A 230,686-nucleotide genomic window follows, 5' to 3' on the forward strand; every position below is an offset into this window, starting at 1 on the left:
TAGGCGAAAGGGAGAAACCCCCGGAACAGAAAAGGGTGGCAGAAAAGAGGCCCAAGCAACTGTTTACCAAAAACACAGGTGCCTGCGAAAGCGAAAGCTGAAGTATAGGTGCTGACGCCTGCCCGGTGCTGGAAGGTTAAGGAGAGAGGTCAGCGAAAGCGAAGCTTTGAACTGAAGCCCCAGTGAACGGCGGCCGTAACTATAACGGTCCTAAGGTAGCGAAATTCCTTGTCGGGTAAGTTCCGACCCGCATGAAAGGCGTAATGATTTGGGCACTGTCTCAACGAGGGGCCCGGTGAAATTGAAATACCTGTGAAGATGCAGGTTACCCGCGACTGGACAGGAAGACCCCATGGAGCTTCACTGCAGCTTGAGATTGAATCCCGGTGACATATGCACAGGATAGGTGGGAGGCTAAGAAGTAATGCCTTTGGGTGTTACAGAGCCGATGTTGGGATACCACCCTTATGTTGCTGAGATTCTAACACGGAGACTAACAACCTCGTGGACCATCTCAGGCAGGCGGTTTGACTGGGGCGGTCGCCTCCTAAAATGTAACGGAGGCGCCCAAAGGTTCCCTCAGGCCGGACAGAAACCGGCCGAAGAGTGCAAAGGCAGAAGGGAGCTTGACTGCGAGACAGACAAGTCGAGCAGAGACGAAAGTCGGGCTTAGTGATCCGGTGGTACTGAGTGGAAAGGCCATCGCTCAACGGATAAAAGCTACCCTGGGGATAACAGGCTAATCTCTCCCAAGAGTTCATATCGACGGGGAGGTTTGGCACCTCGATGTCGGCTCATCACATCCTGGAGCTGGAGTAGGTTCCAAGGGTTGGGCTGTTCGCCCATTAAAGTGGTACGCGAGCTGGGTTCAAAACGTCGTGAGACAGTTTGGTTCATATCCATCGCGGGCGCAAGAAGTTTGAGGGAGGCTGCTCCTAGTACGAGAGGACCGGAGTGGACGGATCAACGGTGTACCAGTTGTCACGCCAGTGGCACGGCTGGAAAGCCGCATCCGGAAAGGATAAACGCTGAAAGCATCTAAGCGTGAAGCCCGTCCCGAGATGAGACTTCTCATCAGCAATGAGTAAGACCCCTTAAAGACGATGAGGTTGATAGGCTGTGAGTGGAAGTGGCGCAAGTCATGGAGCGACGCAGTACTAATAGGTCGAGGTCTTAGCTTAGATTTCACGAAAAGCACGACCAGAGGCGAGAGCCTTCGGAACTTCTTCTATGCAGTTTTGAGAGAACAGACTCTCAAAGATTCAGTGGCGATAGCTGTGAGGATACACCCGTACCCATGCCGAACACGGTAGTTAAGCTCACAAACGCCGAAAGTACTTGGCTGGAAGCGGCCCGGGAGGATAGGAAGCTGCTGATTAACTGAAAAAGCACTAGTCTGATGACTGGTGCTTTTTTGCTGTGTGCGACATTTGAGGTAATGAGCTTTTGTGAGGAAACGGTGCTTACCTGTATTCCCGAAGGTTGACGCGGCTTCGCCGCGAGGGTTGATGGCGCCGCCGGGCCTGACGGCCCTGGGCGCCAAGGGTTCTGTCCGGGACCGGCTGACGCCTCCCGGACGGGTTGAGGGCTTTCGCCCAGGGTAGTTATGAAGTATCGCTGCGCTGGCGAGGTGGGCGCCCTTAAGGACAAGCCCCTTTGGGGCTTGAGGGTTCTAAAGTTTGACGGGGCTATCGCCCCGAGGGTTCTTAAATTTGACAGCGGCTCTGCCGCTGAGGGTTGTTGTGGGCGCCTTACATTTATAGAAGGCGCCCTCTTATGATAAAACCTTCACAACCTGGCTTTCGCCCGTGGGAAAACAGGCCGACCTCGCTTCGCTCGAGGTAATGCATTCCCCCTTTGGTGGCTGGCGCCACCACCTTGCCCGGTGGGAAGCATGTCACTGGATTCGCGGGTCGCGAGGCTCCCCTATGAATCCAGTTCCTTTGCCACCCCCGCAAGCGGGGCACTATAACCCGTGCTTACTGTAGAGCCATTTATGAAGAGAGTGTTTCGCGGTGTTTTATTCTGCCCCCTGCATAGGGTTGGCAAGGGAACACGATTCGTAAGGAAGCAAAGCGACCTGAGAATCGTGTGACACGCTTTCCCGTGGAGAAGTCCGGCGCAGCCGGATAGGGGGAGGCGAGCGCAGCGAGCCAATCAGCAGAATGCTTATTAAGCCATATGACACAGTAAGGTAAGCTCGTAACGCTGACTTCATACTCATCGCCCCCTAAAGGGGAAACGACTCACTACATTTTGCGCGTCGCTAGCGCTCCTTCAAAATGTGTTCGCTGTGCACCGTAAGGGCGATACCACAACCCTCGGCCTGAAAGGTCGTCAAACTTACGAACCCTCCGGCCCATAGGGCCGGTCCATCTTAAGAATCTTCTGCGTCCCAGAATCTAAGGCATACCTTATCTCTTTTCAAACTGCTTATACATGGTTTATACTTAACATCAGGTGATATGATGCATTTTCTATTTAAACTGATCAAATGGTTGATTATACTTGTTCTTTTTGCTGCTTTGAGCCTTGGCTTTTATGCAGGCAATCTATCCTATGAAGAGCTTTTTAATGCGCCCTGGGACAGGATTCTTGGGATTGAGAATCATCGTCTGGATTTAGGAAGAATTCATGGGCTTGAAGATCGGTATGGCTGGCAGAGGGTGATGGTGCCTTCCAAAGATGGTACAGAGCTTCGGGGAACTTATATCGAGACCGTGAAAGGGGGCCGGAAGGCGGTGGTTCTTCTTCATGGACTGTACCAGAATCGGTCCATGTGCGTTCCTTATATTTCTATGTACCAGGATATGGGATACAATGTGCTTCTGGTGGATCTTCGTGGCCATGGCGAGAGCGGCGGTGGTCATACGGACTGGGGGATTCATGATGTGGAGGATATGAATGCCTGGGTTGATTTTCTGCGGTCTAAGAATCCATCTATGGGGATCGGATTTCATGGGATTTCTCTTGGCGCGGCCATGGCTTTGATTTACAGCGGCAGTGAGGAGGGGCAGCATATGAAGTTCTATGTGGCTGACAGTTCGTATGGGAATCTATTGGCACTGGGACGAGATAAGATTATGACCTATACGGGCGATGATCGGCTGGTCCTTGGCATGGATGTGTTGAATCCTTTTATGCAGGCGGCCATGTTTTTCCATACCGGCCGAATTTTGTCCGATGTGGATCCGGCATCCCAGGTGACTCGTATGTCTTCTCCGGTGCTTTTCCTTCATGGCGGCGCGGATATGCTTGTTCCTCCATCGGTAGCTCATGAGCTTCTGGCTGATTCTTCCAGCAGCGTGAAGGAGCTTTATATTTTTGATGGGGCTGCCCATACTATGGAAATGGCGGTGAATGGTCCGGCCTATAAGCAGGTGGTCCAGAAATTTGTGAAGCAGCGTTCCTGAGGTTTATCTTTCAAATTCTATGTTGTGTGATAAAATAGGAGTAAAGAAGTACAGGTTAAACAGGAGGTATAGATATGAATGGGAATGGTTTGAATCGGGAAGGGTTCCTGGCTGCCAGAGATACCGTTGCAGCGCTGAAGGGGACAGTAGAATGTCTTCAGGTGAATTTATCTCAGGAGAGGGATGCTAATGAGGGGCTGAACCTTACCATTGAGTCTCTTCGCGGAGAAAATGGCAGTCTTCAGGAGAAAACGTTCCAGCTGGAAGCGGAACTGGATGCGCTGAAGCAGGAAATGAAGGATGAAAACAATCAGAAAAAACAGGAAACTGCAGTGCCGGAATCGGAGGTTTGCCGGGAGCTGGAAAAGAAGCTGGGTTTCTATTATAAGGATTTGAAAAACATGGATGAGAAAAATCTCACTGCCGAAGACAGCGAGACTCTGTATCATATCCTGACCTATACTTTCAAAACCTTGAAGAAGGCGGGACTGCAATTTTAGTATTTATTTCATGCCGGTACTTTGGGCGTAGTAGAAAAGGTACTGCTGCATAATGCCAGCCTTTTGCCCATAGGCGGGAAAGGGATTGGATCCTTCGTATTTTTGATCAATGACCCGCTGTATCCATACGTCCACCGGTGCCAGGGCTGTGCGGTGGAAGCCGAAGAGGGCTGTGCAGTTTGCTACCTTGATACCTACGCCGGGAAGTTCCATCAGGGCGTTCAACAGCTTTTCATCATCATATGTCGCCATATCTTTCAAGAGGTGTGGCGATTTTTTTATGATTTCCGCTGATTTGGCAATATAGGGGATGCGGTAGCCCAGGGAACAGGCTTTGAGGTCTTCCGGGGACAGGGAAGACAGTTTTTGGGGCGTTGGAAAGGTATAAAGTATTTCCCGGGGCGTTTTGATCTCCTCTCCTGCCCTTTGGCACAGCTTTTCTACGGCAGAAGCGATGGCGGGGATGGATTTTCTCTGGGAGATAATAAAGGTAATCAGTGTTTCCCAGGGGTCCTGCCTGAGAATACGGATGCCCCTGCTGTAGTCGGCTGCCTTTTGAAGGTAATGGTCATTTGGACTTATACTGTTTCGGATGGCTTCATAGTTTTCGGACAGATCGAAATAGGGCTTCCACAGGTGATTCCACAGGTATGGGGAGCAGGACACATCATAACGGATACCCTGTATATGGCGTATGTAGAGAACATGGCGGCCGGTGATGAAGCGGAAAAGGCCGTCATTTATTTCGACTGCCCGGAAGCACTGGCCGCTGTGTATGATTTTATAAAGATCAAATTCGTCCCTGATAAAAATATGCATGGATTTTTCTTTCCTTTCAATGAATGGGAACTTTTTTATAAACATTATATTCTTTTACCTGCTTTTTTCAAAGATATGATAAAATAGAGGCACATTGTTGCAGGAAAGAGGGATATTTTGGGAAAACATCTGCTTTTGGTCAACGATTTGCCGGGATACGGGAAGGTAGCACTGGCGGCCATGATGCCGGTGCTGACTCATATGGGCCACCATATTTACAATCTTCCCACGGCCCTTGTTTCCAATACCCTGGACTATGGGCGCTTTGAAATCCTGGATACCACGGATTATATGAGAAATACCATAGGTGTGTGGAAAGCGCTGGGGTTTTCTTTTGATGCCATTTCCACAGGCTTTATTGTTTCTCCTGCCCAGGCTGCCATGATTGCCAATTACTGCAGCCGGGAGCGGTTAAAGGGGACAAAGATTTTTGTGGATCCCATCATGGGAGATGAAGGCCATCTGTATAACGGTCTCACAGAGCGGACGGTGGAAGGCATGCGGCGCCTGGTTTCCCAGGCTGATTACATGGTTCCCAATTATACAGAAGCAGCCCTTATTGCAGGAGAGACCTATAAAAAGGAAGGCCTCTCCTGGGTGGCTATGAAGAATCTTCTGGGCAGGCTGCATCGTATGGGGAACGGCTCCATAGCCATTACCAGCGCCAAAGTGGATGGAGAAGATGCAGTGGCAGGTTTTGATAAGGACAGGGGAGAATATTTCCTTCGTACCTTTGATATGATTCCCGTCCGTTTTCCGGGAACGGGGGATATTTTTTCCGCCATTTTCATGGGAAATGTGATGAACGGGGTTTCCATGATGGATTCTGTAGATAAAGCCATGATGGCAGTGCGTCAGATGATTGTACTGAGCAGCAGCAGTGGTGATTCTTTTAAGGGAATTCCAGTAGAATCCTGTCTGGAGGTGATTGATTCATGCCAAGAAGACCGAAAATAAAAATAACCTGTATAGACAGGCTGGGAAAGTGCCCCTGCCATAGAGGACACCGGATAGGCGATTCCTGGGATTTTGACAAAGACCGGGGACAGATCTGTCCCATGGTGATGCATGTGGCGTTTCCCTATATAGATATACTGCGCTATGGAGGCGAAATCCCTCAGCCTGGGCAGAAAAAAGGGACAGCCCTATTCTGCTGCCCCGATGTAGAAACTATTAATGTATTTAAGATTGAAAAAGTGGATGAATAATTTTTTATAGAAATCGCAGCGAAAGGTGACATGTATGGAACAGATGCAGTTTATCCGGAAACTTCCGGAACCTATGGAAATCAAACAGGAAATCCCGCTGAAAGAGGAGTTCCGAAAATTAAAAGAAAAAAGGGATCAGGAAATCGCTGACATTATGACCGGTAAGGATGATAGATTCCTCCTGATTATTGGACCCTGCTCTGCAGATAATGAGCCGGCTGTACTGGACTACTGCAGCCGTCTGGCTAAGGTGGCGGACGAAGTGAAGGATCGTCTTTTCATTGTTCCCCGGGTTTATACCAATAAACCGCGGACCATTGGTAAAGGGTACAAAGGTATGCTGCACCAGCCGGATCCGGAGGGGAAGGAAAATATGATGGAAGGAATCAAGGCCATTCGTCGCATGCATGTTCATGTCATCGAGCAGACCGGCTTTACCTGTGCAGAAGAAATCCTGTATCCGGAAAATCATCGTTACCTGTCGGATCTTCTTTCCTATGGCGCCATTGGTGCCCGGTCCGTAGAAGACCAGCTGCATCGTATGATTGCCAGCGGCGCCGGCATTCCTGTAGGAATGAAAAATCCCACTTCCGGTGATCTGTCGGTGATGATGAATTCCATCGAAGCAGCCCAGAGTGAGCAGGATTTTCTTTTCCACGGCTGGGAGGTCCATACCACCGGCAATCCGCTGGCCCATGCCATCCTTCGAGGCTATGTGAACCATTTCGGTACCAGCATGCCTAACTACCATTACGAAAATCTTCGGAAAGTGGCAGATATGTATGGAGAAAGAAATCTAAAAAATCCGGCCATTGTAGTAGACTGCAACCATAATAACTCCGGTAAGAAATACATGGAGCAGATCAGAATTGCCAGGGATGTTATGGCCAGCCGTCAATATGCAGACGATATCCGGCATATAGTGAAGGGCCTCATGATTGAAAGCTATATCGAAGATGGAAACCAGAAAATCGGCGATGGGGTTTATGGAAAATCTATTACGGACCCCTGCCTGGGCTGGGAAAAGAGCAGGGATTTGATCCTGTCTCTGGCAGATATGGTATAAGATGACCGGGTAGGAGAAAAAGCGGCACCTTTTTCAAAGGGGCCGCTTTTCTATGACTCGGGAAATTTCTTAATTTCAGATGGGATTATTTTATTAAATAAGGTATAATATACATATAGAAATACATCGTTATGACGTGGCAGCCCCATATTTCCAAAGAATAAGGAGATGGACAGGATGGAATTTAAAATCAAATATTTCAAGGATTATGTACCCTTTCATGTGGATGACAGCCATCATCCGGTGGAACTGAATCCGAAGCAGTGTCCGGCGGTGGAATCGGAGGCGGCAGAGGTCAGAAGGGCATTGGCTCATCCTATTGGGACACCCAGGCTTTCTGAAATCGTTAAACCTGGTGAAAAAGTGGTCATTGTGGCCAGTGACGTCACCCGTCCGGCACCTTCCTGGGTTATGGTTCCCTGCGTAGTGGAGGAATTGGAAAAGGCAGGGGTGAAGGATGAAGACATTACCGTCGTATTCGGTCTGGGATCCCACAGAAAGCAGACGGAAGAAGAAAAGAAACGGCTTGTGGGAGAAGAGATTTACAGCCGGATCAGGTGCATTGACAGCGATCCTGAGCAGTGCGTTCATATGGGTACCTGCAAAAATGGTACATCTGTGGATATATTTAAAACCGTTGCTGAAGCAGACCGCCGTATTCTTACGGGAAATGTGGAATATCATTATTTCGCCGGTTATTCCGGCGGCATGAAAGCGATTATGCCCGGCGTTTCTTCTCATGACGCCATTCAGTCCAACCATAAGAATATGATTCGTCCCGGTGCCTATGCAGGCCATTTGGAAGGAAATCCGGTTCGCGAAGATATTGAAGAAGTATATCATTTCTGCCCCGTGGATTTCATCGTCAATGTAGCCTTGGATGATCATAAGAAGATTGCCTTTGCGGCAGCAGGAGACAGAATCAAGGCCCATCGGGAAGCCTGTCGTTTCCTGGACAGCATTTATAAAATCAAAATCGATAAGCCCGCAGATGTGGTCATTGTTTCTACCGGCGGCTATCCTAAGGATATTAACCTGTATCAGGCGCAGAAATCCATTGATAATGCCAAGCATGCAGTGAAAGAAGGCGGCATTATGGTGGTATCCGCTTCCTGCAAAGAAGGCTATGGCAGCACCGTCTTCGGTGACTGGATTCAGAAATATGATACCCCTGATGACCGGATCAAGGCGATTCATGAGCACTTTGAACTGGGAGGCCACAAATCGGCAGCTCTGGCTCTGGTACAGAAGAAATGCAGTATTTACCTGGTTACCGATATGGATGATGCCATGGTGACCAAGGCCAATATGACCCCGTTCCATGATCTGCAGCAGGCTGTGGACGCTGCTTTGGACAAAATGGGAAAGGATGCCAGTGTCTATGTAATCCCAGTAGGGGGATCTACCCTTCCTATGGAAGAATAAGATAGAATAGGAAATCGAAAAAAGGATGCCCGTAAGAGGGCGTCCTTTTTTGATGGAGAAATGGCAGCGTGGTGAATCACACGGATACAGGAGGTTAAATAACCGATGAAAAGAAAAGGGAAAACAAAAAAGACACTACGGCGCAAAGCACATAGTGTCTTTTTTAGTGGTGGGCGATAACAGGATCGAACTGGTTCCGCAGAGAACATGTCTTGAAGGAGCGAAAGCGACGCGCAAGACATAGTGAATCGCGGATGCAGGAGGTTAAATGATGGATGAAAGAAAAGGGAAAACAAAAAGACACTACGGCGCGAAGCACATAGTGTCTTTTTTGATGGTGGGCGATAACAGGATCGAACTGCTGACATTCTGCTTGTAAGGCAGACGCTCTCCCAGCTGAGCTAATCGCCCATATTGGTGACCTGTGGGGGATTCGAACCCCCGAACCCGCCGTGAAAGGGCGGTGTCTTAACCACTTGACGAACAGGCCACTGGCTCCTGAAGCAGGGTTCGAACCTGCGACATCGTGATTAACAGTCACGCGCTCTACCGGCTGAGCTATTCAGGAATCTGTACGTGAGTACGTCAATTATAATAACAAATCCTTGTCCATTTTGCAACCATCTTTTTATTAAAAATAAATTAAACATCCTGACAAGATGGAGGACAGGATGGAAACGGCTCTAAAGAGAAAAAAGGAAAAACAAAAAACACTACGAACCGAAGCACGTAGTGTCTTTTTTAGTGGTGGGCGATAACAGGATCGAACTGCTGACATTCTGCTTGTAAGGCAGACGCTCTCCCAGCTGAGCTAATCGCCCATAACTCTGACGTAGTCTATTATGCCTTATATGAAGATATTTTTCAAGAGGGGTATGCAAAAATTTTGGATATTTACTTCTCTTTCTGGTTTTTGCCAGTTGATACGAGTCAATGGCAGAAGGAATCTATCCATTTTCCCCCTGCTGAAACATCTTTTCAGGCAAAAGCTGCTCTGGGAACAAGTCATGATGAGCCTGGGGCGGCTAAAGACAGGGAATTTTCCAAATTTCACCTTGACACAGTCATTTTATCATGTTATAGTATGGGCACTTGTAGCGATGAAGAAAAAGAGTAGGTTTCTTTTGAGGTCTTTCAAGCGAGTCCGGAGAGTGGGAGCGGATGAGACAGGAGTTATCGAAGTGCGTTTCTGAGCGTGAAAGGCGGAATTCAGTATGCCTTTCCGGGCATTCCCGTTATAGAATCATGGTTTCTACAAGGAAGGAAACCTGAAGAGGCATACATGGTGACATGTGTGTGAATCTGGGTGGTAATCACGAGTCTTTCGTCCCAAAGGGATGGAAGATTTTTTTTATGGCTGCCGCGCCGGAAATGGTTCCTTACACATATTTCTCTATAATTCCAGGAGGTTTTTATGAAGAAAAACGAGGAAGTGCAGGCAGCTGCACAAAAGGCGCTGGAGGCCAACAAGAAAAACAAACAAGGTCGCCAGTTTGTTCTCTGGATGCTGGCTCTGGTGGTAGGAGCGGCTCTGGGCTGGCTGGGAATTAAGCCGCTGAATGAATTATTTACTTTTATTGCCACTGTTTTTACCCGCCTTTTCCAGTTCATCGCAGTGCCTACCATTGCTTTGGCTGTGATTACCACCCTGGCCCAGCTGGGCGGCAAGAAGGAAACGGGACGTATTTTTGCTCATGCGGTGACCTACACCCTTTTGACGACTATCTGCGCTGCCGGTATCGGGCTCATGATGTATCTATGGATTGCACCGGGCAATCTTCCTGCTGATATTATCGGTGCCGGTACAGCCAACGTACCGCAGAAACTGGGCCACCTTACCTATTATGACCATATTTTGAGCGTTATCCCCAATAACCTGCTGCAGCCCTTCCTGTCCGGCAATGTGCTGGCAGTAATGATGATTGCTGCTGCCTTTGGTCTTGGTCTGGCTTTCATGCCAAAAACGGAAAACCGGGACATCCTTATGAAGGGGATCATGGGATTCCAGGAACTGCTTTTCACCCTGATTCGTGCGCTTCTTTTCATTCTTCCCGTTGGTATTCTGGCTTTTGCTGCCCAGCTTTCTGCTCAGATCGAAGCCGGCGTCATTGTGGGAGCTCTGGGAAAATATACGGCCGTCATCATTGGCAGCAATGTGATCCAGTTCTTTATTGTGATTCCTGTTTTCCTTCTGGCCAGGGGACTCAATCCTCTTCAGGTATTCAAGAAAATGTCTCCTGCCATTGCGGTAGCCCTTTTTACCAAGAGCTCTGCCGGCACCCTGCCGGTGACCCTGGCTTCGGCAGAACATAATATGAAGGCCAATCCTGCTGTTTCCCGTTTCGTTCTTCCCATCTGCACTACTATTAATATGAACGGCTGCGCTGCCTTCATTCTGGTCACGTCGCTCTTTGTTATGCAGAATGCCGGTTATGAAATGTCTATGCCCACCATGATTACCTGGCTCTTTGTGGCTGTACTGGCAGCCATCGGCAACGCCGGTGTGCCTATGGGCTGCTATTTCCTTACCCTTTCTCTTATGAGCGGTATCGGAGCTCCCATCGGCATTATGGGGGTTATCCTTCCTATCTACACCATCATTGATATGATTGAAACTGCAGAAAATGTGTGGTCCGACTCTGCCGTATGCGCCATGACGGACCATGACCTGAAGGGAAAGATTCCTGAGCCTTCCGATGGAGAGGTGGCAGGTGCATAAATCACTGCATGAAAAAAACACTCCTGTATGGATACGGGAGTGTTTTTGTTTTATGAAATAGGATTTCTTATGATTCTACTGCTTTTCTAAGGGCCATGAGGTTTTCTTCCGGCGCCTTTGGATTGACTACGCAGCCGGGGCCGAGAATGAGGCCTCTGCCGTCTACCTGGGCAATGGCATCTTTCACATGGGCGGTGATTTCTTCCGGTGTACCTTCAAGAATAATATCATCGTATTTCAACACGCCGTTCACAAAGTAGGGGGCTGATTTGATACCGGCCAGCAGGCATTTATCTGTCAGCGCCCGGGCTTCCTTCAGTGTGGGCCAGGTGTGGCGGTCATGCCAGTTGATGCAGTTGACCGGATAGGCAGCCACTTCGTTGAAGTAAATGTCTTCTCCATGAATGTGGACTGCATTGAACCAGGTCTTTTTAGCGTAGGATTTGATGACCTGGAGGTCATAGAACTGGCCGAATTCTTCAAATTCATGAAGGTTCATGACAGAGCGGGTGGCGTTCTGGGTGGCAAAGAAGAAACCGTCCACACCGGCATCAATGTTATAGCTGACAAAATCAAGGGTGGTGGCAGTAATGGCGGAAAGCGCATGGTGTACCGATTCCGGATAGTTGATCATGTCCATAAGAAGACGGTCGCCGGCCATTTTCTTCAACGTGGAGAAAGGACTGAAGATGGTCTGCATTACCGGAGTGCCGGGTTTTCTTCTTTTCACCATTTCCCTGGCAAATTCAATCTGCTTGCCATAGGTGCCCTGGATGGCGGGAATGGCTTTCAGGGCATCGTAGTCCGAAGGGCTCTGGATGGCGAAATTTTTAACAATCGGTTCCCTGTAGGGGTCGCAGTAAATGGTAATCTGGTTGCCGAAGTCCTGGGTGCTGTACAGGCCGAAAGGCATCATTTTGATATAATCGAAATCATATTTCTCTGTAAATGCAGCCTCTGCTTCTGCCAGGGAAATGGGGTCCTGGTCAAATTCGGAAAGGTGCATCCAGGCACCTACCGGTACATGGTCTACAGGCTGGCCGGCTAGGGCGGCTCTGATTCGTTCTTCTCTATTCATAAGGTATCTCCTTTCAGAAACAATTATATTCATTTCTTTGATTATACCATAGGAAGATAGGATTTTGAGAAGGGAAAAAGGGGAGAAAACCGACGGGCTGATGAAACGATGGGGCGGCAGCAGCTGATGCTTTCGAGTCAGACTCTCTATACCCTCTATCCTGTTAGAACCGATTCATTCATGATATCAGCTTTTATAAGATTTTTATACACTGTCGGGTCATGGGATTTTTTACATAGACCGCTCTTTCCTTCCCAGCAGGACATAAAACTTCAGGAATCAGGGCAGGCATCCATTTCACCGGTCTCTCTTGTCAGTCTCTTTCTGAAAAAGGTATAATACTCATAGATTCAAAGGCGGTTACTATGAACATATATAAAGACAGATTATGGCTGGCCCTGCTGACCGGGATGGTTTCCCTGCTCATGGGCTTTTGTGAATTTTATACCTGGCGTATCGGCTGGCATCCCGGGTCTTCTCCCTGGAACAGGGAGTCCCTTCTTCATGCTTCTGATATACCGGCAGTGCTTCTCCTGGGAGCAGCGACTTTTCTGGTCCTTTCTCTCGTGATGAGGCAGGCAGGTGCTCTTCCTGCCTTTTCCCTGCATCTGGAATTGGACGGCAGGCCTACGGACTCACCCTTTGCTCTCATCGCAGCCCTTCTCCTTTTGGCTTGGATGCCTTTTTTTCTTGTTTTTTATCCTGGTACAGGCATGAATGATACTACCGATATTATGCGGGCAGGTATCTGGGCGACGGGACAGCATACTTTTATTTACTGCATGTTTATCTACGGACTCACCCAGGCATCGGATATGCTGTTTCATACTACCTCCTATGGGCTGGCAGCGGCATCCCTGATTCAGATGGTTCTTTTTGCCTGCGGCATATCTTACTGCCTTTCCTGGATTTACCGAAGAACAGGCCGTTTGTGGATTACGGTGCTTCTGACACTGTACTATGCCTTTCTGCCCCTTGTTGCCAATATGTCTTTCTCCAATGTGAAGGATGTGCTTTTTTCTGTAACCATTCTGCTTTGGATTCCGCTGGTGACCTCCTTCGTATCAGGCTATCGGGAAAATGCCTGGGAAGCTAACAAACGCCTTTTTATCCTGGCAGGACTTGGCATGATGCTCCTTAGAAACAATGGGATTTATGTATTCATCGTTATGCTAATGGGCCTTGTGCTTCTCATGAAACGAATCCGCATGAATCTTCTGCTCACCGGTCTTGTGATGATCGCTGTTTCCATGACCCCCGATGTGGCCATTAAGCAGATTCTTAATCTGCCCCAGCTTTTTCAGGAACGGGTGGGCATTCCGCTGCAGCAGTTTTCCCGGGCCGTAGCAGTAGGGGTGCCGCTGACGGAGGAGGAGAAAGCCTATTCTGTAAAGATGATGATACCCGGACGCATTGCCCGCTGGTATGATCCTTTTACGGTGGACCTTATCAAATGGAACAGCGACTTTGATTTCTACTATTTCAACAGTCATCCCGATGATTTCTGGAAGGCTTGGAAATCGGTGGGGAAGAGAAATAAGGAGCTCTACGTGGAAGCCTGGCTTTTTGCTACCTATGGATACTGGGCTTTCCCGGCGCCCGACGAAATGACCCAGTCCCGCTTCTGCTGGGCTTTTTCGGAAAATGATTTGAAAAACGGTTTGAGCCCTGATCATAACAATGCTTACAAAACGGCAGATATTCATACCTTTTTCAAAAAGGATATCCAGGAAAAGCTGGGCCATTATCTTTGGGACCACAGCCGGTACCTGGGGGCAGGCACCTGTCTGTGGATTACGCTATGCATAGGACTTCTTTTGTTTTACCGGCGCCAGTACAGCCGCTTTCTGGTCCTTCTGCCGGCCTGTCTTCTCTGGGGTACCCTGATGATTGCCACGCCGGCAGCCTTTGTGTACCGGTATGTGTATTTCTTCCCCCTCTGTATGCCCTTTTTCTTGCTTCTTCCCTTTCTGCCGGAGGGAAAGTATGGTACAACGAAATGGGCGGATACAGTCATTCTGCCTCGAAAACCTGTGGAAAATCCCCTTCTTCAGGACGATCCTCTGAAGGGCGATGGCTATACCCATTGGAAAGATTGAGGAGGAGAGATGAAACTTTTTCGCTGGGATGTGCCCTGCCGGGCAAGTCTGGTCTTTTCCCTCTTCTTATCTCCTGCTGTCCTGTATACCTATAAAATCGACTGCATGGGGGATAAAGTGGCAGAAGCAGGAAATGAAATATTAGCGCTCCAAGATGGATTTATACTGCTTCTCCTTTTTATCCTTTTTGCCGCAGTTCTTCCGCCATTCGTCAGGCTCTGCCTGACCCTGCCCCGCAGCAGTGAAAAAAGCAGGGGACGGCGGCTCTTTTGGCCGGCCTTTTTCTTTATGGCTTTCTGGCAGCTGCCTTTCCTTCTGGCCCTCTATCCAGCGCCGGGCATGAACGATACCCTTTTCATGATGGAGAATCCCCTTTACGGGGGCATACAGTTTCCCTGGCTTTATTCCCTGGTCTATGGCTATGGCGCCCTTTTAGGAAAGCATCTTTTGGGAAGCAGGGAGCCGGTTATATTCCTGCTTTCCCTGGGCCAGCTTTTTCTCTATGCTTATGGCCTTACAAGGATTGTATTTCATGTGAAGGAAAGGCAGGGGGAGGTGCCGGCACTTCTGCTTTATTTCTATTTCACCTTCCTTCCCATGGTGGGTAATTATGGCATAGCTGCAGTGAGAGATGGGCTCTTTTCCTTAGCCCTTGCAGGATGCATGGTTTTCATGGCAGAAGAAACAGGGGGCCGGGGTACATCTATTTTCTGGTTTCTCTCGCTCCTTTCCCTCATGCTGCTGAGAAGCAACGGCTTTTTCATTGCGGCTATGCTGATACTTGTTTCACTGGTCCTCCAAAAGGGGGCGAGAAAGGAGGCAGTCCTGTTCCTTCTTGCCGCAGCTCTGGCCATTGTTCCGGGAAAGATTATTCTTTCTTACCATGACTGGCAGCCTCTTTTCCAGGAAAGTATGGCCATACCGCTTCAGCAGATGGGACGGGTGCTGGTGATGGGAGGAAGCCGCAGCGAAGAAACCATAGAGCTCATGAACCATCTCCTGCCGGAGGAAAAATGGAAGAAGGATTATTCTCCGGCCACCGTGGATTTTGTGAAATGGGACGATGATTTTAAAAGAAATGATTTAAACAGGGAAAAGGGCGCTTTCCTTTTGGCCTGGCTGGACACGGGGATAAGAAATCCAGGACTTTATGTGGAAGGCTGGATGACGGAAACCTATGCCCTGTGGAATCTGGATCCCCTGGACCATGGCGTGCAGTCCCGTTTCGGCTGGGCCCTGTCTGATGAGAATACGAAACATATGGTACCTTCGGACAATGATATGCTTGCTCTGGGAGATTTTCCCATGCCCTTTGGGCTGAAGTCTTTTCTTGGCAGCTATACCTATTCTGGCAGCCGTTTTCTGGGAAGCGGCCTCTGCCTGTGGATTACCCTCTTTTTCTGCCTCCTTTTTTATTGCGGCGGAAAGAAGGATTTGATTCCGGCGGCGCTGCCTCTTCTGGCCAATACCCTGACTCTTCTGGTTTCCACGCCGGCTTCTGCGGTATTCCGCTATTCCTTTGCCTATGTGCTGGGACTTCCCCTGCTTTTTATTCTTTTTCTTTATGGAAATGGAGAGGACGAGAAGCACCGGTGATTTTCAGATGTCATTTCACCCTGGGTTATAAGGCTTTATCTATTCACAAAGGAGCTTTTTATGGAAAGTATTCAAAATCCTGACCAGTATGAAGCAATCCACTCCGAAGGACCTACCCTGGTTATTGCAGGTCCTGGAACAGGAAAGACCTATACCATTATCCAGCGGGTCCTTTATCTGATCCGGGACAGGAAAGTGAAGCCGGAGCAGATCATGATTGTCACCTATACAGTGAAGGCGTCCAAGGAGCTTATGACAAGGCTCACCAATGAGCTGTCCCGGCAGGGCATTGAGATCAACCTCCATGAAATGTATATAGGGACTTTTCACCATATCTGCCGCCGCCTGTTGAAGGAATTCCGGGAATATACAAGGCTGGAAAGAAATTTCATAGAAACAGATCAGTTTGAGCAGCAGTACATGGTGTATGAGCATCTGGCGGACTTTGAAGAGATTCCCAATTTCGAGCTGGTCGTACAGTCCTCCTACATCAATAACAGGACGGGGGAAGAGGTGACGGTGCCGCCCTGGAAACGGTGCCGCACCATATGCCAGTATGTGAACCGCCTGTCAGAAGAGCTGATGAAGGCAGACGATATGATCCGAAGCCGGGATGAAAAAATCCGGGTATTGGGCTGGATGATGAAACGGTATGAAAAACTGGCCCGGAAGAAGAATTTCCTTGATTTTACCAAGCTTCAGACCGAGGCCTATTATATCCTTTCGGAAAAAGAAAATGTGCGCCGCCGGGTGCTGGAAAAAATCCGCTATATCCTGGTGGATGAATATCAGGATACCAACTATATTCAGGAGCGGCTGGTACAGATTCTGGGCGGCAGGGAGAGAAATATTTTCGTTGTAGGCGATGATGACCAGAGCATTTACCGTTTCCGCGGCGCCACGGTGGCCAATATCCTCCAGTTTCAAAAGCATTTTGGCAGCAGCTGCCGCGTGATTACCCTTCATACCAATTACCGCTCAGGCCAGGGCATCGTTTCCTTCTGCATGCGCTGGATGGCTAAGCCCGACTGGTTCTCCTGGGAACGGATGGGACATCTGTACCGCTACCGGAAAGGCCTTTTGGAATCGGGCGGGGGAAAGGAAAGCGTACCCTCAGTGGTACGGATTACGGCAGAGGAAGACGACCGGCTTTTTGAAGACCGGGTGTGCCATTTCATCGAAGAACTGAAGAGCAAGGGCTGCATATCGGATTACAACCAGGTGGCCCTGCTCTTTGACTCCGTCAAGGGGGATACGTCCATGCGTCTTCAGTATGCCTTGGGCAAAAGGCATATTACCGTGTATGCTCCCCGGTCGGGACACTTTTTTGAACGGAAGGAAGTGGCCTGGTTCTTTGGCTGTCTTCTTTATTTATTTTCCGGTATCCGGCGGAAATTAGGGCAGGACAGGGTTATGGATGAGACAGAGGGAATCCGCGAGGCCTATGTCCTTTTCCTCTCCATGGCAGAAGACATGATGAAGAGGAACGAAGACCTGAGGCAGTGGATCCGCTCCATGAAAAGAAAAGTGGAAAGAGAAAAGAAACTGCCGGAAAATCTGCTGCCCCTGGCATATAAAATTCTTTCCTTTCCTCCTTTTTCTGCTTTTCTGGATAAGGCTGCTGCAGGAGAATGCAATGAAGCCAGAAATCTTGCCTCCATTACCAGGCTCATCAGCCGTTTCGACTGCTTTACAGAAGAAAATCACGGCTACGGCAAGGAAACACTGGAGGATGTATATATTTTCTTTTCCCGCTACCTGCGGCTGTGGTATGAGAACGGAGTAGGGGAGTACGAGGATGAAGAAGCCTATGCTCCGCCGGGACAGGTGTCCTTCCTGAATATTCATCAGTCCAAGGGTCTGGAATATCCGGTGGTCATTGTGGCGTCCCTTTATGAAAAGCCCCGGGGCGAAGACTCCCTCATTCCCCGGGTGGTGGAAAAGATGACCGGCCGCCGCTCCTATGAACCTTACAGCGATATCCGGGATTTTGATTTCCGAAGGAAATACTACACTGCCTTTTCCCGGGCGGAAACGGTGCTGGCCCTGGCCTGCTGCGTGAAGAAGGGAAAACAGCCTTTTCCTGCATTTCAGAAACCCCTTGCCAGCCTTCCGGAATTTGACAGGAGGGGAATCGATTTCACAAAGCTCCATTTCCGCCCTGTAGAGAAAGGCCATTTCAAACCCCGCATTTCCTTCACCGCCCAGGCAGCGCTGTATGAAGAATGTCCTCTGAAGTACAAGCTCAGCCGGGTGTATCGATTTGCACCGGTGCGGGGCATGGCCCTTCTATATGGGACCCTGGTCCATGAAACTATCGAAGATATTCATCGGGCTGTGCTTTCCGGGCAGAAGGAAAGACTGACGCCGGCCAATGTATACGCCTGGCTCATGGCAGATTACCAGGCCCTTTCCAAGGCAGAAAATACCTGGCTTTCCAAGGACGAGCTGGAAAAGGCATTCCAGGAAGTGCTGGGGTATATTTCCTATCGACGGGGAGACTGGTCCATGATACGGGAAGCAGAATATCCTCTGGAACTGGTGAAAGATGAATACATTCTGAACGGTACCATCGACCTTCTTCAAAGCGGCGGCGGAAAGGTGGATATTATTGATTTCAAAACAGGCAGGAAGCCGGACCGGAAGAGTCCTCTTTTTGCCAGATATGAAAGGCAGCTTCAGATTTATGCCTATCTGGTAGAGGAAAAACTGAAAGTACCGGTGGGGAAACTTCTCCTCTATTTCACCGGTGAAACAGAGGAACCGCTTCTTGCAGTGGAAGGAAATCCGGCGAAGGTGGAAGAACGGATGAAGGCCTTTGACCATACAGCCCGCTGCATTCTGGCAGAAGATTTCAACCATCGGAAGAAAAAGGTGAACGGCCGCCTTCCAGAAAGCTGCCGCTTCTGTGAATGGAAGGAATACTGTGAAAGGAATGGAGAGTAGAAGACAATAAAAAAATCCCGCAGCTGCGGGATTTTTTTATTGGTTATCCGTTCAGAGTAGATTCCATGGAACTGTTGCATTCTCTTTCGGCATCTTTTTTGAAGACCGTTTTTTTCAGGAAGAGGAAGAGGCACAGAGCACCGAAGGCAATGCCCGCCGGGTAAGTGATGGATGGATCCAGCTGGAAGCCTTCCTTGGCCTGCAGAATGTAGGTAAAGGTCACTACAGACATGAAGGTGGCAGGGATGCAGGCCATGAGCCATGCATAGCGGTTTGCACACTGATGATACAGATAAACGGAACCGGTCCACAGAACAATCATAGCAAGGGTCTGATTGGTCCAGGAGAAATAACGCCATACAATGTTGAAGTCAATCTGGGAAAGGAGACCGCCGATAGCCAGCAGTGGAACAGCCAGGCAGAGACGCTTTACCGTTCTCTGCTGATCAATGTGGAACCAGTCAGAGAGAGTCAGGCGGGCAGCACGGAAAGCGGTGTCGCCGGAAGTGATGGGGCAGGCAATAACGCCCAGCATGGCCAGCACCGCACCGATACCGGTACCCATGTAGCCTACGCAGATGTCATACACTGCGCCGCCGGGGCCGCCGGCTTTCAGGACAGCCTGCAGTCCGCCGGTACCGTCGAAGAAGGTGACGCCGGCTGCTGCCCAGATGAGGCAGATAATGCCTTCGGCTACCATGGCACCGTAGAATACAGGACGGCCAAGGCGTTCATCCTTCAGGCAGCGGGCCATAATAGGAGACTGGGTGGAATGGAAACCGGAAATAGCACCGCAGGCCACGGTGATGAACATGAGCGGCCAGATGGGAAGCTGGTTTTCACCGGGATACATATTGGCCAGAACCATTTCAGGCATGACGTGACCGCCTACGCCCATGAGCATGCCGCCGGCAATACCCAGAGCCATGATGATCAGGCAGATACCGAAAATGGGGTAGAAACGGGCAATGATTTTATCAACAGGAAGAAGAGTGGCCAGGAAATAGTAAACAAGAACCACCAGAAGCCAGGGGAGGACCTGCCAGCCCGTAAGCTTGGCAAGAAGCATGGCCGGGCCGGTCATGAATACGGTACCTACCAGTACCAGAAGGATAACGGAGAAGAAACGCATAATGGTGAGCATGGTATGTCCCATATGGCAGCCTACGATTTCAGAAATACTGTGGCCGTCTTCCCGGATGGACATCATGCCGGAGAGGTAATCATGGACGCCGCCGGCAAAAATAGTACCCAGCACAATCCAGAGATATACCGAAGGCCCCCAGAGAGCACCGCCTAAGGCGCCGAAAATCGGGCCAAGGCCTGCAATGTTCAGGAGCTGGATGAGAAATACCTTCCACGTGGGAAGAGGCATGTAGTCAACACCATCATTGTGTATGAGGGCAGGTGTCCTGCGGTCCGTAGGTCCGAAAAGCCTGTCCACGATGGATCCGTAAATTAAATAGCCGGCTATGAGAGCAGCCAGGGCAAGTAAGAAAGTGGTCAAGGGAATGCCTCCTTAAAAATTGGTACGATGTGGATTTTCAAGGCATAAGCCCTGAGAATCCGCAGTGAATACAATAAAAAAGAATAGAATCGCTATCCTCTGTCATCCATCTCCTCTCGTTTTGAAGCATTATGACTATATGTTATAGATAGTTCACATTATGAGTATTGCTCATATACAATGCCCTTTGCTTCTGATTGATTGCTTTCTACGCATAAAAGAATACAACGGGAAATAGATTTCGTCAATAGGTGAAATAGAATATACTTTTTACGGAATTGAAGAAAATAAGAGTAATCGATTTCTGCTATGCTTTGAAATAATACAAACTTAATTTGCTATGATTTAGAGTGATGGCTTAATAGAATGGATGCAGTCGGAAAATTCTATATATAATACATATATAATTGCAGACAAAAGGATAAGAAAAAGAAGGAGGCTACATCAGTAATTGATATAAAATGAAGAGCGACATGGCTATAGAAACATTATATAACAAAGATGATCTTTGACTGTTTTCCGGTGACTGGGAAATCTGGCCAGAAGAGGATGGGATATGGTAAAGTATCATAAGTGATACATATAGTCAGCCGTTCTCCCGGGGCAGCAGAGAGACTGGTTTTACTCCAATCCCAGTCCTCAATCCCCGCCAATAAAAATATATAAAAAAATATTTGACAGTGCTATCAGAAAAGGTTATAATACTCCTTGTGAGATTTGTCCGGAAACCACTAGCCCCGGAGGAAGGACGATGTCTTGCGGTTCTGTTTTTTATTCAGGAGGAATCATTTATAATGAAAACCACATTTATGGCCAATGCGGGCAACATTACCCGTAAATGGTATATCGTAGATGCTGAAGGACTGACCGTTGGCCGCCTGGCTGCTAACGTTGCCAAAGTTCTTTCCGGCAAAAATAAACCTACCTACACACCGCATGTTGATACCGGTGACAATGTCATCATCATCAATGCAGACAAAGTCATTCTGACAGGCAAGAAAGAACTGAAGAAAGTTTACTTCCACTACACCGGCTATATCGGCGGTGACAGATACCAGAAGGCAGGAGATGCTCTTCGCGAAAGACCGGTATGGGTTGTTGAACATGCAATCCGCGGCATGCTTCCAAAGAACAAGCTCGGTGCCCAGATGTATCGTAAACTTCATGTTTATGCAGGCAGCGAACATCCGCATGCAGCACAGAAACCTGAAGAATTAAAGTTTGATATCCGTTAACCGGAAGGGAAGGAAATAAGAAATGGCAGAAGCTACATACTACGGCACCGGCCGCAGAAAGACATCCGTTGCCAGAGTCCGTCTGGTACCGGGACAGGGTAATATTACAATCAATGGCCGCGATCTGAAGGATTACTTCGATCTGGCTACTCTTGAACTGATTATTAAACAGCCGTTGGAACTGACAGGAACCACCTCCGCTTATGACGTAATTGCCAACGTACAGGGCGGCGGCCGTACAGGTCAGGCCGGAGCTATTCGTCACGGCATTTCCAGAGCACTGCTGGATGTAGATGCAGACTACAGAAAAGTACTGAAGAGTGCAGGTCTGCTTACCCGTGATCCAAGAATGAAAGAACGTAAGAAATACGGTCTCAAGAAAGCAAGAAAAGCAAGCCAGTTCTCCAAGCGTTGATCACTAGCTTTACACGAGCATACAAGATTCCATCAGCATCAGCTGGTGGGATTTTTTTTATGTATCCACTCTAAAAGAAAGTCACGGAAAAGGCGGCTTGCCTTTGTCGTGCGGACCTGCAGGTTTGCTACGAGATAGATCATCTGCCCGCCATTTTCTGCTTTCAGTCTTCGGCTCACGATATCTGGATGTGGGTATAGGGCATCCGCATAGTCGTAGCCGATGTTGATGGCCTTGTTTTCAAGGAGAAGCGCGCGGATGATGTTTTCATCAGCCGTTTCCGCAAGGATGTGGATCTGTCGGCCGGGCACGAGGATGTGCTGGTCGATATTGTGGCGGAAGCAGTCATAGGCACGGCCTTTGCTGATGATAGTCTGACCGTCTAGGTCGTCATAGGTCAGAAATGTTTTTTTCGCCAGAGGATGTGATTTGTGCATCCGTACACTGTAATTGCTGAAAAAGAGGGGGATTCCTTCAAAACGCGTCTCGTCCAGCGGCCCCGTTACGATGGCAAAGTTGCATTGCTGCGCCGTCAATGCGGCTAGAGCCATGGCATCTGTCGTATCTACGATGCTGAGAATGATGGAAGGATACGCCTCATGGAAGTCGTTGATCAGGGGCGCACCGAGATAGGCGAGCACATGGTCGAGTGCATGAATGGTGACCACACTTTTTGACTGCGCCGCGAGCGTGTGGAGTCCGCGTATGGCGTCGTATTCCTCTAGGAGACGTTTGGCATGAGGCAGCAGGATTGTTGCGTAGTCTGTTGGCATGACTCCTTTTATGCTGCGTACAAAAAGCGGCTGCCCCAGCTCTTCCTCAAGCAGACGGATTACCTTGCTCACGCCTTGCCTTGAGACAAATAGCCTGTCTGCGGCTGTCTTTATGTTCTGTGTCTGATAGACGGTTACGAAATACTGAAGCTGTTTCTGATTCATAGAGCACCTCCTGTGCTCATTATAGTGCAACCATATCGTTGCTTCAATCCACTCTTTATCTTCTTTTCCCTGTGTCATGACTTCGCTATAATGAGGCATATAAAGAACAAGGAGGTTTTGCATACTATGAAAATCACACAGATCCGCAACGCGACTAACCGTCTGGTATATGCCGGTAAGACGTTTCTCATCGATCCCTGGCTTTCCCCGAGCCACATGTTCACTTTCGCCGACGTGCCCGGGCATCCCTACCATATCCCTGACCAGGTGAAGGAGCATCTGCCGATGCCGTTCTATGACCTTCCCATGTCTACAGAAGAAATCCTGAAAGATGTCGACTGCGTCATCGTCACGCACCTCCATCCGGACCACATTGACATTTCTTTCGCCGACGGTACTGTAGGCGCCCCACTCGATAAGGCTGTACCCATTCTCTGCCAGAACGAAGAAGATGCGGTTGTCCTGAAGAAATCTGGATTTCAGGAGATCACCATCCTTCCGAAAGAATGGATGAAAATAGGAGATGCCAGCATCCGTCAGGTTCCCGCTCTCCACGGCACCTACCTCCCCTGCGGGAATGCCATGGGCGTCCTCTTTGAAGCAAAAGACGAAAAGACATTCTATCTTGCTGGCGATACCATCTGGTATGAGGAAGTCGCTGCAACCATTGAGAAATTCCGACCAGGAGTAATCGCCCTCAATGCCTGTGCAGCGGAGACTCTCGAGAATGGCCGTCTGATCATGGGGGATGAAGATGTCTGGAATGTGTCACTTGCAGCTCCTGATGCCAGACTCTATATCACGCATATGGACAATGTTGCTCATGCATCCATCACTCGTCATGCGATGCGCGGCCGACTGGCCTCTCGTGGCGTCGTGAATTACGATATGCCAGCCGATGGCGAGAGCATTGTATATTGATGGATACCAATCAATCAAACTATTTGACTGAGATTTGCGTACAAGTTCGACAGATTCGTTTGCATGTGGTAACAAGATTGTGCTGTGGTAATTTTTGCGTTGTCAATCATCTGGAATCCTAGTAACGTCCATCGCACTGTGCTTGTTGCGATAAACTATACGTACAATATACAAAGAGACTGTTGAATCCTTATAAATAAGAGTCTTTCGGCGTCATTCAGTTCTCCAAGCGTTAATCCGTTTCCGAATGGCAGAACGCCCATGGTTATCCATGGGCGTTTTTATTTTAGGGAAAAGATGACTCTGAAGACTTGAATTTCTGGAAAGTGGCATTTTTGAGAGCTTTGGAATTCCCTCTATGGGAAGAGTAGCCTTTTTCATGGCCCATGTCGTATAATATTACATATATGTACAGGAGGAAAAAGATGATACCGGTAATGACAATGGAAGATATCCATGATGCGACAGAGACATTTGCCAGATATGGCGTGCCGGCGGACCGTATTTTCAGTGAAATCATGCGGGCACGGTACCTGGATTATGTCCTTTTTTTAAATCCAGCCAACCAGCAGTACGGTATTTCGATTGAAGATTTATATGACAATATGAAACAGACTGCCGAGAAGCTGGGCATGTATGAAGGAGATGCGGATACCTATGTGCGGGTCTATACCCTGGCGCTCCGGGTGGATCCTATGGTATTTGCGCCCGGCGTTTCTCCCATGACTGATGAAATGAAGGGACTTGTGGAATATGGCATAGAACGGGCGGAAAAGTCCGGCAAAACAGTGCTCTTCTCTGGCGTGGAATCCTATCTTCCCTATGCTGGAAGGCTGTGGGACAAGCTGGCCGATAAACGGCTGGCCTTTGTGGTGAAAAGCTCCCTGTGGAAGAAAAGGCTGCAGCTCCTGTTTCCTCGCTGCCGTTTCCTTCTTCCCGAAGACCTGGCCCATGATGAGGTGAAGTATGACTATATCTTCCATGGTACCGGCGAAAGCCAGGGCGAAGAAAGGCAGCTTCTTCCCCTTCTGGCAGAAAAAGGCTCCATGGACTGGATTCTTCCCTATGACCATTTCACGGCCTCGGGAGACATTCCAGACGGTATAAGAAATGATGTCCGCAGGGACGGCCGTCTTTCCGGCTATTTTGACCTTTCCATGGGAGAAAGGGAATATGCTTTCCTTTGCTTTGATCAAGGTAAAGAAGGTGTATCCATTGGAAATATGGGATTTGCAGAAGGAAAATGCGCTTTCTTTGAACAGCTTAAGATGCCATTATCCGCTTTTCAGGAAGCCGATGAATGGAATTACGATGTGTATGCTTACAATGCCTCTCCGGCGCTGCAGGCCATACTGGCAGGAAATATCCTCCAGATGGAGCATACGCTGGGGCAGGAATTTGATGAAGTGAAAAAGGAGACGATTCCTGCCGGAAGATATCAGATTCTTGAGGCAGAAGCCTTGACTGACTCGGAAATCCTGAAGAATGAGGAAAGGCCCGTGGTTTGGGACGAGCCCCGGGAAGGCATCCTTCTTAGAGAAGGCGACCTGGCTCTGACCCTCCATAAAGGGGAGTTCCATTTCATTCCTGTGGGAAAAGGGGAGGAATATGTGGCAGGAAAGGGAGTTTTCGGCTTGCGGATGAAAGGGTGGTATACACCCTGGTTCCTTAAACTTTACCTCGACGGTCCGGTGGGCCGGCTTTTTCTGGAAACCATGAGAAGCGGAGAAACTTATGCTTTTTCCATGTCCCGCCTTCTTCGTGTGCCTCTTCCTGTATCGGATAGACAGAAAATGGAAGATATCACAGAAACCGCTGCAAAGGCAGTTTCCCGACTGGCAGAGGCAGAGCAGAACTGGCGCAGAGTCAAAAGAGAATCGGTAGGTATGATGATGGGTCATCCCACCTTGTAGGAGGCATTATGAAAATCGTACTTGCAACCCATAATGAGGGGAAAATCAGAGAATTCAGGAAAGCCTTTGCAGAAATCGGCTGGGAAGTCCTGCCGATAGCAGAAGTGGCGGATGTGGCAGAGCCCGAAGAAACGGGCACAAGTTTTAAGGAAAATGCACTGCTTAAGGCCCATTATTATGCTAAGGCAGTGAAACTTCCGGTACTTTCCGATGATTCCGGCATCATTGCCGATGCCTTAGGTGACAGGCCCGGTATTTATTCTGCCCGCTATGCCGGCGTCCACGGCGATGATGAAGCCAACAACCGAAAACTTGTTGAAGATCTGAAACCCTATACGGGAGAAGACCGCAAAGGACGCTATGTATGCGTAGTGGCTCTGGTTTGGCCTGATGGAAAGGAAATCACTGCCGAAGGAACCTGCGAAGGCATCATTCGGGATTTCTACCAGGGAAAGGGCGGATTCGGCTATGATCCCCTTTTCTACCTGCCCCGGTATGGGAAAACCATGGCAGAACTGCCGATGGAAGAAAAAAATAAAATCAGCCATCGTGGACGGGCTCTCCGTTCCCTCTTGGCCAAGCTGAAGGAATCAACCCTTTCCCGGTAATGATATGTGATTGAAAGGCATAATGCTTATACTTTTTTATACTTAAAAAGTATACTTATTGCTGGACTATTTCAATTTATATAACCTTATGATATAATTTGTGTGTTCCATCCAAGGAACCGTTGAGGGAGGTGACAGTTTACTTCATGAAAAGGAGTAAGCTTAAACTTTACGGATTCAACAACCTGACAAAAACCCTGAGCTTCAATATGTATGATGTGTGCTATGCCAGCACAGAGGAAGAACGGAAGAAGTACATCGCTTATATTGATGAACAGTACAGCGCCGAAAGACTGACCGGCATTCTTCAGAAAGTGGCAGACACCATCGGCGCCCAAGTGCTGAACATTGCCCAGCAGGACTATGATCCCCAGGGTGCCAGCGTAACCATGCTCATAGCAGAGGAAGAGGTGGAAAAGCAGGATGTGGTGGCCCATTTGGATAAGAGCCATATCACGGTCCATACCTATCCGGAAATGCATCCCCAGGATGGCATCTGTACCTTCCGGGCAGACATTGATGTGTCTACCTGCGGAAAAATTTCACCGCTCAATGCCTTGAATTTCCTGCTCCGTTCCTTTGAAGCGGACATCGTCATTACGGACTACCGGGTCCGGGGCTTTACCAGGGACGTGAAGGGAAAGAAAATCTTCATTGACCATCGGATCAATTCCATCCAGAACTACATGGCGCCGGATCTGCGCCATGCCTATGACATGATTGACGTGAACGTGTATCAGGAAAATATTTTCCACACCAAAATGCTCCTTCATGATTTCAAGCTGGATAATTACCTTTTCGATATGACGGAAAAGGATTTGTCTCCCAAAGAAGTGAAGAGAATCCGCCGCCTGCTGAAGCAGGAAATGTATGAAATTTTCAATGGCAGGAATATGCCCGCCATTAAAGACTGATTTGTATTCTTTTTTATTACAAGGAGGAAAAGAATGGATACAGCAGAACTGAAGAAAGAAGCCATTGCGCTTAGAAAAGAAAAGCACCAGATGATTAAGACCGCCCTGAATGCGGATATGAAGAATGGCCATGACCTGGCTATCGTATACACCCCTGGCGTATCTGCTCCATGCCTGGAAATCAAGAAGGATGAAGACCTGTCCCTGGAAATGACCTGGAGGGGCAATGTGGTAGCTGTTATTTCCGACGGTACCCGCGTACTGGGCCTGGGCGACATCGGTGCTGCTGCTGCCATGCCTGTTATGGAAGGCAAATCCGCTCTCTACAAGAGATTCGGCAACATTGATGCCATCCCCATCGTTCTTGACACCAAGGACAAGGATGAATTCATCCATACCGTGAAACTTTTGGAAAAGAACTTTGCCGGCATCAATCTGGAAGATATTTCTTCTCCGAAATGCTATGACATTGAAGACGAACTGAAGAAAATCATGAATATCCCTGTATTCCATGATGACCAGCATGGCACCGCCATTGCTGCCCTGGCTGCTCTTCTGGGAGCTCTCAAAGTCACCGGCAAGAAGATCGATGAAATCAAAGTGGTTATGAACGGCGCCGGTGCAGCAGGCACCGCCATTGCCCGCCTCCTTCTGGAAGACGGCGTGAAACCGGAAAACATGATCATCTTGAATTCCAAAGGCATTCTCTACGACAATGGCAAACGGGACCGGGTACAGCTGGAACTGATTCATAAGACCAATCCTGAAAATAAACAGGGCTCCTTTGCCGAAGCAGTGAAAGGGGCCGATGTACTCATCGGCTGCTCCGCTCCCGGCGTATTCAATAATGATGCCATCAAGACCATGGCTGACAAGAGCATCGTATTTGCCATGGCCAATCCGGTACCGGAAATCATGGAAGAAGAAGCCAAGGAAAAGGGCGTATACATCTATGGTTCCGGCAGAAGCGATATGCACAACCAGGTGAATAACTCCTCCGTATTCCCGGGCCTCTTCCGCGGCGCTCTGGACGTAAGAGCCCGTCAGATCAACGAAGAAATGAAACTGGCTGCTGCCCATGCCCTGGCTGACCTGGCTACCAAGTGCCAGCTGGATCCGGACCATGTGGTGGTAGACGTATTTGATGAAAGAGTACCTCATGAAGTGGCAAAAGCCGTTGCTAAAGCTGCGATTGCTTCCGGTGTTGCCAGAGTCACCGAACTTCCCGAACAGTATAAAGACTGATTGAAGTTTCAAGTGTAAAAACCCTGCAGAGATTATGATCCTCTGCAGGGTTTTTCTGATTTGAGAATTGGAGGCGCCTGGGGCAGCCTTCCTGCTGAGTGGCATTGAGCAACCGTGAGACGCTGTCAGTATGTTCTGTGCATTCTGCATGAAAAACGGAAGCTGGCCAAAGTCTGCCCTTCGCCTGCCTATAAAGAGCCTTTCCTGTTATACCCTTTGCGCCCAAAGGAAACGGGCTTGATACAGGCTTTGCTCTACGGCTCTGCCTGCGGCCCCTTTTCTCACCTTACTGAAAAGTATATAATAAGGTATACGACTATTGACGTCCCCGGGGATTCCTGCCGGACGCCGGACAGGAAAGGCTTTTCTTATGAATCTGATTAACCGCATGGTTTCCTGCCTGCGGGATAAAGGCTTCCGGGACCTTCCGGAGGATGAACGGGCAGGGAAAATCGATGAAGGGGCACTTGCAATCCTTCGAAAACTGAATGAAGAGGGAAAAGAGGCCTATGTGGTAGGAGGCTGTGTCAGGGACCTTCTCATGGGTCTAGTGCCCCATGACTGGGATATCACCACCTCTGCCCGGCCGGAGGAAACCATGCGCATTGCCGGGGCTGCAGGCTGGAAGGCCGTTGACGGTGGTGGAAGGCGTTTTGGTACTGTCATTGTGGTGAGGCATGGAAAGAGCTATGAGGTCACTACTTTTCGCCGGGAATTTTATGGAGCCGATGCCCACCGGCCGGAGGAAGTTTCTTTTTCTGACAGTCTGAAGGAAGATGTAAGCCGCCGGGATTTCACAGTGAATGCCATGGCGCTGGATAGCGATGGCTGTCTCTATGATTACTTCCACGGACTGGAGGATCTGGAGAAGAAGCGGCTCCGTACCGTTGGCCCTGCATCGAACCGGTTTAACGAAGATGTGCTCCGCATGTTTAGAGCCTGCCGCTTTTTGGGGCAGCTTGATTTCATGGTGGACAAAAGTCTGGTGGAAGGCATGAAGAGTGCCTTTCCCCGGGTGGAAGTCCTTTCTCTGGAACGGGTGAAGGAAGAAGTCAACCGTCTCCTGGTGACGCCCCATGCTGCCCGGGGGCTGGACCTCATGGTGAGAAGCGGGCTCAATGAAATGAGCTGTCAGGTGAAAGAAAACGGCGTTTCCAGAAAAGTGCCCATCCTTCCGGAGCTTTCTCACTTGGTGGGCCTTCCTCAGCAGAAGGAATTTCATAAATTTGACGGCTGGTACCATACGCTGGCAGTGGTGGATGCATCACAGCCTCTTTTACTGAACCGCTGGGCGGCTCTTCTTCACGATGTGGGAAAGGGCATGCCCGGTATTCGGGCAGTGAGGAAAGGAAAACTCACCGATTACGGCCATGACAGGGAAGGCGCCCGCATGGCCCGGGAGATACTCTCCCGCTGGCAGATGCCCTCCGATTTCACAGACCGGGTGGTATGGCTGGTGGAAAACCATATGAAATTTCATTATTTCGCTAATTTCGGGGAAGCCAATGCACTGAAATGGGTGAGAAGTCTGGCAAGAAAAAAGACCTTTCGTTCCTCTGCCGACATGGCAGAAGCCTTTCATCAGATGACAGACCTGGGAAATGCAGATATCATCGGCTGTGGACGGTCCCTTTCAGACACTGCCGGGCACAGCGAATTCGGACGGTACATGGAGGAAGTGTCTCTTTCTGTACCTGTGACCACCCGCGAGCTTCATTACGGAAAAGATGTACCCCGGCTTTTGGGAAACCTGGTGGGAGAAGGAATGCAGAATCTCCTTCTCCGGGTGCAGAATGGAAATCTGGAAAATAGTCCAGCCGCCCTTTATGATGCGGCGGTGAGATTCAAGAGGAGAAGGGAACATGAAAAAGGAACTGCCCAGGAATAGGATGAGAAAGCGAAGCGTCAGGCTTTCTTTCATCCTCTGCATCATCGGCGGTCTCCTGCTTCTCCGTCTTATGTGGGTGCAGATCATAGAGGGCCACCATTATGAAGAAATGGCGCTGAACCAGACAGAAGGAGTGCAGACTCTCTATTCTCCCCGCGGTACCATTTATGACAGAAATGGCAGGGAACTGGCTTTTTCCATTATGGTGAAATCTTTTTATGCCGATCCCGGTACCATGAATGTAAGCCCTGAAGAAGCGGCCAAAGAGCTGGCGCCTCTTCTTCATCAAAAAGAAGGGGATCTGGTGAAGGATTTATCCCAGGACTCCCGCTTCGTATGGCTGGAACGGGTGATGGATCCGGAAGATTCGGATAAGGTCATCGCCCTGATTAAGGAAAAGAAATGGAAAGGCTTTGGTTTCTTTGATGAAAGCCGCCGGTTCTATCCCAACGATTCCATGGCTGCCAATGTGCTTGGCTTTGTAGGCCTGGATGACAAGGGCCTGGATGGTCTGGAAATGGCTCTGGATGAACTCATCAGGGGCGGGGCAAATAAGCAGCATATCCTGACTGACGCCAGGGGCAATCCCATCCTGAAATCGGCCATGGCACCCTACAGGGCCAAAAAAGAAAAGTCCGTGTACCTTACCATTGACCAGAATATCCAGTTCTATGCGGAACGGGCTCTTGACCGTGCCATGACATCCACCCATGCTTCCGGCGGAATCATCATCGTCATGGATCCAAAGACAGGGGCCATTCTGGCTTTAGGAAACCGACCCACCTATGACCCCAATCATTATGACAAGGCGACGGAAGCGGAATTCAAGAACCGGGCCGTCGTGGATATTTACGAACCGGGCTCTACTTTCAAGCCTATCATTGCATCGGCGGCTCTGGCAGCAGGCACCTACGATACAGAGCGGGTGTGGCATGATCCCGGCGCCGTATGGGCTTCGGGCCATGCCATCCGGAACTGGAACGATGAGTCCTATGGCGATGTGCGGCTGGTGGATATTCTGAAATTTTCCATTAATACAGGATTTGCCCATGTCGGTCTTCTGACCGGCGGCGAAACACTGACCCGCTATGCCAAGGCCTTCGGCTTCGGTAAACCTACGGGCATTGAACTTCCCGGGGAGGGAAGCGGCATCCTTTTTGAACCGAAGGATATGCGGCCCATCGACGTGGCCACCATGTCCATCGGCCAGGGCATTGCTGTCACGCCGCTGCAGATGGTTCAGGCCTACAGCGCCATAGCCAATGGCGGTAAAATGGTGAAACCTCATATTATCCAGTCCATCAAGAATGCTGATGGCAGCGATTACAAAGTGACGCCGGTGGAATACAGCGGCGATCCTATTTCTAAAAAAGTGGCTGATGACGTGAAGGACATGATGGAAAAAGAAGTGTCCGAAGGCGGCGGTGCCAACGCCAGGGTGCCGGGCTATCATATGGCCGGTAAAACCGGCACGGCTCAGAAACTGGACCCGGTGAACGGCGGATACCTGAAAGGGCAGTACATAGCCTCCTTCTGCGGATTCGGTCCTACGGAAGATGCCAGGGCCATCTGTCTTGTAGTGCTTGATACGCCAAAGGGAACGTACTACGGCGGCCAGGTAGCGGCGCCGGTATTCAAGGAAGCCATGACCCAGATCATGCGGTACCTGAAAATTCCTACCCTGGATGACCAGACTATTCATGCCAAGCCGCAGGACAAGCCCATCGAACTCTACAAACCCAGCCTTCCTCCGGAAAACGCCAGAGAATTCCGCCTTCCCAGCTTTACCGGCTGGTCCATGCGGGACGTAGGCGAATGGCTGACCCGAGCCGGTCTGGGCTTCCAGCCTGAAGGCAGCGGTTATGCCGATAAACAGGAGCCGGGCATTGGCAGCCGAGTGAAACGGGGAGATAATGTAAAGGTCCACTTCTCCCATCATGATTAAATAGGCAGGACCTATGAAAAAGCAGCGCACCTCCATCAGAGGTCGCTGCTTTTTGACTTCTCCTGCGGCGAAGCCGCCGCCATAACCCTTCAGGGCTTAGTGTAAAATTTTACTCGGTAAGGGAATTTTTCCAGAAACAATAAAAGAGGAAAGCCTCCCCTTGAGTGGAAATGTTATAATTTCCGTGGCAAAGAATAAAACAAAGAAAGGGCTTTCCTCATGGATATTATAACAAAAACTGGAGAAATTTGGAGTGAAAATGCAATAGGAGCAGTCATTTCTATCATCAAGGAATCTGATGATTCTATTGAGTCTGAAAGGAAGCTAACTCATTGGCTCGAAGAAATGAACTGTCAGCTTATAGCTATGGCTCTGGAGCGTATTGATGCCGAGCTGTATCAGATTTACAAGGCACAGAGGTGGCGTGTAGCGCGCCGGGACTCCCGGACGATTTACTGTCGCTATGGAGAGCTGACCTATACCCGAAGACTTCTGCAGAAAGATGGGAAGAGCTTCTATCCCCTGGACCGCAAAATGGGCTTTGAACCCAGAAAGCACTACAGCCTGGGAATGATTGAGCGGATTGTCGAGGCTGTCGCAATTACCACATCTCGAAGTGCCAGCGAACTCCTGCAAAGCCTGGCAGGGATTACCATCTCCCATCAGTCCGTTATCTCACTCAAGAATTATGCCGGTAAGAAGGCAAAGGCTTACGAAAAAACATTGGCAGAAGAGGAAAAGGTTGAAAAGCCGACACAGCCGGAAATTATAGCGATTGAAGGAGATGGAATTGTACTCAAGAACAAGGAGAAAGGCGGCGTTTCGGAAGTGCACCGCCTCCAGGTATATGAGGGAGTCAGGAAAAATGGCAACAGGACAGAACTGGTAGGACTTCGCTGCTTTGCATCTACCAGCAGAAAAGAACTTTTTGCAATGGTAAGAAGCTATCTGCTTGGGCACTATGACCTGTCTAAGACCACAGTGCTGTCGAATGGGGATGGAGGGTCCGGATACCAGTTTCAGGACTTTGAGCGAATAGTAGAAGGCTGCCTAGATCACCAGCACTTCCGCGACTGCTATCATGTGCATGAAAAGATCCGGACCCGGCTCAGCTTCTGCAACAGGAAACTGATAGACCGTATTATCCGAGAACTTCACCAGACCGACGATATTATGAAACAGATTCCCGTATGGATGGATACTGCCCGGAGCTGCGCCCGAACAGAGGCGGATTTAGAGGAGGTAGACAAGCTGCAGAGCTATCTGGAGAGAAATGCCCCCTATATCCCCAGCCTAAGTCAGCGCGGCATCCATACAGAGATTCATCTGGGGACTGCAGAAACAAATCACCGGTTCTACAGCTATCGCATGAAGCGGCAGGGACGGAGCTGGTCCAGCGAGGGAATGGAGTGTATGGTTTGGGTATTAACCGCCCGGAAGAATAAAACACTTACAGCAGCTCTCCTGTACCATGCTAATGGGAAAAGCTACAAAAAGATGGATAGAGCCATGCACAAGGCTGCGGTGCAGGCAGAGCGTAAAATCGCCCAGAATGTCCGGAGTGAGGTGCAGAAGCGCAAAATGAGAAACTATAGGCCAGGATGCCTGGAGGGGCGTATAGGCGTTTATGGAGCTTCTTCTTCACCAATGGGGAGACTGGCCAGAGCTATACAGAAATACTGATAAAACCGAAGCCACGGAGATAGTAATTATCGACAGTCAAATGAATTACCGAGGAAAACTTGACACTTACCCTTCAGGGCGAAGCTCCGTCACCCCTCCCCTTATTGTGATATAATGAGAAGAGCATTGCTTCATCAGCCTTTGGGTCTGATGGAGCTGGAAATTTCTGAATGTGGTTGGGTATGAAGGAGTGGACATGATGTTAAGCGATATTGAAATTGCACAGAAAGCAGAACTGAAACCGATTACGGAAATCGGTGCTTCCATCGGAATTCCGGCGGAAGATTTGGAAAATTATGGTCCCTATAAAGCGAAGGTTTCTCTGAAACTGACCAGAGAACTGGAAAATAAGCCGATGGGCCACCTGATTCTTGTGACCGCTATTTCCCCAACCCCGGCAGGAGAAGGAAAGACGACCACCACCGTAGGCCTGGGACAGGCGCTCGCTCAGCTCGGCAAGAAGGCGATGATCTGCCTCCGCGAACCTTCTCTTGGCCCCTGCATGGGTATCAAGGGCGGCGCTGCCGGCGGCGGCTATTCCCAGGTGGTTCCTATGGAAGATATTAACCTCCATTTCACCGGTGACCTTCATGCCATTACAGCAGCCAACAATCTTCTGGCTGCCATGGTGGACAACCATATCCAGCAGGGAAATGCCCTGGGCATCGATCCCCGCCGGGTGGTCTGGAAACGAGTGGAGGATATGAATGACCGGGTGCTCCGCCACATCGTCGTAGGTCTTGGCGGCCATGCCAATGGGGTTCCCCGGGAAGACGGATTTGATATTACCGTAGCTTCCGAAGTGATGGCCATCCTCTGCCTTGCTGATTCCATTCGTGATATGAAGGAAAGATTTGCCCGGATCATCGTAGGCTACACCTACGACAATAAGCCGGTTACTGCCGGTGATATTCACGCCCAGGGTGCCATGGCTGCCCTTATGAAGGATGCCCTGAAACCGAACCTGGTACAGACCCTGGAACATGTACCGGCCTTTATCCATGGCGGCCCCTTCGCAAATATTGCTCATGGCTGCAACTCCGTACTGGCTACCCGTACAGCTCTCCATCTGGCTGATTATGTGGTAACGGAAGCAGGCTTCGGTGCCGACCTGGGGGCTGAAAAGTTCCTGGATATCAAGTGCCGCTTCGCCGGCTTGAAACCGGACGCTGCCGTGCTGGTGGCCACCATCCGTGCACTGAAGATGAACGGCGGCAAAGCAAAGAACGAACTCACTGAATCGGATCCGGAAGCCGTGAAGAGAGGCCTTCCGAACCTGCTGCGTCATATTTCCAACCTGAAGAAATACGGCCTGCCCATTGTGGTGGCTCTCAATATGTTCCCCAGTGATACAGCGGAAGAAAAGAAGGTTATCGAAGATGCCTGCGCCGAAGCAGGCGTTCCGGTGGCTGAATCCACCGTCTTTACAGACGGCGGCAGAGGCGGCCTTGACCTGGGCCGTAAGGTGCTGGCAGCTGTTGATAAAGGTTCTGCTTACAAGCCGCTCTATGACCTCAGCCTGTCCCTGAAAGAAAAGATTGAAACCATTGCAAAGGAAATCTACGGAGCAGGTACTGTGCAGTATGACAGTGCTGCGGAAAAGGAATTGAAGCACATCGAAGACATGGGATTTGGAAATGTGCCGGTATGCATTGCCAAGACCCCGGCTTCCTTCAGTGATGATCCTGCCAAACTGGGCGCTCCTTCTGGATTCACCCTGCATGTACGGGAAGTGAAAATTTCCGCAGGTGCCGGTTTCGTTGTTGTTCTGACCGGCAAGGTCATGACCATGCCCGGTCTTCCGAAACATCCGGCTGCTGAACGGATTGATGTAGATGATGAAGGACATATTACAGGACTCTTCTAACATGGCAGACATACTGGACGGAAAAGAAACGGCCGCTTCCCTGGAAAAGGTTCTCCGGGCAAGGCTGGCCGCATTGCGGGAAAAGCACTATGAACCCAAACTGGCTGTAATTCTGGCGGGGAACAGCAAGCCTTCCGCCATGTATGCAGCCTTTATGCAGAAAGTGGCCAAAGGCTACGGCATTGAATCGGAAATCTTCCGTGAGTCCGAAGACATTACGGAAGAAGAGCTGGGAAGCCTGATTACTGATCTCAGCCATGACCGGGAAATCACGGGCATTCTGATGATGATGCCTCTGCCGGAAGGCATTGATTCTGAAAAGATGATTGCTTTAATCAATCCCGACAAGGACGTGGATGGTCTGACCGATACCAATGCAGGCAGGCTCTTTGCCGGGAAGGATGGACTTTTCGGCTGTACTCCCCGGGCCGTCATGGCCATCCTTGATCATTACGGTATCAATCCCGACGGGAAAAAGGCAGTAATCATCGGACGGAGCAATGTGATCGGCAAACCGGTATCCCTTATGCTTCTGAAAAAGAACGCCACTGTCACTATCTGCCACTCTCATACGAAGAACCTGAAGGAAATCACCAGGGAAGCGGATATCCTGGTGGCTGCCCTGGGCCATGCGGGAGCGGTGACGGCGGACATGGTGAAACCGGGGGCCGTAGTCATTGACGTAGGCATTAACCGGGTAAACGGCAAAACTGTGGGAGACGTGGACTATGAACCGGTTTCCCGGGTGGCCGGCGCCATTACCCCTGTTCCCGGCGGCGTAGGCAGCGTGACCACAGCCATGGTGATTGAAAATATCATTACGGCCGGTGAAAAACAGGCGAAATAAACATAATTCCAGCAGAAGCGGTTCCTGAAGGGGAACCGCTTTTCTGCTGGTAAGATATGGTAAAATAAAAGAAATATGGATTTCTTCTATTTCATAGACATTTTACAGAAAGGATTTTTCCATTGGAAACCAATGCAGTGACAAAGGTAGTAACTGATGAAATCAGTATTACCGCCAAATTTATCAGCGATTTGAAAATGTTTGCCATTACCAAAGGGCTGGATCTGGTAGAGGCCATCATCCTTTTTATTATCGGCTATATCCTTTGCCGCTACATTCGCAAAGCGGCCGAGCATATTCTGGAAAAGAGCAATGTAGATCCTTCCGCCAAAACATTCATTTCTGAGATTATTTTCTTCTTCTGCCTGGCCATTGTGGCTATCGTGGCGCTGGGAACGGCTGGCGTGGCAGCAGGAACCCTGGCAGCAGCCTTTGGCGGCGTGGGTCTGGCTATCGGCCTGGGGCTCAAAGACAACATAGGCAATGTGGCATCCGGTATTTTCATCCTCATTTTCCGCCCTTTCCGGGTGGGCGACTATATCCAGGTCGGCTCCAATCAGGGGACGGTTACGGATATCCGCATTATGTATACCCTGATTTCCACCCTGGGAAACCAGATGATTGTGATTCCTAATTCATCTCTTATCAATAGCGTCATTAAAAACTATTCTGCCTTCGAAACAAGAAATCTGGAATTTACCTTTGATGTAGGCTATGGCACCAACCTGCCCAGGTGCATTGCCCTGCTGAAACAGATATTTACGGAAGATGACTATGTGCTGAACAAAGAAAACCTTCCTGTCTATGTCAGCGCCCTGGCCGAATCATCCATCCGTATTTACGTAAGAGCCCAGGTGGACCGGCAGAAGTATTTTGACGCCCAGAATGAGCTGTATATCAGGGTGAAAGAAGCCTTTGACCAAAACGGGATAGACATTCCCTTCCCCCAGATCGTGGTGCATCAGGCAAAGGAGTGAAGGCAGCCGCAGAGCGGCTGGGGTCGGGGCCGGGATCGAGGAGCGCCTGACGGCGCAGATCTAGGGAAGCACTGATTAATTCGCAGAGTCTGCTTTTATAAGAATTTTTATGCACTGCTTCGTCATGGAGCTCCTTAAATAACTCGCTATTCGCATCGCCTCCATTCCTTGCATTGCATAAAAATTCAAGAATAAAATCAGATAACGATTTAATCAGCACTTCCCTAGTGGCTGGTGGCTAGTGGGCTGGTGAACTAGTACCGGCTATTGGCTGTCAGCTATCAGCTAACGGCCTTGGTGGGCGCCCTTTGGGAAATAAGGGCGCCATTATGATAAAACCATAAAACCGCCCTGGCGGGCGATGGAAAAGCGGCAATCGAGTAGAGATTATTCATCCCTCTCACACCACCGTACGTACCGTTCGGTATACGGCGGTTCAATTCCTTGGGCAGATTATATTCTCATAGCATTGTTTTAGACCGATGAATCCAGCTTTCTCCAGTATCCTGTTTGTCACTGAAGTCATCATTATCTGGCTATGAGCTATGCACCAGTATCCTTTCTGACTCTTTCCCCACTTGAATGCAAGTCTTCGTGGGACATGCAGTCGGAGCAGTGCATCTATCCGTGTGGATATGTTCTTCCACTGCTTCCATATGCACATTCGTATACGAGACCTTACCCATCCATCAAGACCTGCTATCCGTGTCAGGTCTGCTATTCCATAATAGCCAACCCATCCACGATTATATTCAGTCGTTTTGCGGATGATCTCTCTTGCACCCCTGCCTTTGCTACGGCCTGTCAGACTTTTCAATTTCCTCTTCAATTTGGCTACCGAGTTCGCATGAGGCATTAGTTTAACCTCTTTCCCTCTTTTGGTCACCGAGAATCCAAGAAATTTAAAGTCCGGCGTTTTATAGACGCTGATTGCTTTACTCTTTTCTCTGTTTACCTTAAGCTTCCGCCGGGTTTCCAGATACTTAGTACTGCTTTTCAGCAGTCTTTCTGCCGCTCTTTGGCTTTTGGCCAGTATGAGGATGTCGTCGGCGTATCTAACGATACGTACGCCTCTCCCCTCAAACTCTTTGTCGAATGGAGTCAGATAGATATTTGCCAGCAACGGAGACAGGTTCCCTCCTTGCGGTGAGCCTTCTTCTGTGCGTTGTTTCAATCCCTTGACCATGACTCCGCTTTTCGGAAATTTCTTGATGAGTTCGATGACTCTTTTATCCGAAATGTCCTGTCTCAGCATATTCATCAGCAGTTCATGGTTGATGGTGTCGAAGTATTTGGAAAGGTCGAGTACGCATGCGTATTCATATCCTTCTTCTACACTCCGCTTTACCACTTCCATTGCCTGCCGGGCTCCTCTATGAGGCCGGTATGCAAAACTGCATTCTGCAAATTTGCACTCATAAAAGGGCATGAGAATTTGTGCGGTCGCCTGTTGTAGTACTCTGTCTTTAACAATGGGGATTCCAAGTTTCCGCTTTCCTCCTTTGTTGTCCTTCGGGATTTCTACTCGCCGCACAGGGAGTGGCTTGTAGGTTCCGTTCAGGATACTTGCAATCCACTCCTCTCCATGCTCTGCGTACCATTCGGGGTATTCCTTCACAGTCATATTGTCTATGCCGGGTGCCCCGTTATTGGCTTTTACTCGCTGGTAGGCATCGTAGAGATTACCTCTGTTCACAATGCACTCCAGTGTGATTCTGCTTGCCATTTCTTCCATTTCCCGAGGACCGTGCTCGACGCTCCTTGTTGTATTTTCGTCAGTTCCACTATTTTCCAACCGGTAGCCAGTTTGTAAACTGTATTCTGTTTTCATCACACGTTCCTCCTTTCATGATTTACTTTGACTGGAATTGTTCGGTCCTTTCCGCTTTTGCGGTACTATGACCTCTGCTGACTTCTCATGACAAATCTTTTTCAACCGTCTCCGCCCGGTCCAGATATACGACCTATCACTGCTTTAACGTCCATGAGACCTCCCCGGGTAAGAGTGTAATCTTTCACCTCATCTATCCGCTTCATTTACAAAGCCTGGCCAAGACCATCGTTGGACTTCAGCATAGGGGGCTGCCTCATCCTGCCGGACTCTGCCTTCGTATAAAGTTTCTATTCGTCGGACCAAGGTTTTGCCTCCGGCTTAGGTCAGTTTACAAGGAACTACACGCAGACCGTGAAACGGGCTGCTGACAACAAACGGCGCTATGCTCCCGGCTGGGTGCATAGCACCTGTTTGTTGCGGGGGTTTCCAAAGGGGGCAGCGCCCCATTTGGCACACGACTTTGCGGAGCAAAGTGTAGTGTGTTATACGCTCTGTCGGCGTTGCCCTGAAAATACCGTTGCCGCCGGGGAGGGCAAGGGCATTTGACGCGGCAGGAAAGCAGGGCTTTGTTTGGGGCTGGTAAGCCGGAAACAAAGGGCTGATTTCAGCAGCAGACAGGGCGTATTATGAAAGCCCCCGTCCCTCGTCCTCCGCCCCCGGCCTATGGGACAAAAAGTCCCAAAGCTCTGGACACCGTGACCAGATGTGTGGCCACACTCCGGGAAAAGTAGCAGGACGGCAGGAAACCGTCAAGGCTGAAATGAATGGGCTGACGCCCGGCCTTGACCGTTCCCCGCCGCCCCGCTGGATGGGTGGACAAGGTGGCCAATCCCTAAAAGTGTTTGGCCGCACTCGTTCATTTTGGGGCCTTTCTTCTCCCAAAATTGAAATGGGCGGGAAAGCCCTAAAATGGCTTTCCCGCCTTGATTACCCATTAGCAAAGACGGGCGAGACTGTCAACGGCGGCGCTGAAAGCGCCGTTCATCTTGACCGTTGACTGGCTCGCCTGGCTTTGCTACTGCCCGTAAGAGATGGAAAAACAAGATGGAAAACAAGGTTAAAAATGGTTGACAAGTCTATCGGATGTGTGTTATACTGTGAGACAGTTTGAGATTGGAAGGAGGCTTACGTGTGTTAATTTGTGTACGCTAATAAGCAATAAAAAGTAGAAGTACCTTTCCACATGATGGTGGGCTTTTTTTGCGTGCGTATGCAAAGGAACACGTAGGTTTGACACGAGCAGTCTTTGAACTGTATCGTGGTGTTTTTTCGTGCTTTGTTGTTATGCAGGCGTCTGCCCTCTCTGTGGGACAACGCCTGCTTTTTATTGCAGAAACAAAGGAACAATGCAATAAAAAAGGAGGTTCGCATTATGACCCAAAACAACAATTCATGGAGAAAAACTTATTTTACACTTCTTGCCGGACAAGCAATATCCTTTATTAGCAGCGGTATTTTGCAAATGGCCATTATCTTTTATTTGGTTGCGAAAACTAATTCTGCAATCATATTGACGGCGGCAACACTGATTGGATTTTTGCCGCAAGCCTGTTTAGGCCCGTTTGCAGGTGCTTTTGTTGACCGGCACAGCCGTAAAAGCGTAATGATTGGTGCGGATTTGATAATTGCCGCCGCTGGCGGTATTCTGGCGCTGGTGGCGTTTTACATGGAATTGCCCGTATGGTCTATTATGGTTGTCCTGTTAATCCGAAGTGCGGGAACTGCTTTTCATTCTCCAGCATTCAGCGCAGCAACACCTATGATTGTGCCAAAAGAGGAACTTACAAAATGCGCTGGTTACACGCAGACCATGCAAGCAGTAAGTGCGATTATCAGTCCAGCTGCCGCAGCGTTTTTATATGCTGTTTGGCCTCTTAATGCAATTATATTGTTAGATATTGTGGGTGCAATCCTTGCCTGTGTGACTGTTGCGATTTCGTCCATACCAACGCCTGAACTATGTCCAGAAACGAAAAGACAACAGTTTTTACAGGATATGAAAGAGGGGTATGTGGTATTAAAGCAAAACAGGGGCCTCTTTGCTCTGCTCTGGATTGGTGTAATTTATATGTTCTTTTATATGCCAATCAGTACGCTTTTTCCTCTCATCTGTATGTCATACTTCAAAGGAACACCGGCCCATGCCTCTGCCGCTGAAATTGCTTTTGCGGTTGGTATGCTGCTTGGCGGAGTCATTCTGAGCATTTGGGGCGGTTTTAAGAAACGGCGGTACACCATCGGTCTTTCCGTTCTCCTGATGGGCGTTAGCAATATGCTCTCCGGGCTTTTGCCGCCAGACGCATTTCTTGTCTTTGTTGTGTGCTGTACTGTTATGGGAATTTCCGCTCCATTTTACGGTGTGCAAAATGCGATTTTTCAAGAAACGGTCAAACCAGAATATCTGGGGAGAGTTTTTTCTCTACTGACAAGCGCCGCTTCCCTCGCCATGCCGTTTGGCCTTGTCATTTCCGGGCCTCTGGCGGAGCGGCTGGGAGTTGAGAAATGGTTTGTCATTTGCGGAATTGGCATTATCATCGTTGCGCTTGCCGTATTTTTACTACCCGGTTTGAGAGAGATTGACAATACGCAATAATCAACTGCACCTTTTTCTATTACTAAACAAAATGCCTGGATGGTGGTTCTGAAAAACCAGAACCGCCGTTCAGGCATTTTTTATCTTCGTCCTCTCTGCGGTTTTGGATTCTTCAGCAAGTCGGATTTTTCCGCAATCTTTTTCAGCCACTTCCGTTCTTCTACTGACAGCTTCCTAAAATTCAGCTTGAGCCGTTTGCAGATAAACGCCAAGTACGCTTGTTCCGTGTCGCTGTCCTGGCTGACGATTTCACCAGCAGTTTCCAGCATTTCTTTTAGCGGGTTATCCTCTGGGACGCTGAAAAAATCGTCCTTGTGTGTTTCCCGCAGAGCAAGGGCAATCCCGTTTATGTCCCGTTGTATCACATAGCGGCAAAACTCGTCCTCATCAATATGGGCGGTGATAAGCTGTCTTAACTGCGTATCACTCATGCCAGGATTATGCTTTTTTATAACAGTTGCGCTCATCGTGTCCACTATGGCGTTTGCACCCTGCGCCTGTTTCAGTGCCGTTCCGTTCACATAGATTTCAAGGTCAGCCATCAGCCGGGGGAAATCCGGGTGCGCCGCCAGCTCACACAGCAGGGTATTGTCTATCCTCCCGCTTTTCAGCAGGTCAATCATTTCATCACTCAAACGCAGGTCTGCAAGATCGGCGTTTGGGTGATTTTTCATTTCAGACAGCCCCAGCAGATAATCAGCGGTCACACCGTAAAACTTCGCCAGCCGGATAAGGGCATAGTGGCTGATGTCCTTGAAGTCTTCCGTTTCGTAACTGCCCAGCGCAGACTTGGAAAGCCCGGTCTGCTCCGCAAGCTGCCCCAGCGTCAAGCCACGCTCCACACGTAGGTCTTTTAATCGCTCTTGTATGGATAAAGACATATTCACCCTCCTTGCTAGCTCAACGAAAGAGAAGCCGTTATGCTATGTACTATGCTCATAGCATAACGGCATAGGCATTTACAGTTTTATTTTACCATTTCCTTCAGACTCCACCTCACGGTGGACCCCTTGCCATTGGCTGTGTGCTTGTTATGGTCATACCGCACTAGGGACTTTCACCCATTAGATTACACCCATGCCGGGCGCACCCCCTTTGGTGGCTGAGCCACCACCTTTCCCCCTGTTCAGGGGGCACTATGGACGCTCAACAGTGTGCCACATAACTCTACAGGAAAGCGTAGAGAGGTCTATTCTCCCCCCTGAATAGGGTGGCAAGCGAACGTGATTTGTAGGGGAGCGATAGCGACCCGAAAATCACGTGAGACGCTTTCCCGTGGAGGGAGTCCGGCGCAGCCGGATAAGGGGTGGCCACCGGAGGTGGCCAATTCAGCAGAATGTTTAGCACGATTTATGTATCAGAAAGGAAATCCCGTAACGTAAGGCTCCTTTCACTGGAAGGAGCTGCCCGATAGGGCTGAGGATAGGCCTTTGCTGTGCAAAGGCGCCGCCGAAAGGCGGCATTTTACGGAAGAGACACATTAGGCCCCTTCAGGGCCTCGGATTTTCTTCGAAAATCCGCTACCATTCGTCGCCTGACGGCGACACCGTCGGGCATTAAGGTGCTCGCTTAGTGTGCAGGCTATACTCGAATATTAGCCCGACTCGACAGTCCTCTGTAGGACTGTCGTCTTCCAGAGGAAGAAGGCTTTTGCACTTCGCCATGTACCCTTGGTGACACAAAAGGTATTTCCGTAACGCTGACTTCATAATTATTGCCCGAAGGGTAATCCACCACCCTCTGAACCTTCTGAACCCTTCTCCCCGCCCCTTTCTACACAACCCTTCTACACAACCTGCGCCGACAGGCGCGCCCCTTTTTATCCTGCGGCGTCAGCCGCCACCTCAACCCTCAGCCGCGAAGCGGCTGTCAAACATGAGAACCCTCCGGCCCAACGGGCCGGTCAATCCTAAGAACCTTTTCAGCCACCACCCTCTGAACCTTCACGCTTCCGGCATGTCCGCCCCCCATTTTGAAATTGACATCATTCTTCCTCCTGATGTAAAATGTATATAGATAATTTTAGATTTACATATTTAAAAGAAATGAGGAAACCTATGACAGTCTATGAATACGTAATTATCGGATTTGGCAAGGCCGGAAAAACATTTGCTTCTTTTCTGGCATCCCAGGGCATCAAAACGGCGCTCATTGAAAAATCAAAAGAACGGTATGGCGGCACCTGCATCAATGTAGCCTGCATACCCAGTAAATCTCTGGAATACAGTGCCCGCCTGTCTCATGGACGGGACGGTTCTTGGGAAGAAAAAGAAAAGCGGTATGCAGAAGCGGTGGAGGAGAAGAATCGTCTCACCGCCATGCTTCGCGGGAAAAATTATGACAAGCTGGTACAGGCAGGAGTGACTGTATATGACGGCACGGCGTCCTTTGTGAATGACCATGAAATCCTGATTTCCTCTGATGAAAAAGAAGAAATCATCCGGGCAGAGCATATTGTCATCAATACAGGCGCAGCGCCTGTCATGCCAAAGGTGGAAGGGCTTGACCGGAGCGCCTTTGTCTACACCAGCGAGACCCTGATGGATGAGAAAAAGCTGCCCCGTCATCTGGTGATTCTAGGAGCCGGCTATATCGGTTTGGAATTTGCGTCCTATTATAACAATTTCGGTGCCCGGGTGACCGTCATCCAGAAGGGCTCTGTTTTCCTTCCGAAGGAAGACAGGGAAATGGCAGCGGCGGTGAAAGAACATCTGGAAAAACAGGGCATTCGCATTCTGGAAGAAGCAGACGTTCTTCGGGTGGAAGATGAGAAAGAAGAGGCCTTGATTCATGTAAAGACAAAGAACGGAGAAGAAATCCTTCACGCTGATGTCCTGCTGGCAGCTACGGGACGGCAGCCTAATGTATCTTCTCTTGCCCTGGAAAAAGCAGGGGTGGAAATGACACCTCGAGGAGCAGTGAAAGTAGACAGCTCCCTTCATACATCCAAACCTCACATCATGGCAGCCGGAGATGTGACGGGAGGCATGCAGTTTACCTATATTTCCCTGGATGATTTCCGCATCCTGAAGAGCAATTTCAACGGGGACTTGAAGAGAACGACAGAAAACCGCGGCCCCGTTCCCTACGCCCTCTTTCTGGATCCGCCGCTGGCCAGAGTGGGGATGACGGAAGAGGAAGCCCGGGCATCGGGCTGGAAAGTCCTGACTGCCTCCATGCCGGCGGCAGCGATTCCCAAGGCCCATGTACTGAAAAATCCATCAGGCCTTCTTAAAGTCATTGTGGATGAGGAGAGCGGTCTCATTCTGGGAGCCCATTTCTTCTGCCTGGAATCCTATGAAATGATTAACCTGGTGAGACTGGCAATGGACCGGAAGATTCCATATTCTGTCCTTCGCGACAGCATTTACACCCATCCTACCATGACAGAAGGGCTCAATGACCTTCTTGGAATGTTGTAAATCCATGTTTTATTAATGAGGAAGGGGGCTGTGAAAAAATACAGAAATGACACCGCTGCCACTCCACCTCACTGTCATTTCGACGGTCAGTCAGCCGACAATAGGAAAGCCTCTTATTGGGCAGGCTAGAGGCCAACTTCGGCTGACTTGGAGGTCCTATGCAGGACCTCCACAGAGTGGAGAAATCTCATTCCACGATAGTATAAACCTCATTGCGGCGGGAGATTTCGGGGCTCAGAGCCTCAATAGAACAAAAGGCATTATTATCCATAACTACATGCAGCATCGCTCGAAATGACGTAGAGGCAGGAAGCAGACTGTCATTGGGCCAATTACCGTGAAAATTTATGTATACAAAAGGGGCTGTGAAAAATGTAAATCATTTTTTCACAGCCCCTTTTGTATTGGATGGCAAAAGCGGAAATAAAAAACAGGAAACCGGAGAGCCCTTTATATGGTATGATACTTAAAGAACAAATCATATTTCATCAAATAGAAATAAAGGAGACACACATGTATAGAAGTGCAAAGACAGCAGCCATTCTGGCTGCTTTTATGGCGGCCGGCGGCGCGGCGGTGATGATGGCGGGCTGCGGGCAGGAGCAGAAGGCCCAGGGGGATGAGCTGAAGGATGAGAACGGCCGGACCTACCACCTGGTGAAGAATGAGGACGGTACGGAAACGGCCCGGTATGATAATGGGGAGGAAGTGACCTTCCGCCGTGATGAAAATGACAATTTGCAGTACGTGTCCGGTGCTTCCAGCCTGCTGCCCCTTCTCATGATGAGCTATTTCATGTTTCATGGCCTGCCGGGATATTCCGGCCATTACGACAGGAACACAGGCAGCGTACTGAATGACCGGCCTGCCTACACGGAGCAGAAGCAGCAGAATACCGGCGGTGCCTACGCTGGAAATAAAAATGCCTCCTATGACTCCGGCAAGTCTTCAGGAAATTCCACAGTGAAGGCTCCATCCGGCGGTAAGACCGGATTTGGCGGTGCCGGTGTGAGGGGAGGCGCGTCCTGATGGAAAAGACTTTTATGGACGATCTGGACAGGACCATATTTCCCTATGTAGAATATCCCGGTTATCCCTTCCGCTATCCCACCCATCTGCCCCTCATTGTGACCCGAAAGCAGATAGAAGAAGTACGGCAGGTCAGCGGGGCGCTGTATGGCATTTTTGCCAAAGCGGTACGGCGGGCCATGGAGTGCAGCGATTCTTTCATGGATGACATGGAAATTCCAGAGAAACTCCGTAAATATCTCCATGGCGGCAATGCCATGAAGGACCTGCCCACCTGGATATCCCGGTTTGACTACGTGATTGATGAAAAAACCGGAGCTATCCACATGGTGGAAATCAATGCAGATACGCCCTGCGCGGAAATCGAAGCCTACTATGCCAATGGCGTGGCGGCCCGGTATTTCGGGAAAGAAAACCCCAATGCCTTTGAAATGAACGGCCTTCGCAGCTTCCTGCTGGATGTGTATCTCCGGTGCTGCGGAAATATGAGCGGTGAAGAGTTGGAAGCCCATCCCATTCTCTTCTCCTGCTTCCATGACTATATCGAAGATATGGGGACCACCCGGTTTCTCATGAACGCCATGAAGGAAGCGGTGCCCGATGACGTGCGGAGCCATATTCTCTTTGAATCCTTCTACAATCTGGCGGTTATGGAAGACGGCAGCCTGGCCCTGCCCGATGGAAGAACCGTATCCTTCCTCTACCGCATGCATCCCATGGAAATTCTGATTGAGGAAAAGGCGGATCAAGACGGCTCATCCCTGGGAGAATTGATGATGGAAGGCTATCGGGCCGGACGCTTTCATATGATGAATCCGCCGGAGTCCATTATCATGCAGTCCAAAGGCTTCCAGGCCCTGCTCTATGCCCTCATGGAAGACCATGCCTTTTTCTCGGAAAAAGAACGGGAAATCATCAGGACCTATATTCCGCCCTGCTTTTTTCAGCGGGATTTCCGGCCAGACGAAAAAAGTCCCTCCCAGTGGATCAGGAAACCCATCTGGGGCAGAGAAGGACGGGGTATTGATATTATCAACGAAAAAGGGGAGACCCTGTATCGGAAAGAAGTGGAAGATCCGGAGGACGTGGTGTGCCGCGACAGCGAATCCTCCTTGGTACAGCAGTACATACCGCAGCAGAAAATCGTGACCAAAACGGACGTGGGCATACTGGAAGGATATGTCACGCTGTCCTGCTTCATGCTGGGAGACAGGCCATCGGCCATTTATGCCCGGTTCAGCGAAGAAAAAATTGCAGGAAATGAAGCATACTGGATACCGGTGCTCTATGAAGGGTAAGGAGAAGGACAGCCGGTTTCTCCGAAAACTTTCTGATCCAGGTTGGTCAATCGTTATCATTTGTAAACCACTATATGATGACAGTTGACAAATTTTCTCCATGATTTTATAATGAATCCATCAACAGGAGGTCATTATGAATCAGAATCATTCTATACGTATGCAGGTTTTATGTGCATTATTTGCTGCAGTCACTGCGGTGTGTTCCCAGATTACCATTCCTATCCAGCCGGTGCCCATTACCCTTGGTACCTTTGCGGTACTCATGGCCGGCGGATTCCTTGGAAAGAGGTATGGTCTTCTGGCTATTGTGATTTATCTGCTTCTTGGTATGGCAGGGGTGCCCGTATTTTCCATGATGCGCGCCGGTTTTTCTGTGATTGCAGGCCCTTCCGGCGGATTTATCATCGGCTTTGCGCCCATGGCATTTGTGGTGGGCCTGGTTTCCGAAAAGCTGGGCTATTCCTTTAAAAACATGATGGCTGCCACCATTGCAGGTACGGCGGTGTGCTATATCATGGGTCTTGCCTGGTTCATGTTCCTCACGGGCACTGGCATCTGGGCATCCATGGTGATGTGCATGTTCCCCTTCCTTCCCGGTGATTTTGCCAAAATCCTGCTTGCTTCTTTCCTGGTCAGCAAGTACAGAAGAAGACTGGTAGGAGAACTTTAATCCCTGCTTCTTTAGTTTTAGAAATTTCATGGCGGAGGGCATTGCCTTCCGCCATTTTTATAAAGGAGAATTCATGGAAGAACTGATGAAGGCGCTCTGCATTGCCTGGAAAGAGGAGTGGCAGGGCATGGTGATGGGAGTACTCCGCTACAGTAGAGGAGAAGGGGATACCCATGGGCTCTGTAAAGTCAGCTGCAGCGGAAGGCGGATTGTCAGGGTCAGGGTGACGAAGGGCACAGCAGACATGTCCATCCTGCTCTTCCCTCCTTCCGAAAAAGCGGGGAAGGAAAGGAACGGCCAGGGATCCCTGTGGTGCCGGTTTTCTGCAGAAGAGGTGCGTTCCTTCAGCCTTTCCCTGGGGGACCACAATGCAATCCATCAGACCCTGCGCCCTGTGGTGAGCGGATTCCAGATCGCCCTTGCCCTGGCGGAAAGGAAAAATTTTAAAACCTTCAATATCCGCTTCCACCATCCCTTATATGCCGGTGAAGCGGTGTATTTGAAACAAGAAGGGAAAACTATTTACGGATTCTCCCAGGTATTGTGTTTTGAGGCGGTGATTGAATGAACCGGGTATTTCTTGCAGGCGGTCTTCGGAGCCATATCGGCATCCGGAACGGCATTTTCAAACATATCAGACCGGAAGTGCTGGGTGGCAGGGTAGTCAGAAACCTCTGCCAGAGGTACGGTATTCAGGGGCCCGATGCCCTTATCTGCGGCAACGCTGTGGGGCCTGGTGGAAATATAGGGCGCCTTCTTCTTCTGGAAGGCGGTCTCCCTGAAAGGGTTCCGGCTTTTACGATTGACCTCCAGTGCGCTTCCGGTCTGGCTGCTATCCACATGGCGGCCCTTTCCATTATGGCAGGGGAGTGGGATGTAGTTCTGGCAGGCGGTGCAGAAAGTGCATCCCTTCAGCCTCAGAGGCGATACGCAGACAATGATGAAAGAAGCAGCCTTAGAAATCCTGTCTTCACGGCGGCCCAGTTCCGGCCCGGCGAATACGGTGATGACGCCATGCTTCTTGGTGCGGAAAGGGCGGCGAAAGCAGCCGGTATTACTAGAGAGGAAGCAGACGAGGCAGCCCTTCTGAGCCAGAAAAGAGCGAAAAAGGCGGCCGAAGAAGGATGGCTGAAGGATGTGATTCTCCCCCTTTTTGGAAGCAGCCGGGACGAGGCTCTTCGTAAAAGAATGTCTGAAAAACTGCTGACAAGGGCACCCAGAGTCACCGATTTTCCCGAAGGCATCCTTACCGCTGCCAATACCTGCACAATCAATGATGGCGCTGCCTTTGTGATGCTGGCATCAGAAAGATGGCTCCGGGAAAGGGACCTGGTGCCGTCGGCTGAAATCAAAGGCTTTTCCATGACCGGTGCAGATCCTGCAGTGCCGCCGCTGTCAGCAGACCTGGCAGTTTCCTTACTCCTTAGAGACAAAGGCCTTTTTTACAGCGATCTGGATGCTTTTGAGTATAATGAAGCCTTTGCTGTGATCAGTGCCGACTTCCGGAAAAAGCACAGAGACGTGGCAGACCGGCTGAACCGCTGGGGCGGCGCCCTGGCCTACGGTCATCCCTACGGTGCCAGCGGCGCGGAAATCATGATTCACCTTATGAAAATTCTGGAAAGAGAAGAAGGAAATCTGGGAGTGGCCGCCATTCCAGCCGCCGGTGGTGTGGGAGAAACGGTCCTCATTCATCACGTGGATGAAAGGGAATGGACATAAGAAAGGGAAAGACACACCGCCTTTTCCATCCCTCTGGAGGTGAAGCTATGAAATGCTATGAATATCTTCTCCGGTGGGGGAAAGAAAAAAAGGATGACACCTTTTATGAAGAAGATGGCTTTTCCATGACCTGGGGTGAAGCCCTCCGGTTTGTAGAAGAAGAAAAAGAAGCCCTTTCAGCCCTGGGCGTGAAAGGGAAGCTCACAGCGCTCTACCTGCACCAGCCTTTGAAACAGCTTCTCTATTTTCTGGCCCTTTCCTATGCCGGCAGTGTGCCAGTCCTTTACCATGAATACCTGGAGGAAAAAGAGCTGTCGGTGATGCTGGAAAAACAGCCAGTAGGCCTTTTCCTTTCCGACAGACCGCTGCCTTCCCTTTCTTTAAAACAGGGGAAAGCCCTTTTCTTTCGGACCTGGAATAGAACAGCACCCCGGCCCGGCGTCTTCGGGGTGCTCACTTCCGGCAGCACAGGTCTTCCGAAAATTCTTTACCGCAGGGATGAGAGCTGGACAGATTTCTTTCCCCTGCAGGACCGGATTTTCAAAGTAGATGGCAGGTCCCGTCTCTTTTTTCATGGATCCCTGGCTTTTACCGGAAATCTGAATATGGTCATGGATTTTCTCTCCGAAGGTGCCTCCCTGCATGGCAGCAGCCGCCTGACGCCGAAAACATGGATGGAACAGATTCAAAAGGAGAAAATCACCCATATCTACATGATTCCCTCCAAACTCTCCCCGCTGTCCAAAACAAGGGGACAGGCGGAAACGGTGACCCATATCCTCACAGGCTCCCAGCTTATGACCGCCTCCCTTTACCGGCGGCTTACAGAACGGTTTCCGGCGGCCAGCGTGATTTTATACTACGGCGCCTCTGAGCTGAGCTATATCTCCTTCACTGAGGGAAAAGAAATCCTTCGTTCTCCGGACAAAGTGGGAAAACCCTTTCCCCATGTGAAAGTTTCCATCGAAAATGGAGAAATTACTGTAGACACCCCCTATGGCATCGAAGGGATTTCCATGCCCTATACCTGCCACGACCTGGGGCGGCTGGATGAAAAGGGAGAGCTCCATTTTCTGGGGAGAAGGGAAGACATGTACCATGTACAGGGAAATCACGTATCAAGGCAGAAAGTACTCTCCTCCCTCCTCATGGTGGATGGCGTGGAAGATGCAGAAGTTACCGCTCTAAAGCAGACAAACGGTGACGATACCCTGATTGCCTTTCTCACAGGACAGGTGATGGAAAGGAAACAGCTGGTGAAGGATCTCTCCTGCCATCTGAAACCCTGGGAAATTCCCTCCCGCTTCATGGTGCTGCCTGCCATACCTCGTACATCTACAGGGAAAGCGGACAGAAAGAAACTGGAAGAACTGGCAGGGAAGCCGGAAGGCTGAGGGCTGGAATCGGGGCAGCCGCTGCGGGCTGTCCAGAGGCCGGTCCAGCTTAAAAATCTGTCCCCTATGATCCAAGGCCGCGGGGCGGTCCTTTTGTGATACAATACCCATAAGAGGTGGTACAGATGAATGGGGAAGAACGGCGGGAAAAGATAGCACATATTCTGAAGGAAAAGCAGGGGAAAGTGCGGGGGAGCGAGCTGGCCCGTCAGATGCATGTCAGCCGGCAGATCATTGTAGGAGACATGGCCCTTCTGAAGGCTCAGGGACTGCCTGTGGTATCCACACCCCGGGGATACTACCTGACCGAACAGGAAGGAAAAGGATACCGGAAAACCCTGGTCTGCTGCCATGACCGCCGTCATACGGCAGAAGAGCTGGAAATGATTATTTCTGCCGGCGGCATGGTGCACAACGTGTCTGTAGAGCACGAAGTGTACGGCACCCTTACCGCCGGTTTGGAAATCAGGAACAGAGGAGACATTCAGGCTTTCATTGAAAGAATGAAAACAAAGAATGCGCCCCTTCTTTCGTCCATGAGCGGAGGCATCCACAGCCATCTGGTGGAAACGAAAGAGAAAGAAGATATGGACAGGGTGGAAGAGTCCCTTCGAAAAGCGGGATTCCTTTATGAAGACAGGCAGGTGAATCTATGAAATTCTGGATCGTATCACAGGCAGAAGCAGGTACTACTGCATGGAAATATGTAACCCGTCTCCTTCCGAATGCTGCTGCAGGACTGCTTCGGAAAAGCATGAGAAAAAAGAACATCACTCTGAACGGGAAAAAGATGGAAGGGAAAGAAAAACTAGTATCCGGCGACCGGATAGACATCTGGTTTTCTGATGACACCATTTCAAAATTTCAGGAAGAAATGAAACCGAAGGGGAAAGACCTTTCCTTTTTCTCATCCTCCATCCTCTATGAAGATGAGAACGTATTGGTACTGAATAAACCGGCCGGCCTTCTTTCCCAGGGGGATGGCAGCGGCAGCCTTTCCCTGAATGACGGCCTTCTTGGCTATTTAAAAAATGAAATCACCCCGGCCTTCCGTCCCTCCATCTGCAACCGGCTGGACCGAAACACCAGCGGCATTGTGCTGGCCGGAAAGACCATGGCCGCCCTGCAGCAGCTGAGTGAGCTCATTCGCACCAGGGCAGTGAGCAAGACTTACACCGCCATGGTTTGGGGCGAAACAGAAAAACAGGGTACCTTCAAAGGCTGGATGGTTAAAGATGAAAGAAAAAATCAGGTTTGCTGGCTGGACCATGAAGAAGAAGGCGCCAAGCCCGTGGAAACAAGATATAAGCAAATCGCCGTGAAAAGAATGGGGCAGGATCTCTGCACCCTGGTGGAAGTCCATCTCATTACCGGCCGCTCCCACCAGATACGCGTCCACTTCGCTCACGCAGGCCATCCCATTTTGGGAGACAGGAAGTATGGCACAAAGGAAAGCATAGCCTTCTCGGATAGAAATCATATCAGGCGGCAGCTTCTTCACGCCGGAAAAGTCCGGTTTCCGGAACATGTGAATCCTCCTCTGGAAGCGCTCTCCGGAAAACTGTTCACTGCCAGGCTGCCGGCGGATATGGAAAATTTTAATTTCGAAGATAAGCGGCAGTCATGAAATGGATAGACTGCAGGTTGTCAATGAAAAAGACTGTGAAGAAATGATTCCCATTTTTTCACAGCCTTTTTTTACATAAAAGGGTGTATTTCCAAAGGGCAAAGCCCGGTTTGCATGTCCTTCCCTGTGGAGACCCTGCAGAGGGTTTCCAAGCCGGGTGAAGCAGGTCCTTAGCCTGCAGCATACAAGTACCTTCCTTTTAGTCAACTGACCGATAGCCCGTCAACCCTCACGCCGAAGGTGTGTCCAAGGGTATATCCACAAATCCTGACTGATACACTTACCCAGGCTCCCTGACTATATGACCAGAGAGGCGAAAAGGCCTGGCGAAAGTCTTTCCAATTCCCGCGGTGCACAATCCATGGAAGCGGGGAGGAAAGACTTAAAACCTTCATGAATTTCTCCTCTCCGGCGCGCCGAAAACTCCATAAAAACTCCTGAGGCATGACCTGCTAGACATCCTGGTGGCAATATAGCGCATCTTTTCTTCCTTGACGACACAGACATTCCGCTTAGGCGGCTATCCCTGGCCGATTCATCGAAGCAGATGCCTTGACGCCCTACCGTGCATAAGTATGGGACCAATCAGGAGTTTTTACAATGAAAAAAAGCAGTCCATGAGGGGCTGCTTTTTTCATGCTGTCAAAAGGCAGCAAAAAAACACGGATGGTATCCGAGCCAGTCAGTATGGCGGGCTTCCCTGAGCGCTAAATCACAGGAAAATCCTGCGTCAACCCTGCTCTGGCCGTCCGGGAATGCAGGCTCATGCTGCAAGGGATGATATCCGTGCTTTTGTGATTAATTTCATTGTAACGTAATCTGCAGAATCCGTTTCGCTTCCCCGGCGCCGGGGAGCGGGAGGGGAAAATCGGGAGCCTGTATACAGGGATTCTTGATTTCTTTCTGGCAAAGCTGCATTTCGGCCGGAATTATCGCGATATACATGACAGAGGGAAAATAGAATCCTTCCATGGAAAGCGTCCTCATTTCTCTCTCCAACCATTTATATTGCATAAGCTCCTCCTTTTTACCCTCACTTCTCCTAAACCCGGCCGGCAACAGACAGAAGCAAAGGCAAAACAAAAACAGAAAAGCAATAAGGAAGAGCAATCGCAGTGTTTTCCTCATTAGTGTGCGTATACTGGGTAGGATACGCAAGTCGAGAAAAGCTGGCCCATACTCCCCTGATAGGCTTTTCTGTTTTATGTCAGCATATGATATTTTTCTGTTTTCCTTCTACAAAGCTCCTGAGGTTGTCTGCCACAATGGCGGCTCTTCTTTCCATGGCTTCTTCCGTGTCAAATCCAACATGGGGCGTAAGGACGGTGTGAGGGGCGGAAAGGAGGGGATAGTCTTCGGGAAGGGGCGGCTCCATATCGAATACATCGATGCCGGCGCCGGCGATTTCACCTTTTTTCAGCGCTTCTGCCAGGGCTTCATTGTCGATGATGCCGCCTCTGGCGGTGTTAATCAGAATAGCGTCTTTTTTCATGAGGGACAGTTTGTCTTTGTCAATGAAGTGCTTTGTGTCTTTGGTAAGGGGCAGGTGGATGGATACGATGTCGCTTGTTTGAAGGAGGGTGTTAAGGTCGGTGTAGGTGATATCGTCATGGCTGTGGGAACGGTTGTAGCCGATGACTTTGGCGCCGAAGGCTTTGGCCAGATTTGCGGTGCGGTATCCGATAGCACCGGTGCCGATGATGCCTACTGTGCGGTCTTTGATTTCAATGCCCCGAAGGCCGGCGCCTGTTTTTCCATGGGCTGCGGCGTCTTGGCCTTCCGCCAGTTTCCGGTAGAGGGAAAGCATCATACCTATGGCCAGTTCTGCCACGGATTCGGTGGAGTAGCCGGCGCAGTTGGAGACGGCGATGCCTTTCTCACGGCAGGTATCGATATCTACATGGTCCACGCCGGTGAAAGCGACGCAGAGGTATTTGAGGGAAGAGGCTTTGTCCAGGGCTTCTTTTTTCAGTGGGTAGTTGGCAATGACGGCCAGGTCTGCTTTGGAAATGCGATTTCCCAGATCGGCCTGGTTTTCTGGGAGGCTGTCCCAGAGGGTGAGATGGTATCCCCTGCCGGTGAGAGGGGCAAGGAGGGTGTCCAGTGTTTCTTTGGATACGCCCAGGGGCTGGGCGATTACGATTTCTTTCATCATGTTCTCCTTTCTTTGGGGTATGGAACCTTTGAATCTGATATAATAAGGAAAGCTTTCTCTATTATACCCTAAGGAGTATGTATATGAAATATCGTCTGCTTTTGCTGGCGGCGGCCCTCATCTGGGGTTTCGCCTTTGTGGCCCAGGTAGTGGGCATGGATACGGTGGGCCCTTTTACATTTAACGGGGTTCGTTTTGTCATCGGCTCTCTGGCTCTTCTGCCTTTTCTCTATTTTCACAGGGAGGGGAAAAGTCCTCTGCCCACGTCCATCCCTCTCTGGGCTGCTTTCCTCATGGTGGGGATTCCCCTTTTTCTGGGAGCTACCCTGCAGCAGGTGGGGCTGCAGTATACGACTGCTTCCAAGGCCAGCTTTCTCACGGCCAATTATCTTCTCATGGTTCCCATCACAGGCCTCTTTCTGGGACAGCCCCTTCTTCGCAATCATCTGATTGGAGCCATCCTGGCCATGGCAGGGGTTTATTTCATTTCCATAACTAGCGACTTTTCCATCAGTTTGGGCGATGGGCTCATGCTGCTCTGCGCTCTGTCCTTTACGGTGCAGATCCATATGCTGAATTATCTGACTCAGCGTTTTTCTCCGGTGCTTCTGTCGGCAGGGCAGTTTATGGTGACGGGGGTGCTGAACCTCATGCTGGCCTTTCTTTTTGAAACGCCGGACCTGGCAGGTCTTGAGGGGGCGGCGTGGCCCATTCTCTATACAGGGATTCTTTCCACCAGTGTGGCCTATACCCTGCAGGCAGTGGAGCAGAAGTACATGCCGCCTACCGAGGCGTCCATGATTCTCAGTATGGAAATGGTATTCGGAGGGCTGTCAGGCCTTTTTTTCCTGGATGAATCCTTTACCCTCAGGCAGACCATCGGTGTCATTGCCATGACCTTGGGCGTCTTTCTTTCCCAGATTCCCAGCCCCGCCCTGCTCTCCGGCCTTCGGCGGAGAAATCAGTGATTTTCTGAAAGGAGTTTCCTATGGCTGTTCGTTTGATTGCCATCGATTTGGATGGCACACTGCTTCATGATGATATGACGATTTCTAATTATTCCAGGCAGGTCATCCGGAAGGCCCAAAGCCGGGGCTATGAAATCGTAGTGGCCACTGGCCGCATGTGGGACTCGGCCAAAGCCAAGGCGGATACGCTCCAGCTGGGCAATGTGCCCCTTATCTGCTACACCGGAGCCTGGATTATGATGAGTGAAACCGGAGAGCCTGTGCGGCAGGAAGGACTTTCGCCGGACCTGGCTTCCGCCATCCTTCTGGAATCAAAAAAAAGAGGGTGGAATGCCACCTCCTTCATGGATGATGTGATTTATATGGATAAACCCAATGGCACAGAGAAAAAATACCAGAAATACCGCTCCAAAAAACCGGTGTACCTGGGGGATAATTTCTACCATCCCGAAAAACTGGTGACTCGCATCGTCTTTGCCGATCCATCTTTGGAAAAAAGGCTGGCTATCCGGCAGGTAGTGGAAGACAAGTTCAGCGGTCTGGTGGATGTAGTTTTCCCTGGCGATGATTTCGTGGATGTCCATAAAAAAGGAGTCAATAAAGGAGCAGCCGTGCGCTTCCTCTGTGACCAGAAAGGTATCTCTCCTGATGAAGTCATGGCATTTGGAAATACGGAAAACGATGTGCCCCTCCTTCGGATGGCCGGCTTTTCCTATGCCGTCAGCAATGCCGATGAAGTAGCTAAAAAAGCGGCCCGGGCCCTTTGCCCTTCCAATGAAGAAGACGGTGTAGCCAAAACCATAGAAGACATGCTTTGTGAAGGCAAGCCGGTGGCATGAAAGCTGAGGGGCTCAGAATGAATGATCATTATAAGACGGTACTAAAGTATTTGAATTAAAAGTTGATTATAAGATCGTTTTGATGCTGTCCATGATTTTGAGTGCCGGGAGATAAGAGATTGTGATAATTGTTCCCTTTTCGTATCATTGTGCTTGCTGCCTATTCCTTGGGCAGGGGGAAGTAGGCGCAGAGGCGGGAAATCATTTCCTTAAAACCACTACAAAGAAACCCGGTGTCTCCAAGCTGCCCATCATGCCCAATGAGTTCGGTGTCTGCATGGTCTACGGCCGCTGCTGTACTTGGTACGACGGCGCGCGCCATACATGAGTCTCCCGTCATTTCTGCCCTGTAGGGATTTTCTGGAGTCCTGAGTTTCTTTGTGTTTGCTTTTTACTACCATTCCGGATTGGAGAGAAGGAACATGGGATCCCGACTGTTGCAATGGAATGCCTTTTTCTGTATTGCCTAGGATTAGCAGGAAAAGGTTTGATTTCCGAAGCATGGTCTCATGATTTGTTACCTTCTACTATATAAATAGAAAAATTGGCTTTTATGTGAACATGATGGAAAAAGATTTTTTTATGATGTATCGGCAGGAGTTAGACAGACCCTCAAGATAGATTTGAGGAAAGAAATTTGAGGCTTGAGGAGGTAGAGACAATTTGGTGGGAGATATCAGATGGTCAGACTTCAGACTATCAGTGTGGCTTGTAACGTAGATTCTACTTACGGTGGTGAAACTGTGAGTGGGAGATTTCTCGGTTTCGCTCGAAATGGCGGAAAGGGGAGAGACTTATCAGACGTCAGGCGGAGAGTGTTCAGCGGTCCGCTATGGGCTGTCAGATTCCCGCTTGCGGCTGGCTGCTTATGGCCCCCTTCCAGCCCGCCACCCACCTTCTGAATGGGGATGGGCAGGCAAAAAGAGGTGCTCTGCTTTTTTTCTCAGGTTTGAAGGCTGCCCGCTGGCTTTTGGGGAGTGGGGACTGGGAATGGATTTAAGATTATAGAAAAGTAGTAGGAATGGAAAGGGAAATGTCCGTACAGACAAAGAAGACTACGATTTGCAAAAAGAAATAAAAGCATAGCTGGAATCGCGAGGGCGCCTTTGGATAGAAGGCGTCCTTTTGGTATGGCGTAATGTTGAGAAAAGAAAATTGAGGTTTGAAGGAGTAGAGGCATTTCGACGGATGATAATCAGACGGCAGGAAGAGTTCGGCTGTGCGCTATCCGCTTAAGGCTATCGGCTTATGGATGCCCTTCTGCCCATTTGCGCTTGCTTTCTGCAGGCAGGGGCGGGCAAGTCATAGGCTTTGCTATCCGTAGACTGCTCATCTGACAAACATTATTTTAGTGAACAACTTGTATTATATCTTTTCGGGGAGTATAATGAACATGAAAAATAACAGCCACTGGCTCTGGTGCTTTGGTGGCGGCTTTGGTTCAGGAAGGAAAGAGGAAAATGAAACTTTGGATAGCAGCGGCGGCGGCTCTTTTGGCGGCAGGGTGCCTGCTGGCAGGGGGCTGCGGGAAGGAGGCGCCTGAAGCGGGGGCTTCTTCCGAGGGACATGTGCATATTGTGACTCATGCGAACTGGAATCCTTTCGAGTATTTGAAGGATGGGAAGATCACGGGTTTTGATATCGATCTCATCGAAGAGGCATCGAAGCGGGCCGGGCTTACGCCGGATATCACCGATGCGGGATGGGAGGCTATTTTTGAGCAGATCCGCACGGGACAGGCAGATGCCGCTGTTTCGGGGATTACTATCACTGATGACCGGAAGAAGACTTATCTTTTTTCCAAACCTTATTTTGTGTCCCGGCAGGCGATCCTGGTGCGGGAGGATACTGATATTTCCTGTGCGAAGGATCTGATGGACGGGAAGACGGTGGCTGTGCAGAATGGTTCCACCGGCCAGGAGGCGCTGGAGAAGCTGATGGGGAAAAATAATCCGGCCATCCGCAAAACGCCTATGTCCATTCAGATGCTCATCGGCGGTCAGGTGGATGCGCTGGTGGGGGATGAAACGTCGGTAAAGGCTATCAAGGCCCAGTATCCGGATCAGCATTTGAAAATCCTCTATGATGACGCTGCTTTTACGCCGGAGTATTTCGGTATTCTTTATCCGAAGGATAAGGGGCAGGCGCTGCAGCAGAAGCTGGACAAGGCTCTTTCGGATATGGTGAGTGACGGCACGTATAGCCGTATCTATGAAAAGTGGTTCCACAGCAGTCCCGATGAGAAGATGCTGGCTTCTTTGAAGCAGGAGTGATAGAGATGTTTGATTTCAAAGTGTCCATTGTGGAGGAGTATACGCCTTTCTTTATTTCCGGTGCTCTGCTGACGGTGAAGCTGTCGGTGATTGCCATTGCGGCGGGATTCTTCATCGGCCTTTTCCTGGCGCTGGCCCGGATTTCATCTAAGAAATATTTGTCTATTCCGGCGGTGTGCTTTATCGAGAGCATCCGGGGAACGCCGCTTCTTCTGCAGATACTGATTACGTATTTCGGCGTGATTCCGCTGATTATGAGGAAACCGGACGGTGTGCTGGCGGCAGTGATTGCGCTTTCCATCAATGCGGGCGCGTATATTGCAGAAACCATCCGCGGTGGCATTCTGGCCACAGACCCGGGGCAGATGGAGGCGGCCAGCGCTCTGGGGCTTTCTCATTTCCAGGCCATGCGGTATGTCATCCTGCCTCAGGCAATCCGCTCGGTGATTCCGGCGCTGGGAAATTCTTTCGTCAGTCTCATCAAGGATTCGTCGCTGGCGTCGGTGATTGCCACGCCCGAGCTCATGTACTGGGCCAATGCGGCCAATGCGCAGTATTACCGGGTATGGGAGACTTTTATTACTACGGCGGTGATTTATCTTTTCCTGACGTTGGTGACGGGAAGGATTTTGGGAGTCCTGGAAAAGAATCATTAGAATCATTAGAATCATTAAAAAAACAGCGAAATCGAGGGGATATCGGTTTCACTGTTTTTGCTTTTTCGGAAGGAGCTGATACAGGGAAGGGCCATGCGGGCGTCCAGGCGTAGGCCGCTCCATCAGCTGCCCTGCTTTAAAAAGGTCGGTTTACTTAATAATCAGCACCGGTACTTTCACATGATGGATCACGTACTGGCTGACGCTGCCCATGATGAAGGAGGAAAGGGAGCCTTTGCCGCTGTTTCCCATAATAATGAGGTCTATATTTTCTTCGTCCACCAGGGAGGTGATGACGCTGCCGGGGACGCCGGTGCGGATGATGGGGGTGAAGGGAAGGCCCTGGGGAATCTGTTTTTTGATTCTTTCCATGACTGCTTCTGCTTTTTCCCGGACCGAGGCGAAGCCGTTTCTATCAAGGTTGACCTGCATTAAGGGGTAGGCGGCTTCGCCTATGTCTGCCACTACGATAACGAAAAGCTGGGCCCCGTAGGTTTTTGCCATTTCTACGCCGTAGCGGAGGGCGTTGTCCGCGGTGCCGGAGCCGTCTACGGGAACAAGGATTTTCTTGAACTGCATGGAAAAGACCTCCTTTTGAAAACGGATTTCCTTATCTGGAATTTCCTTCTATGGTATATAATAATTATATCATCACATCATCCGGGAAAGCACAGATTCCTGTATAGAATCTGCTTTTGGAAGATTTTTTTGCCGGTCATGGGTTCGGCAGGGACTGCTGTCTTACTGCCCGTGATTGAGGCTTATGAAATCGTGGTTTTCCCTGCAGGAGGAAGGAAATAGGATTATGAAAAAAGCAGCAGTGATTTCTGCCATGGTTCTGGCGGCGGCACTGTCCTTTCAGGGGACCTGGGCCAGAGAACCTGTGGCAGGAGAGGCAGCGCCGGTTTCGGAGGCAGCCTATACCTATGATAATAAAGTCAGCGGGCTCACCATGGTGATTCCGGGGAACCGGGTGGAAAATGAGGAGTCTTCGCCGGCAGTGTATCAGGCGTTTCTTCCGGATGAAGGAATCTCACTTTCCATTTTGTCCAGGGCCTATGGCCAGCCTTACAGTGAGGGAAAGATGAAGGAACAGGTGAGGGAAGCACAAAAGTTCCTTCAGGGAAATATTAAGAAATCCGGAGAAAAGCCGGTGTCCATGAAGTCTGTGGAAACGAAAGCCGGCAGGGCGCTCCGGGCGGAAACGAAGGGTCAGGGGGAAGATGGCCGCTTTTCAGTAATCCGGTATCTGTTCCTCCGCCAGGAAGGGACTGCCATGATTTCCTTCACCATGAAGGAAGAGGATGTGAAGCGGAATAGGCCGCTGGTGGAAAACATGGTAAACAGTCTGTCTTTTTATGCGCCTATGCAGAAGGTGAGCGTGAAGGGCACGGCCTATACCTATGATATTCCGTCGTCCATGCAGGTGGACTATGACCCGCCGGTGGCGCCGGACCATGTGCTGGTGGCGGGAAACCACCTCCTTATGACGGGAGTGACAGCGCTGCCGATTTCGGAAAACCGGGAGTTCAGTTTCCTTCCGTCAAGCCTCGCTTCTTTGAGTGATAAGGAAAAGGCGGACATTGAATCTCATTTCCGGGCGAAGCTGGCCAGCGAAAGTTCCGGGAAATATGTGAAGAATGTGACGTTCCTCTTTGATTCTTTTCACGGGCTCCCCGGATTGAAGCTGGACTTTGATGACCAGGGAGATCATAATACAAGCTATATTTTTGTGAAAGATGGGAAATATATTTCCTTTGACTATATTTATAATGTAAAAGAAAAGACCTATGCCGATCAGGTGATTGCCCAGTCGGCGGCGTCCATTTCTTTGTAATTCATACCGGCTTTGGAGGTGGTATCCTTGTTTTTTAATCTGTTCGGCGGAGGAAAAGATCAGTATATAGAAGAGTATGCCAGCCGTATGGCGGAGGCGGCAGTCAATGATGAGCTGGACGCAGACCGGCTGGAAAGTTTCATCGCCTATGCGAAGGAAAAGGACCTGGGCAACAAACAGCTGGCCCGGGCCCAGGCGCTGGCCTGTGACAAGGCTTTTGAGAAGCTTTACCATGACGGCTACATGGATGATGACGAATACGGCATGTTTTCCGATCTGCTGAAGCTCTGCTACATGATGAAGGAAGAGGCAAAGTACAAGTACACCACCATTGCCAAAAGGTGCAATGCCCTCTATAAAATCCAGGAGGAGGGGCTTATGCCCACGGTGAGCAGGGAATATGCCAATGTGAAGTACCGGGAAGGGGAGGAACTGCATTTTACTGCTGCCGGCCGGCTCATGAAGCCGAAGAAGCCTGTCACCGGTGCTGTCCTGATTTCCCGGGGCCATCCTTTCAAGGTGGGCCAGTGGGAAAATAAGGAGGATAAGAGTCTCTTTGAGGAAGGAGACAAGGGAGCTTTCTGGCTGACTTCAGAGCGAATAGGTTTTAGAAGCCGGAAGGAGAGGATGGAGACTGAGCTTTCTAATGTGGACCGTGTGGAAACGGGCCAGGGCCCTCTCTGTGTGTATGAGAAGGGAAAGGACAGTCCCTGGTGCGTGGCCATCGATGATTATGAAATGGCAGGAGCCCTGCTTTCGAATCTTTTGAATCGATAAGTTCCCTGCTGCGATGGAAGGCAGCAGTGCCATGGCGGATGGGAAACTATATGCAAAAAGTTTCCTGCCGCGATGGAAGGCAGTGGTGCCATGGCGGATGGGAAACTGTATGCGAAAAGTTTCCTGTCGCAATGGATGGCAGTGGTGCCATGGCGGATGGGAAACTGTATGCGAAAGGTTTCCTGCCGTGATGGAAGGCAGTGGTGCTATGCCGTATGGGAAACTGAATGCCAAAAGTTTCCTGGTATGGTCGACGATAGTGTTTTTATGTCGAATAGGAAAGTGATGAATATGAAAAGTTATAAAAATATGCTTGTATGGCAGGAAGCAAGAGCGCTGAAGCAGGATGTTTATGATTTAACTTATCGTTTTCCTAAAAGTGAATTATATGCGATGACTTCTCAACTTCGCCGTGCAGCTACTTCCATAGGTCTTAATATAGCGGAAGGAGCTGGCAGAGGAACTGTAAGGGATTATATTCATTTTCTCTATAATGCTAGAGGTTCTTGTTATGAAGTTGAAACAGCATTATTATATTCTGTGGATTTACATTATATAACTGAAAAAGATCTTGTACCTATACTAAGAAAAAACGCTAAGGTTTCCTGGTTGATTAATAAGCTGATTGATGGATTGGAACAGAAGATGAATAGTGAAGATAAAATGAAGATAACTTGCGATGAAATTGAAATATATGATGGGAATGGATAGTTTCCTGCCGCGATGGAAGTCATGGGTGCCATGCCGGATGGGAAACTATACGCGAAAAGTTTCCTGCAGCGATGGATGGCAGTGGTGCTATGCCGGATGGGAAACTATATGCGAAAAGTTTCCTGCAGCGATGGATGGCAGTGGTGCTATGCCGGATGGGAAACTGAATGCGAAAGTTTCCCTGCCGCGATGGAAGGCAGTGGTGCTATATCAGATGGGAAACTTTTCAACATTATGATTCTGCCAAAGCAAGGAAAGGAGATATACCATGGAATTCGATCATGTGCTTTCAGTGAGGTGCTCGGTGCGCCGGTACACGGAAGAGCCGGTGTCTGAGGAGGATATCCAGAAGATTGTGAAGGCAGGGGAAGAGGTGCCGGTGGGGCATTTTGATTTCAAAAATTATGCTATTGCCGCCATTACGGACAAGAAGGTGCTAAAACTTCTGGCTGAGGAGAATCAGGCGCTGTCGGGGAGAGGGGATCCTATTTACGGGGCACCGCTTCTGCTGCTGATCATGAACACCCCGGAGGCACGGGAAGATTCTATCAAGCTCAATGCCGGGATTATGGCGGAAAACATGCATCTGAAAGCGGTGGACCTGGGGCTTGGGTCCATCTGTATTTACAGCTTTATCCGCACGCTGAACCGGGAAGAGGGATACGGAAAATATTTCCAGGCTCTGCACCTGCCGGAGGGGCTGAAGCCGGCCATGGCGGTGGCTGTGGGGCATACGCCCATGGTTCAGCGGGAGCGGCGGTTTGTGGCAAGGATTCCCACCTTCCGTATTGACGGGAAAGAATGAAGGAGTCTTATTATGGAGTTTGATACAGTTTTATCGCTTAGAAAGTCGGCTCGTTCCTATACCGGCGAGGCCGTTTCCGAAAAGGAAATCCATGCGCTGATTCATGCAGCCGAGGAATCTTCCGTAGGCCATCACAATGATAAGGGCTATGCCCTGGTAGTGGTAAGGGATCCGGAGGTACTGAAGCGGATCAGCACCGAAGGGGGAGAAAGGGTGGGAAAGCCCCACATGATTTACGAAGCGCCCCTTCTCATCCTCATCTGCCGCACGAAGGATGTGATGGAAACGCTGGAGGGCTTTGATGCCGGCATTATCGCAGAGCATATCCATCTGAAGGCCAGTGACCTGGGGCTGTCGTCCATCATTCTTTTCGGCTTCATCCGTCTTCTGGGAAAGGATGCAGATTATCTCCAAATGCTTCATCTGCCTGAAGGGGTGTCTCCTATTCTGGCAGTGGCTGTGGGCCATTCGCCGCTGGATGGGAAAAAGAGGAAAGAGGATCGTCATTTTGCGGTGATTGAAAGGTAAAAGGAAGCCTCTTTCTGCTTTCGATTTCTGGGAGATACCGAAAGCACTGATTTCATGCGTATCTGCTTTGATTTCTGTTTTTATGCGATGCAGTGAAGGAAAAGGAAAACAGCAGGCTGTTTAAGAATTTCCATGACCTGCAGCATACCATTTCTGATGAAAGCAGATACGGAATGAATCAGTGCTTTTTATATGAGCAGAGGGGGCTTTTTCCTTTATAATTCCTATTGCTATTCCCCGGGAAATCTCGTATAATCAAATTAATATTTCCATTTAGGTTTTTAGGGAGGATGTATTTTTTTCTCATGGCTTTAGAAGTCGGCAATATCGTAGAAGGTACCATAACCGGTATCGCAAAGTTTGGCGCATTTGTAGAACTGCCGGATAAAAAGGTGGGTCTGATTCACATTTCTGAAGTGGCTAATGAATATGTAAGTGATGTGAATGATTATCTCAAGGTCAAAGACAAGGTGAAGGTCAAGGTTATTACCATTGATGAAAGAGGCAAAATCGCCTTATCCATCAAACAGGCCCAGCCAGCTTCTGAAAAAGGGGAAAAGAAGCAGGATCGCTTCCACCATGACCATCAGGGACACCGTGATTTCCATGAAAAAAATGAGTTCCGCAGCCGTGAGGGCCATCGCTCCTTTGAACGCCGTCAGGAAGAGGGGGAGGAATCTTTCCATTCTGAAAGGACCCCGTACAGCCGTCCGTTTTCCGGCGGTTTCCGTACGGCCCGCAGGGAAGCACCGGCTTCTTTTGAGGATAAGCTCAGCCGTTTCCTGAAAGACAGCGATGAAAGGCTTCTCGATCTCAAGAGAAATGTGGAATCCAAGAGAGGCGGAAGGGGCGCAAGGCGTTCTGACTGAGAGAAATAAGGGAGCATTCCATGCTCCCTTATTATTTTAAGCAGTTGGCTCATTGTTTAACCTTATTTGGGGGATATGATGCGTGCGATTATTGATATCGGGACAAATTCAGTCCGTCTTTTGATTGCAGAAAAGGATGAAAAGGAAGAGTGGAAGATCCTGAAGAAGGACCTTCGCAGTACCAGGCTCGGGGAAGGCATGACGGACAAGGCTTTCATCGGGAAGGGACCCCGGGAAAGGACGCTGAAGGCTATCGAAGAGTTTACGGCGGCCGCCCGCCTGGCAGGGGCTTCTGAAATCTTTGCCTACGGCACTTCTATCATGAGGGATGCGGCTAACGGCGGCGAATTTTCCGATGAGGTGACTGCGGCTGCCGGCATTCCGGTACGGATCCTTTCGGGAAAGGAAGAGGCCTATTACAGCTATATCGGTGCAGCCGGTACGTCCAGCGTGGTGACGTCGGTAGTGGATATTGGCGGCGGCTCCACAGAAATCTGCATGGGTTTCGGCACGGATATCGGCATGCGTCACAGCTTCAAGCTGGGCTGTGTACGCTGTTCCAAGCAGTTCGATACCACCACGCCCCGGGGACTGGCGGAGCTGAAGAAGCACTGCTTCGACCTTTTCCGCCACACAGAACTGATGGACAGTGTGAAGAATGTGAAACGGTGGATTGGCGTGGGAGGCACGGTGACGTCCATGGCGTCCATGCTCCAGGAGCTTGAGGTCTATGATTCCTCCAAAGTGCAGGATTTCATCATCCATCAGGAAGATGTAAATGCCATGCTGAAGAAGCTTTCCTCCATGTCCTATGATGACAAATGCCATTTGACGGGACTCATGCCGGAAAGAGCAGATATCATCGTGGCCGGTGTGGCCATTCTTGACAGTCTTATGGAATACTTTGCTCTGCCGGAAATCATGGTGAGTGACAGGGACCTTTCCGAAGGACTTCTGGATGCGGACGTGTTAAGGCCCAATAACGAATGAAGAAAGAGGACTTTCTTAAAAGGGTGCTTGCCTTTGCCCATGAAAATCATTTGTGGGAAAAGGGGGATGGAATCCTCGCGGCTGTTTCCGGCGGCCCTGATTCGCTGGGACTCCTTCTTTTTCTGAAGGACATAGAGGAAAGAGAGGGAATCCGCCTGGGCTGCTGCTGCGTGAACCATCATCTGAGGAAAGCGGCGGAAGAGGAAACGGCCTATGTGGCATCGGTGTGCCGCCGTTTCCATATTCCCTTCTATAGAAAAGATGTAGATGTGCCGGAGACGAGAAAGGAAGAGAAGGGCTCAGTGGAAACCGTGGCCCGCAGCCTTCGGTATGAAGCGCTGGAGGAGGCGGCAAAGGCCGGCGGCTACCGGAAAATCGCCCTGGCCCATCATGAAGATGACCAGGCGGAAACCATCCTTTTCCATTTTCTCCGGGGAAGCGGCATGAAGGGATTGATCGGCATACAGCCGAAGCGTGGGGAATTTATCCGCCCCTTCCTCTGCGTTACAAGAGAGGATATCGGCTGTTTCGTTTCTGATTATCCAGTGAGTCCCTGTCATGATGAAACCAATGATATCCCCGATGCCACTCGGAATAAAATCCGCCTCACCCTCCTGCCCCGTCTCAGAGAGTATAATCCGTCCCTGGTCACAGGCCTTACCCATATGGCTTCCCTCTTGAGGGACGAAGAGGATTTCATGGAGGGAGAAGAGGCGAAGGAAGCAGCCTTCTTCCGGCAGCGGGGCCGTCTTCTGGCCTATCCTTTCCATCGCTTGCAGGCGCTCCATCCTGCGATGCAGCGCCGCCTCATCCGGCGGGCGTGTATGATGGTTTCCCATCATACGCCGGATGCAGAAGGGGTGGAGCGGATGCGTAAGCTGGCTCTGGAAGGAAGGGAAGGCAGGAAAACTTCTTCCTCCGGTGCCATGATGGAAAGGGCAGGACAGTTTCTCTGCTTTTTCCCCGGCAGCTCCCGGAGAGATACTATGCCTGCAGAAGACTTGCTCCATCTTTTTTATGAATTTTGTAAAGAAAAAGAAAAGCCCCTTTACGGGGAAACTGGTATAATAACAAATAACCATGAAGTTCTTCTGACCGCTCCTCCCTGGGTGCTGACCGGGAAAGTCCTTTCTCATCCGGTGGCCACAGGGAAAAACCAGTATCTTCTCGATGCCGGCAGTGTAGGACAGCTGGTCCTTCGAAAGGCGGAAAAGGATGACTCCATGGAGCCTCTGGGCATGAAGGGAAGGAAGAGGGTATTTCAAATCCTTCAGGAAAAAGGAATCCCTTCGGTGCTTCGCAGAGAATGGCCGGTAGTGGCCGATGAACATCATATTTACTGGACCTGCTTTCTTCGGGGAAGCAGACAGGGCCGGGTGACGGAAGGTACGAAGTCCTTTCTCCTTCTGACACTCACCTTAAGGGATAAGGAGAATGAATGAACAACATGAAAAATCTGGGAAAAGATATTAAGACCGTACTCATTACCAAAGAACAGATTGAAAAAAGAGTGGAGGAACTGGGCCGTCAGATTACGAAAGACTATGAAGGAAAAGATGTGGTGCTGGTTGGCATTCTGAAAGGTGCCATGCCTTTCCTCTGTGACCTGATGCGGTCCATTGACCTTCCTGTCACACTGGACACCATGTGCGTATCCAGCTACGGCAACAGCACCGTTTCTTCCGGCCATGTGAATATTAAAAAGGACCTGGACCGGGATATCCGGGGCAAGAACGTAATCGTAGTGGAAGATATCATCGATACCGGTATTACTATGAGCGCCCTGGTACCCCTTCTCAAACAGAGGGGCGCTGCTTCTGTGGAACTGGCCATCTGTCTTAACAAGAAGGAAAGACGGGAAAAAGAAGTGGACGTAAAATACGTGGGCTTTGACATTCCTGATGAATTCATCGTAGGCTATGGCTGCGACTATGCGGAAAAATACAGAAATCTGCCGGACGTATGCGTCCTGGACAGCCGGGTGTATACCAAAGCGTAAATATTGAAACGCTCCCTTCCGGAGAGTCCGGGTTCGGAAGGTGTGCGAAGGGGCTTGCCCTTTGGTCGCGAAGGGCCTGCTTTGCCGCTAATCACTATTTTTCAACCTTTTACATTCCTTCAGGCAGGAAGCTGTTCCTGCGTGATGCAGGGTGACTGAAGCGGGCATAGGATTTCAAACAATCCTGTTGCTTAAATTTCTAAAAAATGGTAGAATTAATTACTGATTGAAAAGTCTCAATTTAGTCAGCGGGGTGGATGGTGGAAAGCACCGATTGAATCGCGCTTTCCCAACCGGTCAAATGGGCTTTTATTGCACAGATCATGAGAAGGAGGAATATATTGAATAAATTTATTAAGAATGTGGCACTCTACGTGCTTCTCATCATCATCGCAGTGTCCATATTCAATACATTTGTTCATCCCCAGGAAAAACATTCGGAAATCACCTACAGTGACTTTATTTCACAGGTGGAAAAGAAGAATGTATCCTCGGTGGTGATGACAAATAACGCAGTTACCGGGAAGATGAAAGACGGCACTGAATTTGCCACATACATTCCTGACAATGATACCCAGCTTCTCAATAAGCTGAGTGACGGCAATGTGGCCATTACTGCCAAACCGCCGGAACAGCCGGCATGGTGGATGAGCCTTCTGTCCAATCTGCTTCCCATTATCATCCTCATTGCCGTCTGGTTCTGGATGATGAACCAGACCCAGGGCGGCGGCGGACGGGTCATGAGCTTTGGCAAGTCAAGAGCTAAAATGACCGGTGAAGGCCAGGTGCACGTGAACTTTAACGATGTGGCCGGTGAAGATGAAGCCAAAGAAGAACTGTCGGAAGTGGTGGATTTTCTGAAAAATCCGGGACGGTACACCGCTATTGGTGCCAAGATCCCCAAGGGCGTCCTGCTGGTGGGACCTCCAGGTACCGGCAAAACCCTTCTGGCCAAGGCAGTGGCCGGGGAAGCCAAGGTACCCTTCTTCTCCATCTCAGGTTCCGACTTTGTGGAAATGTTCGTAGGTGTTGGTGCATCCCGCGTGCGTGATCTCTTCGCCCAGGCAAAGAAGAATGCGCCCTGCATTGTATTTATCGATGAAATCGATGCCGTAGGCCGTCAGCGCGGAAGCGGACTGGGCGGCGGACATGATGAACGGGAACAGACATTGAACCAGCTCCTGGTAGAAATGGACGGTTTCGGTTCCAATGAAGGCATCATTACTCTGGCAGCCACCAACCGACCTGATATTCTGGACCCTGCCCTCCTTCGCCCTGGTCGTTTTGACCGCCGCGTAGTAGTAGGCCGTCCGGACCTCAGAGGCCGTATCGCCATTCTCCGTGTCCATGCAAGAAACAAACCGCTGGAACCGGATGTGGACCTGCCTACCATTGCCAAGAAAGTACCGGGATTCACCGGCGCCGACCTGGCCAATATGCTGAATGAAGCAGCCCTTCTGGCAGCCAGAGATAACAGAAAAACTATTTCCATGGCAGACCTGGAAGAAGCATCTGAAAAGGTATCCTACGGTCCTGAAAGAAAGAGCCACCGGGTGAGCGATGAAGAAAGAAAGCTCACGGCTTACCATGAATCGGGCCATGCCATTATGGCTACTCTTCTGAAGGATGCGGATCCGGTGCATAAAGTCACCATTATCCCCCGTGGACAGGCTGGCGGCTACACCATGATGCTGCCCCATGAAGAACGGTCCTTCATTACCAAATCCCATCTTCTGGCCCAGATCCGCGTAGCTTTAGGCGGACGCTGCGCTGAAAAGATTATTTTCAACGAAATCTCCAGCGGCGCTTCCGGAGACCTGCAGCAGGTCACCTCCATCCTCCGCAAGATGATTATGGAATGGGGCATGAGCGACCGCCTGGGACCCATGATTTTCGGTGAACACCAGGAGCAGATTTTCCTGGGCAAGCAGCTGGGTTCTGAAAGAAACTACGGCGAAACAGTAGCCACCATTATCGATGAAGAAATGCACAAGTACCTGGATGAGGCCTACAATGACACCATGCAGGCACTGACAGACAATCTGCCAGTGCTCCATGCCATGGCCAAGGCCCTGATGGAAGTAGAAACCATCAACCATACCCAGGTAGAAAACCTCTTCAAGTATCACTCCATCTACGCGCCCGGCGAGGAACCGAAGAAGGATGACACAGACAGCAGCGACTCCCCGCTTCCGCCTGCACCTTCTGACGACAGCCCCCTGCCTCCGGTGTTTGGAGAATAAATGATGAAAACTGCGAAAGGACTTCCTTTCGCAGTTTTTTGATGGGCTGTTCGCAAATAGTTTCCCTTCGAGATGTACACCACTGATTCAAGTCGAATAGAAAACTCTTGTGAACAGTTTCCTGTCGGGGTGGATACCATTGCTTCAAGCCGAATAGGAAACCTTTCGCAAGCAGACTTCCCCCATTTCCTGTATAATAAGGAGCGATACAGCTTTGAAAAGGAACACAAGGAGATACTATGAAATTACTGCGTTTGACACTGCAGGGCTTCAAGTCTTTTGCAGATAAAACTACCATAGAATTTGCTGACGGCATGACGGTGATCGTGGGACCCAACGGCTGCGGAAAGAGTAATATATCCGATGCAGTACGCTGGGTGCTGGGAGAGCAGAATGTGAGGAACCTTCGGGGTCAGAAAGCGGAGGATATTATTTTTTCCGGCTCTGAGAGCAGGCAGGCAAAGAATGGAGCGGAAGTGACCCTGGTGCTGGATAATTCGTCCCATGAACTGCCGCTGGATACCACGGAAGTGGCCATTACCAGAAGGCTTCTCCGAAGCGGGGACAGTGATTTCAAAATCAACAAAAGAAGCTGCCGGCTGAAGGATATACAGGAGCTTCTGGCCAATACAGGTCTGGGGCGGGGCTCTCTGGCCATTATCGGGCAGAACCGGGTGGACCAGGTACTGACGGCCCGGCCTGATGAGAGGCGTCTGATTTTTGAGGACGTGGCGGGCATCAGCCTGTACCGCATGCGGAAGAACGAAGGCCTCCGGAAGCTGGAAAAGACGGCAGAAAATATGGATCGGGTCCAGGACATGGTGGCTCTTTTGGATGAGCAGCTCATTCCTCTGAAGGAAGGGGCAGAAAAAGCCAGGGTCTATAAGGAGCTTATGAAGAAAAAAAGTGCCGTCACCGCTTCTATGGTGGTGCTGAAACTGACCTCCATCGGCCGCATGCTGTCTCGTTATGAAACGGAGTACCGGAATCTGGAAGAGGAAGATGTGAAATGGGACACCACCCTGTCCTCTCTGGCAGCGGAAAGGGAAAAGCTGGAAAAGCAGGCCCTTGATTTTCAGGAAGGCCTTCGCAGCCTGGGACAGCAAACCGTAGAAGCCCAGCAGAAAATGGAAGAGCTTCGCGGCGATTTTCGGGTGAAGGAAGAAAGTTTCCATCATGCCGAGGAAAAGAAAGGGGAGCTGGCAGCGGCTGAAGAGGACCAGAAGGAAGCGGAAACAGAACTGGCAGAGGAAATCAAAAGCGGTGAAGAGGAATATCAGGGTTATGTGGATGACTGCCGCCAGTGGAACGAAAAGAAAGAGAAGGGAGAAGAGAAAAAGAAGGCTCTGGAAGAAGCCCTGGCCCGCTCAGAGGCTTCCTACGCGGAAAAGCTGAAAGTGAACAGGCAGCAGTTGTCCGAAAAGATGCGGCTGGAGCAGGAGCTGGCCCATGTGGAAGAGACCCTGCAGCGGCTGGAAGGAGAACGGGAAGAAGCGCTGTCTTCACTGGAAGAGAAGAAAAAACGGCTGGCAGCCCTGCAAGAAGAGCTCGCCCTCTTAGTGAAAGAAGAAAAAGAAGGAGCAGCGCGTCTGTCAGATCTGGAAGAAGCAGGAAAGAAGGACAGTCTTCTTTTGAAACAGGAGGAAAATCGGCGCTTTGCTCTGATGAATGAAAAGGGAAAGCAGGAGTCTGCCCTTTCCGCTCTTCGGTCAAGAAAAAATTATCTGGACCGGGCAGAAAAGGAATATGCCGATTTTTCCATGGCAGTCAAAAATATTATGGCCAGCCGGGATCTCTTTGGCACATCCATTCACGGCCCTCTGGGGGACCTGGTGCAGGTGCCGGAAGCCTATACGACAGCGGTGGAAGTGGCTCTGGGCAGCCGGATTTCCTGTATTGTTACGGATACCACTGAAGCGGCAGGCCGGATTATCCGCTGGCTGAAGGAACGGCATCTCGGGAGGGCCACCTTCTTTCCTCTGGAGTCCATGCATCCTTCTGCCTACGTAGGAGAGGAACAGAAGGCTGCCGGGGAAAAGGGTATCTGCGGCATTGCGTCGAATCTCATAAACTGCCATGACCGGTACCGGGATCTCCTCACGTCCCTTCTGGGACGGACCCTGATTGCGGAAACCTTGGATGATGCCAGAAGGGTGGCAAAGAAATATCGCTACCGGTTCCGTATTGTCACCCTGGACGGCCAGCTAATCAATGCTGGCGGCTCCATGACCGGCGGTTCCATGAGAAAGAAGGAAAATACCTTCTTTGGCAGGAAACAGGAAATCCGCCGCCTCTCCCGGGAGGAAGAAGAGGGGCGAAAGGCGCTGGAAACATGCAGCCAAAAGCTGGAGGAGCAGGGCCATATCTGCGATACCCTGGCGGGAAAGGTCATGAAGGAAAGGGAGGAATGGCAGACCCTCAAAGTCAGCCTGGCCTCCCTCACTGCCCGGAGGGAAGGGATGGAAAAGACCCTGGAAGACCAAGAGAAGGCGGCAGAAGAGGAAATGGCGCTGAAGAAAAAACGGGACCTGGAACTGAGAGAAGGAGAAGAGCGGAGGACCCATATTTCCGAAAATCTGGAAAAGCTGGCTCAGATTCCGGAAATGGAAGAAGATGAGGAAAGCGAAACGCTGAAAAAGAAACTGGAAGAAAAGAATGAGGAAATTCTTTCCATTCATGTGTCCCTCACCAAGGCCCGGGAATCTCTGGCCTTCGGAAAGCGCATGAAAGAGGACCGCGAAAAGGCGCTGGCAGAGCAGCAGGCGGATCGGGCCAAACTGGAAGAAGAAAAGAAAGAAAATGAAAAACTTCTTTTGACGCTGAAGGAGGACATGGAAAGGCTGAAGGAGGAATTCCGGAAAGCCGAGTCCCTGTGGCAGGACCGGCAGCAGAATCAGTCCCGCATGCAGGATGATTCGGACCGGTTCGCCATGGAACAGAAGAAACTGGAGGAATCCTGGCGAAAGACCCAGGAACAGTCGTCTAAAGTGAAACGGGATATGGCGGAACGACAGGGACGAATTGACAATTTCAAAGCCCAGGAAGAAGAGGAGCTGCGCCGGCTTTCGGAAAACCATATGACCCGACAGGAGGCGGAAGCTCTCCGGCTTCCCGGCTCCATGGCAGATATGAGGAAGGAAGAGGAAAGCCTTTCCCGGGAGCTCTCCGTTCTGGGCCAGGTGAATCCCAACGGCGAGGAAGACTACCAGAAGCAGCTGGACAAGCGGACTTTCTATGAAGAACAGATAGAGGATCTGACAAAAGCCAGAAACGGTCTGGAAACGGTGATTCGTGACATTGATCAAACCATGACTGACCAGTTCAGCAGGGCTTTCAAAGAAATCAACCAGGAATTCGGCCGCATTATGCAGCTCATGTTCCAGGGCGGCCGGGCCCGGCTGGAGCTTACTGACGAAGCCCATCCGCTGGAGGGCGGCGTAGAAATGTACCTCCAGCTTCCCGGCAAGAAACGGCAGCCCCTGTCCCTCATGTCCGGCGGCGAAAGGGCTCTGACAGTGATTGCTCTCCTCATTTCCTTTATGGCCTTCCGCCCGGCGCCTTTCTGCTTCGTAGATGAAATCGATGCAGCCCTGGACGATGCCAATGTGGAACGGTACAGCCGCATGATTGCGGACTATAAAAAGAAAACCCAGTTCATCGTCATTTCCCATAGAAAAAAGACCATGGAATTTGCAGACACCCTGCAGGGCGTCACCATGGCCGAAAAAGGGGTATCTTCCCTGATTACAGTGAAAATGAAGGATTATGTGGAGTAGTGGGCATTGCGCTTATGGCCCATCCATGTCAAAATGGCGTCTGTCTTTGTGACAGGCGCCATTTGACATGGGTTTTATTTACAATGTGGATGCCAGGAAGGCCATGAGAAGGAGGAGAAGAAGCATTTTCCGGTTATTCTTTCCTCTGAGGTCACGGTCTGCTATGTGGACGCCCCAGTTCCATCGGGTATACAAGGCCATGGCGAGCCACAGGAGCAGGGATGCCACGGTGAGGCGGAAGGTGCTTTCCTGGGGAATGCCCGGAACCATGCCGAAATCCACCGATACCATCATCAGCAGGGTGACGCAGACAAGGCCGCTGGTGAAATAGAGAAGCCATCTCGGTGCTTCCCGATATAAAAATTTTTCCTCTTCCGTAGAGGCTCTGCCGAGAAAATAGGACTTGATAAACCAGAGAATGATGAGGACGGCCACGCCGTCAAAAAGATAATTGTGTTCCATGGTGCACACTCCTTTTGCTTTTCTTTATTATGGACTATGGAATGGAATGGGGCAAGGGGGGACTGTCCGGCGAGGGAGAATGGTATTCCTATGGCCAGGAAACTGCTTGCGAAAAGTTTCCTGCATGGCGTGGGGAAGATGATGTTCATAGCGACGGGAAACTGCTTGTGACAGGTTTCCTGCGCGGCGCAGGGAGGATGGTGTGCATATTGAGGAATCTTTTCTTCCATGTGCTACAATAGAGATGGGTATTGACTATTCGTTACTATTTCATGGTGAGGTGATTTCCATGGTACATAAAAAAATAATGGCTGCCCTGGCGGCAGGGTTTTTATGTTTTTCTTTTTCCTCCTATGCCAATGAGGGGCTTGACGCACCGAAGGAAGAGGCCCTGCCTTTTGCGGCAGCGGTGAAGTCGAATGGAAAGTGGGGAGCTGTTGATGGCAGTGGACAACAGGTGATTCCTCTTTCCTATGATAAGGTGGGCATCAGTCTGTCGGATCCTGATGTGAAGGATGATGATGTGGACAGCGAGCCGGGCCGGGAGAATCTGGTGGAAGTAGAGGAGAAGGGCCTTCGCGGTTTTTATAACCGGCAGGGACATGTGGTTGTTCCTGTTTCCTATGAAACCCGTTCCGTGTGGAAGGACGGCGCCCTGGCAGTGCAGGGGAAGGATAAACGGATTTCTTTCTACCGGAAAGACGGCACGAAGATTTCCGATAAAACCTTCGAGCAGGTTTCTGATTTCCAAAATGATATGGCCATTGTGAAGGCGGACGGGAAGTACGGCTATCTTTCCATAGATGGAAAGGAAATCGCTCCGGTGTACCAGGAGGCCCGTTATTTTGAGGATGGCCTGGCGCCGGTGAGGAGCAAAGGCCGCTGGGGCGTCATTGACAGGGAAGGAAAAGAAGTGGTGGCGCCTCATTACAAAGATGCCGGTCCTTCATACAGTGACGGCCTTCTGGCGGTGGAAGATAACCAGAATCACTGGGGCTTCATCGATGGAAAGGGACAGGAAGTGGTGCCCACGGTGTACAAGGCGGTGGTGCCTGTATTCAGTGAGCATATGACGGCCGTGGAGGACGCAGGAAAGCTCTGGGGCTTTATGAACAATGAAGGCCAGATTACGGCAAAACCCCAGTTCAAGGCAGTGCTGACGCCTTTCTCGGAAGGGCTGGCCGGCGTGAAAACTACCGATGGCAATGGGTATGCCAGACCGGATGGCACCATAGCTTTCATGGCGGAATTTGACAAGCTCTATCCTTTTGAAGGAGGGCTGGCCGAAGTCCGCACTGGTGAGGTAGGGGAAACGGCCGTCATGCGCCGCTTCCCGGTAACCATCGGCATCGGCTGGGGCTGGGGACACTGGTATCACCACCATCATCATTACCACCATCCCTTTGGCTGGGGCATCGGTTTCCCTGTGTGGGATCCCTGGTATTATGATTATGAAACGGTGCCCACCATCCGGGTGCAGCGGGGCTATATTGACAGCAGCGGAAGGGTCATTGCCAGCCCGTCCAACGACAGGGTATTCAAACGGGGCGAAAAGGGCATCCTGATTCGCAATAACGGCCGGTACGGCTGGGTGAACAAAGAAGGCACCTTCATAGCTCACACCGTGTATCCCGGTCTGATTCCAGAAGAAGAGGACCATGTGCTTCTGGCTCAGAATGACAGTAAGAAATGGGGTATCCTTTCCATGGATAATGGCAGCACCCTTGTCCCCTTTTCCTATGACTCCTTTTCTGCTCTTGGAAACGGGATCTACGGCTATAAGCTGAAAGACCGGTGGGGTCTGATTTCCAAAGATGGCACTGTCATCACAGAGCCTGTGTTCCGGGCCCTTTCCAGGGAAGGGGACGGTCTCATTCCGGTGAAGACGAAGGAGGGCTGGAAATTTGCAGGCCCTGATGGTAAAGATCGCATTACTTTCCAGGAAGAAGCTTCCGATGTGACACCGTTCCATGATGGAAGGGCCGGCGTGAAAATCAGAGGCAAGTGGGGCCTCATTGATACAACGGGACGGTTTGTAATCAAACCTTCCTATGATGATCTGGATATTTTGTAATCTTACCATAAAAACCGGCAGGCATTGCTTCAGAGACCTGCTGGTTTTTATAGTGGAATGAAAAAGCCTTTTCTTCTGGCTCAGGGTGAAAAAGAACAGTAGGGGGTCCATTTTTTTATGAGACACCGCCCAGCCGGGGCATACACACTGTTTGACATCTCTCTTTCCCCGTATGATATAATAATCCCCATCAGGAGGTATCCTATGAAAGACCATAAGCAGCTGCTGGTGAAAATAGCCCTGGCTTTAGTGGTGATTTTCCTCTTTGGCGGCTTTTATCTGGCAAGTCCCGGCACTTTTTATGAAATCTGGCATCTTCTGCAGCGGGGAGAAATTTTTGAGATTGCAGCCTATATCCATTCCTTCGGCCGGTGGGCGGTGGTATTTGCTTTCCTGCTGACTGCCGTCATGAATGCAGTGGGATTTCCGCCGGCCATGATTTTCTCTACGGCCTGCACTTTGATTTTCGGCATTGTACCAGGCATCCTTCTGGCCTGGGCAGCGGAGACTGTGGGTGCCGGCATCAGTTTTCTCTTTTTCCGTACTTTCCTTCGGGATACAGCGGAAAAACTGATTTCCGGAAACAGGAAACTGCAGGAATGGGATGAGAAAAGCAGGAGCGAGGGCTTCCGGATCATGATGATAGCCCGGGTGATTCCCTATTTCCCGGCAGCAGCGCTGAATGCATTTGGCGCCCTTTCGAAAATGAGCTTTCGGGACTATATACTGGCTTCCTTCATCGGCAAATTTCCTGCCACTGCCCTGGAAGCGCTCATCGGCCATGATACGGTGACCATCCACCAGAATCCCCTGCGCCTGGGCGTGGTTATCGGGATTTCTATCCTTTTATATGCCATCTTTTTCATATGGGACAAGAGAAATCGGAAAGTGAGTGAAGAATGATGATGGACAAAAACGAAGAAGAAAAGCTGGACCGGCTTTTTGATTTCTTCCGTGAAATTGACAAGGAAAAACTGATTACCCGCCAGACCTACGTGACCGGCGCCCGGCGCATGGAGGACGATGCGGAACATGCCTGGCACATGGCCATTATGGCTATCATGCTTTCGGAATACAGCAATGAGAAAATCGATGTGCTGAAAACGGTGTCCATGCTGCTGATTCATGACCTGGTGGAAATTTATGCCGGTGACACCTATGCCTATGCAGGAGTCAGCAAACAGGAACAGCACGATAGAGAAGCCCAAAGTGCCGATAGACTTTTCGGCATGATTCCGGAAGAAGGAAAGAAACTTCGGGCCCTGTGGGATGAATTTGAAAAGGCCGATACACCGGAAGCCCGTTTTGCCCACACTATGGATAATATTCAGCCCATGATGCTGAATGACTATACCGGCGGGAAGGCATGGAAAGAGCATGTCGTCCATCTGTCCCAGATTTTAAAAAGAAACGAGCATACTGCCGAAGGCTCTCAAATCCTCTGGGAATATGCCAGAGAAAAAATCATCTCGCCCCATGTGGGAAAGGAGATTAAGGAGTAGAAGGGGTCGGCTTACCGCTGGATTGTATTTCCGGAAGAGACCATAGAGAACAGACAGTCAGACATTATCCTTTGCTTTACTCAGGATGATGTCAGGAAGGTAAGCACATAACGCTGACCTTATCATTATTGCCAGAAGGGTAGTCCGCAGCCCTGGCGCCACAGGCGCTGTCAAGCCTTGGAACCTTCCGGCCCAGGGCTTACCCATCTTAAGAACCTTTCGTTCAGCCCCTTTACAATCCTTCTTATATTTGCTAGAATGTTTCCATAACTACGGTGATGATGAAAAGGAGTACGCATAAGCAGCGAGCCGGTGAGGGTGAGAGACCGGCAGGATGCGGAAGGCGTTTCGGAGCTGCTGCCTGAACGGAGTAGGGCTGCTATGAATGAAGGCGGGCCATTGGCCAATGAGGGTGGAACCGCGGGTCAGGTATCCCTGTAACTCGTCCCTGTAACTTACTTGTTACAGGGATTTTTATATTGTTTTTAGGAGGACATATGACATTTCAGCAGATTGTTTTAGCACTCCAGAAGTTCTGGTCGAAAGAGGGCTGCGTACTTGGCGAAGCTTACGACACGGAAAAGGGTGCAGGCACCATGAATCCTGCCACTTTCCTTCGGGTTATCGGACCGGAACCCTGGAATGTGGCCTATGTAGAACCATCCCGCCGTCCTGATGACGGCCGTTACGGTGAAAACCCGAACCGTCTCTACCAGCACCATCAGTTCCAGGTTATTATGAAGCCGTCTCCCAACAATATTCAGGAAACCTATCTGGAATCTTTGAAGGAACTGGGCATTGACCCTGAAGAACATGATATCCGTTTTGTAGAGGATAACTGGGAGTCTCCGACACTGGGTGCCTGGGGCATCGGCTGGGAAGTATGGCTGGATGGCATGGAAATCACCCAGTTCACCTATTTCCAGCAGGTAGGCGGCATTGATGAACATCCGGTGGCTGTGGAAATCACCTACGGCCTGGAACGTATTGCCATGTATATTCAGGAAAAGGACAATGTGTATGATCTGGAATGGACTGACGGCGTAACCTACGGCGATATCTGGCACGAAAATGAATATGAACAGTCCGTATACAGCTATGAGCTGTCGGATCACGACATGCTTTTCAAGCTCTTTGATATGTATGAAGCAGAAGCCAAGAGGGTAGTGAAAGCAGGCATGGTGCTTCCTGCCTATGATTATGTACTGAAATGCTCCCATTCTTTTAATCTTCTGGATGCTGCCGGTGCTATTTCCCTGTCTGAACGGACGGAATACATTGCTCGGGTCAGAAATCTGGCCAGAATGTGCGCCAAGGGCTGGCTGAAGAAAAGAAAGGAACTGGGATTCCCCATGCTGAAAGGAAGTGAAGGAAAATGAGTAAGAATCTTCTTTTGGAAATCGGAACAGAGGAAATGCCTGCCAACATTATGGCTGGCGTAGTGGAACAGCTGAAGGAACTGTCCCGTGCAAAGTTTGAAGAAAATCGCATTTCCTTCCATGAAATCAAAGTTTATGCCACCCCCAGACGGCTGGCAGTGCTGGTGAAGGATGCAGCTGACCGCCAGCCGGATGAAGAAGTCAAGAAGCGTGGCCCTTCCATTAAAGCGGCTTTTGATGCTGATGGAAACCCCACCCGCGCAGCCCAGGGATTTGCCCGGGGCCAGCACATTGACCCGTCTCAGCTGGTGAAGGAAGGGGATTATACCTGGGCCCATGTGGTGAACCAGGGCAAGGCAGTGGAAGATGTACTGCCGGATCTTTTCCTCTCCCTCATTACAGGTCTTAATTTCACCAGAAGCATGCGCTGGGCCGATGAAGAAGCCCATTTCATCCGTCCTGTACGGTGGATTGTGGCACTGGCCGATGACAAGGTAATTCCTGTGGAATTTGCTCATGTGAAGAGCGGCCGCGTAAGCCGGGGCCATCGTTTCCTCTGCAAAGAACCGGTAACCATTGAAAAACCGGAAGATTATAAGGAAACCATGAGAAAGGCCTTCGTTATTGTGGACCAGGATGAAAGACGGAACATGATTCAGAAGGGCCTTCTGGAAACAGCAGAAAAACTGGGCGGCCATGTATGGCACAATGCGGATCTTCTGGAAGAAATCAACTACCTGGTGGAATACCCCACGCCTCTTTACGGCAGAATTGATGATGAATTCCTGAAGCTGCCGGTACCGGCTGTGGTTACTCCCATGCGTGACCATCAGAGGTACTATCCGGTAAGGAAGGAAGACGGAAGCCTCATGCCCTATTTCCTGACTGTCAGAAACGGCGGCACCAAGGCTCTGGAAAACGTGCAGCACGGCAATGAAAAGGTGCTGCGTGCCCGTCTGGATGATGCGAAATTCTTCTTTGAAAATGACCGGAAGAAGACACTGGAAGGTCATCGGGATGATCTTACCCGCATTAACTACCAGGAAGGCCTGGGAGATATGCGGGATAAGGCAGACCGTCTGGAGAAACTCACTGCTTTCATTGGAAAAGACTGGCATTTCACTGATGAGGAAATGAAGGATGCCGACAGAGCTGCCTTCCTGTCCAAGTCGGATCTGGCTACCGGCATGGTTACTGAATTCACGGAACTCCAGGGTGAAATGGGAAAGGAATATGCTCTGCTGGATGGGGAAAAGCCGGAAGTGGCCCAGGCCATTTTCGAACAGTACATGCCCCGTTTTTCCGGAGATATTCTGCCGAAGGAATCTATCGGCCGTGCCCTTTCTCTGGCTGACAAGCTGGACAACCTTTCTGCTACCTTCCTTAGAGGTCTGATTCCTACCGGTTCCCAGGATCCCTTCGCACTCCGCCGTCAGACCATCGGCGCTGTGAATATCCTGACCGATGGAAAGATTCACTGGGATATCCGCCGGGGCATTGCCAAAGCCCTGGAACTGCTTCCCGGTGAACAGGAAGTGAAGGACAAGGTCCTTTCCCAGGTGGAAGATTTCTTCCGTCAGCGTATCCGCGCTATTCTTCTGGACAACGGTATTGCCTACGATATCATCGATGCCGTACTGGCAGGTCCGGTGGATGACATTTATGCCATCTTCCTGAAGGCCCAGGCTATGACGGAAAGCCATCTGAAAGAGGAAGCCGATCTCCGTCAGGCTGTGACCCGTCTGGCCAACATTACCAAAGGCAAAACCGGCGGCAAGGTGGATCCGGCCCTCTTTGAGGAAGATGCGGAAAAGAATCTGGAAGCTGCTCTTGCCAAAGCCATGGCAGCCGTGGAACCGCTGTACAGGGAATACCGCTACGCCGATGCCCTTCCTTATCTGAAAGAATTGACGGCACCCATTAATGATTACCTGGACAACGTCATGGTTATGGTGAAGGATGAAGCGGTGAAGAACAACCGTATTTCCCAGCTTCTTAAGACTCTCTCCTTCTTCGATGCCTGGGGTGACTTCAGCAAACTGGTGTAATGATTCATGAATGAAAAAATCCTCCAAAGGAAACTTTGGGGGATTTTTAATTGGGCATAAGAATGGGAAAGAGGCAGGGGCCTTTTTAAAAGCATATCGAAAAGCACTTGACCGTTTCAAAAATATTCGATATAATAATGACAGAACGAATCGAGAAATATCGTTAAACAGTTTATCTTATATATTTCCTATATTTCCAACAAAGGAGAAATGACCATGTTTAAATTACCGGAATTACCGTATGCTTACAATGCCCTTGAACCTGTGATGGATGAAGCAACCCTTCATTTCCACCATGACAAACATCATGCCACCTATACGGCCAATCTGAACAAGGCTCTGGAGTCCCATCCGGAGTTGGCAGATAAGTCTATCCGCTATCTGATCGCCCATCTTAACCTTCTTCCTGAAGATATCCGGGGCGCTGTCAAAAATAATGGCGGCGGTTATTTCAACCACGCCCTTTTCTGGGATATGATGGCACCGGAGGGCAGTACTTCCTTTGCGGGCCCGGTGGCTGAAAAGATTAAGGAAGACTTCGGTTCCTTTGAAGAATTCAAAAAGAAATTCTCTTCTGCCGCCGTTTCTCAGTTCGGAAGCGGCTGGGCATGGCTGGTTTACAGCGACGGCCATCTGGAAGTCCTTTCCACGGCCAACCAGGACAATCCGTTGACAGAAGGAAAGAAACCGCTGCTGGCGCTGGATGTTTGGGAACACGCCTACTATCTGCAGTACCAGAACCGCAGACCGGATTTTGTGGAAAACTTCTTCCGCATTATCAACTGGGACTATGTCAACAAGCTGTATGAAGATGCAGTGAGTGCAAAGAAGTGCGGTGCTAAATAATTTCATAAAACTATAGTAAAGGGGCTGTGAAAAAATAATGAAAATTTTTTCACAGCCCCTTTTTGTGTTTTATTTTTTGTCAATGACAGTAAGCAGTTTGTTCCATTGTCATCTGGAACAGAGATACTTGTCGGAAGCAGCACAAAGGGTTTTGAGCACTATAGTTACTCTGAACCGAGAAATCTCCCGCCACAATTGGATCTTCTGAACCCGGGCCGCCAGGCAGCTTCTTACTCATTGGGCTTAAAGTCCAGTTTTACCGCTTCTTCAGCCAGTTCATTCCTGCTGCTGCTTCCCGGGAACCACTGGATGCGCAGTGGGCGGCGGAAAGTTTTGGCGAAGTCCTTGATCAGGTGCTGCACCGCATGGGCAGGAACGTCGAAGTTATCCCGGCTGGTGTAGATACGAAGGTCCAGGGCTTCCCGGGAGGCAGTGCAGATAAGACGGGTAATGCACTGCTCGTGGCTTTCGTCCAGGCCTTCCGCCAGGGAAAGGAAGAGGGCCATCATGCGGACTTCTTTCATCTGCAGGTCCGAGAGGATACGGACATGGCTGTTGGATTTCAGGAATTTGCTGGAATAACCGTGATGGAAGGCGCAGATAAGAGCGCACATGATCTGCTCTCTATGGGACCAGCCGAAAATGTGGGCGTTAGCGGTGATGTAGGCACTGTGCCTGGCATGGCTGTAGTAATTGACAATGGTGCCGGTGTCATGGAGAAGGCCGGCAGCATAGAGAAGGTTTCTCATGCGATCGTTCAGATGGTGCATTTTTTTCCACTGATCAAACATGGAAAGGGCCATGGCTGTCACGTAGGCTGTGTGGAAATCATATTCCAGGGGAAGGGTATAGAGATAGTTCTTCACGGAAGAAATGAGCATGTTGTGCTTCCAGCTGCCTTCCCTGTCGTAAATGGGATCATAGTAGTGGAAGAAAAGGCCTTCCCGGAGACCGCAGCCGGAAATGGTGAGGTAGGAGGATTTCGCTTTTCGCACGATTTCCTGTACCATCAGGGCACCGGCAATAATGATGTCTGCCCGTTCTTCGGACAGTCCGGAAATTTTCTGCCTTTCCTCAAAGGTCTTGCCGCAGATGGATTTCACCAGGGCGAAAAGGTCTTCCACCGGAAGGTTGTAGTTGTGGAGCTTGGGCAGGGGATAGGAGGAGGCCCGCTGGTGTACCTTGGCTAGATTGCGGACCGTACCGCCTACGCCGATGACTTCCATGGGCTCTTTGGGGAACCAGGGGATCTCAGCCAGTTTTTTCTGGATGAAATTTTTGATTTCATTGATCATGTCATAGGGCACGGACCCGGAGGAATGAAACATTTCTGTCAGTGTCACGGCGCCCAGAGGGATACTGATGGAGTGTACCCGTTTCTTGTTTTTGACCAGGGAAATTTCTACGCTGGCGCCGCCCAGATCAAAGAGAAGGAAATCCTTCCGGTCAATGGTGTGGGCCACGCCGGAAAATCCCAGGGCCGCTTCGGCTTTTCCGCTGATAATGGTCATGGGAATGCCGGTGTTGAGGCGGACCCGTTTCAGGAAAGAGGCTCCGTTTACCGCATTTCTGACGGCGGCGGTGGCTACAGCCAGCACTTTTTTTACTTTCTGCACGGCCATGATATGGGCGTACACGGTAAGGCATTGCAGCGCCCGCTGCTGGGCCTCTTCCGTGAGCTGCCGGGAATCGAGGGTCATGCCTTCTGCCAGGCGGATGGATTTCTTTTCCTGATAGATCAGTTTGTAAGAACCGTGGGCTCCAATCTGCATGATGACAAAGCGGATGGAGTTGGAGCCTAAATCAATAATAGCTATACGTTCCATGGTTTCTCCTTTAGAGGCAGTCTGACCGGAAACGGGAGGACACTGCCTTTGATGATTCTATTTTACAACAGATGGGAGGGAGGCGGTAGAAGATAGTCATTAGAAATTGGAAATCCCAGGCTGTCTCCTCTGACAGATATGACCGGTCCTTTCTCTTCTGCCTCCTTTTTCCCTTAAGATATGCTACAATAATGATATAATAAGAAATAATCATCATTCAGAAAGAAAGGTTTCACAGCGTTTTACAGAGGCTTTACTTTCCCGGTGTACAATCATACAGGAATATGGGAATTTCCCATGCATTACTCATAGAAACGGGGGCTCGCTATGTCGGATCAAAAGCCGCTCATTTATGGAATCATTCATATCGGTTCATCCAATGTATCCATGCGCATTGTGCAGTACAACAGCGTAAAGGATATCCGGGTCATTGAATCGGTGCGCAAGGATACTACGTTTGGCGAAGAGGTATTTAACCAGAAGCGCCTTTCTTTCCCCTCCATTAAGAAACTGTGCCGTATGCTGGAGGGATTGAAGCAGCTTCTCATGGATTACCAGGTCAAGGTGTATGCCGTGTATGCCACGGCGGTGCTCAGAGAAGCGGAAAACTGCCGCTCCATTATCGATCTGGTGCGGGTAAATACGGGCTTCAATGTGCAGGTAGTAGATATGCCGCAGGAAATTTATTTCAAGCATTTCGGCCTGCAGTACCAGTTCAAGGAATACAACAAGGCTATCGGCGGACGCATGGGAAATAATTTCCTCTTTGTGGATATCACCTCCGGCTGCATCGGCCTTACCGTGTGGGAGAAGGGGGCTCTGTGCTACCAGCACAATGTGCATATCGGTACCCTGCGCCTGCTGGAAACCTTCAAGCTGAACCAGCGGGATTCCATGGATTTTCCCCAGGCTCTGGGAGAATATATCCATGCCATTATGGAGCCGCTGTGGGTGACGGTCCGGAACTATGATATTGATACGGTCATTCTGTCCGGCCGGGAGGCACGGATCGTGGGCCGCCTCATGGGCTATGAAATTGAAAAGGAAATCACAGAAGTCAGAAAGGACGTGATTATCCGCTTCCATGAGGAGGCAGGCAGTCTTTCCACTTCCATGCTGCGACAGAAGTACCATATTGAAGAATCTCTGGCATCGGTGGTATCGCCTACCATTCATATCTATAAGGAGATTCTGGACAATGTGCCTGTGAAGAATGTGGTGATGATGGGCATGACTTTCGTAGAGGCGGCAAGCCTTTTCTACGGCGCCCAGAAAACGAAGGATCCCGCCCTTCTGTATATGCGGGCCCAGAATCTGGAACTGACCCGCTCCATTGCGGCTTCCTATTATTATGAACCGGACCATGCCAGAGCCATGGAGCGGTACAGCTATCATATTATCCGCGCCTTCGACCGGTACAATGGTCTCAATGAAAGGGATGAATTCCTGCTCCGCATGGCCATTATTCTGTACCAGATCGGGAAATACGTAAACCTTTTGGGCTCTTCCATCCAGGCCTGGAGCATGGTGAAGGGTACCGATATTTTCGGTATTTCCGACAAGGAAAAGGACATTGTGGCCTGCATTGTGTACTATGACCACAAAGGCATGCCCAGCGATGATGACGAGCCTTTCCGCATCCTCTCCGATGAATCGAAGATGACGGCGCTGAAGCTCATCGCCATTTTCCGTCTGGTGCGGGCCATGGATATGTCCAGAAAGCAGAAGCTGAAGGATGTGTCTGCCAGAATCGTGAAGGACTGCCTGCTCATTGAATATGAAAGCGATGAGAATACAGCCTTGGAAACATGGCTCTTTGATAAGGAAAAAGAATTTTTTGAAAATATATTCGGCATGGAAGCCAAACTTGAGCGGAGGTAATTATGGACGTGGACGTAAAGAATCATCGGTATTATCTGAATCGAGAACTGTCCTGGCTCCAGTTCAACAGAAGGGTTCTCCAGGAAGCGGTGGACCCCAACAATCCCCTTCTGGAGAAATTGAAATTTCTAGCTATTACCAGCTCCAATCTGGATGAATTTTTCATGATTCGCGTAGCCGGTCTGAAGCATCAGAAGGAAAACGGCGTGAAGCGGAGAGATATTGCCAACATGACGCCGGAAGAGCAGCTGGAAGCCATCTCCGATACCTGCCAGCGCCTGGTGGCAAGGCAGTACCGGTATCTGAAAATGATACTGAAGGAACTGGAAACAGAGGGCCTGTATTTCATCCGTCCCGAAGATGCATCGCCGCGGCAGATGAAATGGCTGGACGATTATTTTGAAAGGGAGATTTTTCCGGTAGTAACGCCTATGGCGGTGGATTCCTCCCATCCCTTCCCTTTCCTGGCTTCCAAGAGTCTGAACATTGCCCTACTGCTGGAACGGAATGAGCGGGATATGACTCTGGATGAAGAAAACGATATTGACGTGAAGACGGCCATTGTGCCGGTGCCTTCGGTGCTGCCCCGGATTGTGCGGCTGCCGGACAATCCGGAGAATCCGTCCCGCCATGATTTCATATTTCTGGAACAGGTGCTGTGCCACTTTGCAGCCCGCCTGTTTATTGGCTTTGACCTGCTGGAAGCCCGTCCTTTCCGCATTACCAGGGATGCAGATCTGAACCTGGATGAGGAAGATGCCCAAGATTTGGTGGTGGAAGTGGAAAAGCAGCTGAAAAAGAGACAGCGCGGGGAAGCGGTGCGACTGGAATATGAACGGGGCACCAGCCGTTTCATGCGCCGATTCATGACCTCGGAAATGAATCTAGGGTCCGAAGATATGTATGAAATCGACGGCCCTCTGGATGTGACCGCTTTCTTCTCCTTCTGCGGTATCAAGGGCTATGATAACCTTCGCTACCCCGAAGCCCATCCTCACCGCCCCTGGTCCATGATTCAGCTCAGTAAGGACGGCAGGAAGAATATTTTTGATATGATCAGGGAAAAGGATCTTCTGGTGCATCTGCCCTATGAGTCCTTCGACGATTCCGTGGTCAACTTCGTGGCTTCCGCTGCCTCGGATCCCAATGTGCTGGCTATTAAGCAGACCCTTTACCGCGTTTCCTCTTCCAGTCCCATTATCCAGGCCCTGGAGAAAGCTGCGCAGAACGGGAAACAGGTGACGGTGCTCATGGAAGTGAAGGCCCGGTTTGACGAAGCCAACAACATCCTCATGGCAAGGCGTCTGGAAAAGGCAGGGGCCCACGTCATTTACGGGCTGGTAGGGCTGAAGACCCATTCCAAGTGTACCCTGGTGATTCGCAGGGAAAAGGATGGCATCCGCCGCTATGTCCATGTGGCTACAGGCAACTATAATGCTTCCACCGCCAAACTGTATACGGACCTTGGTATTTTTACCTGCAACGACCGCTTCGGCAGTGATGCCTCCGCTTTCTTTAACCTCCTTTCCGGCTACTCTGATCCGCCGATTTGGGACTCTTTTATCGTGGCCCCCATTAACCTGCGCCAGCGGTGCATGGAGCTCATTGACCGGGAAATCCATTTTGCCCTGCAGGGAGAACCGGCCCATATGATTGCCAAAATGAACTCCCTTCTGGATAAGGAAATCATAGCCAAACTCTATGAAGCGTCCCGGGCCGGTGTGAAAATCGAGCTTATCGTCCGGGGCATCTGCGTCATTATCCCCGGCATTCCGGGAGTGAGCGACAACATTACTGTGAGAAGTCTGGTTGGCCGCTTCCTGGAACACAGCCGCGTCTTCTGGTTCGCCAACGGCGGCAGGGAAGAGCTCTATATCGGCAGTGCCGATTGGATGCCGAGAAATCTAAATGACCGCGTGGAATTGATGATTCCGGTGAAGGATCCTGATATCTGCAGAAGGCTGAAAAACATGATTGATCTGGAACTGGCTGACAACCAGAAAGCCCACATTATGCAGTCCGACGGCAGCTGGCGGAAATTCATTGCTCCGGAAAACAAGGTGGCCGCCCAGGCTAGGTTCCAGAAGCTGGCGGAACAGAGGGACCGGGAGGATGAAATGACCCTGGCCCAGAAAATGGAACCTTATGTGCCGGTATTCGGCAAACATGAATAAAGAAGAAAAAGCCCCGAAATTCGGGGCTTTTTTTCGTAGAATGATAGATTCATCGGAATGATTTGCAATAGGAAAAAGAAAGAATATGAAAGAAATAAAATTCTTCTCTTTTCCACTTTTGCCTTAAAATATTTATTATTTTGGGAGGTTCTGATAAAAAAACGGCATTTTTATGCTATGGAGTCCCACTAAAGGTAAATATATAATCGAACGCAGGTTTCATAAAGTCCTTGACATGGGACAAAAAAGGGCCACCCCCAAGAAATAGAGCACGTTCCTAATAGTTTACAATTAGAGACCTGGAAAAGGGACGGATAGGGCGGAAAGTCGAAAAGAACGGCCTATTCCGAACTCATCATATGCCAATTTATTTCTAATGTCCATTACTGGGGGACAAAATTGACAATCAGCCTTATTGGAAATATACGATAAAAACAGGATAAAATAGATATTTTATGACTGCAGATATGATTTTATTGCACGAAATAAATAGGATGAATAAATGGAAAATACAAGATAAATACTGAATAAAATCTGATTTCATAAAATGTCAACTCAATGCAATTTGACAAAAAGTCTACCTATGGTAGAATGACAGCCATAGGAGAGAAACATATGAAACATTCAACCTTTGAAAAAGCAGCAAAAGCAGCACTGTGCTCCCTTCTTCTTTTGTCCATGGCAGCCCAGACGGACCTTACCATGGCTTTCGGCTTTGGCACGGCCGATGAAGATAAAGTGGTCACAGTGTATGATGGCAAAACCAAAAAGGTGGTTACCACCAGGTCAAACAGCTTCAAAAAAGTGCTGAGCGAATCAGAAGTCACTCTGAATGCCTATGACAAATTCTGGACCAGCAGCAGCGATGTGAAAAATGGCGCTGTGGTGGTAGTGGAAAGAGCGGTGCCGGTCACCATTGTATCCGATGGCAGAGCCAAAACCGTGTATACTACTCAGCAGACCGTGCAGGGCGTGGTGAACGAAGCTGGATTTGACTGGAAGAAAATGATGCCCATCGAAGATGGTATGATGAAGGTCACCCAGGGCATGCAGATCCATGTGGTACCCTATACCTCCCGGGTGGTGAACCGGACGGAATCCATTCCTGTTCATTATCAGAAGTGGTATGATGCCAGCCTGCAGCCGGGACAGCTGGAAGTGGTGCAGGAAGGCACCCCGGGCCGCAGGGAAGTGGAAATGGAAGAATACGTTTCTGACGGCAAGGTTATCAAGGCAGAAGCAGGAGATGTAAAAGTGATTGCCCACGGCACTCCGGGCATTGCCAAGAGCGGCGATGTGGAAGGCACCCAGGGCTATGTACGCAGCATGAGTGCCAGCGCCTATCATCCTACTGACGGCGACGGCTTCGGTATCACCGCCACCGGCACCAGGGCAGGTCATGGTACGGTAGCTGTAGATCCCAGAGTCATTCCCCTGGGTTCTACTGTTTATATTCCCAACTACGGCGAAGCAGTGGCAGCCGATACAGGGGGAGCCATTATCGGCGACCGTATTGACCTCTGCATGGAAACCTTCGAAGAATGCTATAATTTTGGAAGACAGAATGTGGAAGTTTTTGTGAATTATTAATAGAGACAGATGAAACCGCAGAACCTGGCGCTCTGCGGTTTTTGCGTTTTTGTTGGGGCAGGTGCTGTCAGGCTTCCCTTTCGGTATGCCTCTCTCTATATAAACCTCGTATAATCTCTGATTCCCATATGATATAATACAAGCCAGGAGGATTTTATGACGACCTTACTGATTGCTATTTTCGTAACTGTTTTCGACCAGCTGGTGAAATGGATTGTAGTCAGCCACATGGAGCTGGGTGAAACGATTCCGCTCATACGGAACGTATTTCATTTGACCTATATCCTGAACCCCGGCGCTGCCTTCGGCCTTCTGCCCCATCAGGACTGGTTTTTCCTGGCTATTGTGGCCGTCCTTTTCGCTGCTTTTTTCGTGATGAGGAAAAGAATCCCGGAAAAGCCTTTCTATTTTCCCGCGGCGGTGGGTATGCTTCTTGGCGGCGCTTTAGGAAACGGTATTGACCGCGTCCGTCTGGGGGCGGTGGTAGATTACTTTGACTTCCGCATCTGGCCTATTTTTAATGTGGCCGATATTTTCATCTGCCTTGGCGTAGGTCTTATTGCTTTTTACTTTTGGAGACACAGTGAATGAACCAGATAACCTGTCATATTACGGAAAAAGAAGAGGGAACCCGGCTGGACAAGGTGCTGCAGGATGCCTCGGGGCTGACCCGGTCGGAGGTGCAGAACCAGATGAAGGAGGGAAGGGCTCTCCTTTCCTCCGGCAAAATGCTTCGGCCCAATTACCATGTGAAAGCGGGAGATGAAATTTCCTTTTCCTGGGAAGAAAAGAAGGAGCTCACGCTGGTGCCCCAGAACCTGCCCCTTCAAATTCTCTATGAGGATGAGGATATGATTGTGATTAACAAGGCCCGGGGTATGGTGGTGCATCCGGGGTTTGGAAATCCTGACGGCACGCTGGCCAATGGGCTCCTGTATCACTGCGGACCTTCCCTCCTTACTGCCTGCGAGGATCCCATCCGGCCGGGGATTGTGCACCGGCTGGACAAGGACACGTCCGGTGTTATGGTGGCGGCTAAATCGGCAAGGGCATTTCCTGTACTGAAAGAAGAAATCAGGGCCCATGAAGCCCAGCGTCATTATCTGGCTCTGGTTCACGGGCAGATGGAAGGAAATACAGGGGTTATCCGCCTGCCTCTGGGACGGAGCGTGAAGGATCGTATGAAATGGGACGTGCAGCCTAAAACCGGAAAGCCCGCAGTCACTCATTACAGAGTGGAGGAGTTTATGCCGGGCTATTCGTTCCTGGAACTGAAGCTGGAAACGGGCCGTACCCACCAGATTCGCGTGCACATGGCCTACATCGGCCATCCTGTGGTGAATGATCCTCTCTATGGGTGGAAGAAAGATCATTTTCCTATCGAAGGACAGGCTCTTCATTCCTGGACACTGGACCTCACGCATCCGGTCACCGGAAAGCCCATGCATTTTGAGGCACCGGTGCCGGAAGATTTGAAGCGATGCCTTTCTATGGCCAGAAAAGGGGAAGTATAATGGAATACAGAAAAACTCATGTGCCGGGCTTTACTATCGGTACGGCGGAAGACAGGGAAGGCCTCACCGGTGTGACGGTCATTCTGGCGCCTAAAGATGGCGCTTCGGCGGGCGTCGATGTGAGAGGCTGCGCACCGGGCACCAGGGAAACTGATTTATTGAGTCCGGAAAAGACGGTGCAGAAAATCCATGCTGTCGTTCTTTCCGGCGGTTCTGCCTTCGGATTGGAGGCAGACAGCGGCGTTATGAATTACCTGGCAAAGCAGGGCACGGGATTTCCGGTAGGTGATATTACAGTGCCCATTGTCTGCGGCGCCGTACTTTTTGATTTGTCTATCGGCAGCAGCCATGCCCATCCGGATATACAAATGGGCTATCTGGCAGCGTCTAGAGCCTCTAATACATTTCCTGTGGGCTGCTATGGTGCCGGTACCGGGGCGTCCGTAGGAAAACTCAGGGGATTTGCCCATGCTATGAAAAGCGGAGCCGGTTATGCGGAATTCGGACTTCCCGGCGGTCTCTATGTAGGCGCCTATATAGCAGTTAATGCCTGCGGCGAAATCTATGAAGGAGATCACATTCTGGCCGGTGCACTGTCCGATGATGACAGCCATTTTATTTCTTCCCATGAACTGATGATGAAAGGCTTTCAAAGGCACATGGGCACTAATACATCCATCGGCTGTGTGATGACCAATGCCAGGCTTACCAAGGCAGAATGCAAAGCAGTATCCGGCATGGCTCATGATGGCTATGCCAGGGCCATCCGTCCGGTCCATACCACTATGGACGGAGATACGGTATTCACCATGGCCTCCGGCGAAGTGGAAGCGCCGGTGGACACGGTGGGCTATCTGGCAGAAGAAGCAATCCGTCTGGCCATTCTGGATGCCGTAAGGAGTGCGGAATCCATGGGCGGTAGGCCGGCCTTTTCGGACAGGGTGAAGAAGTTATCAGAAAAGTAAGGCCCCTTCTGATGAAAGAACTCTTTGTATCATTAAAAAATCCCTTTTTTCCCATCGAAAAAAGGGATTTTTTGATGGAAAAAGGGGAGGAAATGATATAAAATATAGGACACTTGCAGAAAATCACAGGCGCTTTTCTTGAGAAATCTCAGGAGCGCCCACGGCATCCAAATCTTCAACAAGGCAGATCCGGCGAAGGGATTCCTGCTTTTTCAAATAACCTGTCATTTCCGGAACATGCCGGATAGAAAGAAGTCAAATGAAAAACGAATATGCAGCAGTGAAAGACACTGCTTCTGATACAGAAAACGGCTTTCCTTCCAAGGGAGGAAAGGGAAACCGCATTTCAGGGCTTGATGGTCTTCGGACCTTGGCTATCACGGGGGTTACCCTGTTTCATATGTTTCCCCATACAATCCGGGGCGGCTGGCTGGGAGTATCCCTCTTTTTCGTACTGACCGGCTGTCTTCTGGCCTATACGAGCGAAAAGAGCAGAATCAGGCATTCTTTTTCCCTCCGGTCTTATATATGGAAAAGAATTAAACGGATATACCCCTCTCTCCTGATTATGATTTTACTGACGGTAGGGATATATTCCGTTTTGGCGCCGGATGTGATTAAAGCCATCCGGATGGAAGTGGTATCGGTGGTGCTGGGATACAATAACTGGTGGCAGATTAGCGAAAATGCTGATTATTTTACCAGAATGGCCAATCAGTCTCCTTTTACCCATCTCTGGTTTTTGGGAATCGAACTGCAGTACTACCTGCTGTGGCCTCTTCTTTTTGGTCTCTATATAGCCGTTTCCAGAGTGCTGAGTCCCCGGGCCGGCACATTTCTCTTTCTGGCAGGTGGTGTGGCAGCCATGGGAATCATGCCTTTTGATTTTGGGGAAGGCATGAATATGACAAGGCTTTATTACGGCACAGATACCCGAATTTATGCCCTTCTTCTTGGCGGGGCTCTGGGATTTTACCTGGCCCGTCGTACTTTGTCCAAAGAAATGGGAACTTTCCGGAAAAGAGGAGTCTCTTTGCTCTACCTCCTCGCACTCCTTTTCACAGGCGCCGGTTATGTGCTGCTGGACGGCCAGTTTCCCCAGGTTTATCAGTGGGCCATGGGGGCTTATACCCTGGTATTTCTGCTGCTTCTTCTCTGGACAGCGGACAGCAGGCTTCCTTTTGGACAGCTCATGGATAATCACCTTTTCCGTTGGATTGGCAAATACAGCTATGGCATTTTCCTGTGGCAGTACCCAGTTATTTTCCTTTTCCGCTATATGAAATGGGAAGGAACCATGCCTTATGCCATGGAAGCGCTGGAGCTTCTGCTCATCCTGAGTATTCCGCAGTAGGTGTACCGCCTGTCCGCCAAGGTGTACCGTTTGTCCGCCGAGGTGTACCGCTTGCCATTTTTAGGTAACTTCTTGAACTATTGGTGTACATGCCAGCTGAAATACTCCTAAATTCTTTTAATAAATATATTAATATATGGCTTCCTGCCATAGAATGAAAACAGGGACGTAGTATTTCCCTTTGTTCTATGAAAGGAGGCCTTTTAATATGGCCAATTTTGCCAGGATCCGGCTCATCCTGGAGCTCCATGACCGCGGAATGTCTCAAGATGAGATTTCCCGCTCCCGTCACATGTCGAGGAGTACGATTACTACCGTACTGCGAACAGCGCGGAAGAAGGGCATCACTTATGCGGGCATCCGCAAGCTGGATGATGCAGCACTACAAAAGCTCTTCTTCCCTGACCGACCGGAAGGTTCAGACATGTACGAGCTGCCGGATTACGAATCCATCCATAAAGAGCTCAAGAAGCCGGGTGTGACTCTTTCATTGCTCTGGACGGAGTATCGTGACAGGTGTCACCAGAATGGAAACATTGCTGTAGGGCATACCAAGTTCTGTGAGGATTACGGCCGGTACTGCACAACCCATGACCTGACCAATCATCTGGAGCATAAGCCCGGAGCCCAGTGCGAGGTCGATTGGAGCGGGCCGACCATGCAGATCATCGACCGTGATACCGGCGCGACCATTTCCGTGCATCTCTTTGTTTCCTGCCTCACATACAGCAGGTATGCCTACGTGGAGGCCACGCTGGATATGAAGATGGATACATGGCTCCGGTGCCATGTCCACATGTACGAGGCATTTGGCGGCGTTCCTGTGCGGACAGTCTGTGACAATCTCAAAACCGGCGTTGTGAAGCATCCCAAAGAGGGTGAAGTGGTTCTCACCGACGCCTATGAGGCACTTGGGCTTCATTATTCAACTGCTATTATGCCTGCCGGTGTGCGGAAGCCCAAGCAGAAAGCATCCGTGGAGAATACGGTTGGAAATATTGCCACCGCTATCATCGCCCGTCTTCGCAATAAGGTTTACTTTACTCTTGGCGAGCTGCAGAAGGATGTAGTAACTGCTACAGATAAGTACAACCGGCAGCCCTTCCAGAAAAGGCAGGGAAGCCGCTATGAAGTATGGCTGGACGAGAAGAAATATCTCCGGGCTCTTCCACGAGCTCCTTATGAAATCGCCGCGGTTATTCTGGGAAGGAAAGTATATCCCAATTTCCACGTTTCCTTTAAGAAAAACTGGTACTCCGTTCCCTACGTATACCGCGGGCAGTCCGTGGACATCCGTTACACCGACAAACTTGTGGAAATCTACTGCGGAAACCGGCGTATTGCCTCCCACATCAGATTTCCTGACTACATGACCAACCACTATTCCACACGCCCGGGAGATATGCCGGATGAATTCAACCAGCCGGAAATGGACAAAGATCGCATCTGTGCCTGGGCCGGGAAAATCGGACCGTGTACGTCGGAAGTCATCAGGAGGATCTTTGACAGTGTAACCATAAAAGAGCAGGGCTATAATGCTTCATTGGCCGTTCTGCATCTCAGTCAGAAATATCCGAAGGACCGCTTCGAGAATGCCTGCCAGTATGCTTTAGCCCACACAACATCGCCCCGCTACAACTATCTTAAAGCTGTATTGGGGAACAATCAAGACAAAATCCTGGACGGCGTACATTCCGCCCGTTATGAAAATACCGGAAAACACAGTATTTCCGAAAAAGGCGCTTACATCCGCGGCGCAGACTATTATGGAGGAAAGACAAAATGATCAATGAAGAAACACAGCGGAAACTCCGCAACATGAAAATGGAACCTCTGGTAGAAGCCCTGCAGAACCAGCAGAGTGATCTGGAATCTTATGCCCCTTTGGACTTCGATTCGAGGCTGACACTGGCCATCGATGAATGCTATTCAGTAAAATTGGATGATCGCATCCGGAGGCTGACGCATATTGCTAAGTTTCGCTATCCTGATGCCGATGTTCACACCCTTATCCTGCAGGGAAGAGGTTTCAGCCGCGAAGAAATCCTGGGCTATGCCAGCTGCGGTTACATTGAACGCCATAAGAATCTGATCATCAACGGATTTACCGGAGTAGGAAAGACCCACCTCGCCTGTGCTTTAGGGAAAGAGGCCTGCCGCCATCTGTACAGGGTCAAGTATTTCCGCATGCCGGAGCTTATGGAACAGTTCAATTATGGAACCGAAGTCGGACGGAGCGTGGCCAGCATTGTAAAGAAGTTCTCCGGCTACGATCTCCTCATCATCGACGAATGGCTTCTCGAGATGCCGACGGAAGTGGAGCAGCAGTATCTTCTTGAAATCTTGGAAAACAGGTACGATGCCCATTCTACTATTTTCTGTTCCCAGTACAAAAGCTCAGAATGGTATCCGCGCCTCGGTGATGGGGTTCTGGCCGATGCGATTATGGACAGAATCATTCACAATGCCTACCACATCAATTGCGGATCAATGAATATGAGAGAATATTTGAATAGCACCGATGCGAAAAATGACTAAATTATTTTAACATCATAACCTAAAGAATAAGCGGTACACCTTGGCGGATAAGCGGTACACTTTCCGCGGAAAGGCGGTACCGCTTTTTCGGATAGGCGGTACACCTGTTGCGGAATATTCACTCATCCTTCTTCTCTCGGTGTGGACGGAGCTTCTTTCAGGGCTTCTTTCCGTCCCTTCCCGGCTCTTTCTTCACCCGAGAAAAATGGCGATTCAGGCGGCAGCCATCCTTCTGATTTCCCTGCCCGCCTTTCCCTTCATGGCCTACGGGTGCCGGGGCATCTGGAATTCCGCCGACAGCCGGGCTGCGGATATGGCTGAAATGAAGGAACAGTTTGCAGAAAATGAAAAGATGCTGGAAGCCCAGCAGACTGAAGCTGTTCCCATTCCTGAGGAGAAGGGGGCTGAGAGCCGGCCTGCTCTGGATCATGTGGCCTGCATCGGGGATTCTGTCATGCTTGGCTCTGCCATGGCACTGAGAGATGTGCTCCCGGACTGCTACATTGATGCCAAGGTATCTCGTTATGTGGGTGCCGGTCTTGACGTGGCCCGTCAGATGAACCAGATGGGAGTCCTCGGAAATACGGTGGTGGTTTCTCTTGGTACCAATGGTCCTCTGGATGGTCAGTACGAAGAGGAAACCCGGGGCCTTTTGGACTATCTGGGCCCTGACCGCCATATTTTCTGGGTCACCGTCCACTGTCCCGCCACCAGCTGGCAGGACAGCAACAATGCCTATTTGAGACAGATAGCCCGGGCATATCCTAATGTCACACTGGTAGACTGGCAGGGGGAAGTGACAAAGCATCCTGAATGGCTGGGAGGGGACAATATCCATCCCAATAACGAAGGTACCGCAGCCTATGCAGCCCTGATCCATGATGCTATAGTATCAAAGATGTAGGGAACCGCCTTTCTCATTTCGGTGGGGAAAAGGACAGAGTTTCCTGCGAGCCGAAAGCAGCTCCCCTGTGGGGCTGCTTTTTTGTTTCACAGGCGGGAAAGGAGAGGCAAAAAAATTTCTGTCTGGCGTGGGGAAGATGGTATCCTTATAAACAGGAAACTGGTGGCGGAAGTTTTCATAATTCTTTTTGAAACAAATGGGTGAACAGAATGGGCCAGGACTCTCTCTATTTTACCTTGCCATGATCATTCCCATTTGCTAAAATAAAAGCTACGGGTTTTACTTATATTTGACAATGATATCCGTGTATATATAGTTTTCAGGTGGTTTGCAACAGGAGGAAAAATGGCAGATTTAACAGCCCTGATTCTGGCTGCCGGACAGGGGACCCGCATGAAGTCCGCTTTGCCGAAGGTTCTGCACCGTGTGTGCGGTGTACCTATGGTGGAGCAGGTGATCCGGGTGGTACGGCAGGCCGGTTTTGCAAAGTGTGTGGTGATTACAGGATTTAAGGAAGAGCTGGTTCGCAAGGACCTTGCCGGGGAGGATGTGGATTTCGTCCACCAGGCGGAGCAGCTTGGCACGGGCCATGCGGTGATGCAGGGGGCTCCTCTCCTGACGGACCGGGAGGGTTATGTGCTTGTCATCTGCGGCGATACCCCTCTTCTTCGGAGTGAAACGATTGCATCCCTGGCAGAGACCTGCCGGAAGGAAAATGCATCTGCTGCCGTACTGACAGCCATTCTGACTGATCCTTTCGGCTACGGCCGTGTTCTTCGGGATGAGAAAGGCCAGATGACTTCCATTGTGGAGCAGAAGGACGGCACGCCAGAGCAGCTGGCAGTCCATGAAATCAATACTGGCACCTATGTATTCAAGGCAGGCCCTTTGCTGGATGCTTTGAAGAAAATCGATAACAAAAATGCTCAGGGCGAATATTACCTGACCGATGTGTTTGAAATTATGATTCGTGAAGGGCAGAAGGTCATTCCTGTGGCAGCAGAGGATGCTGACGAAACCATGGGTGTCAATTCCAGAGTCCAGCTGGCAGCTGCAGACCGGGTGCTCCGTCTTAGAAAGGCAGAAGAGCTGATGGCCCGGGGAGTCAGCATTATCAATCCGGAAAACACCTACGTGGAACAGGATGTGGAAGTGGGACAGGATACCATTTTGTATCCCGGTACCATTCTCCAGGGAAAGACAGTGATTGGTAAAGACTGCATTATCGGCCCTGATACCCAGCTCACCGATGTGACTGTGGGGGAAGGCACACATCTCAACCGGGTCTATGCCCATGAATGCACTATCGGGAATTTTGATGAAATCGGACCTTTCGTCCATCTCCGCCCGAATACGGTGCTCCATGACCATATTAAAATCGGCAATTTCGTAGAAGTGAAGAATTCCACCGTAGATGACGGCACTAAACTGCCTCACCTCATTTACTGCGGTGATTCGGATTTAGGCAGGAATGTGAATTTCGGCTGCGGTACTGTTACCGTCAATTTCGATGGAAAGACAAAGCACCGCTGCCGGGTGGACGACCATGCCTTTATCGGCTGCAATACGAACCTGGTAGCACCGGTACATATCGGTGAAAGGGCCTTCACTGCCGCTGGTTCCACCATTACTAAAGATGTGCCGGCCAAGGCGCTGTCCGTGGCAAGGGCACGTCAGACTAACATTGAAGATTGGGTGAAGGAAGACACCTATAAGGATTGATTTCCTTTTATAAAATCTTATTTTTCACTGTTATTTTACCGGTAAACTGGTATATAATAAAAGCATAGGATAGTGGATGATGGGATTCTATCCACAGACCATGGAAAAACTTTTTACACTTTCACATTGAAAGGAAAGGGAGAGGCAGCAAAATGGACATGGAAGACACTTCTAAACTGAAGATTTTTACAGGAACCGCACACCCGGCACTGGCAAAGGAAATTTCTGACTACATCGGAGTGCCGCTGGGAAAGGCTATCTGCGGACGTTTCAACAATGGTGAAATTCAGGTCATGATTAATGAAAGTGTCCGCGGCAAGGACTGCTTCATCATTCAGCCTACCGGAGCACCGGTTAATGATAACCTCATGGAAATGCTTATCATGGTAGATGCCCTGAAGAGAGCTTCTGCCCGTCACATTACGGTGGTGGTGCCTTACTATGGCTATGCCCGTCAGGATAGAAAAACAAGGGGCCGTGAACCAATCAGTGCCAAGCTGGTGGCAGACCTCATGTCCACCGCCGGTGTGACCAGAGTGGTGACCATGGACCTCCACGCAGGCCAGATTCAGGGCTTCTTCGACGTACCGGTGGATCACCTCATGTCTGCATCCCTTCTGGCAGACTATGTGAAATCCAAAAACCTGGATAACCTGACTATCGTTTCCCCGGATCTGGGCGGTGTAACCCGTGCCCGTGAACTGGCTGACAGAGTAGGTGCACCGATTGCCATCATTGAAAAGCGCCGTCCGGAACCGGGTGTTGCCAAAGTGATGAACATCATCGGTGATGTGAAAGACAGAAACTGCTTCGTTGTGGATGATATCGTAGATACTGCCGGCTCCCTCTGCGAAGGTGCCAAAGCGCTTGCTGAATATGGTGCCAGAGATGTGTATGCTGCCGTATGCCATCCTGTACTTACCGACCCGGCTACAGAAAGAATCAGAAATTCCAATATTAAGGAACTGATTGTGACTAATTCCCTTCCTATCCCGAAAGAAAAAATCCAGGACAAACTCACCGTTCTTTCCATCGCTCCGCTCCTGGGCGAAGCCATCCTCCGTATTTTCCACGATGCTTCCGTAAGCCAGCTCTTCGATAAATAATGAAAATTATTGCAGGACTTGGAAATCCGGGGAAAGAGTATGAGCATACCCGCCACAACATGGGCTTCGATGTAATCGACGAACTGGCCCGTCGCTGGCATGTGACTCTCTGGAAGGAGGACATGAAGGCGGAAATTGGTCAGACCCTGGTAAACGGGGAAAAGGTGCTCCTGGTAAAGCCCATGACCTATATGAATAACAGCGGCGAAGCGGTAGGGGCCATTGCCCGCTACTACAAGGTGGATTTGGATGATATTTATATTATCTGCGATGATCTGGATCTGCCGCCGGGAAAGACAAGAATCCGTAAAAAAGGAGCTTCCGGCGGACACAACGGGATTAAATCTCTCATCGCCCATCTGGGAAGTGAAAATTTTAACCGTTTCCGCATCGGTGTAGGCCATCCTCAAGACGGTCATACAGTGGTGGAGCATGTGTTAAGTCGTCCCTACGGAGAAGATATCCAGAAAATTGAAGACGCAAAGATTCATACAGCAGACTCCATTGAATCCGCCCTGAAGGACGGAGTGGACCATGCCATGAATGTGTTCAATCCCAAAAGAAAAGGATAATAGACAGAGGCAGTTTCTCCGGAAACTGCCTCTTTTATGGAAGGAGAAAGAATGAAAGGAACCCTCATCGTACTGGAAGGAATTGATGGCAGCGGTAAAGAAACCCAGTCTGCCCTTCTGGAGAAGAAACTGAGGCAGGAAAAAAGGGAAGTCATGCATGTATCCTTTCCTGACTATGACAGCCCCTCGTCATCTCTGGTGAAAATGTATCTGAAAGGAGACTTTGGCAGGGACCCTTCTGATGTCAATCCCTATGCAGCCTCCCTTTTTTATGCGGTAGACCGCTTTGCTTCCTATCGCATGAAATGGAAGAGCTTCTACGAAAAGGGCGGCATCATCATTGCCGATCGCTACACCACCAGCAACATGGTGCATCAGATGACCAAGTATGAAGATGCAGAGAAAAGAGAAGAATTCCTCTCCTGGCTGGAAAAAACGGAATATGAGGAACTGGAGCTGCCAAGGCCTGATCTGGTCATTCTTCTTGATATTCCTCTTTCGGTGTCCGAAGGCCTGGTTAAAAAAAGAGCCCTTCAGGGAGGATCCATGGATATCCACGAGCAGCATCTGGACTATCTGAAGAAATGCTGCGGCGCTTATCAGGAGCTGGTGGACCGGTATGGCTGGAAACGGATTTCCTGTACAAGAGATGGAAAACTCCGAAGCATCGAGGCTATTGGTATAGACGTGGCGCAGGCAGCAGCGGCAGTGATGAAATAGTCCATAGGCGGAAGGCGGGCGGGATTTTAAAAGAAGCAGTCTCTTATGCTTTGACATATAGGGCGGGCTTATGCCTGGAAGATTTACCCTGTCGCGGCTCTGCCCTCTTGCCTTTCCTGTTCAATCTGTTATAATAATAGAGAATTTTGAATCTCTTCAGGGCGGGGTGCAAGTCCCCACCGGTGGTAAAGCCCACGAACCTCATCATAGAGGTAGGTCTGGTGAAATTCCAGAGCCGACGGTATAGTCCGGATGAAAGAAGAGTGGACCTGGCATGATGAATCCACCTCCCTGGAAGAAAGGAAGGTGGATTTTTTTGCGTATCGATGAAGATAGAAAATTTATGGCCCGGGCGCTGGAACTGGCAGTACGGGGAATGGGCCATGCAAGACCAAACCCCATGGTAGGGGCGGTGATTGTCAAAGATGGCCGGATTATCGGCGAAGGCTGGCATGAAAAATTCGGCGGTCCCCATGCGGAGGTGAATGCCTTTGCTCACTGTACGGAAGACCCTTCGGGGGCTACCCTTTATGTGACACTGGAGCCTTGCAGCCATTATGGAAAGACACCGCCCTGTGCAGATCTCATCATTGAAAAGGATATTGACCGGGTAGTCACGGCCATGGTGGACCCGAACCCCCTGGTTTCAGGAAAAGGCATCCGCCGCCTTCGGGATGCAGGCATTTTTGTAACTGTCGGCGTTATGGAGAAGGAAGCGCGGAAGCTGAATGAAGTATTTCTGAAATACGTGACAGAGCATAAGCCTTTTGTCTTGTATAAAGCGGCCATGTCCCTGGATGGGAAAACGGCCTGCCACACCGGCGACTCCAAATGGATTTCCTCAGAGGATTCCCGGGAAGAGGTCCATGTGCTCCGGGGCTGCTATAAAGGAATCATGGTGGGAGCCGGTACGGTGATGGCCGACAATCCCCTTCTGACCGCCCGTACGGAAGGACTGGATGATCCGGTACGGATTATTGTGGATGGAAATCTGTCGGTGCCCCTGAAAGCCAGGGTGTTCCAGGAAGGCGGGGATGTGATTGTCCTTACCACCACCTCTTCTGATGAAAAGAAGCGGGAGGAACTCACGAAACTGGGCGTGGACATTATCATGACCGACGGCGATCAAAAGGGAAAGGTGGATCTGTCTTCTGCCATGACCGGCCTGGCCCTGAAGGGAATTGACGGCATCCTGCTGGAAGGCGGTGCTTCCCTGGCAGCTTCTGCCTTTGAAGCAGGCATTGTGGATAAGGTGCGCATTTATGAAGCGCCTAAAATCATCGGCGGCGTTGGGGCACCGGGCCTCATTGGCGGTATCGGTGCTTCTTCCATGGCTGAGGCGGTGAAGCTCAGAGATATGTCCACTGAAACCTGCGGAGGAGACCTTGTAATCGAAGCCTATGTGGATAAAGGAAAGAAAGAGGCCGCCGATGAGCGGATTGACCGTCTGGAGGAAGAAGTAAAGGAAGGACCGGAAGCGCCAAAAACAGAAGAGTCTTCCGGAAATGAAACATAATATGTTTACAGGAATCGTAGATGAAATCGGCCGCATCCATCATATTTCCAAAGCCGGCAGGGCTGAGAAACTGGTGATTTCCTGCCACAGGGTGTTGGAAGGGACAAAAATCGGCGACAGCATTGCCGTGAACGGGACTTGTCTTACGGTGACTGCCATGGACAGCAGGTCCTTTACTGCTGATGTGACGCCGGAAACTATGCGGCGCACTGCTTTTTCCCTTTTCCGCCCCGATACACCGGTGAATCTGGAAAGAGCTCTTCGCCTTTCGGACCGTCTGGGCGGTCATATCATGATGGGCCATGTGGATGGAACGGGCCGCATCCTTTCTATGGAAAAGGATGATAATGCAGTCAATATTTCGATTTCCATCGACCGGAAATGGATGCGCTATATCATAGAAAAAGGATCCGTTGCGGTGGACGGCATCAGCCTCACTGTGGCAGAAAGGACAGATCAGTCCTTTTCCATTGCCCTTATTCCCCATACGGGCAGTGAGACGGCCCTCCTTTGGAAGCACCCGGGGGACCTGGTGAATATTGAATGTGACTACTTGGGAAAATACGTAGAGCAGCTCTTGAAAGAAGGCCCGAAAGAAGGTCTCACCATGGGTATGCTGGAAACTTTGGGGCATGGAGGACATTATGGATTATAAATTTGACAGTATTGAAGAAATTATTGAAGAAATCAGGAAAGGGCATATCGTCATTATGCAGGATGCCGAATCCAGGGAGAATGAGGGGGATTACATCTGCGCCGCTGAATTTGCTACGCCGGAAAATGTGAACCGCATGGCATCAGAGGCTAAGGGCGTCATCTGTATGCCCATGTCCGAAGAAATGGCAGATGCTCTCTATCTGGGGCCCATGATTCGTCATAATACGGATAACCATCACACCGCTTTCCTGGAATCCATAGACTACAAAGATTCCGGCACCGGCGTATCGGCTGCTGCCCGTTCCATGACAGCCCTGGAAGCGGTGAAGGACGGCGCAAAACCAGGAGATTTCAGAAGGCCTGGCCATCTTTTCCCGCTGAAAGCAAAGAAATGGGGCGTTCTGGAACGTCAGGGCCATACGGAAGCCACCGTAGACCTGGCTCGTCTGGCAGGTCTTAAGCCTGCCGGCCTTTGCTGCGAAATCATGAATCCCGATGGTACTATGGCCAGAAGGGATGATCTTTTCAAGCTGGCCAGGGAAAAGGGCATGAAAATCGGCAATATCCAGGAACTGATTGAATACAGAAAGAAACATGAAAAACTGGTAGAAGAAGTGGCAGCTGCCAAACTTCCTACCAAGTATGGCAATTTTGAAATTCACGGGTTTGTGAATCTTCTGAATAATGAACACCATGTGGCTCTGACCATGGGGGATGTTTCCGATGGCAGACCGGTTCTCTGCCGCATTCATTCCGAGTGCCTGACTGGTGACTGCTTCGGATCTCTCCGCTGCGACTGCGGCCAGCAGCTCTCTGCTGCCATGAAGCAGATTGCCAAAGAAGGAAGAGGCGTTCTGGTTTATCTCCGTCAGGAGGGACGCGGCATTGGTCTCATTAATAAGATCAGAGCCTATGCACTCCAGGATCAGGGGTATGATACGGTGGAAGCCAATTTGAAACTTGGCTTTGCGGCCGATCTTCGAGAATATATGACGGGGGCCCAGATTTTAAAGAGCCTGGGAGTTTCTAAAATCCGTCTCCTTACCAATAATCCCCAGAAAATGGATGAAGTAAAGGACTATGGTATTACCATTACCGAAAGAGTGCCCATTGAAATCGCTCCTACCAGGGAAGATGAATTCTATCTTAAAACCAAGCAGGAAAAAATGGGTCATATGTTGAAGCTGGACAAAGATATTGAAGAACCAAAGGCATAAGAAACGAATTGATTTATATCGTTTCATCCGTGTTTTCATAGCTGAATCAAGAGATAAAGGAGTAGAAAATGAATATTATTTCCGGACTTTTTAATGAGAATCAGATTCGTGTAGGCATTGTGGCTTCCCGTTTCAATGAAGTCATCGTTTCCAAACTCATTGACGGTGCAGTGGACGGCCTTTCCCGTCATGGGGTGGATATGGACAAGGTGGACCTGGCCTGGGTGCCCGGTGCCTTTGAGATTCCTCTGGCTGCCAAAAAAATGGCCGAAAGCGGACGGTATGATGCAGTCATCTGTCTGGGCGCCGTAATTCGCGGGGAAACGGACCACTATGAACATGTGGCCACCGAAGTAACCAAGGGCGTGGCCATGGCTTCCCTTTCCAGCGGTGTGCCTGTGCTCTACGGTGTGCTTACCACCGACACCATTGAACAGGCAATCAACCGGGCCGGTCTGAAGTCCGGCAACAAGGGCTTTGAATGTGCCATGGATGCTCTGGAAATGGCAAGCCTCTTCAAGAAGCTGGATCAATAAGATTTTTAAGAAAAGCCATCGGCTCGGTCGATGGCTTTTTGAAATGAAATTTCTTCTCCGGGAAATATGATATAATAATATGATAACGGTTATAAACTCATGCATTCATTACAGGAGGAAAGTCGTGGAAGAAAAGCGGCTCACAGATGAAAAATACTACTATACCATTACCTATGGCTGTCAGATGAACGAAAATGATACAGAACGTATCAATGGACAGCTGGAGGATCTGGGATACAAGCCGGCGGAAAATATGGAGGATGCAGATATTGTGATTATGAATACCTGCTCCGTCCGGCAGAACGCGGAAGAAAAGGTGTATGGTAAAATCGGGGAAATTAAGAAACTGAAAGACAAAAATCCCCGTATGCTTCTTGGCATTGCAGGCTGCATGGCCCAGGAAAATAAGGGAAAACTGATTGAACGGATGCCTATTATCGATTTCGTCATCGGACCTTACCACATTCATGACCTGAAGGATATTATTTCCAGAGAAAATGCCCGGGGCGGTCATATCGTAAAGACAGAGCGTAATCCCCATAGCGTGAGGGATTACAGCGAACTCCGCTCCGTGCGGAAATCCAGGATTTTTGCATGGATTCCCATTATGCAGGGCTGCAACAAGTTCTGCACCTACTGCATCGTCCCCTACGTGCGTGGACGGGAGATCAGCCGTACCATCGATGATATCTGCCGGGAAATCAAAGGACTGGCAGAAGAGGGATACAAGGAAATTACCCTTTTGGGGCAGAACGTGAATTCCTATGGTCTTGATTTCCGGAACGGCACTAACTTCGGTGACCTGATTCGGGCTATTGACAAAATCGACGGCATCGAAAGAGTGCGCTACATGACTTCCCACCCCAGGGATATGACCTTTGATATGATTGATGCCATGGCTGCTTCTTCCAAGGTGGTGCGTCACATGCACCTTCCGGTGCAGCATGGCTCCAATGAAATGCTGAAACAGATGAACCGGGGCTATACGATCGAACATTTCAAAGAGCTGGTGAATTATGTGCGGCAGAAAATGCCTGATGTGGCTCTTACCACGGATCTCATTACCGGCTTCCCCGGTGAAACGGAAGAAATGCATCAGGAAACCATAAAGCTTCTGAAGGAAGTGCGCTTTGACTCTGCCTACACCTTCATCTATTCCCCAAGAACCGGCACACCGGCGGCGCGGATGGAAAACCAGATTGATGATGAAACCAAGCATCGCCGACTCCAGGAGCTCATGGATACCCAGAATGAAATTTCTCTGGAACTGAACAGGGAAATGGAAGGGAAAAACTATGAGATTATTATCGAGGGCCCTTCCAAACAGGATGTAAACCACTGGTTCGGCAGAACTTCCACCAATAAAATGATTCTCTTCCCCTATGAAGAGGGAATCAAGGTAGGAGATACCAGAATGGCCAAAGTGGACACTGCCCAGACCTGGGTGCTGAAGGGGGAGCTTCTCTGACCTTAACGGACAAAGGCCTCTGTCAAGCTTAGAAACCCTTACACCTAAGGATGCCAGATATTTTAATATATAATCCTTCCATACAAAGAAACCAAAAGAACGGGGTGATGACATGGCAAAAACGCCTTTAATGGAACAATACAGAAAGGTGAAGGACCAGTATAGGGACTGCCTTCTTTTTTACCGCCTGGGCGATTTCTATGAACTTTTTTATGACGATGCAGTGACTGCATCCCATGAGCTGGAGCTCACGCTGACCGGGAAGAACGCAGGCGCCGAAGGACGGGTGCCTATGTGCGGCGTTCCTTTTCATGCGGCGGAAATCTACATTTACCGGCTGATCCAGAAGGGGTACAAGGTGGCTATCTGTGAGCAGCTGGAAGACCCGAAGAAGGCCAAAGGCCTGGTCAAACGGGATGTAATCCGGGTCATTACTCCAGGAACCATTCTTTTTGAAAATTCCATTGCCGACAAATCCAACAATTATCTGATTTACATTATGGAAACGGATAAGGAACTGGACGCAGTGCTTTCCGACGTGTCTACCGGTGAATGCTGGTGGGGTGTATGGGATAAGAAGAAGGAGAGGGACGATTTCTTCGACATGCTTTCGGTATACTCTCCGGCTGAGGCAGTATGCAGTGTGTCCGATGATTTCTATAGTAAACTGACAGGCTTTGCATCTGCCAGACTGGGGGCCTGCCTTATGTCCCGGGCCGAAGGGGAAGAGGAAGGAAATCTTCCTGAAGCTTGCGCTTCCATTGACAATGAGAATGTGAAGACAGTGTTCCGCCGCCTTTCTGCCTATATCCGGGATGTGATGAAATCGGAGGTTTCCGTATTTCATTCAGTCCTTCCCATTCGGGAGGATCACACCCTGACCCTTTCTGAGGAATGCCTTCGGAATCTGGAAATTACCAGAAATATGAGGGATGGCGGCAGGAAGGGAACTCTTCTTGAACTTCTGGATTATACCCACACCGCCATGGGAGCCAGGCTTCTGAAACGGTGGCTGGAACGGCCTTTGACCGATGTGAATCGCATTATCCTGCGGCAGGACGGCATAGAGGAGCTTACGAACCACATGACGGAACTCACAAATCTGGAGGACATGCTTTCCCAGGTCTTTGATTTCGAGCGTATTCTTTCCCGTATCGAAGCCAATTCTACCTCTCCCAAAGATTTACTGGCTCTGAAGGCAAGCCTTCGCATGATTCCGGAAATCAAAAAACTTCTATCCGGGGCAGGCTCCGTGATTCTGAAGAAGATCAATGCCCAGATCGGAATTCATGGTCCGGTATTTGATCTGCTTGACCGTTCTATGAATGAAAATGGCACTGGCAATGTGAGGGACGGAAAGTACATTAAGGAAGGCTTTTCTGCAGAACTGGATGAAGTGAGGTCTCTTTCTGAAAACAGTCAGCAGTATATTGCGGATCTGGAGGAAAGAGAGAAGACAAAAACCGGCATCAAACTGAAAATCGGTTTTAATAATGTATTCGGCTACTATTTTGAAATTTCCAATGCCAATAAGATTCCTATTCCGCCCTACTACATGAGAAAGCAGACTCTGGTCAATGCAGAGCGTTACATTACACCGGAATTAAAGGAATTTGAGGCCAAAGCGCTGACGGCTAAGGAAAAGACAGAAGAACTGGAGCTTAAAATCTATCAGGCTGTGAAAGCAGAAATCCGGCCGGAAATTCCGGATATGCAGAAAACGGCGAGGGCGCTGGCAGCCTTGGACTGCATTGCTAGTCTTGCCAGAGCGGCGCTGAAGGACCGCTATACCAGGCCCCGGATTACAAACAGCCGGGAGGGCCGGATTTCCATCCAAGATGGCCGCCATCCCATGGTAGAACACGCCTTGAAAAGGGAGATGTTCGTGCCTAACGATACGGAGCTCAACCATCATGATCAGGAAATCCTTGTCATTACTGGACCCAACATGGCAGGCAAATCTACCTATATGCGTCAGGTGGCGGTGCTGACTATTATGGCCCAGACAGGGTCCTTCATTCCTGCGAAAAGTGCGTCCTTCTCGCCAGTGGATCGCATTTTCACCAGGGTAGGAGCCACCGATGATATTTCTACAGGTCAGAGTACCTTCATGGTAGAAATGCAGGAGGTATCCCATATCCTTCGTCATGCTACCAGAAACAGCCTCATTCTTCTGGACGAAATCGGCCGGGGCACCAGCACCTATGACGGTATGAGCATTGCCCGGGCCGTAGTGGAGTACATTGACAGGAAAATTCATGGCTTTACCCTTTTTGCCACCCATTATCACGAGCTGTCGGTTATGGCTGATGAAAGCAGTCATATTAAAAACTATACTGTATCTGTCAAGGAAAGGGGAAAGGAAATCACCTTCCTCCGCCGCATCATTCCCGGCTGTGCGGACAGAAGCTACGGCATCCATGTGGCTCGTCTGGCGGGACTGCCGGAATCCCTTCTGAAGCGGGCTGATGAAATTCTTCAGGGACTGGAGGAAGAGGGAAACAACCCGGCTCCTGTGAAATCGGCGCCTGGAAAGCAGGCATCCCCGGGACTTGATCTTTTTACATCTCCCATTATTGATGAACTGGCCCATATGGACGTTATGAGCAAGACGCCCATAGAGGCTATGGAAATTCTCTTCCGCTTAAGTAAGGAAGCCAAGGAGGGCAGATAATGGCAGTTATTCATATTCTGGATGAAGTCACCGCCAACCAGATAGCCGCCGGTGAGGTGGTAGAGCGTCCGGTGAATGCAGTGAAGGAACTGGTGGAAAATGCAGTGGACGCCAGTGCCTCTTCCATTGAGGTGGAAATCGCAGACGGCGGCATGACTTATATCCGTGTCACCGACGACGGCTGCGGCATGACGGAAGAGGATGCCAAGCTTTCTGTTATCCGCCATGCTACCAGCAAGATTTCTTCTGTAGATAATATTTATCACATTGCTTCCCTGGGCTTTCGCGGCGAAGCACTGCCCAGCATTGCTTCCGTTTCCAGAGCCACTATTACCACCAGGCGGAGCGAGGATAATGAGGGAACAGTATTGGAAATGACCGGCGGCGAAATCACTGAAGTCAGGCCTGCCGGCGCTCCTGCCGGCACCACCGTAGAAGTGAGGGATCTCTTCTACAATGTGCCGGCCCGAAAAAAATTTTTGAAATCGGAACGAACCGAATCTTCCCGCATCAACAGCATGGTGGGAAAACTGGCCCTGGCCAATCCGGATATTGCCTTTCGGCTTATCAATAACGGAAGGACCGTCATTGAAACGCCGGGCAACGGAAGACTGATGGATGTGGTTTCCGCTTTATACGGCACAAAGACGGCCGGCGAAATGCTTCCGGTGGAAGAAGAAGGGGAACATATTGCTCTGGAAGGTCTGATTTCCAAGCCTTCTCTTCTGAAGAGCAGCCGCCAATACCAGACCATCATCATTAACCGTAGGGTGGTGGATAGTGCAGTGGTGTCCAAGGCTGTGGACAATGCTTATCATTCCCTGCTGCCGAAGAACGGATATCCGCTTATGGTTCTTTCGTTCCAGGTGCCGCCGGAAAGCATTGATGTGAACGTTCATCCCCAGAAAAGGGAAATTAAATTCTCTGATGAGCAGTCTGTATTCCGCCTGGTGTACCATGGCGTACTGGGCACTCTGACGTCCCAGTCCACCGCCGATACCATTGCCAGAGAAATGATTCATGACCCCGGTCATGAAGTGGTGAAAGAACATGATTTCAACCCCGGTTCTATCAGAGTGGAAGACAAACCTCTCGGCAAACCGGACATCGGGCTTTCCGAGGAAACCAGACCGAAAAGCTCCTGGGGAGAACCGTCTCCTTCTTATGAAGAAAGCCGGGGGCAAGGGGCTGATCATTTCGGAGAAAGAAGAGCTCCTTCCTTTGCGCCGGATACAGAAGAGAAGGACCTTTTCACAAACCGCTCTGTTTTTGACGAATATCGAAAAGAAGAGCCGAAGCGGGAACATCTGGAGACGGATCCCCTTTTTGAAGAAGAAAAGCAGGAAGATCCGGTTATCCCTTTAGGACAGGTATCGGACTGTTTCATTCTCTGTCAGCATGGGAAAGATCTTCTCATCATTGATCAGCATGCTGCCCATGAAAGGGTGCGTTACGACCATCTGGCGGAAAGGGCGGAAGGTATACCGGTGCAGGAAATCCTCATACCCTATCTCATTCATGTGGACAGCGGAGACGTCAATCTTCTGGAGGACCATCGGGCGGATATAGAGAAACTTGGGATTACCTTTGAACAGGCAGGACCTGACGTGATTCGCATTACCGGTTCCCCCGAAGATCTTTCTGCTGCTGAAATGGAACGGGTTATGGGGGATATTGTAAAGGCATACCATGAAAAGGATGTGCCTTCGCCGGAAACTATGCGTCACCGCATGATGGCCTATGCCGCCTGCCGGGGCGCTATCAAGAGGGGGGACCCTTTGAATATCCGGCAGATGAAAGAACTGATTCGCGATCTCTTTCATACATCCCGCCCCTTCGTATGTCCCCATGGACGGCCTACCATTGTAAAATTCACGCCTGTTGAATTGGGAAGGCTTTTCAAACGGCCATGAACACAGGAGTGACTACTATTAGAAACTACAGCCGTCCAGTGCGGGATGAGGCAAAGGAAAGAGCCAGGGCCCTAGCCCTGCCTTATATTCCCCGGGAGGGGACCCTTGAAGAGATGGCAGCGATGAACCACATGGAGGGCTTTCTCATCTATGGGAAAAAACAGCCTTCCTTCTGGACAGGTGGGGAAGAATACCGTTTCCATCTGGGCACGGCCGTACTTCGCACAGCTCAGATGGAAAGAGGAAACAGCGACCGCCTCTGTCGTCTCCTTCCTCCAGAAAGACCGCTCTCCGTACTGGATGCCACCTTTGGCCAGGGTGGTGATTCCACTGTCATGAGCTGGTTTCTGGGGAAGGAAGGAAATGTGACCAGCCTGGAAAAAAGCACCGTCCTCTATGAAATCGGCCGGGTCGGGCTTTCGTCCTTTGATGGCGGAAATGAAAGAATAACGAAGGCCCTTCGGCGTATCCATCTGCTTCATGAGGATTTTCGCACCTTCCTTCAAAGGGCTGCTCCTAAAAGCTTTGATGTGATTTATTTCGATACCATGTTCCGCGCTCCGGTGAAAAGGGATGTCAACCGGATGGAAGGTTTCCGGCGGGCTGCTTCCTATGATCTTCTGGATGAGGAAATCCTGACTTTGGCTTTGCATATTGCCAGAAAAAGAATTATAGTAAAAGAAAGGCCCTTTTCTCCTTTATTTCAGAACAGCCTCTTTTCTTCTATCCATTCTCATCAGGGACAATCCACGGCGTACGGGGTGATTGATATATGAAAAAAGAAAGACTTATCACCATCCTGGGCCCCACGGCCTCAGGGAAAACGGACCTGGCAGTGCATTTGGCAGAGGCTTTGGGTTCTTCTATTATTTCCGGTGATGCCTTCCAGATTTATAAGCATATGGACATCGGCACCGCCAAAGTGACAAAGGAAGAAGCCCGGGGTATCCGTCATTTCCTGGTGGACGAGCTGGAGCCGTCAGAGCCTTACTCAGCCGCTGATTTCCAGGAGAAGGCCAGGAAAATCATTCATGAGGAAAATGAAGCAGGACGGATTCCCATCCTCTGCGGCGGCACCGGCCTCTATATTCAGGGGCTCCTTGAGGGGTATACCTTTCTTCCTCGAGGGGAGGGACGGAAAAAATTTGAAAGGATACTGGAGGAGAAAGGAAAGGAAGCTCTGGAAAATCTGCTTCGTGAAAAGGGGGAGAAAGATATTCCTCCCGACGCGCAGCGCATGATACGGAAGCTGGAGCTTCTGGAGGCAGGAGAGGGAGAAAAGGAGCCTTTGAAATCCGATTCTCTCCTGTATGACGGTCCGGTTATAGGAATTGCTATGGACAGAGCCGTTTTATATGATAGAATAAATAAGCGAGTCCACCGCATGATAGAAGCAGGACTCCCGGAGGAAGTGAAGAAGCTCCTTGCCTCCGGACTTTCTGAAAAAGACCAGTCGCTGAAAGGAATCGGCTATAAAGAAATGATTCCTGTGGTGAAGGGAGAGCTTTCTCTTGAGGAAGGGGAAGCGCTGATTCAGAAAAATACCCGGCACTTTGCCAAAAGACAGCTGACCTGGTATAGACGAATGCCATATATTCACTGGGTGGAACGCGGCCCATCAGAGGAAGACATATGGTACAGGGAAATCAAGGCCTATGTCATTTCATATTTCGGAGGAGAAACAAGATGGAAGGAAAAATGAATCTGCAGGACACATTTCTGAATGAAGCCAGAAAGGAAAATGTTCCGGTCAGTATATTCCTGATGAACGGCGTACAGCTGAAGGGGAAGGTCAAATCCTTCGACAGCTTCACTGTGCTTCTGGTGAGCGAAAACCGTTCCCAGCTCATTTATAAACATGCTATATCTACTATACAAAGGATCTGAGAATAACAAATGAATAAAAAACTTGAACAGGTACAGAAAGAGGCGCTTGCTCTTTGTGCGCCTGTTTTTCATGAAATGGAAGAGATTTCTCTCTATAACACAGAAAAAGTTTTAAGTGCCTTCAGGAAACACCACCTGTCTGCCTACCATTTTGCTCCTTCCAACGGCTACGGCTACGGGGATCCGGGAAGGGAAAAGCTGGAAGAAATCTGGTGCGATATATTCCATGCGGAAAGCGCCCTGGTCAGACCTCATTTCGTGTCCGGCACCCACGCCCTGGCTACGGTCCTTCTGGCTCTTCTTGAACCGGGAGATACCATGGTTTCCGCAGTAGGTGCGCCCTATGACACTATGGAAAGCGTTATCGGTATTACGGGCAATGCACCGGGCAATCTGATTTCCAAAGGCGTCCACTATAAAGAAGTTCCTTTAAAGGGAAATACCTATGACCTCCAAGCTATTTCGGATGCGGTGGATGAAAATACAAAACTGGTGGAAATCCAGCGGTCTCGGGGATATATGCTGCGAGACTCTCTATTTCCCAGTGATATGAAAAAAATCATTGATACGGTGAAGGCTAAAAATCCGAACACCATCTGCTTTGTGGATAACTGCTACGGAGAATTTACCAATAAAGAAGAGCCTATTGAACTGGGTGCCGATATTACAGCCGGTTCCCTCATTAAAAACGCCGGCGGCGGTCTGGCTCCTACCGGTGCCTATATCTGCGGCAGAAAAGACCTGGTGGAACGCTGCTCCTATGTGTGGACTGCACCGGGCCTTGGTGGAGAAATGGGTTCCTATGCTGCTTCCTACCGTCCTTTCTTCGAAGGACTCTTCCTGGCACCCCATATGACAAGACAGGCTATGATGAGCGCTGAATTCTGTGCGGCTGTCTTCAAGCTCATTGGCTTCAAAACAAGCCCTGAACCGGGACATCTTAGAACAGACCTCATTACCACGGTGACACTGGATTCTGAAGAAAACATGTGCCGCTTCGCCGAAGCCATTCAGAACTGGTCTCCCGTAGATTCGGACGCCACTCCGGTACCGGGGCCCATGCCGGGATATGTGGATCCCATCCTCATGGCAGCTGGTACTTTCGTGCAGGGGTCTACTATTGAAATGTCTGCCGATGGTCCTGTCCGTCCGCCTTATGTCATGTACTTCCAGGGCGGTCTGACTTTTGAGTCTGCCCAGCTGGCCATCATGGGAGCCGCAGAAAAAGTACTGGAAGCGCAGGAAAAATAAGAGGAACTGATTCAGGCCGGGGCTGCGGTATCTCTGCTTCCCGGGCTGAAAGGCTTACGGACTGAATAACGGTGATTGGCAGATAGTCCATCTTTAAAAAAGCATTCATAGAGTCTGCTTTTATAAGAATGACGAGTACTTTTGAATCTTAGATTTCTTAGGCAGCTCTATGCTTTCTTTTCCTTCTCTTTCATCCGTACATATACATTCGGAAATGGAGCCATGTATTTCTGCCTCTTCGCGTTCGGCGGGCACCGGCTTTTATCCATCTTTCCGGACGATTTGCTAAAATGATAAAAAGGCTTAACAAATCATTTCTTCTGTGTTATAATAACTTTCGTCATGGGGCTATAGCTCAGTTGGTCAGAGCGCTTCGCTCACATCGAAGAGGTCTCCGGTTCGAACCCAGATAGTCCCACCATGAACCCGCTTTCAGCGGGTTTTTTTGTGCCCCTGAATGGGGAAGTTCGTGGTATAATAAGTTGGCTAACCAATGTAGAAATAAGGAGGATTATATGATTACCGGAGATATTCATCATCTGGAAGCCTATGAAAAACAGCTTCCGCCTTTTATCAGTCAGTGTCTCAGGGCTGTTCGGGATTTTGATTTCGCCTCTGTTCCTGATGGGAAGTATGAGCTTTTGGGCTGCACCATGTCCGTGGAGTCTCCCGCTACGGAACCGGAGGAAGACAGAAAGCTGGAGGGGCACAAAAAGTTTATTGATATCCAGTATGAAATCAGGGGGGAGGAAGAATGGATCGGTGTTGAAACGATTTTTGATTCGCCCCGGGTGGTAGAATCCTATGAGGACAGAGATTTGTATTTCTTTGCATCCCATAAAGAAAAAGAATCGAAAGTATATTTTACGGAAGGAAGATTTGCCGTATTTTTCCCGGAAGACCTGCACCGCCCTCTCTGCCAGGGGAAGCGGGGAAAGGAAATCCTTCGAAAGGCGGTTATGAAGGTTCCGGTGGATAAAGTCAGATAATTAATGCTTTTCCATATTCTATAAATTTATCTTCGGTAACATGTTCTTAGTGTAAAATTTTACTCGGTAAGGGAATTTTTCCAGAAACAATAAAAGAGGAAAGCCTCCCCTTGAGTGGAAATGTTATAATTTCCGTGGCAAAGAATAAAACAAAGAAAGGGCTTTCCTCATGGATATTATAACAAAAACTGGAGAAATTTGGAGTGAAAATGCAATTGGTGCAGTCATTTCTCTCATTAAGGAATCTGATGACTCTATCGAGGCTGAAAGGAAGCTAACTCATTGGCTCACTGAAATGAACTGTCAGCTTATAGCTATGGCCCTGGCGCGTATTGACACTGAGCTGTATCAGATTTACAAGGCACAGGGGTGGCGTGTGGCGCGCCGGGACTCTAGGACGATTTGCTGCCGCTATGGAGAGCTGACCTATACACGAAGACTTCTGCAGAAAGAAGGGAAGAGCTTCTATCCCCTGGACTGCAAAATGGGCTTTGAGTCCAGAAAGCACTACAGCTTGGGAATGATTGAGCGGATTGTCGAGGCTGTTGCAATTACCACATCTCGCAGTGCCAGCGAACTCCTGCAAAGCCTGGCCGGGATTACCATCTCCCATCAGTCCGTTATCTCACTCAAGAACTATGCCGGCGAGAAGGCGAAGACTTATGAAAAAGCATTGGCAGAAGAGGAAAAGGTTGAAAAGCCGACACAGCCGGAAATTATAGCGATTGAAGGAGATGGAATTGTACTCAAGAACAAGGAGAAAGGCAGCGTTTCGGAAGTGCACCGCCTCCAGATATATGAGGGAGTCAGGAAAAATGGCAACAGGACAGAACTGGTAGGACTTCGCTGCTTTGCATCTACCAGCAGAAAAGAACTTTTTGCAATGGTAAGAAGCTATCTGCTTGGGCACTATGACCTGTCTAAGACCACAGTGCTGTCGAATGGGGATGGAGGGTCCGGATACCAGTTTCAGGACTTTGAGCGAATGGTAGAAGGCTGCCTGGATCACCAGCACTTCCGCGACTGCTATCATGTGCATGAAAAGATCCGGACCCGGCTCAGCTTCTGCAACAGGAAACTGATAGACCGTATTATCCGAGAACTTCACCGGACCGACAATATTATGAAACAGATTCCCGTATGGATGGACACTGCCCGGAGCTGTGCCCGGACAGAGGAGGATTTGGAGGAGGTAGACAAGCTGCAGAGCTATCTGGAGAGAAATGCCCCCTATATCCCCAGCCTGAGTCAGCGCGGCATCCATACAGAGATTCACCTGGGGACTGCAGAAACAAACCACCGGTTCTATAGCTATCGCATGAAGCGGCAGGGACGGAGCTGGTCCAGCGAGGGAATGGAGTGTATGGTTTGGGTATTGACCGCCCGGAAGAATAAAACACTTACAGCAGCTCTCCTGTACCATGCTAATGGGAAAAGCTACAAAAAGATGGATAGAGCCATGCACAAGGCTGCGGTGCAGGCAGAGCGTAAAATCGCCCAGAATGTCCGGAGTGAGGCGCAGAAGCGTAAAATGAGAAACTATAGGCCAGGATGCCTGGAGGGGCGTATAGGCGTTTATGGAGCTTCTTCTTCACCAATGGGGAGACTGGCCAGAGCTATACAGAAATACTGATTAAACCGAAGCCACGGAGATAGTAATCATCGACAGTCAAATGAATTACCGAGGAAAACTTGACACTTACAACATGTTCTTTTTGATTGACTATTAGTCAATAATCTGATATTATAAGAGCAATTCAAAAGAGCAGGATAGTTTTAAATTGCCCAAATCTGCTCTACCATCTTTTGCAAGGGGGTTATGTATGAGATATAAAAAGTTTGCTGCCGCAGTGATGGCAGCAGGATTCCTTTTATCAGGAGGCGTCTTCCTGGGGGGCTGCGGTTCTTCCCAGCAGGCAGCAGGGCAGAAGCAGGCTATTAAGGTTACTACATTTAAGCCTTTCAAGTCAGATACGCCTATTATGAGAGAATATACAGGTTCCATTATGGCTCTGCAGGAGGTACCGGTGAGAGCCAAGGTATCCGGTACAGTGATGGAAAAGTATATTACCGGTGGACAGCAGGTGACCGAAGGCCAGCCTCTATATCGGCTGGATACAAGGAATTACAATTCCCAGCTGGCCAATGCCCAGGCCCAGGCAGCGCAGGCAGCTGCTAATTATGAGAATGCGGCCACTGACCTTGCACGCTACGATCAGCTCATTGCTGCCGGTGCTATTTCTCAGAAAGTATATGATAATCAGAAGGCAGCAGCCGATGCTTACAAAGGAGCCATGGATGCTGCCCAGGCCCAGGTGGATATTGCTTCCACAAACCTGAGTGATACCATTGTGACAGCGCCTTTCAATGGGAAGCTTTCTATGGATGATGTGAATATCGGTACTTTTGCCACGGCCGGCACTACATCTCTTGTTACTATTTCCTCTTCCGACCCCATTTATGTGCAGTTCGATATGTCGGAAAATGAATATCTGGCTTTGAACAAGAGCCATGATGGAAACGGCACTGCAGGGCTGGGGAATAATCTTAAAATCCGGCTGTCTGACGGCTCTATCTACGGCTATACCGGTAAAATTGTACAGGTGAATCCGAACATGAACGGTGGCCAGCTTTCCATGAAGGCAGCCTTCCCGAACCCGGACAATCTCCTGGTACCGGGCATGTATGCCTCTGTGGTTTCGGATAATGAAATCGCCAAAGGATCTCTTCTCATTCCCACCAAAGCACTGGTACAACTCCTGAATAAGGATATTGTAGACGTGGTAGCAGACGGCAAGATTGCCCAGAAGCCCGTAAAAGTGGGCGGCACTTATGGTATCTACACCATTATTGAAAGCGGCCTCGATGAAAATGATGTTATCGTCGTGGACGGTCAGAACAAGGTACAGGTAGGCCAGGCCGTAGATCCTGAAGAAACGTCCAAAGACAAACTGGAACAGGATGCCAGAGATTCTGTCCAGGGCCAGAGTGGCACTGCTGCAAAGCAGTAAGGAGGACCTATGGCTAATTTCTTTATCAAGCGTCCTATCTTTGCTATCGTTGTGGCGCTGGTGGTTTCCATTGCAGGGCTGCTGGCTGTATTTTCCCTGCCCGTGGACCGCTACCCCCGCATTACACCGCCTCAGGTTTCCGTATGGGCCACCTATCCCGGCGCTGATGCAGAAGTCGTAGCCCAGACAGTGGCGGAAGTCATAGAGAAGAACGTTGTAGGGGTGGAAGGGTTCGACAGTATGAACTCCAACAGTAACTCCAACGGCTCCTATTCCCTTGATGTGCAGTTTGCCATGGGCACGGACTCCGATCTGGCTACGGTCCGTGTACAGAACGGTGTTACCGCCTCCGATGCCGGTCTGCCGGATACGGTCAGAAACATTGGCGTTACAACCAGAAAATCTTCCGGTGATATGGCACTGGTTGTCAGTTTCTATTCTCCTAACGGCACCTATGACAAGAATTTCCTGAAAAACTACTTCAGTATGAACTATCTGGACGAACTGAAGTCTATTAAAGGTGTTGGTACAGTACAGGAATTCGGTTCCGATTTTGCCATGCGTATCTGGATGGATCCCACCAAGATGTCGCAGAATAATATCACCGCAGCTGAAGTGATTTCTGCCGTGTCCAATCAGAACAAACAGATTGCCGCCGGCAATATCGGTGCGCCTCCTGTTTCCATGGACCAGCCTTTCCAATATGTCATCACCGCTAAAGGCCGTCTGGTGACAGCGGAAGAATTCGGCAATATCGTACTTCGCACCAACAATGACGGCAGCCTTCTCCGTTTGAAGGATGTGGCCCGTACAGAGCTGGATGCAGAGGATTACAATTTTATTTCCAGAGCAGGCAACTATGAAACCGCTGCCGTGGCCTTCTCCCTGACCGATGATGCCAATGCGGTTCAGACCATCGGTGCCATCAAGGCAAAACTGGCAGAAGATGCCAAATCCTTCCCTGATGATATGAAATATGTCATCAATATGGATAATACCGATTTCATTTATGCTTCCATCAAGGAAGTTATTGAAACATTTGTGGAAGCCCTCATTCTGGTAGGCATCATTGTGTTTATCTTCCTGCAGAACTGGAGATCTACACTGATCCCGATGATTGCGGTGCCTGTATCCCTTCTTGGTACCTTTGCTTCCTTTGAAATTCTTGGATTCACCATTAATACGTTAACCCTCTTTGCCATGGTTCTTGCCATCGGGCTGGTTGTAGATGATGCCATCGTAGTTATTGAAGCGGTGGAATACGAAATGCGCTACAACAACCTTGATCCAAAGGCAGCCACGGTGGAAGCCATGCAGAAGGTACAGAGCCCAGTTATCGGCGTAGCCGTAGTACTGGCGGCCGTATTCGTACCGGTTGCCTTTCTTGGCGGCATTATGGGTATCCTGTACAAACAGTTTGCTCTGACCATTGCCGTTTCGGTTATCCTGTCGGCGTTTACCGCGCTGTCTCTTACGCCTGCACTTTGTGCCGGCCTCTTGAAACCGGCCAAAAAGAAGGCAGATAAGGGTAGAATCGATCGTATGTGGGATCGCTTCAACGATGGCTTTGACCACATGGTTGAAGTCTACGGCATAATTCTCCGGAAAATGGCTCATGCCATTTATGTACCTCTTGGGGTGCTCTTTGCCCTCTTCGTTGCGGCTGTCTTCATGTTTGTGAAGCTGCCTACAGCCTTCATCCCACAGGAAGATAACGGATTCTTCATTAATGCCATGTCTCTGCCGGAAGGAGCGGTGAACGTTAGAACTGCCCAGTATCTGACAGAATTCCTGAAATATATCGGGGAAGATCCGGCAGTGGAAGTGACGCAGGGCGTTGTTGGCATGGATATCCTGTCAGGCGGACAGAAACCGAATGCCGGTCTTTCCTTCGTCAAACTGAAACCTTGGGATGAACGTAAATCCAGGGATATGCAGCTGGATGCAGTGATGGCTAAAGCCTTCGCCTTCAATGCTACACATCCTGGTGTCACTCTGATGGCGCTGAACCCACCGCCGATTCCCGGCCTCGGCAATTCCGGCGGCTTTACCCTCTATATCCAGAATAAGAGCGGTGATTCCAATGAAAACATGCAGGCTGTTATTGGCAAATTCCTGGCAGCTGCTAACCAGCGCCCGGAAATTCAGATGGCCTACACCACTTTCCGTATTGATACTCCGTCTTATAATTACGATATCGACAGAGAAAAGGCAGCCAGAAACGGGGTCAATGTGGGTGATATTTTCACTGCTCTCCAGGCTTACTACGGCTCTGTACAGATTAACGATTTTACCATTTATGGGCGTAACTACAAAGTTGTTGCCCAGGCAGATACCCAGTACCGCATGAGTCCTAACGACAATAAGTTCCTTATGGTAAAGGACAACAAGGGCAACATGGTGCCGATTTCCAATTTTATTACACCTAAGAAATCCAATGCCATTGCAGTCATTACCCGTTACAACAACTTCCCTGCCGTTAAGATCGGCGGCAGCCAGGCTGCCGGATACTCTTCCGGCCAGGCTCTGAATGCACTGGAAGAAGTGGCGAAGGAGACCCTGCCAAACGGCTATGGATATGCATTCGCTGAATCTTCTGCACAGGAACGGGAAGCCAGCGGCAAGACTGTCTATGCACTGGCTTTAGGTATGCTCTTCGTATTCCTGTCCCTGGCAGCCCTTTATGAAAGCTGGAAAATTCCATTCTCCGTCATCCTTGGTATTCCTACAGGTTTCTTCGGAGCCTGCCTTGGTGCATTTGCGTTTAATGTGTACAACGATATTTACTTCCAGATCGGTCTTCTGACTATTATCGGTCTGGCGGCCAAGAATGCGATTCTGATTGTAGAATATGCAAAGGTTCGTGTAGATAGCGGTATGGAAGTGGTGAAGGCTTCTATTGAAGCATCAAAGATTCGTCTCCGCCCGATTCTCATGACCTCCCTGGCATTCATCCTGGGCAACGTGCCTCTGGCCCTGTCCACCGGCGCCGGATCCAATTCCCGTTCTGAAATGGGTATCGCCGTAGTCTTCGGCGTGCTGTCTGCTACCTTCTTCCAGATTTTCATTGTTCCTATGCTGTTCATCGTTATTGAAAGAATTCACGGGTTCAGAAAACCAAAGAAAACGGTTACAGTAGATGAATAATATCTATTGCAAAAAGCCTCCTTCGGGAGGCTTTTTTGTATAAAAATAGAGGCAAGAAATCAAGAGAAAATCAATGAATCATAGATTTCACTTTCTCTTCACGGAAAGCCCTTCTATGCCTTCCACCGCAGGAGAGGCCTGCTTCTTTATTTCTGAATCCAGCCATGGAGCTTTCTGCCTTTCCTGTGGCCCATGGCTTATGATACAATCAGAATGAGGTGATAACCATGAGTGCTTTATGGAACCAGAACATTTCTATGATTCACTGTTTCGGCGACAGTCTTACTGAAGGCTATGGTGTTCTTCCTGGTGAAGGCTGGGTAGCTCTGGCAGATCATGCACTGAAAGGAATAACCCTTTATAACCATGGACTTTCAGGTTCTATGGCTTCCGACATACTAGACAGACTTTCTGCTGCTTCCGGCAGGGTACGGAAGGGGGAGGGGTATTTCTTCATGGGTGGTACCAATGATATCCTCTTTGGCCTTCGCCTTGTGGTTTTGGAAAATATGGTAGAAAAGTCTTTGGGCAGGCTGGCAGGAAGAATTCCACTGACCCTTGGTATTCCTCCGCTCTTTACGGAAATGAGTGTAGAAACGGGATGGCAGGAAGCGGGCTCCTTTAAAAGGAATAAAAGGGATCTTCAGGAATATCAGAAATTCCTTCGCTCACTGGCTAAGGAGTGGAATCTGCCGGTCCTTGATTTTACAAAAGCCTTTCCGCCGGAACAAAAATGGTACAGCGATGGTGTCCACCCCAACAGGGAAGGCCATGAAAGGATGGCTCTCCTGGCGGAGAAGGTCTGGAGGAGATAGCGTATAGACGACTGGATGCGCCTTGTACATCCGGCTTATCTGGTTTGTCCCAATAAAAAAGCTTTGGAAAAGAAAACTTTTCCAAAGCTTTTTGTTTAAAGCAGACGATTAATCCCAGGCAGGAACGATGGTGCCTTTGTATTTTTCAGCAATGAATTTCTTAACAGCGTCAGACTGATAAGCCTGAACGAATTTCTTATAGGCAGGCTTATCCTTATCCTTTTCACGTACGGCAATAATCATAACTGCCAGCGGAGTATCTTTATCTTCCAGGAAGATACCCTGCTTTTCAGGGGAGAGACCTGCACTCATGACATAGTTCATAGTGATAACCGATGCATCCACATCGTCAAGGCTTCTGGGAAGCTGGGCTGCTTCGATTTCCTTAAACTGAATGTTTTTCGGGTTTTCTACAACATCAGCAGGGGTAGCTTTCATGCCCACGCCCTCTTTTAACTTAATAACGCCCGCTTTTTCCAGCAGCTGGAGGCCGCGGCCTTCGTTGGTGGGATCATTAGGTATGGAAATGGTTGCTCCGTCAGGAAGGTCTTTTACGTCCTTTACTTTATTGGAGTAAATGCCCATACGCATGAGGATGGCTCTGCCGATGTCGGTGAGGTGAGTGCCATGCTGTTTATTAAAGTTTTCCATGAATGGCTTGTGCTGGTATACTACGATATCCAGGTCGCCATCTGCCAGTGCCTGGTCAGGGGTAATGTAATCGGAGAATTCTTTAACATTCACTTTGAGGCCATTCTTCTCGGCTTCTTTTGCAGCTGCTTCTACCACTTCTGCATGGGGACCGGCAGTAGCACCTACGGTAATTTCTTTCTTTTCTGCAGGCGCAGAAGCTGCTGCAGAGGATGCCGGCTTCTGGCTGGAACCGCAGCCGGTGATGAATGCTGCTGCGGAGAGGGCGCACAGGCTGGCAATAGCTAACTTCTTTAACATAAATAGGACTTCCTTTCTCTTTTGAATGAGATTTCATGTTTCTATATGAAATCTGGAAATATTATATAAGGGTTTGAATCCCATTATATACAGATTTAGCGCTTATCTGCCTTTTTGGCCAGATTGCTGCCAATGAACTGGAGGAGCTGCACGATAATGACCAGGACAATGATGGTAGCAATCATTACATCTGCCTGGAAGCGCTGGTATCCGTAACGGATGGCCAGATCACCGAGGCCGCCGCCGCCGATGGTGCCGGCCATGGCGGAAGCGCCGATTAAGGATACGATCACTACGGTCAAGCTTTCAATGATGGAGGGAAGGGCTTCCGGAATGAGGACCTTCCAGATAATCTGCAGAGGAGAAGCGCCCATGGATTCCGCCGCCTCGATGAGGCCGAAGGGAATTTCACGAATGGAAGTTTCCACCATGCGGGCGGTGTAGGGGATGGCAGCGATGGTCAGCGGGACGATGGCTGCCGTGGTACCGATGGAGGTGCCTGCCACCAGCCTGGTGAAAGGGATGATGGCCACCATGAGGATAATGAATGGAATGGAACGGATGAGGTTGATAATGAAAGCCAGAGGCTTATTCAATACCGGGCAGGCAAGAATGCCATGTTTTTCTGTAACTACCAGAAGAATACCCAGGGGAATGCCGATTAAAGCGGCAATGATAGCTGAAACAGAAAGCATGTACAGCGTTTCAGCCAGACTTTTCAGAAGAAGATTAGTTATCACTGGGGACATATCCGATTACCTCACTTGTAATTGGTAAAGACTGTAAATGGCCGAGGGCTTTTTTCATGTCCTCTTCGTGACCATTGATCATAATGATAAGGCGGCCGAAGGAAACGTTCTGGATGTAGTCGATGGATCCGTAAAGAATGCTTACGTCCAGATTGTATTTCTTGATGAGATTAGCAATAATTGGTTCGTTGGCCACATCGCCTCGGAATTTCAGGCTTACAATGGTCTGGTCGCTGTCCTTCTGCTTTACTTTAGAAATATTCATGTGAGACAGCTGCTCCGGTACATCGGAGGACATGACGGAGCCTACGAACTTCTTCAGTGTTTCGGTCTGGGGATTGGTGAAGAGGTCTACTACGGAACCCTGTTCGATAATTTTACCCTTTTCAATGACTGCCACCTGTTCGGCGATTTCTTTAATAACTTCCATCTGGTGAGTAATCATGATAATGGTAATGCCCATTTTTTTATTGATATCCTTCAGAAGCTGGAGAATGGATTTTACCGTTTCCGGGTCCAGGGCACTGGTGGCTTCATCGGAAAGGAGGACGGAAGGATTGGAAACGATAGCCCTGGCAATACCTACACGCTGTTTCTGGCCGCCGGAAAGCTGGGAAGGATACTTGTTCCTGTATTCCGTAAGGCCTACCAGTTCCAGAATTTCGTTGATTCTCTTTGCTTGTTCTGCCTTGGGCACATGGGACAGCTCCAGAGGAAATGCCACATTGCCGGCTACGGTCCTGTTGGAAAGAAGATTGAAATGCTGGAAAATCATGCCGATTTTCTTTCTTTCTTCCCGAAGCTGGGCTTTGGACAGCTTCGTCATGTCCTTTCCATCAATTATGACCTCACCGGATGTGGGAGGCTCGAGCATATTCACGCAGCGAATCAATGTAGATTTGCCTGCGCCGGACTGTCCGACAATACCGAAGATTTCTCCGTCCTTAATAGAAAGGTTGATGTCGTCCAGTGCTTTGAAATTGCCATATAATTTTGTTATATGCTTCAGTTCAATCATTGGGAACTCCTTTAATAAAAAAACTTTCATCGAAAGATGAAAGTCAGCTTCACATCATCTTTCGAGTATATACCCGCTGGAATTGGCACCGTTTCTAAAAGAATGGTTGCCGTGGCTTCAAAGGGCCAGTCCCTCCGCCACTCATGATGAATCTATATGTATTTACCCTATATGCAAGGGTTGAGATTATAGTACTCTGATTCAGAAGTCTTGTCAATAGAAATAGTAAATAGGGTAAGTGTCAAGTTTTCCTCGGTAATTCATTTGACTGTCGATGATTACTATCTCCGTGGCTTCGGTTTTATCAGTATTTCTGTATAGCTCTGGCCAGTCTCCCCATTGGTGAAGAAGAAGCTCCATAAACGCCTATACGCCCCTCCAGGCATCCCGGCCTATAGTTTCTCATTTTACGCTTCTGCGCCTCACTCCGGACATTCTGGGCGATTTTACGCTCTGCCTGCACCGCAGCCTTGTGCATGGCTCTATCCATCTTTTTGTAGCTTTTCCCATTAGCATGGTACAGGAGAGCTGCTGTAAGTGTTTTATTCTTCCGGGCGGTCAATACCCAAACCATACACTCCATTCCCTCGCTGGACCAGCTCCGTCCCTGCCGCTTCATGCGATAGCTGTAGAACCGGTGATTTGTTTCTGCAGTCCCCAGATGAATCTCTGTATGGATGCCGCGCTGACTCAGGCTGGGGATATAGGGAGCATTTCTCTCCAGATAGCTCTGCAGCCTGTCTACCTCCTCCAAATCCTCCTCTGTTCGGGCGCAGCTCCGGGCAGTATCCATCCATACGGGAATCTGTTTCATAATATCGTCGGTCTGGTGAAGTTCTCGGATAATACGGTCTATCAGTTTCCTGTTGCAGAAGCTGAGCCGGGTCCGGATCTTTTCATGTACATGATAGCAGTCGCGGAAGTGCTGGTGAACCAGGCAGCCTTCTACCATTCGCTCAAAGTCCTGAAACTGGTATCCGGACCCTCCATCCCCATTCGACAGCACTGTGGTCTTAGACAGGTCATAGTGCCCAAGCAGATAGCTTCTTACCATTGCAAAAAGTTCTTTTCTGCTGGTAGATGCAAAGCAGCGAAGTCCTACCAGTTCTGTCCTGTTGCCATTTTTCCTGACTCCCTCATATACCTGGATGCGGTGCACTTCCGAAACGCCGCCTTTCTCCTTGTTCTTGAGTACAATTCCATCTCCTTCAATCGCTATAATTTCCGGCTGTGTCGGCTTTTCAACCTTTTCCTCTTCTGCCAATGCTTTTTCATAAGTCTTCGCCTTCTCGCCGGCATAGTTTTTGAGTGAGATAACAGACTGATGGGAGATGGTAATTCCCGCCAGGCTTTCCAGGAGTTCGCTGGCACTGCGAGATGTGGTAATTGCGACAGCCTCGACAATCCGCTCAATCATTCCCAAGCTGTAGTGCTTTCTGGGTTCAAAGCCCATTTTGCGGTCCAGGGGATAGAAGCTCTTCCCATCTTTCTGCAGAAGTCTTCGGGTATAGGTCAGCTCTCCATAGCGACAGCAAATCGTCCTAGAGTCCCGGCGTGCCACACGCCACCCCTGTACCTTGTAAATCTGATACAGCTCAGTGTCAATACGCGCCAGGGCCATAGCTATAAGCTGACAGTTCATTTCAGTGAGCCAATGAGTTAGCTTCCTTTCAGCCTCGATAGAGTCATCAGATTCCTTAATGAGAGAAATGACTGCACCAATTGCATTTTCACTCCAAATTTCTCCAGTTTTTGTTATAATATCCATGAGGAAAGCCCTTTCTTTGTTTTATTTGTGCACGGAAATTATAACATTTCCACTCAAGGGGAGGCTTTCCTCTTTTATTGTTTCTGGAAAATTCCCCTACCGAGTAAAATTTTACACTAAGGTAAATAGGGGATATAAGATTCGTAAAAGTCATGGCGGTCAGGCTGGGGAGCCGTCGGTGGCCAGCGCTTTACGAGATAGCTTGCACTTTGCACCTGTCAGCCTGTAATGCTATAATATACTAAAGTAAAAAAGCTGACTGAAAAGCCGGTTTCTGAAATGAAAAGAGGGATACCTATGAGTGTAAACCAGAGACTTGTCAATCCTCTGACAGATACATTGTTTGATGCCATCCTTTCCTTAAAGACCAGGGATGAATGCTATGAATTTTTTGAAGATTTATGCACCATAAATGAGCTCCGTGATATGTCCCAGCGTCTGGAGGTGGCCCGCATGCTGGAGAGCGGGGAGAAGTATGACCAGATTGAAAGGAAAACCGGCGCCAGTACTGCCACCATTTCCAGGGTGAAGCGGTGCCTTAAGTATGGCGCTGATGGTTATCTTACCGTACTTGGCCGTCTGAAGGAGAAGGGAGAAAATAAATAATGGAACCTTTACAGATGTCTCATAAAGGATTTAAGGCCTATGATATTCGTGGCATTGTGCCGGATGAAGTGAATGAAGACCTGGCCTACCGGGTGGGCCGTGCCTATGCGGCGCTGTACCATCCCAAAGCCATGTGCATCGGCTTTGACGTTCGGCCCAGTTCAAAAAAAATCAGCGAAGCGGCAGCCAGAGGCCTTATGGATGGCGGCAGCGATGTATATGATATCGGTCTCTGCGGCACGGAAATGATGTATTACGGTACTTTTCACTATGGCATGGATGGGGGCTTCATGATTACGGCCAGCCATAATCCTTCCGATTACAATGGCATTAAAATTGTGAGGGAGGAAGGAATTCCGGTGAGTGCCGATACAGGCCTGAAGGATATCGAAACGCTGGCTTTTTCCGGCAATTTTCCGGAATGCGGTAAAAAGGGAAATTTATTTCATAAGGAAATCCTTTCCGACTACATAGCTTCTCTTCTGAGTTTTGTAGATGTGAAGGCTATGAAACCTTTTCATATTGTGGTGAATGCAGGAAATGGCTGTGCCAATATTGCCTTTTCCGAATTGAAAAAGCATCTTCCTTTCCATTTTACAGAAATGTATATGGATCCTGACGGCTCCTTCCCCCATGGTGTACCTAATCCCATGCTGGAGGAATGCAGGAAACCCCTTGTGGATGCGGTACTTTCCGAAAAGGCGGATCTGGGTATTGCCTGGGACGGTGATTTTGACCGCTGCTTCTTTATCGATGAAAAGGGACACTTTGTAGAGGGCTACTACATGGTAGGCCTTCTGGCAGAATATTTTCTCAAACGTCATAAGGGAGAAACGATTGTCCACGATCCCCGGGTCTTCTGGTGTACGGAAAAAATCTGTCACGAACTTGGCGGGAAGTCGGTGGAATCTAAGGGCGGTCATGCCTTCATGAAAGAAACTATGCGCCGGGTCAAGGGAATTTACGGAGCAGAAAATTCAGCCCATCATTTTTTCCGCGATTTTTCCTACTGCGATTCCGGCATGATTCCCTGGCTTATTGTGGCAGAGATTATGAGTGAAAAAGGGAAACATTTGGGCGAACTGGTGGAGGAAATGGAAGAGGAGTTCCCTTGCAGCGGTGAAATCAACCTCACCGTGAAGAACAGTGATTTTATTCTGGAACAGGTGAAAGAAAAATATGGAAAAGGTGCCAGCCGGGTAGATCTGATTGACGGCGTAGGCATAGAGTATGATAACTGGCGTTTCAATCTGCGCCCCTCCAATACGGAACCGTTGATTCGTTTCAATATGGAAACGAAGGGGGACAGGAAACTTTTGGGAGAAAAGAAAAAGGAAGTTATGGATTTTATCCATTCATTAGAATGATTTTCATTGGTTATTGCCGGGATTTTTCCCGGCAATTCTCTTTGGAAAGGAGACAGGAAAAATGAATTCTTCTTTAAACAGCAGACCCCTTTTCCAGGCAGCACTTCTGCAGTCCCTGGTATTGGGTCATTATGAAGGATCCGTGGAAGTGAAGGAACTGAAAAGACAGGGGGATTTCGGCATCGGTACCTTTGATTCTCTGGACGGCGAGCTTGTCATGTGCCGGGGCAGGGTGTACCAGGTGAACGGCAGGGGTGAAGTGAAGGAAGCAGATGACCGCTGGAAGGTGCCTTTTGCCGATGTGTTCTTCTTTGAAACAGACAGAACCCTTCCGATGAAAGACATTTCTTCACTGGATGAACTGCGTGAAAAAGCGGACGGATTCATAAAGAACTGGGGTCCTAATTATTTTTATGGTATACGAATTCATGGGACCTTTGAAAAAGTATATGCTAGAAGCGAAAAAGCACAGAAAAAGCCTTATGCCCGGCTGGATGAAGTGATGAAAAAGGACCAGGTGGAATTCCAGTTTGAACATACGGAAGGGACTCTCATCGGACTTTACTGCCCCTCTTTCATGGGTGGCCTTAACATGCCGGGTTACCATTTCCACTATCTTTCTGATGACAGGAAAGAGGGAGGGCATGTATTCGATGTGTGCATGAAGGAAGGGAAAGCAGAATTCTGTCTTCTCTCGGATTTCAAACTGAAACTGCCCCGTTCCTCCGGCTTTGGGAAGATTGATTTTAATGAGAATCTGGAGGATGCAGTAAAAAAGGTGGAAGGAGGAAAATAGAAGGCAGCAGTCGGGCTGATTGCACTGGGAATTTTCTTCCCGGATTGAGTTCTAAAGTCGGCTGTCAAGTTTCCCGCGGAATGAGCAGGCCTATGAAGCGTAAGAACCTCAAGAAATTCGATTTTCTGAGCCGGGGCTTTCAGAAGAAACCTTGTATGCTTTCCATGCAATGATTTGGCCTTTTTCTATACCAAGTTGGTAATTTTCTACATAAAGGCAACATGCTACAATGAATAAATGGAAGCAGGCATGACGGCTTCCTTCCTTTTTTCAACAACTCAGTGGATAATTTTTTCATGAAGGAGAGCACTATGGAATATCGTATTGAACATGATTCATTAGGCGAAGTCCGCGTTCCGGCAGATCATATGTGGGGCGCCCAGACTCAGCGTTCTTTTGAAAATTTCAAAATCGGCCACGTAATGCCGAAGGAGATTATTCGTGCTTTTGCCATCCTAAAAAAATGCGCTGCCAAGGTAAATGAGGAAAGAGGGGCTCTTGCTGCAGAAAAGGGAGAAGCCATCCGCAGCGCCTGCGACGAAATTCTGGCAGGAAAGTGGGAGGGTGAATTTCCGCTGGTGGTTTACCAGACCGGATCCGGTACTCAGAGCAACATGAATATGAATGAAGTGGTGGCTCATATTGCTAATCGTAAGCTTGAAAAGGCAGGAAGCACTCTCCGTGTCCATCCCAATGATGATGTCAATATGGCTCAGTCTTCCAATGATACTTTCCCCACTGCCCTCCATGTGGCAGCGGTGTATTCCCTTCATCATTATCTTTACGGGCCTTTGAATGACCTGACGGCTACTTTTGAAGCCAAGAGCAGAGAGTACATGCACACTGTAAAAATCGGCCGTACCCATGTGCAGGATGCGGTACCCCTCACTTTTGGTCAGGAAGTATCTGGCTGGGTGGAAATGCTGAAGAAATCCAGGTCCATGATTGAAGATGGAGAAAAATATCTCCATGAGCTTGCCATCGGCGGCACAGCTGTAGGTACAGGCCTTAACAGTCCGAAGGATTTCGGGGATAAAGTGGCAAAGGCCATTTCCGAGGAAACGGGTTTTCCCTTTACTTCGGCAGCTAATAAATTCTATGCTTTAACGGGACGGGATGACATGGTCTTTACCCATGGCGCTCTGGATGCGCTGGCTGGAGACTGCATGAAGTTTGCCGATGATATCCGTCTTCTGGCCGGCGGGCCAAGGGCAGGCCTTGGCGAATTGACAATTCCTGCCAATGAACCGGGCTCTTCCATCATGCCGGGCAAAGTCAATCCTACCCAGTGCGAAGCTCTTACCATGGTGGCCTGCCGGGTGCACGGCAACCAGTCGGTCATTTCCATGGCTTCTTCCCAGGGACGGTTTGAACTGAACGTATATGCACCGGTTATGGCAGACAGCTTCATAGAATCAGTGAAACTTCTGGGAGCTGCTATTCATTCCTTCGATATCCACTGTGCTCGGGGTATTAAGGTCAATAAAGAGAGAATGGAAGAACTGGTGGAGAAATCTTTGATGCTGGTTACTGCCCTGTCGCCTCATATCGGCTATGAAAAATCGGCGGAAATTGCAAAAAAGGCTTTTAAAGACAACAGCTCCCTTCGGGAAGCGGCACTGGCTCTGGGCTATGTGAAACCGGAAGAATATGATCAGTGGGTTGTTCCTAAAGACATGACCCATGTGGATCGGTAATTGATACATGCATAAGCAGGGTTTCAAACCCTGCTTTTTGCTTTATTTCTTCAGTCTGTAAATCAATGCTTCCATCCTTAACGAATTCTTTTATTTTCAGTATAATAAGGATAGATGGTAAAAAGGATAGATGGTAAAATGGGAAAGGTAGGGGACTGTTTTAAATTTTCACAAGTTTCTTTTACCTTTCTCCTTTAATCTCCAGCAGTGGTGTGGTAAAATAATAGCGTTGACTTTGAGTTGGTTTTGAAAAGTATATACTTGTGAATATACAATTGGGAGGTTATATGGGGCACATTTCTGTAATCGGAAGCTGCAATATGGATCTCACGGTGGAAGCAGACAGAAGGCCTTTAGCTGGCGAAACGGTGATGGGAAAACGTCTGATTGTTTCTCCCGGCGGCAAAGGTGCCAACCAGGCCGTGGCGGCTGCCCGGCTGGGTGAGGAAGTCTATATGGTGGGCTGTGTAGGCCGCGATGCCTATGGAAGTCTCATGCTGGATGCATTGAAGAAAAGCGGCGTAAAAACGGACTATGTATCGGTACTGGACGGAGTGGATACAGGTACGGCTCATATCATTCTGGCGGAAGGAGACAACAGCATTATTGTTCTCAAAGGAGCCAATGACAGAGTGAGCCCCCAGGTGGTGGATGAAGCCTTTGATATTATCAGAACCTCTGACCTGGTTATGCTGCAGCATGAAATTCCCATGGATACCATTGGCTACATTATTGACCGCTGCTATGAGGAAAAGGTGCCGGTCATGCTGAATCCGGCGCCCTACATGGACATTCCGAAGGAATGGATAGATAAGGTGACCTATATTACACCTAATGAACATGAGGCGGCCCTTATGTTCCAGGGCATGGACAGGGATGAAATCCTGAAGTCTCATGCAGGAAAAGTGATTATGACCGTGGGAAGCGAAGGCGTTCTTTATGGAGAAGGAAACGAAGTGGTCCATGTACCCGGTTTCCATGTACCTGTAGTAGATACTACAGGCGCCGGTGATACGTTCAACGGTGCCTTTGCTGCTGGCAGGGCAGAAGGACTTTCCATCAGGGAGGCTATCCGTTTTGCCAATGCAGCAGCAGCTCTTTCGGTTGGAAAGATTGGTGCTCAGGGAGGAATGCCCTGGCGAAATGAAGTGGAGGAAATGCTCTCATGCAAAAAGTAGGAATCCTTAACAGCAGCATTGCAAAAGTTCTGGCCGACCTGGGCCATACGGATAAAATCTGTGTAGGAGACTGCGGCCTTCCGGTTCCGGCAGGGGTTCAGAAAATCGATCTGGCTCTTCGTCTTGGGGAGCCGCCATTCATTGAAGTCATCAAAGAAATGGCAAAATATATGCAGATTGAAAAAATTTATCTGGCACCGGAAACGAAGATTCAGAATCCCGCCCAGTGGAAAGCGCTGCAGGAAGTATTTCCCGAAAGCGAAGTGGAGTGGGTGATGCTGGAAAGCCATGAGGAACTGAAGGCTTGGGAAAAAGACTGCAAAGCAGTCATCAGGACCGGCGAAATCACTCCTTTCTCCAATGTGATTCTCCAGTCCGGAGTCATCTTCTAAGAGAGGTATCTGAAAGTACATGGATATTAATATGATAGGCATCTGCAAATCCTTTGGCGCCAACAAGGTCCTGGGCGGGGTCAATCTTCATGTCCGTCCCGGCGAAGTACATGCGCTGATGGGTGAGAATGGGGCAGGCAAATCCACCCTTATGAACATTCTCACCGGGATTCACAGGGCAGATGCCGGCACCATTATGGTGGACGGAAAGGAAGTTACCTTTAAGAATAATAAAGATGCCGAAGAGCATGGCATTGCCTTTATCCACCAGGAACTGAACATCTGGCCGAACCTGTCGGTATTGGAAAATCTATTCCTTATGAACCAGCCGAAAACAAGGTTTGGTACCATTGATTTCAAAAAAATGCGTGAAATGGCCGAAGCGAAATGCCAGGAAATCGGCATTGATCTGCCGCTGGATGAAATCGCGGGGGAATGCTCCGTAGGCCAGCAGCAGATGACGGAAATCACCAGAAGCCTTATGCTGGATGCCAAGACTGTCATCATGGATGAACCTACCGCTGCCTTGACCGAAAGGGAAACGGACCGCCTTTTTGAAGTAATGAAAAAGCTGAAAAACAAAGGGGTATCCATCATTTATATTTCCCACCGCATGGAAGAAGTGTTTGCCAACTGCGACACCATTACCGTCATGCGGGATGGTCAGACCATCAGCTCCCGTCCTACGGAAGAAACGAACATGGACCAGATCGTAGGGGATATGGTGGGCCGCGTCATGAGCGAATACTATCCGGCCCGCACCAATGTGCCGGGTGATGAGATTTTCCGCGTGGAAGGGTTTACCCAGCCCGGCGTGTTCCGGGATATTTCCTTCAACCTGAGGAAAGGGGAAATCCTGGGGGTAGCAGGCCTTATGGGGGCAGGACGCACGGAAATCATGCGTGCTATCTTTGGCGTGGATCCCCATGAATCGGGCAAGCTGTATTTTGAAGGCAAAGAAATCCATATCAAAAATCCTAGAGATGCCATCCGCCATGGCTTCGGCTTCATTACGGAAAACCGGAAGACCGAAGGCCTTATCCTTGACTTCTCCATTGAAAGAAACATTGCACTCCCCAGCGAAGAGAGGCTGGCCCAGAGCCATGTGATTAACGATAAGAAAGAGTTTGATTTCTCCAGTGAGCTTTCCAAACGCCTGGGAGTCAAAGCGCAGGATATTAATCTTCCTGCCAGCACTCTTTCCGGCGGCAACCAGCAGAAAGTGGTTATCGCCAAATGGGTAGGCATGCATCCGAAACTTCTGATTCTGGATGAACCTACCAGAGGAATCGACATCGGCGCAAAGAAAGATATTTACGACCTGATGAATGAACTTACCGCCAAGGGGGTTTCCATTATCATGGTTTCTTCTGAACTGCCGGAAGTTATCGGCATGAGCGACCGTATTCTTGTTATTCATGAAGGCAGAGCCGCAGGCATCGTTGAGCATAAGGATGCCACCCAAACACGCATTATGACACTTGCAACCGGAGGAGAGTAAAAGCATGAGTTCCGCAAAAGTAAAAAATATAATCAGGGAAATGGGGCCGCTCATCGGTCTTGTCCTTCTCTTTGTTGTCATTTCCGTATTGAATGACAGCTTCATTGATCCGTCCAACTTGAAAAATCTGGCCCGCCAGATTTCCATTAACGCTTTGATCGCCTTTGGTATGACCTTCGTCATCCTCACCGGCGGTATCGACCTGTCCGTAGGCAGTATTCTTGCTCTTTCCAGTGCCCTGATGGCCAGCATGATTACCAAGGGCACCAATCCGGAACTGGCCATTGTCCTTTCTGCTGTAATCGGCATCCTTCTGGGAACTGTGAATGGCGTGATCATTTCCTATGGCAAGGTGGCACCTTTCATTGCCACTTTGGCTACCATGACGATTTACCGTGGCGCTACCCTGGTGTATACAAATGGCAACCCGATTTCCGGCCTTTCCGATGACCCCATTTTCACCGGTTTCGGACAGGGATTTATCCTTGATATTCCTGTACCGGCTATTATCATGCTTATTGCATTCTTCATCCTTTTCTTCATTCTGAAAAAGACGCCTCTTGGCCGTCAGACCTATGCTGTGGGCGGTAATGAAAAGGTATCCTATATTTCCGGCATTAAAATCGACAGAATCAAGATTTTTGCCTATGCGTTGACCGGATGCCTCTGCGCTTTGGCCGGAGCCATCCTCACTGCCCGCCTGAACAGTGCTCAGCCTACAGCTGGTATGGGCTATGAACTGGACGCCATTGCAGCTGTTGTTTTAGGTGGCACATCTCTTGCCGGCGGTAAAGGCCGTATTTCCGGTACCCTCATTGGCGCATTAATTATTGGTACCCTGAATAATGGTCTTAATATATTAAATGTTTCCAGCTTCTATCAGCAGGTTGTCAAAGGTGTTGTCATTTTACTCGCAGTGCTTATGGACCGCAAGAAAAATTAAGGAGGAAAACAAGTTGTTAAAGAAAATCGCATTGGCTGCTCTTATCGGCGCAGCTCTCATTTCCGCAGCAGGCTGCGGCTCTTCTGACAAGAAAGCTGACGGTGCAGCTTCCGGTTCCAAGAAAGTCACCATTGGTTTCTCTGTTTCCACCCAGAATAATCCCTTCTTTGTTACTATGGCTAACAGCGTAAAAGCTGCAGCTGACAAAGCAGGCGTAAATGTGAAAATCGTAGATGCCCAGAATGACCCGGCTAAGCAGTCCAATGATATTGCCGACCTGCTCCAGGGAAATATCTCTGTCCTCATCGTAAACCCGGTAGACTCTGCAGCTATTTCTAACTCCGTTCTGGCAGCCAACAAGGCAAAGATTCCTGTTATTACCATCGACCGCTCCGCTGATAAAGGTGAAGTAGCAGCTCACATCGCTTCCAACAACGTAAAAGGCGGCGAAATGGCAGCTGAATATATCGTTTCCAAACTGGGCGAAGGTACACCAGTGGCTGAACTGGAAGGCATTCCCGGTGCATCTGCTACTCGCGAAAGAGGACAGGGCTTCCATAATATCGCTGACAACAAACTTAAGGTTCTGGCTAAACAGAGCGCAGATTTCGACCGCTCCAAAGGCCTCACCGTTTCTGAAAACATTCTCCAGGCTAATCCTGATGTGAAGGCTATTTTCGCACAGAACGATGAAATGGCTCTCGGCGCTGTAAGTGCTGCCAAAGCTGCCAACAAGCAGATTTTCATCATCGGCTTCGATGGCACCGATGACGGCATCAAGGCAGTCAACGATGGTTCCATGGCAGCTACCATTGCCCAGCAGCCTGATAAGATGGGTGAAATCGGTGTAGAAACCGCACTCAAACTGGCTAAAGGCGAAAACGTAGATAAGAATATTGCTGTTGACCTGAAACTGGTAGAAAAGAAATAATTACCGCAAAATATGACAACCTGGAAAAATCCGCAGACCTGGGTCTGCGGATTTTTTTATGGAGGAAAAGAATGATACGGTCTCTCTTCATGCATGATCACGGTCTGAGGTCACAATCAAAGTATTTCATAAATTCCATTGACTGTCATGATAGTCAAATTTATAATAATATGAGTGACTAATTCAATAGGAAAGAGAAGATCTATGAATAATACATATGCTGACGTTTTTGCCACGGTTCTTGGCGAAAACCAGATTAAAATCAATGAACCAATGAGCCGCCATACCACTTTCGGCATTGGCGGCCCGGCAGACTGTTTTCTGATTCCAAAAACAGCTGAAGAACTCTGCATTGTGACCAGGCTGGCTTATAAGTATGGCATGCCTGTTTTTGTGCTGGGTGGAGGTGCCAATCTCCTTGTCCGTGACAAAGGTATTCGGGGCGTGGTGATTTTTACCGGCAGACTGCAGAAAATCGAACAGAATGACAATCTTCTGAAGGTGTCCAGCGGTGTATCTACGGCCCAGGCAGCGCGGGCAGCCTATGACAGTGGACTGTCGGGCATGGAATTTGCCAGCGGTATCCCTGGAACTATCGGCGGTGCAGCTTACATGAACGCCGGTGCCTATGGAGGAGAAATGTCAAAAATCATCGTTTCTGCTACCACCTGCGATCGGAAAGGGGACCTCATTACCTATGACAGTCGTGATATCCGCTATTCCTACAGACACAGCCTCTTCATGGAAAATGGGGAAGTGATTGTAGATATTACACTGTCCCTGAAGCCGGGAAACAAAAAAGATATCAAGGCGCTTATGGACGATTTGAATAACCGAAGAAGGACGAAGCAGCCTTTGGAGAAGCGGAGCGCCGGCAGCACTTTCAAACGGCCTGACGGTCACTTCGTTGGACAGATGATTGAGGAGCTCGGTCTCAAAGGTTTTGCTGTGGGAGATGCGGCGGTTAGCGAGAAGCATGCAGGGTTCCTCATTAATAACGGCCACGCCAGCTGCGAGGATATGCTGTCCCTCATCCATGAAGTGCAGAAGAAGGTCAAAGCGGAATACGGCGTGGATCTCCATACGGAAGTACAGATTGTAGGGGAAGCATAATTGGTATTTCATTCATGTCCCGGAAGTGGGATTGGGCTGTAGAGTGCAGTGATAGTTCAGAAGGGCAGGGGAACCTGCCTTTTTTCTATATCTCCATGGTATAATGGGAAAAAGAAATGATGAAAGGAGCAGGGCTATGGAAGTAATCGGATTTTACGGGCCGCCGGGTACAGGGAAAAGTGATAGGGCGCTGGTGATTGCTTATGAAAATAAGGCGTCCTGTATTATTGATGACGGCATTCTTATCTATCACAGCCGCATTGTGGCAGGGAAATCGGCCAAGAGGGAAGAAAGTCGTCTTAAAGCAGTGCGGAGAGCCATTTTCTGGGATAAAGAGCAGAGGGATGAAGTGCGGGCGGCTCTACAAAAAATCAATCCCAAACGGGTGCTTATCCTGGGCACATCGGATCGTATGGTGGTCACCATTGCCAAGGCTCTGGATCTCCCTATGCCGGCCAAGTACATCCGCATTGAAGATGTGGCTAAACCGGAAGATATGCTGAAAGCCAGCGAAGCCAGGCACAAGGAAGGAAAGCATGTCATACCTGTGCCTACCATGGAACTGAAGCCCTATTTTAAAGGGTATATGGTGGATCCCCTCCGCTTCCTGAGAAACAGGAAAAAAGAGCCGAAGCGGTTCAGCGAATGGAATGAAAGGTCCGTGGTGCGCCCTGTTTTCAGTTATTACGGAAAGCTTACCTTTTCAGACAAAGTCATAGAAAGTCTGGTTAATTATGCTGCCAGCGGACTTAAGAGGATTAAAATCCGCCATGTGCGAAGTAAAAAAAGCGAGAGCCAGGTGAATGGTCTTATCCTTTATCTGGACGTAACGGTCCGTACTGGAACGCCTCAGGAAATCCGGGACGTGATTCACACCATGAGAGATAAGGTGCAGCGGGAAATCGAATATACCACCGGCATGTCTCTGGAGTCTATGAAGATTAATATTACCACCGGTGTAGCCTGGTAGGAGGCTTTATGAGAACAAGGATTAAAATATGCGGTCTTACTTCACCGGAGGAAGCAGCCTTTCTGCCTTCCAATCAGGTGGACTATGCAGGTATGGTGCTCTTCTATCCAAAGAGCAGGCGGAATATCACCATAGAGAAGGCAAGGGAAATCATGGAGGTTCTGCCGCCCGAAATCAAAAAAACCGCGGTGACTGTCTCACCTACTCTGGAACAGGTGAAACTCATAGAAGAGGCAGGTTTTGATGTGCTGCAGATTCATGGACATCTGGCAGAAGATATTTCTGCAGAAGCGGGTATTCCCATCATCCGCGCTGTGAATGTAAAGGACAGGGTGCCTGTGATGGAGTCCTATCCCCGGATTTTTGCCTATCTTTTTGATGCGGCAGCTCCCGGCAGCGGCAAATCCTTTGACTGGTCTTGTCTGGAGCAGATTCCTGCAGAAGGAAGAAAATTCATACTGGCAGGAGGCCTTCATCCTTTCAATGTAGGAGAGGCTATCAGGCAGGTGCATCCCTGGATGGTGGATGTTTCTTCCGGTGTAGAATATGATGATAAACAAGGAAAAGATCCTGTCAAAATCCAGGCGTTCATTGAAGCAGTAAAAGAAGCAGACGAAAAGTCATCATGAAATAATCTTTCCTAAGGCCCCATTTATTCTTGACAAAATGAAAATCTCATGGTAAAGTTAATTCAACTTCAAACGAGGAAGAAAAGAGTAGGGTCCTGAATACAGCAAAGCGAGTCCGGAGAGTGGAAGCGGATATGGATAGGGACGTGAAGTGCATTTCTGAGTTTGGCGGGCCGAAAGATATAGTAGGCCTTCCCGGGAACTCCCGATATAGAGCGCGGGTATGCGGCATGACCAAGTACCTCATGAGCTGTCTATGGAGACATAGGCGGAAATATTAGGTGGAAACACGAGTCTCTCGTCCTGGTAAGGACGGGAGTTTTTTTATTTATTAACCGTCTTTTCTGAGAGACCGTGTGTACATATCCGGGAGACGCCCGATACAGCGCAGGGGTACAGGAACGTACCTTCACGGCAGAGTCCGGACAGGAAAATTTCCTGAAAAATTCCTGAAAAGAGGAGGAATAGGATATGGCAGGGATACGATGTCGAATGTGCAGCATGATAGAGAAATCAGCATTTAACTTTACTTAATACAAAATACGGAGGCAATTATTATGGCAGACAAAAAATATCGTTTTGAAACTCTTCAGCAGCATGCAGGACAGGTACCGGATCCCACCACAGGAGCCAGGGCTGTTCCTATTTATCAGACCACTTCCTATGTATTCCACGATGCGCAGGAAGGGGAAGATCTCTTTGCTCTTCGTAAACCGGGCTTTATTTATGGCCGTCTTACCAACCCGACCCAGGATGTACTGGAAAAGAGACTGGCTGCCCTGGAAGGAGGCACTGCAGGTCTGGCAGTGGCCAGCGGCGCAGCGGCAGTGACCTATTCTATCCTTAATATTGCCGGCGCCGGTGATGAAATCGTTTCTGCATCCACTCTTTATGGCGGCACCTATGAACTTTTCACCGATACACTTCCCCAGCTGGGTATTCATACCAAATTCGTAAATCCTGATCATCCGGAAGAAATTGAAGCAGCTATCACCGACAGGACAAAGGCTGTATACATTGAAACGCTGGGCAACCCGGCTATCAATATTCCTGATTTTGATGCAATCCGTGACATTGCTCATGCCCATCATCTGCCGGTGCTTATCGACAATACTTTTGCCACCCCCTATCTCTTCCGGCCGTTGGAACATGGCCTTGACGTAGTCATTCATTCGACCACTAAATTCATTGGCGGTCACGGAACCACCCTGGGCGGTGCCATTATTGAAAATGGACAGTTCGACTGGAATCAGCCGGAAAGGTATCCTCACTTTGCTAACCCCGATGCTTCCTATCATGGTATCAACTTTGCTACCGATGTACCAGGCGCAGGATTTGTAACCCGCATCCGTGCCAAGGTTCTTCGTGATACAGGCGCAGCCATTTCCCCCATCTCTGCCTGGTTCTTTATCCAGGGATTGGAAACCCTGTCTCTCCGCGTAGAACGTCATGTGTCCAATGCCCAGAAACTGGCGGAATTTTTGGAAAAACATCCGAAGGTGGGAAAGGTTAACTATCCGGGCCTCGAATCCTCTCCTTATCATAAGCTCCAGCTGAAATATCTGCCCAAAGGCGCAGGCTCCATCTTCTCCATTGAGCTGAAGGACGGATTCAAGGCAGCCAGAGACTTTATCGATAATCTGGATATTTTCTCGGACCTGGCCAATGTAGGGGATTCCAAGTCCCTGGTGGTACATCCTGCTTCCACCACCCATCAGCAGCTGGATGAAGAAGCCCAGCGTGCTGCCGGCATTACTCCCGGCACTGTCCGTATTTCTGTGGGCATTGAAAATATTGACGATCTTCTGGAAGATGTGGAACAGGCACTTTCCAAAATCTGATCTTTTAGAAACTTCATAAAAGGAGCTGCCTGGAAATGGGGCGGCTTCAATCAAAAACTCTCCCGAACCGGGGAGAGTTTTTGATTGGGCTTGGAGTTTATGAGGAGAAAAGAAACTGCCTTCCTGCTGGAGCCGGTATCGTTGACGAAGCCAGTGATATCCACTGAAAGTTTCAAGTTATACCAGGGAAAGCCTGTGAAGCAGGATTCACGGTGGAAGGTGCCCGGAACTGCCAGTATGCAGGCTGCGCCTGGCGACTGCCAATGACTCTTGAACTCTATATGGAAAGGTCTTATTTTTCTGCCAAAGGATAGTTTCATTTTCCTGTTTGGGATAAAAGGGGAAAAATACAGTGAAACTGCCGCTGCCCTGGGCATCTTTTGTATTAGGGAAGCACTGATTAATTCATAGAGTTTTCTTTTATAAGAATTTTTATGCACTGTTTCGTCATGGGCTTCCCTAAATAGCTCGCTATTCGCGTCAGCCCATTCCTCACATTGCATAAAAATTCAAGAATAAAAGTAAACAATGATTTAATCAGCGCTTCCTTAGAGACGCGAAGCGGCAGTTCCGGTCAACCATTCCAGCGCCGCGGTATTTCTGTGAACCGGTCCACCACCATCATGGTGGCCAGTATATTAGACATGAGATGATCCTCTTCGTCAAACATATCCGCTTCTATGACAATGGTGGAGTGACCGTTGTGAGTGATATGGCTGGTGACACGGATGGTTTCTCCCGGTTTGGCAGTACGGATGAAATTCATGGTCATGGCTACAGTAACCACGGAAGCTCCTACGGATGCACTGGTGACACCGGTGACGGAATCGGCCAGGGCAGCCAGCACACCGCCATGGAGGCGGCCCCTGTGATTGTTGTGCTTCAGTGGGTCTGTCTTCAGACTGACGGTGACACTGCCGCAGTGAATTTCATCAATGTGGATATGGAAATAATCTTCCATGAACCGGTTTTTCTTATAAATGTTCCGGATGTGCTGCCGGATTTCCTCCGGATCTCTGAGCTGTTTTATATTGGTATCCATCATGGTCCCATCCTTTTCTCAATTGTTCTGTTACTCCTCATGATAACGGCGATAGTGAAAGATTGCAAGATGGGAGGCGGAATAGATTTCTCAGGGATTCCCATTTTTCTTTACAACCCCGTATACCAGGGTCAGGCAGGAAATGCTGTTTATAGAAATGGATCCCTTTTAGGAGCATCAATGCCGGGCCCATTGAAACTTTTGAATCCTTCGGGCGCTTTCCTCTACCCATTGTTTTCTCTGTAACGTATAATATAAGTAGAAATGGAGAACTGCCGAAAGGCGGTGTTTTTATAGCATTCAAATAGAAGGAGGAGTTATGTTTACAGCGACAACCATACTGGCGGTGAAGAAGGACGGCCATACAGCCATGGCCGGTGACGGGCAGGTCACCATGGGAAATGCGGTAATAATGAAGAATACGGCCCGGAAAGTGCGGCGGCTGTATCATGGGAAGATTATTGCAGGATTTGCCGGTTCCGTGGCAGATGCCTTTTCTCTTTTTGATAAATTTGAAGCCAAACTTCGAGACTGCAATGGCAATCTGGTGCGGGCGGCCGTGGAATTTGCCAAAGACTGGCGCAGCGACCGGGTGCTCCAGAAACTGGAGGCCCTTTTGATTCTCACCGATGGAGGGCATCTTTTCCTTGTCTCCGGCAGCGGAGAAGTGATTGAGCCGGATGATGGTATTCTGGCCATTGGAAGCGGCGGCAACTATGCTCTCTCCGCTGCCCGGGCACTGTCACAGAACACAGATCTTTCTGCCCGTGAAATAGCGGAAAAATCACTTCATATTGCAGCAGATATCTGCGTATACACCAATCATAATGTTATTGTGGAGGAAATCTGATGGAAGAATTAACACCCCGTAAGATTGTAGAATACCTGGACCATTACATTATCGGGCAGAAGGATGCCAAACGGGCTGTGGCAGTGGCTCTTCGGAATCGCTGGCGGGCAGGACAGCTGCCACCGGATATTTCCAGGGAAATCAGCCCCAAGAATATTCTTCTCATTGGCCCCACCGGCGTAGGCAAGACAGAAATTGCCCGGAGGATTGCCTCCCTGACCCATGCACCTTTTGTGAAGGTGGAAGCCACCAAGTACACCGAAGTAGGTTACGTGGGAAGAGACGTAGAGTCCATGGTGCGGGACCTGGTGGAAGAAGCGGTGCGTCTTGTGAAGAAAGAGGAATCCGCCCGTCATGGCAGGGACGCGGAGGAAGAAGCGCTGCATCGCATTGCCGAAGTTCTGTGGCCTTCTAAAAAGCCGGAGACCCGAAGCCCCATGGATATTATTTTCGGTGAAAAGCAGGCCGATAAGCCGGAAAATCAGGAAGAAAAACAGCGGCGCAAAGAACTGGTGGAAAGAATCCGAAGTGGCGAACTGGATGACCGGCAGATTGAGATCAAGGTGGAAGACAAAGGCAATGCGCCCCAGTCGGATAATGAGCAGGCAAACCAGATTTCCGTCATGATTGCCGGTATGATGCCCAAAAAGATGAAGAAAAAGAAGGTTACCGTTCGGGAAGCAAAGAAAATTCTGACAGAAGAGGCAGCCGATGAAATGGTGGATATGGAAGTGGTGAAGGACAGGGCCATCCATTATGCGGAAGAAAGAGGCATTATCTTTATTGATGAAATTGATAAGATTGCCGGCAGAACCGGTGCTTCCGGCGGCCCTGATGTATCACGGGAAGGGGTGCAGAGGGATATCCTTCCGATTGTAGAAGGCGCTACGGTGAAAACGAAGTATGGTCAGGTGAAAACAGACCATATTCTTTTCATGGCGGCCGGTGCGTTCCATGTGTCCAAACCCAGTGACCTGATTCCGGAACTGCAGGGCCGTTTCCCTATCCGCGTAGAGCTTTCCAGTCTTACGAAAGAAGATCTTCGGAAAATCCTGACAGAACCTCGGCAGGCTCTGATTCGTCAGTATACCGCCCTTTTGGATACGGAAGGCCTTCATGTAACCTTTGCAGAAGATGCACTGGATACCATTGCAGAAATTGCCTCGGAGGTTAATTTGGAAACGGAAGACATTGGTGCCAGAAGGCTCTACACCATACTGGAGAGAGTGCTGGAAGACCTCTCCTTTGATGCTCCGGATATGGAAGAAAAGGAAATGGTGGTAGACAGTGACTATGTAAGAGAGAAACTGGGCAGAATCAGGGAAAATATCGATATTTCCAACTACATTCTTTAAGTACAAGGCCGGCGGCTGAAGCTGCCGGCCATTTTTATTTTCAGCCGGATTGCAACGGGATCCGGAAGGAAAGTAAAAAGGTAAACTTTTATGCTCCAAAATGTTAATATCATAATACATGCAGGTTGACGAATGGTTTACAACTGGCTATAATAGGAAAAGAGTTAAGGAAGTATTGTTCCAAGGCATTACAGAAAAGGCAGTTTACAAGGCTGTTTTTTCTAACATTCTGTCGCGGTTTATCATAGGAGGCGCTTTTATGCGAAATGAAATCCTGGATTACTTCAGGAAGGCGAATGGGGAATTTGTTTCAGGAGAACAGATTTCCAAAGATCTCCACGTTTCCCGTACAGCCATCTGGAAGCATATCAAAGTACTAAAGGAGAGGGGCTATATTTTTGAGTCCAGTACACGAAAAGGGTATCGGCTCATTTATGCTCCCAACCTGTTGACGCCGTTGGAAATCAACAGTGCCCTCCATACGGAAACTTTTGGACGTCATGTGGTGTACATGTCTTCCACCCGTTCCACTAACGAGGAAGCAAAGAAAATCGCCAGGGAAGGGGCGGAGGAAGGGACCATTGTGGTGGCAGAGGAGCAGACCGGCGGTCATGGGCGGCTTACCCGCGGATTCTACAGCCCCTTTGCCAAGGGCATCTGGTTTTCCCTTATTCTTCGGCCGAAGTTCTTCCCCATGGAAGCATCCAAATGTACTCTTCTGGCTGCCATTGGCGTATGCCGCGGCATCCGACGTCTGGGACTGAAAGATGCCGGCATCAAATGGCCGAATGATATCCTTTATCATGGCAAAAAGATGGTAGGTATTCTTACGGAAATGTCTGCATCCATGGAAAAAATTGATTATATTATCATGGGTATCGGTATCAATACAGGCATGAAGAAAAGCGAATTTCCTGAGGCTTTCCGCGAGACTTCCACATCCTTCCTCAATGAAGGCATCGACGTATCCCGCAAAGATCTTCTGGCGGCCATTCTGGCAGAACTGGAGAAGGAATATCATATTGCTCAGACTGAAGGTTTTGATAAGGTGCTGGAAGACTGGAAGACCCTTTCCGTTACTCTGGGACAGGAAGTACGGGTCATTTTCGGAAATGACAGCTACACAGGCAAGGCTGTCGATATCGATAAGGATGGATGCCTTCTGGTAGATACAGGATCCCACGTAACCCGAGTCATTGCCGGTGACGTATCTATTCGTCCCATTGATGCGCCCCTTCCAAAGAGATAAGATAATTTCATTTCTTTGAGCGTTTGGAAGTTATGTTTCAGCCGTTCCGGGCATTTCTCTCTTCATGTCTGATACACGGACGGTTATAGGAATAGGAGAAGAGGATAACTATGGAAAAAGGAAAAATGCACAATATTATCAGTGCAGCTATATTTGCAGCCATCATGGCAGTGCTGTCGCAGTTTACGTTCCCCATCGGACCGGTTCCCATTACTTTGCAGAGTTTTGTCTGCGCCCTGGCAGGCGGTGTGCTGGGAAGAAAATGGGGGGCTGTCTCTATCGGCGTATGGCTTCTACTGGGACTTCTTGGCATTCCTATCCTTACCATGGGCAAGGCTGGTGCCGGCATCTTTTTCTCCCCTGTAGGCGGCTATTATCTGGGATTTGTGGTTATGGCCTGGGTATCCGGCTTCCGTCTGGCAGAAAAGGGTCATTTTCTCCGCCAGGTTTCTTCCGCCGTGCTTGGCCTCATTTGCTGCTACGCTTTGGGCACGGTCTGGTTCATGGGATATTTCCACTTTGGCCTTGGAAAAGAAATGCCCCTGTGGACGGCATTGACTCTTACCGTATTCCCCTTTGTGGCTTTTGACCTCATCAAAGTCATTCTGGGTGTTATCTGCGGTACCCGGATTCGCCAGTCTTTGAATCAGGCAGGCTATTACCCCACCATGGAACATTGAAGTTCCCAAACGAACTGATTCGTACATAAGTACTGATATTAAAATATTTATATGCTGCTTCATCAGTAGATTCCTTATAAAGGGGATAGAAAGCGCTGCTTTTAGGGCGGCGCTTTCTTTATAGCTTAAAATATATGAATAGGCCCACTCATATGGTTATCTGTAAAAATTCTATTATTTGTTATGATTTCCCTTGACAGAATGGAAACTTTGTTGCATTATACACTTGATGAAATTTTAAAGGCACCTCAATGTATGGCTGATGGAATAGAATTTGAGAAGTCATAGGGGAGCCGGTTCCGGAGGAGATTCACATGCTTCTTGCTTTTGATGTGGGAAATACGAATATTGTATGCGGTGTATACAAAGAAAGGAAACTGATCCGTCATTGGCGGGTGGCTACAGATACCCTGCAGACTGCTGACGGGTATGCAGCTCTTCTGGGTACGCTGTTTCAGCTGAGTGGACTTGCCTTTAAGGACGTGGAAGACATTATCATCTCCACCGTGGTTCCGCCAATCATTCCGATTCTGGAAACCATGAGCCAGCGCTATTTCCACACGAAACCCATCATGGTAGGTCCTGGGATCAAGACAGGTCTTAATATCCTGTATGACAATCCAAAGGAACTGGGTGCCGACCGTATTGTCAATGCTGTAGCCGCTATTGCGGAATATGACTGCCCCCTTATTATTATTGATATGGGCACTGCTACCACTTTCTGCGTGGTAGATACCAAGGGCAATTATCTGGGCGGCGCCGTGGCGCCGGGCATCGGTATTTCTATGGAAGCCCTCTTCCAGAGAGCTTCCAAGCTCCCTCGGATTGAACTGGTGAAAACGCCAAAAATTATCTGCCGCAACACTGTATCTGCCATGCAGGCCGGCATTTACTACGGCTTTGTAGGCCAGATCGATGAAATCGTAAATCGTATTAAGGAAGAACTGAATGAGCCCAACGTGAAAGTCATTGCTACCGGCGGTCTGGCTACCCTGATAGCCAAGTCTTCCAAAACCATTGATGTAGTAGATCCTATGCTTACGCTGAAAGGTCTTCTGGTGCTTTACGAAAAAAATAGAAATGACAGAAGGTAAGAAAAAAGCGAATCGGGAAACCGGTTCGCTTTTTTGCTGCAGGAATCATGCCGGTGTTTTATAAAATAAAAACACTTGTAAACGGATTCCTGCCGGTATGAAACACACTTCAGAAATCGGACAGATAAAATTTTTCCTCTTGCATTTTAATACATAAGGATGTATATTTATAAAAAATGAATCATCGTTACAGGAGGAAAGACCTATGAAGAAAATGATGAAAGCAGCGATTTTAGCACTGGCAGCGGCAGGTATGGTAATGGCAGGGGGCTGTGGGAGTTCCCAGCCGGCGAAGTCTTCGGCAGGAAATTCATCTCAAAGTGCGCTCATGCAGAAAATCAAAAAGGATGGTAAACTGGTAGTAGGCACAGCTTCCGGATTTCCGCCTTATGAATTTCTGGATACCTCTGTAAAGGATCAGAAGAAGATCGATGGTATCGACATGAAACTGGCAGAAGCGGTGGCGCAGAAGCTGGGGGTGAAGCTGGAGGTGCAGGATATGACCTTCCAGTCCCTTCTTTCTTCCATTACTACAGGGAAGGTGGACATAGCTATTTCTGCCATCAATCCCACTGATGAAAGAAAGAAGACTGTTGATTTCTCCCATAACTATCTGGAGGGAAAACAGACCCTTCTCATCCGCAGGGAGGATGAGGGTAAATATAAATCACTGGCAGATTTTTCCGGTAAGAAGATTGCAGTGCAGAAATCTACGATTCAGGAAAAACTGGCTGCAGAGCAGATTCCGGATGCCCAGATCGTGGCCCTGGCTAAGGTGCCTGATGCCCTGCTGGAATTGAAACAGGGGAAAGTGGATGCCGTGCCGGTGCAGAATATAGTAGGTGGACAGTATTTGGTCACCAATGATGACCTGGCGCCTACGAATATTTATTTTGACAAATACAGTGGAGGTTCTGCTGTGGCAGTACCTAAGGGAAGCGATGATGTGGTGGCTGTGATTAATGAGGTCATAAAGGAAAACCAGGACAATGGAAACATAGATCAATGGGTGGATGAAATGACAAAGAAAGCGGTGGCCAACGCGCAGTCCAAGTAACTGCCTTTTTCCTGAAGGAGGAAATCTGTTATGAATAAGACCATGAAAGTCATACTTTTAGGAACGGCTTTGACAGCTGCCATGATTTCTGCCGGCTGCGGAGATTCTTCTACCTCCAAAAGCAGTGCTGCTTCCGGTTCGTCCCAGAGCAAACTTATGCAGACGATCAAACAGAGAGGGAAGCTGATTGTAGGCACGTCCTCCGGTTATCCGCCCTATGTATTTGTAGATGCAGAGTCTCCGGATAAAAAGGTCATCGGCCTTGATATGGAAATGTGTAAACAGATTGCCGATAAACTGGGTGTTCCTATGGAAGTACAGGATATGAGCTTCTCTGCTCTCCTGTCTTCTGTTACTGCCGGGAAGGTGGATATTGCGGTAGGTGGTGTATCTCCTACACCGGAGAGGGAAAAAGCTATGGCCTTCTCAGACCTCTATCTTCCTACGGAGCAGAAGCTTTTAGTAAGAAAAGAAGACCAGCATACATTTAAAACGCTGGCAGACTTAAAAGGCAAAGTCCTTGGTGCAGAGAAATCCACCACCCAGGAAGCTACAGCCCAGAAGGTGGAAGGAGCTACGGCTATTGGCCTTTCCAGTGTGCCCGACGCCGTGCTTCAGCTGAAGAACGGCAAACTGGATGGCATCGTGCTTGAAGGAGTTGTATCGAAGCAGTATCTGGTATACAATGATGATCTGGCCCTGGCTGATGTACAGTTTGATGGAGCCAAGAAGGTATCTGCCGTAGCTCTCCAGAAGGGGAATGATGATGTGCTGAAAATAATTAACGATGTGATTAAACAGGATACAGAATCCGGGCAGTTTGACAAGTGGGTGGATGAATACAGCAGGATTGCCATTGAAAAGGCAGGAAAATAAGAATTCAAAAAACAGCAGACTCATGGTCTGCTGTTTTTTTATGCATATTATTAAATGCCTCATTTTCCAATGAGGAAGCAGGAAATGTATAGTAACTGTCGAGTATATTACGACTACAGGACATTTTGAAATAAGATTAAAAAGAAAATTCCCAGAAAGTTTATGAATAATTATTGACATTAACGCATAAATATGCTAAACTCTATGCAAGTTAAGAAAAGAACTCCATTCTTAAAGACGAAAGGGTGTATGAACATGATGAATAAGAAAAATTTACTGAAGATGATGGCATTAGGTATGGCAGCAGCTGCTGTATTCGGACTGGCAGGCTGCGGCGGTGGTTCCGGCTCGAGTCAGAGCGCTTCTTCCCAGACCCAGAAAGAAAGTCCCCTCATGCAGAAAATTAAATCCAGCGGTAAGCTGGTCGTAGGAACTGCATCGGGTTATCCTCCCTATGAATTCGTAGATACATCTGCCGGTGAAAAGAAAGTCATCGGCATCGACATGGAACTGGCCCAGAAGGTGGCTGATAAGCTGGGTGTGAAGCTGGAAGTACAGGATATGAACTTCCAGGCCCTCCTTTCTTCATTGACCGGCGGCAAGGTGGATGTGGCCATTGCAGGAATCAACCCCACAGATGAAAGAAAGAAATCCATGGATTTCTCCGCTGACTATCTGCCCACGGAACAGAAGGTGATTATCCGTAAAGCGGATGCTGATAAGTATAAGACCGTAGAAGATCTCTACGGAAAAACTATCGGTGTACAGAAGTCCACCACCCAGGAAGCCCTGGCCAAGGAAAAGATTAAAGATGCAAAAATCGTAGGTCTGGCTCATGTGCCGGAGGTGGTACTGGAACTGAAGCAGGGCAAGGTAGACGGCCTGGTGGTAGAAGGCATTGTAGGTGAGCAGTACGTTATCTTCAATGATGATCTCATGTTCTCAGATATCAAGTTCCCGGGAGCTGTCAAGAACTCTGCTGCTGCCGTACAGAAAGGAAATGAAGATGTGCTGGCTGTGATCAATGAAGTGATTAAAGAAAACACAGATAATGGCAACTTCAAGAAATGGACAGAAGAATACAGCAAGAAAGCTGTATCCAATGCAGACAATAAATAAGTGAAATAAGTGAAAGAACCCTGCAGTGTCATTGAGACACGGCAGGGTTTTAATTTAGAAATACAGACTTCTCCTGCCGATGACTGCTTAAGGAAGCGCTTATTAAATCATTGTTTGCTTTTATTCTTGAATTTTTATGCAATGCGAGGAATGGGCTGACGCGAATAGCGAGCTATTTAAGGAAGACCATGACGAAACAGTGCATAAAAATTCTTATAAAAGAAAACTCTATGAATTAATCAGTGCTTCCTTAATACCCATGAGGGACTCCGGTCTTACTACTGGAAATTCTGAATAGAGGTTTTAATTAACTTTTAAAGAAAGATATGAATATAGATATGGTCAAGAATATGAGTGTATGTTATAATTAGCTAACTTCAGATGATTTTACCTGATAGGGGAGCGCCGATACTTCAGGGGTTTGATTCTATCAGTGCTTTCTTAAAGAAAGAGGGGCTTATATCCATGAATAAAAAAACTATTCCGTTTTCCGATGAATTAATCCGTGATATAGCAGCCAAGTATGGCACACCTTTTCATATTTATGATGAAAAGGGGATTCTTGATAATGTAAAGAGGCTGCAGAAAGCTTTTTCCTGGAATCCTAACTTCCATGAATACTTTGCAGTGAAAGCCACACCGAATCCCTGGATTATGAAAAGCCTTAAAACTTTAAACGTAGGCTCTGACTGCAGTTCCATGGCAGAGCTGGTACTTTCCGAAACCGTGGGCATCAGAGGAGAAGAAATCGTATTTTCTTCCAATGATACGCCTGATGAAGAATTTATCAAAGCCAATGAACTGGGAGCCATTATCAATCTGGATGATGTGTCCAACCTGGATGACCTGGATAGGCTTCATATTGTTCCTGAAAAAATCTGCTTCCGTTATAATCCAGGCCCTGAACTGGCAAGGGGCAATGCCATCATCGGCAAGCCGGAAGAAGCAAAGTACGGCATGACTAAAGAACAGCTCATGACCTGCGTGGACTGGGCTAAGAAAAAGGGCATTTCCTACATTGGCATCCATACCATGGTTATTTCCGCAGAACTGGAACTGCCGGGGCTTCTTGGTACGATTGCCATGATGTTTGATCTGGCTAATGAAATCAGAAATGAAAAGGGCGTGACTGTCAGCTTCATCGATTTCGGCGGCGGCATCGGCATTCCTTATCGCCCGGAACAGAATCCCGTGGACATTGAAGGCCTTGGAGAGGGCGCAAGAAAGCTCTTTGAAGAAAAAATGAAGGGCTTTGACCATACTCGTATCTGCTTCGAATGCGGCCGCGCCATTACCGGTCCTTATGGATTCCTGGTGACCAAAGCTATTCATTATAAACATATTTATCGCGATTACATCGGCGTGGATGCCTGCATGGCGGATCTCATGCGTCCAGGTATGTATGGCGCCTACCATCATGTGACCGTACTTGGTAAGGCTGATGCACCTAAGGACCATGTGTATGATGTGGTAGGCTCCCTCTGTGAAAACTGTGATAAATTTGCTATTCAGCGGCCTCTTCCGGAAATTAAAACGGGAGACCTCATCGTCATTCATGACACCGGTGCTCATGGTCACAGCATGGGCTATAACTATAACGGCCGCCTTCGCCATCAGGAGATTCTGGTTCATGAAAACGGCAGCGTACAGCAGATCCGCCGCAATGAGACCCTTTTTGACCTGTTTGCCACCCTCGATTTCCCGAACCTGAAAGAAAATACGGCCAAGGTAACAAAGGAATAATAAGTCAGAAATAAGGTATTATATGTATGAAACCGCAGGTATCTATCCTGCGGTTTTTTGATTTCCGGCGGCAAATCTATCTAATTATGTGTTCAGGTTATATGGATTGAGAAAAATCTAAAAATGTCATAGCGCCAAAAAACGGGTTATTGTATAATATCAATATAGAAGTATCGAAATGCATTTAATATTTTAGGAGGCATTCATATGTATACTTTATCTACTGTAGAATTTAATGGAAAAATTCCGCAGATTGATCCTAATGCTTTTGTAGCTCCCCACACATTCCTCTCCGGCGATATCAGAGTCGGTAAGTATGCCAGCATCTGGCCAGGTGTGGTAGCCAGAGGTGATGTGAACTATATTTCCGTAGGAGAATGCTCCAACGTACAGGATCTCTGCTGCCTTCATGTAGCCGATGATCATCCCTGTATTATCGGCGACTATGTAACCATTGGACACAGCGCAGTGGTTCATGCCTGCACCATAGAAGATCATGTGCTCATCGGTATGCATGCTACTATACTCGATGGCGCTGTGATTGGAAGAGGATCTATTGTAGCAGCCGGAGCTGTCGTACTGGGAGGAACTGTCATTCCACCAAACTCTCTGGTAGCTGGTGTTCCTGCTAAAGTAATTCGCACCATTGACCGTGTAAAGAATATCCATGCCCAGGCCATCAAGTATAAATGCGAATGGGCTATCGGCTATGGCGCTAAACCGGATATTGACGGTGAACTTTATCACGGCGAAAAGATTGTGTAATGAATTTAATCATGATACAAAAATCATCCCGGGAATTTTTCCCGGGGTGATTTTTTATGGAATGGGAAATGGTCAATTCATCATGGGCTATATATAACGAGGTGTCATGTAAGAAAACAGGCTCACCTTCGGCACCGGTGAAATTGAGGATAAAAGCGGCCTTGTGCCTTTTTTAGCGGTCAAAGGGCGCTGAATTCCCTGCATACTGTCCTGCTTTATCTTAGTGTAAAATTTTACTCGGTAAGGGAATTTTTCCAGAAACAATAAAAGAGGAAAGCCTCCCCTTGAGTGGAAATGTTATAATTTCCGTGGCAAAGAATAAAACAAAGAAAGGGCTTTCCTCATGGATATTATAACAAAAACTGGAGAAATTTGGAGTGAAAATGCAATTGGTGCAGTCATTTCTCTCATTAAGGAATCTGATGACTCTATCGAGGCTGAAAGGAAGCTAACTCATTGGCTCACTGAAATGAACTGTCAGCTTATAGCTATGGCCCTGGCGCGTATTGACACTGAGCTGTATCAGATTTACAAGGCACAGGGGTGGCGTGTGGCGCGCCGGGACTCTAGGACGATTTGCTGCCGCTATGGAGAGCTGACCTATACACGAAGACTTCTGCAGAAAGAAGGGAAGAGCTTCTATCCCCTGGACTGCAAAATGGGCTTTGAGTCCAGAAAGCACTACAGCTTGGGAATGATTGAGCGGATTGTCGAGGCTGTTGCAATTACCACATCTCGCAGTGCCAGCGAACTCCTGCAAAGCCTGGCCGGGATTACCATCTCCCATCAGTCCGTTATCTCACTCAAGAACTATGCCGGCGAGAAGGCGAAGACTTATGAAAAAGCATTGGCAGAAGAGGAAAAGGTTGAAAAGCCGACACAGCCGGAAATTATAGCGATTGAAGGAGATGGAATTGTACTCAAGAACAAGGAGAAAGGCAGCGTTTCGGAAGTGCACCGCCTCCAGATATATGAGGGAGTCAGGAAAAATGGCAACAGGACAGAACTGGTAGGACTTCGCTGCTTTGCATCTACCAGCAGAAAAGAACTTTTTGCAATGGTAAGAAGCTATCTGCTTGGGCACTATGACCTGTCTAAGACCACAGTGCTGTCGAATGGGGATGGAGGGTCCGGATACCAGTTTCAGGACTTTGAGCGAATGGTAGAAGGCTGCCTGGATCACCAGCACTTCCGCGACTGCTATCATGTGCATGAAAAGATCCGGACCCGGCTCAGCTTCTGCAACAGGAAACTGATAGACCGTATTATCCGAGAACTTCACCGGACCGACAATATTATGAAACAGATTCCCGTATGGATGGACACTGCCCGGAGCTGTGCCCGGACAGAGGAGGATTTGGAGGAGGTAGACAAGCTGCAGAGCTATCTGGAGAGAAATGCCCCCTATATCCCCAGCCTGAGTCAGCGCGGCATCCATACAGAGATTCACCTGGGGACTGCAGAAACAAACCACCGGTTCTATAGCTATCGCATGAAGCGGCAGGGACGGAGCTGGTCCAGCGAGGGAATGGAGTGTATGGTTTGGGTATTGACCGCCCGGAAGAATAAAACACTTACAGCAGCTCTCCTGTACCATGCTAATGGGAAAAGCTACAAAAAGATGGATAGAGCCATGCACAAGGCTGCGGTGCAGGCAGAGCGTAAAATCGCCCAGAATGTCCGGAGTGAGGCGCAGAAGCGTAAAATGAGAAACTATAGGCCAGGATGCCTGGAGGGGCGTATAGGCGTTTATGGAGCTTCTTCTTCACCAATGGGGAGACTGGCCAGAGCTATACAGAAATACTGATTAAACCGAAGCCACGGAGATAGTAATCATCGACAGTCAAATGAATTACCGAGGAAAACTTGACACTTACCTGCTTTATGGCTGTATTTGACTATTCCCCACTATGAGCTATATAATAAGTATCAACTATATAAAAAATGATGATGTATCATTGTTTTTGTGGAAGGTGAAATTATGCGTGAAAAGTATGTTCCTCAGCAGATTGAGAAAAAATGGCAGAAAATCTGGGAGGATACAAAGGCATTCGAGACTCACTCGGATCCTTCTAAAAAGAAATACTATGTTCTGGAGATGTTTCCTTATCCCTCCGGTAACCTTCATATGGGCCATGTAAGAAACTATTCCATCGGTGATGTGGTGGCCCGCTTCAAGAAAATGCAGGGCTTTAACGTTATCCATCCCATGGGATTTGATGCTTTCGGCATGCCTGCAGAAAATGCAGCGATTAAGCATGGCACTCCGCCGGCAGAATGGACTTATTCCAACATTGACAATATGACCCGTCAGCAGAAGGAACTGGGCCTGTCCTACGATTGGGACAGGAAGGTTCTTACCTGCCGGGAAGATTATTACAAGCACACCCAGAAGCTCTTTGAAATTTTCTACAAGAGAGGACTGGCATACAAGAAAGAAGCCAAGGTAAACTGGTGTGACACCTGCCATACCGTGCTGGCTAATGAACAGGTAGAAGAAGGCCGGTGCTGGAGATGCAAAAATCCGGTAGTAAAGAAGGATCTGTCTCAATGGTTCCTGAAAATCACCGACTATGCTGACCGCCTCCTGGCTGATCTGGACCATATGCCGGGTTGGCCGGAAAGAGTTAAGACCATGCAGAGAAACTGGATTGGCCGCTCCACCGGTACCCAGTTCTCCTTCAAAGTGGAAGGCATGGATGATTCCATTCCTGTATATACCACCCGTGTAGATACTGTTTACGGTGTGACCTACATGGTGCTGGCTCCGGAACATCCGCTGGTGGAAAAGCTGATTGCCGGCAACCCTGAAAAGGATAAACTGGAAGCTTTCATTACAGAAATGAGAAACCAGAACGACATTGTCCGTACGGCAGAAGATGCACCGAAGCTGGGTATGTTTACCGGAAGCTATGCCATCCATCCCCTGACCGGCGAAAGAGTGCCTATCTGGATTGCCAACTATGTTCTCTATGAATATGGTACGGGTGCTGTCATGGCTGTTCCGACTCATGATCAGCGCGACTTTGAATTTGCAAAGAAATACAATCTTCCCATGAAGCTGGTGGTACAGAACAAAGCCCATGACCTGAAGCTGGAAGATATGGATAAAGCCTATGATGCCGACGGATACCTGGTTAACTCCGGTGAATTCGATGGCCTGACTTCTGCAGAAGGCAGGGAAGCCATTACAAAGAAATTTGAGGATATGGGTATCGGCAAGGGTAAGGTCAACTACCGTCTCCGTGACTGGCTGATTTCCCGTCAGCGTTACTGGGGCTGCCCCATTCCGATTATCCACTGCCCTCACTGCGGCAATGTACTGGTACCGGAAAAAGATCTGCCTGTCAAACTTCCTACGGATGTAAATTTTGTGGCCGGTGCTACCTCTCCTCTGGAAACAAGCAAAACCTTCCTTCATGTGAAATGCCCGCAGTGCGGTGCTGACGCTACCCGCGAAACGGATACCATGGATACATTTATTGATTCTTCCTGGTACTTCCTCCGCTACTGTGATCCCCACAATGAAAAAGAGCCTTTTGATAAGAAAAAGGCAAATTACTGGATGCCGGTGGACCAGTATATCGGCGGTATTGAACATGCCATTCTCCACCTGCTGTACTCCCGTTTCTTTATGAAAGTACTTCAGGACGAAGGCATGGTAGATTATCCGGAACCTTTCACCAACCTGCTCTGCCAGGGGATGGTGCTGAAAGATGGCGGCAAGATGAGTAAGTCCGTAGGAAACGTAGTTTCCCCGGAAGAAATTGTAGGGAAATACGGCGCTGACACTGCCCGTCTCTTCATCCTCTTTGCTGCTCCTCCGGAGAAGGATCTGGAATGGTCTGACCAGGGCGTGGAAGGCTCCTACCGCTTCCTGAAGAGAGTATGGGCTATTACCGGTAAATACCAGGATTTCAAAAAGGAAAACAAGGGCAAGCTGTCGGAAGATGAATTTGCACTCCGCAGGAGACTGCACCAGACTATTTCCAAGGTGACCGAAGACCTGGATGGAAAATTTGCTTTTAATACAGCGATTTCCTCCATTATGGAACTGGTAAATGAAATGTACCGCTTTGTAGAAAGCCATGATGCCATCGAAGATAGTCTGGCTCATGAACTGCTGCGGAATCTTCTTATCCTTCTGGCTCCTTTTGTTCCCCACATTACTGAAGAGCTGTGGCAGGGACTGGGCGAAAAGGAAAAGAGTGTTCACGAAGCTTCCTGGCCTTCCTGCGATGCATCGGCCCTGGTGGTGGATGAAGTGGAACTGGGTGTACAGGTAAACGGCAAGGTCCGTGCTGCCATCACTGTTCCTGTAGCCATGAGCCGTGAAGAAATCGGAGAAAAAGCAAAGGAACTGCCGGAAGTGAAAAAATTCACCGACGGAAAGAAGATTGTGAAAATTATCGTAGTTCCCAAGCGCATTGTAAACATCGTAGTCAAATAATCCAAATGAAAAAGAGTCCTCACGGGGACTCTTTTTTTATGGCTGTGTTAAAATAAAAAAGAGTGCTATGGCTTTTAGTTGGCTTTAAAGGAGTGACTTCTATGCATATTACCTGTGAAGGAAGAAGCTTTGATTTCTTTGACGGCGCTTCGCCCCAGAACCTCTGGAACATTGTGAGGGGAGAGCGGGGAAGAAATGACGCAGTCCTTGCAGACTGCAACGGGGATATCCTCGATTTCCAGACACCTTTTTCAAAAGATTGTACTGTTCGATGGATTCCTCTGTCGTCTAAACAGGCCTACCAGGCCTATCGCCGCACTGCCATAATGCTTCTGGTATGCGGCGTGAAGGAAATCTATGGGGAAAAAGCTGATGTGAAAGTGAAACACTCCCTTGGAAAATCCATTTACTGTGAATTCAAGGACGGTCATACGCCGCTGCAGAAAGAACTCTCCATCCTGGAGAATAAAATGAAGGAGATTGTATCAGAAAGAAGAAAAATTACAAAGCTGGTGGTAGGAAGAAACAGGGCCATTGCTTTCCTGCGTATGAAAGGAAGAAATGAAGATGCAGAACTCTTGTCCCAGCTTGATTTTTCTGAACTGAATGTGGATCAGTGCGGCAGTCTGATTGATTACTATTTCGGTCCCATGCTGCCGGATATGGGATTTATTCATGCCTTTGCTCTTCATTCCTATGCGCCCGGTTTCCTCCTGCAGCTGCCGGGACCTGGAGAAACAGAGCTGACTCCCGGAAAAGACGATCCCCTCTATGCCCGGGTCTTTCTGGAGTCTCAGAACTGGAGTGAGCTCATAGGCTGTCATAATCTGGAAGAACTGAACCGGTCCATTGACACCGGACGGATTTACGACCTAGTGGCCACGGCGGAAGCGCTGCAGGAAAAGAAAATGGCTGAACTGGCAGATACCATCTGCCGCCAGAAACCATCTATCCGTCTCGTCTGTATGGCAGGCCCTTCTTCTTCCGGCAAAACGACTTTCATGAAAAGGCTTATCGTCCATCTCTGGGTCAACGGTGTGAAACCGGTGATGCTTTCGCTGGATGATTATTTCCGAAATCGCGATGAAATGGGAAATGAAAACTGGGAAGATCTGGAAGCGTTGGACTTAACCCTTTTTGAAGATACGGTCTCTGCTCTTCTGGAAGGAAGGGAAGTGCATCTGCCCCATTTCAATTTCATTACCGGCAAAAAAGAATGGGATAAAAAGGCTATCCGTTTGGGAAAAGGACAGCCTATTCTGGTTGAAGGTCTCCACGCCCTGAATCCCAGACTGACCTACTTCGTGCCAGGCTATCAGTGCATACGAGTCTATCTTTCCGCATTAACCCAGCTCACCATCAACGATCACAACCGCATCTCCACCTCCGACAGCCGCCTTCTTCGCCGCCTTGTCCGGGACTTCCAGTTCCGCGGCAACGGTCCGGAGCATACCCTTATGGTGTGGGATAATGTAAGACAGGGGGAAGAACGCAATATCTTTCAGTACCAGGACAGGGCCAATGTGGTATTCAATACGGCCCTCCTTTATGAAATCCCGGTACTCAAGAAACTGGCCCGGCCTCTTCTGGAAAGTATAGGAAGGGACAGTCCTGCCTATTCCGAAGCCAAAAGAATGCTCTCCTTCCTTATGCCCTTCAGAGAACTGGACAGCTCCATTGTGCCGGGAGAATCCCTCCTCCGTGAATTCGTGGGATATAAAGGGCTGGGGAAATCCTTCCTGAACCGCTGACTGTTGATTCCCTGTGTTTTTCAGTCATCCTCCATCAGTGGGGCTGCAAAAGAAAAGATATCTCAATTTCTTGTTTATCTTTGAGGCGGCAGAGGAACGGATTGCCCATCAGCAAAGTGGATTCGTAAGAAAATTAAGAATCCCGCAAGTCTGCCATAGTCATGCTGCAGGAAGATGTAAGGTGCGTATGCTCAATAGAATATGCAGGGCAGAAGCGGGAAAGGGTGTACGAGGCTGAAAGATGAAAGGATGCGCCTGTAAATGTGGCTGCTAAAAGGTCTTTTAAAAAAATTTCAAAATTTTTTCTTCAGAGGGGTCAAAAATTCGAATCTTCTACGATATTAGTATCAGAGGAATGAAAAGGTACTCATGAGATGATGAATGTCATTTTCCCAATGCTTTTTCCACATCCGCGGTAGAGGAGAAGGTAGGGAGAAGGTAAACATCATGGAATTTCACTTTTCAACCTCCCTTCTTCTAAACCCGGCTGGCAATAGACAGAAGACAATGCAAAAATAGAAGACAGAAAAGCAATAAGGAAGAGCGCTCGCAGAACTTTCCTCTCTCTGACGACATGATCTGAGCAGCACCCATGAAAATGGGAGGGCCAAGGCGCAGACGCCTGATTCATTGGTTGAATTTATCTGGAGACTCCCCTGATAGGCTTTTCTGTCTTTTGGCGTGGCTTTGCACAAAGCAGACTGTCCTATTTGCATAAAGTCCCTGTTTCATATATAATAGGTTTAAGAACGATAAAATTCGATATAAGAGGAGGAAGAAATATGGATATGGTTGATGTACTGGTTATTGGTGCGGGCCCTGCGGGGCTGAATGCGGCGCTCTATGCGGCCCGGAAGGAGCTGACGGTCAAGGTGGTGACTACCGATATCGGAGGCCAGATGCTCTTAACAAATGAAATCGAAAATTATCTGGGATTCCCGTCTATTTCCGGCTTTGAACTGGCAGACAAAATGGAAGCCCATGTGAAGCAGTACCCTGTAGAATTCGTATATGCAGGGGTGAAGTCTCTGGTCAAAGAGGGGGACGGAACTTTTACGGCCCATCTGGATGACGGCGGGGAGCTGCGGGGAAAAGCCTGCATTGTGACTGCCGGAAAGCACAGCCGGACATTGGATATCCCGGGAGAAAAGGAATATACCGGTCGAGGTGTCAGCTACTGCGCTACCTGTGATGGGCCATTCTACCGCAAGAAAACAGTGGCTATTGTGGGCGGCGGAGACAGTGCGGTACAGGCTGCCATTGAGCTGGCAAAACTCTGCCCCACGGTATACCTTCTGGTGCGGAGCCGTATCCGGGCTCAGGAGATTCTGGTCAAACGCATGAAAGAGCTGGAGAATGTGAAGGTGTATATGGGATATACGCCGGAGGAAGTTAAAGGGGACAAGAAGGTACAGGGCCTTGTGATTAAAAATAAGGCTGATGGAAAGACGGAAGAACTTTCTGTGGATGGTGTTTTTGTAGAAGCCGGCGGTATTCCGAACAATTCCTATCTTCCTTCCGATGTCAAAGTCAATTCTCTGGGAGAAATCATGACTAATAAGGAAGGAGAAACCAATGTGGATGGCCTTTTTGCAGCGGGGGATGTGACTGACTGCAGAAATAAGCAGGTCATCATTGCAGCAGGAGAGGGGGCGGCAGCTGCCTTGGCAGCTCATGAATACCTGCTTCGCAGCGGATTATGAGAGTGACAAAGAAGGTTAAGGCTGAGCAGCTTCGCCGGCTTTCAGAGGTGTATAAAAATGATGGTACCATGCTTCATTTCACCAGTCCCTTTACCCTGCTGGTGGCGGTGATCCTTTCTGCCCAATGTACCGATAAAAGAGTCAATGTGATTACGAACCGTATTTTTCCAAGATTGGATACGCCGGCCAAAATGGTTTCTCTTACCCAGAGCCAGCTGGAAACGGAAATCCATGACTGCGGTTTGTACAAAGCTAAGGCGAAGAATCTACTGGGCATGTGCCGCATGCTCCTTTCTGACTACCACGGAGAAGTACCGGAAGATTTCGATGAACTGGTCAAGCTCCCCGGGGTGGGACGGAAAACAGCCAATGTAGTGCGGAGTGTGGCTTTTGGTTATCCGGCTATTGCGGTGGATACCCATGTTTTCCGCGTATCCAACCGCTTAAAGCTGGCAGTAGGGACTACGCCGCTGGAAGTGGAAAAAGGACTCCAGAAGGCTATTCCGAAAAAAGACTGGTCTGCAGCCCATCACTGGCTTATCTGGCATGGAAGAAGAGTATGTCATGCCAGAAAACCGGACTGTGAAACCTGCTTTCTTCAGAATGTCTGTCCTTCCTGTACGGTGAAGGTAACCCCCTGGAAACCGGAGTGATAGGGCATGTGGACACGCCTTCGAACGGTCAGCCGACAATAGGAAGGCCCTTTTATGGGCAGGCTAAGGGCCAACTTCGGCTGACTTGCGCATTCTATGCAGAATGCGCACATGAGGGTTCAAAGGGTGCAAAGGGTGCAGAAGGTTCAAAGGGTTGTGGTGGGCGCCCTTCAGAAAAAAGGGGCGCCAGTATGAAAAAACCGTACAAACGCCCTGGCGGGCGATGGAAAAGCGTTCCCCTTTTTGGTGGTGCAGCACCAAAAGGGGTGCATATCCTCGAGCGAAGCGAGGTTGTTAGGTTTTCGCTGTCGCCAGGCAACATACATACTCATCGCCGCGAAGCGGCGATACCTTCCCCTCTGAACCCTATGAATCTTCTGAACCCTTTGAACTCTGCCACGCAGTGGCTCCATGGGCGATACCTTCCCCTCTGCACCTTTTGAACCTTCTGAACCCTCATGCCCTCCGGGCGTGTCCTTCGCCCCCTGAGCGCAGCGAATACAACCTTTGGCACCGAGGGCCGTCAGGCCCGATGGATGCCATACGCCCCTCTGCACCGTAGGCGCAGGCCCCTACGGAAATACAGTGAATACAGTCCAACACTGCTTTATAGCACCAAAAAAGCTCTCCATTCCGGAGAGCTTTTTGATTTCCTTTAAGAATCAGAACATATTAAGGATTCCTGTAAATCCATAGTGGTTAGAAGGAAGGAAAGCATCGACTGCTTTAGAAACACCGGTAGGTTCAGGTGCCGTAATGAGGAGCAGCAGGATAGCCAGTACGGTGAAACCCAGGGATACCAGGTTTGCCTTGCCTTTGCGGGACATCTCATAATAGCCGAAAAGGCGGAGGCCCAGAGCGCCGAAAAAGGTAATGACCAGTCCCGACAGGGAGAAAATGCCGAAGAGAATATTGGCCATCAGGAAGCCAATGAAGAATACGGGCAGGAAAATGAAGGGCAGATTATAGGCAATGAGGGTGGAGTTCACATGACGGCGCATATCATCCAGCCAGTCAGCCAGGTCGAAACCGAAGAGGCCCAGGGGAATGAAGGACAGGAGGACGATTTTATCCCATATGCCGGAGAGCCGGTCTCTGTCCTGACCCAGCCAGTAGAAAAATACACAAATGAGGAAGCCTGCAATACCGCCGATGATGTAGTAGAAATCTTCAGGAATAAATTTTACGGCAATCATGGCAATGGTAGTAAGGATGGAGCCCGTGACTATCCAGCCGGTAATCTGACTCCGGGAGGCTCTTTTTTCTTCCGGCACATCAGCCCACATCTGTGCCAGAATTTCCGTCATGAAAAGAAGAAGGAAAATGGCCAGAGCGGCGAAAGGATAGACAAAAAGGGAAACAAGGATAAAGAAAACGGGAATAAAGACTTTATATCCCTTAAACACCTGCAGGTGCTTGAAATTTAATTTCTTCTTCTGTGTGTAAATGGTCAGTCTCATAAATACAAGGTAAGTCAGCATGATGCCCACGGTTTCTACCGGCTCACAGCCCAGATAAAGCAGGGAGCAGAAAACAAGTATGGCCGTATTAGCTCCTGTAAAACGGCTGACCAGGGAACTGAAGAGGCCAATATTCAGAAAGGCCACTATTGCGTCACCAAAATTCAAAACATCCATCTCCTTTATAAACAATTCCTTTCTAGTATACCTGTTATAAAGAAAGGACGCAATAGTTTGGGCCTGCTAAAATTACCTGTCAGTCATGGGGATACAATGGCCTTTTCCTGGCAGGCAGCTGTTTATAAAAAGTTCTCTATTCGGCACGGATCAGGTGGGACTGCCCCCTTTTCCTCATCCGATAAAGCTGATAAAATAGAGGGAAACAGGAATGGGAGGGGTTTATCATGGATGATCTTGTTATTGTGGACTGTCAGTATGATTTCATAGATGGTACGCTGGCCTGCGGGCACAGCCATGAGGCGGTGGCAGAACTGGTACGTTTTATAAACAGCCATCCTGTGCGCTGCCTTTATACATCGGACTGGCACAGCCCATCCAATGGTTCTTTCAAGGTGAATGGCGGCATCTGGCCTGTTCACTGTGTGGCCGGCACGAAAGGGGCAGAACTTGATCCTGCTTTTACAGAGCAGGTGAAGAAGAAAGAGAATCGTCCTTCTTCTGAAAATCGTTTCTTGAAGGGCCAAGATGATAAAGTAGAGGAGTACTCTGCTTTTAACGGAGTGAATCAAGAGGGAAAGCGGCTGGGAGACGAGACTTCTTCCCATGTGTATGTAGGTGGTATTGCGTCGGAGTACTGTGTGAAAGAAACGGTGCTCGCCCTCCTTGCTTCCGGCAGGAAGGTAACACTTCTGGTAAAAGGGCTGGGTTATGTGTCGGAAAAGGATCATGCAAAGACCTTGAAGGAATTGAAAGAAAAAGGTGTGACTCTGCTGGAGGAATAATGAAACAACTTTTGGTAGATGATGTGGGAGAGTTCGGCCTGATTCGCCGCATTATGCACGATTTTATCTTTCGTCCGGAGCTTTTGGTTGTAGGTCCCGGTGATGATGGTGCGGTGTATCGAACGCCTGGCGGATACGACCAGGTGATTTCCACAGATACCATGGTGGAGGGCATCCATTTCACCAGGGACACCATGAGTCCCTTCGACGTAGGGTACCATCTGGCGGCTTCCAATTTCAGCGATATGGCCGCCATGGGGGCCGAGGCCGTGGGATTTGTCCTTTCCATTGCTCTTCCCGGAGATCTTCCTCTTTCCTGGGTGGACCGTTTTTATGACGGGCTCAGGGCCTGCTGCGGAAAGTACAGGGTGAATCTTCTTGGCGGCGATGTGACAGGATCTACAAAGGGATTAATCCTTACCGGTACGGTGACAGGCATGGTGCCTGAAGGGAAAGCGGTGACAAGAAGCGGTGCCCGGCAGGGGGATATCATCTTTGTCACCGGTACTGCAGGTGATTCGGCGGCAGGGCTTTATGCGCTCCTTCATGACATGGGAGAGGAATGGCCTTCCCTGACAGTGAGACATCAGCGGCCGGAACCCCAGATTCCGCTGGGAATACTCCTTAGAAAGGCAGGAGCCCATGCGCTGAATGATATTTCTGACGGCCTGTCCCGGGAATGGAATGAAATTGCAAAGGCATCGGGAGTAGAACTGGAAATCGAACTGGAAAAGGTGCCTCTATCGAAAGCGGTGGGGGCTTTGGCGGAAAAGGTACATCGGGACCCTCTGGTCTGGGCCCTGAATGGAGGAGAAGATTACCAGCTTACTGGTACCATTTCTCCTTCTGATTTTGATACAATAAAAAAAGAGATGCCCATAACTCCGGTGGGAAGGGTTGTAAAGAAACCGGGAACGGGCGTTTATGTGTGGCGGCATGGTCAAAGACGGCTTCTTCAAGCGAAAGGTTTTGATCATTTTGAAAAGTAAGGGAGGATCCTATGTATACACTGGTGGTCATTCGTCATGGGGAAAGTGAATGGAATAAGAAAAATCTGTTCTGCGGCTGGACAGATGTGGAGCTTTCTGACAAAGGTATGAAAGAGGCCAGCGAAGCAGGCCGTTTATTAAAGAAGGAAGGGCTCTCCTTTGACTGTTGTTTTACTTCCGTGCTGAAGCGGGCTATCCACACAGCTTACCGCATTTTGGATGAAATGGATCTGGTGTGGATTCCCGTGATTAAGGATTATCACCTGAATGAAAGGCACTACGGAGCCCTGCAGGGATTGAACAAGACGGAAACTGCCGATAAGTATGGAGAAAAGCAGGTGCTCCTCTGGAGGCGTTCTTACGATGTACGTCCGCCGGCTCTGTCGGAAGATGATCCAAGAAATCCGGTGAATCAGGCGCCTTATCAGAAAATGAAGGGGAAGGTAGCACTTCCATTGTCGGAATGTCTGAAAGATACGGTGGGAAGAGTTGCGCCTTATTTTGATGAAGTCATTCGTCCTCGCATGGAAGCGGGAGATCGGGTGCTCATTGCGGCGCACGGAAATTCTATCAGAGCTCTTCGGAAGCATTTGGAAGGGATTTCTGATAAGGAAATCGCCGGTATGAATATTCCTACCGGCATTCCACTGGTTTACCATCTGAACTCCGATTTCACAGTGCATGATGTATCTTATCTGGGAGATCAGGAAGCGATCCAGGCGAAAATCAATGCTGTAAAGAACCAGTCTGCCTGCTCAGTTAAGAAATAAGGAGGTGCCGGGTATTTCCCCAGGGCGAAACAATATGATAGAAAAAGAAATGGATGAAGCACCGGTGCTGATTCTGGAAGGTGGTGCCATGCGGGGCCTCTTTACGGCCGGTGTGCTGGATGCTTTCATGGACCATCGGTTTTATTTCAAAAAGGCAGCAGGTATCTCTGCAGGCACTCTGCAGGGACTGGGCTACCTGTCAAAGCAGTGCGGAAGAAGCGTCCGGGTCAATTCCGCCTATGCCGCTGATCCCCGGTACATGGGATTTCGGCATATGTTGAAAGGGGGCTCTTTCTTTAATTTTGATTTCATGTTTGGCCCCCTGGCCCATGAAGAGGACCCTTTTGATTTTGAAACCTTTGAGAAGGCCGAAGAAGTGCTCTATGCAGTGATTACAGACTGCCTTGAGGGAAAGCCCCATTTCATTTCCAGCCATGACCTTTCGTCTTCCGAGTTTATGAAGGTCTGTGAGGCCAGCTGCTCTATTCCGTTGGTATCCAAACCGGTGGACTGGCGGGGAAAGGCCTATGTGGATGGCGGCGTGGGCATGCCTCTGGTGCCGCTGCCTGAGGAAATCCCCTTTCCCCATGGGAAAATCGTATATATCCTTACTCGGGATGTGAATTATCGGAAGAAACCGGTGCCCTTCTGGATGCATGGGATGCTGAAGGCTGTCTATGGGCGAACCTATCCGGCAGTGGTGGACGGCATGTGCTCTATTCCGGAGCGGTATAACAGGAAAATGGAAAGAGTCATAGAGCTGGAAAAGGAAGGCGCCGTTTTCGTTATCCGTCCTGAAAACCCGGTAACGGTGTCTCGGACGGAAAGAGATGCTGGCAAATTGAGAAAGCTCCATGGTGAAGGGTATCGTCTGGCTATGGACCGTTTTGATGAAATGATGAGGTGGCTTCATGAAAAATGAAGTAACATTCACGACGAACAGTGAAAAGGAAACCATGGATTTCGGTAGTTTCCTGGGGGAAAGAGCCCAAGATGGTCTTTTCATTGCATTAACCGGCGATTTGGGCGCAGGCAAGACTCATTTCGTCCAGGGACTGGCTAAGGGAATGGGTATAGAGGGAGTGGTAGGAAGTCCTACCTTTACCATTATGAATATATATGAAGATGGCCGTCTTCCTTTGAAGCATTTTGATTTCTATCGTCTTCACAGCGAAGATGATTTATGGAACATCGGCTGGGAGGAGTATGGAGAAAGCGGCGTAGTGGTGGTGGAATGGGCAGATATGTTTCCTTCTCTCATTCCTGAAGAAAGCATTCATATTCATATCGTCCTTTCCGGTGAAGAGGAAAGAAAGATTACTGTATCCTGGAGCGGAAAGGCTCCGGTTGAAATAACAAAGGAGATAGAAAATTATGCTGCTGGCCATTGATACATCATCACTGGTACTAAGCTGTGCATTGGCAGAAGAGGACAGGCTGATTGCTGAATGGACAGTACAGAAAAGGCTTACCCATTCGGAACAGCTTATCCCCCATATGGATGAGATGATAAAGGAGGCAGGGGTTTCCAAGAAGGATATAACGGCTGTGGCCGTTTCTATCGGTCCCGGTTCATTTACAGGCCTTCGCATCGGCCTTGCCACTGCCAAAATGCTGTCCTATATATGGAAGGTCCCTCTGGCTGGAGTGGACACGCTGGAAGCGCTGGCCTGGAATATGGCAGGGGCCCAGGCCTTTATCCTGCCTCTTCTGGATGCCCAGCGGGGCAATGTGTATGCTGCTTTATACGGTGCTTTTGATGAAATGTGGCAGGAAGAAAAGGAAGAAGCGGCACCTATAGATCAGGTCATTGAAGCAGCCCTGACCCATGGCGGTCCCGTGATTGCAGTAGGAGAATGCGCTGATAAATACAAGGACAAGCTTGTTTCTGCAGGCATTAAACTGGCACCGCCGCATAGCCGCCTGGCCCGGGCAGGAAGCGTAGCTATGGCAGGCTTAAAAAAGATCAGGGAAGGAAAGACTGACAGTCCCCTGTCCATTCTTCCTAATTATATCCGCAGAAGCGAGGCTGAGGTACTTTGGGAGAAACAGCACAGGAAATCCTGATTGAAAAGGCTGATAGAGCCGACGCATCTGCCATTTATGAAATAGGGAAGCTCTGCTTTTCCGATGCCTGGCGTAAAGAAACGGTGATCCATGATATGGAAGGAAGCCACAGTGAATATTTTATAGCCAGAATGAATGGAGAAATTGCAGGCTATGGCTGCTTCTGGTTCATTGCCGATGAAGGACAGCTGCTTAATATCGGTGTTCGTCCCTCTTTTCGAAAGAAAGGCATTGGCGCCCTTCTTGTGGAGGCAGGACTTATGGAAGCGGCTCGGAGACATATGAACACCCTTTTCCTGGAGGTGCGGGTGAGCAATGAGGAGGCACAGCGCCTTTACAAAAATCATGGATTTGAAGTGCTGGGGCTCAGAAAAGGAGTTTATGACCTTCCTAAAGAGGATGGATATATTATGTCCAGAAAAGTAGAAGGAGAATTATGAAGATTTTATCGTTTGAATCAAGCTGTGATGAAACATCCTGTGCGGTGATTGAAGACGGGCGCCATATCTTGTCTGACGTTATTTCCACACAGGTGCCTATTCACAAGAAATTCGGCGGAGTAGTGCCTGAAATTGCCTCCCGCCACCATATAGAAGATGTGCTTCCTGTAGCCATTGAGGCACTGGAGCAGGCCGGATGTTCCTGGGAAGATATGGATGCCATTGCAGTGACCCAGGGGCCGGGCCTGGTGGGGGCTCTCCTGGTGGGGGTAGCAGCTGCCAAAGCGGCGGCCTGGGCGCTGGATAAGCCCCTGGTGGCGGTCAATCATATGGAAGGCCATATCTTCGCCAATCTTCTGCAGTATCCGGATTTGGAGCCGCCTTTCCTGTCTCTGGTGGTTTCCGGCGGCCATACTATGATTGTGGTGGTGAAGGATTACAATACCTTCCAGCTTCTTGGTCAGACAAGAGATGATGCAGCAGGGGAAGCCTTCGATAAGATTGCCAGGGTCATGGGTTATCCTTATCCTGGCGGCCCCCATATCGACAGGCTGGCCCGGGAAGGAAATCCTGATGCCATTTCGTTCCCCATGGGGCTTGGAAGAGAACATACTTTTGACTTTTCCTTCAGCGGCCTGAAATCAGCAGTCATTAACTACCTGAATACCGCCAAAATGAAGAAGGAAGAAATTAATCCAAAGGATGTGGCTGCATCCTTCCAGAAAGCAGTGGTAGATGTGCTGGTGGAAAAGGCCATGAAAGCGGCAGAGGCAACGGGGTATAAGACCATTGCCCTGGCCGGCGGTGTGGCAGCCAACAGCGGTCTTCGCAAAGCATTGAAGGAAGAATGCGATAAACGGGGCATTCGTATGTGCCGCCCGGACCCGGTACTCTGTACTGATAATGGCGCCATGATTGGATGCAGGGCTTATTACATGGCAAAGGCCGGAGACTTTGCACCTATGAATCTCAATGCGGATCCCCGGCTGCCATTTCTGGCCGATCAGCTCAAACTTTAAAAAGCTGCTGATTTACGCTAAGAGTTTCATTTCATATGCATTCAATGATGGAATGAGATCGGAATTTCATCAGCGATTCCTCAGGAACTGCTGATTGCATTATTGTGGGGGAAAAAATTATGCAGACCCGTGGAATTGAAATGAGCCAGCTCTATACGCTGGTGCGGGACACCACGAAACTCACCGATGTGCAGGCTAAGATTCTGGACCATATGCAGGTGGCACTGCAGCTGGCTTCTGATATTTCCAGAAATCAGGTATACCTTTGCGCTAGAGGAAAGAATGATGACATTTCCGTCATACTCATGGCGGTTAAGCCATCTTATACTCATGGATCTACCTTCTTTAAATCCGGAGATACCCGTTTAGGAGAAGATCTGGCAGTCATTGAAAATGTTTTCACCACTGGAAGAAAAGTGGTGGGGCGCATGGAGCTTGATCAGGGGCTGACGGTGGCAGTGACGGCTTATCCCATTGTGGATAATGCAGGTATCCCTTTTGCTGCGGTGTGCTTTATGGCGAATTCCGTAAAACAGCAGCAGGTGCTTACGGATACGGCTAATCTGGCACTGCAGGTACCTTTTTCTACTGCTGACTACTACAGCATTCGCCCCCAGGACGGTGTGATTATCCTGGATGCCGGAGGACGTATTATTTATGCCAATGACATGGCTGATGACCTGTATTTTGTGCTGGACAAGGAAGCGGTGGAAAGCCGGGAGCTCATCGGTCACACCATTGTCCGGCTCCCGCTGGTGGACAAGGTCATGAAGACCGGAAAGCCTGCTTACGGCGATGAAGTGTCTGAAAACATGACTCTTTCCGCCTGGGGTCTTCCTATTATTTCCGGCGGCAGGGTGGTACGTACGGTTCTGGTACTTACTGATGTGACTGCCATCAGGGAAAAAGAAAGACAAATTCTGGTGAAGGACTCCGTTATTAAGGAAATCCATCACCGGGTAAAAAACAGTTTGAATACCATTGCCGGTATGCTTCGCATGCAGGCAAGACGGGCCAAAGATGATGACACAAAAGAAGCGCTCCGTCGGGCGGTAAGCCGTATTCTCGGTATTTCTCAGATTCATGATATTCTGGCCAGCCAGAGCGGCGATAAGATCGATATGGATATTCTTTTGGACAAAATTACCAAGCTATCCGTGGACAGCCTGGCCCTTATTCCTGTCAATGTGGTGAGGGAAAAATCAAGACGGAGTCTCATTGTAGACTCTGAAAAGGCAGTACCGCTGGCCATTGCAGCCAATGAGCTCATTCATAATGCCATCGACCATGGATTTAAGGATATGGAAAAGGGAACACTGGTGGTGGGCACCGAAATTCGAGGCAGTGATCTTCATGTCTATATCAGAAATGATGGACATCCTCTGGCTGATGATTTCAGTACCAAAACCTTTGACCTGGGACTCCAGATTGTGAGGAATCTTTCGGAAATTGAACTGAAAGGGAAATTTTCCCTGAAAAATGAAAATCATATGGTGACAGCCGATATTGATTGTCCCCTGTCAGTGATGGAGGGATAGCATGTCAGAAAAATACCGAATCGTTATCGCAGATGATGAAGCTCTCATCTGTATGGACCTTAGGGAAATGCTGGAAGAAGCAGGCCACGAAGTGGTGGGCATAGGCTCCGATGGCGTGGAAGCACTGAATCTGGTAAAAGAGAAGAAGCCGGATCTGGCTATTCTGGATGTAAAAATGCCGAGGCTTGACGGGATACAGGCTGCCCGCATGATTGCGCATGATAATCTGGCTCCTGTAGTCCTTCTCACCGCTTTCGGCGATGAAGATATGATTGAAAAGGCCAAGAAATCCATGGTCTTTGGATACGTCATGAAACCGGTGGAAGAGAAGACACTCTTCCCTGCCATTCAGATTGCCGTGAGTCAGTATAGACAGAAGAAAGACATGGTGGACCGGGTGAAAAACATGGAAAGAGAACTGGCTGCCCGGAAGATCGTGGATCGTGCCAAGGGCCTTCTTATGGATTACTACCATATTACTGAAGAAGATGCCTATCGCCGTATGCAGCAGACCAGTATGAAGCGGGGCATCACCATCGCCGATGTGGCGCAGAAGGTAGTTAAGGAAATCATGGCAAGAAAGAACAGGTAAGAGCTGCCCGCTTTTGCGGGCAGCGGTTTGACAGCCGCTTCGCGGCTGAAGTTTGACGCACCTTACGGTGCGAAGGTTCTAAAGTTTGAAGCGCCTGTGGCGCGGTCGAGATCGGGACCGGGACCGGCGCGATGCTTTCCAGTATTCCCGAAGGTTGACACGCCCTTACGGGCGTGAGGGTTGAGCCAGCCGCCGGGCCTTTCGGCCCTGGGCTGCCAGGGTTCTGCCTGTGATCGGCTTCGCCTTACAGGCGGGCTCCGGGCTCTCGCCCTCGGGAGGTATATAGTATCGCTGCGCTGGCGAGGTACGGCGCCTTTGGCGGCGAAAACCATACAACCGCCCTGCGGGCGAGGAAATGCATTCCCCCTTTGGTGCCTTACGGCACCACCTTCCCCCCGCAAGCGGTGGGACTATGGGTGCTTAGCCATGGAGCCATGTCTCTGCAGGAAAGCATAGAGTGATTTATTCTGTCCCCCCGGATGGGGAAAGTCCGGCGCAGCCGGATAAGGGGGGAGCCGCGCAGCGGCTAATCACCAGAATGCTAATCAAGCCCTATGACACTGAAAGTAAATCCCGTAACGTTCTTGCGTCCCCTTTAGGGGAAGAGGGCCACGAAGTGGCGAAGGGGTGGACGGTGGTAAGAATGATTATGATACTCAATGTGGACGTGACCGCCGAAGGCGGCATTATAATACTCATCGCCCGCAGGGCGATACCACAACCCTCGGCCCGAAGGGCCGTCAAACTTAAGAACCCTTGGGCCGAAGGCCCATCCATCTTAAGAACCTTTCTCTTCACAACCCTTCGACACAACCCGCCGCCGTCAGGCGGCCACAACCCTCGGGGCGAAGCCCCGTCAACCTTCCCCTCTGAACCCTCTGAACCCTTTGAACCCTTTCACTGGAACATGCTTATCTCTTCTCAAAATTATCTCATATCTATCAATCAAGGAGGTTTTCATCATGAAGTACACATTTTTAGGACATGCATGCTTTAAGATTGATACAGGAAAAGAAAGGCTCCTTTTTGATCCGTTTCTTACAGGAAACGGGCAGGCTGCGATGAAGGCGGATAAGGTAAGATGCGATTACATCCTCCTTTCCCATGCTCACAGCGATCATTTTGGCGACGCCAATGAAATTGCACTCCGCACGGGGGCTAAGGTGGTAGCCATTCCCGAGGTTATTGCCCTTTTCTCCAAGTCCCTGTCCAATTTCCAGCCCATGAATCTGGGCGGTACTTTCCATGCTGACTTCGGTGATGTGAAAATGGTGCAGGCTTTCCACAGCTGCGGAGCAGCTGGCGGCACACCCTGTGGCTTTATTATTTCCTTCAAAGAAGGCCCTGTGGTTTACTATTCCGGAGATACCGCCCTTTTCGGCGACATGAAACTCTTTGGCGAGCTCTATGATATTGACTATGCTATTCTGCCTATTGGCGATAACTACACCATGGGACCGGACGATGCCATTCTGGCGGGAAAATTCCTGAAGGCAAAACATGTGATACCCCTCCATTACAATACATGGCCTGTGATTTCACAGAACGTGGACGCTTTCAAGACAAAGGCGGCAGAGGAAGGGCTTGATGTTATGATTGTCCACCCCGGAGAAGCCATAGATTTATAATAAAAGGCATAGAAGTAAAACCATGAATCCTCTGGTTCATGGTTTTGCCTTTTTCTATTTTCATACATGGAGACGCAGATGAGTAAAGAAGATAAGTTTTTTGAAAGCCTTCGTGATTTTGCCGGCTTTACCGGCAGAGTCGGATTTCTTTTGGAAGAAACGGCAGAAGGCCGCATGGCAGTTTCCGAAAGCTATAAAGAGTGCTCCGATATCAAGATGAAATGCAGAGAATCCTACGGCCTTCTGATGGAGCGGATGTATAAGGCCTACAAGGATCCTTCCCAGCTGGATAACGCGAGGGGGCTTATTGAACGGATGTATCATATAGTAGATATTTCCAAAAGCATTCTGGGCCAGCTGGATATGGCCATGGTGGGAGAAACGCCGGAGGAACTCACCCTTATGGCCCGCCTGTCGGCAGCATCCCTTTCAGAGCTGAAGAAAATCATGGATTACACCACTGATGTCTCGGAAAACTTCATGAAAATGGAAGCTCGCTGCCGTCGGATTTATACTTTCGAAGAAAGAGGGGATGACTGCTTTCGCAGGATGATGAAAAAGCTGTATGGATCTGAAACTAAAGCAGCAGAGCTGGTGTACTGGAAAGAAATCTTTGATCACCTGGAGGAAGTGCTTGATGCCTCTGCCGGAACGGTACCGCTGCTGCAGAAAATCATTACCCGTTACTGAAGATTTTTTATCATTACTGGAATCAGCGGCCTAAGAGCCCTGTTTTTCCCTGTCAGACGGAAGGGCAGTGAAGAATCAGTGAAGGCATGGTTTCATTTATGGAGTCTGCTTTTATCAGATTCTTTATATGCTGCCGGCCATGGGATTTTCCTAAGGAAGCGCTGATTAAATCATTGTTTGCTTTTATTCTTGAATTTTTATGCAATGCAAGGAATGGGCTGACGAGAATAGCGAGCTATTTAAGGAAGCCCATGACGAAACAGTGCATAAAAATTCTTATAAAAGAAAACTCTATGAATTAATCAGTGCTTCCGTAATGGCCGCCCGTTTTCTGTTCCGTTCTTTGCATTGCACAAATTCAAGCATGAAAGCGGAAATGAGGCAGTCAGGGGCTCCATGCCCGGTATTAAAAAATTTTAAACCTATTGGATTTTTGTGAAAAATTTTGTATAATAGGGTTACATGGAGGAAATGCCATGGGACGGGTTTATCTGTCCGGTCTCATTGATGATTATTTCCCTGATTATCAATCTGACTGCGGATTCGTCATACTCCTCAATGGCGGTCTTGCACAAAGAAGGCGGTGGATACCGCTTTTTTTGTTGAATTTTTCAGGAGCTTCCTGTCCGTGCTATAATGGTATGAAATGATTTTTCCTTAAGGGGGATGGACATGAAAAGACAGCATCGTCTATATGAATGGAAAGATGGAAAGAAGCTGGAATTAGGTGAAAGGTCCCTGGTTATGGGAATCCTCAATGTAACGCCTGATTCTTTTTCCGATGGGGGAAAATGGAATTCCAACACCCTGGCCGTTTCCCATGCCACCGATATGATTAAAGACGGAGCTCATCTGATTGATGTGGGGGCAGAATCTACCAGACCGGGCCATGTGGCGCTTACACCGGAAGAGGAGACAAAGCGTCTCATGCAATTTCTTCCTGATGTGCTGAAGGTGAGTATGGTTCCTGTATCCGTTGATTCCTATCATTATGAAACCATGGAAACTGCTCTCAAGGCAGGAGCTCATATAGTCAATGATATCTGGGGATTTCAGTATGATGACGGCAGTATGGCTAAAACCGCCGCCGCTTTTGATGTTCCTGTGATTCTCATGCATAACCAGGAAACGGAAGTCTACGGAAAGGATATGATGGATGATTTGAAGCACTTCTTCGATAAATCCATTGAAATTGCCCTTTCCGCCGGCGTCAGGGCAGAGAACATTATCCTGGATCCGGGCATTGGCTTTGGAAAGAATGCGGAGCAGAATATGGAAATCCTCAAGAGGCTTGATGAGCTTACTCTGGCTTTCCCCTGCCCCTGGCTTCTTGGCGTAAGCCGTAAACGATTTATTGGCACCATCCTTGGTACCGATGCCGATGAACGGGATGAAGGTACGGCGGCAGTGAATCTCTGGGGCGCTGAAAAAGGCTGCTCCATTTACAGAGTTCACGATGTAAAAACCACAGCCCGGGAACTTGCGGTATGGGATGCGCTCCGTCTTTTTCAGGGAAAAGGAGAGTCCTATGGATCATATTGACCTTAAAGGTATGGCTTTTTTCGGTTATCATGGCGATGAACCGGAAGAAACAAAGCTGGGCCAGCGTTTTTACATTGATGTGGAAATGGATCTGGATTTGTCCAGGGTAGGAGAAACAGATGCCCTGAAAGATTCTGTCAATTATGTGGCCGTATATGAAATAGTGAAAAAGAGGGCTGAAGGAGGCCCCTATAAACTGCTGGAAAGACTGGCAGGCGTTATCAATACTGATATTATGGAAAATTTCCCGCCGGTGACAAAAGTGATAACGACTGTCCACAAGCCGGGCTCTCCTATTCCCGGCATCCTGGATGATGTTTCTGTCACTCTTTGCAAAGAAAGGAAATGATGAGTCTGCAGGATATCCTGCATCATTGAGACACATGAATACATATATTATGGCCCTGGGCTCCAATATGGGAGATTCCCTGGGTATATTACAAAGCGCATTCAAAAGGCTGGGAGAGGAAAATGTCTACATTCTGAAGGCTTCTTCCTTTTACAGAACCAAACCCTGGGGAAAGACGGACCAGCCTGATTTCATTAATGCAGCAGCACTGGTGGCATGGGAGGGAACAGCGGAAGAGCTCATGACACTTTTCCTTAAAATAGAAAAAGAATTCGGACGGAAACGGGATATTCACTGGGGCCCCCGCAGCCTGGATCTGGATCTTATATACAGTGACTGTGTAAGAAGCGAAACCGATTTTCTCCGCCTGCCGCATCCCTATTTCTGGGAGCGGCCTTTTGTGCTGGTTCCGCTCGAGGAAATCCTGCCGGATTTCGTTTATGACCATGAAACCATTCATCACCGCATTGAATCTCTTGATGGATATAAGGACCTGGTGAAGCTCGACAAAGAAGGAAAGGAGATGAGCAAATGAATGAACAGGAAAAAACATCTTCCTTGTCCGGTGTGAAGGCGGCATTAAGGGATGGCAGGAATCCTTTTCCCTTAGACCGTACCACCGGCCCACTGCTGGCAGAAGGTACGAGGGAAAGGCTGATGAGGCTATGTCCTCTGGACGAAAAAGGAAAACCCCTCATGATGACAGGGATTTCCGGGTCCCAGAAAGCACTGGCCGCCGCGGCTCTTCTGAAGAACTATGACAGGGCTGTGATTATCGTACCTGACCAGAAAGACATTTTCCGCTGGGAAGAGGATCTGGCTTTCTTTGCTCCCGATTACGATGCACATCCTTTTCCTCTCGTGGAGGAGGCTGGTTTTCATGTCACTTTTACGGGAACCGAGCGGCTCAGGGACCGTATGCAGTCTCTTTCCCTTCTCATGGAGAAGAAGAAGACTGTGATTCTGGCAACTTCCATAGAGGCTGCCCAGAAAATCGTTTCTCCTCAGCTGCTGAAAGACCATGCCCTTACCTTTACCCTGGGCGAGGAATGGGGAAGAGAGGATCTTCTGGAAAAACTGGTTTCCGCCGGTTATGAACGAGTGGGGCAGGTCGAAAGATGCGGCCATTTTGCGGTACGCGGTGATATTGTGGATATTTTCCCCATCAGCGAAGCCCATCCCCTGCGTATTGAATTTTTTGGCGATGAAATCGACAGCATCCGTTCCTTTGATGAGGACAGCCAGCGATCCATGGAACGCTTTGAAAAGGCTATGGTGCTGCCTCTGTCTCTTAAAGAAGAAAAAAAGAGCATCCTTTTTGATTATTTGGATGGGGGACTTATCCTTTACGACGAACCCCAGCGGTCCGAGGAAAATCTGAATCGTTATTTCAAGGAAGAAAAGGAAAACAGAGGAAAGGCCTTTCCCTGGAATGACATGGTGCGAAGGGGACGGAAGGGAAACAGGGAAATTATTTTCTCCCTGCTGAACCGTTCTCTCACTGCTTTCCAGCCGGTTATCTTCGGCTGGCAGGGCCAGTCCATGACCAACTATCAGCGGCAGATTCCCATTTTTATTGAAGATTTAAAATCTCTCCTGAAGAAAGAATGGAAGGTTCTTCTCGTGGTTCCCCGGGCTTCGGAAGAAGAGGAGTTAAAGGAAATCCTTAAAGAATATGAAATCCCTCTCTCTTCGGAGATGACCTCTTCCAGCGTCTGCCTGGTGCGTGGCGTTCTTTCCGAAGGTTATGAAATGGCCCCGGAAAAACTGGCTCTTCTGACTGCCGGCGACATACTGGGAAAACAGAAAATCCGCCGGGTGAGAGGCGCTGGCAAAGGACGACAGATTCGATACTTCTCCGACTTAAACCCTGGAGACTATGTGGTACAGGACGTGCACGGTATCGGCAAATATCTGGGGCTTAAGACCATCGAGCTTTCCGGCGTGCACCGGGACTATATTGCCATCCAGTATGCAGGAAATGATAAGCTTTACCTGCCGGTGGAAAAGATTTCAACTCTGGAAAAATACATAGGTACTGAGGGCGGTACTCCGGTATTGAACAAGATGGGAGAAGCCCATTGGGAGAAAATTCGCTCCAAGGCCAGAAAATCCATTGAGGAGCTGGCAGAAAGGCTTCTTGATATTTATGCCAAACGGGAAATCACCAAAGGCATTGCCTTTGCCAAAGACGGTCCGGAGCAGAGGGAATTTGAAGATACCTTTCCCTTCGTGGAAACGGAGGACCAGCTCACCGCTATTGATGGTATCAAACAGGCCATGGAAAGGCCGGTGCCCATGGATATGCTCCTTTGCGGCGACGTGGGTTTCGGCAAAACGGAAGTGGCCATGCGGGCGGTTTTTAAATGTGTCATGAGCGGCTATCAGGCCATGGTGCTCTGTCCCACCACGGTACTATCCCAGCAGCATTACAAAAATTTCAAAGACCGTATGGACAGCTTCGGCGTGAATGTGGCTCTCCTGAACCGGTTTACCACGCTGAAAGAGAAAAAAGAAATCCTGCGCCGTTTAAAGGACGGCGATATTGATGTGGTTATCGGTACCCATGCGGTACTCAACAAGAAGGTAGAGTGCAGGAAACTGGGGCTTCTGGTGGTGGATGAAGAGCAGCGCTTCGGCGTGGTACAGAAGGAAAAATGGAAATCCTGGTCCAGCGGAATCGATGTGCTCACCCTGTCGGCTACGCCTATTCCCCGCACTCTCCATATGAGTCTTACCGGCGTGAGGGACATGGTCACTATTACTACACCTCCTTCCAACCGCCATGCGATCCAGACCTATGTGACGGAGTATGATGATACCATTGTAAGAGATGCTATCCTTCGTGAAAAGGAAAGGGGCGGCCAGACCTATTTTGTGTATAACCGCATAGAATCCATGCCTGCCATGCTGGACCATCTCCGCAGTATCCTTCCTGAAAATGTAACTATCGGCGTTGCCTATGGCCGCATGGAGGGCAGGCAGCTGGAAAAGGTGATGCTTGATTTCTATGAAGAAAAATACGATGTACTTCTCTGTACCACCCTCATTGAAAACGGACTTGACCAGCCTAATGCCAATACCATGCTGGTATATGATGCAGACCGCATGGGACTTTCCCAGATTTATCAGATGAGGGGAAGAGTAGGCCGCTCTGAAAAAATTGCCCGGGCCTGGTTTTTCTATCGGAAAGGGAAAGTCCTTTCGGAAGTGGCGGAAAAAAGGCTGGATACCATCCGTGAATTTACGGAATTGGGCAGCGGCTTCAAAGTGGCCATGCGGGATTTGGAAATCCGGGGCGCCGGAAATCTTCTAGGCGCGGCTCAGCATGGAAACATTGCCAGCGTCGGTTTTGCCACCTACTGCACCATGCTGGAGGAGGCAGTGGAAAGGCTCAGGGCCAAAAGGGAAAACAGGCCCCTGCCTAAAAAACTGCCTAATACCACTATCGAATTTCGCCAGGATGCCTATCTGGATGAAAGCTATATTTCCAATGAAGAGCAGAAAATGGAAATTTATCGCCGCCTGGCTGCTGTAGAAAATGACAAGGCCCTTTCTGACCTGATTGATGAAGTGGTGGACCGCTTCGGTACTCCTACCAGGCCAGTGGAAAAACTGTTCCATATTTCCCGTATCCGCGTCAAGGCAAGGCAGCTTGGAATCGGAAGCATTATGGACAGCGGTGCTTCCTTCGTCATTACCTGGGCTGACGAAGAACCCATGCGGGGCTGGAACCCCATGAAACTCCCAAGGACTATGCTTCCCTACATCCGCCTCCTTCCCGGCCATATGGCCAAAATGAATATTAATAAAAAAGCCATTACCGGAGACGAAATGAAATGGATGGCCCAATTCATGGATGAAATGTATAAAGAAGTAAAGGGCGAGTAGAGTTTTGACGGTGGAAATATTTTTTCCTTCTGCTGCTGACCGCCTAGGGAAGCGCTGATTAAATCATTGTTTGCTTTTATTCTTGAATTTTTATGCAATGCGAGGAATGGGCTGACGCGAATAGCGAGCTATTTAAGGAAGCCCATGACGAAACAGTGCATAAAAATTCTTATAAGAGAAAACTCTATGAATTAATCAGTGCTTCCCTAAGTCGGTTCCTTTCCATCGGCTGATATTTATTATCGGTCATCTCAAAGATGATGGGGCCGAAATCCTCTTCCTGTTTTTTGTATTCTGGTTGGAGAGGAAAGGAAGGCGGCGGGACTATAAAACATTACCTTCAAAGCGGCGGTCACGGCCCTTTCAACGCTCCTCATTTTCCCATCCTTCTGGACTGGTTCAGATAAAAATCAGCCATAATGCTTTACAATTTTTCTGAAATCTGATATGACTATATGAGTTGTGAATCTATTTCCTATTGAAACAGGTGAAAAATGCGTAAAAATTCATTTATCCAGGGTGCCCTGATTCTGACAGTAGCCGGTATTATTGTTAAATTTATTGGTGCGTTCAGTCGTATCTATCTGTCCCGTCTTCTGGGCGGGGAGGGCATCGGCCTATACCAGATGGCCTATCCAATTTATCTCCTCTGTCTTTCCGTATCCTCTGCCGGTCTTCCGGTAGCTATTTCCATCATGGTGGCAGAGAGAAATGCGTTAAACGATTATCACGGCGGACAGAAAGTATTTCGTATTTCCATGGCAGCTTTGGTGCTGACAGGGCTCTTTTTCAGTGTCCTTCTTTTCTTTGGCGCTCAGTGGCTGGTGGATACGGGCATCGTTCGTGATCCCCGTGCCTATTGGTCTCTTCTTGCTCTTTCTCCGGCTGTTTTCTGTGCTACCCTTCTGGCAACGCTGCGCGGCTATTTCCAGGGTCTCCAGCTTATGACGCCTACGGCAGTATCCCAGATTCTGGAGCAGGTGGTGCGGGTGGTGACCATGATTGCCTTTGCTGTCATCCTTCTGCCTTACGGCCTTGAATTCGGTGCTGCCGGTGCTACGCTGGGGGCGGCTCCCGGTGCTTTCATGGGCATTGTGGTCCTTATCGGTTTCTATTATATGACCCGGGGCTGGCGAAAAGAACTGGCTTCAGAGCAGGATCCTTCCATTAAACCGCAAAGTGCCCTCCACATTATCAAAAGACTTCTTGTGCTGGCCATCCCCGTTTCACTGGCTAATATTATGCTGCCCATCGTATCCAACATCGACCTTTTCATTGTGCCCCGGCGTTTGGAAGTGGCAGGGTTTGCGGTGGAAGAAGCGACGACTCTCTTCGGCTATCTCACCGGCATGGCTACGGCCCTCGTGAATATGCCCACCATTGTGACCGCTTCCCTGGCGGCCAGCCTGGTGCCTGTCATTTCTGAAGCGATTGCTCAGAAAAGGGGAGATGTAGTAATGAAGAGGACCGACACCGCCATGCGGCTGGCCAACCTCATTACGATTCCTGCTTTCGTGGGCATGTGCGTCATTGCCACCCCGATTTCTGCCATGCTTTATGCGACACCTGATGCGGGCCCCTGCATTGCAGTCATGAGTTTTGGCGTATTCCTTCTGGGAGTGCAGCAGGTTACTACCGGTGTTCTGCAGGGCATGGGCAAAACAGCCATTCCTTTCATTAATATGGTCATTTCCGCATCGGTAAAGGTGCTTCTTTCCTGGAATCTTACCGCCCTTCCCGCCTGGGGTGTGCTTGGGGCAGCCTGGGCTACCAATGCTGACTTTGGCGTAGCAGCAGTGCTGAATCTTATCTTCCTCTACAAATTCAGAAGATATACCATGGATATGCTTCACACGGTGAAACTGTTCATCGCTGCCGGCATTATGGGCGCTGCCGTTCTGGGGGCCTACCACGGAGCTTTCAGTATCATCCACAGCAATACCCTTGCCACATTAGCGGCTATCTGTGTAGGCGGAGTGGTTTACCTGACAGCTATTGTGGTCATCCGGGCTGTGAAGCCGGAAGACGTACAGGGCGTTCCGAAAATCGGACCGAAACTGGCAGCCGCTGTAGAAAAACTGAGCTTTAAAATCTAATCATACATCTAATACATCATAGGAAATATGAAAAGCCATGAAATGGAATCTCAAAGGAGATATCATTTCATGGCTTTTTTATATGGGGAAAAGTGGGCTGGTGAGCTAGGGAAGCACTGATTAATTCATAGAGTCTGCTTTTATAAGAATTTTTATGCACTGCTTCGTCATGGGACTCCTTAAATAGCTCGCTATTCGCGTCGTCCCATTCCTTGCATTGCATAAAAATTCAAGAATAAAAGCAGACAGTGATTTAATCAGCGCTTCCCTAGTGAACTAGTGAGCTGGTGTACTAGACAGTGGGACGGCTATCTGCTATCCGTTTACCGCTGGCCGCCGTAAGGCGGCATATAAAATCATTGCCGCCTTCGGCGGCAATCCTTCCCCTCTGAACCCTCTGAACCCTCTGAACCTTTTGAACCCTTTGAACCCTTTGGCCTTGCCCCTTGAGCGGCAGCGATGCACAGCGAACACATTTTGCACTATGCGAACTGGATTCGTAGGGGAGCAAAGCGACCTGAGAATCCAGTGAGTCAGTGACAGCAGTGGATGCACTATGCGAACTGGATTTGTAAGGGAGCAAAGCGACCTGAAAATCCAGTGAGTCAGTGACAGCAGTGGGTGAAGGAGCAAAGCGACGCACAAAACGTAGTGAGTCGTTTCCCCTCTGGGGACACAACCTTTCTACGCAACCTGCGGCGCAGCCGCGCCCCTTCTGCCCCAGAGGGCATAAAATTCAAATCAGCCCCTTGGCTCCCGCCAGTGTTCTTTCTGTCTCGGAAACCAGTCCTTCTACAATTTCTTCCACCGGCTGGATTCTGGTGAGGTGGGTGAGGGACATGCCGGCCAGGACGTAGCCGTTTTCCGTAGCCCCTTCTACGGCTCCTTTTCTGGTGGTGCCGACGGCCAGGGAAATGAGCTCTTCCAGTGGAGCGCCGCTGTATTCTGCTTTCAGGTATTTTTCAGAGAAAGCGTTTTTGAGTCCTCGTACGCTGTCACCGGTGGTGAATCCGGTGACTGTGGAGTCCGTGTCCTGGGCTTTGATAATCGCTTCTTTTGCCTTAGGATGCAGACGGCATTCTTCTGCCAGAAGGAAACGGGTGCCCATCTGTACGCCGGAGGCACCCATAACGAGGGCGGCGGCAATGCCTCTTCCGTCTACAATGCCGCCGGCAGCGATGACGGGAATTTCAATGTCTGGAAGTACGTTTTCCAGAAGGGCCATGAGGGTGAGCTTGCCGTCGTGACCGCCGGCTTCCATACCTTCCACCACCAGGGCGTCGGCACCGGCATCCTGTACTCTTTTGGCCAGTTTCACATTAGGCACTACAGGAATGCATTTCACGCCGGCATGGTGAAGATCGTCAAACCAGGGCAGAGGGTTTCCGGCACCTAATGTGACGAAGGGCACCTTTTCGTCACAGATAATCTGGGCCACGTCGTCTTTATTCGGAGCCTGGAGCATAAGGTTCACGCCGAAGATTCCTCTGGGTCCCAGAATATCTTTAGCCCGGCGGATATTGTCCCGCACTTCGTCGGTGGTGAACCCGCCGGAACCGATGACTCCCGCGCAGCCTGCATGGGCCATGGCAGCAGCCAGGAGGCCATCGGAAATATAGGCCATGCCTCCCTGGATAATCGGATAATCAATGGATAAGAGTTTTGTCAGTTTTGTTTTCCACGGCATAATGATTCCTCCCTTATTTTGAAATAGTTATGGTTCTGCCCTTATTATATCTATTTTTTCTGTGGAGGCCATGGCTTTTATGAGAAAAAATTTTTATCTTTTTCGGGAAAAATTCATACTGAAAAGTTATTGAACTTAAGAACATTATGACTTCATGGTATGAATTTATGGAAAGAGTATTTTCCTGTTTTTTTCAGCCCGTAATTTAAGGAATTTTCATGGTTTCAGGAAAAAGCAAATTGGAAGGCAGTAAATTAATTGGTATACTTTTGAAATGTAGAGTATACGTATTACTATATTTTTACATAGATGTTGTAGTATTAATGACGGCGTGATATACTGTAAAAGGTAAGACTTGGCATGATTCCGCACTTTTTAATGGATGGAAGTGATATGGTTGAAAGAAGATTCTTTGATGATGCTCTTCCTGCCGGAAATGATGGCAGAGGCTCAGGAGCGGTACGAGATTCTTCGGCAGATTCACGACAACGGGCCGGTGGGAAGGCATCTTCTCGCCATGCAGACGAAGCTTTCTGAAAACACGGTCCGTAAGCACATTGAAAAAATGGAAGAGTCAGGTCTTCTTTTTTCTCGTCCTTCGGGCATGAGTCTCACCACCAAGGGAGAATCACTGATTGAGCCGCTGGCTCCCTATTTCCAGAAAAGTCCATCTCTTTCGGACATGGAAAATAAACTGCAGAAGATTCTTTCCATGGAGAAGGTGATTGTGGTGAGAGGGGATTTGGATGATACACCGGCTGTGAAAAATGAAATCAGCCAGGAAGCGGCCTTTGTACTGCTTCGTCTTCTCCGGGATAATTTTGTTATCGCCGTAGGCGGAGGTCCGATTATGGCAGGTATGGCGGAAGCCCTGCCGTCCCTTCACATGAAGGTGGATGTGGTTCCTGCTCGCGGTGGTTTTGGCAACCGGGTGGAATATTTGCCCAATTTTGTGGCAGCCCGTATGGCGGAAAAACTGGGCGGTGAGTATCATATCATCCATATACCGGACGGGTTAAGTCCCGAGCTTTTCCTTCGGGTAAAGAAGGAACTGCCCCAGTTCAGAGAAATCGACAGGCTCCTTTCCAGAACAGATATCCTGGTGACAGGGGTGGATGAGCCGGAGGATCAGTCCAAGTGGCTGGAGATTCCGGAAGATGTAAGGCGTCGGCTGATCAAGGAAAAAGCAGTGGGCGAAGCTCTTGGCCTCTATGCGGATATTCACGGGAAGATTCTCTATCGGCTCTACAATGCCGGGATTTCCAGGGAGGATATTTCCTCTATTCCCCATGTCTTAGTTGCAGCCGGGGGCAGTCACAAGGGCCCCGCAATTCTTGCCATGGCCAGAGCCGGCATACGGGGAACCTTGATTACTGATGAAGGTGCAGGTAAAACAATCATACAAGGCAGCGCCGGCTTCTCTTTATAGAAACGGCGTTCCAAGTCAATCACAGGAGGGTACTAACATTATGACAAAGATTGGTATTAACGGATTTGGCAGAATCGGCAGACTGGTATTCCGCGGCATGCTGGACAGGGATGACCTGGACGTGGTGGCCATCAATAACCCCAGCGGTGTAGAAACTGCGGCTTATCTTCTGAAGTATGATTCCGTCCATGGACGCCTGGGTAAGAAGGTGGAAATTGATGGTGATGACCTGATCATTGAAGGAAAACGGGTTCATGTATTCCATGACAGAGATCCGGAACACCTGGACTGGAGCGCTTATGGCGTTGAAATCGTAGTTGAATCCACGGGCAAGCTGAAGGACAAGGTCAGCGCCGGCAAACATATCAGAGGAACAGTCAAGAAAGTTATCATTACGGCTCCCGGCAAAGATGACGATGCCACCATCGTCATGGGCGTCAATGAAAATACCTATGATCCGGAAAAAGACAATATCATTTCCAATGCATCCTGCACGACCAACTGCCTGGCACCGGTGGTGAAGGTGCTTCATGAAAAGTTCCATATCAAACGGGGACTTATGACTACTGTTCATTCCTACACCAATGACCAGGCTATTCTGGAAAAGGCCCATAAGAAGGATCCCAGAAGAGGCAGGGCGGCAGCAGAAAACATCATTCCTACCTCCACCGGCGCAGCCAAAGCCATCGGCATTGTTATTCCTGAACTGAAAGGCAAGCTGAACGGTCTGGCTATCCGCGTACCAACACCTGATGTATCCCTGGTGGACCTGGTGGTAGAACTTTCAAAGAATGTAACGAAAGAAGAAGTGAATGCAGCTTTGAAAGAAGCATCGGAAGGAGAACTGAAGGGCATTCTGGCTTACACCGATGAACCGCTGGTTTCCAGTGATTTCCTTACCACCGATGTCAGCTCCACCGTAGACAGCCTCCTCACCATGGTTATGGAAGGCAATCTGGTGAAAGTAATTGCCTGGTATGACAATGAATGGGGATACTCCATGAGAATCATTGACCTTGTTAAGTATGTAGCATCGAAAGGACTTTGATTATGAACAAGCAGACCGTATATGATTTGAAACCGGAAGGAAAAACAGTGTATGTCCGTGTGGACTATAATGTGCCCCATGATAAGGAAGGTCATATCCTTGATGACCGCCGGATACGGGCTACCATTCCTACCATCCGCTACCTCCTGGACCAGGGGGCTGCTGTGGTACTGGCAAGTCATATGGGGCGTCCCAAGGGAGCCGTGGTCAAAGAGCTGTCTCTTGCTCCCTGTGCCAAGCGTCTGTCCGAACTTCTTCACCAGGAAGTACTCTTTGCTGATGACTGCATAGGGGACAAGGCCTCTGCCATGAAGAAAAGCCTTAAACCGGGACAGGTGCTTCTTCTTGAAAATCTTCGTTTCCATAAGGAAGAAGAGAAGAATGATCCCGAATTTGCCAAAGCCCTTGCTGACGGCTGCAGCCTGGCAGTGAACGATGCTTTCGGCGTATCTCACCGTACCCATGCTTCTGTGGTAGGAGTGGGCAGGCTGATGCCCATGGTATCCGGCCTTTTATTAAAGAAGGAAATTGATTTTCTCGATGGCGTCATCGAACATCCGGAAAGACCTTTTGCAGCCATTATCGGCGGGGCTAAAATCAGTGATAAAATCCAGGTTATTGCCAACCTCATGGAAAAGGCTGATGTCATCCTCATCGGCGGCGGCATGGCTAATACATTTGTGGCTGCCCAGGGATATGACATGGGCCAGTCCCTTCAGGACAGGGATCGTTTCGATTTGGCCAGAAACCTGATGAAAAAGGCTCATGAAATGGGTTCTGAAATCATGCTCCCTGTGGACTTTATGGCGGGGGATTCCTTCTCTGAAAAAGCGAAGACAAAAGTCCTTTCGGCATCGGAATTCAAGAGCCCCTGGATGGCACTGGATATCGGTCCTAAGACGATTGAACTTTATGTAGAAACACTGAAGAAAATGAAAACCGTGGTATGGAATGGTCCCATGGGCGTATTTGAAATGAAACCCTTTGCTAAAGGTACCTTTGCCATTGCAGAAGCTATGGCAGACCTTGATGCCACCACCGTCATCGGCGGAGGCGAGTCCGCATCCGTTGTGGACCAGCTGGGCATTGAAGACAAGTTCTCCCATGTATCCACCGGCGGCGGCGCCTCCCTGGAAATGCTGGAAGGCATGGTCCTTCCCGGCGTGGCAGTACTGGCGGATAAGGAGTGATTCTGTTTGCGTAAAACCCTGATTGCAGGCAACTGGAAAATGAATCTCACGGTGACAGAAGCTGAGAAATTTTTCAAAGCCTTCAAAATACAGAAAAAGGAAGGGACCGAGCTTCTTTTCTGTCCTCCCTTTACTGATATTCCCATAGCCCGTTTCTTTTTGGACCGCTCCTCCATTCGTTGGGGGGCCCAGAATGTGTATCCTGAAGAAAAGGGAGCATTTACAGGAGAAATTTCGGCACCTATGCTGAAGGACCTGGGCTGCAGCTATGTCATCTGCGGCCATTCCGAACGGCGCCAGATTCTTGGTGAGAGTGATGAATTTGTGGCTCGCAAAGTGAAAGCGGTGCTGGAAAATGACATGATTCCTATCCTCTGCGTAGGGGAAACGGAAGAGGAAAGAAAGGAAGGCCAGACGGAAGAACGAATTGGAAGCGAAATCAGGACAGCTCTTTTTGCACTTTCCAAAGAGGAAACAGCTAAAATGGTCATTGCCTATGAACCTATCTGGGCCATTGGCTCCGGTCAGGCTGCTACTCCCAAAGATGCGGAAGAAATCGCATCCTTTATTCGTAAAACCGTGAAAGAGGCGGCAGGAAAGAAAGCAGCTGATGAGGTCCGTATCCTTTATGGCGGTTCGGTGAATGGAGATAATATATCTTATTTCCTGAAGCAGAAAAATATTGACGGTGCCTTGATTGGCGGCGCCAGCCTGAAGCCGGACACAATGATTGATATTTATAATAAAGCCTGACAACCAAACTGAAAAAATTACAGGAGGAATAAAGCATGGCAGCAATTACTGATTTGCACGCAAGAGAAATTTTGGATTCCAGGGGAAATCCCACAGTAGAAGTAGAAATGACATTGGAAGATGGCACCTTTGCCAGGGCCGCCGTTCCCTCCGGTGCATCTACAGGCATGTTTGAAGCTACTGAACTTAGAGATGGCGACAAAAGCCGGTACAACGGTAAAGGAGTCCTGAAGGCGGTAAACAATGTAAACAGCGAAATCGCTGATGCTGTGCTCGGCTGGGATGCCAGCGATCAGAGAGGCCTTGACCACATCCTCATCAATCTGGACGGTACGGAAAACAAGAGCCGCCTTGGGGCCAATGCCATTCTGGGTGTATCCCTGGCTGCTGCTCATGCAGCAGCTGCTTCTGCCGGCCTTCCACTGTACCAGTATCTGGGCGGTGTGAATGCCCATAACCTGCCGGTACCTATGATGAATATCATGAACGGTGGTGCTCATGCAGACAACAATGTGGACATCCAGGAAAGCATGATTATGCCTGTCGGTGCTCCCAGCTTCCACGAAGGTCTGCGCATGTGCGCTGAAATCTATCATGCCCTGAAGGATGTACTGAAGAAGAAGGGACTGTCCACTGCCGTAGGTGACGAAGGCGGTTATGCTCCAGACCTTCCCTCCAATGAAGCAGCCATGGAAGTGATCTGTGAAGCCATTGAAAAAGCATGCTATACCGCAGGTAAAGATGTGGTTCTTGCTACTGATGTAGCAGCCTCTGAACTTCTTGGCGACGATGGCCTCTACCACCTGGCAGGAGACCATACCGCCAAAACGGCTGATGAAATGATTGCATTCTACGAAAAGCTCATTGATGAATATCCTATTATCTCCATTGAAGACGGCCTGGGAGAAGAGGACTGGGATGGCTGGAAGAAACTCACAGACGCCCTGGGTAAAAAAGTACAGCTGGTAGGAGATGACCTCTTTGTCACCAATACCAAACGCCTCTCCAAAGGCATTCATCTGGGTGTGGCTAACTCTATTCTCATCAAGCTGAACCAGATCGGCACCCTGACTGAAACTTTTGAAGCTGTGCAGATGGCTCAGCGCTCAGGATACACTGCCGTGATTTCCCATCGCTCCGGCGAAACTGCCGACACCACCATTGCTGATGTAGCCGTGGCTCTCAATGCCGGCCAGATTAAGACCGGTGCTCCAGGACGTACAGAAAGAGTGGCCAAGTATAACCAGCTTCTCCGTATTGAAGAAGATCTGGACGCCGATTCTTTCTACGGAAGCAGTGCTCTTTCTCATAGAATGAAACGGTTTAATTAAGCTGAAAATAAACGCAGAAATCCCCGGCCTGGTGCCGGGGATTTCTGCGCTGCGTGAGTAAAAGAAGGCGGCTGCCGCCTATAGTACTTATTGCCTGAAAGCCGGTGGGAAGCTTTCAAACTTTTCTTCGCTGCATTTTCTGAACCTTCAACGCAGAGCTTACTTCGAACGGGAGAATCTTTGCCCCCTTTGTCTCTTCATGGTATAATGGGGAAAGTGATTATGAACCCATTCATCATTGGTTTAAAGGAGCGATAGAATGAGCAAAGTATATGTAACAGGACATAAATCCCCGGATACTGACAGCATTGCCGCTGCTATTTCCTATTCCTATCTGAAAAGACAGCTGGGAATGGATGCGGTAGCAGCCAGAGCAGGGGAACCGAATAAGGAAACGAAATTCGCCCTTGACTATTTCAAGGTAGAAGCACCGGTTCTTCTGACCAGCGTGGCAAGAAAGAGCGAATCCGACGAAAAGACAAAAATCATTCTGGTAGACCACAATGAATCCAAACAGTGTGTAGACGGCATTAAAGATGCAGATGTACTGGAACTCATCGATCATCACCGCCTGGGTGATTTTGAAACGGAGAGCCCTATCTTTATCCTTATTCGTCCCGTAGGCTGTGTGAATACTGTCATTTACGGACTCTATAAACAGAACGGCGTAAAACCGTCCAAAGAAGTGGCAGGTATGATGCTCTCTGCCATTATTTCTGATACGGTTCTCTTCCGTTCTCCTACCTGCACAGAAGAAGATAAGAAAGCAGTGAAGGAACTGGCTGAAATTGCCGGCGTAGACTATGAAAAGTACGGCATGGACATGCTGAAGGCCGGCGCTGATATTTCTGACTATCCGGCTGAAAAACTGGCTCACAACGACACCAAGGAATTTGAAGCAGGCGGAAAGACCTTCTCCTGCGGACAGATTTCCGTTATGGATGTAGAACCGATTAACGCAAAGAAAGCAGATATTATGAAAGCCCTGGAAGATACCAAGGCAGAAAAGAAATACGAAGCTTCCTATCTTATGGTAACCAATATTCTGACAGAAGATACCTATCTCTGGTTCACAGAAGGTGCCAAAGATGCTGCTGAAAAGGCATTTGGCAAGAAGGCAGAAAATGGTATGATTTACCTGCCGAAAGTCATGTCCCGTAAAAAACAGGTGGCTCCGTTCCTCCTGAAGGTATATGGAGAATAATAAAATCCTGGAATCCCTGGTATGCTGCCGGTGATTTGCGGAGGAAGAACTCATACATGACTCTGTCATATATGAGTTTTTCTTTTTATTATTATCAGGGTCTGGCACAGATTTCCGCTTTTTTTACTAGTTCATTAGCTAACTAGTTCACTAACAAACAAAGGAGCAAGAATGACAGATTTTTTACATACATTAAATGACCGCCAGCTGGAAGCAGTTAAACAGGTGGAGGGTCCGGTACTGATTATGGCCGGCGCCGGTTCCGGTAAAACGAAGGCTCTGACCTGCCGGATTGCCTACATGCTTTCTCTGGGCATCCGCCCCAGTGAAATCCTGGCCATTACTTTTACCAATAAAGCAGCCAAGGAAATGCGGGATCGTGTTCACAGTCTGGTCGGGCCGGCAGCAGACAAAATCTGGATGTATACCTTCCATTCCTTCGGCGCCCGTTTCCTCCGCAGGGAAATCAACAATTATCCACCCTATACCGATAAATTCACCATTTACGATTCTGATGATTCCAAACAGCTGGTGAAGAATGTACTGAAGGAACTGAATCTGGATGATAAGCAGTTTCAGCCCCGGTCCATCCAGAGCAGTATTTCTACGGCTAAAAACCAGCTTCTCAGCCCCCAGGCTTTCCGCCGTCAGGCAGGAGGAAATTTCTATAACCAGAAGGCAGCGGATGTGTATGATCTCTATGACAAACATATGAAGCAGAACAATGCCCTTGATTTCGACGATCTTCTTTTCATTACCACTGCGCTTCTGGCTAATGAAACCATCCGCAGGCGCTGGCAGGATCGTTTCCATTATATCCTTATCGACGAATACCAGGATACGAACCACGCGCAGTACCTGATGGCGAAATACATTGCCGGAAGCCTTCAGAATATCTGCGCTGTAGGCGATGCAGACCAGAGTATTTACTCCTGGCGCGGTGCGGATCTTCGAAATATTATGGATTTCAAATCGGACTATCCCAAGGCCAGGATTATCAAGCTGGAGCAGAACTATCGCTCCACGCAGACCATTCTTGATGCAGCTAATGCGGTGATTGAAAATAACCCGGACCGCCCTTCCAAGAAACTGTGGACCGAGCAGCGGGGCGGTGCTCACCTGCAGTGGTATACGGCCATGGATGAACACAATGAAGCGGAATTCATTGTGAACACTATGAAGAAAAAGCATGATGAGGACCATGTGCCTTATGGAAATATGGCAGTGCTCTACCGTATGAATGCTCAGTCCCGTGTATTGGAAGAGACCCTGGTGAAGCGGGGCATCGGCTATACCATGGTAGGGGGGACCAGATTCTATGACCGTGCGGAAATCAGGGATATTATGGCTTATCTCAAGGTCATTAATAATTTCAGGGATAACATCAGCCTTACCCGCATCATCAATGTGCCCAAACGGGGGATTGGTGCCACCACTGTGCAGAAGCTGACGGACTATGCCAATAGCGGGAACATGTCCATGTTTGAAGGCATTATGGCTCTGGAGGGTTCTCCCATTTCCGCTTCCGCCCAGCTGAAGCTGCAGAATTTCAGTGCTCTTATCTTTGATTTTCTGAATGCTTCCACAGAGATGAATATTTTTGACCTGATTCAGAAAATTCTGACTGATACAAAATATCTGGTACAACTGCAGGAAAGCGATGATCCCCAGGCCCAGAGCAGGGAAGAAAACCTGGGCGAACTTCTTTCTGTGGCCAAGGACTTCACCACCACCCATCCGGGTGAAGGATTGGCTGAATTTCTGGAACAGGTGGCTCTGGTCAACGATGTGGACGGCTATGAAGAAACAGATGACAAAGTCACCCTAATGACCATGCACAGCGCCAAGGGCCTGGAATTCCCGGTAGTATTTCTGCCTGGCATGGACGAAGGCATTTTCCCCGGCGTCCGCTCCCTTATGGAAGAATCCCGCCTGGAAGAAGAACGTCGTCTCTGTTACGTGGCCATTACCAGGGCAAAGAAGGAGCTTTACCTCTGCAATGCCCATATGCGCACCATGTATGGACAGATGAAACCCTATGCGGCCAGCCGTTTCCTGGAAGAAATCCCATCTGACCTTATCGACCATGTGGGCAGCGATAGAAAGCAGGAGACCATCAAAAGTGCCGGCCGCTGGCACAATGAAAGCAGGAGCCGCTATGCTCTTTCTGACTCCGCTGTGGTGAACAAACCCAAAAAAGCCGGCACAAAAGCTCGATATGACTGGAAAGTGGGAGATACCGCTGTTCATAACCTTTGGGGAAAGGGGAAAGTGGTGGCAGTCATGGGAAAAGACAAGAATATGATGATTAAAGTGGATTTTCAGGGTAAGGTGCGCCAGCTCATGGTGACCTTTGCCCCCATTAGGAAGGAAGAATAGAGGCATTTCTATGGCAACTGAAGAAATCAGGAAAAAGGTGCAGGAACTCCGGAAGGAAATCCGCCATCACAGCTACCTGTACTATGTGAAAGATGCTCCGGAAATTACGGATTATGAATTTGACCACCTCTATCGTCAGCTGGTGGATTTGGAAAAGGAATATCCGGAACTGGTGACTCCCGATTCTCCTACCCAGAGGGTAGGGGGCAAAGCATCCGACGATTTTGGAAAAGTCCGTTTCCGCAAGCCTATGCTGAGCCTGGCCAATGCTTTCAGTGCCGATGAACTTCGGGATTTTGACCGCAGGGTGAAGGAAGGCCTTGGTGTAAACTCCGTGGAATATATTACGGAACTTAAAATTGATGGCCTTTCCATGAATCTTATTTACGAAAATGGCAGCCTGGTTCAGGGACTTACCCGAGGCGACGGCAGAGTAGGGGAAGATGTGACGGCCAACGTCAAAACCATTCACACCATTCCTCTTTACATTGAAAACGCACCGCCCTACATGGAAGTGAGAGGTGAAGTGTATATGCCCAGAAAAAGCTTCATCGCCCTGAATGAGGAAAGGGATGAAGCAGGGCTCATGCCTTTTGCCAACTGCCGGAATGCGGCAGCCGGATCGCTGCGCCAGCTGGATCCCCATGTCACCGCTTCCCGGAACCTGGCCTTCTTTGCTTATGCACTGGGGGATATGCAGGGACTGGAAATTCATTCCCAGGAAGAACTGCTTAAGCAGCTGGAAGCGTTCCATTTTCAGGTGAATCCGAATTATCGGAAATGGGACTCCATCGAAGGCGTTATCAAAGGCGTCAATGAATGGGAAGTCAAGCGTCATGACCTCGGCTATGACACCGATGGTATGGTCATCAAAGTGAACGATTTCGCCCAGCAGAATCAGCTGGGGGCTACGGTGAAAGATCCCAAGTGGGCGATGGCTTATAAGTACCCGCCGGAAGAAGTGGAAACCAAGGTAGAGCGTATCATTGTTACCATGGGTCGTACCGGCGTTCTCACTCCGTCGGCGGACCTTACCCCTGTGCATCTGGCAGGCACTACCGTGAAACGGGCTACCCTCCACAACATGGATTTTATCCATGAAAAAGACATTCGGGTGGGAGATCATGTCATGATTTACAAGGCAGGGGAAATTATTCCTGAAATCTCTACAGTGCTCAAGAATAAGCGCACGGGAAAAGAAGAAATCTTTGAAATGCCAAAGACCTGTCCTATCTGCGGTGAGCCGGTGCACCGCATCGAAGGAGAAGCCGCTTATCGGTGCACAAATCCCAACTGCGGCGGCGTGGTACGGGAAAAGCTCATTCACTTTGCTTCCCGTGATGCCATGGACATCGAAGGGATGGGTCCCTCGGTGGTGGACAGTCTCCTGGCTGCCCGTCTGGTCAATGACCCTGGTGACTTCTATCGGTTGAAACAGGAAGATATGGAACAGATGGAGCGTATGGGCGAAAAAAGTGCTGCCAACCTGGCTGCTGCTATTTCGGACAGCAAGGGAAGAGGCCTTGCCAAACTTCTCTTCGGTCTGGGAGTCCGTTTTCTGGGAGCGAAAGGAGCCGAACTCATCACCGCCCGTTTCCATACCATGGATGCCATTATTGCCGCTTCCATTGATGAAATTCAGGAAACTGAAGGTATAGGTAAAGTGATAGCCACAAGCCTTTATGATTATCTCCACGATGTGAAGAACCTGGCTGTTATTAATAAACTCAAAGATGCCGGTGTTCTTATGGAAGAAATCAAGGAAATTCCTGCAGGTCAGGCTTTTGCTGGAGAAATGGTGGTTCTTACCGGTAAACTCTCTGCCATGGGAAGGAGAGAAGCCAGTGAGATCATCAAACAGCAGGGGGGAGATACCCAGTCTTCTATTACCGGAAAAACCACCCTGGTGGTGGCTGGTGCTGATGCAGGGAGCAAGCTGGAAAAAGCAAGGGCAAAGAATATCCCCGTCATTAATGAAGAAGAATTTCTGAGAAGAGCGGGGATTCAAGAGTAGATGATAGACATCAGACTTTGAGATTTCTCACCGGTGGCTTAGAATGACCATGTCAGGCGGGAAGGTGAACACCTAAAAGAGGCTGTGAAAAAATGTAAATCATTTCTTCACAGTCTCTTTTAGTGAAGCGCTGATTAAATCATTGTTTGCTTTTATTCTTGAATTTTTATGCAATGCGAGGAATGGGCTGACGCGAATAGCGAGCTATTTAAGGAAGCCCATGACGAAACAGTGCATAAAAATTCTTATAAAAGAAAACTCTATGAATTAATCAGTGCTTCCTTAGGTGGCACCCGCAGGTTGTCACCTAAACTCGCAGACGCAAAGCGCTTGTCAATCCTGCGAACATTATGAAAAGTGAGGGCTGCTTTGCGGCCCTTACTTTTCATTTCCACCCCTTGCATTTCATTTTGAATCCTGCTATGATATTTCATATCATATGTAAAAGCAGAGATGGGAAGAAGCTGCGGATGAATTTTTAGAGAGCTGCCGATGGTGGGAAGGCGGTAAGGATGAAGCAGCGGGTCACCCCGGAGCCGGCTTATGCCCGTGGCGCACGTTATACGCAAATGAGCGATCATGTATGATTATTTAGGTGGTACCGCGGAAGCACTCTTTCGTCCTATGGGATGGAGGAGATTTTTTATTTTTAGGAGTGAAAAATATGGCAGATTTTGAAGATCTTGGCAAATATGACCCAGCTGCGATTGAGCAGAAGTGGTATAAGTTCTGGGAGGATCATGATGTATTTCATGATGAACCGGATCCTTCCAAGGAACCATACAGCATTGTGCTGCCGCCGCCAAACGTAACAGGCCAGCTGCATATGGGTCATGCCCTGGATAATACACTGCAGGATATCCTTATTCGTTATAAAAGAATGCAGGGCTACAACGTACTCTGGCTGCCGGGCAAGGACCATGCAGGCATTGCTACCCAGGTGAAGGTGGAAAAGCAGATTGCCGAGGAAGGTCTCAATAAGTACGATCTGGGCCGTGAAAAATTCTTGGAAAGAGTATGGCAGTGGAAGGAAAAATTCGGAAACCGCATTGGACTGCAGATTCGCCGTCTCGGCTCTTCCTGCGACTGGAAACGGGAACGGTTTACCATGGACGATGTATGCGCCCGGGCTGTCCGTGAAGTTTTTGTTTCTCTCTACGAAAAAGGTCTTATCTATCAGGGATTCCGCATCACCAACTGGTGTCCTCGCTGCCAGACGGCACTCTCTGATATTGAAGTAGAACATGAGGACGAAGTAGGGCATCTCTGGTATTTCAACTATCCTATCGTGGGAGAAGACGGATATATAGAAATTGCTACGACCCGTCCGGAAACGATTTCAGGCGATACGGCTGTAGCTGTGAATCCCGAAGATAAACGGTATGCGCATCTGGTAGGTAAGAAGGTAAAGCTTCCTACTACGGATCGCGAAATCCCCATTATTGCTGATGATTATGTAGATATGGATTATGGTACCGGCTGCGTGAAGATTACACCGGCCCATGACCCCAACGACTTTGAAGTAGGCCAGCGCCATGACCTGCCCACCATTGTCATCATGAACAAGGACGGCACAATGAATGAAAAGGCCGGCAGATACAGCGGCATGGACCGCTATGAAGCCAGAAAAGCCATTATTGAAGATTTCAAGAAGGCCGGTCTGCTGGTAAAAATTGAAGAAACGAAGCATGCTGTAGGTCACTGCTCCCGCTGCAAGACGGTGGTGGAACCAATGACTACGAAACAGTGGTTTGTAAAGATGAAACCTCTGGCCGGACCGGCCATGGAAGCAGTGACTTCCGGAAAGACGAAATTTGTTCCTGAACGTTTTTCCAAGACTTATATTCAGTGGCTGGAAAATATTCATGACTGGTGTATTTCCCGTCAGCTCTGGTGGGGCCACCGCATTCCAGTATGGTACTGCGATGACTGCGGCGCTGTCAGTGCATCCCGCACGGATCTGACCGAATGCCCGAAGTGCGGCAGCAAACATATCCATCAGGATCCGGACGTGCTGGATACCTGGTTCTCCTCTGCCCTGTGGCCATTCTCCACCATGGGCTGGCCTGACCAGACACCGGTTTTGAGACAGTGGTACCCTACATCCACCATGGTTACAGGCTACGATATCATTTTCTTCTGGGTAGCCCGCATGATGTTTATGTCCATGGAATTCATGCATGAAATTCCATTCAAGTATGTATTCATTCATGGCCTTGTCCGCGATTCCCAGGGCCGCAAGATGAGCAAGTCCCTTGGAAACGGCATTGATCCTCTGGAAGTCATCGATAAATACGGTGCCGATGCCCTCCGGTTCACCCTGGTTACCGGCAATACGCCCGGCAACGATATGCGTTTCTACTATGAAAAGGTAGAAGGAAATCGGAATTTCGCCAATAAGATCTGGAATGCTACCAAGTTCACCCTGATGAACCTGGACGATTATGATAAGGATTTCGTTCCGGACAAAACGCAGTTCACTCTGGCAGATAAATGGATTCTTGACCGTCTGGCAGCCACGGAAGATTATGTCAGTGCCAACCTGGACAAATACGAACTGGGTGAAGCAGCAGACTCTATTTATAACTTCGCATGGAACTATTTCTGCGACTGGTACATTGAAACAGCCAAGACCCGTCTCTATGGTGAGCATAATACGGACCGCAAAGTCACCCAGTACGTGCTGGTGTATACCCTGACCCGCATGCTGGCCCTGCTTCATCCATTTATGCCGTTCATTACGGAACACCTCTGGCAGCATCTGCCCCATGAAGGCGAAATCCTGGCAAGGGCTCCCTGGCCGAAGGCTGATGAAAACCTCCGCTTCAAGGACGAAGCAGAACAGTTTGAAAGGATTATGGACTCCATCAAGGCTATCCGCAATATGCGCGCTGAAGCCAACGTAACACCCAATAAGATGTGCCACATCCAGATTGCTGTTCTCCGGGATGATTTGAAAGGCTGCATTGAAAACCATAAGGAATACTATGAAAAACTGGGCCATGTAGAAGACATCAAGCTGCTTTCCGCTGATGCACCGAAACCGGAAAACGCACTGACTTCCGTAGTTACCGGTCTGGAAGTTTATCTGGAACTGAAGGGCCTCATTGATACGGCTAAAGAAAAAGAAAAGATTGCAAAGAACAAGGCGGCCCTGGAGAAAGATATTGCCCGCACCAGCGGTAAACTGGCCAATAAAGGATTCCTGGCTAAAGCACCTGAAGCAGTGGTTGAGAAGGAAAAAGAAAAACTGGCCCAGTTCGAAGAAAAGATGAAATCTCTGGAAGAACGTCTGAAGTTCTTGGATCAGCTCTGATTGTAAAAGGTTCTTAAGCAGGACGGGACTTTGGCGGATGAGTAAAGTTTACAGGCACCGCCGGCGGTCCCTGAACATCAGCTGGCACAGCCTGCGGCAAAGCCGCCATCTTCTTTCCTTCACAAAGGATTCATTAAGCCTTAGAATCTTATGGGCCTGAAGGGTGAAGAACCCACGGCTCAGCCGCAATCATCAAAACCAATCGAAGACTCCCTTTCATCAGGGAGTACTTCTTATGTAAAGGAGAAATTATGAATTACGAAGAATCAGTGGCCTATCTGGAACAGGCAGCATCCTTTGGCATTAAGCCGGGGCTGGAGCGGATAGAGGCCATGCTGAAGAAACTGGGAAATCCGGAAACCGCTTACAAGGTGATTCATGTCACCGGCACCAACGGCAAAGGAAGCGTGGTGGCCATGATTACCAGCGTGCTGGAAAATGCCCAGCTCCGGGTGGGGCGTTACATTTCCCCTCATCTGCTGGACTACACCGAACGGATTTATATCTGCGGCCATGATATTTCCAGAGAAGACTTTGCCAAAGCAGCTACCGTGGTGCGGAAGGCGGCGGAAGAAATCATTGCAGACGGCGTAGAAGCACCGACGGAATTTGAACTTCTGACGGCCATGGCTTTCTGGTATTTCAAAGAACAGAAAGTGGATTACGCAGTTATGGAAGTGGGCATGGGCGGACTTTATGATTCGACCAATGTCATTCTTCCTGTGGTTTCTGTCATTACCAATGTGGCTATGGACCACATGAAGTACCTGGGCAATACCCTTCAGGAAATCGCTCACCAGAAGGCTGGCATCATCAAAGAAGGCATTCCGGTGGTTACTGCAGCCCAGCATGTGGCTTTGAAACAGCTGAAGAAGGAAGCTCATGAAAAAAAATCCCGCATCTATTTCTACGGCAGGGATTTTGAAATTGATTCCAGAAATCCCTGGAAACATGGACAGGTAGTTACGGTGAAACGGAAAGATATGCCTAAGGAACTGGAAAAGAGCCTTCTCTTTGTTCCTTTCGTAGGAGCTCATCAGGCTGTGAATGCAGCAGTAGCTACCATGGCCCTGTCTATCATCATGAAGCAGGATGACCGGGTGAATGAAAATGATCTTCGCGAAGGTCTGGCCCGGACCCGCTGGCAGGGACGCTTTGAAATCCACGATGTAAAAGGCGTCACTTATATCATGGATGGCGCTCATAATCCGGCAGGAGCCGAAGCCCTTATGGAAGCGCTGGAGGAACAGTATCCCGATAAACGCCGCCTCTTTGTATTCACATCTCTGGCTGACAAGGATACAGAAACGGTGATTCAGCTTCTTATTCGCAAGGGAGACAAGGTTTTCGCCTGCGAGGCACCTACACCCAGGACAAGGAAGCCTGAAGAAATCGGCGCCATGATCAAAGCCCAGAAGATTGATGCTGCCTTCATGGCAGAACCTTCTGTCAAGGCTGCTCTGGAAGATGCTACGAAAGAGGCAGGGGCAGGGGACATTGTCCTTATCTGCGGATCCCTTTACATTCTGGGAGATGCCATCCGTTTCATTGAAGAAAAAGAAATGGAAGCAGCCAAAGAAAAGAAATAATAGGCTTAAGAAAAACCCCGGGGGTCGCCCCGGGATTTTTTAAGGTGATGGGACCGGGATTGGGCAGAAAGCAGGGATTTGGATGGTATGGCTGAAGGTCGGGCAGATTCATAGACCCGGTACGCGGCGGGTATATCGTAGGGAGTCATTTCTACCTAAGCGGACACAGATGCTGTTCAATGCAGGAATTCTATAAAAACCTTAAAGGATATAACTAATACATATGCTTCATAGTATAATGATTTTATGTTATAAAAATATTGAAGGATGTAAGAATGATATGTTATAATGGAATTGTCTTCAGATAGAAGTATTTGAATAGAATTAAGTACTTCAAAGATTTGAATATACAATTTCATCTTTGTTCTTTTAAAAAGGAGTCCGGACTATGATTACTGAACATGAAATCTTTTTGACCGATCCCTCGGAAAAAGCAAAAGTAATAGAGTTTTTGAAGGGCTTTGACCTGACTTTTACAGGAAATATTGATTATACCATGGGCCTTTATGACGATGGACAGCTCATCGGCACCGGTTCCCTGGGGGGCCGTGTCATGCGGGATATTGCCATCAGCGAGAAATATCAGAAGAAGGGGCTGACCCGCCGTATTATCCGCAACCTGCAGGGTGAATCCTACCGCCGGGGAGTTACAGGAAATCAGATTTTCACAAAACCGAAGAATGTGCCTATTTTTGAGCATATGGGCTTCAAATGCGTGGCAGTAGCGGAGCCTTATGCGGCCCTTTTGGAAAAGGGCACGGATACCCTGGAAGATTACCTGGGCCGGGTTCGGGCTATTCTGGGGACCGGTGAAGGAAAGAACCGCGGTGCCATCGTAATGAACTGCAACCCCTTTACTCTTGGCCACAGGAGCCTGGTGGAATATGCCCACAACAACTGCGATGAAGTGATTATTTTTGCTGTGCAGGAAGACCGGTCCATATTCCCGTTCTCTGACCGTTTTTCCCTTATTAAACAGGGTGTTCGGGATATGAAAGGCGTAGAGGTAATCAGCGGCGGTGATTTCATTATTTCCAATGCCACTTTCCCCACCTATTTCATCAAGGGTACCGATGAACTCGCAGCGCAGACCAAACTGGACGCCACCGTTTTCGCTACCCGCATTGCACCGGCATTGAATATTACTGTGCGTTTTGTGGGAGAAGAACCGACGGATAAGACCACTATGGCCTATAACAATGCCATGCGGGAAGTATTTGCCCAGAACGGCATTGAACTGAAAGAAATCCCCAGAGAACAGAAGGGCAACCAAATTGTATCGGCCTCCTCTGTCCGCAGAGCGCTGGCTGATGACGACTGGGAAACGGTGTATCGCATGGTCCCGAAAACGACTCTTATCTATTTGAAGAGCCCCGCTGGGCAGGAAGTAATTCGCAGAATCAAAATGACCGAAGCTTTCAAGAAGATGGAAGCCGAAGAAAAGGCAAAAGAAGAAGCTGCTGCAAAAGAGGCTAAAAAGGAATAAACGAATTTTATAGAAATAAATATAGAAATGAAAAGGAGCTGCGGAGAAATGTCAATCATTTCTTCGCAGCTCCTTTTTATCGTTTCTTTTGCAGGGCTTGCTATTGGTGCAGGGCTTTCCACTGGCTGGTATTTATTGACGGTCTATCCATGACTGTATTACCGGAATGATTTATTTTGCTCGAGCAGGAAAGAAGAAGGTGAAAAGCAGATGGCAGTTAAGGAAGCACTGATTAATTCATAGAGTTTTCTTTTATAAGAATTTTTATGCACTGTTTCGTCATGGGCTTCCTTAAATAGCTCGCTATTCGCGTCAGCCCATTCCTCGCATTGCATAAAAATTCAAGAATAAAAGCAAACAATGATTTAATCAGCGCTTCCTTAGAAACAGAAGATCGGACAAATCTGGCATTTCACCATCCCCGGCTGGCACCGCCGCCTCCAGAGGAACCGCCACGGCCGCTTCCGCCGAAGCCTCCACCGCCGCGGCCGCCTCCGCGGCCCGTGAAGAGGAGGAAAAGAATGAGGCGGGTGAGACGGCCGCCCAGGAAGATCCAGTCAATGACCAGAAGGATGAGGAGCACCAGGGGCGTCAGAAAATCCTCCATAGTAAATCCGCTGTCTTCTTTGACAGCAGGACTTGAGAGTCCGTCCAGCGAGGCGAGGCCATATTCTTTCATGACCTGCCGCACCATGTTGTCATAGGTATCCTGGACACCCCGGCTATAGTCGCCTTTCTTGAAAGCGGGAATGAGGAAGGTATCCAGCAGGCGCCCTGCTTTGGCATCGTTCATGGCGCCTTCCAGGCCGTAGCCCACCTCAATCCGGGCTTTTCTATCTTTCATGGAAACCAGAAGCAGGAGACCGTTGTTTTTCTCTTTATCACCAAGGCCCCGGCTTCGAAAAAGGCCGTTGGCATAGGATTCCAGATCACCATCGGGAACGGTGTCAACCATGACTACCACTACTTGGGCATGGGTCTTTTGATCCAGTGCATAGCCTATGGCATTGATATGTTTCTTTGTTTCTACGCTTAAGGTACCGGTGTAGTCTTCCGCGTAGAAAGAATCAGAAGGCGGCGGGGGATAGGTTTCTGCTGCCAGGACGGTATTTATGGAAAACCATGCAAAAACCAGGGTCAAAAGAGCGATCAACACTTTCCCTATGGATTTCATGGTATCTCTCCTTTCATCAGCAGCTCACTGTCTCACCGGCTGACCAATTGACTAAAACTGTACTTTTGGAGCTGCTTTGGCTCCTTCGTCTGCTTTGAAATAGGGGGCGTCGGTGAAACCGAAGGCACCGGCGTAAAGGCTTACCGGAAAAGAATGAATTTTAGCATTGTATTTCTGCACCTGATTGTTATAGTCCCGACGGGCTACGGAAATCCGGTTTTCCGTTCCTGCCAGTTCGTCCTGAAGTGCCAGGAAATTCTGGTTGGCTTTCAAATCAGGATAATTTTCAGCTACCATCAGCAGACGGCCCAGGGCGTTGGACAATTCACCATTAGCGCTGATTTTATCGGTCGGCGTGGAAGCATTCAAGAGTTTGGAACGGGCATCGGCCACTGCCTTCACCGCTTCCTGTTCATGGGAAGCATAGCCTTTAACCGTGTTTACCAGATTGGGGATCAGGTCAGCTCGGCGCTGAAGCTGGGTATCTACCTGGGCCCAGGATGAATTCACCTGTTCATGCATGGAAACAAGGCCGTTGTAGGAGCTGACCAGGCCTCCGGCAATGACAAGGATTGCAGCAATGATAATAATCAGTTTCTTCATAGGAACCTCCTTAGAAATGGAAAACAAATCTATTATTTCAATCCCAGTTCTTCCTTATGGGTGGTCATGCCGTCAATGCAGGCCTGCATAACAGTACCGGCGTCAAGACCCAGCATGGCAAATCCCTTTTTGATGACGTCCCGATTGCAGCCTGCAGCGAACCGTTTATCCTTGAATTTCTTTTTCAATCCCTTCACTTCCATGCCTGTAATGCCCTCGGGCCGCATAAGGGCATAGGCCATGACTACGCCGGTGAGTTCATCGACTGTGAAAAGGCTCTTCTCGATGTCCGTGGTGGGTTCCACATCATTGTCGCAGATGCCCCAGCCATGGGAAATGATGGTATTGATATCTTCCTCATCGACCCCTTCCGGTTCCAGAAATTCCCGGACATGGTGACAGTGTTCATTGGGATATTTTTCATAATCCACATCATGAAGATAGCCGATAGCTTCCCAGTGGTCCTTATCGGCATGGAAATAATCCGCCATAGCGCCCATGGCTGCACTCACTGCCATGGCATGGGTGAAAAGATGGTCCTCGGTGGTATACTTCGGTAAAATTTCTTTGGCTTTCGCCAGTGTAAGCCGACTCATAATAAATTCCTCCTTCATAAATTCTACATCTAGCATAGGGGATAGCAGAAAGATTGTCAATGAATGGTGAGGAAATCTTGAAGTTCTCCATTGACTTTTTCTTCTATAAGAATGGTAAAATAAAAAAAACAGGCTTTTGCATTCCAGCAGAAAGGAGACCATCATGACTGATTTGGAAAAACTGAGGGAAATGATTGAGAGTCATCATAAGATTGCTTTCTTTGGCGGCGCCGGCGTTTCTACAGAATCCCATATTCCCGATTTCCGCGGGGCCAATGGGATTTATCGGCAGAAGACAAATCTTCCCTGGACGCCGGAGGAAATGCTGTCTCATCATTTTTATGAGGAACATCCGGTGGAGTTTTTCACCAACTACAAGAACTTCGCAGAAGCCATGGTGGCGGCTGAGCCGAACAGAGCTCATTATGCTCTGGCCAGGCTGGAGGAAGAAGGGAAACTTTATGGTATTGTTACCCAGAATATTGACGGCCTTCACCAGAAGGCAGGCAGTCAAAATGTGATGGAGCTTCATGGGTCTATTCTGCGAAATTACTGCACCCAGTGCGGCCGCTCCTACGATGTGGATAGTTTCCTTTCCCTCTGCAGCCCGGTGCCTCACTGCCCTTACTGCGGGGGTATTGTGAAACCGGATGTGGTACTCTACGAGGAGCCTCTTGATATGGATACCATGGAAGATGCCATGGATGCCATACAGACGGCAGATATGCTCATCATTGGAGGCACCAGTCTGGTGGTCTATCCGGCCGCCGGCTTTATTGACTATTTTGCCGGCGATTCTCTTGTGATGATTAACCAGGATGCAACGGGAAGGGATAGTACCTGCGATCTGGTTTTCCATGACAGCGTGGGAAAAATACTGGGAGAAGTGGTGGGAGTATAGCACCGGCGGAGCGGCCGGAGCCGTGAAAGGCAAGTAATGCTACAAATGAAAGAAGCCAGATTGTTTAGAGCTGTAAATCTCCCTTTCAGGTGATGGGAAGAACAGGCAGGCTGTCCTGGTGCAGAGAAGAGTGTTCCTTTCCGGCGGCTGGCGTCAGCACCTATTAAACATTTTGTCCCGCTCTGGACCCTAATGCCGGGCCTGCTCATGGGGTTGACTTTTAGCGCAGGCATGTTAAAATAGCTTTATATATTGAGGCTATGATGAAGAAGGAGCCGGCAGGGATTCTACAAAGGGATCCGGTACTAGTGGGACACCGGAAAGGATCGGCTGGGCTTAGTTCGCTTCGGAGCTGCCGGCTGAACGGAGTAGGCCGGACGCAGGGCTGCGTTAAAGCTTTCGAGTACAAATCAGGGTGGTACCGCGGATAAAGACTTCGCCCCTTAGTGGGGCGGGGCTTTTTTTATTTCCCATCCTCTTTGCCGATGGAAGACAGCCCGAATCAATCACAGGAGGTATATAGATGGATACTAAGTTAGATGAGCTGAAGGCAAAAGCAGAAGAAATGCTGAAGGCCTGCAGGGATGAAAACCGTAAACAGGAAACCTATGAAGCGGTGAAAGCAAAACTCACCGGTTTTCTGGGAGATGTGAAGAAGCTGAATGACAGCGACAAAAATCTGTCGGAGCTGGCTGACCAGGTACGGGCCCAGATTGTTTCTTTTATGGAAAAAGATCTGGATTCCCTGAAAAAGGATGCTCAGTATAAAATCAGTGCTGCTGTAGATGAGAAAACACTGCAGGATACAAAGGTTTTCTTCCTTGGTAAAAAGGGTAAACTCACCGCCATTTTAAGAGGCATGAAGGATGTTTCCGCAGCCCAGCGTCCGGTCATTGGCGCTTTGGCCAATCAGGTCAGAAGCGATGTGGAAGCTGCCATTGCAGATAAAATGGAAGAACTGAAACAGAAGAGGCTGGAAGAAAAAATCCGACATGAAACGGTGGATATTACCCTTCCGGCCCGCCATCATAAAATCGGTCATCTCCATCCGCTGGACAAGGCACTCCGTGAAATCATGAAGTCTTTTATCCGGATGGGCTATTCCGTAGAAGAAGGTCCGGAAATCGAACAGGACTACTATAATTTCGAATGCCTGAACCTCCCCAAGGATCATCCGGCCAGGGATATGCAGGATTCTTTCTACATTACACCGGAAATCCTTCTTCGCACCCATACCTCTCCGGTACAGGCCAGAACCCTCCGAAAACATACACCCAATTCACCTATCCGTATGATTGCTCCGGGAAAAGTGTTCCGTTGGGATAATGATGCTACCCATTCTCCTGTATTCCATCAGGTAGAGGGACTTGTGGTGGATAAGGATATCAGTTTTGCAGATTTGAAGGGTACCTTGGAAATCTTCTTGAAGGACCTCTTCGGTTCTGACACGAAGATTCGTTTCCGGGCCAGCTACTTCCCCTTCACCGAACCATCGGCAGAAGTAGATATTTCCTTTGCTGCCAGAACCGGTGAAGAAGACGGAGATCCGGACTGGCTGGAAATCCTGGGCTGCGGCATGGTTCATCCCATGGTACTGAAACTCAATGGCTATGATCCGGAAAAGGTGAGCGGCTTTGCATTCGGCATGGGCATCGAACGTATCGCCATGCTGCTTTACGGAATTGACGACCTCCGTAATTTCTATGAAAATGATGTCAGATTCCTGAAGCAGTTCTAATGGAAGGGAGATTATATAGATGAATGTTTCTTTAAAATGGCTGGGAACCTTAGTAGATATAAAAGGAATGAATCCTGATGATATGGCGGAAACGCTGACAGTGGACGGCATCCCTGTAGAGCATGTCATCCGTCCTGGAGAAGGAATCAAAGGAGTAATCACAGGAAAAATCCTTTCTGTAGAAAAACATCCTGATGCGGATCACCTTCTTATCTGCCAGCTGGATGTGGGTGAGGAAGAACCGGTGCAGATTGTTACCAGTGCTTCCAATGTAAAGGCAGGACAGATTGTTCCCTGTGCTCTCTCCGGTGCCCATGTACCTGCTGCTCATGATAATAAAGCACCCGGCGGACTTCGCCACGGTGATATTAAAATCAAGGCGGGAAAACTTCGCGGTGTGAAATCTGCCGGCATGATGTGCTCCTTAGGTGAACTGGGCATGGATGCCAATCTTTTCCCGGCTCTCAACCATGAGGGTATCCTTATCCTTCCGGAAGATACACCGGTAGGCGTGGATATTCATAACCTGTACGACCTGGACGATGTGGTGTATGAAATGGAACTCACCGCCAATAGAGCCGACTGCTTCAGCATGATCGGCATGGCTTTGGAAACCGGTGCCATTTTCAGGAAGAAAGTCACCCTGCCATCCATTTCCGTAAAAGAAGAAGGGGCGCCTATCGAAGGCCGTGCTTCTGTTCACATTTCCGAACCGGCCTACTGCAAACGCTTCTGTGGACGCCTTTTGGAAAACGTAAAAATCGGACGTTCTCCGGAATGGATAGAAGACAGACTTCGCAGCAATGGTATCCGCCCCATCAATAATGTGGTAGATGCTGCCAATTATGTGATGCTGGAAATCGGACAGCCCCTCCATACCTATGATTACGACAAGGTAGCCGGTCATTCCCTTACCTGCCGTCATGCTCATGAAGGAGAAAAAATCGTTACTCTGGACGGCCAGGAAAGACAGCTTAATCCTTCAGATCTGGTCATTGCCGACGGCGATGATAAGGCGGCCTGCGTTGCTGGCGTGATGGGTGGATTTGATTCCGAAGTCACCGCGGAAACAAAGAACGTCCTTCTGGAATCTGCGGTTTTTGATTCCGCTTCCATCAGAAGAACCTCCCGCCGTTTGGGCCTTCGCTCCGAAGCGTCCGGCCGTTATGAAAAGGGGATTAATCCTGCCAGAAGTGAAATGGCTATCAATCGCATCTGCCAGCTTTTGGAAGAACAGGGAGCTGCCACCACAGCCAAAGGCATGCTGGACGAATATCCCGTAAAGGCTGAACCACAGATTATCAAAACCACGGTAAAGAGAATCAATGACTACATCGGCATCAACATGCCCAAGGAACAGATGATTGAAATCCTGGAAGCCCTCTATTTCAAAGTAGAAGAACAAGATGGCAACCTTACCGTCACGGTTCCCGAATTCCGTCTTGACCTTTCCGGCATGCCGGATCTGGCAGAAGAAGTGGCACGGGTATACGGTTATAAGAACATCCCCATCACCACTCCCTGGAGCGCCATTGCCAAGGGAGCCATGTCCAAAGACCAGGACGTGATTTTCCGCATTACCGATAGTTTGGTGGCAGACGGCCTTTCCGAAGTCGTAAACTATAGCTTCATGGATAAGAAGGATCTGGAAAAATTGAATTTCCCCTGGGGCCATAAGGTATATAATGCCATTCCCATTATGAATCCGATTTCCGAAGAATATCCGGATATGAGGACCACCCTTCTCCCCGGCCTGATGCATACTCTGACCTATAACCTTTCCCAGAAGAACGAAGAAGCAGCAATCTTCGAGTCCGGTCATGTGTACCAGCCGAAGGAACTGCCGCTGACGGAACTGCCTTATGAATACGAACTTTTCTCTGGACTCCTCTACGGAAGTCCCGACGAAGCAGGCTATCCGAATAATGGCAGGAAATACGATTTCTTTGATATCAAAGCCATTATGGAAAATGTGCTGAAAGCCCTGGGAATCAGAGACTATGAAATCAGACGTTCCACGTATCCCGTATTCCACCCCGGTATTTCTGCCGATTTTGTGAAAGACGGAAAGACCCTCATGTCCTTCGGCCAGCTTCATCCGGCGGTACTGGATAAATGGGGTATTAAGAAAGAAGTTTACGGCTTTGTCATCTTTGTTCCTCACCTCATGAACATGGTGGACGAGACCATCGACTACTCCAGAATTCCGAAATTCCCGGCTTCCCAGCGGGATCTCTCTCTCCTGGTGCCGGCACACTGCACCAATGATGAAGTGGAAGAAATTATCCGCAAAGCCGGCGGAAAGCATCTGGAAACCCTCCGCCTCTTCGATCTTTATCAGGGCGAGCAGGTCAAGGAAGGCTGTAAGAGCATGGCCTACAACCTGACCTTCCGCGCTGAAGATCGGACTCTGACCGATAAAGAAGTGGACCAGTGGATTGAAAAGATCGTAAAAGCACTGGAAAAAGCAGGTATTACCCTACGCGCATAGTCAACTGGGCATGATAAAGCCCCGGAAAATCCAAATGATTTTCCGGGGCTTTTCATGTGGTGTAAAAAACGCTGGCGAGGAATGGTGGGGACATGCCTTTTCTGAAATAAGGGGAGCAAACGCAGCAAGTCTGTCACATACCGTTTGCCGTCCCAGGGCTGCTGTGAATGAAGCCCTGCCTGCCATAAGGCCGGTTTAACATCAAAGCCCTCAGGCTGCCGGGCGTATGCATTCACTCGGGTCCCAGGGTATCTCTCTTTTCATTCTTGTGGCGCATATAGTTGGCCACTTTCTGGCCGGCAGTCTTCATCTGCTGCCCTGTGTTTTTGAACTTATGAAGGGTGGTGGACTTGGACTTGATATTGGGCTTCATGTCGGGGTTGATATTTCCCCGCTTTACCGAAGTAGCCCTGATTTTTTCCGGATGGAGGGCAGCCCGGAGCACTGCCATGGAGCGGGCGGGTTTCAGGTCTATGTTGAAGCTGTAAATATCCACTGCCGCATAGGCAAGATGAGGATACCAGTGAATACAGATGTGGGATTTGGGGCCGTAGGCAGCGGCGGTGATTTCATCTTCGCTTTCATGGAAAAAGGTGTCCTTGACTTCCATGCCGATTTTCCCGGCAGCATCACTCAGGGTCTGGAGAGTGGTTTTGGAATCTTCCAGGGTGTCGGGACTGCAGCTGTAGCAGTCAATAAGCAGGTGTTTTCCAATGTAATTATCCATATGTATATTCCTTCTTTTAAAAATATTTGCACATTTGATTCATTATAGCAGAATTTCTTTCACTATGCGATAAAATTAATGCAATTCATTCGCATTCATTTTATGACAGGCATGATTTCCATGACAGAGTGAATAACAGAGTGAATAAATAAACAAGGAAATGCAAAAAATGCCGTTAAAATCTATACAGAATTTATTTTTATGCAGAAAATATTTGACCTTGAGGCTAAAATGCTTTAAAATTGATAAAAATACAGGTATATTTATTTGAAGATACAGATGATACCAATCGGCAGGAAAAGATAAACTTTTCAGATAAGGAGAGCTTTTATGAAAAGATACAGAATCATGAAAATTAAAGAAATCATCCAGAATCAGGTCATTGAGACACAGGAAGAACTGGCGGAAGCTCTGAAAAAAGAGGGCATTGCTGTTACCCAGGCCACCGTGTCCAGAGACATTAAAGACCTTATGCTGATTAAGATCCCCTATAAAAACGGGCACTATCGCTATGCCCTTTCCAATGAGAAGCAGAGCGTCATGTCTAAGAGCCACACGGCCATTCTCTTTCAGGAAGCCGTAGTGAAAATTGATTCTGCCATGAACATGGTGGTGCTTCACACCATTCCCGGTTCTGCCTCTTCCGTAGCCTTTGCCATTGACCATTCCAAGAATGATGTCATCATTGGCACTCTGGCAGGGGATGACACGGTTCTCATCATCCTGAAAACACCGGAAGATGTGCCGGTACTTCTGTCCCATATCCAGGGCATGCTCAAGTCCTGAGGCGGTGAGCCGGTATGCTGCAGAGCCTTCATATTATCAATTTTGCTATTATTGAAGATACGGTCATTGATTTTGACCAGGGCGTCACTGTCTTTACAGGTGAAACAGGGGCGGGGAAATCTATTCTCATCGATGCTCTGGCCATGCTCACCGGCCGCCGGGCCAGCACGGACCTTATCCGTACCGGTGCTGATTTTTTCAAGGTAGAAGGTGTTTTCTACGCCGACAGCTCCATTATTGAAGAACTGAAAGAAGAGGGCATTGACTCCGATAACGGACAGATTATCATTTCCAGAAAGTTGAATCGTTCCGGCCGGGGTATCTGTACCATTAACGGCAGTTTCTGCACTGTCAGGCAGCTGCAGAAACTGGGGAAAAAACTGGTGCGGCTCCATGAGCAGAATGATAACATGGAACTTCTGTCCATTCCCTTCTGTGAAAGGATGGTGGACTCCGGCACCCCTGCTGCTGCAGAAGCCTATCAGTCCTATCGCAGCTCTTACAAGGAATGGAAGAAACTGAAGGACGCTCTGGATGATTACAGGGAAAGAAAGCAGGAAAGAGAAAGACGGCTGGATATTCTGGAGTGGGAACTGAAGCAGATTTCCTCTGCCGCCCTCCAGGATGGGGAAGACGAAGAAGTGGAAAAGAAACTCCAGGTTCTTCAGAACCATGAGCGCATTTTCCGATCTCTTCACAATGCCCTGGAAACTATCACCGCCGACGGAGGCCCTCAGGACTCCATTGCCGAAGCGGATAAGGAAATTTCCCAGGCTGCCCGGTATGACGAATCTCTGGGGTCCATTCTGGAATCCCTTCGGTCAGCTTCTTTCTCCCTGGAAGATGCCATCGGCACCATGGAAGATTACATCGCAAATTCCGACTTTTCGGAAGAAGAACTGGAAACCCTGCAGGATCGGAATGAAGTGATTATGGAACTGAAGCGGAAATACGGTCCTGAACTGTCAGACGTCCTGGCCTATGAAAAGAAGGCCAGGGAAGAATATGATTCCCTGAAAGAAATCATCTATGATAATGCAGCTCTTCAGAAAAACTACGAAGACCTCACAGCACTGCTCATGAAAAAATCGGAAGTGCTGAACAGGGAACGGATGAAATCCTCAGAAATCATTCTGAAAAAAGTGGTTTCTTCCCTGAAAGACATGGGTATGGAAAATGCAAGAATGAAACTCCACCTCCTACCGGCCAAAACACCTCTTCCCAACGGCGCGGAAGAAATGGAATTCTATTTTTCTGCCAATATGGGCGAACCTCTTCGAAGCATGAAAGACACTGCTTCCGGCGGTGAAATTTCCCGTATTGCTCTGGCCATCGAAATGGTTATCTCCCGCCTTCTCCAGCAGCAGACCTTGATTTTTGATGAAATCGACGTGGGCATTAGCGGCAGAGTAGGCCTTCAGGTGGCCAGAAAGATTGCCTTTCTCTCTCATGCCATTCAGGTCCTCTGTATTACTCATCTGCCTCAGACAGCCTGTGCCGCAGACCGTCATTATAAAATCGTAAAGACCGTCTCCCATGGCAGGACTGCCACCAGAGCTGTTTTGCTGAACGAAAAAGAACATTTGGCGGACATAGCTCTCATGATTTCCGGCAGCGATTCTTCCCAGAGCGCTTTGGAATCGGCGGAGGAAATGAAGAAAAAAGTAAAGGAATAAAAAACGGGTCTGTGAAAAAATGTAAATCATTTGTCACAGACCCGTTTTTATTTGATACAGGAAAGGGAAAAGGCGCATCCCCGACAACCCTTTTGGGGTTAATTTATCATTTATTTATGACTATCGTAGAAATATCCCCATCCTTTTCTTCATCGGAAGAAGGAGCGGCAGGAGCAGGGGAGGGGGCCTCTGCCTTTGCCGCAGCCTTTGCTTTAGCCTCTGCTTCCGCTTTGGCTTTGGCTTCGGCAGCTGCCTTTTCTTCTGCTATGCGCTGCTGCTCTGCCCGGGTAAGGTATACCTTGTATCTGGGTTTGGAAGATACAAGAGCGTTGATTTCAAAAAGGCGGTTCCAGGGGAAGTCTGCTGATACAGTGGCAGGGTTGAGGCCCATTTTCTTTTTTGCAAATTCCTGGATTTCTGCAATCATTTCTTCTTTAATTGCCGGCGTGGGAACCATGTTTTGGCTTTCCTGCTCTGTAAGGCGGGCGATATTTTTACGTACGTTGGCCTGATAAGCCCAGTTGTCGATATACTGCTCGATGAGCATATCCTTGTGGTCCTCTGCGGACATATCCGGCGCCAGCACCGCCTGGGCGATGGCGTAGCCGATGGTATTGGACGCCGTGTTCCAGCCGTTGTAAGCAGCTACTTTATAGAGCAGGTCATCTTTTACCATGAGATTCATGAGGGTATTATCAGATCCATTGGCAAAGTATACGTCCACCATGGAAACAGGGATACCCCGGTTCACCACGTTTTTTACCTCATTCATAAAATCGGTGGTGCTCTGCTTCAGCATGCCGAAATTGCTGAACTGTCCTGATTCGCCGGTGGTGGCAATGGGGGTATTCACTGCCAGCACAATGTCGGGAATGTTTTTGCCTGCCATGGTGCCGCCTACCGCTTCGATGTGTTCGCTGATCGTTTTGCCGATAGGCTGATTTTCATAGCTGGGGATGGTATTTTCTGCCCGGCCCAGGGGGTAAATTACGGTGAAACTGGGTTTTAAGTGATTGCTGTCATTATGGTAGCGGGCAATCAGGAGAAGGGCCAGCTGGTCGGCGCCGGGGAAGGAGCCATAACGGGTGGGCGGAAGGCTTTTCGCATCTACCGCCAGATATCTGGCTTCCAGCGCAGACTGGGAATTCTTGCTGTTATCATCGTGGCCTTCGCAGAAATAGGTAAAAATACCGCTCTTCGTATCCCTGATCAGCATGCGGTTGATGGTATTATTCTTCGTGCGCCGTTTGAACCAGTCCTGCAGATATTCACTAGGAATGGAGAGCTTCAGTGAAAGCAGTTCCGCTGCTTCATCGGTAGAAAGTTTTCCTGCATCCATTTTGTCCTGCAGCCCGGACAGGCGGTACAGGTCATTGCCGTACTTGCTGTAGTAATAGGGTTCTACGCCGCTGCCGGAAGCATAGGGGGTGCGCATGATGGTGCCAAAGGCATAAATGGGAGTCTTGGGGTACTGGGAATGGAGAGCTTTGATTTTATTTTCCCGTCCCATAAGGACAGTAAGGGATTCATTATGCTTGCGGGAATCCACCAGACCGCCGTAAATCAAAGAATCTGTGGAAATCACAGCGGCATCGGCACGAACCATATTCTGCTCAACCCAGCGCCAAAGCTGATCCGGACTGCCCCGGAAATTCTTTCCTGATAAATAAGCCCTGGGGGGAGTGAGAACAGTGTACCCCGCCTTTTCTGCTGTGGAAACGGTGTAATCGAGGCTTACCGGCCGGTCATCCTGGGGCACCAGCAGGATAGTCTTTGCCTCGGCTGTACTGATAAAGGCAGAAAGACTGGCGGCCAAAACGAGAAGACAGATTTTTTTATGGAAAATCAATGGATTTACCTCCCCTGTATATTGAGTAATTTGTATTATTATATCATGGGAGAAAAATGATGGGTAAATGATTTTGACAAGGAAAATCAATACTTTGTAAATGATTTTCCATTGGCTGATGGATGAAATTCATATCTATGAAAAGGGCATCACGAAAACACGGATGTGAAAGGTCCGTGTGGATAGGGCAGAAGCCATGAATCGATGAAGACGCTCTGCCTGCCGCTGGGATTTGTGAGATCAGCTTTCGTAGTTTCTCTTTAAGCGGTGACGCTCCTAACGTATCGTTGAAGCCACCTGCCTGTATGACGGAATAAAAATCCGCTTGAGAAATAAAAAAGCACCTCACAAGGTGCTTTGCTTTTGGCGGAGCAGGTGGGATTCGAACCCACGGGCCCCGAAGGGCTAACGGATTTCGAGTCCGCCTCGTTATGACCACTTCGATACTGCTCCAGGTAATATAGTTATGAGCGCCGACGGCGGAAGAATTCATCTACCAGCGCCTGACATTCTTTCTGCAGGATACCGGAGGTAACTTCCACGGTGTGATTTAAGGCGAAAGAAGAGGTGAGGTGAAATCTGGAGTCCACCGCTCCGTACTGCGGATTTGGGGATCCGTAAATCAGCCTTGTGACTCTTGCATTTAAAAGGGCGCCGGCACACATCGGACACGGTTCTATGGTAACATAAAGGGAAGCGCCCGTCAAACGCCATGTGCCCAAAAATCGGGCGGCTTTGCGAAGGGCTGTGATTTCTGCATGGGCGGTGGGGTCATGGGTTCCTTCTTTTTCATTGTGGGCAGCGGCGATGATGAGGTCTCTGTATACCACCAGGGCGCCAATGGGGATTTCGCCTTCTGCCTCTGCTTTTCTGGCTTCTTCCAGGGCAAGCATCATGTATTCTGTATCGGTCATGGGATTTCCTTTACTTTGGTTCACGGATTTTATTTTTTTCTGAAATTATCATAATCAATGTGGAAATAAATGGCAAGGCAGGGTAGAATAAAGAAAGGTTAATTATATTTCTAACTGGAAGGTGAATTTGATGGCAGAAGAAAAAAGAGTGAATCTGAAAGCAAAGAAGTTTGAAGCGTATATTCAGAAGAATAATATGAATTTCTTCAATAAGAATGAAGTCCATGATGAAGCGGATACGGTGGTTTTCCAGTCCAATATCAAGGTGGAAGGGCAGACCATTCCCATGGGTATCATTACAGACAATACCATTTATACCATTATCCGTGTACAGGTAGGAAGCCAGCTGGTGAAGGATTCCAACAAGGCCAAGTTCCTGGAATATTTGAACACGCTGAACAGAAGCTACAAAGTTTTCAAGTATGTGGCTGCAGATGACGGCTCCATTTTCCTGGATTGCTGCCTGCCCAGCACCAATGACAGCTTTGATCCGGAAATTGTTCGGGTAGTGCTTGATGTGGTGGTGGATCACCTGAATTCTGAATATAAAAATATTATGAAGGAAGCTTGGGAATAAGGGTTTCTTCCCCGGAGCAGGGCGCTCCGGGGTTTTTTTATTGGATTTTATTGAGAATGATAATATGCGGTAGTCATTGAGAATAAAAGGTGATAAAATAACAGGGAAAATAAGAATGAGAATTGAGGATTTTTTATGAATAGAGACAAACAGAAGTATAAATGGCATATCAAAATCCATAGGGAAGGAGAGGAAATCCCTTCTTTTTTCGCCTCCCATGGCATTCCGGAGGAGCTGGCCCGGATCCTGATGCATCGGGGCATTGACAGCGAAGAGAAACTGTCTCATTTCCTTTATGACAATCTGGATCATCTGTCAGATCCTTTCCTCATGAAGGGCATGGACAAAGCGGTGAGCCGCATTCTGCAGGCCATAGATCAGCATGAAAAAATCGTAGTGTATGGGGACTACGATGTCGATGGGATTACATCTACTTCCATCATGATGCGCTGCCTTTCTTCCCTTGGAGCGGATGTGGGATACTACATTCCCCAGAGAGAGAAGGAAGGGTATGGTCTGAACCGGGAGGCAGTGAACCATCTGGCAGAGGAAGGATATCATCTACTGATAACAGTAGACTGCGGCATTAGTTCTGCTGCTCTTATCAGCGAGGCGCCGAAGGGGCTTGATATCATTGTCACCGATCACCATACGCCGCCGGAGCTTTTGCCTTCCTGCGTAGCGGTTTTAAATCCTCACCAGAAGGACTGCCCCTACCCCTATAAGGAGTTGGCCGGCTGCGGCGTGGCCTACACGTTGTGCCGGGGACTTTATATGAAACGGCTGGGAAGAGATTATGATGGAACCGTGGAGCTGGCGGCTCTTGGTACCATTGCCGACGTGGTGTCTCTGACCGGAGAGAACCGTATTCTTGTAAAGGAGGGAATGAAGCGGTTTATTCATACTCCTATCAAGGGGCTGGCGGCGCTGCTTAAGGCTTCCGGCATTGTTCATGATGACACTACGGAAATCCGGCGGGCGGATCAGGTATCCTTCGGCCTGGCGCCCAGGCTGAATGCGGCAGGCCGCATTGCCCGGGCATCGGAAGGGGTTCGCCTCATGACTACAGAGTCCGCAGAGGAAGCGGAAAGACTGGCTCAAAAGCTTTGTGAAATCAATACCATGAGACAGCAGATCGAACGGGATATTTTTGAACAGGCCAAAAGCCGCATGGCAGAGCTTGGCATAGAAAATGACATGGCCGTTGTGGTGGACGGGAAGGACTGGCATCCCGGTGTCATCGGCATCGTGGCTTCCCGTATTCTGGAATCGTGCCATCGTCCCGTTTTCGTGATTACAGTGAGGGATGGCATAGGGAAGGGATCCTGCCGGAGTATTCCTGCTTTTAATATTTATAAAGCCCTTTCCGCCCAGTCTGACATTCTGCTTCAGTTTGGCGGTCACAAGATGGCAGCAGGCTTTTCCATTGCAGAGGAGAAGATACCGGAGCTGCGCCGGCGCATGAACAGGTATGCCGCATCGGTGCTGACAGAGGAAGACTGTATTCCGGTGCTGGATGTGGAGGAGGAACTGTCATTAAAGGATGTGAGTCTTGATTTCATCCATTCTTTAGACCTTTTGGAACCCTGCGGTGCCGATAATCCCAAACCTCTCTTTGCCATGAACCATGCCTTTGTGGAAACAGCCCGGCATATGGGGGCTGACGGACGGCACTTCAAGTGCCAGATTTCCGGAGACAGCGGTCTGGTGGACACTATTTTCTGGGGCGTAGGGGAAGAGAGCCCCTGCCAGGCAGGAGACGTGGTGGATCTGGTCTTTGAGCCGGAGGTGCATGAGTGGTATGGGGAGCATGTGCAGCTCATCGGCAGGGATATAAGGCAGGAAGAGGCCTGCCTGCTGGATAGGGATTATCTGGTAGATGTGTACAGAAAGCTTTCTCTTATTCTTCGCACCATGGCTAAACCGGTGCGGGAGGTTCATTACCTCATGAGAAAGAAATACGGCTTTGAACCGGTGAAGCTGGGGATGGCCCTGGCGGTTTTCGAGGAATTGGAAATCCTGTCAAGATTTTCCAGAAATGGGGAAGACTTCTACCAGAAACGGCTGGTGGCCCGTAAACTCGATCTTTTGACTTCTTCTATTTATAGAAAGCATAGAACCCAGGAGGGTGGGCATGATGAATGAAAATATGGATAAAAAAGAAAATGTAAAGGAAGAAGAAATGCCGGCTCTTCCAAAAACCACCAATCTGGCCGGTGTTTTTAACCAGAATCTGAATGAAGAAACCATTCATACTGATGCCTCTGCTTCCACACTGGCTGAATTCCTGATCCACCAGGAAGAGTATGTGGAAAGACAGAAACAGAAAAAGGACTGGGGCGGCGAAAAAGAAGAAGAATATAAGCGTCTCATGGATAAGGTGAAAACCTATATCAAGGATCCAAAGAGCCTGGAGGCCATAGAGGAGGCCTATGAGCTGGCCAGCAAGGCCCATGCAGCCCAGGTCCGCGCCACCGGAGAGCCTTATATCATCCATCCTCTGGCTGTAGCCTACATTCTGGCGGAGCTGGAAATGGATCCCCAGGGCATTATGGCGGCTCTTCTTCACGATGTAGTGGAGGATACGGAATATACGCTGGAAGATATCAAGATGATGTTTGGCGAGGAAGTAGCCTTTCTGGTAGACGGGGTGACAAAGCTTTCCCAGTTCCACTATAAAGATAAGGAAGACCAGCAGCTGGAAAATTTCCGTAAAATGTTCCTGGCCATGGCTAAGGATATTCGAGTGGTGGTCATCAAGCTGGCAGACCGTCTGCACAATATGCGAACCCTTGGAGTATTCCGCCGGGAGAAACAGCAGCGCATTGCCAAGGAAACTATTGAAATCTATGCGCCCCTGGCTCATCGCCTCGGTATCTACAACATTAAGTGGGAACTGGAAGATCTCTGTTTCCATTACCTGCATCCGGAAGAATACTACGATCTGGTGCGGCAGATGAAACAGAAGAGGAAAGCCCGTGAAGAAATCGTCAATGATACCATGAGGGTGCTCCATGACCACATAGAGGAAGCCGGTATTAAGGCTACCATTACCGGCAGGCCGAAGCATTTCTACAGCATTTATAAGAAAATGAAAAGGGATAATAAGGATTTGTCCCAGATTTACGACCTTTATGCAGTGAGAGTCATTGTGGATACCATCCCCCAGTGCTATGCGGTGCTGGGTATTGCCCATTCCCTGTGGAAACCGCTGCCCAACCGATTCAAGGATTATATTGCGGTGCCGAAGCCCAACATGTACCAGTCCCTTCATACCACGGTTATCGGCACCAGGGGACAGCCTGTGGAAATACAGATCCGTACCTGGGAAATGCACCATATTTCCGAATATGGCGTGGCTGCCCACTGGCGGTACAAGGAAGGGAAACAGGCCGGTTCCAAAGATTTTGATGCTAAAATCAGCTGGCTCCGCCGCATTCTGGAATGGCAGGATACCAGCAATCCCAAGGAATTCATGAATGCCCTGAAGCTGGACGTATTCTCCGATGAAGTTTTCGTGTTTACTCCGAAAGGGGATGTCATTAACCTTCCAAAAGGGTCTATTCCTATCGATTTTGCTTATCGCATCCATACGGAAGTGGGAAACCGCTGCGTGGGAGCCAAGGTCAATAACAAAATCGTGCCTCTGGATACGAAGCTGAAGAACGGCGATATTGTTTCCATTATTACGTCCAAAACCGGGAAACCCAGCTACGACTGGATCAATATGGTAGGAGCGGCGGACTCCAAGGCGAAAATCAGGAGCTGGTTCAAGAAGGAAAACCGCAGCGAAAATATTTCCAGAGGTCAGGAAGCCCTTATCCAGGAAGCGGACCGGCTGGGTTATGAATGGAAGAAGCTGATTGCCAGGGACCGGCTTGCCCAGGTGGCCAGGACGTTCAACAATATGAACACCGAAGATATGCTGGCTTCCGTGGGATTTGGCGGTGTGGCAGTGAAGAGCGTCATACTGAAACTGACGGAACTTTACAAGCGGGAGCTGAATGCCCAGAAACCTGCGGCCCAAAAGACGGCCAAAGCTCTGGAAAATCTGAAAATGCGGAGCGTGAAGACCCGTTCCAACAGTGGCGTTCTGGTGAAAGGGGAAGAAGGACTGGTGGTGCACCTGTCCAAGTGCTGCAACCCGGTGCCTGGTGATGATATCGTAGGGTTTGTTACCAGAGGTCGCGGCGTGTCGGTGCATCGGGCAGACTGTCCCAATGCCATCAATTTCCCCGATAAGGACCGCATGATCGATGTGTCCTGGGAAGAACAGACAAGCAGTATGTTCCTGGTAACCATCGAAGTCATCAGCTATGATCGGACCGGTTTGATGGCGGATATTCTGGCGGCATTGACGGAAATGAAACTTTCCGTTTCCAAAGCCAACGTGAAAGTGGAAAACAACGGCATGGCAGTCATGCATCTGGGTATCCAGATCAAGGACCTGCAGCAGCTGGATTATATTATGACAAAAATCAGAAGAATCAAGGGCGTCCATTCTGTAAGACGCATGCATTCGATGCAGGGAGAATGATTATGAGAGCAGTGGTACAGCGTTGTAACTGGTGCAGAGTAGATTCGGAGGGAAAAGAGGTTTCCTCCATCGGGAAGGGCCTTTCCGTCCTTCTTGGCGTAAAAAAAGGAGATTCAGAAAAGGATGCCGACTACATAGTTGACAAAATTCTCCACCTCCGTATTTTTGAAGATGAAGCAGGGAAACTGAACCTGTCTCTTCTTGACATCAAAGGGGAGCTTTCCATCGTTTCCCAGTTCACTCTCTATGGCGATGCCCGCCATGGAAGACGGCCCAGTTTTACGGAAGCCGAAGCGCCTGACAGGGCCGATGAACTTTATCGCCTGGTGGTGGAAAAATGTGAAAGAGAGGGCCTTACAGTGGGAACCGGCGTCTTCCGCACCTACATGAAGGTGGCCTTGGAAAATGATGGCCCTGTGACCATTCTTCTTGACAGTGAAAAGAATTTTTAAAACCGGAGCTATATGATGAAGATTATGTACATGGTCCTTGGACCTTTCATGACAAACACATATATTCTGTACAATGAGGAAACCATGGAAGGGCTGGTGGTAGATCCTTCCTTCTCGCCGGAGCATTATATAAAAGCCATCAGTGAAAAGAAAATCCATCTCAGGTCCATTTTCCTCACTCACGGCCATGTAGACCATATGGCTGGCATGAATGAGCTGCGAAAAGCGTTTCCGGCGGCCAAAATGTACATGGATAAAAGGGATCAGCCTTTTCTGCGGGACCCGGAGAAGAATCTGTCCTATATGTTTCCTGTGCCCACTTTGGTGGACGATGCGGATGTATGGGTGAAGGACGGCGATGAAATCAAAACCTGCGGCTATACATTTCAGGTCATCGATACGGCCGGCCATACGCCTGGCGGAATTTCCTTCTACATGAAGAAGGAAGGCCTTGTATTTACAGGAGATTCCCTTTTTCAGGGTTCCATCGGCCGTACTGATTTCCCTGGCGGCAGCCTTAAAGAGCTGACTGGCACCATTAAGAAGAATCTCTTTTCTCTGCCTGACAGTACGGTGGTTCTTTCCGGACACGGAGAGCAGACCACCATTGGACAGGAAAAGAAGACAAATCCTTTCCTTACCGGAGGCATTCTATGAAATGGGGCGTTGAATTCTGGCTGAGGGTGGCCATTGCTGCCGGCTTTGCAGCCATCATCATAGCAGCGCCATCAGTGCTCTTTCCCTTCGTAGTGTCTCTTATCATCACCACCCTCCTGAATCCTGTGGCCCATGCGGTATACGGGCAGACCCAGAAAATGGGATGGACACGATTTCCCTATGATTTTGCCATCCTCTTTTCCTTTGCTCTTTTCATTGCAGTGATTTACCTCATCGGCGTCCATATCTTTGTACCTTTTATTTCCGAATTCCAGGAATTCATTAAAAGTGTACCGGGTATGCTGGCAGCGGTGCAGCAGGCCATTCCGGAACTGGAAAAGCAGTATCAGCTTTCTCTGATGCCGCCGGAAGCTAAATCTCTGTTTGCCCGCATCCTCCAGGATATTGGTGAATATACGCTGAAAATTGCTTCCTTCAGCCTGTCTGCTATTTTTTCCTTTGCCAGTACAGTGGTGGAGCTCATTGTGGTGCCCTTCATTACTTTCTATATGATGAAAAGAGGAGGGTACTTCGTCAATGCGTTCATCCACATTTTTCCAGATCGTTTCCATCATCATCTGGAAGAGCTTTTTAAGGAAATCCATTTTGTGCTGAATGCCTATATCCGTGGTCAGCTCCTTCTTTCCACCTTGATGGCAGTGGTGGTTTTTATAGGCATGTGGACCCTGAATATTCCCTATCCTCTGGTCATCGGCCTACTGGCGGGCATTGTGGAAATGGTTCCTCTCATCGGCCCTATCATCGGCGCCATTCCGCCGGTGCTTCTTGGTCTCCTCCAGGGAACCACTGTCATGCTGCAGGTCATCTTTTTCTATATTATCGTGCAGCAGGTGGATGGACATTTCGTTATGCCCAAACTTATGGGCAGCATTATTAACGTGCACCCGGTAGCCATTATCGCCGGTGTTCTTATCGGAGGCAAAATCTTCGGTGTCCTGGGCATGATGATTGCAGTGCCTCTGGTGGCGGTGCTGCAGATTCTTTTAAAGCACATGTGGTTCTACGACAGATATAAAAAAGTAAGATAGCGGAGGGATTATGCGAAACATGAAAAAATCGACCATTATGAATACCCTGAAAAAGAAAATCAGGGAGCATAAGTATAAATTCACCACTCAGCGCCAGATCATTCTGCAGGCCTTCCTGGACAGCAAAGAAAACCATATGAGCGCTGAAGATATATATGAAATGGTACGGGACGAAAATCCCGATATCGGTCTGGCCACTGTGTATCGTTCCCTGGAGCTCTTCACCCATCTGGAGCTTCTAAAAAAACTGGACTTCGGCGACGGCAGGAGCCGTTATGAATTAAATGACCATAACCTGTCCCACTCTCATCATCATCTCATCTGCCTTGGCTGTGGGAAGGTGACAGAATTCTCCTACGACTTCCTTAATGAGGTAAAGGAAAAAATCAAAAAGGAAAACGGCTTTGACATTGTAGATTACCAGCTGAAATTCTATGGTTACTGCAGAGACTGCGCTAAAAAGAATCAGAATCTGTGAGGGGCATGATCCGCAGGCCGGAGGCGTGTTAAAAGGGCAGCCTTCAGCGCTGACAGACGCGGCCCAACCTGTGAACCCTTTGCCTGCAGGAGAAGCCAGTTAAAAAAACTTCCCTGCGGCATCCTCATGTCGAAGGCCTGTCCAATTTCAATTTGCCAATGTACCCCGTAAGATGGTACAATTTAATTTGTTAATGTAAGCGGAAAGAGGAGATTCTCTTTCCGAAAGAATGCCTTTGCAGGAGAGTCTGCAAAAATAAAGAGGTGTCATTATGCAGGCATTAAAAGGAACCCATGATATTCTGCCTGAAGAAGTGTACAAGTGGGATTATATGGAGGGAGTCATCCGGGATGTATGTGCCCGGTATGGATACAAGGAAATCAGGACTCCTATTATTGAAGCTACCGAGCTTTTTCAGCGCGGTATCGGTGATACCACTGATGTGGTAACGAAGGAAATGTATACATTTACGGACAGAGGAAACCGTTCTGTAACCCTTCGTCCGGAAAATACGGCCTCCGCTGTTCGTGCCTATCTGGAACACAAGATGTACGGCGACCAGCAGGTACATAAGATGTTCTATATTGGGTCCATGTTCCGGTATGACCGTCCTCAGGCCGGGAGGTACAGGGAATTCCATCAGTTTGGTCTGGAAGTGCTGGGCGCATCCTCTCCTTTGGCTGACGCGGAAGTCATTGCCATGGCCTGCGAAATTTTCCATAAGCTTGGACTGAAGGATCTGGATCTTCATCTGAATTCCATTGGTGATAAGAACTGCCGTCCCGCTTACCGGAAGAAACTTATTGAATTCTTCGAAGGAAAGAAGGACCAGCTCTGCGATGACTGCAGGGAAAGACTTTATAAGAATCCTCTGCGCATTCTGGACTGCAAGGAAGAAGGGTGCCGGAGAGCTTCTGTAGGTGCTCCGGAGATTACAGATTATCTCTGTGATGAATGCCACAGGAAATTTGAGGCAGTGAAGCACTACCTCGACAGCCTTGGTATTTCCTATACTGTAGATCCCAGATTGGTACGGGGCCTTGACTACTACACCAATACGGCCTTTGAAATTCAGTACCCGCCCCTTGGCGCCCAGAGCGCAGTCTGCGGTGGCGGTCGGTATGACGGACTGGTCGAAGAAATCGGCGGGCCTTCCACACCGGGCATTGGTTTTGCCATTGGTCTGGAAAGACTGCTTCTGGCTCTGGAAATGCAGAATCTCATTCCTGCCCCCAAAGCACAGAAGAGAGTTTATATTGCCGCTCTTGGTGAAGATGCCGTCGCAGAAGGATTTAAAATCCAGGAAGAGCTGCGGGGTCTTGGTGTTGTAACGGATATGGACCTGCAGGGAAGAAGTCTTAAGGGACAGATGAAACAGGCCGGTAAGCTTGCTTCCCAGTTTACAGTCATTATCGGAAGCAATGAACTGGGAAAAGGCGCTGCTGCCGTAAAGAATATGGATACGGGCACACAGCAGGATATTCCTTTTGCTGATATAGCCGGTTATATAGCTAAAGAAGAACATAACTCGTAAGGGTTGTCATTCTTTATATAAATTATTTTAAAGAGGTGCTCTAATATGGAAACAATGGCAGGGATGAGAAGATCCTGCGGATGCGGTAAGGTAACAGAAAACGACTGTGGTAAGGAACTGACACTGGCAGGGTGGGTGAATACCCGCCGAGACCATGGTGGTTTGATTTTCATTGACCTTCGTGACAGAAGTGGTATCGTACAGCTGGTATTAAGTCCCCAGTACGGTGAAGAAGCTTTCCACAAGGCGGAAGGTGTAAGAAGCGAATACGTTCTGGCTGTGAAAGGCAAAGTTCGGGAAAGAAGCGCTGACACCGTGAACCCGAAAATGAAGACCGGCAAGGTGGAAGTAGTAGTTTCCGAACTCCGCGTCCTGAACAAGGCAAAGACTCCGCCATTCTATGTGGAAGACGGCATTGATGTGGATGAAAATGTCCGCCTGAAATATCGTTATATCGATCTGAGACGTCCGGAAATGCAGAACCATCTCATCATGAGACATAAGATTGTCCATGAAATGAGAACATTCCTGGATGAAAATGATTTTCTGGAAATTGAAACTCCTATGCTCACTAAGAGCACCCCGGAAGGCGCCAGAGACTACCTGGTACCAAGCCGTGTAAATCCGGGCAAATTCTATGCCCTTCCTCAGTCCCCGCAGCTTTTCAAACAGCTCCTTATGGTTTCCGGACTGGAAAGATACTTCCAGGTGGCTCGCTGCTTCCGTGATGAAGACCTGCGCGCCGACCGTCAGCCTGAATTTACCCAGCTGGATATGGAACTGTCCTTTGAAGATCAGGATTTCATCCTTGACCTCATGGAACACATGATGCAGAGAGTCTTTAAGAAGGTCCTGAACAGGGATATTGAAATCCCCTTCAAGAGAATTAAATGGGATGATGCCATGAATCTTTATGGCTCTGATAAACCGGATCTTCGCTTTGACATGCACTTCTATAATATTTCCGACCTGCTTCGGGATACCGGATTCAAAGTATTCCGCTCTGTCCTCGATAACGGCGGCGTGGTTAAAGCCATCAATGTAAAAGGTGACGCAGCCATTCCGCGTCGTGAATTGGACGGCCTGGTAGACTATGTAGGCCACTATGGCGCTAAAGGTCTGGCATGGATCGGCTTCAACGAAGACGGCAGCCTGAAATGCCAGATTACCAAATTCCTGGGCGAAGATAAAATCCGTGAAATCGGAAAAGCCTGCGAAGCAGAAAAAGGCGACCTGGTCCTCATCATTGCCGACAAGCCGAAGGTGGTGGCCCAGGCTCTGGGTGAATTGCGCCTTGAAATGGCCCGCCGCATGAACCTCATCGATCCCAACGAATTCTGCTTCCGCTGGGTGACCGATTTCCCCATGTTCGAATACAGCGAAGAAGAACACCGTTATGTGGCAGAACATCATCCTTTCACCGCACCGCGGGATGAAGATGTGCAGTACCTCCTCACCGATCCTTCCAAGGTTTATGCCAAGGCCTATGATATGGTACTGAATGGCGTAGAAGCCGGCGGCGGCTCTCTCCGTATTTACCAGGAAGACCTGCAGGAAAAGGTATTCAAAGCCATCGGCATTTCCCAGGAAGAAGCAGAGCAGAAGTTCGGATTCCTCCTGGATGCATTCAAGTACGGTGCTCCGCCTCATGCAGGCATTGCCCTGGGCCTCGACCGCCTCGTCATGCTTATGCTCCATCTGGATTCCATCCGCGATGTTATCGCCTTCCCGAAGACCCAGAGCGCCATTGATCCTCTGACCCAGGCTCCGTCTACGGTGGCAGACAAGCAGCTCAAAGAACTTCATATCAAAGTAGACATCAAGAAGGAAAAAGATCTCTTTGAAAAGGCATAATTTTCTGTCATAGTCTTGTAAAATGATAGGATTTTTGCTACACTATCTGTAAAGGAAACCCTGCTGTGCACGTCGTGCCTTCTTATTTTGAACCAACACCTTTATAACGGGAGTTCAGCGCTGATGAGGTGAGTCAATGCCCCGTACGGGGACTGTTCAAGAAACCTTGTCTCAAGAACACCCACCTGCAATTATGCAGACTCAAAATACGGCAATAAACGACATGGTGGGGCTAATAACAATGAAGCCGTCAAGATATTCTTGGCGGCTTTTTTGATGCAGAGGAATAGGCTCTTAGCGGCTTAGGGCTTCAAATTAGTCGGTCTGCATCCTGATAGAACAAAAATGACTGCCAGGCGTCGTGGTATCTCATCCTTTTATATGGAAAATCTGTTTGATTTTTCTTTCTATCCATGGGATAATAGAGGGGAAACATTTGTATTTGAGCGAGGCACCGATTATGGACTCTTTATTTGATTATGACAATGGAAAACCTGTTTCTTATGCGCCCCTGGCAGACCGTATGAGGCCGGAGCGGCTGGAGGATATACTGGGCCAGGAAGGAGCAGTAGGAAAGAATTCTTTTCTATACCGCATGATTGAGCGGGATACTATTCCGTCCATCCTTCTTTTTGGACCTCCCGGATGCGGGAAGACCACCATTGCTTCGGTAATCGCGAAGATGACGCACAGTCATTTCGTGAAACTCAATGCCACGGCCAGCGGCACGAAGGATATCCGGGACGTGGTGTCTCATGCGAAGGAGGAGCTTTCCTATTACCGGCGCCGGACCATTGTTTTTATTGATGAAATCCATCGCTTTAACAAGGGGCAGCAGGACCTTCTTCTTCCCTATGTGGAAGACGGCACCATTATTCTTATCGGTGCCACTACGGAAAATCCCTATTTTGAAATCAATCGTCCTCTTCTTTCCCGGGTGCGGCTTATCCGTCTCCAGGCTCTTCCGGAAAGTGCGGAAATTGAAATCCTGCGCCGGGCGTTGAAGGATAAAGTTAAAGGGCTTGGAAACTATGGATATCAGGCATCGGATGATGTATTGAGAACCATTTCTTCCTATGCGTCCGGTGATATCCGAATGGCCCTGAACCTCCTGGAACAGGCCTCTTCCCTTCTTCCCATGAAAGGGACTCTGACGGATAGAGAAATCAAAGAGGTTGCAGGAGACCATGCTTCCGTATATGATAAGAACAGTGATTATCATTATGACATTGTATCCGCTTTTATTAAGAGCATGCGGGGAAGCGACCCCGACGGGGCTCTTCATTATCTGGCACGCATGATTGATGGGGGAGAGAAGACCTCCTTTATTTCCCGGCGCATTATGATTTGTGCCGCCGAAGATGTGGGGCTGGCGGATCCCCGAGCCCTTCAGGTGGCGGTGGCAGCAGCGCAGGCATCGGAAATGGTGGGGCTCCCGGAAGCAAGGATTCCTCTGGCGGAGGCGGTGCTTTACATCTGTCTGGCGCCGAAGAGCAACAGTGCTGTTATGGGCATCGACAATGCCCTGGCCGAAGTAAAGACCCGGTCTGACTGGTCTATTCCCGACTATCTGAAGGATGCTCATTACAGCGGCGCCCATGAAATGGGGCATGGAAACGGTTATCTTTATCCCCATGATTTCGGCGGCTGGGTAGACCAGCAGTATATTCCCGATGAGCTTAAAGGCCATGTCTATTACAAGCCTGTGAGAAACGGGGAAGAGGCTTCCCTTTCTCACCGGTGGGAAGAGCGGACAAATAAAAAACAGGAGTGAGTTATTGACAGTATGAAGAAGAAGACCACTTCCGCCAGACGGCGGACCCATGATGGATCTAAGAATTATGAAATATCAGGCATCGTTATCTTCTGCTTTGGCATTTTTGCTTTCATCAGCCTTTTTGGTGGAGGCACCGGTATTATGGGGAAATGGGTGAGCGACGGCATTCATTTCCTTTTTGGCCTGGCAGCACCGGCAGCGGCACTGTTTCTGGTCCTGTTCGGCGCCCGGTATGCCCTGGCATCCCGGGGAATCTCCATGAGCCGGAGAAATGTGCTTCTGGCTGTTCTGTGCGTCCTTTTCCTCTGTCTGGTACATCATTACTATGTGCCTAAAGGCAGGGAAATGGAAATTTCTGAAATTCTTTCCTATGGCGGCATTATCGGAGGGAGCCTTACCTCTTTCTTCCATCTGGCTTTAGGAGAAATCGGAACCACTATCCTCCTCCTTGGATTCATGGTGGTGGATGTTCTCCTCCTGACCCACTGGTCCCTGTCCAGGGGAGCGGAAAAGGTGGGCACCAAAGCCCAGAAAATCGGTGCAAAAACCGGGGAGAGACTGGGCGGCATGGCCCAGAAAATCCGGGATAAAAAGGCAGCTCTGGATGCCGCCCGTTCTGCTGCCCGGCTGGAGGAACTGAAGGATAAGCCGACTGAATTTATCTTCAAGAAGAAAAAGAAAGAGGAACCGGAAGTAGAAGAAGTAACGGAAGAGGCACAGCCTCAGGATCCAACGCTTTTGGAAGAATCGGCTTCGGAAAAACCTCAGGGAGAAGCCATAGAAGAAGGGGCGGTAAAGGAAACTCCTCCGGACACGACGGAAGAAGAGGAGAGGGAACCGGCAGATGAGGAAATGATGCCGCCTCCGGTGCCTCTTCCTGAAAGTGAAGAACCGGAAGAGGAGGAGATGGCAGGGGAGATGGAAGAGGACCCCGAAATTCCAGGGGAGGAAACGCCTTCATCTCCAACGGCAGAAGAAGGAATGCCTTCCCGCCCACCGGTGACAGGCATTGTGAAGAAGGAGTATAAATTTCCGCCCCTGTCCCTGCTGCATACGGACCATGCCAAAGGGGAGAGTCAGAGCGATGTAGCTAAAAATGCATCCATTATCGAATCTACTCTGAAGAGCTTCGGCGTCATGGCCCGTGTTATCCATGCCAGTGTAGGTCCCACGGTGACCAGGTTTGAACTTCGGCCGGAGGTGGGAGTCCGGGTAAGCAGGATTGAAGGCCTTTCCAATGAGCTGGCCATGGCCCTGGCAGCCACCCATATCCGCATTGAAGCGCCCATTCCCGGCAAGTCGGCGGTGGGCATTGAAATCCCGAATTCCCGGTCCGCTTCTGTTCCTTTAAGGGATGTACTTGACAGCAGCGAATTTAAAAATGGGAAAGGTCACATTCTGGTGGCCCTGGGTAAGGATATTACGGGGAAGCCGGTAGTCACAGACCTTTCTAAAATGCCTCATCTGCTCATCGCCGGATCTACGGGTTCCGGTAAATCGGTGTGCATTAATTCCATTATTACCAGCATTATTTACCACAGCCGTCCGGAGGATGTGAAGCTGATGCTCATTGATCCGAAGGTGGTGGAGCTTTCCGTGTACAATGGCATTCCTCATCTGCGCACGGAGGTTATTACCAATATGAAGAAGGCCGAAGGCGCTCTGAACTGGGCTGTCCGGGAAATGGAAGCGCGCTACCAGCTCTTTGCCGGGGCCAGGGTCAGAAATATTGAAGGATATAATAAACAGAACCCGGATAAGAAAATGCCCTATATTCTTATCATAGTAGATGAATTTGCAGACCTTATGAACGTGGCGGCCAAGGAAGTGGAAGTGCTGATTCAGCGTCTCACCCAGAAGGCCCGGGCTGCCGGCATTCATCTTATCCTGGCTACCCAGCGGCCTTCGGCCGATGTGATTACAGGAGTTATCAAATCCAATATTCCCAGCCGTATTGCCTTCATGGTGGAATCAGCGCTGAACTCCCGCATCATCCTTGATGAAGGAGGTGCAGAAACCCTTCTTGGAAAGGGGGACATGCTCTTTAAACAGGCCGGGGCTCTGACCACAGTCCGTATTCAGGGTGCTTTCATTTCCGATGAGGAAGTGGAGGCAGTGGTGGATTATGTAAGAAAAGAATGTATGGAACAGGAAAAGGCGCCGGTCACATATGAACCTATAGACCTGTCGGTACCGGAAAAGAATGAAAGCAGTGGGGCGGAGGAGGAAGAAGAGCAGGACAGCCTTTTGGAAGAAGCGGCAGAATGGGTGCTTGATACGAAGAGGGCATCCGTATCCGCGTTGCAGCGTCGCTTCCGCATCGGCTATACCAGGGCAGGAAGGCTTATGGATTCCATGGAGCGCCTTGGTATCGTTGGACCTGCCGAAGGAGCCAAGCCCCGGGATATCCTCATGGATAAACTAAAGGCCCGGGATCTCTTCGAACAGATGAAAAACGGCGGTCCCACAGAACCTGAAAAAGCAGAGACTGAAAAAGACGGGGCCCAGGCAGGCAGGGAAAGCGCCGGCTGAAGGGCGCCCTTATCATCCCTGTAAAATGGGTTCTGTGAATGAGCCTATACTACTATTGATATGATATAATTCTGCAAGAGGTGGTTCCATGAAACGACTGGCTTCTGTTTTTCTATTTTTACTGATGGCAGCTCTTGCGTTCTTCGGAATTCTCCGCTTCGCCCGGCAGCAGGCGGAAGTGAAGGCGGAAAAATTGCATCCCTCCGAGTATGTGACGGTATATACGGATATGCCAAAGGGCATGCTGGAATCTCTTGGCAATGATTTCTTCCAGGAAAGCGGACTGAAGATGAATGTGGTGTATTTGTCCAAATCCCAGCTTCAGAGCAGGCAGGATGCCAGTGATACGCCGGCGGCGGATTTGTATATTACATCCCAGGATTCTCTCATGAAGATGAAAAAGGAAAATATGCTTGTTCCCTATGCTTCCGCCCAGACCG

General features: G+C 49.2%; 181 protein-coding genes, 6 tRNA genes, 2 rRNA genes, 1 other RNA gene and 2 riboswitches (2 of these 192 only partly in view). Of the genes, 162 read left to right on the forward strand and 28 right to left on the reverse strand.

The genetic code is table 11. The features are described from left to right. The 4 genes from NW747_RS06630 to NW747_RS06645 form a co-directional block, all read left to right on the forward strand. Nucleotides 1-1,181 (forward strand): 23S ribosomal RNA (locus NW747_RS06630) (it extends 1,746 nt beyond the left edge of the window). Nucleotides 1,182-1,261: 80 nt separating this feature from the next. Beyond that, nucleotides 1,262-1,378: ribosomal RNA gene (gene rrf / locus NW747_RS06635) — 5S ribosomal RNA — on the forward strand. Between the two features lie 1,090 nt (nt 1,379-2,468). Then, nucleotides 2,469-3,413, forward strand: coding sequence for an alpha/beta hydrolase (locus tag NW747_RS06640; protein ID WP_273186168.1), 945 nt, complete (start codon nt 2,469-2,471; stop codon nt 3,411-3,413). 74 nt (nt 3,414-3,487) lie between these two features. Beyond that, nucleotides 3,488-3,913 carry a hypothetical protein gene (locus tag NW747_RS06645; RefSeq protein ID WP_273186169.1) on the forward strand — a complete coding sequence of 142 codons (426 nt, stop codon included), beginning with the start codon at nt 3,488-3,490 and terminating at the stop codon, nt 3,911-3,913. Nucleotides 3,914-3,916: 3 nt separating this feature from the next. Here the strand turns inward: NW747_RS06645 and NW747_RS06650 are convergent, their stop codons facing one another. Continuing rightward, complete coding sequence (locus tag NW747_RS06650; protein WP_273186172.1) at nt 3,917-4,732, reverse strand: DNA-3-methyladenine glycosylase family protein; 816 nt, start codon at nt 4,730-4,732, stop codon at nt 3,917-3,919. A 117-nt stretch (nt 4,733-4,849) separates the two neighbouring features. Here NW747_RS06650 and NW747_RS06655 point away from each other — a divergent pair, with 117 nt between their 5' ends. From NW747_RS06655 to larAH6, 4 genes are all read left to right on the forward strand, one after another. Continuing rightward, nucleotides 4,850-5,689 carry a bifunctional hydroxymethylpyrimidine kinase/phosphomethylpyrimidine kinase gene (locus NW747_RS06655; RefSeq protein WP_008859432.1) on the forward strand — a complete coding sequence of 280 codons (840 nt, stop codon included), beginning with the start codon at nt 4,850-4,852 and terminating at the stop codon, nt 5,687-5,689. Then, a complete protein-coding gene (locus NW747_RS06660; protein WP_008859431.1) occupies nt 5,668-5,940 on the forward strand; it encodes a TIGR04076 family protein in 273 nt (90 codons plus the stop codon). The genes NW747_RS06655 and NW747_RS06660 overlap by 22 nt, the downstream gene beginning before the upstream one ends. A 34-nt stretch (nt 5,941-5,974) precedes the next feature. Continuing rightward, a complete protein-coding gene (locus NW747_RS06665; RefSeq protein ID WP_273186174.1) occupies nt 5,975-7,006 on the forward strand; it encodes a 3-deoxy-7-phosphoheptulonate synthase in 1,032 nt (343 codons plus the stop codon). A 177-nt stretch (nt 7,007-7,183) separates the two neighbouring features. Further along, entirely contained in the window at nt 7,184-8,431 is a 1,248-nt protein-coding gene (gene larAH6 / locus NW747_RS06670; protein ID WP_273186175.1) for a nickel-dependent malate racemase, LarAH6 family, read from the forward strand. A gap of 335 nt (nt 8,432-8,766) precedes the next feature. Here the strand turns inward: larAH6 and NW747_RS06675 are convergent. The 4 genes from NW747_RS06675 to NW747_RS06690 form a co-directional block, all read right to left on the reverse strand. Continuing rightward, nucleotides 8,767-8,842: transfer RNA gene (locus NW747_RS06675), tRNA-Val, on the reverse strand. A 4-nt stretch (nt 8,843-8,846) separates the two neighbouring features. Continuing rightward, nucleotides 8,847-8,921, reverse strand: a tRNA-Glu gene (locus NW747_RS06680). Between the two features lie 2 nt (nt 8,922-8,923). Further along, nucleotides 8,924-8,999 (reverse strand) — tRNA-Asn (locus NW747_RS06685). A 177-nt stretch (nt 9,000-9,176) separates the two neighbouring features. Next, nucleotides 9,177-9,252, reverse strand: a tRNA-Val gene (locus NW747_RS06690). Between the two features lie 65 nt (nt 9,253-9,317). Here NW747_RS06690 and NW747_RS06695 point away from each other — a divergent pair. Together NW747_RS06695 and NW747_RS06700 are read left to right on the forward strand one after the other, a co-directional pair. Then, nucleotides 9,318-9,548: a hypothetical protein gene (locus NW747_RS06695; RefSeq protein ID WP_273186177.1), complete on the forward strand. Its 231-nt coding sequence runs from the start codon at nt 9,318-9,320 to the stop codon at nt 9,546-9,548. A gap of 297 nt (nt 9,549-9,845) precedes the next feature. Continuing rightward, nucleotides 9,846-11,150: a dicarboxylate/amino acid:cation symporter gene (locus NW747_RS06700; RefSeq protein ID WP_273186179.1), complete on the forward strand. Its 1,305-nt coding sequence runs from the start codon at nt 9,846-9,848 to the stop codon at nt 11,148-11,150. A gap of 67 nt (nt 11,151-11,217) precedes the next feature. Here NW747_RS06700 and NW747_RS06705 read toward each other — a convergent pair whose 3' ends face one another. After that, nucleotides 11,218-12,228 (reverse strand): uroporphyrinogen decarboxylase family protein, encoded by a 1,011-nt coding sequence (locus tag NW747_RS06705; protein ID WP_008859427.1) that lies wholly within the window; start codon nt 12,226-12,228, stop codon nt 11,218-11,220. A gap of 365 nt (nt 12,229-12,593) precedes the next feature. On the opposite strand from NW747_RS06705, the gene NW747_RS06710 reads away from it, so the two are divergent. The 3 genes from NW747_RS06710 to NW747_RS06720 are packed head-to-tail and all read left to right on the forward strand — an operon-like array spanning nt 12,594 to nt 18,869. Continuing rightward, on the forward strand, nt 12,594-14,327 hold the full coding sequence (locus NW747_RS06710; protein WP_273186181.1) for a DUF6020 family protein: 1,734 nt from the start codon (nt 12,594-12,596) through the stop codon (nt 14,325-14,327). A gap of 9 nt (nt 14,328-14,336) precedes the next feature. Then, nucleotides 14,337-15,923 carry a DUF6020 family protein gene (locus tag NW747_RS06715; RefSeq protein WP_273186183.1) on the forward strand — a complete coding sequence of 529 codons (1,587 nt, stop codon included), beginning with the start codon at nt 14,337-14,339 and terminating at the stop codon, nt 15,921-15,923. Between the two features lie 60 nt (nt 15,924-15,983). After that, on the forward strand, nt 15,984-18,869 hold the full coding sequence (locus NW747_RS06720; RefSeq protein ID WP_273186184.1) for an ATP-dependent helicase: 2,886 nt from the start codon (nt 15,984-15,986) through the stop codon (nt 18,867-18,869). 43 nt (nt 18,870-18,912) lie between these two features. On the opposite strand, the gene NW747_RS06725 is transcribed toward NW747_RS06720, so the two are convergent. Beyond that, nucleotides 18,913-20,376, reverse strand: coding sequence for a carbon starvation CstA family protein (locus tag NW747_RS06725; protein WP_008859423.1), 1,464 nt, complete (start codon nt 20,374-20,376; stop codon nt 18,913-18,915). A 794-nt stretch (nt 20,377-21,170) separates the two neighbouring features. Between NW747_RS06725 and rplM the strand changes: the two genes are divergently transcribed. Then, nucleotides 21,171-21,611, forward strand: a complete 441-nt coding sequence (gene rplM / locus NW747_RS06730) for a 50S ribosomal protein L13 (protein ID WP_008859422.1) — start codon at nt 21,171-21,173, stop codon at nt 21,609-21,611. Nucleotides 21,612-21,633: 22 nt separating this feature from the next. Then, a complete protein-coding gene (gene rpsI / locus NW747_RS06735; protein WP_008859421.1) occupies nt 21,634-22,026 on the forward strand; it encodes a 30S ribosomal protein S9 in 393 nt (130 codons plus the stop codon). A 38-nt stretch (nt 22,027-22,064) separates the two neighbouring features. On the opposite strand, the gene NW747_RS06740 is transcribed toward rpsI, so the two are convergent. Next, nucleotides 22,065-22,964 carry a LysR family transcriptional regulator gene (locus tag NW747_RS06740; protein ID WP_270528114.1) on the reverse strand — a complete coding sequence of 300 codons (900 nt, stop codon included), beginning with the start codon at nt 22,962-22,964 and terminating at the stop codon, nt 22,065-22,067. 126 nt (nt 22,965-23,090) lie between these two features. On the opposite strand from NW747_RS06740, the gene NW747_RS06745 reads away from it, so the two are divergent. From NW747_RS06745 to NW747_RS06795, 11 genes are all read left to right on the forward strand, one after another. Further along, nucleotides 23,091-23,885, forward strand: a complete 795-nt coding sequence (locus tag NW747_RS06745) for an MBL fold metallo-hydrolase (protein WP_273094591.1) — start codon at nt 23,091-23,093, stop codon at nt 23,883-23,885. A gap of 425 nt (nt 23,886-24,310) precedes the next feature. Continuing rightward, nucleotides 24,311-25,798: a restriction endonuclease subunit S domain-containing protein gene (locus NW747_RS06750; RefSeq protein ID WP_273186186.1), complete on the forward strand. Its 1,488-nt coding sequence runs from the start codon at nt 24,311-24,313 to the stop codon at nt 25,796-25,798. Between the two features lie 8 nt (nt 25,799-25,806). Further along, nucleotides 25,807-26,406: an XTP/dITP diphosphatase gene (locus tag NW747_RS06755; protein WP_273186188.1), complete on the forward strand. Its 600-nt coding sequence runs from the start codon at nt 25,807-25,809 to the stop codon at nt 26,404-26,406. Nucleotides 26,407-26,552: 146 nt separating this feature from the next. Then, nucleotides 26,553-27,320 carry an adenosylmethionine decarboxylase gene (gene speD / locus NW747_RS06760; RefSeq protein WP_273186191.1) on the forward strand — a complete coding sequence of 256 codons (768 nt, stop codon included), beginning with the start codon at nt 26,553-26,555 and terminating at the stop codon, nt 27,318-27,320. A 33-nt stretch (nt 27,321-27,353) separates the two neighbouring features. Next, nucleotides 27,354-28,565, forward strand: a complete 1,212-nt coding sequence (locus NW747_RS06765) for an NAD(P)-dependent malic enzyme (RefSeq protein WP_273186193.1) — start codon at nt 27,354-27,356, stop codon at nt 28,563-28,565. A 370-nt stretch (nt 28,566-28,935) separates the two neighbouring features. Next, nucleotides 28,936-30,453 (forward strand): CCA tRNA nucleotidyltransferase, encoded by a 1,518-nt coding sequence (locus NW747_RS06770; protein WP_273186195.1) that lies wholly within the window; start codon nt 28,936-28,938, stop codon nt 30,451-30,453. Continuing rightward, on the forward strand, nt 30,428-32,398 hold the full coding sequence (locus NW747_RS06775; protein WP_008859415.1) for a penicillin-binding protein: 1,971 nt from the start codon (nt 30,428-30,430) through the stop codon (nt 32,396-32,398). The genes NW747_RS06770 and NW747_RS06775 overlap by 26 nt, the downstream gene beginning before the upstream one ends. A gap of 219 nt (nt 32,399-32,617) precedes the next feature. After that, the gene (locus NW747_RS06780; RefSeq protein ID WP_273185646.1) at nt 32,618-34,081 is read left to right on the forward strand and encodes an ISLre2 family transposase; all 1,464 of its coding nucleotides are present in this window, start codon (nt 32,618-32,620) and stop codon (nt 34,079-34,081) included. Nucleotides 34,082-34,280: 199 nt separating this feature from the next. Beyond that, nucleotides 34,281-35,948, forward strand: a complete 1,668-nt coding sequence (locus tag NW747_RS06785; RefSeq protein ID WP_040379626.1) for a formate--tetrahydrofolate ligase — start codon at nt 34,281-34,283, stop codon at nt 35,946-35,948. Nucleotide 35,949: 1 nt separating this feature from the next. Then, entirely contained in the window at nt 35,950-36,795 is an 846-nt protein-coding gene (locus NW747_RS06790; RefSeq protein ID WP_273186198.1) for a bifunctional 5,10-methylenetetrahydrofolate dehydrogenase/5,10-methenyltetrahydrofolate cyclohydrolase, read from the forward strand. A gap of 122 nt (nt 36,796-36,917) precedes the next feature. Then, entirely contained in the window at nt 36,918-37,772 is an 855-nt protein-coding gene (locus NW747_RS06795) for a mechanosensitive ion channel family protein (RefSeq protein WP_273094608.1), read from the forward strand. A 436-nt stretch (nt 37,773-38,208) separates the two neighbouring features. On the opposite strand, the gene ltrA is transcribed toward NW747_RS06795, so the two are convergent. After that, complete coding sequence (ltrA, locus tag NW747_RS06800) at nt 38,209-39,603, reverse strand: group II intron reverse transcriptase/maturase (protein WP_273186201.1); 1,395 nt, start codon at nt 39,601-39,603, stop codon at nt 38,209-38,211. Between the two features lie 1,375 nt (nt 39,604-40,978). Here ltrA and NW747_RS06805 point away from each other — a divergent pair. Then, a complete protein-coding gene (locus NW747_RS06805) occupies nt 40,979-42,199 on the forward strand; it encodes an MFS transporter (protein ID WP_002584949.1) in 1,221 nt (406 codons plus the stop codon). A gap of 80 nt (nt 42,200-42,279) precedes the next feature. Here NW747_RS06805 and NW747_RS06810 read toward each other — a convergent pair whose 3' ends face one another. Beyond that, nucleotides 42,280-43,080, reverse strand: coding sequence for a helix-turn-helix domain-containing protein (locus NW747_RS06810; protein WP_002575858.1), 801 nt, complete (start codon nt 43,078-43,080; stop codon nt 42,280-42,282). A 1,176-nt stretch (nt 43,081-44,256) separates the two neighbouring features. Here NW747_RS06810 and NW747_RS06815 point away from each other — a divergent pair. From NW747_RS06815 to NW747_RS06855, 9 genes are all read left to right on the forward strand, one after another. Continuing rightward, nucleotides 44,257-45,621: an FAD-dependent oxidoreductase gene (locus NW747_RS06815; RefSeq protein ID WP_273186247.1), complete on the forward strand. Its 1,365-nt coding sequence runs from the start codon at nt 44,257-44,259 to the stop codon at nt 45,619-45,621. A 513-nt stretch (nt 45,622-46,134) separates the two neighbouring features. Then, nucleotides 46,135-46,650: a hypothetical protein gene (locus NW747_RS06820; RefSeq protein ID WP_273186249.1), complete on the forward strand. Its 516-nt coding sequence runs from the start codon at nt 46,135-46,137 to the stop codon at nt 46,648-46,650. Then, entirely contained in the window at nt 46,650-47,948 is a 1,299-nt protein-coding gene (locus NW747_RS06825; protein WP_273186250.1) for a glutathionylspermidine synthase family protein, read from the forward strand. Before NW747_RS06820 ends, NW747_RS06825 begins: the two co-directional genes overlap by 1 nt. Before the next feature lie 136 nt (nt 47,949-48,084). Then, nucleotides 48,085-48,621 carry a biotin transporter BioY gene (locus NW747_RS06830; RefSeq protein WP_273094619.1) on the forward strand — a complete coding sequence of 179 codons (537 nt, stop codon included), beginning with the start codon at nt 48,085-48,087 and terminating at the stop codon, nt 48,619-48,621. A 73-nt stretch (nt 48,622-48,694) separates the two neighbouring features. Further along, on the forward strand, nt 48,695-49,189 hold the full coding sequence (locus NW747_RS06835) for a hotdog family protein (RefSeq protein ID WP_273186251.1): 495 nt from the start codon (nt 48,695-48,697) through the stop codon (nt 49,187-49,189). Continuing rightward, a complete protein-coding gene (locus tag NW747_RS06840) occupies nt 49,186-50,343 on the forward strand; it encodes a thiolase family protein (protein ID WP_273186252.1) in 1,158 nt (385 codons plus the stop codon). Before NW747_RS06835 ends, NW747_RS06840 begins: the two co-directional genes overlap by 4 nt. A gap of 47 nt (nt 50,344-50,390) precedes the next feature. Beyond that, nucleotides 50,391-51,737 carry an AMP-binding protein gene (locus NW747_RS06845; RefSeq protein ID WP_273186254.1) on the forward strand — a complete coding sequence of 449 codons (1,347 nt, stop codon included), beginning with the start codon at nt 50,391-50,393 and terminating at the stop codon, nt 51,735-51,737. 125 nt (nt 51,738-51,862) lie between these two features. Beyond that, nucleotides 51,863-52,393 (forward strand): transcription repressor NadR, encoded by a 531-nt coding sequence (locus NW747_RS06850; protein WP_273186257.1) that lies wholly within the window; start codon nt 51,863-51,865, stop codon nt 52,391-52,393. Next, a complete protein-coding gene (locus NW747_RS06855; RefSeq protein ID WP_273186258.1) occupies nt 52,390-53,364 on the forward strand; it encodes an RluA family pseudouridine synthase in 975 nt (324 codons plus the stop codon). The genes NW747_RS06850 and NW747_RS06855 overlap by 4 nt, the downstream gene beginning before the upstream one ends. Nucleotides 53,365-54,571: 1,207 nt before the next feature. Here NW747_RS06855 and NW747_RS06860 read toward each other — a convergent pair. Continuing rightward, nucleotides 54,572-55,519: an NAD(P)-dependent oxidoreductase gene (locus NW747_RS06860; protein ID WP_273186260.1), complete on the reverse strand. Its 948-nt coding sequence runs from the start codon at nt 55,517-55,519 to the stop codon at nt 54,572-54,574. Between the two features lie 83 nt (nt 55,520-55,602). Here NW747_RS06860 and NW747_RS06865 point away from each other — a divergent pair, with 83 nt between their 5' ends. The 4 genes from NW747_RS06865 to NW747_RS06880 all read left to right on the forward strand — a co-directional run bounded on the left by NW747_RS06865 (nt 55,603) and on the right by NW747_RS06880 (nt 60,255). After that, nucleotides 55,603-56,487 carry a DMT family transporter gene (locus tag NW747_RS06865; protein WP_273186263.1) on the forward strand — a complete coding sequence of 295 codons (885 nt, stop codon included), beginning with the start codon at nt 55,603-55,605 and terminating at the stop codon, nt 56,485-56,487. Nucleotides 56,488-56,507: 20 nt separating this feature from the next. Further along, a complete protein-coding gene (locus tag NW747_RS06870; RefSeq protein ID WP_273186265.1) occupies nt 56,508-57,326 on the forward strand; it encodes an HAD family hydrolase in 819 nt (272 codons plus the stop codon). Nucleotides 57,327-58,786: 1,460 nt separating this feature from the next. Then, nucleotides 58,787-59,599: a transporter substrate-binding domain-containing protein gene (locus NW747_RS06875; protein ID WP_273186267.1), complete on the forward strand. Its 813-nt coding sequence runs from the start codon at nt 58,787-58,789 to the stop codon at nt 59,597-59,599. Between the two features lie 5 nt (nt 59,600-59,604). Next, nucleotides 59,605-60,255, forward strand: coding sequence for an amino acid ABC transporter permease (locus NW747_RS06880; protein ID WP_008859396.1), 651 nt, complete (start codon nt 59,605-59,607; stop codon nt 60,253-60,255). 150 nt (nt 60,256-60,405) lie between these two features. Here the strand turns inward: NW747_RS06880 and NW747_RS06885 are convergent, their stop codons facing one another. Further along, nucleotides 60,406-60,834: a universal stress protein gene (locus NW747_RS06885; RefSeq protein WP_008859395.1), complete on the reverse strand. Its 429-nt coding sequence runs from the start codon at nt 60,832-60,834 to the stop codon at nt 60,406-60,408. Between the two features lie 226 nt (nt 60,835-61,060). On the opposite strand from NW747_RS06885, the gene NW747_RS06890 reads away from it, so the two are divergent. The 11 genes from NW747_RS06890 (at nt 61,061) to smc (ending at nt 74,790) form a co-directional block, all read left to right on the forward strand. Next, nucleotides 61,061-62,092: a hypothetical protein gene (locus tag NW747_RS06890; protein WP_273186270.1), complete on the forward strand. Its 1,032-nt coding sequence runs from the start codon at nt 61,061-61,063 to the stop codon at nt 62,090-62,092. A 27-nt stretch (nt 62,093-62,119) separates the two neighbouring features. Further along, nucleotides 62,120-62,869 carry a hypothetical protein gene (locus NW747_RS06895; RefSeq protein WP_273186273.1) on the forward strand — a complete coding sequence of 250 codons (750 nt, stop codon included), beginning with the start codon at nt 62,120-62,122 and terminating at the stop codon, nt 62,867-62,869. Between the two features lie 291 nt (nt 62,870-63,160). Continuing rightward, nucleotides 63,161-63,580 (forward strand): four helix bundle protein, encoded by a 420-nt coding sequence (locus tag NW747_RS06900; RefSeq protein ID WP_273186276.1) that lies wholly within the window; start codon nt 63,161-63,163, stop codon nt 63,578-63,580. A 268-nt stretch (nt 63,581-63,848) separates the two neighbouring features. Continuing rightward, on the forward strand, nt 63,849-64,385 hold the full coding sequence (locus NW747_RS06905) for a nitroreductase family protein (protein WP_273186278.1): 537 nt from the start codon (nt 63,849-63,851) through the stop codon (nt 64,383-64,385). Nucleotides 64,386-64,397: 12 nt separating this feature from the next. Continuing rightward, complete coding sequence (locus NW747_RS06910; protein WP_273186281.1) at nt 64,398-64,913, forward strand: nitroreductase family protein; 516 nt, start codon at nt 64,398-64,400, stop codon at nt 64,911-64,913. A 305-nt stretch (nt 64,914-65,218) separates the two neighbouring features. Further along, entirely contained in the window at nt 65,219-65,782 is a 564-nt protein-coding gene (locus tag NW747_RS06915; protein WP_273186284.1) for a S1 RNA-binding domain-containing protein, read from the forward strand. A gap of 75 nt (nt 65,783-65,857) precedes the next feature. After that, nucleotides 65,858-66,772: a Ppx/GppA phosphatase family protein gene (locus NW747_RS06920; RefSeq protein ID WP_273094661.1), complete on the forward strand. Its 915-nt coding sequence runs from the start codon at nt 65,858-65,860 to the stop codon at nt 66,770-66,772. Next, on the forward strand, nt 66,769-68,214 hold the full coding sequence (tilS, locus tag NW747_RS06925; RefSeq protein ID WP_273186287.1) for a tRNA lysidine(34) synthetase TilS: 1,446 nt from the start codon (nt 66,769-66,771) through the stop codon (nt 68,212-68,214). Before NW747_RS06920 ends, tilS begins: the two co-directional genes overlap by 4 nt. Then, nucleotides 68,211-68,771 carry a hypoxanthine phosphoribosyltransferase gene (hpt, locus tag NW747_RS06930; RefSeq protein ID WP_008859387.1) on the forward strand — a complete coding sequence of 187 codons (561 nt, stop codon included), beginning with the start codon at nt 68,211-68,213 and terminating at the stop codon, nt 68,769-68,771. The genes tilS and hpt overlap by 4 nt, the downstream gene beginning before the upstream one ends. A 341-nt stretch (nt 68,772-69,112) precedes the next feature. After that, complete coding sequence (gene ftsH / locus NW747_RS06935; RefSeq protein ID WP_008859386.1) at nt 69,113-71,014, forward strand: ATP-dependent zinc metalloprotease FtsH; 1,902 nt, start codon at nt 69,113-69,115, stop codon at nt 71,012-71,014. Nucleotides 71,015-71,253: 239 nt separating this feature from the next. Then, the gene (gene smc / locus NW747_RS06940; RefSeq protein ID WP_273186290.1) at nt 71,254-74,790 is read left to right on the forward strand and encodes a chromosome segregation protein SMC; all 3,537 of its coding nucleotides are present in this window, start codon (nt 71,254-71,256) and stop codon (nt 74,788-74,790) included. Nucleotides 74,791-74,868: 78 nt separating this feature from the next. On the opposite strand, the gene NW747_RS06945 is transcribed toward smc, so the two are convergent. After that, the gene (locus NW747_RS06945; protein ID WP_273186292.1) at nt 74,869-75,252 is read right to left on the reverse strand and encodes a hypothetical protein; all 384 of its coding nucleotides are present in this window, start codon (nt 75,250-75,252) and stop codon (nt 74,869-74,871) included. A 289-nt stretch (nt 75,253-75,541) separates the two neighbouring features. On the opposite strand from NW747_RS06945, the gene NW747_RS06950 reads away from it, so the two are divergent. The 6 genes from NW747_RS06950 (at nt 75,542) to NW747_RS06975 (ending at nt 83,101) form a co-directional block, all read left to right on the forward strand. Beyond that, complete coding sequence (locus tag NW747_RS06950; RefSeq protein ID WP_273186295.1) at nt 75,542-77,326, forward strand: WG repeat-containing protein; 1,785 nt, start codon at nt 75,542-75,544, stop codon at nt 77,324-77,326. 204 nt (nt 77,327-77,530) lie between these two features. Continuing rightward, entirely contained in the window at nt 77,531-78,229 is a 699-nt protein-coding gene (locus NW747_RS06955; protein ID WP_273186297.1) for a TVP38/TMEM64 family protein, read from the forward strand. Then, on the forward strand, nt 78,226-78,828 hold the full coding sequence (locus NW747_RS06960) for an HD domain-containing protein (RefSeq protein ID WP_273186299.1): 603 nt from the start codon (nt 78,226-78,228) through the stop codon (nt 78,826-78,828). The genes NW747_RS06955 and NW747_RS06960 overlap by 4 nt, the downstream gene beginning before the upstream one ends. A 497-nt stretch (nt 78,829-79,325) precedes the next feature. Further along, the gene (glyQ, locus tag NW747_RS06965) at nt 79,326-80,207 is read left to right on the forward strand and encodes a glycine--tRNA ligase subunit alpha (RefSeq protein WP_008859380.1); all 882 of its coding nucleotides are present in this window, start codon (nt 79,326-79,328) and stop codon (nt 80,205-80,207) included. After that, complete coding sequence (gene glyS, locus NW747_RS06970) at nt 80,204-82,255, forward strand: glycine--tRNA ligase subunit beta (protein ID WP_273186302.1); 2,052 nt, start codon at nt 80,204-80,206, stop codon at nt 82,253-82,255. The genes glyQ and glyS overlap by 4 nt, the downstream gene beginning before the upstream one ends. 210 nt (nt 82,256-82,465) lie before the next feature. Next, the gene (locus NW747_RS06975; RefSeq protein WP_273186305.1) at nt 82,466-83,101 is read left to right on the forward strand and encodes a superoxide dismutase; all 636 of its coding nucleotides are present in this window, start codon (nt 82,466-82,468) and stop codon (nt 83,099-83,101) included. Between the two features lie 230 nt (nt 83,102-83,331). On the opposite strand, the gene NW747_RS06980 is transcribed toward NW747_RS06975, so the two are convergent. Next, nucleotides 83,332-84,927 (reverse strand): Ppx/GppA phosphatase family protein, encoded by a 1,596-nt coding sequence (locus NW747_RS06980; RefSeq protein WP_273186308.1) that lies wholly within the window; start codon nt 84,925-84,927, stop codon nt 83,332-83,334. A gap of 327 nt (nt 84,928-85,254) precedes the next feature. On the opposite strand from NW747_RS06980, the gene NW747_RS06985 reads away from it, so the two are divergent. From NW747_RS06985 to NW747_RS07135, 31 genes are all read left to right on the forward strand, one after another. Next, a complete protein-coding gene (locus NW747_RS06985) occupies nt 85,255-86,808 on the forward strand; it encodes a Ppx/GppA phosphatase family protein (RefSeq protein ID WP_008859375.1) in 1,554 nt (517 codons plus the stop codon). Between the two features lie 2 nt (nt 86,809-86,810). Continuing rightward, nucleotides 86,811-88,982, forward strand: coding sequence for a polyphosphate kinase 1 (gene ppk1, locus NW747_RS06990; RefSeq protein WP_273186311.1), 2,172 nt, complete (start codon nt 86,811-86,813; stop codon nt 88,980-88,982). Nucleotides 88,983-89,597: 615 nt separating this feature from the next. Further along, complete coding sequence (locus tag NW747_RS06995) at nt 89,598-90,572, forward strand: G5 and 3D domain-containing protein (protein ID WP_273094693.1); 975 nt, start codon at nt 89,598-89,600, stop codon at nt 90,570-90,572. Between the two features lie 156 nt (nt 90,573-90,728). Further along, nucleotides 90,729-91,163 (forward strand): signal peptidase II, encoded by a 435-nt coding sequence (lspA, locus tag NW747_RS07000; protein ID WP_273186315.1) that lies wholly within the window; start codon nt 90,729-90,731, stop codon nt 91,161-91,163. Further along, nucleotides 91,160-92,086: an RluA family pseudouridine synthase gene (locus tag NW747_RS07005; protein WP_273186318.1), complete on the forward strand. Its 927-nt coding sequence runs from the start codon at nt 91,160-91,162 to the stop codon at nt 92,084-92,086. The genes lspA and NW747_RS07005 overlap by 4 nt, the downstream gene beginning before the upstream one ends. Then, the gene (locus NW747_RS07010) at nt 92,086-93,051 is read left to right on the forward strand and encodes a P1 family peptidase (protein WP_273186321.1); all 966 of its coding nucleotides are present in this window, start codon (nt 92,086-92,088) and stop codon (nt 93,049-93,051) included. Before NW747_RS07005 ends, NW747_RS07010 begins: the two co-directional genes overlap by 1 nt. 259 nt (nt 93,052-93,310) lie before the next feature. Further along, complete coding sequence (locus NW747_RS07015; RefSeq protein WP_273186324.1) at nt 93,311-94,405, forward strand: acyltransferase family protein; 1,095 nt, start codon at nt 93,311-93,313, stop codon at nt 94,403-94,405. A 208-nt stretch (nt 94,406-94,613) separates the two neighbouring features. After that, nucleotides 94,614-96,191 (forward strand): IS21 family transposase, encoded by a 1,578-nt coding sequence (gene istA, locus NW747_RS07020; protein WP_273185725.1) that lies wholly within the window; start codon nt 94,614-94,616, stop codon nt 96,189-96,191. Further along, the gene (locus NW747_RS07025) at nt 96,188-96,943 is read left to right on the forward strand and encodes an ATP-binding protein (RefSeq protein ID WP_273185728.1); all 756 of its coding nucleotides are present in this window, start codon (nt 96,188-96,190) and stop codon (nt 96,941-96,943) included. The genes istA and NW747_RS07025 overlap by 4 nt, the downstream gene beginning before the upstream one ends. 205 nt (nt 96,944-97,148) lie before the next feature. After that, complete coding sequence (locus tag NW747_RS07030; protein ID WP_273186327.1) at nt 97,149-97,847, forward strand: SGNH/GDSL hydrolase family protein; 699 nt, start codon at nt 97,149-97,151, stop codon at nt 97,845-97,847. 345 nt (nt 97,848-98,192) lie between these two features. Further along, nucleotides 98,193-99,569 (forward strand): bifunctional UDP-N-acetylglucosamine diphosphorylase/glucosamine-1-phosphate N-acetyltransferase GlmU, encoded by a 1,377-nt coding sequence (glmU, locus tag NW747_RS07035; RefSeq protein WP_273186330.1) that lies wholly within the window; start codon nt 98,193-98,195, stop codon nt 99,567-99,569. 152 nt (nt 99,570-99,721) lie between these two features. Next, on the forward strand, nt 99,722-100,675 hold the full coding sequence (locus NW747_RS07040; RefSeq protein WP_008859367.1) for a ribose-phosphate diphosphokinase: 954 nt from the start codon (nt 99,722-99,724) through the stop codon (nt 100,673-100,675). Further along, nucleotides 100,675-101,247, forward strand: a complete 573-nt coding sequence (pth, locus tag NW747_RS07045) for an aminoacyl-tRNA hydrolase (protein WP_273186333.1) — start codon at nt 100,675-100,677, stop codon at nt 101,245-101,247. The genes NW747_RS07040 and pth overlap by 1 nt, the downstream gene beginning before the upstream one ends. Before the next feature lie 51 nt (nt 101,248-101,298). Then, a complete protein-coding gene (locus NW747_RS07050; RefSeq protein ID WP_273094718.1) occupies nt 101,299-101,967 on the forward strand; it encodes a dTMP kinase in 669 nt (222 codons plus the stop codon). Between the two features lie 148 nt (nt 101,968-102,115). After that, nucleotides 102,116-102,235, forward strand: a riboswitch (FMN riboswitch). Nucleotides 102,236-102,283: 48 nt separating this feature from the next. After that, a complete protein-coding gene (gene ribD / locus NW747_RS07055; protein ID WP_273186337.1) occupies nt 102,284-103,483 on the forward strand; it encodes a bifunctional diaminohydroxyphosphoribosylaminopyrimidine deaminase/5-amino-6-(5-phosphoribosylamino)uracil reductase RibD in 1,200 nt (399 codons plus the stop codon). Next, nucleotides 103,473-104,138 (forward strand): riboflavin synthase, encoded by a 666-nt coding sequence (locus NW747_RS07060; protein WP_273186339.1) that lies wholly within the window; start codon nt 103,473-103,475, stop codon nt 104,136-104,138. The genes ribD and NW747_RS07060 overlap by 11 nt, the downstream gene beginning before the upstream one ends. After that, nucleotides 104,128-105,357, forward strand: a complete 1,230-nt coding sequence (locus NW747_RS07065) for a bifunctional 3,4-dihydroxy-2-butanone-4-phosphate synthase/GTP cyclohydrolase II (RefSeq protein ID WP_273186341.1) — start codon at nt 104,128-104,130, stop codon at nt 105,355-105,357. The genes NW747_RS07060 and NW747_RS07065 overlap by 11 nt, the downstream gene beginning before the upstream one ends. 68 nt (nt 105,358-105,425) lie before the next feature. Continuing rightward, the gene (gene ribH, locus NW747_RS07070; protein WP_008859361.1) at nt 105,426-105,893 is read left to right on the forward strand and encodes a 6,7-dimethyl-8-ribityllumazine synthase; all 468 of its coding nucleotides are present in this window, start codon (nt 105,426-105,428) and stop codon (nt 105,891-105,893) included. A 124-nt stretch (nt 105,894-106,017) separates the two neighbouring features. Further along, nucleotides 106,018-107,361 (forward strand): tRNA (N6-isopentenyl adenosine(37)-C2)-methylthiotransferase MiaB, encoded by a 1,344-nt coding sequence (miaB, locus tag NW747_RS07075; RefSeq protein ID WP_273186343.1) that lies wholly within the window; start codon nt 106,018-106,020, stop codon nt 107,359-107,361. Between the two features lie 112 nt (nt 107,362-107,473). Further along, nucleotides 107,474-110,035, forward strand: coding sequence for a DNA mismatch repair protein MutS (mutS, locus tag NW747_RS07080; protein WP_273186346.1), 2,562 nt, complete (start codon nt 107,474-107,476; stop codon nt 110,033-110,035). Beyond that, nucleotides 110,035-111,948, forward strand: a complete 1,914-nt coding sequence (gene mutL, locus NW747_RS07085; protein ID WP_273186348.1) for a DNA mismatch repair endonuclease MutL — start codon at nt 110,035-110,037, stop codon at nt 111,946-111,948. Before mutS ends, mutL begins: the two co-directional genes overlap by 1 nt. After that, complete coding sequence (locus NW747_RS07090) at nt 111,945-112,724, forward strand: class I SAM-dependent methyltransferase (RefSeq protein ID WP_273186352.1); 780 nt, start codon at nt 111,945-111,947, stop codon at nt 112,722-112,724. The genes mutL and NW747_RS07090 overlap by 4 nt, the downstream gene beginning before the upstream one ends. Continuing rightward, on the forward strand, nt 112,721-113,650 hold the full coding sequence (gene miaA / locus NW747_RS07095; RefSeq protein ID WP_273186354.1) for a tRNA (adenosine(37)-N6)-dimethylallyltransferase MiaA: 930 nt from the start codon (nt 112,721-112,723) through the stop codon (nt 113,648-113,650). Before NW747_RS07090 ends, miaA begins: the two co-directional genes overlap by 4 nt. Further along, on the forward strand, nt 113,635-113,835 hold the full coding sequence (gene hfq, locus NW747_RS07100; RefSeq protein ID WP_008859355.1) for an RNA chaperone Hfq: 201 nt from the start codon (nt 113,635-113,637) through the stop codon (nt 113,833-113,835). The genes miaA and hfq overlap by 16 nt, the downstream gene beginning before the upstream one ends. A 9-nt stretch (nt 113,836-113,844) precedes the next feature. After that, complete coding sequence (locus NW747_RS07105) at nt 113,845-115,086, forward strand: methionine gamma-lyase family protein (RefSeq protein WP_273094739.1); 1,242 nt, start codon at nt 113,845-113,847, stop codon at nt 115,084-115,086. 344 nt (nt 115,087-115,430) lie between these two features. Further along, nucleotides 115,431-115,507 (forward strand) — tRNA-Val (locus tag NW747_RS07110). 94 nt (nt 115,508-115,601) lie between these two features. Next, nucleotides 115,602-116,075, forward strand: coding sequence for a NanQ anomerase/TabA/YiaL family protein (locus tag NW747_RS07115; protein WP_273186355.1), 474 nt, complete (start codon nt 115,602-115,604; stop codon nt 116,073-116,075). A 169-nt stretch (nt 116,076-116,244) separates the two neighbouring features. Further along, on the forward strand, nt 116,245-117,708 hold the full coding sequence (locus tag NW747_RS07120; RefSeq protein WP_273186357.1) for an ISLre2 family transposase: 1,464 nt from the start codon (nt 116,245-116,247) through the stop codon (nt 117,706-117,708). Nucleotides 117,709-117,898: 190 nt separating this feature from the next. Continuing rightward, complete coding sequence (locus NW747_RS07125; RefSeq protein WP_008859352.1) at nt 117,899-119,086, forward strand: efflux RND transporter periplasmic adaptor subunit; 1,188 nt, start codon at nt 117,899-117,901, stop codon at nt 119,084-119,086. Nucleotides 119,087-119,095: 9 nt separating this feature from the next. Then, on the forward strand, nt 119,096-122,233 hold the full coding sequence (locus NW747_RS07130) for a multidrug efflux RND transporter permease subunit (RefSeq protein WP_273186360.1): 3,138 nt from the start codon (nt 119,096-119,098) through the stop codon (nt 122,231-122,233). A gap of 227 nt (nt 122,234-122,460) precedes the next feature. Next, nucleotides 122,461-123,048, forward strand: a complete 588-nt coding sequence (locus tag NW747_RS07135) for an SGNH/GDSL hydrolase family protein (protein ID WP_273186362.1) — start codon at nt 122,461-122,463, stop codon at nt 123,046-123,048. Nucleotides 123,049-123,156: 108 nt separating this feature from the next. Here the strand turns inward: NW747_RS07135 and NW747_RS07140 are convergent, their stop codons facing one another. The 4 genes from NW747_RS07140 to NW747_RS07155 form a co-directional block, all read right to left on the reverse strand. Further along, entirely contained in the window at nt 123,157-123,999 is an 843-nt protein-coding gene (locus tag NW747_RS07140; RefSeq protein WP_273186364.1) for a MetQ/NlpA family ABC transporter substrate-binding protein, read from the reverse strand. A 95-nt stretch (nt 124,000-124,094) separates the two neighbouring features. Continuing rightward, entirely contained in the window at nt 124,095-124,748 is a 654-nt protein-coding gene (locus tag NW747_RS07145) for a methionine ABC transporter permease (protein WP_008859348.1), read from the reverse strand. Then, nucleotides 124,729-125,766, reverse strand: a complete 1,038-nt coding sequence (locus NW747_RS07150) for a methionine ABC transporter ATP-binding protein (protein WP_273186367.1) — start codon at nt 125,764-125,766, stop codon at nt 124,729-124,731. Before NW747_RS07150 ends, NW747_RS07145 begins: the two co-directional genes overlap by 20 nt. 51 nt (nt 125,767-125,817) lie before the next feature. Further along, nucleotides 125,818-125,919: riboswitch (SAM riboswitch) on the reverse strand. Nucleotides 125,920-126,070: 151 nt separating this feature from the next. Then, entirely contained in the window at nt 126,071-127,534 is a 1,464-nt protein-coding gene (locus NW747_RS07155; RefSeq protein WP_273186370.1) for an ISLre2 family transposase, read from the reverse strand. Between the two features lie 297 nt (nt 127,535-127,831). Here NW747_RS07155 and NW747_RS07160 point away from each other — a divergent pair, with 297 nt between their 5' ends. The 13 genes from NW747_RS07160 (at nt 127,832) to NW747_RS07220 (ending at nt 141,498) form a co-directional block, all read left to right on the forward strand. Next, on the forward strand, nt 127,832-128,140 hold the full coding sequence (locus NW747_RS07160) for a YerC/YecD family TrpR-related protein (protein ID WP_273094755.1): 309 nt from the start codon (nt 127,832-127,834) through the stop codon (nt 128,138-128,140). Next, on the forward strand, nt 128,140-129,507 hold the full coding sequence (locus tag NW747_RS07165; protein WP_273186373.1) for a phosphohexomutase domain-containing protein: 1,368 nt from the start codon (nt 128,140-128,142) through the stop codon (nt 129,505-129,507). Before NW747_RS07160 ends, NW747_RS07165 begins: the two co-directional genes overlap by 1 nt. A gap of 61 nt (nt 129,508-129,568) precedes the next feature. Continuing rightward, nucleotides 129,569-130,303 carry an acetolactate decarboxylase gene (budA, locus tag NW747_RS07170; RefSeq protein ID WP_273186376.1) on the forward strand — a complete coding sequence of 245 codons (735 nt, stop codon included), beginning with the start codon at nt 129,569-129,571 and terminating at the stop codon, nt 130,301-130,303. A gap of 311 nt (nt 130,304-130,614) precedes the next feature. Further along, nucleotides 130,615-132,000: a class II fumarate hydratase gene (gene fumC, locus NW747_RS07175; RefSeq protein ID WP_273186379.1), complete on the forward strand. Its 1,386-nt coding sequence runs from the start codon at nt 130,615-130,617 to the stop codon at nt 131,998-132,000. Nucleotides 132,001-132,287: 287 nt separating this feature from the next. After that, nucleotides 132,288-133,178 carry a ribokinase gene (rbsK, locus tag NW747_RS07180; protein WP_273186382.1) on the forward strand — a complete coding sequence of 297 codons (891 nt, stop codon included), beginning with the start codon at nt 132,288-132,290 and terminating at the stop codon, nt 133,176-133,178. Next, nucleotides 133,166-133,570, forward strand: coding sequence for a D-ribose pyranase (rbsD, locus tag NW747_RS07185; RefSeq protein WP_008859341.1), 405 nt, complete (start codon nt 133,166-133,168; stop codon nt 133,568-133,570). Before rbsK ends, rbsD begins: the two co-directional genes overlap by 13 nt. A 19-nt stretch (nt 133,571-133,589) precedes the next feature. Continuing rightward, nucleotides 133,590-135,071 (forward strand): sugar ABC transporter ATP-binding protein, encoded by a 1,482-nt coding sequence (locus NW747_RS07190; protein WP_273096997.1) that lies wholly within the window; start codon nt 133,590-133,592, stop codon nt 135,069-135,071. Between the two features lie 4 nt (nt 135,072-135,075). Next, nucleotides 135,076-136,014: an ABC transporter permease gene (locus NW747_RS07195; protein WP_008859339.1), complete on the forward strand. Its 939-nt coding sequence runs from the start codon at nt 135,076-135,078 to the stop codon at nt 136,012-136,014. Between the two features lie 13 nt (nt 136,015-136,027). Next, nucleotides 136,028-136,945 carry a ribose ABC transporter substrate-binding protein RbsB gene (rbsB, locus tag NW747_RS07200; RefSeq protein ID WP_008859338.1) on the forward strand — a complete coding sequence of 306 codons (918 nt, stop codon included), beginning with the start codon at nt 136,028-136,030 and terminating at the stop codon, nt 136,943-136,945. A 204-nt stretch (nt 136,946-137,149) separates the two neighbouring features. Then, nucleotides 137,150-138,058 (forward strand): UDP-N-acetylmuramate dehydrogenase, encoded by a 909-nt coding sequence (gene murB / locus NW747_RS07205; RefSeq protein WP_008859337.1) that lies wholly within the window; start codon nt 137,150-137,152, stop codon nt 138,056-138,058. 136 nt (nt 138,059-138,194) lie between these two features. Further along, nucleotides 138,195-139,028, forward strand: a complete 834-nt coding sequence (locus tag NW747_RS07210) for a hypothetical protein (RefSeq protein WP_273097001.1) — start codon at nt 138,195-138,197, stop codon at nt 139,026-139,028. Nucleotides 139,029-139,036: 8 nt separating this feature from the next. Further along, on the forward strand, nt 139,037-139,657 hold the full coding sequence (locus NW747_RS07215) for a phosphoribosylanthranilate isomerase (protein WP_273186385.1): 621 nt from the start codon (nt 139,037-139,039) through the stop codon (nt 139,655-139,657). A 557-nt stretch (nt 139,658-140,214) separates the two neighbouring features. Next, nucleotides 140,215-141,498, forward strand: a complete 1,284-nt coding sequence (locus NW747_RS07220) for an O-acetylhomoserine aminocarboxypropyltransferase/cysteine synthase family protein (protein WP_273186387.1) — start codon at nt 140,215-140,217, stop codon at nt 141,496-141,498. A gap of 574 nt (nt 141,499-142,072) precedes the next feature. Here the strand turns inward: NW747_RS07220 and NW747_RS07225 are convergent. Further along, the gene (locus NW747_RS07225) at nt 142,073-142,543 is read right to left on the reverse strand and encodes a PaaI family thioesterase (RefSeq protein WP_273097160.1); all 471 of its coding nucleotides are present in this window, start codon (nt 142,541-142,543) and stop codon (nt 142,073-142,075) included. Nucleotides 142,544-142,859: 316 nt separating this feature from the next. On the opposite strand from NW747_RS07225, the gene hslV reads away from it, so the two are divergent. From hslV to nth, 15 genes are all read left to right on the forward strand, one after another. Continuing rightward, nucleotides 142,860-143,390, forward strand: coding sequence for an ATP-dependent protease subunit HslV (gene hslV, locus NW747_RS07230; RefSeq protein WP_273186390.1), 531 nt, complete (start codon nt 142,860-142,862; stop codon nt 143,388-143,390). After that, on the forward strand, nt 143,390-144,745 hold the full coding sequence (gene hslU / locus NW747_RS07235) for an ATP-dependent protease ATPase subunit HslU (RefSeq protein ID WP_273186393.1): 1,356 nt from the start codon (nt 143,390-143,392) through the stop codon (nt 144,743-144,745). The genes hslV and hslU overlap by 1 nt, the downstream gene beginning before the upstream one ends. A gap of 259 nt (nt 144,746-145,004) precedes the next feature. Next, complete coding sequence (locus NW747_RS07240; protein WP_273186396.1) at nt 145,005-145,994, forward strand: biotin--[acetyl-CoA-carboxylase] ligase; 990 nt, start codon at nt 145,005-145,007, stop codon at nt 145,992-145,994. Between the two features lie 110 nt (nt 145,995-146,104). After that, nucleotides 146,105-146,674, forward strand: coding sequence for a biotin transporter BioY (locus NW747_RS07245; protein ID WP_273097163.1), 570 nt, complete (start codon nt 146,105-146,107; stop codon nt 146,672-146,674). A 314-nt stretch (nt 146,675-146,988) separates the two neighbouring features. After that, entirely contained in the window at nt 146,989-147,768 is a 780-nt protein-coding gene (locus NW747_RS07250) for a type III pantothenate kinase (protein WP_273097164.1), read from the forward strand. Between the two features lie 205 nt (nt 147,769-147,973). Next, the gene (locus NW747_RS07255) at nt 147,974-148,825 is read left to right on the forward strand and encodes a transporter substrate-binding domain-containing protein (RefSeq protein WP_273186399.1); all 852 of its coding nucleotides are present in this window, start codon (nt 147,974-147,976) and stop codon (nt 148,823-148,825) included. A gap of 30 nt (nt 148,826-148,855) precedes the next feature. After that, complete coding sequence (locus tag NW747_RS07260; RefSeq protein ID WP_008859326.1) at nt 148,856-149,701, forward strand: transporter substrate-binding domain-containing protein; 846 nt, start codon at nt 148,856-148,858, stop codon at nt 149,699-149,701. A gap of 255 nt (nt 149,702-149,956) precedes the next feature. Beyond that, entirely contained in the window at nt 149,957-150,820 is an 864-nt protein-coding gene (locus NW747_RS07265) for a transporter substrate-binding domain-containing protein (protein ID WP_008859325.1), read from the forward strand. Between the two features lie 465 nt (nt 150,821-151,285). After that, nucleotides 151,286-152,563 (forward strand): diaminopimelate decarboxylase family protein, encoded by a 1,278-nt coding sequence (locus NW747_RS07270; RefSeq protein WP_008859324.1) that lies wholly within the window; start codon nt 151,286-151,288, stop codon nt 152,561-152,563. A gap of 207 nt (nt 152,564-152,770) precedes the next feature. Then, complete coding sequence (locus NW747_RS07275) at nt 152,771-153,328, forward strand: gamma carbonic anhydrase family protein (RefSeq protein WP_008859323.1); 558 nt, start codon at nt 152,771-152,773, stop codon at nt 153,326-153,328. A 343-nt stretch (nt 153,329-153,671) separates the two neighbouring features. After that, entirely contained in the window at nt 153,672-155,135 is a 1,464-nt protein-coding gene (locus NW747_RS07280; RefSeq protein WP_273186357.1) for an ISLre2 family transposase, read from the forward strand. 174 nt (nt 155,136-155,309) lie between these two features. Next, nucleotides 155,310-157,778 carry a leucine--tRNA ligase gene (leuS, locus tag NW747_RS07285; RefSeq protein WP_008859322.1) on the forward strand — a complete coding sequence of 823 codons (2,469 nt, stop codon included), beginning with the start codon at nt 155,310-155,312 and terminating at the stop codon, nt 157,776-157,778. Between the two features lie 101 nt (nt 157,779-157,879). Continuing rightward, nucleotides 157,880-159,529 carry a nucleoside kinase gene (locus tag NW747_RS07290; RefSeq protein WP_273186404.1) on the forward strand — a complete coding sequence of 550 codons (1,650 nt, stop codon included), beginning with the start codon at nt 157,880-157,882 and terminating at the stop codon, nt 159,527-159,529. A 782-nt stretch (nt 159,530-160,311) separates the two neighbouring features. Further along, on the forward strand, nt 160,312-161,232 hold the full coding sequence (locus NW747_RS07295; RefSeq protein WP_008859303.1) for an NAD(P)/FAD-dependent oxidoreductase: 921 nt from the start codon (nt 160,312-160,314) through the stop codon (nt 161,230-161,232). After that, nucleotides 161,229-161,885, forward strand: a complete 657-nt coding sequence (nth, locus tag NW747_RS07300; protein WP_273186406.1) for an endonuclease III — start codon at nt 161,229-161,231, stop codon at nt 161,883-161,885. Before NW747_RS07295 ends, nth begins: the two co-directional genes overlap by 4 nt. A 662-nt stretch (nt 161,886-162,547) precedes the next feature. On the opposite strand, the gene NW747_RS07305 is transcribed toward nth, so the two are convergent. Beyond that, nucleotides 162,548-163,522 carry a hypothetical protein gene (locus NW747_RS07305; RefSeq protein WP_273186409.1) on the reverse strand — a complete coding sequence of 325 codons (975 nt, stop codon included), beginning with the start codon at nt 163,520-163,522 and terminating at the stop codon, nt 162,548-162,550. 227 nt (nt 163,523-163,749) lie between these two features. Between NW747_RS07305 and NW747_RS07310 the strand changes: the two genes are divergently transcribed. From NW747_RS07310 to NW747_RS07390, 17 genes are all read left to right on the forward strand, one after another. After that, the gene (locus NW747_RS07310) at nt 163,750-164,307 is read left to right on the forward strand and encodes an isochorismatase family protein (protein WP_273186411.1); all 558 of its coding nucleotides are present in this window, start codon (nt 163,750-163,752) and stop codon (nt 164,305-164,307) included. Then, complete coding sequence (gene thiL / locus NW747_RS07315) at nt 164,307-165,296, forward strand: thiamine-phosphate kinase (protein WP_273186413.1); 990 nt, start codon at nt 164,307-164,309, stop codon at nt 165,294-165,296. Before NW747_RS07310 ends, thiL begins: the two co-directional genes overlap by 1 nt. An 11-nt stretch (nt 165,297-165,307) precedes the next feature. Continuing rightward, nucleotides 165,308-166,066, forward strand: coding sequence for a 2,3-diphosphoglycerate-dependent phosphoglycerate mutase (gpmA, locus tag NW747_RS07320; RefSeq protein ID WP_008859298.1), 759 nt, complete (start codon nt 165,308-165,310; stop codon nt 166,064-166,066). A gap of 34 nt (nt 166,067-166,100) precedes the next feature. Continuing rightward, the gene (locus NW747_RS07325) at nt 166,101-166,988 is read left to right on the forward strand and encodes a patatin-like phospholipase family protein (protein ID WP_273186415.1); all 888 of its coding nucleotides are present in this window, start codon (nt 166,101-166,103) and stop codon (nt 166,986-166,988) included. Further along, nucleotides 166,978-167,457, forward strand: coding sequence for a tRNA (adenosine(37)-N6)-threonylcarbamoyltransferase complex ATPase subunit type 1 TsaE (gene tsaE / locus NW747_RS07330; RefSeq protein WP_273186418.1), 480 nt, complete (start codon nt 166,978-166,980; stop codon nt 167,455-167,457). Before NW747_RS07325 ends, tsaE begins: the two co-directional genes overlap by 11 nt. Next, nucleotides 167,441-168,133, forward strand: coding sequence for a tRNA (adenosine(37)-N6)-threonylcarbamoyltransferase complex dimerization subunit type 1 TsaB (gene tsaB / locus NW747_RS07335; RefSeq protein WP_008859295.1), 693 nt, complete (start codon nt 167,441-167,443; stop codon nt 168,131-168,133). The genes tsaE and tsaB overlap by 17 nt, the downstream gene beginning before the upstream one ends. Next, nucleotides 168,106-168,573, forward strand: a complete 468-nt coding sequence (rimI, locus tag NW747_RS07340; protein ID WP_273186420.1) for a ribosomal protein S18-alanine N-acetyltransferase — start codon at nt 168,106-168,108, stop codon at nt 168,571-168,573. The genes tsaB and rimI overlap by 28 nt, the downstream gene beginning before the upstream one ends. Further along, a complete protein-coding gene (tsaD, locus tag NW747_RS07345) occupies nt 168,570-169,592 on the forward strand; it encodes a tRNA (adenosine(37)-N6)-threonylcarbamoyltransferase complex transferase subunit TsaD (protein WP_273095877.1) in 1,023 nt (340 codons plus the stop codon). The genes rimI and tsaD overlap by 4 nt, the downstream gene beginning before the upstream one ends. Nucleotides 169,593-169,711: 119 nt before the next feature. Continuing rightward, on the forward strand, nt 169,712-171,130 hold the full coding sequence (locus tag NW747_RS07350) for a sensor histidine kinase (protein ID WP_008859292.1): 1,419 nt from the start codon (nt 169,712-169,714) through the stop codon (nt 171,128-171,130). A gap of 1 nt (nt 171,131) precedes the next feature. After that, entirely contained in the window at nt 171,132-171,722 is a 591-nt protein-coding gene (locus tag NW747_RS07355; RefSeq protein WP_008859291.1) for an ANTAR domain-containing response regulator, read from the forward strand. A 962-nt stretch (nt 171,723-172,684) separates the two neighbouring features. Continuing rightward, nucleotides 172,685-173,350, forward strand: a complete 666-nt coding sequence (locus NW747_RS07360) for a metal-dependent hydrolase (RefSeq protein ID WP_273186423.1) — start codon at nt 172,685-172,687, stop codon at nt 173,348-173,350. A gap of 78 nt (nt 173,351-173,428) precedes the next feature. Further along, nucleotides 173,429-174,040, forward strand: a complete 612-nt coding sequence (locus NW747_RS07365) for a DUF47 domain-containing protein (protein WP_273095870.1) — start codon at nt 173,429-173,431, stop codon at nt 174,038-174,040. A 672-nt stretch (nt 174,041-174,712) separates the two neighbouring features. Next, nucleotides 174,713-175,582 carry a dihydropteroate synthase gene (gene folP / locus NW747_RS07370; protein WP_273186425.1) on the forward strand — a complete coding sequence of 290 codons (870 nt, stop codon included), beginning with the start codon at nt 174,713-174,715 and terminating at the stop codon, nt 175,580-175,582. Beyond that, the gene (folB, locus tag NW747_RS07375; RefSeq protein ID WP_273186429.1) at nt 175,569-175,931 is read left to right on the forward strand and encodes a dihydroneopterin aldolase; all 363 of its coding nucleotides are present in this window, start codon (nt 175,569-175,571) and stop codon (nt 175,929-175,931) included. Before folP ends, folB begins: the two co-directional genes overlap by 14 nt. 34 nt (nt 175,932-175,965) lie before the next feature. Next, nucleotides 175,966-176,466 carry a 2-amino-4-hydroxy-6-hydroxymethyldihydropteridine diphosphokinase gene (folK, locus tag NW747_RS07380; protein ID WP_008859285.1) on the forward strand — a complete coding sequence of 167 codons (501 nt, stop codon included), beginning with the start codon at nt 175,966-175,968 and terminating at the stop codon, nt 176,464-176,466. After that, nucleotides 176,463-179,822, forward strand: coding sequence for a transcription-repair coupling factor (mfd, locus tag NW747_RS07385; RefSeq protein WP_273186432.1), 3,360 nt, complete (start codon nt 176,463-176,465; stop codon nt 179,820-179,822). The genes folK and mfd overlap by 4 nt, the downstream gene beginning before the upstream one ends. Nucleotides 179,823-180,316: 494 nt before the next feature. Continuing rightward, complete coding sequence (locus NW747_RS07390; RefSeq protein WP_273186434.1) at nt 180,317-181,918, forward strand: putative polysaccharide biosynthesis protein; 1,602 nt, start codon at nt 180,317-180,319, stop codon at nt 181,916-181,918. Between the two features lie 736 nt (nt 181,919-182,654). Here the strand turns inward: NW747_RS07390 and NW747_RS07395 are convergent. Beyond that, nucleotides 182,655-183,605, reverse strand: coding sequence for a nitronate monooxygenase (locus tag NW747_RS07395; RefSeq protein ID WP_273186436.1), 951 nt, complete (start codon nt 183,603-183,605; stop codon nt 182,655-182,657). Between the two features lie 397 nt (nt 183,606-184,002). Between NW747_RS07395 and NW747_RS07400 the strand changes: the two genes are divergently transcribed. The 11 genes from NW747_RS07400 to citC all read left to right on the forward strand — a co-directional run bounded on the left by NW747_RS07400 (nt 184,003) and on the right by citC (nt 201,344). Beyond that, nucleotides 184,003-185,034: a sugar-binding transcriptional regulator gene (locus tag NW747_RS07400; RefSeq protein WP_273186438.1), complete on the forward strand. Its 1,032-nt coding sequence runs from the start codon at nt 184,003-184,005 to the stop codon at nt 185,032-185,034. Nucleotides 185,035-185,074: 40 nt separating this feature from the next. Next, nucleotides 185,075-186,082 carry a type I glyceraldehyde-3-phosphate dehydrogenase gene (gap, locus tag NW747_RS07405; RefSeq protein ID WP_008859280.1) on the forward strand — a complete coding sequence of 336 codons (1,008 nt, stop codon included), beginning with the start codon at nt 185,075-185,077 and terminating at the stop codon, nt 186,080-186,082. Between the two features lie 2 nt (nt 186,083-186,084). After that, nucleotides 186,085-187,272 carry a phosphoglycerate kinase gene (locus NW747_RS07410; RefSeq protein WP_273095854.1) on the forward strand — a complete coding sequence of 396 codons (1,188 nt, stop codon included), beginning with the start codon at nt 186,085-186,087 and terminating at the stop codon, nt 187,270-187,272. Nucleotides 187,273-187,278: 6 nt separating this feature from the next. Then, nucleotides 187,279-188,025: a triose-phosphate isomerase gene (tpiA, locus tag NW747_RS07415; protein WP_273186441.1), complete on the forward strand. Its 747-nt coding sequence runs from the start codon at nt 187,279-187,281 to the stop codon at nt 188,023-188,025. Between the two features lie 35 nt (nt 188,026-188,060). Continuing rightward, nucleotides 188,061-189,356 carry a phosphopyruvate hydratase gene (gene eno / locus NW747_RS07420; protein WP_273186444.1) on the forward strand — a complete coding sequence of 432 codons (1,296 nt, stop codon included), beginning with the start codon at nt 188,061-188,063 and terminating at the stop codon, nt 189,354-189,356. 259 nt (nt 189,357-189,615) lie between these two features. Further along, the gene (locus NW747_RS07425; RefSeq protein WP_008859276.1) at nt 189,616-190,560 is read left to right on the forward strand and encodes a manganese-dependent inorganic pyrophosphatase; all 945 of its coding nucleotides are present in this window, start codon (nt 189,616-189,618) and stop codon (nt 190,558-190,560) included. Nucleotides 190,561-190,731: 171 nt separating this feature from the next. Further along, nucleotides 190,732-192,939, forward strand: a complete 2,208-nt coding sequence (gene pcrA, locus NW747_RS07430; protein ID WP_273186447.1) for a DNA helicase PcrA — start codon at nt 190,732-190,734, stop codon at nt 192,937-192,939. Nucleotides 192,940-192,949: 10 nt separating this feature from the next. Beyond that, nucleotides 192,950-194,953 carry an NAD-dependent DNA ligase LigA gene (ligA, locus tag NW747_RS07435; RefSeq protein ID WP_273186450.1) on the forward strand — a complete coding sequence of 668 codons (2,004 nt, stop codon included), beginning with the start codon at nt 192,950-192,952 and terminating at the stop codon, nt 194,951-194,953. A gap of 664 nt (nt 194,954-195,617) precedes the next feature. Continuing rightward, the gene (locus NW747_RS07440; RefSeq protein ID WP_273186452.1) at nt 195,618-198,269 is read left to right on the forward strand and encodes a valine--tRNA ligase; all 2,652 of its coding nucleotides are present in this window, start codon (nt 195,618-195,620) and stop codon (nt 198,267-198,269) included. A 251-nt stretch (nt 198,270-198,520) separates the two neighbouring features. Beyond that, nucleotides 198,521-199,858 (forward strand): bifunctional folylpolyglutamate synthase/dihydrofolate synthase, encoded by a 1,338-nt coding sequence (locus tag NW747_RS07445; RefSeq protein ID WP_008859271.1) that lies wholly within the window; start codon nt 198,521-198,523, stop codon nt 199,856-199,858. Nucleotides 199,859-200,246: 388 nt separating this feature from the next. Continuing rightward, on the forward strand, nt 200,247-201,344 hold the full coding sequence (citC, locus tag NW747_RS07450) for a [citrate (pro-3S)-lyase] ligase (protein WP_273186455.1): 1,098 nt from the start codon (nt 200,247-200,249) through the stop codon (nt 201,342-201,344). Nucleotides 201,345-201,756: 412 nt separating this feature from the next. On the opposite strand, the gene NW747_RS07455 is transcribed toward citC, so the two are convergent. From NW747_RS07455 to NW747_RS07465, 3 genes are read right to left on the reverse strand one after another with little or no spacing between them, the layout of a single operon-like run. Beyond that, nucleotides 201,757-202,518 (reverse strand): TPM domain-containing protein, encoded by a 762-nt coding sequence (locus tag NW747_RS07455; RefSeq protein WP_273186459.1) that lies wholly within the window; start codon nt 202,516-202,518, stop codon nt 201,757-201,759. Nucleotides 202,519-202,569: 51 nt separating this feature from the next. After that, the gene (locus NW747_RS07460; RefSeq protein ID WP_273186462.1) at nt 202,570-203,121 is read right to left on the reverse strand and encodes a LemA family protein; all 552 of its coding nucleotides are present in this window, start codon (nt 203,119-203,121) and stop codon (nt 202,570-202,572) included. A gap of 32 nt (nt 203,122-203,153) precedes the next feature. Then, nucleotides 203,154-203,717: a hypothetical protein gene (locus tag NW747_RS07465; RefSeq protein ID WP_273186465.1), complete on the reverse strand. Its 564-nt coding sequence runs from the start codon at nt 203,715-203,717 to the stop codon at nt 203,154-203,156. Nucleotides 203,718-203,880: 163 nt separating this feature from the next. On the opposite strand from NW747_RS07465, the gene NW747_RS07470 reads away from it, so the two are divergent. The 3 genes from NW747_RS07470 to pheT all read left to right on the forward strand — a co-directional run bounded on the left by NW747_RS07470 (nt 203,881) and on the right by pheT (nt 208,847). Next, the gene (locus NW747_RS07470) at nt 203,881-204,618 is read left to right on the forward strand and encodes an NAD-dependent protein deacylase (RefSeq protein ID WP_273186468.1); all 738 of its coding nucleotides are present in this window, start codon (nt 203,881-203,883) and stop codon (nt 204,616-204,618) included. Nucleotides 204,619-205,342: 724 nt separating this feature from the next. After that, a complete protein-coding gene (gene pheS / locus NW747_RS07475; RefSeq protein ID WP_273188279.1) occupies nt 205,343-206,356 on the forward strand; it encodes a phenylalanine--tRNA ligase subunit alpha in 1,014 nt (337 codons plus the stop codon). Nucleotides 206,357-206,375: 19 nt separating this feature from the next. Beyond that, complete coding sequence (gene pheT, locus NW747_RS07480) at nt 206,376-208,847, forward strand: phenylalanine--tRNA ligase subunit beta (RefSeq protein WP_273186471.1); 2,472 nt, start codon at nt 206,376-206,378, stop codon at nt 208,845-208,847. Nucleotides 208,848-209,079: 232 nt separating this feature from the next. Here pheT and speD (NW747_RS07485) read toward each other — a convergent pair whose 3' ends face one another. Further along, the gene (gene speD / locus NW747_RS07485; RefSeq protein WP_273186474.1) at nt 209,080-209,574 is read right to left on the reverse strand and encodes an S-adenosylmethionine decarboxylase; all 495 of its coding nucleotides are present in this window, start codon (nt 209,572-209,574) and stop codon (nt 209,080-209,082) included. 330 nt (nt 209,575-209,904) lie between these two features. Between speD (NW747_RS07485) and argR the strand changes: the two genes are divergently transcribed. Then, nucleotides 209,905-210,360, forward strand: coding sequence for an arginine repressor (argR, locus tag NW747_RS07490; RefSeq protein ID WP_008859261.1), 456 nt, complete (start codon nt 209,905-209,907; stop codon nt 210,358-210,360). Between the two features lie 14 nt (nt 210,361-210,374). Next, on the forward strand, nt 210,375-212,036 hold the full coding sequence (recN, locus tag NW747_RS07495) for a DNA repair protein RecN (protein WP_273186476.1): 1,662 nt from the start codon (nt 210,375-210,377) through the stop codon (nt 212,034-212,036). A 106-nt stretch (nt 212,037-212,142) separates the two neighbouring features. On the opposite strand, the gene NW747_RS07500 is transcribed toward recN, so the two are convergent. The 3 genes from NW747_RS07500 to tadA form a co-directional block, all read right to left on the reverse strand. Continuing rightward, the gene (locus NW747_RS07500; protein ID WP_273186479.1) at nt 212,143-213,885 is read right to left on the reverse strand and encodes a DUF4127 family protein; all 1,743 of its coding nucleotides are present in this window, start codon (nt 213,883-213,885) and stop codon (nt 212,143-212,145) included. Nucleotides 213,886-214,249: 364 nt separating this feature from the next. Next, nucleotides 214,250-214,338, reverse strand: a tRNA-Ser gene (locus NW747_RS07505). Between the two features lie 11 nt (nt 214,339-214,349). Beyond that, the gene (gene tadA / locus NW747_RS07510) at nt 214,350-214,799 is read right to left on the reverse strand and encodes a tRNA adenosine(34) deaminase TadA (RefSeq protein WP_273186482.1); all 450 of its coding nucleotides are present in this window, start codon (nt 214,797-214,799) and stop codon (nt 214,350-214,352) included. 130 nt (nt 214,800-214,929) lie between these two features. Here tadA and NW747_RS07515 point away from each other — a divergent pair, with 130 nt between their 5' ends. From NW747_RS07515 to NW747_RS07575, 13 genes are all read left to right on the forward strand, one after another. Then, nucleotides 214,930-215,376, forward strand: coding sequence for a hypothetical protein (locus tag NW747_RS07515; protein ID WP_008859257.1), 447 nt, complete (start codon nt 214,930-214,932; stop codon nt 215,374-215,376). Nucleotides 215,377-215,511: 135 nt separating this feature from the next. Further along, the gene (gene recJ, locus NW747_RS07520) at nt 215,512-217,521 is read left to right on the forward strand and encodes a single-stranded-DNA-specific exonuclease RecJ (RefSeq protein WP_273186485.1); all 2,010 of its coding nucleotides are present in this window, start codon (nt 215,512-215,514) and stop codon (nt 217,519-217,521) included. A 226-nt stretch (nt 217,522-217,747) separates the two neighbouring features. Beyond that, a complete protein-coding gene (locus NW747_RS07525) occupies nt 217,748-219,913 on the forward strand; it encodes a RelA/SpoT family protein (RefSeq protein WP_232217327.1) in 2,166 nt (721 codons plus the stop codon). A 2-nt stretch (nt 219,914-219,915) separates the two neighbouring features. Further along, entirely contained in the window at nt 219,916-220,365 is a 450-nt protein-coding gene (dtd, locus tag NW747_RS07530; RefSeq protein ID WP_273095147.1) for a D-aminoacyl-tRNA deacylase, read from the forward strand. A gap of 12 nt (nt 220,366-220,377) precedes the next feature. Further along, nucleotides 220,378-221,022: an MBL fold metallo-hydrolase gene (locus NW747_RS07535; RefSeq protein ID WP_273186488.1), complete on the forward strand. Its 645-nt coding sequence runs from the start codon at nt 220,378-220,380 to the stop codon at nt 221,020-221,022. Continuing rightward, entirely contained in the window at nt 221,019-222,071 is a 1,053-nt protein-coding gene (locus NW747_RS07540; RefSeq protein ID WP_273095141.1) for an AI-2E family transporter, read from the forward strand. The genes NW747_RS07535 and NW747_RS07540 overlap by 4 nt, the downstream gene beginning before the upstream one ends. 10 nt (nt 222,072-222,081) lie before the next feature. Then, nucleotides 222,082-222,549 carry a Fur family transcriptional regulator gene (locus NW747_RS07545; RefSeq protein WP_273186490.1) on the forward strand — a complete coding sequence of 156 codons (468 nt, stop codon included), beginning with the start codon at nt 222,082-222,084 and terminating at the stop codon, nt 222,547-222,549. Between the two features lie 271 nt (nt 222,550-222,820). Next, on the forward strand, nt 222,821-224,083 hold the full coding sequence (gene hisS, locus NW747_RS07550) for a histidine--tRNA ligase (RefSeq protein ID WP_273186492.1): 1,263 nt from the start codon (nt 222,821-222,823) through the stop codon (nt 224,081-224,083). 45 nt (nt 224,084-224,128) lie between these two features. Next, nucleotides 224,129-225,937, forward strand: a complete 1,809-nt coding sequence (gene aspS, locus NW747_RS07555; RefSeq protein ID WP_273095135.1) for an aspartate--tRNA ligase — start codon at nt 224,129-224,131, stop codon at nt 225,935-225,937. A 54-nt stretch (nt 225,938-225,991) separates the two neighbouring features. Further along, nucleotides 225,992-226,174: non-coding RNA, 6S RNA (gene ssrS, locus NW747_RS07560), on the forward strand. Nucleotides 226,175-226,397: 223 nt separating this feature from the next. Then, a complete protein-coding gene (locus NW747_RS07565) occupies nt 226,398-227,711 on the forward strand; it encodes a replication-associated recombination protein A (RefSeq protein ID WP_273186494.1) in 1,314 nt (437 codons plus the stop codon). A gap of 12 nt (nt 227,712-227,723) precedes the next feature. After that, complete coding sequence (locus NW747_RS07570) at nt 227,724-230,246, forward strand: FtsK/SpoIIIE family DNA translocase (RefSeq protein ID WP_273186498.1); 2,523 nt, start codon at nt 227,724-227,726, stop codon at nt 230,244-230,246. 88 nt (nt 230,247-230,334) lie between these two features. Then, nucleotides 230,335-230,686: the beginning of an ABC transporter substrate-binding protein gene (locus NW747_RS07575; protein WP_273186500.1), read on the forward strand. The gene runs 692 nt beyond the window's last position; 352 of the gene's 1,044 nt are visible here — the first part of the coding sequence; the start codon lies at nt 230,335-230,337; its stop codon lies beyond the right edge, outside the window.

This window comes from Dialister succinatiphilus (assembly GCF_928721695.1).
Classification (GTDB): Bacteria; Bacillota; Negativicutes; order Veillonellales; family Dialisteraceae; genus Dialister; species Dialister succinatiphilus.

What these genes read in the sequence shown, in the direction of transcription:
- NW747_RS07255 (WP_273186399.1), top strand. Translation starts at nt 147,974, where the DNA reads ATGAAGAAAATGATGAAAGCAGCGATTTTAGCACTGGCAGCGGCAGGT.
- NW747_RS07410 (WP_273095854.1), top strand. Translation starts at nt 186,085, where the DNA reads ATGAACAAGCAGACCGTATATGATTTGAAACCGGAAGGAAAAACAGTG.
- NW747_RS07390 (WP_273186434.1), top strand. Translation starts at nt 180,317, where the DNA reads ATGCGTAAAAATTCATTTATCCAGGGTGCCCTGATTCTGACAGTAGCC.
- NW747_RS07360 (WP_273186423.1), top strand. Translation starts at nt 172,685, where the DNA reads ATGAAGTACACATTTTTAGGACATGCATGCTTTAAGATTGATACAGGA.
- NW747_RS07065 (WP_273186341.1), top strand. Translation starts at nt 104,128, where the DNA reads ATGGATTATAAATTTGACAGTATTGAAGAAATTATTGAAGAAATCAGG.
- nth (WP_273186406.1), top strand. Translation starts at nt 161,229, where the DNA reads ATGAGAGTGACAAAGAAGGTTAAGGCTGAGCAGCTTCGCCGGCTTTCA.
- murB (WP_008859337.1), top strand. Translation starts at nt 137,150, where the DNA reads ATGAATAATACATATGCTGACGTTTTTGCCACGGTTCTTGGCGAAAAC.
- aspS (WP_273095135.1), top strand. Translation starts at nt 224,129, where the DNA reads ATGGAAACAATGGCAGGGATGAGAAGATCCTGCGGATGCGGTAAGGTA.
- NW747_RS07135 (WP_273186362.1), top strand. Translation starts at nt 122,461, where the DNA reads ATGAGTGCTTTATGGAACCAGAACATTTCTATGATTCACTGTTTCGGC.
- NW747_RS07115 (WP_273186355.1), top strand. Translation starts at nt 115,602, where the DNA reads ATGATTACCGGAGATATTCATCATCTGGAAGCCTATGAAAAACAGCTT.
- NW747_RS07535 (WP_273186488.1), top strand. Translation starts at nt 220,378, where the DNA reads ATGATGAAGATTATGTACATGGTCCTTGGACCTTTCATGACAAACACA.
- tsaE (WP_273186418.1), top strand. Translation starts at nt 166,978, where the DNA reads ATGAAAAATGAAGTAACATTCACGACGAACAGTGAAAAGGAAACCATG.
- NW747_RS06640 (WP_273186168.1), top strand. Translation starts at nt 2,469, where the DNA reads ATGCATTTTCTATTTAAACTGATCAAATGGTTGATTATACTTGTTCTT.
- NW747_RS07275 (WP_008859323.1), top strand. Translation starts at nt 152,771, where the DNA reads ATGTATACTTTATCTACTGTAGAATTTAATGGAAAAATTCCGCAGATT.
- NW747_RS07455 (WP_273186459.1), bottom strand. Translation starts at nt 202,518, where the DNA reads ATGAAATCCATAGGGAAAGTGTTGATCGCTCTTTTGACCCTGGTTTTT.
- citC (WP_273186455.1), top strand. Translation starts at nt 200,247, where the DNA reads ATGATTACTGAACATGAAATCTTTTTGACCGATCCCTCGGAAAAAGCA.
- NW747_RS06845 (WP_273186254.1), top strand. Translation starts at nt 50,391, where the DNA reads ATGAAATGCTATGAATATCTTCTCCGGTGGGGGAAAGAAAAAAAGGAT.
- rbsK (WP_273186382.1), top strand. Translation starts at nt 132,288, where the DNA reads ATGGGGCACATTTCTGTAATCGGAAGCTGCAATATGGATCTCACGGTG.
- gap (WP_008859280.1), top strand. Translation starts at nt 185,075, where the DNA reads ATGACAAAGATTGGTATTAACGGATTTGGCAGAATCGGCAGACTGGTA.
- argR (WP_008859261.1), top strand. Translation starts at nt 209,905, where the DNA reads ATGAAAAGATACAGAATCATGAAAATTAAAGAAATCATCCAGAATCAG.
- NW747_RS06865 (WP_273186263.1), top strand. Translation starts at nt 55,603, where the DNA reads ATGAAATATCGTCTGCTTTTGCTGGCGGCGGCCCTCATCTGGGGTTTC.
- NW747_RS06660 (WP_008859431.1), top strand. Translation starts at nt 5,668, where the DNA reads ATGCCAAGAAGACCGAAAATAAAAATAACCTGTATAGACAGGCTGGGA.
- tsaB (WP_008859295.1), top strand. Translation starts at nt 167,441, where the DNA reads ATGCTGCTGGCCATTGATACATCATCACTGGTACTAAGCTGTGCATTG.
- NW747_RS06785 (WP_040379626.1), top strand. Translation starts at nt 34,281, where the DNA reads ATGTTAAGCGATATTGAAATTGCACAGAAAGCAGAACTGAAACCGATT.
- hisS (WP_273186492.1), top strand. Translation starts at nt 222,821, where the DNA reads ATGCAGGCATTAAAAGGAACCCATGATATTCTGCCTGAAGAAGTGTAC.
- glyQ (WP_008859380.1), top strand. Translation starts at nt 79,326, where the DNA reads ATGACATTTCAGCAGATTGTTTTAGCACTCCAGAAGTTCTGGTCGAAA.
- NW747_RS07305 (WP_273186409.1), bottom strand. Translation starts at nt 163,522, where the DNA reads ATGGATGTTTTGAATTTTGGTGACGCAATAGTGGCCTTTCTGAATATT.
- NW747_RS07165 (WP_273186373.1), top strand. Translation starts at nt 128,140, where the DNA reads ATGGAACCTTTACAGATGTCTCATAAAGGATTTAAGGCCTATGATATT.
- larAH6 (WP_273186175.1), top strand. Translation starts at nt 7,184, where the DNA reads ATGGAATTTAAAATCAAATATTTCAAGGATTATGTACCCTTTCATGTG.
- NW747_RS06775 (WP_008859415.1), top strand. Translation starts at nt 30,428, where the DNA reads ATGAAAAAGGAACTGCCCAGGAATAGGATGAGAAAGCGAAGCGTCAGG.
- NW747_RS06815 (WP_273186247.1), top strand. Translation starts at nt 44,257, where the DNA reads ATGACAGTCTATGAATACGTAATTATCGGATTTGGCAAGGCCGGAAAA.
- ppk1 (WP_273186311.1), top strand. Translation starts at nt 86,811, where the DNA reads ATGGACGTGGACGTAAAGAATCATCGGTATTATCTGAATCGAGAACTG.
- NW747_RS07280 (WP_273186357.1), top strand. Translation starts at nt 153,672, where the DNA reads ATGGATATTATAACAAAAACTGGAGAAATTTGGAGTGAAAATGCAATT.
- NW747_RS07425 (WP_008859276.1), top strand. Translation starts at nt 189,616, where the DNA reads ATGAGCAAAGTATATGTAACAGGACATAAATCCCCGGATACTGACAGC.
- NW747_RS07090 (WP_273186352.1), top strand. Translation starts at nt 111,945, where the DNA reads ATGAACACAGGAGTGACTACTATTAGAAACTACAGCCGTCCAGTGCGG.
- NW747_RS07010 (WP_273186321.1), top strand. Translation starts at nt 92,086, where the DNA reads ATGGAATACAGAAAAACTCATGTGCCGGGCTTTACTATCGGTACGGCG.
- NW747_RS06860 (WP_273186260.1), bottom strand. Translation starts at nt 55,519, where the DNA reads ATGATGAAAGAAATCGTAATCGCCCAGCCCCTGGGCGTATCCAAAGAA.
- hpt (WP_008859387.1), top strand. Translation starts at nt 68,211, where the DNA reads ATGAACAACATGAAAAATCTGGGAAAAGATATTAAGACCGTACTCATT.
- NW747_RS06705 (WP_008859427.1), bottom strand. Translation starts at nt 12,228, where the DNA reads ATGAATAGAGAAGAACGAATCAGAGCCGCCCTAGCCGGCCAGCCTGTA.
- hslU (WP_273186393.1), top strand. Translation starts at nt 143,390, where the DNA reads ATGGAAGAATTAACACCCCGTAAGATTGTAGAATACCTGGACCATTAC.
- NW747_RS06755 (WP_273186188.1), top strand. Translation starts at nt 25,807, where the DNA reads ATGAAAATCGTACTTGCAACCCATAATGAGGGGAAAATCAGAGAATTC.
- rplM (WP_008859422.1), top strand. Translation starts at nt 21,171, where the DNA reads ATGAAAACCACATTTATGGCCAATGCGGGCAACATTACCCGTAAATGG.
- miaA (WP_273186354.1), top strand. Translation starts at nt 112,721, where the DNA reads ATGAAAAAAGAAAGACTTATCACCATCCTGGGCCCCACGGCCTCAGGG.
- gpmA (WP_008859298.1), top strand. Translation starts at nt 165,308, where the DNA reads ATGTATACACTGGTGGTCATTCGTCATGGGGAAAGTGAATGGAATAAG.
- NW747_RS07440 (WP_273186452.1), top strand. Translation starts at nt 195,618, where the DNA reads ATGGCAGATTTTGAAGATCTTGGCAAATATGACCCAGCTGCGATTGAG.
- folB (WP_273186429.1), top strand. Translation starts at nt 175,569, where the DNA reads ATGGATCATATTGACCTTAAAGGTATGGCTTTTTTCGGTTATCATGGC.
- NW747_RS07460 (WP_273186462.1), bottom strand. Translation starts at nt 203,121, where the DNA reads ATGAAGAAACTGATTATTATCATTGCTGCAATCCTTGTCATTGCCGGA.
- pheT (WP_273186471.1), top strand. Translation starts at nt 206,376, where the DNA reads ATGAATGTTTCTTTAAAATGGCTGGGAACCTTAGTAGATATAAAAGGA.
- NW747_RS07225 (WP_273097160.1), bottom strand. Translation starts at nt 142,543, where the DNA reads ATGATGGATACCAATATAAAACAGCTCAGAGATCCGGAGGAAATCCGG.
- NW747_RS06880 (WP_008859396.1), top strand. Translation starts at nt 59,605, where the DNA reads ATGTTTGATTTCAAAGTGTCCATTGTGGAGGAGTATACGCCTTTCTTT.
- rpsI (WP_008859421.1), top strand. Translation starts at nt 21,634, where the DNA reads ATGGCAGAAGCTACATACTACGGCACCGGCCGCAGAAAGACATCCGTT.
- NW747_RS06950 (WP_273186295.1), top strand. Translation starts at nt 75,542, where the DNA reads ATGGTACATAAAAAAATAATGGCTGCCCTGGCGGCAGGGTTTTTATGT.
- glyS (WP_273186302.1), top strand. Translation starts at nt 80,204, where the DNA reads ATGAGTAAGAATCTTCTTTTGGAAATCGGAACAGAGGAAATGCCTGCC.
- NW747_RS06980 (WP_273186308.1), bottom strand. Translation starts at nt 84,927, where the DNA reads ATGGAACGTATAGCTATTATTGATTTAGGCTCCAACTCCATCCGCTTT.
- NW747_RS06770 (WP_273186195.1), top strand. Translation starts at nt 28,936, where the DNA reads ATGAATCTGATTAACCGCATGGTTTCCTGCCTGCGGGATAAAGGCTTC.
- NW747_RS07290 (WP_273186404.1), top strand. Translation starts at nt 157,880, where the DNA reads ATGCATATTACCTGTGAAGGAAGAAGCTTTGATTTCTTTGACGGCGCT.
- NW747_RS06885 (WP_008859395.1), bottom strand. Translation starts at nt 60,834, where the DNA reads ATGCAGTTCAAGAAAATCCTTGTTCCCGTAGACGGCTCCGGCACCGCG.
- NW747_RS06810 (WP_002575858.1), bottom strand. Translation starts at nt 43,080, where the DNA reads ATGTCTTTATCCATACAAGAGCGATTAAAAGACCTACGTGTGGAGCGT.
- NW747_RS07250 (WP_273097164.1), top strand. Translation starts at nt 146,989, where the DNA reads ATGCTTCTTGCTTTTGATGTGGGAAATACGAATATTGTATGCGGTGTA.
- tadA (WP_273186482.1), bottom strand. Translation starts at nt 214,799, where the DNA reads ATGACCGATACAGAATACATGATGCTTGCCCTGGAAGAAGCCAGAAAA.
- NW747_RS06765 (WP_273186193.1), top strand. Translation starts at nt 27,354, where the DNA reads ATGGATACAGCAGAACTGAAGAAAGAAGCCATTGCGCTTAGAAAAGAA.
- NW747_RS06710 (WP_273186181.1), top strand. Translation starts at nt 12,594, where the DNA reads ATGAACATATATAAAGACAGATTATGGCTGGCCCTGCTGACCGGGATG.
- NW747_RS07130 (WP_273186360.1), top strand. Translation starts at nt 119,096, where the DNA reads ATGGCTAATTTCTTTATCAAGCGTCCTATCTTTGCTATCGTTGTGGCG.
- NW747_RS07050 (WP_273094718.1), top strand. Translation starts at nt 101,299, where the DNA reads ATGAAAGGAACCCTCATCGTACTGGAAGGAATTGATGGCAGCGGTAAA.
- NW747_RS07540 (WP_273095141.1), top strand. Translation starts at nt 221,019, where the DNA reads ATGAAATGGGGCGTTGAATTCTGGCTGAGGGTGGCCATTGCTGCCGGC.
- NW747_RS06855 (WP_273186258.1), top strand. Translation starts at nt 52,390, where the DNA reads ATGAAATTCTGGATCGTATCACAGGCAGAAGCAGGTACTACTGCATGG.
- ribH (WP_008859361.1), top strand. Translation starts at nt 105,426, where the DNA reads ATGAATATTATTTCCGGACTTTTTAATGAGAATCAGATTCGTGTAGGC.
- pheS (WP_273188279.1), top strand. Translation starts at nt 205,343, where the DNA reads ATGGAAAAAGATCTGGATTCCCTGAAAAAGGATGCTCAGTATAAAATC.
- NW747_RS07240 (WP_273186396.1), top strand. Translation starts at nt 145,005, where the DNA reads ATGCGAAATGAAATCCTGGATTACTTCAGGAAGGCGAATGGGGAATTT.
- pth (WP_273186333.1), top strand. Translation starts at nt 100,675, where the DNA reads ATGAAAATTATTGCAGGACTTGGAAATCCGGGGAAAGAGTATGAGCAT.
- NW747_RS07545 (WP_273186490.1), top strand. Translation starts at nt 222,082, where the DNA reads ATGCGAAACATGAAAAAATCGACCATTATGAATACCCTGAAAAAGAAA.
- NW747_RS06870 (WP_273186265.1), top strand. Translation starts at nt 56,508, where the DNA reads ATGGCTGTTCGTTTGATTGCCATCGATTTGGATGGCACACTGCTTCAT.
- NW747_RS06960 (WP_273186299.1), top strand. Translation starts at nt 78,226, where the DNA reads ATGATGATGGACAAAAACGAAGAAGAAAAGCTGGACCGGCTTTTTGAT.
- ltrA (WP_273186201.1), bottom strand. Translation starts at nt 39,603, where the DNA reads ATGAAAACAGAATACAGTTTACAAACTGGCTACCGGTTGGAAAATAGT.
- NW747_RS06780 (WP_273185646.1), top strand. Translation starts at nt 32,618, where the DNA reads ATGGATATTATAACAAAAACTGGAGAAATTTGGAGTGAAAATGCAATA.
- NW747_RS07350 (WP_008859292.1), top strand. Translation starts at nt 169,712, where the DNA reads ATGCAGACCCGTGGAATTGAAATGAGCCAGCTCTATACGCTGGTGCGG.
- mfd (WP_273186432.1), top strand. Translation starts at nt 176,463, where the DNA reads ATGAATGAACAGGAAAAAACATCTTCCTTGTCCGGTGTGAAGGCGGCA.
- NW747_RS07025 (WP_273185728.1), top strand. Translation starts at nt 96,188, where the DNA reads ATGATCAATGAAGAAACACAGCGGAAACTCCGCAACATGAAAATGGAA.
- NW747_RS07245 (WP_273097163.1), top strand. Translation starts at nt 146,105, where the DNA reads ATGGAAAAAGGAAAAATGCACAATATTATCAGTGCAGCTATATTTGCA.
- NW747_RS07195 (WP_008859339.1), top strand. Translation starts at nt 135,076, where the DNA reads ATGAGTTCCGCAAAAGTAAAAAATATAATCAGGGAAATGGGGCCGCTC.
- NW747_RS07295 (WP_008859303.1), top strand. Translation starts at nt 160,312, where the DNA reads ATGGATATGGTTGATGTACTGGTTATTGGTGCGGGCCCTGCGGGGCTG.
- fumC (WP_273186379.1), top strand. Translation starts at nt 130,615, where the DNA reads ATGGAATATCGTATTGAACATGATTCATTAGGCGAAGTCCGCGTTCCG.
- NW747_RS06665 (WP_273186174.1), top strand. Translation starts at nt 5,975, where the DNA reads ATGGAACAGATGCAGTTTATCCGGAAACTTCCGGAACCTATGGAAATC.
- NW747_RS06900 (WP_273186276.1), top strand. Translation starts at nt 63,161, where the DNA reads ATGAAAAGTTATAAAAATATGCTTGTATGGCAGGAAGCAAGAGCGCTG.
- NW747_RS07060 (WP_273186339.1), top strand. Translation starts at nt 103,473, where the DNA reads ATGAAACATAATATGTTTACAGGAATCGTAGATGAAATCGGCCGCATC.
- lspA (WP_273186315.1), top strand. Translation starts at nt 90,729, where the DNA reads ATGACGACCTTACTGATTGCTATTTTCGTAACTGTTTTCGACCAGCTG.
- rbsD (WP_008859341.1), top strand. Translation starts at nt 133,166, where the DNA reads ATGCAAAAAGTAGGAATCCTTAACAGCAGCATTGCAAAAGTTCTGGCC.
- NW747_RS07105 (WP_273094739.1), top strand. Translation starts at nt 113,845, where the DNA reads ATGAATAAAAAACTTGAACAGGTACAGAAAGAGGCGCTTGCTCTTTGT.
- NW747_RS06875 (WP_273186267.1), top strand. Translation starts at nt 58,787, where the DNA reads ATGAAACTTTGGATAGCAGCGGCGGCGGCTCTTTTGGCGGCAGGGTGC.
- NW747_RS06825 (WP_273186250.1), top strand. Translation starts at nt 46,650, where the DNA reads ATGGAAAAGACTTTTATGGACGATCTGGACAGGACCATATTTCCCTAT.
- NW747_RS07395 (WP_273186436.1), bottom strand. Translation starts at nt 183,605, where the DNA reads ATGCCGTGGAAAACAAAACTGACAAAACTCTTATCCATTGATTATCCG.
- NW747_RS07365 (WP_273095870.1), top strand. Translation starts at nt 173,429, where the DNA reads ATGAGTAAAGAAGATAAGTTTTTTGAAAGCCTTCGTGATTTTGCCGGC.
- NW747_RS07210 (WP_273097001.1), top strand. Translation starts at nt 138,195, where the DNA reads ATGGAAGTAATCGGATTTTACGGGCCGCCGGGTACAGGGAAAAGTGAT.
- NW747_RS06955 (WP_273186297.1), top strand. Translation starts at nt 77,531, where the DNA reads ATGAAAGACCATAAGCAGCTGCTGGTGAAAATAGCCCTGGCTTTAGTG.
- NW747_RS06750 (WP_273186186.1), top strand. Translation starts at nt 24,311, where the DNA reads ATGATACCGGTAATGACAATGGAAGATATCCATGATGCGACAGAGACA.
- NW747_RS07040 (WP_008859367.1), top strand. Translation starts at nt 99,722, where the DNA reads ATGGACATGGAAGACACTTCTAAACTGAAGATTTTTACAGGAACCGCA.
- dtd (WP_273095147.1), top strand. Translation starts at nt 219,916, where the DNA reads ATGAGAGCAGTGGTACAGCGTTGTAACTGGTGCAGAGTAGATTCGGAG.
- NW747_RS07140 (WP_273186364.1), bottom strand. Translation starts at nt 123,999, where the DNA reads ATGTTAAAGAAGTTAGCTATTGCCAGCCTGTGCGCCCTCTCCGCAGCA.
- NW747_RS06740 (WP_270528114.1), bottom strand. Translation starts at nt 22,964, where the DNA reads ATGAATCAGAAACAGCTTCAGTATTTCGTAACCGTCTATCAGACACAG.
- NW747_RS06920 (WP_273094661.1), top strand. Translation starts at nt 65,858, where the DNA reads ATGATGCGTGCGATTATTGATATCGGGACAAATTCAGTCCGTCTTTTG.
- NW747_RS06650 (WP_273186172.1), bottom strand. Translation starts at nt 4,732, where the DNA reads ATGCATATTTTTATCAGGGACGAATTTGATCTTTATAAAATCATACAC.
- NW747_RS06985 (WP_008859375.1), top strand. Translation starts at nt 85,255, where the DNA reads ATGTCGGATCAAAAGCCGCTCATTTATGGAATCATTCATATCGGTTCA.
- NW747_RS06645 (WP_273186169.1), top strand. Translation starts at nt 3,488, where the DNA reads ATGAATGGGAATGGTTTGAATCGGGAAGGGTTCCTGGCTGCCAGAGAT.
- hslV (WP_273186390.1), top strand. Translation starts at nt 142,860, where the DNA reads ATGTTTACAGCGACAACCATACTGGCGGTGAAGAAGGACGGCCATACA.
- smc (WP_273186290.1), top strand. Translation starts at nt 71,254, where the DNA reads ATGAAATTACTGCGTTTGACACTGCAGGGCTTCAAGTCTTTTGCAGAT.
- NW747_RS07030 (WP_273186327.1), top strand. Translation starts at nt 97,149, where the DNA reads ATGGCGATTCAGGCGGCAGCCATCCTTCTGATTTCCCTGCCCGCCTTT.
- NW747_RS06700 (WP_273186179.1), top strand. Translation starts at nt 9,846, where the DNA reads ATGAAGAAAAACGAGGAAGTGCAGGCAGCTGCACAAAAGGCGCTGGAG.
- thiL (WP_273186413.1), top strand. Translation starts at nt 164,307, where the DNA reads ATGAAACAACTTTTGGTAGATGATGTGGGAGAGTTCGGCCTGATTCGC.
- NW747_RS07565 (WP_273186494.1), top strand. Translation starts at nt 226,398, where the DNA reads ATGGACTCTTTATTTGATTATGACAATGGAAAACCTGTTTCTTATGCG.
- NW747_RS07220 (WP_273186387.1), top strand. Translation starts at nt 140,215, where the DNA reads ATGGCAGACAAAAAATATCGTTTTGAAACTCTTCAGCAGCATGCAGGA.
- recJ (WP_273186485.1), top strand. Translation starts at nt 215,512, where the DNA reads ATGAATAGAGACAAACAGAAGTATAAATGGCATATCAAAATCCATAGG.
- speD (WP_273186191.1), top strand. Translation starts at nt 26,553, where the DNA reads ATGAAAAGGAGTAAGCTTAAACTTTACGGATTCAACAACCTGACAAAA.
- NW747_RS06850 (WP_273186257.1), top strand. Translation starts at nt 51,863, where the DNA reads ATGAATGGGGAAGAACGGCGGGAAAAGATAGCACATATTCTGAAGGAA.
- NW747_RS07525 (WP_232217327.1), top strand. Translation starts at nt 217,748, where the DNA reads ATGGATAAGGTGAAAACCTATATCAAGGATCCAAAGAGCCTGGAGGCC.
- eno (WP_273186444.1), top strand. Translation starts at nt 188,061, where the DNA reads ATGGCAGCAATTACTGATTTGCACGCAAGAGAAATTTTGGATTCCAGG.
- tilS (WP_273186287.1), top strand. Translation starts at nt 66,769, where the DNA reads ATGAAGAAAGAGGACTTTCTTAAAAGGGTGCTTGCCTTTGCCCATGAA.
- glmU (WP_273186330.1), top strand. Translation starts at nt 98,193, where the DNA reads ATGGCAGATTTAACAGCCCTGATTCTGGCTGCCGGACAGGGGACCCGC.
- istA (WP_273185725.1), top strand. Translation starts at nt 94,614, where the DNA reads ATGGCCAATTTTGCCAGGATCCGGCTCATCCTGGAGCTCCATGACCGC.
- NW747_RS07215 (WP_273186385.1), top strand. Translation starts at nt 139,037, where the DNA reads ATGAGAACAAGGATTAAAATATGCGGTCTTACTTCACCGGAGGAAGCA.
- speD (WP_273186474.1), bottom strand. Translation starts at nt 209,574, where the DNA reads ATGGATAATTACATTGGAAAACACCTGCTTATTGACTGCTACAGCTGC.
- NW747_RS06790 (WP_273186198.1), top strand. Translation starts at nt 35,950, where the DNA reads ATGGCAGACATACTGGACGGAAAAGAAACGGCCGCTTCCCTGGAAAAG.
- ligA (WP_273186450.1), top strand. Translation starts at nt 192,950, where the DNA reads ATGGCAACTGAAGAAATCAGGAAAAAGGTGCAGGAACTCCGGAAGGAA.
- NW747_RS06720 (WP_273186184.1), top strand. Translation starts at nt 15,984, where the DNA reads ATGGAAAGTATTCAAAATCCTGACCAGTATGAAGCAATCCACTCCGAA.
- NW747_RS07160 (WP_273094755.1), top strand. Translation starts at nt 127,832, where the DNA reads ATGAGTGTAAACCAGAGACTTGTCAATCCTCTGACAGATACATTGTTT.
- NW747_RS06820 (WP_273186249.1), top strand. Translation starts at nt 46,135, where the DNA reads ATGTATAGAAGTGCAAAGACAGCAGCCATTCTGGCTGCTTTTATGGCG.
- NW747_RS07125 (WP_008859352.1), top strand. Translation starts at nt 117,899, where the DNA reads ATGAGATATAAAAAGTTTGCTGCCGCAGTGATGGCAGCAGGATTCCTT.
- NW747_RS06975 (WP_273186305.1), top strand. Translation starts at nt 82,466, where the DNA reads ATGACCATGTTTAAATTACCGGAATTACCGTATGCTTACAATGCCCTT.
- mutS (WP_273186346.1), top strand. Translation starts at nt 107,474, where the DNA reads ATGGCAAAAACGCCTTTAATGGAACAATACAGAAAGGTGAAGGACCAG.
- budA (WP_273186376.1), top strand. Translation starts at nt 129,569, where the DNA reads ATGAATTCTTCTTTAAACAGCAGACCCCTTTTCCAGGCAGCACTTCTG.
- mutL (WP_273186348.1), top strand. Translation starts at nt 110,035, where the DNA reads ATGGCAGTTATTCATATTCTGGATGAAGTCACCGCCAACCAGATAGCC.
- NW747_RS07465 (WP_273186465.1), bottom strand. Translation starts at nt 203,717, where the DNA reads ATGAGTCGGCTTACACTGGCGAAAGCCAAAGAAATTTTACCGAAGTAT.
- NW747_RS07155 (WP_273186370.1), bottom strand. Translation starts at nt 127,534, where the DNA reads ATGGATATTATAACAAAAACTGGAGAAATTTGGAGTGAAAATGCAATT.
- NW747_RS07260 (WP_008859326.1), top strand. Translation starts at nt 148,856, where the DNA reads ATGAATAAGACCATGAAAGTCATACTTTTAGGAACGGCTTTGACAGCT.
- NW747_RS07265 (WP_008859325.1), top strand. Translation starts at nt 149,957, where the DNA reads ATGATGAATAAGAAAAATTTACTGAAGATGATGGCATTAGGTATGGCA.
- folP (WP_273186425.1), top strand. Translation starts at nt 174,713, where the DNA reads ATGAAAAGACAGCATCGTCTATATGAATGGAAAGATGGAAAGAAGCTG.
- NW747_RS06890 (WP_273186270.1), top strand. Translation starts at nt 61,061, where the DNA reads ATGAAAAAAGCAGCAGTGATTTCTGCCATGGTTCTGGCGGCGGCACTG.
- NW747_RS06830 (WP_273094619.1), top strand. Translation starts at nt 48,085, where the DNA reads ATGAATCAGAATCATTCTATACGTATGCAGGTTTTATGTGCATTATTT.
- NW747_RS07355 (WP_008859291.1), top strand. Translation starts at nt 171,132, where the DNA reads ATGTCAGAAAAATACCGAATCGTTATCGCAGATGATGAAGCTCTCATC.
- NW747_RS06905 (WP_273186278.1), top strand. Translation starts at nt 63,849, where the DNA reads ATGGAATTCGATCATGTGCTTTCAGTGAGGTGCTCGGTGCGCCGGTAC.
- NW747_RS07470 (WP_273186468.1), top strand. Translation starts at nt 203,881, where the DNA reads ATGACTGATTTGGAAAAACTGAGGGAAATGATTGAGAGTCATCATAAG.
- hfq (WP_008859355.1), top strand. Translation starts at nt 113,635, where the DNA reads ATGGAAGGAAAAATGAATCTGCAGGACACATTTCTGAATGAAGCCAGA.
- NW747_RS06945 (WP_273186292.1), bottom strand. Translation starts at nt 75,252, where the DNA reads ATGGAACACAATTATCTTTTTGACGGCGTGGCCGTCCTCATCATTCTC.
- NW747_RS06745 (WP_273094591.1), top strand. Translation starts at nt 23,091, where the DNA reads ATGAAAATCACACAGATCCGCAACGCGACTAACCGTCTGGTATATGCC.
- folK (WP_008859285.1), top strand. Translation starts at nt 175,966, where the DNA reads ATGAATACATATATTATGGCCCTGGGCTCCAATATGGGAGATTCCCTG.
- leuS (WP_008859322.1), top strand. Translation starts at nt 155,310, where the DNA reads ATGCGTGAAAAGTATGTTCCTCAGCAGATTGAGAAAAAATGGCAGAAA.
- NW747_RS07120 (WP_273186357.1), top strand. Translation starts at nt 116,245, where the DNA reads ATGGATATTATAACAAAAACTGGAGAAATTTGGAGTGAAAATGCAATT.
- NW747_RS06715 (WP_273186183.1), top strand. Translation starts at nt 14,337, where the DNA reads ATGAAACTTTTTCGCTGGGATGTGCCCTGCCGGGCAAGTCTGGTCTTT.
- NW747_RS07015 (WP_273186324.1), top strand. Translation starts at nt 93,311, where the DNA reads ATGAAAAACGAATATGCAGCAGTGAAAGACACTGCTTCTGATACAGAA.
- NW747_RS06835 (WP_273186251.1), top strand. Translation starts at nt 48,695, where the DNA reads ATGGAAGAACTGATGAAGGCGCTCTGCATTGCCTGGAAAGAGGAGTGG.
- NW747_RS07310 (WP_273186411.1), top strand. Translation starts at nt 163,750, where the DNA reads ATGGATGATCTTGTTATTGTGGACTGTCAGTATGATTTCATAGATGGT.
- recN (WP_273186476.1), top strand. Translation starts at nt 210,375, where the DNA reads ATGCTGCAGAGCCTTCATATTATCAATTTTGCTATTATTGAAGATACG.
- NW747_RS07005 (WP_273186318.1), top strand. Translation starts at nt 91,160, where the DNA reads ATGAACCAGATAACCTGTCATATTACGGAAAAAGAAGAGGGAACCCGG.
- NW747_RS07570 (WP_273186498.1), top strand. Translation starts at nt 227,724, where the DNA reads ATGAAGAAGAAGACCACTTCCGCCAGACGGCGGACCCATGATGGATCT.
- pcrA (WP_273186447.1), top strand. Translation starts at nt 190,732, where the DNA reads ATGACAGATTTTTTACATACATTAAATGACCGCCAGCTGGAAGCAGTT.
- NW747_RS06805 (WP_002584949.1), top strand. Translation starts at nt 40,979, where the DNA reads ATGACCCAAAACAACAATTCATGGAGAAAAACTTATTTTACACTTCTT.
- NW747_RS07325 (WP_273186415.1), top strand. Translation starts at nt 166,101, where the DNA reads ATGATAGAAAAAGAAATGGATGAAGCACCGGTGCTGATTCTGGAAGGT.
- NW747_RS07445 (WP_008859271.1), top strand. Translation starts at nt 198,521, where the DNA reads ATGAATTACGAAGAATCAGTGGCCTATCTGGAACAGGCAGCATCCTTT.
- NW747_RS06915 (WP_273186284.1), top strand. Translation starts at nt 65,219, where the DNA reads ATGGCTTTAGAAGTCGGCAATATCGTAGAAGGTACCATAACCGGTATC.
- NW747_RS06840 (WP_273186252.1), top strand. Translation starts at nt 49,186, where the DNA reads ATGAACCGGGTATTTCTTGCAGGCGGTCTTCGGAGCCATATCGGCATC.
- NW747_RS07190 (WP_273096997.1), top strand. Translation starts at nt 133,590, where the DNA reads ATGGATATTAATATGATAGGCATCTGCAAATCCTTTGGCGCCAACAAG.
- NW747_RS07150 (WP_273186367.1), bottom strand. Translation starts at nt 125,766, where the DNA reads ATGATTGAACTGAAGCATATAACAAAATTATATGGCAATTTCAAAGCA.
- NW747_RS07515 (WP_008859257.1), top strand. Translation starts at nt 214,930, where the DNA reads ATGGCAGAAGAAAAAAGAGTGAATCTGAAAGCAAAGAAGTTTGAAGCG.
- NW747_RS07145 (WP_008859348.1), bottom strand. Translation starts at nt 124,748, where the DNA reads ATGTCCCCAGTGATAACTAATCTTCTTCTGAAAAGTCTGGCTGAAACG.
- NW747_RS07270 (WP_008859324.1), top strand. Translation starts at nt 151,286, where the DNA reads ATGAATAAAAAAACTATTCCGTTTTCCGATGAATTAATCCGTGATATA.
- NW747_RS06910 (WP_273186281.1), top strand. Translation starts at nt 64,398, where the DNA reads ATGGAGTTTGATACAGTTTTATCGCTTAGAAAGTCGGCTCGTTCCTAT.
- tsaD (WP_273095877.1), top strand. Translation starts at nt 168,570, where the DNA reads ATGAAGATTTTATCGTTTGAATCAAGCTGTGATGAAACATCCTGTGCG.
- NW747_RS06995 (WP_273094693.1), top strand. Translation starts at nt 89,598, where the DNA reads ATGAAACATTCAACCTTTGAAAAAGCAGCAAAAGCAGCACTGTGCTCC.